Source organism: Microbacterium sp. 71-36 (assembly GCF_001898305.1).
GTDB lineage: Bacteria > Actinomycetota > Actinomycetes > Actinomycetales > Microbacteriaceae > Microbacterium.
On sequence record NZ_MKTP01000003.1, the window covers coordinates 1 to 221931 of the forward strand.

Below are 221931 nucleotides of genomic sequence, written 5' to 3' on the forward strand. Positions count from 1 at the left end.
ACGGACCGACGAGGAATAAATTGGCATTTGACAAGTGCACGCTGTTGAGTTCTCAAGGAACGGACGCACCCACAGAACCAGTCCCTAGACCGTAACCGTGAGGCAGTTCACTTCTATATTGGATCATTCGAACCTTGTGGCTCTCACAGTGGGACCCATCAAGAGATCAGCGTCGTGAGATCCGGTCGAAGACCAGAACCAAAACCTTACACCATGTGTGGGGGTTTTGGGTTGTTCACCGCTTGAGAGGACGCGGGGCCTTCCGGCCGCTCCGCTCTCCCCTGTGGGGCGAACAAGTAATAAGTTACGCGGATCCGGCCCACTCGTCCAATCCACACCGCACCCCGGGCGTGTCGCACCCCGGAATCCGCGGAAAAACGCGGAACCACGGCGTTCGAGCCGCACGCGGCCGTCTGGCCCTCCTGAGGGTCAGATTCGGGAGGGGATCGACGCCTGCAGGGCCGCGGCATCCATCGATCCCCCGGTGAACTCGATGCCACCGAAGAAGATCGCCCCGAAGACCAGCACGTACACGAACGCGATCGCGAGGAAGAGCACGGCGGAGCCGGCGAGAGCGAGGAGGAGCGGGAGTCTCGAGATCATGCCCTCATCATCCCGAAGGCGGGCATCGGGTGAGGGGGGCTTGCGCAGGAACGACCGAAGGCCGGCACCTCCGCAGAGGTACCGGCCTTCGGTGAGGACGAGAGGATCAGCGACCGCTGAGCTTCTCCCGCAGTGCGGCGAGGGACTCGTCGTCCGCGAGGGTGCCCTGGGCGGGCGACTCGGACGAGAAGGATCCACCGAACGAACCCGAGTCGATCGGGTTGGCAGCCTCGGCCTCGAGGGCCTTGGCGACGGCGGCCTTGTGAGCCTCCCAACGACCCTGCGCAGCGGCGTACTCCTGCTCCCACGCCTCGCGCTGGGTGTCGAAGCCCTCGAGCCAGGCACCCGACTCAGGGTCGAAGCCCTCGGGGTACTTGTACTCGCCACGCTCGTCGTACTCGGTGACCATGCCGTACAGGGCCGGGTCGAACTCGGTGCCGTTGGGGTCGACCGACTCGTTGGCCTGCTTGAGCGACAGCGAGATGCGGCGACGCTCGAGATCGATGTCGATGATCTTGACGAAGACCTCTTCGCCGACCGACACGACCTGCTCGGCGAGCTCGACGTGCTTGCCCGACAGCTCGGAGATGTGCACGAGGCCCTCGATGCCGTCCGCCACGCGGACGAAGGCACCGAACGGAACGAGCTTGGTGACCTTGCCCGGAGCGATCTGGCCGATCGCGTGGGTACGGGCGAACACCTGCCACGGGTCTTCCTGGGTGGCCTTGAGCGAGAGCGACACGCGCTCGCGGTCGAGGTCGACCTCGAGGATCTCGACGGTGACCTCCTGGCCCACCTCGACGACCTCGGAGGCGTGCTCGATGTGCTTCCAGGAGAGCTCGGAGACGTGGACGAGACCGTCGACGCCACCCAGGTCGACGAACGCACCGAAGTTGACGATCGACGAGACCGTGCCCTTGCGGACCTGACCCTTGTGGAGGTTGTTGAGGAACGTGGTGCGCGACTCGGACTGCGTCTGCTCGAGCAGGGCGCGGCGCGAAAGCACGACGTTGTTGCGGTTCTTGTCGAGTTCGAGGATCTTCGCCTCGATCTCCTGGCCGAGGTACGGCGTGAGGTCGCGGACACGGCGGAGCTCGATGAGCGAAGCCGGCAGGAAGCCACGGAGACCGATGTCGACGATGAGACCGCCCTTGACGACCTCGATCACGGAGCCGGTGACCACACCGTCGTTCTCCTTGATCTTCTCGACGTCGCCCCACGCGCGCTCGTACTGTGCGCGCTTCTTGGACAGGATCAGACGGCCTTCCTTGTCCTCCTTCTGGAGAACGAGGGCCTCGACGTGATCGCCGACGTTGACGACCTCGTTCGGGTCGACGTCGTGCTTGATCGAAAGCTCGCGCGAGGGGATGACACCCTCGGTCTTGTAACCGACGTCGAGGAGGACCTCGTCGCGGTCGATCTTCACCACGGTGCCCTCGATGAGGTCGCCGTCGTTGAAGAACTTCAGGGTCTTTTCGACCGCGGCCAGGAAGTCTTCAGCAGAGCCGATGTCGTTGATCGCGACCTGCTTGATGGCCGGGGCGGTCGTTGCGGTAGTCATGTAGTGGGTTGTCCTAGTTGGATTGGTGTCGGGCTTCGACTCTTACGACGCGACCCGGGAGGATCCCGCCGGCCGGGGCACCCCCGCCCGAGGGCGAACGGATGCCGCGAGCCGAAGCGAAGCGGAGTTTTTTCGTGCGATGCCACTGGGCCGGAGCCCGGGCGTGCGGAACGAGCCACACGAGTGACACTCGAGGTTACCAGAATCAGGGGCCTGTTCGCGGGGCGACGCCGCGCTCCCGGATCAGCCCGCCGAGCCCGTCGTCGCCGTCGGAGCCGATCGATGTGGGAACCCCTCCGCGGTGGTTCCGTCCTGGCGGCGGAAAGGTCACGGATCAGCCCTTTTCCTGCCCCCGGAGATGCCTCACCGCCCAGGTTCCGTCCAGACTGGCGTGCCAGGCTCCCCGTTTCGTGCCCGCTTCCCGCGGACCGGACGTGCGATACCCGCGCCGTCCTCCCGACACGAAACCGGTTTTATGCGCTCTGATTCGACGCCCTCCCCCAACCGCCGCGACCGTCGCCTGGCCTCCCGCAGGACACGACGCCGCCCCGCACTGACCGCCGGCGTCCTCGCCGTCGGAGTGCTCGCCACCGTGGCCCTCACGGGCACCGCTCCCGTGGCATCCGCCGCCCCCGCCGACGACCTGTCGTCGGCCACCTTCCGTCTCGCGAGCTTCTCCGCGCCCAGCGAGGCCGCGGCTCCCGAGGCCGTCGCCGCGCGCGCCGCGGTGACCGCCGCCGGCACCGTCTCCGATGCCGCCACCGCGGTGCAGAACGACATCGCGGCATCCGGACTGGACATCGGCCGGCCCGCGAGCGTCGACACCACCGAACTCACCGCCGCCACCCGGCGACTCACGGACGCCGAGACGCTCCCCGCGACGTTCCTTCCGGAGCTCACGGATCGCGTGACCGCCGCGACCTCCACGGTCAGCGAACGCGTCGCCGCACTGCGGGGCGCCCTCGACGCCGCCGTGGCCGAGAAGCAGGCGGAAGAAGCCGCCGAGAAGGCGCGCCAGGAGGCCGAGGCCGCCGCGCAGGCGAAGGCCGAACAGGAGGCCGCTGCGGCGTCGTCGTCGAGCGCTTCGGCTCCGATCGTCACCTCCGGCGGAGGCTCGGGCGACAACAGCGTCGGCGGCGCGCAGGCGACCGCCCGCGGCATGCTCGCCGGCTTCGGATGGGGCGACGACCAGTTCTCGTGCCTCGTGTCGCTGTGGAACAAGGAATCCGGCTGGAACGTGCGCGCGTACAACGCCGGAAGCGGCGCCTACGGCATCCCGCAGGCCCTCCCCGGCAGCAAGATGGGCTCGGCCGGCGCCGACTGGGAGACCAACGCCGCCACCCAGATCTCCTGGGGTCTCGGCTACATCTCGGGCCGCTACGGCGACCCGTGCGGCGCCTGGGGCCACTCGCAGTCCACCGGCTGGTACTGAGCCGAAGGACCACGAAGCGCCGTGCCGGAATGATCCGGCACGGCGCTTCGTCGTTCGGTCAGCGGCCCGCTCGGCGCGCGATCACCCCCGCGAGCAGCGCGTGGGACAGCGGACCGATCGACAGGACCATCAGAATCGTGCCGAAGACGGCCTGTTCCGCCTGCAGGAGGATGCCCCCCACGAGGAGCCCCGTGAAGAGGACCGCGGAGACGACCCGACGGATCATCCGCTCGAGGTCGCGCAGGCGACGCTCGACCCGCGGGACCTGCGCGGAGACGCCGCCCTCCTCGACCCGCGAGATGAGCGCATCGAGCCGACGCGGAAGGCGGGCAGTCAGCGCGGCGACCGAGGCGGCCTCGCGCGCGAGCGCCTGGACGGTGTTGCCGCTCTCCTCGCGGATGAGTCGCTGCGCGTAGGGCTCGACGGCATCCCAGATGTTGAAGGCCGGGTCCAGCGCGCTGCACATCCCGCTCGTGAGGGACATCGCCCGGACGATGAGCAGGAAGTTCTCGGGCAACTGGAACGGGAGCGCCCGGACCACGTCCCCGAACTCCACCGCGAAGGCGCGGAACTCGCGAGGATCCACCTCCTGCAACTCGGCGAAACCCATTCCACCGAAGCGCGAGAACAGCTGCGTCATCGCCCGCTCGAGGGCGATCGTGTCCGCCGACGGGAGCAGCACGCCCACATCGCGGATGCCGTCGACGAGGCCCTTGCCGTCGCGCGACGCCGCGGCGATCAGCACGCGCCGCAGACCCCGACGAAGGTTCGGGGGGACCTCCCCCATCATCCCGAAATCGATGAACGTGAACCGCCAGGCCGGGGAGCCGGCATCCGTGGATCCGGTGAGCGGGGTCACGAAGACGTTGCCCGGGTGCGGATCGGCGTGGAAGAAGCCGTCGTCGAACAGCTGGTCGAACATGACGGCGGCGAACCTCGCCGCGACCTCGGACGGATCGATGCCTGCCGCGCGGAGCGCCGCGACGTCGTTGATCTTGATCGCGGTGACGTCCTGCAGGGTCAGCAATCGCCGCGTGGTCCGTTCCCAGACGACCTCGGGGACGGCCACCCCTCCTTCGCCGCCGAAGTCCTCGGCGAAGCGTTCGGAGTTCGCCGCCTCGTGGAGGTAGTCGATCTCCTCCAGGCTTGTGGCGGCGAACTCCTCGACGAGCGCGGGCATGTCGACGCGGTCACGGACCAGAGCCACCCGACTCAGCCATCCGCCGACCTTCCGGAGCGCCCGCAGATCGACGTCCACGATCCGGTCGATGCCGGGGCGCTGGATCTTCACGACCACGTCGCGCAGACCGGTGTCGTCCGCCAGCGCATCGGTGAGGACGGCACGATGCGCCTGCCCGAGCGACGCCGCCGCGAGCGGCCGCTCGTCGATCGATGCGAAGGCCCTCGCCAACGGCATCCCGAGCTCTTCCTCGGCGCGCGCCCGCATCTGGGCGAACGGCACCGAGGGGACTTCGTCCTGCAGCCCCTCGAGCTCTTTCGTGATGATGGGCGGCAGGACGTCGAGGCGCGACGACATGAACTGTCCGACCTTGATCATCAGACCGCCGAGATCGATCGCCAGCGCGTGGAAGCGCCGCGCGATGATCTGGAGCCGGCGCGTCCGGCCCCGGGCGGAGATCCGCTCGAGGCCGAGCCGCGGCAGGAACAGCTCGTACCACCACGCCTGGACGAGGTAGCGCGCGGCGAACCGCGTGATGCGCCGGTAGCGGGCGCGCATGAGGGCGTCGTCGGTCATCGGATCTCCGGGATGCCGATGCCCCCACGAACCGTCGGGCTCGGGCACCCTCAGCTCTGGGCGAGGATGGAGTAGAGCTTACGGCGGGCCTCGTCGAGGATCTCGACCGCCTGCGCGACCTGCTCCTTGTCGCCCGTGCGGGCCACCTGAGCAGCCGCCTGGGCCAGCTCGACACCGGCCTTGGGCAACGCCGTCATCCGGCCGCTGTCACGCGTGGTCGCCGATTCCCACGGCGCGGTGCGCTCGGTGGTCTCGTCGCCGGCGGCGGCGCGCCCCTCGTCGGTGAGCGAATACGTCTTGCGGCCGCCCGACTCCTCGGCGCGCACCAGGCCCTCGTCCGTCAGCAACTGGAGCGTGGGGTACACCGAGCCGGGGCTCGGCTTCCACGAGCCGCCGCTGCGCTCCTCGATCTCACGGATGATCTGGTAGCCGTGCATCGGCTGCTCCAGCAGCAGCGACAGCACGGCGGAGCGCACGTCGCCCTTGTTCATCCGCGAACCGCCCGACGTCTTCTGCTCGAACTGCGCGCGGAGCTGCTCCATCGCGTCGAGGATGTTCGACATCGGCCAGCCCTGGCCGGCGGTACCGCGAGCGCCGAAGGCGTCGCCCAGGAACGAACCACTCATGATGACCTCCCGAAAAGCGGGGCTCCGGATGAGCCCGGCGATATATAACGATATATCGCTGGGGAGGGTTCGGGCTGGGAGTTCGCGATCAATACCAGTCGGTCGCCTGCGAGTGGCTCCACGCGCTGCACGGGGTTCCGTAGCCGCGGGAGATGTAGTCCAGGCCCCACTTGATCTGCGTCGCCGCGTTGGTCTGCCAGTCGTCACCGAACGTGGCCATCTTGCTCCCCGGCAGCGACTGCGGGATACCCGTGGCACCGCTCGGGTTGTAGGCCTGGTAGTTCCATCCGGACTCCTTCGTCCACAGCGACACCAGGCACGAGAACTGGTCGGAGCCCCAGCCGTACTGATCGGCGGCGTACGACTGGGCGAACTCCTTCGCACCCTCCGGCGTGTTCACGCGAGCGAGAGCCTCCGCGGCTTCCTTCTGCCGCTGCGCCTCCGCCGCCGCGGCCGCCTCGGCCTGACGCTGCGCTTCGGCCGCGGCGTCCGCGGCGGCCTTGGCGGCGACGGCGTCGTTCAGGCTCCCCCGCAGGACCGCCACCCGCTCCGCCACGCGCTGAGCCTCCGTGCTGGCGTTCTGACTCAGGGCCGGCACGAGCACGACGGGGAGGAGGTCCGAGGAGGACAGCCGGTCGGTCGCGGTCTGCAGCGCCGCCGTGTCCACCGACGCGTCGCCCACGGCGAGCGAAAGGCCGGCGGCCTGGATGTCGGATTCGACCGAGGCCGCGTCCTTCAGCGTCGTCTGAGCACGGGTGAGCGCGGCGTCCGCGTCACCGACCACGCCCTCGAGCGTGGGGGCCGTGACGACGGACTGCGCCGCCCGGAAGGCGGGCGCGGAGAACGAGGATGCCGCGGCGTCGGGCAGCGAGAGGGGCGCGGCGGCGGCGACACCCGTCAGGGTGACGATCCCCAGCGCCACGCCGGCGCAGGTGGCGGCGGTGGCGAGGGTGCGGCGTGCGCGGCGGACATGGGTGAGCTTGAGATCGGAACGCAGCAAAACGTGAAGAGTCTTTCGTCATCGGGCGCGGCTCGTCGGGTACGAGCGCGAGATCGTGCCGTCGGGTCGGCACAGGTCCCCGAGTGTGAGTGGCCCTTCTGGACGTTATCTATTCGTTACCTGGGAGGGTCGTGAAAGCCGCCGTCTCGAACGGGGGCATGCGGTCGCGCGGCGACGGCGGCGAGGACCCTGCTCGACGGCGTGCGCACCGGTCTCGCGGAATTCTCCGCCGACCTGGGCTTTATCGCGGGCGCCGCTCGCGTACGCGTCGCGCGACGACCGGCGCGGCACCGGTCGAGTGATCCCCGACGACCAGACGGGTCGACCCGACGAGAAAAACCTCGCGAATCGACCCGTCTGTGACGCGGCCGGGAACCCCGCCCGGTCCGGAGTCCCGGATACCGGTCAGGCGCGGTGGGCCCGGTAGTACTTCAGCAGCGCGGCCGTCGAGGCATCCTGCGACGACAGAGCCTCGTCATCGCCCTCGATCGCGGGGGCGATCTGCAGCGCCAGCTGCTTGCCGAGCTCGACGCCCCACTGATCGAACGAGTTGATGCCCCAGATCGTGCCCTGCGTGAACGTGATGTGCTCGTACAGCGCGATGAGCTGGCCGAGCACCGACGGGGTGAGCGCCGGCGCGAAGATCGACGTGGTCGGACGGTTGCCGGGGAACGTGCGCGCCGCGACCAGAGCGCCGGTGGTGCCCTCGGCCTCGACCTCTTCGGCGGTCTTGCCGAAGGCCAGGGCCTTGGTCTGTGCGAGGAAGTTCGCCAGGAACAGACCGTGCACGTCGCGGCCGTCGTCGGCGAGGGGGTACGCGGGGTTCACGAAGGCGATGAAGTCGGCCGGGATCAGACGCGTGCCCTGGTGGATGAGCTGGTAGAAGGCGTGCTGCCCGTTCGTCCCGGGCTCGCCCCAGAAGATCTCGCCCGTGTCGGTGGTCACCGGCGAACCGTCCCACCGAACGGACTTGCCGTTCGACTCCATCGTCAGCTGCTGGAGGTACGCCGCGAAGCGGCTCAGCTGCTGGGCGTACGGCAGCACCGCGTGCGACTGCGCGCCGAGGAAGTTGGTGTACCAGACGTTGAGGAGACCCATCAGAACGGGCACGTTCCGCTCGATCGGCGTCGACGCCACGTGCACGTCCACGGCGTGGAAGCCGCTCAGCAGCTCACGGAAGGCCGCCGGACCGAAGGCGATCATGAGCGACAGCCCGATCGCGGAGTCGACCGAGTAGCGTCCCCCGACCCAGTCCCAGAAACCGAACGCGTTGGTCGGGTCGATGCCGAAGGCCTCCACCTTGTCGAGAGCCGTGGAGACGGCGACGAAGTGGTGCGCGACGGCGTCGACACGCGCGGCGTCGGTGTCGTCGATCGCGCCCGCCTCGGCCAGTCGGGCCCACAGCCAGTCCCGCGCGAGACGGGCGTTGGTGAGGGTCTCGAGAGTCGTGAAGGTCTTCGAGGCGACGATGAAGAGCGTCGTCTCGGGGTCGAGATCCGCGGTCTTCTCGGCGATGTCGGTCGGGTCGATGTTGCTCACGAACCGCGCCTGGATGCCGGCGTCCGCGAGAGGCTTCAGGCCCTCGTAGACCATCACGGGGCCGAGGTCGGATCCACCGATGCCGATGTTGACGACATGCGTGACCTTCTTCCCGGTCACGCCCTTCCACTCACCGCTGCGCACGCGGTCGGCGAACTCGGACATCGCCGCCAGGACGACCTGGACGTCGTGGTCGACGTCCTGCCCGTCGACGTGGAGCGCGGGCGTGGCGCCGGCCGGGCGGCGGAGCGCCGTGTGCAGGACCGCGCGATCCTCGGACGTATTGAGGTGGACGCCGCTCAGCATCTCGGCGAATCGCTCACGGACACCGGTCTCTTCGGCGAGCGCGACGAGGGCCTCGAGGATCTCGGGCGTCACGAGGTTCTTCGAGAGATCGACGTGCAGATCGCCCACGGTGCGCGTGAGGCTCTCGACGCGGCCGGAGTCTGCGGCGAACCATCCGCGCAGATCGGGGTCGAATCCCTCGCGAAGAGCCGTGAGGCGGGTCCAGGCGGACGTGGTGGTGGGGTCAACGGGAGCAGTCACATCCCCACGCTAGCGACCCTCGGGCACGACGGAGGGCCGAATGACGAACGCAGCGGAAAACGCTACGCGCGCCCGCCCCGGGGAGGACCGGCGTACGCCGCGGGGAGCGGGATCTCCCGTGAACGATCCCAGGGCTCGGTCCACCCGAGTCGGTCGAACAGCCCGTCGAGGAGCATCGCGGTGAAGCCCCACACCACGTGGGTTCCGCCGGCGTGCGGAACGAGGAAGGCGGGGCCGCTCCACGTACGTCCGTCGCGATGGATGCGGGTGACCCCGCGCCGCGCGGAGTCCAGCAGATCGGCCACGGGCGCTCGGAACACCGCCGCCGACTCGGCGGTGTCGACCGCCCGCACCGGAGTCGGCCGATCCCACCACGCGACCACCGGCGTCACCAGATGGCGCGAATACGCGAGGGGCACGCGCGGCAGCGTGCCGATCACGCCCACCCCGGCCGGATCGAGACCGGTCTCCTCCCGCGCCTCACGGAGCGCGGCATCCACGGGCCCTGCATCCCCCGGATCGACGCGCCCGCCGGGGACCGCGATCTGCCCCGGGTGCGCGCGGAGGGTGTCCGCACGCGAGAGCAGGAGGACGTCGAGGTCCGACGGCACGGACGCGGAGACGCGCGCCGCGGGAACGGCATCCAGCGTCCCGAAGAGCATCAGCACGGCCGCCTCGCGCGCGCCGTCCTCCACCGGGAGGGCGCGGAGGTCGGCGAACATCTCGCCCGTCGCGTCGTCGACGACGCGACGGAGATCGTCGAGCGGCGAGGGCATGGGTCGAGGGTAGTCCCGCCCGACCGGCGCGTTCGTCGGCTCCCCGCCGTCCCGCCCTGCCGCGACCGGCGCCACCCGTGTGAGGATGAACGCGGGAGGTGCCCGATGACCGAAAGACTTCACGCCGTGACCCTCGTCGTCGACATGCCCATCGCCAAGATCGACGCGCTCGACGTGATCGCCTTCGCCGCGGACGGCGGGGTGGACGGCGCGCGCACCTCGCAGCCGCGTGTCTGGCTGGCCCCCCACGCCTGGGCCGAGGTGGAGATCCCGAAGTTCGCCGATCCGCCGCCGTTCGCCATCGACGTCCTCTCCGACGTGTCCGGCGAGATCGCCTGGGCGCAGGCCCACCGGCTGCACGCGGCACTGGAGCGTCTGGGCTGGACGGTCGATCCGCCCCGTGCGGGTGTGCGATGAGCGGGTCCGCGACGGGACGCCGATGAGCCTCGCCGACACGCGCCGTCCGCGCCTGCTGTACGTCGAGGACGACGGCGAGATCTCCGCGATGACGACCGAGGTCCTCGGGGAGGTGTACGACGTCACGCACGAGAGCGACGGGGTCGCTGCGCGCGACCGGGCCCTGCGCGAACGGTTCGACCTCATCGTGCTCGACCGGCGACTCCCCCGGCTCGACGGCGAGCACATCGTCCAGGCCCTGCGCACCGCGCGCATCACCACGCCGGTGCTGCTGCTCACCGCCCTCGGGTCGGTGGCCGATCGTGTCGACGGCCTGGATGCCGGCGCGAACGACTACCTCGTCAAGCCGTTCGACTACGACGAACTGCTCGCGCGCCTCCGCGCGCTCCTGCGCGGTTTCCGCGCCGAGGGGCGACGACGGGCCGTGGCGGACTGGACCTACGTCCCGGATGCCGCGGCGGTGTACGCCCCCTCGGGTGCGCGCGTGACGTTGACCGCCACCGAGAACGCCCTGATGGACCTGCTGACGTCGAGCCCCGACCGCGTGTTCTCCCGCGAGCAGATCGCGCGCGACGTGTTCTCCTCGGTCGACGCGGTCACCACCGTCGACACGTACGTGCACTATCTCCGCCGCAAATGCGCGCCGGACGTGGTCGAGACCGTCCGAGGACGCGGCTACCGCGCGGGCGGTGCCCGGTGAGCGCCGCGGACGACCGTCGGATCGTCCGGCGCGCGGCGGCCCGGGTCGGCCTGCTGGTCGGCGGCGCCTCGGCGATCGCCCTCGCGATCGGCGTGGGGATCCTGGTCGGCGTGCTGCTGACCGGGGCCCGGAGGGAGACCGATCATCACGGCGGCCCCGGCGGTCTCCCGGGTGATCGGGTCGTGGTCGATTTCGACGACGTGCTGCCGTGGGTGCTCGGGCTGGGTCTGCTGGGCGTCGCCGTGATCGGGGTCGTCGGGTGGGCGGCATCCCGATGGTCCGTGCGCCCGCTCGACGAGGCTCTCCGGCGTCAGCGGGCCTTCGTCTCGGATGCCAGCCACGAACTGCGGACACCGCTCACGGCGCTCAGCAGCCGCGTGCAGATCGCGCAGCGGCGCCTCGCCCGCGGCGAACCGCTCGACGACACGCTGGACCGGCTGCGCGGCGACGCCGAACTGATGGACCACGTGCTCACCGACATGCTGCTGGCCGCCGAAGGAGCGGCCGCGACGGAGGGCGTCGTCGCGGTGGACGGCGGGATCCGCGCGGCGGTCGACGTCCTGACCCCCCTGGCGGACGAGGCCGGCGTCGAGATCACGGTGCGCACCGGGACGGGCCTGGTCGCCGCGGTCCCGTCGGTGACGTTCGTGCGGATGTGCACGGCACTGATCGACAACGCGATCACCCACGCCCCCGAGGGGACCGCCGTGACGGTGTCGGCCGACGGCACGGACGACGACGTCGCGATCCGCGTCGAGGACGCCGGCGGAGGCGTCCACGACGACGATCGGGAGCGCATCTTCGAACGCTTCGCCCGCGGCGCGGAATCGGGGCGTCGACGCGGGTTCGGTCTGGGCCTGGCCCTGGTCCGCGAGGCCGCCACGCGTCACGGCGGCACGATCGACGTAGAGCGCACGTCAGCGGACGGAACGGTGTTCCTGCTGCGTCTCCCCCGCGCGCGCTGACGGGTCCACGAGACTCTCGAAACGCGCGATCTCGATCCCGCCGGCCCAGCGTCGGACGCGGCCGTCGGCCCACACGATGCCGGACGTCACGGGCGCTGAGCGCACGGCATCCAGGTCGTCGATCCCCGAGACGGCCGCCACGGTCGCCCAGACGTCCGCCACGGTCAACGTGTCGGCCACGACGGTCGCCGACACGAGACCGGGCACCGGACGCACCGAGCGCGGGTCGATGAGGTGCGCCCCCCGCTCCGCGGTCCCCGAGGTCGCGACGGCGCCGTCGGCGAGGGCGATCGTGGAGAGCACGCCGGCCGCGTCCTCGGGGTCGGCCACGCCCACGTTCCACACGTGGGCGCTCCCCGGCGCGCGGAGGAGCCGCATGTCGCCGCCCGCGTTGACCGCCGCAGCCTCCACTCCCGGAAGCGCGAGGACATCGAGGAGCAGCGCGGAGGCGGCGTCCACCGACCACCCCTTCACGACGCCGGTGGGATCGAACCATCCCCGCCACCACGCGTCGAAGACGCCGGCGGTGTCGTCGCGGAACCGCCGGCACAGCGCCTCGACCTCGCGGACACGGGGGTCGACGTCGTCGAGCCCGCGGAGCCCGTCCCGGAGCAGGCTCACGTGCGAATCGGGACGATACGTCGAGAACACGCGTTCGTCGTCCCGCATCCGCGCCACCACCGCGGCGATCGCGGCGTCGATGCGCGGGCGGACCGCGGCAGCGGTCGTCGCACTCCCGCGCACCTGGACGGTGACCATCGTGCCCATGACCGGCTCGACCACCGTGACCGCGGGCACGGCACTCATGCGCGCGCCTCGTCGAGCGCCGACTGCAGGGATTTCAGGTACCCGGTGCTGGTGTAGGTGGCACCCGAGACCATGTCGATGTCGGCGGACTGCGCGTCGAGCGTCTCCTTCACGAGGACCGGCAGGGCGCGGGAGTTGATCTGCTGGTCGCGACCGTTCTCGGACGGGTAGACCGGCACCTGCACGTCGGTGACGCTCCCGCCGGACACCGTGATCTGCACCTGCACGGGACCGAACCGCGTGTTCACGCTCGACCCGGTGAAGGTGCCGTCGGCAAGACCCGACGATGCGGGTGCGGCTTGCGTGGGCGTCGCAGCCGACGGCGCGGCGCCCGACGGTGAGGCCGAGGCCGACGGCGAGGTCGACGCCGACGGCGTCGCGCGCTGGGCGGAGGCGGGCGCCGGGGTCGTCGCGGGCAGGGCCGCCGCCGTCTCGGTGCCCTCACCGAGCGACGTCCGGTAGCTGAACAGCAGCACGAGGCCGGTGAGCGTCGCCATCACGGCGTAGAAGATCTTCTTCATCTCTGTCTCCCTCTCAGGTCTCAGACGGTGAACGACTCGGCGTGGACGCGGCTCGACGCGACCCCGGCGCGACGGAGGTCGGTGCGCACGGCATCCATCCACGGTCCCGGGCCGCAGAGATAGACGTCGTACTGCTCGAGGTCGGACGCGACGTAGCGCAGGAAGTCGACGCCGCTCCACGCGGCGTGACCGACGGACAGCCACGGTGACGCCCCGGGGGCGCGCGGCCCCACGAGGGCGGCGTAGCGGAGGCCGCGGTCGCGTTCGAGACGCCCGATGGCGCCGCGACGCAGGGCGTCGCCCTCCGCGTGGTCCCGGACGAGCAGGGTCGCCTCGCCCGGGGCCCAGGCGGCCTTCTCGGCGAGCGCGACGAGCGGTGCGACGCCGGCACCCGCACCGATGAGCAGGAGCTTGCGGCCGGTACGCGCGTCTTCGGTCATCTCGCCGTACGGCCCTTCGATGAGGACGCGCGTCCCGGGACGCAGGGATGCCAGGCGCGAGGTGCCGTCGCCCACGAACCGCGCGGCGATGGTCAGTGACGTGCCGTCGGGGGCCGCGGCGAGCGAGAACGGGTGCCCGCGGGTCCAGCCGGCGCCGTCGAGGAACCGCCACACGAAGAACTGGCCGGCGCGGACCGGCATCCGGTGCAGACGCCGTCCGGTCATCGTGACCGAGACGCCGCGGTCGCCGTCGCGCCGCACGTCGGACACGCGGAGCCCGTGGCGGAGCGACCGCACCAGCGGCAGCCCGAGACGGAACACGACCACGGCCGCCGCCGTCGCCGCCCACAGCACCCACCAGTACACCGCGGCGAGGGGGTGGGCGGTGAAGTCGGCACCGGTCCACAGCATGTGCGGGACGGCGAGGCCGACACCGAGGTATCCGTACAGGTGCAGGAGATGCCAGGACTCGTACCGCAGGCGCTTCCGCGCCCGCCGGATCGACGTCGCCACGACGAGCAGCAGCAGGCCCGTTCCCGCCGTCGCCAGGAGCATGCCGGGGTAATCCCAGACGAACTCCCACAGCTGCACGATCGGGTTGATGCCGGCCGCCGCGGCGTACCCGAGGATCTGCAGCACGATGTGCGCCGAGAACAGCGCGAAGGACCAGAAGCCGACGAGCCGGTGCATCCGAGTGATGCCGTCGCGGCCGAACCCGCGCTCGAACACCGGAACGCGAGCCATGAGCAGCACCTGGTAGAGAAGCAGGTTCGCCGACACCAGCCCGCACAGACGACCCAGGGTGTTGAGGGTCTCGGCGTCGAACCCGAAGAGGGCCTGGATGCCACCCCCCGCGACCCACAGCGCCACCACCGCGAGGCTGGAGAGCCAGATCAGGGCGGTGGCGGAGAGCGTCCAGCCGAGGCGGCCGCGCCGTCGGGCCGTGCGCTCGCGTCGGATCGGCGAAGAGAAGGGGTCCACGCCGAGGGGAACGGTGGTGGTGGCGGTCATGCGCCCAGCGTGGCGGGGGCCCTCCCAGAGTTCACCAAGAAAGCGGCATCCTGGGTCTTCGCATAGGAAACGAACAGCTTGTCAGGAGTCGAGCCCGACCAGTTCGGCGCTGCGGTCCCACAGGAGTCGCGCCAGAGCCGGGTCGTCAGCGCGTCGGTGCGTGCGGGCGGGCTTGTTGTTCGCGTAGAAGCCGCCCGGCTGCCAGTCGACGCCGGGCTTGCCCAGCGCGAGCCAGGTCAGGCGGGCGCCGCCGACGTCGGTCGAGGTCATGAACCGCTCGGCGAGCGGGCCGCCGTAGAGGAACTTCCACGATCCGCTCCCGGTCGACCCGAAGCTCGAGGCGATCACGCCGGGGTGGTAGGCGACGGCGGACAGGCCCGCGTCGCCGAAGCGCCGGTTGAGCTCCTTCGTGAACAGCACGTTGGCGAGTTTCGCGTTGCCGTACGCCGCGGATGCCGAGTACCGACGCGCGCCCTGCAGATCATCGATGTCGAAGCGCGAGAACAGGAGGGCGGCCGCGCTGGAGGTCTGGATGACCGAGGCCCGGGATTCCAGCAGCGTCTCGCGGAGCAGGTTCGTGAGGAGGAACGGGGCGAGGTGGTTCACCTGGAACGTGACCTCGAATCCGTCGCCCGTCAGCCTCCGGTCGCCGAAGATCCCTCCGGCGTTGTTGGCGAGCACGTCGATGCGCGGGTATTCGGCGCGCAGCGTCTCGGCGAGCTCCCGCACCTGCGCGAGGTCGGAGAAGTCGGCGGTGAACGAGCGCACCCTCAACGCGTCGGCGACGCGCCGGGTCTTGTCCGGATTGCGCCCCACGACGACGACCTCCTCGCCGATCTCGTGCAGCTGGCGGGCGGCGGCCGCGCCGATGCCGTCGCTGGCTCCGGTGATGACGATCGTGCGGGGCATGGGTCCTCCTGGAGTGTCGACCCGCCACCCTAGCGAGCCTGCCGATGAGAACCCGAGGGGTTGCCTCCGGCATTCGTCGTCCCCGTGAACTCACAGCCCGCTCCCAGCCCCGCGGGACCAAAACGACCGGGTCCCGCGTTCTCTACAGTGATGCCCGAACCGGGCATCGCAGGCGAAAGGACCACACCGTGACCACGGAGTACCGCAAGACGTCGGAGGCGCTGGGGCGCCTCACCGACCGCCAGTTCGCCGTCACGCAGGACGACGCGACGGAGCCGCCGTTCCGCAACGAGTACTGGGACAACCACGAGGCAGGGATCTACGTCGACGTCGTGTCGGGGCAGCCGCTGTTCTCCTCGACCGACAAGTTCGACAGCGGGTCGGGCTGGCCGAGTTTCACCAAGCCCATCGACACGGCCGCCGTGGTGGAGAAGACCGACCGGTCGCTCTGGATGAGCCGCACCGAGGTGCGTTCGAGCGGAGCCGACAGCCACCTCGGTCACGTCTTCGACGACGGCCCCCGCCAGGCCGGCGGGCTGAGATACTGCATGAACTCGGCCGCGCTGCGGTTCGTGCCCGTGGCGGAGCTCGAGGAGCAGGGCTACGGCGCGTACCTCGCCCTGTTCCGCGAGACCCGAGCCTCATGAACCTCTTCCCTTTCCGTCACCGCAGAAGGAGCAACACCATGACCAGCGGACCCACCGACACGGGCGACATCACCCGCCGCCCCGGCACCGAGACCGCCGTCCTCGCGGGCGGCTGCTTCTGGGGCGTCGAAGACCTCATCCGCCGCCAGCCCGGCGTGCTGGACACGCGCGTCGGCTACACCGGCGGCACGAACGACCACGCGACCTACCGCAACCACCCCGGCCACGCCGAGGCCGTCGAGATCGTCTTCGACCCCGCCAAGACGTCGTACCGCGACATCCTCGCGTTCTTCTTCCAGATCCACGACCCGTCGACCCTGAACCGTCAGGGCAACGACATCGGCACGAGCTACCGCTCAGCGATCTTCCCGCTCTCCCCCGAGCAGGAGCAGGTCGCGCGCGACACCATCGCCGACGTCGACGCGTCGGGCATCTGGCCCGCGAAGGTCGTCACGACCATCGAGCCCGAGGCTCCGTTCTGGGAGGCCGAGCCCGAGCACCAGGACTACCTGATCCGCATCCCGAACGGCTACACGTGCCACTTCGTGCGCCCCGGCTGGGTGCTGCCGAAGCGCGAGGACGCGACCGCGTAAGTCCCGATCGAAGGGCCCGGATGCCATGGCATCCGGGCCCTTCCCGTTCCCTCGCGCGGAGGGTTGGTACGGTGGCGGCACCATGGACATCCGCGTCGATCCCGCCTCCGCCACGCCGCCGTTCGCACAGGTGCGCGCGCGGATCATCGCGCTGATCGACAGCGGCGAGCTGCCGACCGGGACGCGTCTGCCGCCCGTGCGGACCCTCGCGACCGAGCTCGGCCTCGCCGCGAACACCGTGGCGCGCGTCTACAAGGAGCTCGAGGAGGCGCGCTTCGTCGAGACCCGCGGCCGCGCCGGAACCTTCGTCTCGGCCGGAACGGATGCCACGCGCGCACGCGCTGCCGATGCCGCCGCCGCGTTCGCCCGCGCGATGCGCGAGCTCGGTGTCGCGTCGTCGGACGCGCTGGACCTGGCCCGCGCGGCGCTGGGGAACGAACGCTGAAGCGTGGGCAGGATCCTTCCCACAGGCATGTCGGGCGCTGATTGGACCCGCCGCAACCCCCGCCGATCGGCGGGACCGCCTGCCTACGCTCGAGTGATGAGCGGATACGACGTCGTGGTGATCGGTGGCGGCCTCGCGGGACTGCGATGCGCGACTCGGCTCGCCGAAGCAGGTCGGGATGTCGTCGTCCTCGAGGCGGAGGACGCGGTCGGCGGGCGCGAGCGCACCGACGTCGTGGACGGGTTCCGCCTCGACCGCGGCTTCCACGTGCTCAACCCGGCCTATCCGGCGGTCCGGCGGTGGGTCGACGTGGGCGCGCTGGCGCTGCGGCGATTCCCGGTCGCGCTCGGCGTGCGGATGGAGGACGGTGTGGCCCGCATCGCGCACCCGCTGCGGTATCCCGCCTCGATCCCCGCATCGCTCGCCGGCGGACTCGTGCGCCCCGCCGATCTGCTGCCGCTGGCGCGGTGGGCTCTTCCCGTCCTCACGGATCCGCGGGCGGTGAAGCACGGACCCGACCGCACGCTCGCGGAGGCGTGGGACCGCGCGGGCGTCCGCGGCCCCCTGCGGGAGTCGGTCCTCGAGCCCTTCCTCGCCGGAGTTCTCGCCGACGACCGGCAGGAGACGTCCGACATCTTCGTGCGCCTCCTTCTCCGCAGCTTCGCCCTCGGCGCCCCCGGCGTCCCGGCCGCCGGGATCGGCGCCCTTCCCGCGCAGCTCGCCGACACGGCACGGCGGGCGGGAGCCGGCATCCGCCTCTCCCACCGGGTCACCGCGACCCGACCGCACGGGCGCGGATGGCGGGTGGAGATCGACGGCGCGGATGCCGTCGACGCCCGTGCCGTCGTCGTGGCCACCGGGCTGACCCCCGGTCTCGACGTCCCCCTCCCCCGCCCGCGCGGACTCCGGACGTGGTGGTTCGCCACCGACGAGCGCCACAACGACGACGGTGCTCTGCGCGTGGACGGGCGGCGGCGCGGACCGGTCGTCCATACGGCGATCGTCTCGAACACCGCCCCGACCTACGCCCCCCGCGGGCAGCACCTCGTCGAGGCGACGACCGTGCTGCCCAGCGCTGCGACCGAAACGGACGTCCGACGGCAGCTCACCGAACTGTGGGGCGCGGACACCCGCCCGTGGACGCTGCTCCGGCGCGACGACATCACCTCCGCGCTCCCCGCGCAGGACCCGCCGCTGCGGCTCCGGCGCCCCGTGCGACTCGGCGACGGCCGCTACGTCGCGGGCGACCACCGCGACACCGCATCGATCCAGGGGGCGCTCGTCTCCGGGCAGCGCGCCGCCGAGACCGTACTGCGCGACCTCGGATAGCGCGCGGGGGCTGCGGCTGTCACAGTGGCCGGATGCGATTCCTTCTGAACGTCATCGACGACCGCAGTTCCTCCGCGACCGTTGACGAGGGCGAAGCGATCGACGCGTTCAACGACGGTCTCGTCGCGGGAGGTCACTGGGTGCTCGCCGCCGGTGTCGCCCACCCGGCCGATTCGTTCGTCATCGACGCGCGGTCCGGCGAGCCCTCGATCACCCCGGGTCCGGTGAACGAGGCCCCCGAGTGGGTCGCGGGCTTCTGGATCATCGACGCGGCCGACATCGACATCGCCCGCGAACTCGCGATCGGCGGATCGCGCGCCTGCGGCCGCCGCGTCGAGCTGCGGCCCTTCCTCGGCTGACATGCCGACCTACGCGGAACACATCGACCGGCTGAACGCCCTCGGGCCCCGACGGTCGGGGAATCAGGCCCATCGAACGCTGATCGACGAGGTGGCCGCCGAGCTCACCGCGCTCGGCCATCCGGTCGAACGCGACACCCACTCGTTCGAGCGCTGGGACGCCGGGGAGGACGCCGTGTCTCTCACGGTGGAGGGGAACGGGGTCGAGGTGGCCTCGCCGTGGCCGTACTCCGGCGAGACCGGGCCCGCGGGCGTCACCGCCGCCCTCGTCCTCCTCCGGGGTCGGAGGAAGCGCTGGGCGGCGGCCCGGGGTCGCATCGCCGTCATCGAGGTCGACAACGTCGAGGCTCCGGCATCCCTCGTTCTGGATTCCTGGGACGGTCGGCTCCCTTTCGACTCGGTCGCGAATCCCGTCATCTCGTCGGAACTCGCGGGCACCGACCTCACGACGGCGCGCGCAGCGGGGGTCGTCGGCGTCATCGCGGTGTGGCGCGGTCTGCCCGACCACGAGTCCCGCGGCCAGTACCTGCCCTTCACCCGCCCCCACCAGGGGCTCCCGGCCGTCTGGGTCCCGGAGTCCGAGGGCGACCGCGTCGTCGCCGCCGCGCGTCGGGGAGCGACCGCGACGCTCGTCCTGGATGCCACTCGTCACGCGGACGCGACCATGGACACCGTGTGGGCGGTGTCGCCCGGCGCGGGTCCCCACGTTGACGAGACCGTTCTGGTGGTGACGCACAGCGACGGCGGCAACGCGATCGAGGAGAACGGACACATCGGTCTCCTCGCGCTCGCCCGGGATGCCGCGGAGATCCCCCACGACCGCACGATCGTGTTCGTGCTCGTGGCGGGGCACCTTCGCATCCCCGCGGTCACCGAGCACGGACAGGCCACGACAGCCTGGCTCCGCGCCCACCCCGAGCTGTGGTCGCCCGCGGCGGGCGGGCGGACGGCCGTGGCGGGACTCGTCATCGAACACCTCGGCGCGCTGCACGATCGCGCCGATGCGCCGCGTCCCGGCGAGGACCCGGACGCCGCCGAGCCGGAGCTGCTCTACGCCACCACGCGCGAGTTCGACGCCCTCGTCCGTTCGGCGTGGGGAAACCCTGCCGTGCGGCCGGTCAAGCCGGGTGCCCTGGTGCACCTCGGCGAGGGGGAACCGCTGTTCGAGAACGGCATCCCCGCGATCGCCCTGGTGACCGGACCCGTCTCGCTTCTGGCGGAGACCCGGCACGCGGGGGTCGACCTCGACCTCCTCGCCCGGCAGATCGACGCGTTCCGCGCTCTCCAGCGTCGTCTCGCGGATGCTCCCGACCGGGCGGCCTTCGGTGTCGTTCGGCGCCCGGGCCGGATCCGGAAGATCTTCGCGATCGCGCGGATCGCGTGGTTCCTCGCCCGGGGTCGGCAGCGCTGAGGGTCAGCCGCGGGTCGCCAGCGCCTCCAGTGCCGCGCCCGTGACGCGCCGCGTCGTCCACTCCTCCATCGCCTCGGCGCCGAGAGCGCGATAGAAGCCGATCGCGGGCTCGTTCCAGTCGAGCACCGTCCACTCCAGCCGCGGGTATCCCTGCGCGAGGCACTCGGCGGCGAGCGCCGACAGGAGCGCCACGCCGTAGCCGTGCGAGCGGTACCGCTCGTGCACGTAGAGGTCTTCGAGCCAGATGCCGTGCTTGCCCGTCCAGGTGGAGTAGGTGAGGAACCAGATCGCGATCGCACGGATCTCGCCGTCTTTCCCGTCCACGACGAAGGCGAACGCGCGCGGGTCGTCGCCGAACAGCGTCGCGGTGAGCATCTCGACGGTGTTGTCGACGGCATCCGGTTCGCGTTCGTAGTCGGCGAGCGCTTGGATGCACGCGAGAATCCCGGCCTCGTCGCCGGGGCGGGCGCGGCGAAGGATCGCGCCGTCGGTGAGTTCGGTCATGGCTGAGCCTCCCAGCTCTCGCTCGCGACGCGGCGGAAGTTCCCGCCGAGGACCGCCGCGATGTCGGTGTCGTTCCAGCCGCGGTCGCGCAGCGCCGCCCCCAGGCCGACGAAGGTCTCGGGCGGCATCCATTCGACCGGTCCCCATGCGGTGTAGCTGGCGTCGTACAGGGCGGGGCTCTCGGCCAGGGTGGTCTGGAACGTCTCCCAGTCGAAGGAGAAGTCCGTGCTCACCCCGACGTGCCGGATGCCGACGACCTCGACGGCGTACTCGATGTGGCGGACCATCGCCTCGAGGGTGGGGGTGTTGGGGCCGAGGAAGATGCCGACGCCGGTGATGCCGACGACTCCCCCGGTGTCGGCGGCCGCGCGGGCCTGGTCATCGGTGATGTTGCGGGGGTGGTCCCACACGCTTCGCATGCACGAGTGGCTGAAGACGACGGGCCGCGTCGAGACGGCGCACATGTCGAGCGACGTCCGGGCGCCGACGTGCGAGCCGTCCGGCACCATGCCGCGCCGGTTCAGCTCCGCGACGAGGTCGCGTCCCCACCGCGTGAGGCCGGGATCCTCGGCATCCAGGCATCCGCCCCCGGCCGCGTTGGCGTAGTTGTAGACCGGGCCGAGCGTGCGGACGCCCTGGGCGACGAGCGTCGCGACGGCGTCGAGGTCGCCGCCCAGGGGCGCGCAGTCCTCGAGGTCGAACACCACGGCGGTGTCGCCGGCGGCGGCGATCCGGTCGACGTCGGCGACGGTCGCGGCGAGTTCCAGCCCGTCGATCGCGGTCACCTGCGCACGGAACGCCCGGAGGACGGATGCCGCGACCTCGGGCCCGTGCGGCGCGTAGCCGACGTTGAGCGAGACGAGCCCGCCACCCGCCGGACGGTAGCGGTGCAGCTCCGTCAGGTCAGCGGTCTCGACGAGTTCGGCGCACGCGTGCTGATCCCACAGCATCGTTCAGGCGCCCGCGCGGGCGATGAGCGCCGGGTCGAGGGCTTCCCGCTCGTCGAAGACGAAGCAGTGGCCGTCCCAGTGCGCGTCGCCCTGGGCGGCGAACCAGCCGAGGATGCCGCCGTCGAGCTGGTACGCGTCGAGCCCCTGGTCGCGCAGGTAGATGGCCGCCTTCTCGCACCGGATGCCCCCCGTGCAGAAGCTCACGACGGTCTTGCCGTCGAGCTCATCGCGGTGAGCGCTCGCGGCATCCGGGAACTGAGTGAACCGCTCGATCCGCCAGTCCTGCGCCCCGGCGAATGTGCCGTAGTCGACCTCGAACGCGTTGCGCGTGTCGACGAGCACGACCTCGCGCCCGTCGTCGTCGGTTCCGCTGTCGAGCCAACGGCGCAGCGTCGCCGGCGACACCGCGGGCGCGCGACCGTCCTGCGGGCGCACCTCGGGCCGGTCCATGCGGATGATCTCGCGCTTGACCTTCACGAGCAGGCGCCCGAAGGGCACGGCATCCGACCAGCTCTCCTTCGTCTCCAGGGCCGGGAAATCCGCGCGCAGCCCGTCGACGAATCCGCGCACGTCGGCGGCGCCGCCCGCGAGGAACAGGTTGATGCCCTCCTCAGCGAGCAGGATCGTTCCGCGCAGCCCGGCGTCCGCGGCACGCGCACGCAGCACGGGCCGGAGCGCCGCGGGGTCGTCGATGGGCGTGAACAGATACGCCGAGACGTTGAGAACGGATGCCGCGGATGCCATGGCATCCAGGGTACGCAGAGCGCAAGGCACCTCGTGCCGGCGGCGACGGCCGCTAGCGTGACACGCGATGACTCTCGCCGCCTCGACCGTCTCGGTCGTGATCCCCGTCCGGGACGACGCCGTGCCCCTCGCCGCGTGCCTCGCAGCGCTCGCCGCGCAGACCCGCCCCGCGGACGAGATCGTCGTCGTCGACAACGCCTCGAACGACGACAGCGCCGGCGTCGCCCGCGCCGCGGGCGCGCGCGTGGTGTACTGCGGCGAGCGCGGAATCCCCGCCGCCGCGGCCGCCGGGTACGACGCCGCCACCGGCGACCTCATCCTCCGACTCGACGCCGACAGCCTGCCCGCGCCGGGCTGGATCGCGCACATGACCGCCGCGCTCTCCGACCCGGACGTGGATGCCGTCACCGCCGGCGCCGTGTTCCACGACGGCCCCGCGTCGGGGCGGCGGCCGATGGCGTGGGCGTTCCTCGGCACCTACGCGGCCTTCGCCTACCCGGCCCTCGGGCACGCACCGCTGTGGGGGTCGAACATGGCGTTCCGGCGGGAGGCGTGGCTCGCGGTCCGGGGGCGCATCCACCTCGATCCGGAACTGCACGACGACCTCGATCTCGCGTTCCACCTCGGCGAGCGGCACCACATCCGGATCGTCCCGGGGCACGCGCTGATGCGCGTCTCCTCCCGCACCGTCCGGCCGCGCCGGTTCGCGAAGAGCTTCTCCCGCGGGATGGGCACCGTGTTCGCGCACTGGCCGAGGGAGCTCCCGCCGCTGCGGTGGGCTCGACGTCTGGGGCGGCGCTGATGAGCGGGGTGCTGTTCCCGAACGTCGGCGCACCCGACCTGCACGTCATGAGCTTCAACATCCGCCGCCGGTTCGAGCGACTGACCTGGCCGCCCGAGGACCGCTGGGGCCTCCGTAAAGAGCGCCTCCGTGTCTTCCTCGGCGCGAACACGCCGCACCTCCTCGGTTCGCAGGAGGCCCGCCCCGATCAGGCCCGGTGGGTGCAGGAGTCGCTCGGGAGCACGTACGGTCGCATCGGCCACGGGCGGGGTAAGGACCGCGACGGCGAGGGGACGCCGATCTTCTACGACCGCGATCGCCTCGAGCTGCTCGACTGGACGCAGGTCGCCCTCTCCGACACCCCGGCGATCGACGGCTCGGTGGGCTGGGGCAACACGCTTCCCCGCATCGCCGTCATCGCGCGATTCGTCGACTCGGCGACGGCCGCCCCGTTCGTGTTCGTCAACAGCCACTTCGACGCGTTCTCGCGTCGTGCGCGGCGCCGCTCCGCCCGCTGGCTCGCCGAGCTCGTCGCCGCCGAGGACCTCCCCCTGTTGTTCACGGCCGACGTCAACGCCCCGATCCGCTCGGCGGAGCTCGCCGGCATGTTCGCCGACGGCGGTCTCGTCGACACCTGGGCGTACGCCCCCACCCGCCGGACCGTCGAATGGGGGACGTTCAACAACTACCGGAGACCGCGCGTGGGCGCTCGCCGCATCGACGCGATCCTCGCGACACCGGACGTCGGCGTCCGCGCCGCGGGCATCGACCCGCGCCCGACGGGCACGAGCTGGCCGTCGGACCACCTGCCGGTGCAGGCCGTCGTGCGGATCCCGGTGCCGGGATGATTCGCGCGCTGTACGCCAATCTGAAGCGGCCGCCCCGGACCGCGATGGAGTGGATCACGGATGCCGTGCGCGCCGCCGCGATCCTCGGGGTGCTCACCGCCGCCGTCACGTTTCCGGCCACCGATACCGCCGTGCTGTCGATGACGCTCCCCGCGGTCATGCTCACACGGATGCTGGGCCTCCGCGCCGGCCTGGACCTCGCCATCTGTCTCACGGTCATCGTCGCCGCCGGGAGCAACGTCGTCGACCTGTATCGGGCCTGGGCGGGCTGGGATCTCGTCGTCCACGCCGTGTGCACGGGCGTGCTCGCGGCCGTCGCCCTCGTCATCCTCGACGACGCGGCCGTCATCGCTCCCACCGGCCGCCGCCGCACCCCCATCGTCGTCGCGACGCTCACCGGGCTCGCGCTCAGCGCCGTCTGGGAGATGGTCGAGTGGTTCGGCTATCGCTTCATCACGGATGCCGTCTTCGTCACCTACGACGACACGATCGGCGACATGATGGCCGGCGGCCTGGGGGCTCTGATCGCCGGCGTGCTGGCATCCCGATTCCGGCTGACCCGGCAGGACCGCGCCCCGGTGTGAGCGCGGCCCCGCACGATGACGGTCAGACGCGGCCGGCCACGTCCCGCCCGACGAGGTCGCCGTCGGGGTTGGGTTCGCTGAGCTGCTCGCCGGGGGCGGTCGCTCCCTCGAGCGGCGGGAGCCCGGCCTCGACGCGGGAGCCGATCTCGGCATCCACGTTCTTCCAGTACTGCACGGCCCGGTCGCGGACGTCCGCGCGGGTCACGCCGCCGACGTGTCCGGTGATCGTCTCGACGAGCCGGTCGCGCTCCTCGGCCGTCATGACCTCGCGCACGAGCGTTCCGGCCTGACCGAAGTCGTCGTCCTCCGGGTGCAGCGTCGCCGCTGAGCGGACGAGCTCGCCGTCGCTCTGCCACCCGCCGTCACCGGCGCGTCGCGGATCGGCAGCCGGACCCCCGACCGAGTTCGGCGCGTAGACGGGCACCTCGGGCGGGGCGTACTCGTAGCGCATCGCGCCCTCCTTCGAGTACGAGTGCACCTCGGTGTGCGGGCGGTTCACGGGCAACTGCTGGTAGTTGGTGCCCACGCGGTACCGGTGCGCGTCGGCGTAACTGAAGATGCGCGCCTGCAGCATCTTGTCGGGGCTGCCGTCGATGCCCGGCACGAAGTTCGACGGTTCGAACGCGGCCTGCTCGATCTCGGCGAAGTAGTTGCCCGGGTTGCGATTGAGCTCCATCGTGCCGACCTCGATCTCGGGGTAGTCGCCGTGCGGCCACACCTTCGTCAGATCGAACGGGTTGAAGCGGTAGGTCTTGGCATCCTCGTACGGCATGATCTGCACCTTGAGCGTCCAGGTCGGGAACTCAGCCCGCTCGATCGCGGCGTACAGGTCGCGGATGTGGAAGTCGGCGTCCTGACCGGCGATCTGGTCGGCCTCGTCCTGCGTGAGGGTCTTGTGCCCCTGGTCGGTGTGGAAGTGGTATTTCACCCAGAATCGCTCCCCGGCGGCGTTGATCCACTGATACGTGTGCGAGCCGTACCCGTTCATGTGCCGCCAGGAGGCCGGGATGCCACGGTCGCCCATGAGCCAGGTGACCTGATGCGCGCTCTCGGGGGACAGCGTCCAGAAGTCCCACTGCATCGTGTTGTCGCGGAGGTGGCTGCCCGGGAGACGCTTCTGCGAGCGGATGAAGTCGGGGAACTTGATGCCGTCCTTCACGAAGAAGACGGGGGTGTTGTTGCCGACGAGGTCGTAGTTGCCCTCGGTCGTGTAGAACTTCAGCGAGAATCCGCGCGGATCGCGCCAGGTGTCGGGGCTCCCCTGCTCGCCCGCGACGGAGGAGAAGCGCGCGAGCATCTCGGTCTCGACGCCCGGCTGGAAAAGGGCGGCGCGCGTGTAGGCCGAGACGTCCGCCGTCGTGCGGAACGTGCCGAAGGCACCACCGCCCTTGGCGTGCACGACGCGCTCGGGAACGCGCTCGCGGTTGAACTGCGCGAGCTTCTCGATCAGATAGTGGTCGGTCAGGGCGATGGAGCCGTCGGCCCCGACGCTCTGGGAGTGCTCGTCGCTGGCGACGGGGGATCCGTTGTTCGCGGTGGTGGGCTCGGACATGGCGCTCCTCACGGCCGGGGAAAGGGGATGCCGTCGACGCTACGCACGACGTTCCGGGCGGACGAGGCATTGCGCTCGCCGTCCCCAGCGCGTACCGTCCCGCGACTGTCAATCCCCGGCTCCTCGTCCGCGCGGCTCGCCACCATGGCGGAACCGAACGAGAGGAACGGACATGTCGAAGGATCTGTCGAAGGGCGACCGCGTCAGCTGGGACACGCCCCAGGGCCGCACGCAGGGCGAGGTCGTGGAGAAGAAGACGAAGGACTTCCAGCTCGACGGCCAGAAGTTCACGGCCTCCGACGACGAGCCCGCGTACATCGTGAAGTCGGAGAAGACCGACGCCACGGCCGCCCACAAGGGGTCGGCGCTGAGCAAGCTGAAGGGCTAGGAGCCTCCGGCGTCCCTCCGCTTGCGCATCTGCGCGAGCGCGAGGGACATCCGGTGGTTCCCGGCGAACACGTCCTCATGCCGTTCGAGGAACTGCCAGTACGCGTCGGTGAACACCGAGTCCTTGGCCTCCTGCGCCGAGGGCCACCACGACCCCATCTTCTGCAGGTACGCCCCGCCCGAGACGTAGGGCTTGGTCGCGACGAACCCGCCGTCGGCGAACTGGCTCATGCCCATGACGTTGGGCACCATGACCCAGTCGTACGCGTCGACGAACAGCGCGAGGAACCACCGGTTCACCTCCCGGGGCGCGTACCCCCGCAGCAGGAACCAGTTGCCCAGCACCATCAGCCGTTCGATGTGGTGCGCGTACCCCCACCCGTGCACGCGTCCGAGCACGGTCCGCACGGGCGCGGGCAGGTCGGACGGCATCCGCTCCCCCGTGTACCAGTACTTCTCGACACGCTTCTCCAGGTGCAGGGCGTTGACGCGCTCGAGCTTCGGGTACGCCCGGTACATCCCGCGCATGTACTCCCGCCAGCCGATCACCTGCCGGACGAACCCCTCGACGGATGCCAGCGGCGCAGCGGTCCGTGTCGCGGCGGCGATCACCTCCTCGACGGTGAGCAGCCCGATGTTCAGCATCGGCGAGATCACCGCGTGGAAGAGGAACGGCTCGTCGTGCTTCATGGCGTCCTCGTACCGGCCGAAGTCGCCCAGGCGCTCGGCGACGAAGACGTCGAGCCACGTGCGGGCATCCTCGGGGGTGACGGGGAGCCAGAAGTCCGACGCCTCGCCCGGGTGCTCCGGGAACCGCTCGTCGACCTCCGCGATCACCGCCGCCGTGATGTCGTCACGTTCGGGCGTCGGCAGCGCCGGGATCTCGACGCCCTTCTTCGGCAGCGGCTTGCGGTTGTCGGCGTCGAAGTTCCAGCGACGTCCCGCCGGCACCCCACCGTCCATCAGGATGCCGGTGCGCCGACGCTGCCAGCGGTAGAAGTCCTCCATCAGGGGCTTGGGGTGCTCCGCGAACCACGCGTCGACGTCTTCTTCGGGCGTGAGGAACAAGCCGTCGGACAGGATGTCGGTCTCGACGCCGTGTGCCGCGCAGATCTCCGTGATCCGCTCGTCGACCGGGCGGTTGGGGTCGCTCATCCACGTCAGCTCGGTGACGCCTCGCTCCACCAGCAGCCGCTCGAGGCCCGCGCGGAACGGCAGGTCGTCCTCGAGGGTGATCCGCTGCACGATGCGTCCCGCGGACTCGAGCCGGGCCGCGGTGTGCCGCATCGCCGAGACCAGCAGCACGATCTTGTGCCGGTGGTAGGGCAGCTTCGCGAAGCGCGGGGCGGACTCGATGAAGAAGAACTCCTCGACGTCGTCGTCGTCGAAGGCCGGGTGCTCCGCGAACTGCTGGGTCGCGAGGACCAGCGCGGCCCTCACGCGCGCCGCCGTTGCTTCGCGGCGTTCGCGCGGCATCCGCGCGAGCAGTACAGGACCTCGTCCCACTGGTCGCGCCCGCTCCAGCGCTTCCGATCGGAGAAGGGTCGGCCGCAGTAGGCGCACGGCTTGGTGCGCAGCGGGGGTCGTGCCATGGCGTCATCGTGTCAGCGCCACCGGCCTCGGATCGGGGGCTTGCGCCGCGCACACCGATCGCTCTCGCGCAAGGGGCGTGCGCGCCGAGACGGGAGCTGTTCGGGTGAGGGCATGACCCCCACACCGGACAGCACCCCCGACACCGCCGACCAGCCCGACGAGCTCGAAACGGCCGACCGGCCTGAGATCCCCGACGGCACCGACGACGAGGACGCCCCCGTCGACAACCCCTCCGGGGGCTGAGACGGGGGCCCCGCCCGTCACTCGGGCAGGTCGAACTTCTCGTTCTCGCCGCGCGGGCGCTCGCCGGTGACCTTGGATGCAACCAGCGCCACCGCCGTGGCGATGTGCCCGCCGACACTCCCCCAGTACTCGCCGCTCAACGCCGAGACCTTCAGGAGGGTCACCCCCGGGGACTCGGGTCCGTCGGGGAACCAGGCCTCGACGCTCGTGGACCACAGCTCCTTCAGCTTCGCGAGGTCCTCGACCACCTCGGCCTCGCCCGCGAGCGAGAGCCACAGGCCGTCGGAGCTGAATGACAACCCGACCTTCGGGTCGCGACGGATGTGCTCGACAGCCGAGGCATGGGTGCCGACGATGAACCACAGGTCGCCGTCGGATTCGCGCTCCTGGACGGTGAGCGGATGGGCATGCAGATCGCCGCCCGTCGCTCGTGTGGTGATCATGGCGAAGCGGAACTTGGGCAGCATCTCGTTGAGCTTGTCCAGCTCGGACACAGTGTCGGACACGTCGTCCTCCTTCTTCCGGTGGGAGATCCCAGATCATCCGGTCACCGCGACCATGGCCACCGCTTGACGACTGCCCCGGCGCCTGCTCTCGCCCTGCAGCAAGAACTGCTCGTGTTCTGCGGAAGCATCCGTGCTACCGTGGAGTATTCGTTCTGGGACCTGCTTCATCGACGTCCGCCTCATCGTGGAGATGCCGGGCGCACGGCACCGAGCCGTCATCGATGCGATTCCCTCCTCATCTCCGCGCGGTCTGCGTGGGCGCGACCCCCGGTCGTCCATCGGCCGCGGAAAGTTCGCGTGTCTCCTCTCCTCCCCCCGCCGTTGTCGTGGCGCCAGGCCGATCTCGACGTCTTCGTCGCGACCGCCGATTCCGCGTACGCCGGTTTCGTCGGCGCCGTCCCCTCGGGCTTCGAAGCCCAAGGGGCGCGCGGCGAAGATCTCGGTATCCACGACTCCGTCGCTGCGGCCCAGTCCGCTGTCGACGTCCACCGCGTTCGCACGACCCTCCCGGTCGCGCGGCGTCCCCGTCCGCTCCGCATGCGTCGGAGCGGCGCACCCGGCCGCAATCGCGGCCCACGAAGAAAAAGGAAGAACACGATGGCCACTGGCACCGTGAAATGGTTCAACTCCGAGAAGGGCTACGGGTTCATCGCACCCGACGACGGCTCGGCCGACCTGTTCGCGCACTTCAGCGCGATCCAGGGCAATGGCTTCAAGGAGCTGCAGGAAGCACAGAAGGTCGAATTCGACGCTGAGCAGGGCCCCAAGGGCATGCAGGCGGCGAACATCCGTCCCCTCTGAGCTCCGGCTCCTCAGCGAAGGCCGGGAGGGCCGCTTCGGCGGCTTCCCGGCCTTCGCCGCGTCCGCGGGAGGTTCCGCAGAGCGCAGGAAGGGTGTCTGGAAGATGACCGTCGCCGGTGAGTATGCCGTGGATGCACTCGTATTCCGGTGACCCCATACGCCCCGACGTAGTGTGGGCCTCAGCCCGGGTAGCCGCCCCGGCTCCCGACTACGGTCACCACTCCCGAGGAGCTTCTTCATCGCCTCCACCATCGTCGAGTCCCGTCTCGGCCCCGTTCGTCAGACCTATTCCGGCACCACCGAATTCCCCCCGATCGCCAAGGCCTACACGGAGCTGTCGCAGGTCGTTCGCGAGAGCGGGTTCCTCTCCCGCACCCCCGTCTTCTACTCTCTCGTCGCCACGGCCATCGTCCTCGGCTTCGGCGGCGCGATCACCGGTTTCGTCCTGCTGGGCGACAGCTGGTTCCAGCTCCTCATCGCCGCCGCCCTCGGCATCCTGTTCACCCAGGTCGCGTTCCTCGCGCACGAGGCCAACCACCGGCAGATCTTCGCGTCGGGGAGGGCGAACGACCGCCTCGCGCTGTGGATCGGCAACGGGATCGTCGGCATGAGCCAGTCGTGGTGGGCCACCAAGCACACCCGCCACCACGCCAACCCGAACCGCGTCGGCAAGGACCCCGACATCGAGATCGACACGATCTCGTTCCTCGACGAGGACGCGGCCAAGGCTCGCGGCATCCAGCGCTGGATCACGCAGCGGCAAGGATGGCTCTTCTTCCCGCTCCTGACGCTCGAGGGTCTGAACCTCCACGTGCTCGCGATCCGCCACCTGCTCTCGCGCGGCGAGGTCAGGGGTCGCTGGACCGAGCTCGGGCTGCTCGCCCTGCGCTTCGCGGTGTTCGTCGCGCCGGTGTTCGTGTTCCTGCCCCTCGGGATGGCCTTCGCCTTCCTCGGCGTGCAGCTCGCCGTCTTCGGCGTGTACATGGGGGCGTCGTTCGCCCCCAACCACAAGGGCATGGCCGTCATCGCGCCCGGCGCGAAGCTCGACTTCTTCAGCAAGCAGGTCCGCACCTCCCGGAACATCTCCGGCGGCTGGTGGGCGACCTGGCTCATGGGCGGCCTGAACTACCAGATCGAGCACCACCTTTTCCCGAACATGCCGCGCCCGTATCTCAGCCGCGCCCGGGAGATCGTGCGCGAGCACTGCCGGACGCTCCAGGTGCCGTACGTCGAGACGACGCTCCTCCAGTCGTACGGCATCGTCATCGCGTATCTGAACCGCGTCGGGCTGGCCGCCCGCGACCCGTTCGAGTGCCCGATGACGTCGGCGGCACGGCGCGTCTGACGCGTCAGTCGCGCGCGACCTCGAGGAGCCGCGTCTCCCGGACGGCGCCGTCGGCCAGCGTGAGCGTCATCATCGTGCACGCGGGCTGGCGGCGCCGATCGGTCGGCGACCCCGGGTTGAGCAGCCGCATCCCCGCGGGCGTCACCGCGTCCCACGGGATGTGGCTGTGCCCGAACACGAGCAGGTCGGCGTCGGGGAAGGCGGCATCCATCCGCTTCTCCCGCCCCGCGGCCGGCCCCGTCTCGTGGATCACGGCGACACGCACCCCGTCGATCTCGGCTCGGGCCACCTCCGGGAGACGGTCTCGCAGGTCGGCACCGTCGTTGTTGCCCCACACCCCCAGCACGGGGGCGAGCGCGGCGAGGTCGTCGAGCACCGACGCCGTCACCCAGTCGCCGGCGTGCACGACGAGGTCGACCCCGGATGCCGCCCGCCGCACGGCCTCCGGCAGGCTCCGCGCCCGTTTGGGGACGTGCGTGTCGGCGATCAGGAGCAGGCGGGTCGTCATCGGGCCCACGCTACTCGCGGGTGCGAGGATGGAACGGTGACGTCCCGCCGTAGCGCCCTTCTCGTTCTCCTCGTCGACGTCGTCCTGGTGGTCGTGTTCGCCGCGATCGGACGCGCCACCCACGACGGCGACGTGCTGGGCCCCGCGGGCGCAGGCCTGGCGACCACCGCGTGGCCGTTCCTCGTGGGCCTGCTGCTCGGGTGGGCCGTGAGCCTCGGCTGGCGGCGTCCGCTCGCGCCGCTGCGGACCGGCCTCCCGGTGTGGGGCGTGACGCTGGTGGCCGGGATGCTGCTGCGCGCGGTCAGCGGTCAGGGTGTCGCTGTCGCGTTCGTCATCGTCGCCGGCGTCACCCTGCTGGTGTTCCTGGTGGGCTGGCGCGCGATCGCGGGGCTCGCGGCCCGCGTCCGCGTCAGTCGCTCAGCGTGACATCGACCTGGATCTCGGCCGCGAGGTTCTGAAGGTCCTCGACGAGCTCGTCGACCCCGCCCGCGCCGGCGAGCGTCGCGGTCAGCGAAGCCTCGAACAGGCGACCGCCCGCCATCGCGGCATCCGTGGTCTGTGTCGACATCCGGTCGATGCTCGCCCCGCGGGCGTTCAGCGCACTCGTGATCTCGCGCACGATGCCGGGCCGGTCGTTGCCCATCACCGTCAACGCGACGGTGCGCGCGTCCGACACGCGCACCGCGGCCGGACCGTGCACCGCGACCCGCAGCGTGCCCGTCGCCGCCTCGAGCGCCGCGCGCAGATCGTCGGCACGGTCGGCGGGAACCGAGACCTCCACGATCCCGGCGAACGCGCCGGCCAGTTCCGCCAGCTCACTGGTCTCCCAGTTGCCGCCGTGCGCGTCGACGATGTCGGCGAGGGAGGCCACGAGCCCGGCCCGGTCGTCCCCCACCACGGTGATCACGAGAGTCGTCATGCCCGAAAGCGTAGCCACCGAGCCGCTGGTAGCGTGAGGGCAGGACCTGCGAGAGGGGGCACGGGATGTTCGCGTCGTTCCTGACCGCCCTGAACCTCCTCCTCGTCGCCGCCGAGCTCGCGCTGATCCCCGACGGCGGGTCGTCGCCCACTCCTCTGCTGGCTCTTGCCCTCGCGGCCGCGGTCGTCCTGACCGTCGCCGTCGCGGTGGTGGTGTTCCGCCTTCTGTCCGGCGCCCCGCCCGCGACGCCGACGCGCCCCATCGATCCGTCCGCTCCGCTCGCGCAGAGCGATCCCGACGCCGCCGGCCACCCGCGCCCGCGAGCTCCCGGACGCGCGGCCGCGGCCGCGTAGAACGCCCGGCGCCCCCGACGGCGCCGCTCTGGCATCCCTTCGTGGCCGATCGCGCCCTGATCGCTCCCACGAACGGATACTTCCTTGGACCTCTTCGCCCTGCCGCCGCTCGCGGCCCTGCTCGACCTCACGACCCGGGGCCTGCTGGCCCTCACGTCGTTCCTCACGCCCGCCGCCGGGGGCGCCGCCGCCGCCCTGGCCGTCGTCCTCGTCACCCTCGTCGTCCGCGCCGGGCTCATCCCCGTCGGGGTGTCGCAGGCCCGGGCGGAACGCGATCGCGCGCGGCTCGCCCCGCAGCTGCGCGCCCTTCGCGAGCGCTGGGGGAAGAACCCCGAACGCCTCCAGCGCGAGACCATGCAGCTCTACCGGGATGCGGGCGTGTCCCCGTTCGCGGGATGCCTCCCCGTCCTGGCGCAGGCACCCGTCGTCGGGCTGCTGTACGCCGTGTTCCTGCACCCGACGGTCGCGGGACACGCCAACGGCCTCCTCACCGAGCAGCTCGCGGGGGTACCGCTCGGGTCGAGCCTGCTGACCGCTCTCACCAGCGGGTCGGCGGATGCCGTGACGTTCGTGCTGCTCGGCCTCGTCGTCGCGGTCATCGCCGGCGCGGGCGAACTGACACGACGCTTCCTGCGCCCCCCGTTCGATCCCGCGACCCCGCGATCGGTCGTCGCGATGACCGCGGTGCTGCCGTTCACGACCGCGGTCGTCGCGCTGTTCGTCCCGCTCGCCGCGGGCCTGTATCTCGCGGTCACGACGCTGTGGACGTTCGGGCAGCGCCTCGTGCTGCGCCGGTTCTATCCGATCGACGACGGGCGCACGGCATCCCAGCGCTGAGCGTGCACGAGATTCACCGCGGCCATGGCGAGCACGATCAGCGCCGCCCCGGCGGGGAACAGCATCGCCGTCTCGACCGCCACGCGCTCCGCGACGGCACCCGTGACCGCCGACGACAGCGCCTGCGCGAGGGTCAGAGCCGAGGCGAGCAGCGTCATGGTCGTCGCCGTGCGCCCGGCCGGGGCACGGTGTCCCGCGAGGCTGAACAGCGTGACGAGCGAGGGTCCGACGCCGATTCCCATGAGACACAGCACGACCGTCACGGTCACCACCGAACCGCCCACCGAGTACGCGCCCGCCGAGGCGAAGAGGAGGATCGCGAAGGCCACCAGGCGCCAGCGCAGGGAGAAACGCGCGGGCAGCACCGCCACGGCGAGGGCGAGCACAGCGGAACCGACGCCCATCACGCCGTACAGCAGCGCCCCGGCCTCGGGGGCGCCCCGCGCTTCCATGAACGCGGTCAGCGACGTCAGCGTCGAGCCGAAGAACGCGCCGACTCCGAACACCGCCACGACGAGCATCAGCATGCGCGGCCGGAGCAGTTCGCGGGCCGGAGCCATCGCGCCGCGTTCGGACGCCACGGGGACCACGCGTCCGGTGGGGTGCAGCGCGAACGCGGTCACGAAGATGAAGCTCAGCGCGGCGGCCGCGGCGATCGGCGCCCAGGGCGCCACGACCGCGGCGAGCACGCCGACGACGAACGGGCCGATCACGAATGCCGTCTCATCGGCCGCGGACTCGTACGCCATCGCGCGCGAGAAGGTGCGCTCGCGCCGCTCGGACGAGACCCGCGCCCCGATGAGCGCCATGACACGGCTGCGCGACATCGCGGCGGTCTGCGGGCCGGTGAGGCCGATCGCGACGGCGCTCGCGAGGACGACGGCGTCGGCGGCCGGCGACCCCACGACGACGGGGAAGAGCGCGAGGAGGATGCCGTTGGCCAGCCCGGTCGGCACCAGCACACGCGACTGCCCGAACCGGTCGGCGAGGTCGCCGAGCACGGGCCCGGCGATGACGACACCGATGCCGACGGCGGCGGACGTGAGCCCGCCGAGCGCGACGGAACCGCGCACCGACACGACGAGGGCCAGGACGCCGACCGTCATCATCGCGAACGGCAGACGCGCGACGAACGCGACGGGGAAGTACCAGAACCCCGTGTGGTGGATCAGCGAGCGCGACGCAGCGGTCGGGACGGGGTGGTGCATGAGGATCTCCGGGGCGTGGGGCGGTGCCGCCTTGCCGGTCCGGTAGGTAGATGCACGAGGTGCGGCGGGCGAGCCCGCACGGACATTCTACAGCGCCCGCGTGGGCGGGGACCTAGGAGACGAGCGCGGCGATCGCCGCGATCACCGACGCGAGCGCCAGGACGAGGGCGATCGCGATGAGCACCGTGTGCACGATCAGGAACGCGGTGGGCTTGCCGGACGCGTCGCGCGCGCGGGGGTCTTTCGCGATCCGCGGGTAGAACCGGGGCCACACGACAGCGTTGAACACGGCGTTGGCGAAGAGCAGGACGATCAGCAGCGGTTCCACCCCCCGAGCCTACGTCGCGGGTCACACCGCGCAGACGATGCACCGCCGTGCGGTGGGCCGCACGTCCAGCCGCGCGTCGGCGATGGGCCGCCCGCACACCTCGCACACGCCGAAGGTTCCGGATGCCACGCGCTCCCGCGCCGCACGGATCTCATCCTGCTCCGCGCGCGCCGCTCGGGCGAGCGCATCGACGTGCGCCCACTCCCCCGACAGGGTGGAGCCCTCGGGGTCGTGCTCGTCGTCGGCCGTGGCATCCGCCCGGTCGTGTCGGAGACTCTCGGCGTCGTCGCCCAGGTGACGCAGACGTCGGTCGACGGCGCGCTCCAGCTCGTCGAGCAGGGTCAGAGCGCGAGCGGCATCCATCCCTCGACGCTACTGCGGAGCCCCGACATCGCGGCGGGGGTGGATCGCGAGGCGCGGGGACGTCAAGATCGGCGCATGGCTGACCTCACCAAGCACTGGACACCGCTCGGGCTGGTGTTCCTCGCACTGTCGATCGTCGGGCTCGTCGGGACCTGGACCTTCAACGTGTTCGCCGTCGTCCAGATGGTGGATTTCGTGGGCGATCTCGTCTCGAGCGGACCGGCGGTCTCGTCGATCACCGTCGACCTGCTGGTCGTCGCCGTCGCCGGGAGCATCTTCATCCTGGTCGAGGGGCGACGACAGGGAATGCGGCACGCCTGGCTCTACGTCGTCCTGTCGGGGCTCACCGCCTTCGCCTTCACCTTCCCCCTGTTCCTCGCGATGCGGGAGCGGAAGCGGACGGCCCGGGTCCGCGCGGACGCGTGAACCCGGGCCGGGCGGGTCAGCGGCCGAGACCCTCGCGCAGCCCCTCGACGAGCGGCGTGGTCGGGCGCCCGATCACGCGGGCCAGGGTGCCGTCGGTCTGAGACAGGGCACCACGGGCGATCGCGTCGTCGATGCCGGCGACGAACGCCGCCGTCCCGGCATCGAGACCGGCCTGCTCGAGTCCTGCCGCGAGCTGCTCGAGCGTCACCGGCTGGTACGCGACCTCGCGGCCCAGCACCTCTCCCGCCGCAGCCGCCAGCTCGTCGTAGGTCCACGTGACGTCACCGCCGAGTTCGAGCGTCTGCCCCACGAGGTCGTCCGTGGTGAGGGCCACCGCCGCCGCCTCGGCGTAGTCGCGGCGACTGGCGCTGGCGACCCGCGCGTCGCCGACGGCCGCGACGATCACACCGGAGTCCGCCGCACGTCCGACCGCGTCGAGGTAGTTCTCGGTGTACCAGTTGTTGCGGAGGATCGTGGCATCCAGGCCGGCTTCGGAGATCGCGCGCTCGGTGGCGAGGTGATCTGCCCCGAGGGGGTAGTCGATCTCGTCGACGCGGGGCGCGCTGGTGTACACGAGGCGCTCGACGCCCGCGGCCCGCGCCGCCTCGACGACGTTGCGGTGGCCGGTGGCCCGGTCGGGGTCCGTGCCCGAGATGAGCAGGACACGGGTGACGCCCTCGAGCCCGGCGGTGAGGGTCTCGGGGCGGGAGTAGTCGAACTCGACCACGCGGATGCCGCGCGTCGCGAGGTCGTCGGCCTTGGCGGGGGTGCGCACACCGGCGACGACGTCGGATGCGGCGACGCCGCGGGCGAGGAGCGCATCGATCACGAGGCGGCCGAGGTGCCCGGAGGCGGCGGAGACGAGGAGGGTCATGGGAGTGTCCTTTCGGTCGGTACGCCCAAGGCAACGTCGCGGACCGGAGCACATTCCGGAATGCGGGTACCCACTTTTCGGTTAGGTACTCACGTGATGGTGAGTCTTGCGGATCTCCGCGCCGAACGTCCCGATGTCTTCTCGGACGGGTGCCCCACCCGGACCGTGCTCGATCACGTGATGGGCAGGTGGGGAGTCCTCGTCCTCGTCGCGCTCTCGGACGGCACCCAGCGCTGGGGCGAGCTGCGCCGCAACATCTCGGGCATCAGCGAGAAGATGCTCGCGAGCACGCTCAAGACCCTCGAAGCCGACGGTCTGGTCCGCCGCACCGCGTATCCCGAGGTGCCCCCGCGCGTGGAGTACGCCCTGACCGACCTCGGCCGCGACCTCATGGGACGCGTCCTGCCGCTCATGGCCTGGGTCGCCGAACACGCGGATGCCATGCTGGACCGGCCGAGATGAGGGGCGCCTCCGCCTAGGCTCGATTCATGCGACTCCCGCTCCGGCTCCCGCGCGAAAGCCTGAGTTTCCGCGCTCCGCGACGCGGGCCCTTCCTGCAGGTCGCGAAGTCCGCGATCGCGATGATCGCCGCGTGGGTCGCCGCGGGCGCCCTCGTCCCCGGGCCGCCGCCGATCTTCGCCGCGATCGCCGCCGTGCTGGTCGTGCAGCCGAGCATCAACCAGTCGTTCACACGGGCCGTCGAACGCAGCGTCGGCGTGATCGTCGGCGTGGTCATCGCCTCCCTGCTCGGCATCCTGCTCGGGTCCCCGACCTGGGTGATCCTGCTCGCCGGCGCCGTCTCCCTCGGTGTGGCCTGGGCGTTGCGCATGTCGCCCGGAGCGACCAATCAGGTCGCGATCAGCGCGGTGCTCGTCCTCGCCCTCGGCACGGCCACGCCCAACTACGCCCTCGACCGCGTGCTGGAGACGGTGATCGGTGCCGTCATCGGCATCCTGGTGAACACCGCGCTCGTGCCCCCGGTGCTCGTCCCCCCGGCCCGGGAGAAGCTCGAGATCCTCGGACGCGAACTCGCCGCGGCACTGGAACGTCTCGCGGACGCCCTCGAGACCCCGCAGGATCGGGCGTCGCTGGAAGGACTCCTCCTCGAGGCGCGGCTCCTGCGCCCCGTGCGGGATGCCGCGGCCGACGCCATCCGCGACGGCGCCGACTCGCTGTCGCTCAACCCGCGCAGCTCTCGGCACCGCGCCGACCTCGCCGCGATGCAGCGGCGACTCGACCGGTTCAGCCCTGTCGTCACCCAGACCGTCGGGATGACACGGGCCGTGTACGACGGGTACACCGCCTCGATCGCCGACGACCCGTCGGTGCGGGCCATCGCCGAGCAGCTGCACCGGGCGGCGCACGACGTCCGGCTCGACTTCGCGCTCGACCCGCGCACCGAGCCGGAACCGATCGCGGAAGAGCCCGCGCTCACCCGGCCCCTGCAGATCCGTACGCCCTCGACCGAGCACTGGGTGCTCGTGGGGTCCTTGCTGATGGACCTCCACCGCATCCACGAAAGCCTGCGCGACGAACAGGCGTGAAGCCGCGCGAACGGCCCTCGCCGCCCACAGCGCTGGTTGACTGGTGCCATGGGTACCGCGATGTTCCCGTTGGGAGCCGTTCTGTTCCCGCACACGCCGCTGGCGTTGCGGATCTTCGAGGAGCGCTACCTCGTCATGCTGGGCATGCTGCTCGACGAGGTGGACCCCGAGTTCGGAGTCGTCCTGATCGAGCGCGGCGTCGAGACCGGTGGCGGCGACCAGCGCTTCGCGCTCGGGACCATGGCCCGTCTCAGCCACGTCGTCCCCCAGGCCGGGCAGATGTCGATCGTCGCCCGCGGGGCCGAGCGGTTCGAGATCGTCGAGTGGCTCGAGGACGCCCCGTATCCGCGGGCGGAGGTTCGTCCGCTCCCCGCCCTCGAATGGAACGACGACCTCGCACCACTCCTCGAGGAAGCGGAAGGCATCGTGCGCCGTGTCCTCGGACGCGCACGCGAACTCGGCGTGGCGCGCTGGGACCCCGACGTCGAGCTGTCGGAGGAGCCGCTCGAGCGGGCCTGGCAGATCGCGGCGATCGCCCCGCTGGGCGAGCTCGATCAGATGGAGTTGCTGCGCTCCCCCACGATGGGCGGACTGCTGCGCGCGACGGTCGACCTCACGCTCGCCGCCGAACCGCTCCTCGGCGACCCCATCCCCGACGGCGTCATCGTGGTCACGGACGACCCCGATGACGACGTCGAGGACGACGACTGACGCGACCTCAGTTCAGGGCGCGCACCGACGCAGGGATGACACCGGAGCCGTAGAGATCGATCGCGAGGTCCTGGAGGGCCGTGAGGGCGACCCGCTGCGTCTGCGGCCCGTAGGAGATCCGCGCCACCCCGAGAGCCTCGTATTCGCCGGCGGTCAGCGCACCGGGCACGCCGATCACGCTCACCTTCCGTTCGCCGATGCCCTCGACCAGACGCCGCGTCGCGTCCGCGTCGAGCAGGCCCGGTACGAAGACGGTCGTGGCACCGGCATCGAGATAGGCGCGGCCGCGGGCGATGGCATCCGTCAGCTTCTCGTCGAGGGGACGGTCGCCGCCCTTCAGGACGGCGTCGGTGCGGGCGTTGAGGACGAAGGGAACACCCTCGGACGCGCCCGCGGCGACGATCGCCTCGACCGCCGCGACCGAGTCCGCGAGCGGACGCAGACGGTCCTCGACGTTGGCGCCGACGACGCCGACGCCGATCGCGCGGCGCACGGTCTCGCCGGGGTCGCCGTAGCCGGCGTCGAGGTCGGCCGAGACGGGCACGTCGACCGCCGCGACGATGCGCCCGACCATGTCGAGCATGAGGTCGAGCGGGATGTTCTCGCCGTCCTCGTAGCCGAACGTGGCGGCGATCGAGTGACCGGCCGTCGCGAGCGCCCGCGTCTGCGGCAGGTCGGCGATCGCGCGCGCCGAGACGACGTCCCAGACGTTCACGACGCGCAGGATCTCGGGGGCGTGGTGCAGAGACGCGAGGGTCTCGGCGCGGGCGGCGGGCGCGGTCATGCGGATGCTCCTTCAGGGTCGGTCGCGAGTGCGTCGGCGATGAGGGTGTCGCCGGCGCCGAAGCGGATGAATCGTCCGATCGTCGCGGGCTGCACCAGGCTCGCCGCGACCACGGCGGCGACATCGGCCCGACCGACCTCGCCCTTGCCCTGCGGCGCCGTGGTGATGCGACCGGTCGGCGGGTCGAGCGTGAGCGTCCCGGGGCCGAGGATCGTCCAGTCCAGGTCGCTCGCGCGCAGGTGGTCGTCGGCCGCGAGTTTCGCGTCGGCGTAGGCGAAGAACGGGTCGTCCTTCGGGATGCCGTGATCCGGCGTCGAGCCGATCCACGACACCATGACGAAGCGGCGGACGCCGGCCTGCGCGGCCGCGTCCACGGCGCGTTCCGCGGCGTCACGGTCGACCGCGTACGTGCGTTCCGCCGAGCCGCCGCCCGCGCCGGCCGACCACACGACCGCGTCGGCGCCGTCGAAGGCCTGGGCGAGCGCGTCGACATCCGCCTTCTCGACGTCGAGCACGAGCGGCGTGCCGCCCGCGGCCTCCACGTCGGCGCGGTGGTCGGGGTTGCGCACCACCGACACCGCCTCGTCGCCACGCTCGGCGAGCAGACCCGCCAGGTGCAGGGCCACCTTGCCGTGTCCGCCGATGATCACGATGCGTTCCATGTCACTGTCCTCCGGCCTTCTCGATCGACATCTTCAGAATCACGCGCTGGGCACGATCGGGCGGCGGCTGCTGCCCCGCGTTGCCGTAACGCCGGCCGAGGCGGACGTAGAACGCCCCCTCGGGATCGGGTATCTCTTCGACGAGGCGACCGCGCACCTCGAGGTAGCGGTAGGGCTGCTCGGGGTCGAAGACCATGAGGCTCATCGACGGATTCGCCTGCAGGTTGCGGTACTTCTGCCGCGTCGTTGTGTGCGTGAAGAGCACGTGCTCGCCGTCGAACTCGAACCACATCGGGTTGACCTGGACCGTTCCGTCGGGACGCACGGTTCCCAGAGCGCCGTAGTTCGGATTCTCGAGCAGGTCGCGAAGCGCATCGGGGATCATGCGTGTCCTCTCATCGGGTGTCGCTCCGCGAGCCTACGCATCCCGTCCGACACGCCCGCGGGGCTTGACGGGCTCAGCCGACGTCGCCGTCGACGTACACCCACCGCCCGCCGCGCCGGGCGAACCGGCTCCGCTCCGACAGCACGCCCCGCTCCCCGTCGCGGCCCCACGACGCGCGGAACGCGACGGTCGCGGCATCCCCGTCCTCGACGGCCTCGTCGATGACGAGCCCCTCCCAGACGGTGTCGTCGAGGTCGATCTCCTCCGGCCGGGTCCGTGGATGCCACGTCCGAACGAGATGATCGGCGTCGCCCACCGCGAACGCGGTGTAGCGCGATCGCATCAGCCGCTCCGCCGACGGCGCTGCGGCGCCGTCGAGGAGCGGGCCGCAGCACTCCCCGAACGCCGCGCGCCCGCACGGACACGGCGCGGCCGCGGAAGGTCGCGAGGAGCGGGCACCGAAAGACACCCCGACACTCTAGGCAATCCACACGGCGAGCAGCGTGCGGACGGTCGTCTCGTACTGCGCGCGGTCGAAACGGAGCGTGAACACGGGCACCTCTTGCTCGATGTCGAAGGGGTGATTGGCGTCCTGGTATCCGATGTTCCGCCATTCGACCGTCGTGTCCATCACCCGGACGTCGGCGCTCACGCCGCCGCAGTCCAGACCCCCGCAGCCCGGGCAGAACAGCAACCCGACACGGCCGTCGTCATACCGCACCCACCAATCCATGTCGGACGCGTCCTCCCCGAGAAGCACGCGAAGACTGCCGATGGCGAACTCGTCGGCGCCGGAACCTTCCGTCAAGAACGTGATGTCCTCGCACTCCCGACCGTTAGAGAAGGTCAGCCGATCACGCAGCGGTCGGCCGTCGACCGTCCAGTCGATGAACCTCAGCGGCTCCCGGGCAGTCGCACGGAACCGCCAGCGGAAGAGCCCTCGGATCTCCACGTTCCGCTGCGGATGCTCCGCCCAGCGGACGCCGAGCACCGCGAGGGGGGCGGCTTCGGCAGACATGAGCCCGAGCCTACTGTCGGCGGGAACGAGAACTCTCGGCCGATCGACCCTGCCCTCACTACCCTGAGCACATGGCATCCCGTCCGGACAAGCTCATGCTCCTCGACACCGCATCGCTGTACTTCCGCGCGTTCTACGGCGTGCCCGACAAGGTGAAGGCCGAGGACGGCACGTCCGTGAACGCGGCGCGCGGCCTGCTCGACATCATCGCCAAGCTCGTCACGACGTACGAGCCGACGCGGCTCGTGGCCTGCTGGGACGACGACTGGCGACCGGGGTGGCGCGTGGAGCTCCTCCCCACCTACAAGGCCCATCGGGTCGTGGAAGCCGTCGCCGGCGCGCCGGACGTCGAGGAGGTCCCCGAGGCGCTCACCGCGCAGATCCCGTTGATCCGCGACACCCTCACCGCCCTCGGCATCGCCGTCGTCGGCGCCGCCGACCACGAGGCGGACGACGTCATCGGCACGCTCGCCTCCCGCGCCGACGTGCCCGTCGACATCGTCACCGGCGATCGCGACCTGTTCCAGCTCGTCGACGACGCCCGTGGCATCCGGGTCATCTATACGGCGCGGGGAATGAGCAATCTGGACATCATCGACGACGCAGCCGTGCAGGCCCGCTACGGCATCCGTGCGGCGCAGTACGCCGACTTCGCAGCGCTCCGCGGCGACCCGTCGGACGGCCTGCCCGGCGTCCCGGGCATCGGCGAGAAGTCCGCGGCCGCCCTCCTCACCGCCTGCGGCGATCTGCCCGGCATCCGCACCGCTGCCGCGGACGGTACGGCGGGCTCCCCCGCGCAACGCGCCAAGATCCTCGCCGCGGCCGAATACCTCGACGTGGCCCCGACGGTCGTCCGGGTCGCGCGCGACCTCGACCTCACGCCAGCGGACGACCGGATCCACGTCGACGACTCCCGCGCGGCCGCCGCCACGGAGCTCGCCGCCCGCTGGAACCTCGGCACGTCGATGACCCGCGCCCTCACCGCTCTGCGCGGCTGAACGCGGCTCAGCGGTCGCGGGCGAGCCACTCCCGCAGCCGCGGAAGCGGCCAGGTCGTGATGATCCGTTCGGCGGGCACACCCGCCGCCTGCGCACGGGCCGCGCCGTAGTCGAGCAACGACAGCTGACCCGGCGCATGCGCGTCGGAATCGATCGAGAAGAGGCACCCCTCCGCCACGGCCAGCGCGAGGAGGTCGTCCGGCGGGTCCTGACGCTCGGGACGCGAATTGATCTCGACCGCCACACCCGAGGCGGCGCACGCCGCGAACACCGCCCGCGCGTCGAACTCCGACGGGGGTCGGGTCCCCCGTGCTCCTTCGACAAGGCGCCCGGTGACGTGACCGAGTACGTCGACGCGCGGATCGCCCGCCGCCGCCACCAGACGCCGCGTCATGGGGGCCGCCTCCATCCGCAGCTTCGAGTGCGCGGATGCCACGACCACATCGAGCTCGCGGAGGAGCGCGTCCTCCTGGTCGAGGTCGCCGTCGTCCAGGATGTCGACCTCGATGCCCGTGAACAGGGTGAAGGACGCGTCGGAGAGGCCCCGGACGATCTCGATCTGCGCCCGCAAGCGTTCCGGCGACAGGCCGTTCGCCACCGTCAACCGCGGAGAGTGATCGGTGAGCGCGAGGTACTCGTGCCCCAGCCCACGGGCCGCCTCCACCATCGTCGGGATCGGCGTGAGCCCGTCCGACCAGTCGCTGTGACTGTGCAGATCGCCGCGCAACAGTGCCCGCAGCTCGCCGCCGCCGACCGCGCCGGACGCGGCGCGCAACGACGCCAGGCGCTCGGGCACACCGCCGTCCAATGCCTCCCGGATCACGGCGAAGGTCGAGTCGCCGATCCCCGGGCGCCGCCGCAACCCCGGGTCCCGCAGCTCCTCGTCGCTCAGCCCGTCGATGGCCGCGGCGGCGGTGCGGAACGCCTTCGACTTGTACCGCGACGACCTCTCCCGCTCGAGCAGATACGCGATCTCGGTGAGCGCGTCGAGCGGGTGCATGCTCAGTCCGCCAGCTCCCGGGTCGCGGCGACCCAGTCGTCGAGCTTCGCCAGCGCACGGCCGTCGTCGACCGCGGCGGCCGCATCCGACATCGCTTCCGCGAGACGCTCCAGGATCGGACGCTGGACCTCGGCGGCATCCTGGAACAACCGGTACGACACCAGGCCCGCCGCCGCGTTCAGCAGCACGATGTCGCGAACCGGCCCGGTCTCTCCGGCGAGAGTGCGACGCACGACCTCGGCGTTGTGGTCGGGCGACCCGCCGAGCAGGTCGTCGATGTCGGCGAGGGGGATGCCGAGATCCCGCGGATCCAGATCGTGCTCGTGCACGTCGCCGCGGCTGATCTCCCACACCCGGCTGTGCCCGGTCGTGGTCAGTTCGTCGAGGCCGTCGTCACCGCGGAACACCAGCGCCGTCGCGCCGCGAGTCCGGAAGACGCCCGTGATGAGCGGGACGCGATCGAGATGGGCGACGCCGACCGCGTTGGCTTCGGCGCGCGCGGGGTTGCAGAGCGGGCCGAGGAAGTTGAAGACCGTCGGCACGCCGAGCTCCGAGCGTGTCGCCGCAGCGTGACGGAAGCCCGGGTGAAAAGCCGCGGCGAAGGCGAAGGTGATCCCCGTGCGATCGAGCGTCGCGGCGACGGCCTCGGGGTCGAGGGTCAACGCGATGCCCAGAGCCGACAGCACGTCCGAGGAACCGGACGCCGAGCTCGCGGCCCGGTTGCCGTGCTTGACCACAGGGACTCCGGATGCCGCGGCCACCACGGCCGCCATCGTCGAGACGTTGACCGTGCCGAAGCGGTCGCCGCCGGTGCCGACGATGTCGAGGACCTCGGCGCGCACGGGGAGCGGAACGGCGGCCTCGAGGATCGCGTCGCGGAAACCGACGATCTCCTCGACCGTCTCCCCCTTCGCGCGCAGCGCCACGAGGAATCCGGCCAGCTGGGAGGGCGTGGCCTCCCCCGCCATGACGCGTCGCATCGCCCACGTCGACTCCGACACGCTGAGGTCGCGCCCCTGCAGCAGGGTGGTGAGCAGATCGGGCCAGGTGAAGCGTTCCGCCATGCCACGATCCTTCCACATGCGGCGTGTCGGCCGAGGTCGGTCGGCGCTGCGCGGGAACCCCTTTCGCACCGGGGATTCCTTGTGGATTCTTAGGCTTCCCTAAGTCTCGATGATGGAATATCTCAGGCTGGCGATGGGAATATCGGTGCGTCGGATCGCGCATAATGGGATGGTGACGACACCAGCGACGTATTCCCAGGCCGTGCGCGCCGTGAAGCGACCCGATCCGGTCGCGGTCGGCACCATCGTGTGGCTGGGCAGCGAGGTCATGTTCTTCGCGGGCCTCTTCGCGATCTACTTCACTCTCCGCAGCACCTCGGCGCCCCTCTGGGCCGAAGAGACCCAGCTGCTGAACGTCCCCTTTGCCGCCGTCAACACGTTCATCCTCGTGATGTCGTCGGTGACGTGCCAGATGGGCGTCTTCGCCGCCGAGCGCTACCAGCCCTACACGGTGAAGTCGAACAGCTTCTGGAAGCGTTGGGGAATGGTGGAGTGGTTCTACCTCACCTTCTTCCTCGGCGCGATCTTCGTGTCGGGCCAGGTGTGGGAGTACGCGACCCTCGTGACCGAGGGCATGCCCATCAGCGCCAACCCGTACGCGTCGGCCTTCTACCTGACCACCGGCTTCCACGCCCTGCACGTGACGGGTGGCCTCATCGCCTTCCTCCTCGTCATCGGCCGCGCCTACGCCGTCAAGAACTTCGGTCGCAAAGAGATGACCACCTCGATCGTCGTGTCGTACTACTGGCACTTCGTCGACGTCGTCTGGATCGCGCTGTTCTTCGTCATCTACTTCCTGAAGTAAGAGAGCTGTACCTCACATGGCACGAGAGAAGAAGCCGCGTCGCTCGAACGGACGCCGCAGCCCCCTGGCCGCCGCCGCACTGATCGGTATCGGTCTGCTGCTCACGGGCGGCATCTACGCCGGAGCGTCGGCCGCCATGGCCGCCACCGACACCCCCACGAGCGCATCGAACTCGGCCAGCACGGTGGAAGAGGGCAAGAAGCTCTTCCAGGCCAACTGCGCCACCTGTCACGGGCTCGACCTGCAGGGCAGCCAGCAGGGTCCGTCGCTCTTCGGCGTCGGTGAGCTGGCGGTCCACTTCCAGGTGTCGACCGGCCGCATGCCGCTGCAGGCGCAGGGCCCGCAGGCTCCGGTGAAGCCGGTGCAGTTCACCGAGGAGCAGGTCAACGCGATCGCCGCCTACGTGCAGTCCTCGGCCCCCGGCCCCACCTACCCGTCCGCCGAGATCGTCGACGGACAGGGCGACGTGTCGCACGGAGCCGAGCTGTTCCGCATCAACTGCGCCATGTGCCACAACGTGGCCGGCGCCGGCGGTGCGCTCACCGAGGGCAAGTGGGCCCCCGACCTGCACACGGTCACTCCGGTCAACATGTACGCGGCGATGGTCACGGGACCGCAGAACATGCCGGTCTTCAACGACCTCAACCTCACCCCCGAAGACAAGCGCGACGTCATCTCGTACCTGATGTTCCTTCAGAAGTCCGAGTCCCCCGGCGGCTTCGCGCTCGGATCGCTCGGTCCGGTCTCGGAGGGTCTGTTCATCTGGATCTTCGGCATCGGAGCGCTCATCGCGCTCACCGTGTGGATCACGGCGAAGTCCAACTGATCGTCGTCATCGACATTACGTAACGTACGAGGAGCACCATGGCACACGAGGAAGACGCACTCGAGCACGAGAGGGCTTCATGGAAGCCCGGCTCCGGGCTCGCCGTCGCGGTTCCCGACCCCGTGCAGAACCCCGGCCTCCCGGGGCACCGCCAGCGCATGACCGATCAGGACCCGCAGGCGATGAAGCGTGCGGTCCGCACGGTCTACACGCTGTTCTACTTCTCCGTCGCGGCGAGCATCTGGGCGAGCATCGCCTACATGATCTTCCCGATCGAGTCGGGCGCGCTGATCGACATCCGCTACAACAACCTGTTCATCGGTCTGGGCATCGCCTTCGCGCTGCTCGCGATCGGCATCGGTGCCATCCACTGGTCCAAGGCCGTCATGGCCGACAAGGAGCACATCGAAGACCGGCACGCGACGCGGGGCCGCGACACCACCCGCGAGGGTGCGGTCAATGTGTTCGTCGAGGCCGACAAGGACTCCGGTTTCGGACGTCGCGAGATCATCCGCAACTCGATGTTCGCGGCGCTCCTCGCCTCGGTCATCCCCGGCATCACCCTGTTCCGTGGCCTGGCGCCGCAGGACGCCGACCCGGTCATGCTGCTCAGCCACACCATGTGGAAGGGCGGCATGCGTCTCGCGCACGACCCGTCGGGTCGCCCGATCCGCGCCGCGGACGTCACGCTCGGCTCGGCGTTCCACGTCATCCCGGAAGAGCTCGCCGGTCTCGGCCACGACGAGGGCTACCTCGAAGAGAAGGCCAAGGCCATCGTCCTGCTGATGCGTCTGCAGCCCGAGGCGCTGAACCCCGACACCAACCGCATGGACTGGACGTACGACGGCATCGTCGCCTACTCCAAGGTCTGCACGCACGTCGGCTGCCCCGTCGCCCTGTACGAGCAGCAGACCCACCACCTCCTGTGCCCCTGCCACCAGTCGCAGTTCGACGTCGCCAACGGAGCGGCCGTCATCTTCGGCCCGGCCGCCCGTCCCCTGCCGCAGCTCCCCATCACGGTCGACGCCGAGGGTTACCTCGTCGCGCAGAGTGACTTCGAAGAGCCCGTCGGCCCCAGCTTCTGGGAGCGCTCATGAGCACCGCCACCCATCCCGCGGAGAACATCACCACCGAACCCGCGGTGTACTCCGGTCCGCCCAAGGCCGACCGCGACAAGCCCCTCGGCGGTCGCTTCGTCGGCGCGGCCGCGAACTACCTCGACGAGCGCACGAGCATCTCGGGCATCGTCAAAGAGCTCGGTCGCAAGATCTTCCCCGACCACTGGTCCTTCATGCTGGGCGAGATCGCCCTGTGGAGCTTCGTCGTCGTGCTGCTGTCGGGGACGTTCCTGACGTTCTTCTTCCAGGCCTCGATGGTCGAGACGCACTACAACGGCGCCTACGAGCCCATGCGCGGCATCGCGATGTCGGCGGCGATGGAGTCCGCGCTCCACATCTCCTTCGACCTCCGCGGCGGTCTGCTCGTCCGCCAGATCCACCACTGGGCTGCTCTGGTGTTCGTCGCGGGTATCGGCGTGCACATGCTCCGCGTGTTCTTCACCGGAGCCTTCCGCAAGCCGCGCGAGCTCAACTGGGTCGTCGGCTTCATCCTGTTCATCCTCGCGATGGCGGAGGGCTTCACCGGTTACTCGCTCCCCGATGACCTCCTCTCGGGCAACGGCCTCCGCATCATCGACGGCATGATCAAGGGCCTCCCCCTGATCGGCACGTGGACCTCGTTCCTCCTCTTCGGCGGCGAGTTCCCGGGCACCGCGATCGTCGGTCGCCTGTACACCCTGCACATCCTGCTGCTGCCCGCCATCCTGGTCGCGCTCCTCGCGGTGCACCTGATGCTCATGATCATCAACAAGCACACGCAGTTCGCCGGCCCCGCCCGGACGAACAGCAACGTCGTGGGCTACCCGATGCTCCCCGTGTACGCCTCCAAGATGGGCGGATTCTTCTTCATCACGTTCGGTGTGATCGTGTTGATCGCAGCCCTGGTGACGATCAACCCGATCTGGAACTACGGCCCCTACGACCCGTCGCCGGTGTCGGCCGGTACCCAGCCCGACTGGTACATCGGCTTCGCCGACGGCATGCTGCGCCTGATCCCGCCGCACCTCGAGTTCGTGCTCTGGGGCCACACGTGGTCGTGGAACATCATCATCCCGGTCGGCGTGCTCGGTCTCTTCATCGTCCTCGTCCTGATCTACCCCTTCATCGAGGCGTGGATCACGGGCGACAAGCGCGAGCACCACATCGCCCAGCGTCCGCGCAACGCCGCGACCCGCACCGCCATCGGTGCCGCCGGCGTCACGTTCTACGCTGTCATGTGGGCTGCGGCCTCGTCCGACATCATGGCGACGCACTTCCATCTCACGATGGAGGGTGTCATCCACGCTCTCCAGGCTCTGCTCATCGTCGGGCCGATCATCGCCTACTTCGTCACGAAGCGCATCTGCATCGCGCTGCAGAAGAAGGATCGTGAGATCGCGCTCCACGGTTACGAGTCGGGCCGCATCGTCCGCCTCCCCGGAGGCGAGTACATCGAGGTGCACCAGCCGGTCGACGAGTACGAGCGCTGGAAGCTGGTCGACAACGAGACCTACGAGCCCCTCGTCGTGCGTCCCAACGCCAAGGGTCAGATCTCGGGCCTGCAGAACTTCCGCGCAGCGGTCTCGCGCTGGTTCTTCGAGGACCGGCTCACGCCGCTCACCCAGGCCGAACTCGACGCCGCGGTGGCCCACCAGCACCACGAGCTCGATCACATCGACCACGAGGAAGCCGACGAGATCGCCGGCGCCGACGCCCGTGCCGATGCCGAGGGTCGCCCTCACAACGCGGTCGGTGAGCGCGTGGAGGTCGAGTTCCCCGCTCCGAAGGGCCTGGGCCCGCAGGACGCCTCGGACAACGACAAGAGCTGAGAGAACCCTTCTCCGCGAAACCCCGGTGCTTCAGCGCCGGGGTTTCGTCGTTCCCCGGCGCAGTCCCCGCCCGACGGCATGGCAGGAAGCGATCGGCGTCTGGCACCCCGCCCCCTCTCCCCCGGCCAGAAGATGCGCATAACGTGAGGCCATGACCGACGCACACACCTACTTCTCACGCCGACTCGCGTTCGAGACGGATCCCTCGGACGTGTACGCCGCACAGAAGGCGGGCGATCCATTCGTGCTCGTCGACGTGCGCGGCGACGACGCGTGGGCCCAGGGACGCATCACGGGCGCGATACACATGCCCTACCGTCAGATCTCCGAACGTACGCCCGCCGAGCTCGACCGCGACACTCCGGTCGTCGTCTACTGCTGGAGTCCGGGCTGCAACGCCGGGCAGAAGGGTGCGCGGGAGTTCGCGCTCCTCGGCTACTCGGTTCGCGAGATGATCGGCGGATACGAGTACTGGGTACGCGAAGGTCAGCCGTTCGAGAACGACGAAGGACCGCTCGAGCGCGTCTTCGACCCCACGGTCATGGTCGTCCGTCGCTGAGCAGCGCCGGCGTCACGCGATCTCGACGTCCTCCGTGAACCAGCGCGCGGCCGAACCGAAGAACACGGGGTCGCCCGGCGGGAGTTCGTCGTCCACGATGTCGCACACCACAACGGTCACGTTGTCGCGCGTGCCGGCCTCGAGAGCCAGCGCCACCGTGGAGGCGGCGGCGGAACGCGGGTCGGGCGCAGCGGCGATGAGACGTGCGACGTCCGCCTCAGGCACGTAGTCCGTCAGGCCGTCGCTGCACAGCATCCACCGGTCGCCCACGCGCGGCGCGTGCGACGCGACCGAGACCACATCGCCCTCGGAACCCCCGAGAGACGCGGTGATGATGTTTCGCCGCGGATGAGAGGCAGCCGCTTCCGGAGAGATGATGCCGTGGTCGACGAGCGCCTGCACATAGGAGTCGTCACGCGTTTGACGCGTGAACTCCTCGTCACGCAGCAGGTAGGCGCGAGAGTCGCCCGTATGAGCGAGCAGCAGCTCCGAATCGACCCCGAGGAACACGCCAGTGAAAGTCGTGGCCATACCCTGCAGGGCGGGGTCGCGTTCCACGTGGGCACGGATGTCCCAGTTCGCTTCGCGAATGCGGACGAGCAGCCCTTCGGCATCCAGCCCTGTCCCCCGCGTCGCCACGAGGCGGTGCACGAGGGATGCCGAAGCGAGATCGCCAGAAGGGCCGCCTCCCACGCCATCGGCCACCGCCGCCCCCCAGGATGCCGCGAATGCGGCATCCTGATTGGTGGGACGGTGGGCGCCGGCGTCGGAGACGGCCGCGGTGTTCAACCGAAGGGGCACGAGATCAGCGCGCGAAGTACCCGCGGTAGTACTCGTAGACCCAGCCGACGATGGCGATCGCGAAGATGGCGAAGGCCACGGGCACGAGCCAGCTGCCGACCGCCAGTCCGATGACGGCGATCGCGGCCGAGCCGGCGAGGACGATGGGCCACCACGACCACGGGCTGAACTCGCCCATCTCGGGGTCGCCGTCGTCGATGTCGGCCGTCAGCGAGTCCTCGGGGAGCTCACCGCGCTGTGCCGTGACGACACGGCCGATGTAGAACGCGATCATGGCGCTCATCAAGCCCATGAAGATCAGCGCAACCGTTCCCACCCACTCCACCGAGCCGTGGCTGATCACGTTCCACACCGCGTAGACGATGCCGATGAAGAACGCGAAGCCCGTGAGCAGCCACCAGAGTCCGACATTGGTACGCATGGGTTACTTGACCTCTCCGGCTGCGGTGTCGACGACGGGCGCGTCGGGCGCGTCCTTCGCAGGACCCACGCCGACCGGGATCCCGGCCTCGGGGTGGTTCAGGTCGAACGCGGGACGCTCGCTGCGGATACGCGGGATCGACGTGAAGTTGTGACGCGGCGGCGGGCAGGACGTGGCCCACTCGAGCGACGCGCCGTAGCCCCACGGGTCGTCGACCGTCACGCGCGGCGCCTTGCGCGCCGTGATCCAGACGTTCAGCAGGAACGGGATCATCGAAGCGCCCAGGATCATCGAGCCGATGGTGGACAGCTGGTTGCCCCAGGTGAACCCGTCGGCCGCGGCGTAGTCGGCGTAGCGACGGACCATGCCGTCCACGCCCAGCCAGTGCTGGATCAGGAACGTCATGTGGAAGCCGATGAACAGCATCCAGAAGTGCACCATGCCGAGACGCTCGTTGAGCATCTTGCCCGTCCACTTCGGCCACCAGAAGTAGAAGCCGGCGAACATCGCGAACACGACCGTGCCGAACACGACGTAGTGGAAGTGCGCGACGACGAAGTACGAGTCGGAGAGGTGGAAGTCCAGCGGGGGCGACGCCAGGATGACGCCGGTGAGTCCACCGAAGACGAACGAGACCAGGAAGCCGAGTGCGAAGACCATCGGCGTCTCGAAGGTCACCGATCCCCGCCAGAGGGTACCGATCCAGTTGAAGATCTTCACACCGGTGGGCACCGCGATGAGCATCGTCATGAGCGCGAAGAACGGGAGCAGCACACCGCCGGTGACGTACATGTGGTGCGCCCACACGGCGACCGACAGGGCCGCGATCGCGATCGTCGCGTAGACGAGCGTCTTGTACCCGAAGATCGGCTTGCGGCTGAACACCGGGAAGATCTCCGACACGATGCCGAAGAACGGCAGGGCGATGATGTACACCTCGGGGTGACCGAAGAACCAGAACAGGTGCTGCCACAGCAGCACGCCGCCGTTCTCGGGGTTGTAGATCTGGGCGCCGAGCACGCGGTCGGCGGCGGCGGCGAAGATGGCCGCGGCGAGGACCGGGAACGCGAGCAGGATCAGGATGCTCGTGATGAGCGTGTTCCAGGAGAAGATCGGCATCCGCCACATCGTCATGCCGGGCGCGCGCATCGTGAGGACCGTCGTGATGAAGTTGACGGCGCCGAGGATCGTGCCGAAACCGCTGATGCCGAGGCCCAGCATCCAGAGGTTGCCTCCGACGCCCGGGGAGAAGCTCGCATTCGCCAGCGGCTGATATGCGAACCAACCGAACCCGGCGGCGCCCTGCGGGGTGAGGAAGCCCGACACCGCGATCGTGGAGCCGAAGAGGAACAGCCAGAACGCGAACGCGTTCAGACGCGGGAAGGCCACGTCGGGGGCGCCGATCTGCAGCGGCAGGAGCGCGTTGGCGAAACCGGCGAACAGCGGCGTCGCGAACATCAGCAGCATGATCGTGCCGTGCATCGTGAAGAGCTGGTTGTACTGCTCTTTGGTCGGGATGATCTGCATCCCGGGCTCGAAGAGCTCCGCACGAATGATGAGGGCCATCACGCCGCCGAGCATGAAGAAGAGCACCGACGCGATCAGGTACATGTACCCGATGGTCTTGTGGTCGGTGGAGGTGATCCACTTGACGACCAGGTTGCCCTTCTGCTCGACGCGGGTGCTGCTCAGCAGAGCGGCCTGACGGGGCGGGAGCGTCGTGGGACGCGAAGGACCCGTGCCCTGGAGCGGAAGCGTCGTGGCCATGATCACTTGTTCCCTTCGGCGCCGGCCGTGTTGAGGTTCTGCAGGCGGGACAGATCGCTGATGTCGCCCACGTCACCGGCCGCGCGCAGCGAGTCGAGGTACGACTCGTATTCTGCTTCGCTCACGACCTTGACGTTGAAGAGCATGGCGGAGTGGTACTCACCGCAGAGCTCGGCGCACTTGCCTTCGTACGTGCCCTCGCGCGTCGGAGTGAACGACCACTCGTTCTCACGACCGAGGTACATGTCCTTCTTGTAGAGGAAGTCGATGATCCAGAACGAATGGATCACATCGCGCGAACGCAGGTCGATCTTGACCGTCTTGTTCACCGGGAGGTAGAGCGTCGGCACGTCCTGGAGGTCGTATCCGTCGCCGGTCGCCTTTGCCTGGACACCCATCGAGTACACGGCGTCGGAGTTGTCTTCCTTCGTGCCGTTGTACTGGAAGTCCCACGCCCACTGCTTGCCGTAGGCGGTGATGGAGACGTCCGGGTTGTCGTACTGGGTCTCGAGGGTGTTCTGGTCACGCGCGGTGAAGGCGAAGAACCCGATCACGAGGATCAGCGGCACGACCGTGTAGAAGATCTCGACGGGCATGTTGTATCGCAGCTGCACCGGCAGGCCCGACTGGCCCTTGCGACGGCGGTAGGCGATGACGGCCCACAGCATGAGGCCCCACGTGATCACGCCGACCGCGAGCAGGACGATCCACGAGTTCACCCACAGACCGGCGACCATGTCGGTGTGGTTCGTCGCGGGCGTTCCGTCATCGACGAAGCCGGGAAGGAATCCGTGCAGCTGCGCAGTGGAGCAGCCCGACAGGAGTGCGACGGAAGCGATCCCGACGGGGACGGCTGCCCAACGAAGGCGACGTTTGGAGGGCACAGTGCACCTTTCCGGGTCGTGGATGTTGCTCTCGATAGTCTAGAGCAACCTCTTACGGTTCTCTGGCCAATCGTCCAGCACCGAAGCATCGAAAACCCCCGGTTCTCGCGGTGTGATCCGCGATTCCCGGGGGTCGTCGAATTCGGCGCCGGAGCGTCGTGGCGCGGCTCAGTGGAAGCTGTCGCCGCACGCGCAGGAGCCCTGCGCGTTGGGGTTGTCGATCGTGAAGCCCTGCTCCGAGATCGTGTCCTTGAAGTCGATGCTCGCACCGTCGAGGTACGGGACGCTCATGTCGTCGACGATGACCTCGACACCGTCGAAGTCGGCGACCTTGTCGCCGTCGAGATAGCGCTCGTCGAAGTAGAGCTGGTAGATCAGGCCCGAGCATCCGCCCGGCTGCACGGCGACCCGCAGGCGCAGGTCGTCGCGTCCTTCCTGCGACAGCAGGCTCTTCACCTTGTCGGCGGCGGCGTCGGTCAGGGCGACTCCGTGCTCGCGGGTGACGGCGTCGGACGACAGTGTCGTGTCGGTCATGGCGTGGCCCTTCGGGTCGTTCGGTCGCGGGGACGAGTCGATTCTACGCCCGGCTCGTCCCCGCGGAGCCGATCAGACGGTGCGGCGGTTGAGTCGTTCCAGCAGCAGCGCCTCCGAGACGAGGGCGTTGCGGAACGTCTCCAGGTGCAACGACTCGTTGGGGCTGTGTGCCCGCGCGTGCGGGTCCTCCACCCCGGTCACCAGGATCTGGGCGCCGGGGAACTCGCGGACGAGGTCGGCGATGAAGGGGATCGATCCCCCCACCCCGACGTCGACCGACTCCACGCCGTAGCCCTCGGCGAACGCCGCGCGGGCGTCCTCCACGGCCCAACCGATGGTGTCGACCAGGAACGCGTCGCCGCAGTCGACGTCGGTGAACTCCAGCTGCGCGCCGAAGGGGGCGTGCGCGCGCAGGTGCGCTTCGATGGCGGCGAACGCCTCCTCGGCGGGCTGCCCCGGCGCGACGCGGGCGCTGATGACCACGCGCGTCTCGGGGGCGAGGGTGTTCGACGCGGACTCCACGGGGGTGGCATCCCATCCGGTGATGGTCACGGACGGCTTGTTCCACAGGCGGCTGAGGATGCTGTCGCGCCCGATCGGCGACACGCCGTCGAGCAGGCCGGACTCGCCGCGGAGCGTCGCCTCGTCGTATTCGGGCGTCTCGGCGTCGCGGACCGCGAGCCCCTCGACCGCCACGGCGCCGTCGTCGTCCCACAGGGTCGCGAGGAGCTTGACGGTGGCGAGCATGGCATCCGGGACCGCGCCGCCCATCATCCCCGAGTGGGACGCGTGGGCGAGCGTGCGCACCGTGAGCGTGAAACGGGCGTTGCCGCGCAACGAGACGGTCACGGCGGGTGTGCGCTCGTCCCAGTTGCCGGAATCGGCGACCACGATGACGTCGGAGCGCAGGACGTCGGCGTGGTCCACGAGGAAACGAGCGAAGGAGCGGGAGCCGTACTCCTCCTCGCCCTCGATGAACACGGCGATGCCGAGGTCGAGGTCGTCGCCGAGCGTCTCGGCGAGGGCGCGGATCGCTCCGACGTGCACCATGATGCCGGCCTTGTCGTCGGCGGCTCCTCGCCCGTAGAGGCGACCGTCGCGGACCGTGGGCTCGAACGGCGGCGAGTCCCAGAGCGCCTCGTCTCCGGGGGGCTGAACGTCGTGGTGGGCGTAGAGGAGGACCGTGGGGCGGCCGTTGCGGGCCGGACGGGATGCCAGGACCGCGGGCTGTCCGAGTTCGTCGCTGTCCGCGATCGCGGCGCGTGCCACCTCGACCCGCTCGAACACGCCGGTGCCGCGCAGCAGCTCGGCGACCGCGTCGGCGCTGCGGGCCACCCCCGACTGGTCGAACGCGGGCCAGGCGATGGAAGGGATGCGCACGAGCGCACCGAGGTCGGCGAGGGCTGCGGGGATGCCGTCGGACGCGGTGGCGCGTACGGCATCCTGCCGGGACAGGTCAGGGGTCATGCGGGTAATCTTAAATCTCCGATCCAGTGAGCTCTCGAGGTTATCCGTGGCCAAGTCCCCTGCCCCCGTCCCCAACGACACCCCCGTCGCGGGGGATGCCACCGCCACGGGCAAGGGGCGTGCGACGCCGTCTCGGGCCGAGCAGGAGGCCGCGCGCAAGCGCCCCCTCGTGGCCGACACCAAGGAGGCGAAGGCCCGCGCCCGCGCCGACCTGGCGGCGCAGCGCGAGAAGGCCCGCGTCGGCATGGCGGCCGGCGACGAGCGCTACCTCCCCGTGCGCGACAAGGGACCGCAGCGCCGTTTCGCACGCGACTTCGTCGACGCCGGATGGCACCTGGGCGAGGGCGTGATGCCCTTCATGATCCTCGTCATCGTGCTGACGCTCGTGCCGAACGGCTTCTTCCAGTACTGGTCGTTCGTGGCGCTGTGGATCTTCATCCTCTTCGTCATCGGCGACATGATCATCACCTCCATCCGCGTCAAGCGCGCCGCGAAGGCGAAGTTCGGCGAGGACCGACTCGAGAAGGGTCTCGGCTGGTACTCCGCGATGCGCACGGTGCAGATGCGCTTCATGCGTCTCCCGAAGGCGCAGGTGAAGCGCGGCCAGTACCCGGCCTGACGCAGGTTCTGCGACGGCGGCGTGGTCCTTCGGGGCCCGCCGCCGTCGTCGTGTGCGGGCGGGAGTCGTGTCGCCGTCCCCCGGTAGACGTGCGATTGCCGTGCGCGCCGGGCGGGCGACGTCGTGTCAGTGGCGGCCGGCGAGTCCGCGATTGATCTGGCGTGCCCACAGCGGCCCGCGATAGAGGAACGCGGTGTACCCCTGGACGAGCGTCGCCCCGTGCGCGAGTCGCTCGCGGACGTCCGCGGCGGTCTCCACTCCCCCGGCCGAGATCACCACGAAGTCTTCCGGGACCGCGGCCCGCACGAGGTCGAGCACCTCGATCGCGCGCTGCTTCAGGGGCGCACCCGACAGCCCGCCGAGACCGGCCGCCTCGACGGTCTCCGACGACGTCCGCAGCCCGTCGCGGGCGATGGTCGTGTTGGTGGCGATGATGCCCGAGAGTCCCAGGTCCACGGCGAGGCGGGAGATGTCGCCGACCTCGTCGTCCGCGAGGTCGGGGGCGATCTTCACGAGCAGCGGCGTCGTCCCGGCCGCGTCGAGCACCGCCGCGAGCAGCGGCCGCAGCGTCTCCACGGCCTGCAATCCGCGCAGGCCGGGAGTGTTGGGCGAGGAGACGTTCACCACGAGATAGTCGGCGAGCGGGGCGAGCAGGCGTGCGCTGCGGACGTAGTCGGTCGTGGCATCCTCGACCGCGACCGCCCGGCTCTTGCCGATGTTGACCCCGATGACGGGACGCCGACGCGACCGGCGCAGCGCCCGCAGACGTCGAGCCGCGACCTCGGCACCCTCGTTGTTGAATCCCATGCGGTTGATCACCGCACGGTCGGCCACCAGGCGGAACAGGCGCGGCTTCGGGTTCCCCGGCTGGGGCAGGGCCGTGACCGTCCCCACCTCGACGTGGCCGAACCCCAGGGCCCGGAGGCCGCGGACCATCGTGACGTTCTTGTCGAACCCGGCCGCCACGCCGAAGGGCGATTCGAACGTGAGCCCGAGGGCGCGCACGCTCTGCGACGGGTCGGGCGCCGTACCGGCACGCACGACGGATGCCACCGGCCCCACGCCCGCGGCACGGATGACGAGAGCACCCAGGTGGTGCGCGAACTCGGGATCGAGGCGGCTGAGGACCGAGCGGAAGAGAAGGGGATACATCCCCGCCAGGCTACTGGACGTCGTCGTGCGCGGCGGGCGCGGACACCGCTCGTGCGGCATGGTCGGCGCGCAGCTGCGCGATCGCGGCATCGAAGTCGTCGAGCGATTCGAAGGCCTGGTAGACGCTCGCGAACCGAAGGTAGGCCACCTCGTCGAGTTCGCGCAGCGGCCCGAGGATCGACAGGCCGATCTCGTTCGCCTCGATCTGCGAGGACCCCGTCTGGCGGATCGCCTCCTCGACCTGTTGCGCGAGCATGGCGAGGTCGGCATCCGTCACCGGTCGCCCCTGGCAGGCCTTGCGCACGCCGGACATGACCTTCTCGCGACTGAACGGCTCGACGACCCCGGAGCGCTTGATCACATTCAAGCTCGCGGTCTCGACCGTCGAGAAACGGCCGCCGCACTTCGGACACTGCCGGCGCCGACGGATGCTGAGCCCGTCGTCGCTCGTCCGCGAGTCGATGACGCGGGAGTCCGGGTTACGGCAGAACGGGCAGTGCATGGGAAACCTCGATCAGTCCGCGAATCGTGCTGTGACGGCCTCACCGTGCGCGGGGAGCGCCTCGGCCTCGGCCAGGGTGACGATCGACTCGTGCACCGCCTCCAGAGCGCCCCGGTCGTACTCGACGACCTGCTGGGGCCGGAGGAACGTCGCAGCGGACAGGCCGGCGCTGTAGCGGGACTGTCCCCCCGTGGGCAGCACGTGGTTGCTGCCGGCGAGGTAGTCGCCCAGGCTGACGGGAGTGTAGGGACCCACGAACACGGCACCGGCGTTGACGTACTCGTCCGGGCGCGCATCGGCCAGGTGCAGCTCGAGGTGCTCGGGGGCGTAGGCGTTGCTGAAGGCCGTGGCCTGCGCGATGTCGTCGACGAGCACGATCGCCGACTGCGGCCCGCCGAAGGCCGCGCGCACGCGCTCGGCGTGACGGGTACCGGCGACGCGGGGCTCGAGCGCCGCCCGAACGGCGTCGGCGAGACCGGGGGCATCGGTGACGAGCACGGCCGAAGCCTGCTCGTCGTGCTCGGCCTGGCTCACGAGGTCCGCGGCGACGAGTGCCGGATCGGCCGACCCGTCGGCGACGATGAGGATCTCGGTCGCACCCGCCTCGGAGTCGGTGCCCACGCGTCCCGCGACCGCCCGCTTGGCCGAAGCGACGAAGTTGTTGCCGGGCCCCGTCACCACGTCGACCGGGTCCAGTCCCAGTGACGGGACTCCCCAGGCGAACGCACCGATCGCCCCGGCCCCGCCCATCGCGTACACCTCGGTGACCCCGAGCAGCTTCGCGGCCGCAAGGATCACGGGGTGGACGCGACCGCCGAACTCCGCCTGCGGCGGCGAGGCGAGCGCGACCTCGCGGACCCCGGCCACCTGGGCGGGGACGACGTTCATGACGACACTGGACGGGTAGACGGCCTTGCCGCCCGGGACGTAGAGACCGACACGACGGACCGGCTGCCAGCGCTGCGTCACCCGCGCACCGGGACCGAGCTCGGTCACCGACGGCGCGGGGATCTGCGCGGCGGACGCGGCGCGCACGCGACGGATCGCCTCATCGAGGGCGGCACGGATGCCGGGATCGAGATCTTCGAGAGCCTCGTCGAGGTGGGCGGCCGGGACGGCGATGGCGTGATCGCTGACACGGTCGAAGGTCGCGGCCTGCTCGCGGAGGGCGTCCTCGCCGCGTCGGGCGACGTCGTCGACGATGCGCGCCGCCGTGGCCAACGCTTCGTCACGGGCCGCGTCGGCCCGGGGAACCACGGCGAGGAACTCGGCCGGCGAGAGCGCGCGACCGCGCAGGTCGATGGTGCGGAGCATGCCTCCAGGCTACCGGTCGCAGACGAGCCGCCCGCGGTGGGGCGGGCGGCTCGCAGGCGGTGCTCAGCCGCGCGTGACGCCTGCGATGTCGTGCAGGTATCCGATGCGCCCGTCGTCGTGCCGGATGACGAAGGTCTCGCCGCGATCCTCGATCACGAGCGCCCACGCCGTCGGACCCACGCGGAAGATCGGAGTGCCGTAGTCGTCGACGACGTCGCGGTCTTCGGGTACCAGCGCCCAGAACGCCTGCGGCTGCGGGTGCCGCGGTGCGGTCGCGTGCTCGCGCGTGTGCTCGACGGATGCCGCGGTGCCGTCTGACCCGATCACGTCGGTGTCGTGCGCATCACTGTGGGTCGGGAACACCGAGGTCGCCGGCTCGGCGTCGGACGTGTGCGGGAGATCGGTCGACCCCGTGTAGCTGCCGGGCACGGGACCGTGTCCGATCGCCGCGCCGTGGTCGGCCGATGCGTCGCGGCCGTCCGCCTCGACCGGGGAGGTCGACGGAGCGCGCACCGGACGCGGACGAGCGGGACGCTTCGACACGGCCCGGACCGAACGGGCGTTGCGATGCGCGGGCGCGTCCGGACGTCCTTGGAAGTCCTGCTCGAACGGCGGGATGATCGGCGCGAAGACGGTGAGGACCACGCCCGCCAGAGCGAACACGGCACCGACCCAGACGACCCAGGTGCGCGTCCAGAGACCGGTCTCGGCCACCACCGACACGGCGTCCCAGACCCAGGCGACCCACACGAGCGCCGCGACCGAGAAGGCCACCGAGGCGAACTGATCGATCCCCAGCGACCCGACCCGTCGGATGCCCTGCGGAGACAGGCGGCGGAGCACCAGCAGGCCCACCGCGATCGTCGGGAGCGCAACGGTGGGGATCCACCACACGCCGGACAGCCACACGTTGTCGCCGCCGCCGAGCACGCGGACGTTGGCGGGCAGGTTGTTCGTCGGGAAGAAGGAGACCAGGAAGATCACGGCCCAGATCCCGAGCAGCGCGATCTCGCGGATCGAGAACGGGCCCACGCCGTACTGCGGGGCGGCGTCGGTCGACGCCGTCGTCCCGTGCGGGGCATGCGCGGCGTGCGCGTCGGCGTCGGGCAGCTCGGTGTGCGTCGAGCGGCGGGCGTTCACGTGCGCGCGAGCGCCGATCTGCTGCCCCGCGGCCGCGTCGTCGTCCGTGTCACGGTCGAGGTCGCCGGTCTCGGCGTCGGAGCGCCCGGTCCACGGGGCGGCGGCGGGTGTGCCCGTGGGAGTCGAGCCGTCCGTCCCCGAAGCGGAGTCGTCCGCCGCCGCGCCCGCGTCGTGCGCGGACAGGTCGTCGTAGCGATCGGTCACGATGGTCCTTTCGTTCGGGTGCCTCGGCACCCGTCGTCACTGTGAGACTGGCCGCGCCGCGCGGGGGAAGACCCCGGGTTGACAACACGACCGGGGCCTCAGCCCAGGCAGTTCGGGCCGAGCAGCCCCTTGAGCTCTCCGAAGAGATCGGCGGTCACCCGCACCGGCATCGGCACCTCGAAGACCTTGGCGGTGCCACCTTTGTGAAGCTTGAGAGTCACCTCCGTGTCACCGGCGTGCCGCCGCAGCATCTGCGCGAGCTCGCCCACGAGGGTTTCGTTCGCCCGCTGCTCGGGCACCACGAGAGTCAACCCGCTGAGCGCGTCCAGGCCCTCGAGGTCGGGGGCGAACGCGGACTGCGCGTGCAGGTTCAGACCGTCGTCGCGCCGGGACACCCGACCGCGCACGACGAGGATCGAATCGGCCTGGAGGACCGGGGCGAACTCGGCGTACGTCTTGCCCATGAACATCACGGTGACCTCGCCGTTGAAGTCCTCGACCGTGACCATGCCGTACGGGTTCCCGCTCTGCTTCGCGACGCGGTGTTGGACGCTGGTGAGCAGCCCGGCCACGGTGACCTGGTCGCCGTCCTGCACGTCATCGGAGGCGAGCAGATCGTGGATCGACGTCGACGCGTGCTTGGCCAGAGGCACCTCGAGCCCGGCCAGCGGATGGTCGGAGACGTAGAGGCCGAGCATCTCCCGCTCGAAGGCCAGCTTGTCCTTCTTCGTCCACTCCGGGCGCTCCGGCACCTTCACGACCTGCTGCGGTTCGTCCCACAGGGAGTCGAAGTCGAAGCCGACCTCGCCGTTCGCTTCGCGGCGCTTGTCGAGCACCGCCCCCTCGCAGGCGTCCTCGTGGATCTCGACGAGCGCGCGGCGCATGGACCCGAGCGAGTCGAACGCCCCCGCCTTGATGAGGGATTCCACCGTTCGCTTGTTCGCCACGTGCAGCGGGACCTTCGACAGGAAGTCGTGGAAAGAGGTGTACTTGGCATCCTGTCGCGCCGCGACGATGCCGTCGACGACGTTCGTGCCGACGTTGCGGACGGCGCCCAGACCGAAGCGGATGTCTTCGCCGACGGCCGCGAAGTACCGGATGGACTCGTTCACATCGGGCGGGAGCACCTTGATGCCCATGCGGCGGCATTCGTTGAGGTACACCGCCATCTTGTCCTTGGAGTCGCCGACGCTGGTCAGCAGCGCGGCCATGTACTCGGCGGGATAGTGGGCCTTGAGGTAGGCCGTCCAGTACGACACCAGACCGTAGGCGGCGGTGTGCGCCTTGTTGAAGGCGTAGTCGGCGAAGGACTCCAGCACCTTCCAGAGGGTCTGCTGCGCGACCTCGCCGTAGCCGCGCTCGGTCATGCCGCCGAAGAAGATCTCCTTCTGCTTGTCGAGCTCGCTCTTCTTCTTCTTGCCCATCGCACGACGCAGGAGGTCGGCCTGACCGAGCGTGTAGCCGGCGACGCGCTGCGCCACCGCCATGACCTGCTCCTGATAGACGATGAGGCCGTAGGTCGTGTCGAGGATGTCGGCCAGCGGCTCTTCGAGCTCGGGGTGGATCGGCTCGATCTCCTGCTGCTTGTTCTTGCGCAGGGCGTAGTTGATGTGCGAGTTGACGCCCATCGGACCCGGACGATAGAGCGCCAGGACCGCCGAGATGTCCTCGAAGTTGTCGGGCCGCATGAGGCGCAGCAGCGACCGCATGGGGCCGCCGTCGAGCTGGAACACGCCGAGGGTGTCACCGCGAGCGAGGAGTTCGTAGGATGCCGCGTCGTCGAGGTCGAGGTCTTCGAGGACGAGCGGATGCCCGCGGTTGGCCTCGATGTTGTCGAGGGCGTCGTTGATGATCGTGAGGTTGCGCAACCCCAGGAAGTCCATCTTGATGAGCCCGAGGGATTCGCACGCGGGGTAGTCGAACTGCGTGACGATCTGGCCGTCCTGCTCGCGACGCATGATCGGGATGATGTCGATGAGCGGCTCGCTCGACATGATCACACCGGCCGCGTGCACGCCCCATTGGCGCTTGAGGTTCTCGAGCCCGAGCGCGGTGTCGAACACCGTCTTGGCCTCGGGATCGGTCTCGATGAGCGTGCGGAACTCGCTCGCCTCTTTGTAGCGGGGGTGCTCGGGGTTGAACATGCCGTCCAGCGGCATGTCCTTGCCCATCACGGCCGGCGGCATGGCCTTGGTGAGCTTGTCGCCCATGCTGAACGGGAAACCGAGCACGCGACCGGCGTCCTTCAGCGCCTGCTTCGCCTTGATCGTGCCGTAGGTCACGATCTGCGCGACGCGCTCGTCGCCGTACTTCTCGGTGACGTACTGGATGACCTCGCCGCGACGACGGTCGTCGAAGTCGACGTCGAAGTCGGGCATCGAGACGCGGTCGGGGTTGAGGAAGCGCTCGAAGATGAGGCCGTGCTGCAACGGGTCGAGATCGGTGATCTTCATCGCGTACGCGACCATCGAGCCGGCGCCGGAACCGCGGCCCGGCCCGACGCGGATGCCGTTGTTCTTGGCCCAGTTGATGAAGTCGGCGACCACGAGGAAGTAGCCGGGGAACCCCATCTGCAGGATGACGTCGGTCTCGTACTCGGCCTGCTTGCGGACATCGTCGGGGATGCCGCCCGGATAGCGATCGTGGAGGCCCTTCTCGACCTCTTTGATCATCCAGCTGCCCTCGGTCTCGCCCTCGGGCACCGGGAAGCGCGGCATGTAGTTGGCGGAGGTGTCGAACTCGACCTCGCACCGCTCGGCGATGAGGAGGGTGTTGTCGCAGGCCTCGGGGTTGTCGCGGAAGACCTGACGCATCTCGGCGGCGGACTTGACGTAGTACCCGTCGCCGTCGAACTTGAAGCGCTTGGGATCGTCGAGGGTCGAGCCCGACTGCACGCACAGCAGCGCCGCATGGCTCGTCGCGTCGTGCTGGTGCGTGTAGTGCAGGTCGTTCGTGCCGACCAGGGGGATGTCGAGCTCTTTGGCGATCTTCAGCAGATCGCCCATGATGCGCCGCTCGATCGACAGGCCGTGGTCCATGATCTCGGCGAAGTAGTTCTCTTTGCCGAAGATGTCCTGGAACTCGGCCGCGGCGGCCTTGGCCGCCTCGTACTGTCCGAGGCGCAGACGCGTCTGGACCTCGCCGGACGGACACCCGGTCGTGGCGATGAGGCCCTTGCTGTAGGTCTGCAGCAGATCGCGATCCATGCGGGGCTTGAAGTAGTAGCCCTCCATGCTCGCCTTGGACGACAGGCGGAACAGGTTGTGCATGCCCTGCGTGGTCTCGGACAGCAGGGTCATGTGCGTGTACGCGCCCGAACCGGACACGTCGTCGCTCTGCTGTTCGGGAGTGCCCCACCGCACGCGCGTCTTGTCGGAGCGGTGCGTTCCGGGGGTGACGTAGGCCTCGATGCCGATGATCGGCTTGATGCCGGCATCCTTCGCCGTCTTGTAGAACTCGTAGGCGGCGAACGTGTTGCCGTGGTCGGTCACGGCGATCGCCGGCATGCCGAGTTTGACGGCTTCCTGCACCATGGGGCCGATGCGCGCCGCGCCGTCGAGCATGGAGTACTCGCTGTGCACGTGAAGGTGAACGAAGGAGTCTGCTGCCACCCGTCGAGTGTACGTTCCTCCCCCGACATCGGCCTGGGTTAGCGTGGGCGCGTGCCCACTCCCGACTTCGTCCTGGAACTGCGCCGCCACATCGGCACGAGCCCGCTCCCCCTCGTCGGCGTCACCGCGGTGATCGTGCGCGGCGACGCGGTGCTGTTGGGGCGCCGCAGCGACACCGGGCGCCTCACTCCGATCACGGGCATCGTCGATCCCGGCGAGGAACCGGCCGATGCCGCCGCCCGCGAGGCCGAGGAGGAGGCGGGCGTGCGGATCCGCGTCGACCGTCTCGCCTGGGTGCACCAGATCCCCCGCGTCACCTACGCCAACGGCGACCAGAGCGACTATCTCGACCTGACTTTCGCGTGCACGTGGGTCGACGGCGAACCCGAGCCGGTCGACGGCGAGATGACCGAGGTCGGGTGGCATCCGATCTCGGAGATCGAGCGGATCCTGGATGCCGAGATGTCGGCGCGCGTGTCCGCTGCGCTCACGCCCGGGCCCGCGAGGTTCGAGGGCGGACGCTGATCCCGCGTCAGACGCCGTCGCGCAGCACGTCGAGTGCGTGCTGCAGATCGGTCGGGTAGGACGACTCGAAGCTCACCCATTCCCCCGTCGCCGGGTGGGTGAAGGCGAGCCGGTGGGCGTGCAGCCACTGGCGTGTGAGGCCGAGCCGGGCTGACAGCGTGGGGTCGGCGCCGTACAGCGGGTCGCCCGCGCACGGGTGCCGGTGGGCCGCCATGTGGACGCGGATCTGGTGCGTGCGGCCGGTCTCGAGGTGGATCTCGAGGAGAGAGGCCCGGGGGAACGCCTCGAGCGTCTCGTAGTGCGTCACGGAGTCCTTGCCGTCGGGCGTGACGGCGAACTTCCACGAGTGGTGGGGATGCCGACCGATCGGCGCGTCGATCGTGCCGGCCAGCGGATCGGGATGCCCCTGGACCACGGCGTGATAGATCTTGTCGACCGTGCGGTCCTTGAACGCGGCCTTCAGCACCGTGTACGCGCGCTCGGTCTTCGCGACGACCATGAGGCCGCTCGTGCCCACATCGAGACGGTGCACGATGCCGCGACGCTCCGCGGCACCGCTGGTGGCGATCCGGAATCCCGCGGCGGCGAGGGCGCCGAGAACCGTGGGGCCGTCCCAGCCGACGGAGGGGTGCGCCGCGACGCCGGACGGCTTGTCGACGACGACGATGTCGTCGTCGTCCCACACGATGCCGAGGTCGGGGACGGCGACGGGCACGACTTCCGGATCGCGCCTGGGCTCCCACTCGACGCTCAGCCACGTACCGGCGCGCAGACGATCGGATCGACCGACCGTGCGCCCGTCGACACTCACCCCGCCCGCGTCGGCGACCTCGGCCGCGAACGTCCGCGAGAACCCCAGCATCTTGGCCAGGGCCTGGTCGACGCGCGTCCCTTCGAGCCCGTCCGGGACGGGAAGACTCCGCGAATCCATGTCAGCGGACGCCGGACTCGTCAGACGCGTCCGACGCGTCGACCGCGTCGTCGGACGCCGCCGGGGCGACGCGGGACGCGCGCGTCTCGCGGGTGCCGTCGAGCCGGAGACCGAAGAGCACGAGGAGGGCGACCGAGATCATCATCGACACGATGAACACGTCCGCGACGTTGTAGATCGCGGGCATCATCCACGGCGTGGAGATGAAGTCGACCACGTGCCCGACGGGGAAGCCGGGCGCCCGCAGCAGGCGATCGGTGAGGTTGCCCAGGACGCCGCCGAGCAGCAGCCCGAGGACGACGGCCCACAGGCGCGAACGCACCCGCGTGACCGCGAGGAACACGATGATCACGGCCACGACCGCGAGCGCGATCGTGAAGATCCAGGTGACGCCCTCGCCGAGCGAGAACGCGGCGCCCGGATTCCTGACCAGATAGAACTGCAGGGCTTCGCCGATCACCGGGACGACACGCTCCGGGGGGAGATTGTCGATGGCGATCGTCTTCGCCAACTGGTCGGCGGCCAGCACCATCGCCGCGAGGATCGCGACGAGGGCGCCGGCCGCCGCCGAACGCAGAGGAGATCGACTGCGCAAAGAGTCGGCCTACAGACCGATCGCCGACACGGGCGTCGAGCCCGACGACGAACCGGCGGTGTCGAGGTCGCGGAGCTGGCCCTCGATGTACGAGCGCAGCTGCGAGCGGTAGTCGCGCTCGAAGTTGCGGAGCTCGGTGATCCGGCCCTCGAGCGTGGTGCGCTCCTTCTCGAGGCGGGCACGCTCTTCGCGGCCCTGCTTCTCGGCCTCGGCGACGATCGATGCGGCCTGGGCCTGCGCCTCGGAGATGAGCTGGTCGCGCTGCGCCTTGCCCTCGGCGACGTGCTCGTCGTGCAGACGCTGGGCCAGCTCGATGATGCCGGCGCTCTGGGCGGCGGGGGCGGCGTCGGACTCGGCGGCAGGCGCCGCGACCGGAGCGGCAGCCGGCACCTCGGTGACGACGGGCTCCTCGGCCGCGGGGGCCTCGGCGGCCGGAGCGGCCTCGCCGGACTCGAGCGCGGCGAGCTTGGCCTTCAGCTCCTCGTTCTCGGCGATCGTCTTGCGCCATTCGACGACGATCTCGTCGAGGAAGTCGTCGACCTCGTCGGGGTCGAAGCCCTCCTTGAAGCGCACGTGCTGGAACTGCTTGGTGACGACGTCATCGGGGGTCAGTGCCATGGTGTTTCCTCTTTCGAGAGCTCTGAATCGGAACTGGGGGGGGTGTCGCACCGGGGCACACCGCTTCGGAACAGCATAGCCGCCGCCCTTCTCCGGTGTCGAAGGGCGGCGGCTGTGCGGGACTCAGAGGGCGGCGAGCGACCGCGTGACGCTGAGCAGCAGGAAGCAGGCGAACATCGTGATCGCGAAAGCGAAATCGATCGCGATGCCCCCGATCCGCAACGGCGGGATCACCCGCCGGAGAAGCCGGATGGGAGGGTCGGTCACGGTGTACACGATCTCGGCCAGCACCAGCGTGGCGCCACGAGGACGCCATTCCCGGTTGAACATCGGGATGTACTCGAGCACGAGACGCGCCAGGAGCAGGACGATGTAGATGAACAGGAGCGCGCTGAGGATGGAGCCGACCAGGCTCAGGACGGCCACGATCGATTACTGGGACGCGAAGGGCGCGGCCTCGGGGTCGGCCTGGGCGATCGCACCGTCGCCGGAGACGGCGATGTTCTCGGGCGAGAGCAGGAACACCTTGCTCGTGACCCGCTCGATGCGACCGTAGAGGCCGAGCGACAGACCGCTCGCGAAATCGATCAGGCGGCGCGCGTCGGCGTCGCTCATCTGCGACAAGTTGATGATGACCGGGATTCCCTCGCGGAAGTTCTCGGCGATCGTCTGCGCGTCGCGATACTGCTTGGGGTGCACGGTGAGGATCTCGCTCACCGGGCCGGCGGCGGGCTGACGCACCACGGCCGGACGGTGCAGCGGCGTCACCGGAGCAGCCTTCTCGACGGCCGCGGGCTGCGCCGACTGCTTGCGCGCGACCTGCTGCGGAGCGGTCTCCTCATAGGTCTCCTCCTCGTCGGCGAGGCCCAGGTACACCATCGTCTTCTTGAGCGGGTTCGACATCGCATCCTCCGTTCGCTCGTCTGTTTCGAGGCTAGTCGCGAGGGGGTCGCGGACCCGTGATTGCGGAGCCGATCCGCAGGTGTGTCGCGCCCATCGCGATCGCCTCGGGGAAGTCGCCCGTCATGCCGGCCGAGATCCACGTCGCGTCGGGGACGACGCGACGGACGTCGTCCGCGCACGCCCGGAGCCGTTCGAAGGCCCGCGCCGGCTCCTCATCCAGCGGCGCGACCGCCATGACACCCCGCAGTCGAAGCGTCTCGAGCGAACGGACATGGGATGCCAGCTCCTCCGCTTCGGCGGGAGCGACGCCCCCGCGACCGGGATCGTCCGTGAGATTGACCTGCAGCAGCACATCCAGACCATCGCCGTCGCCCGCGGCATCCAAGGCATCCGCGATGCGCGTGCGGTCGACGGAGTGGACCACGTCGGAGGCGGCGCGGACGGCGCGGGCCTTGTTGGTCTGGGCCTGCCCGATGAAGTGCCAGCTCAGGCCGTCGAGTTCACCCACCTCGCGGTGCTTGGCGGTCAGCTCCTGCTGGCGGTTCTCCCCCACGTCCCGGACACCGAGCGCGTAGAGGTCGGTGATGAGCGACACCGGGTGGAACTTCGTCACCACGATGCGGGTGATCCCGGCGGGGTCGCGCCCGGCCGCGCGGGCGGCGTCGATGATCCGCGCGTCCACCTCGGCGAGACGATCGGCGAGGGCGGCATCCATGGGTCCTCCTTCGACGACGCAGCGGGTCCGGTGGACACCGGACCCGCTGCGTCAGTCGTTCGTGTTCACTTGAGGAAGTCGGGCACGTCCAGGTCGTCGTCCGCGAAGCCGGAGTCGTACGACGTGTCCGGGACGCGCGCAGCCACAGGGGTCGGCTCGGGCTTGCGCTCGGGGGCCTGTGCCTTCTGCTCCTCTGCGGCGTCGAGGTCGCGCGCGACGTCGTCCGCGGGGATTGCGGGAAGGGCCGGCGCGACCGCGGGGCGCTGCGCGCCGACGGGATCGATGCGCAGCGACGGCTCGCCGCCGTCGAATCCGGCCGCGATGACGGTGACGCGTACCTCGTCGCCGAGCGTGTCGTCGATGACCGTTCCGAAGATGATGTTGGCCTCGGGGTGCGCGGCCTCCTTCACCAGCTGAGCCGCGTCGTTGATCTCGAAGATCCCGAGGTTCGATCCGCCCTGGATCGACAGCAGAACGCCGTGCGCGCCCTCGATGCTCGCCTCGAGCAGGGGCGACTCGACGGCGAGCTCCGCCGCCTTGATCGCACGGTCGGCGCCCCGCGCCGACCCGATGCCCATGAGCGCGGAACCCGCGCCCTGCATGACCGACTTCACGTCGGCGAAGTCGAGGTTGATGAGACCCGGGGTCGTGATGAGGTCGGTGATGCCCTGCACACCGGCCAGGAGCACCTGATCGGCCGTGGCGAAGGCCTCGATCATCGAGATGCCGCGGTCGCTGATCTCGAGCAGGCGGTCGTTGGGCACCACGATGAGGGTGTCGACCTCTTCCTTCAGGCGCCCGACGCCGGCCTCGGCCTGGCTCTGACGACGACGACCCTCGAAGGAGAACGGCTTGGTGACGACGCCGATCGTCAGGGCACCGATCGACTTGGCGATCTTGGCCACGACGGGCGCACCGCCGGTGCCGGTGCCGCCGCCTTCGCCCGCGGTCACGAAGACCATGTCGGCGCCGCGCAGCGCCTCCTCGATCTCCTCGGCGTGGTCCTCGGCCGCCCGGCGGCCGACCTCGGGATCCGCACCGGCGCCGAGGCCCCGCGTGAGCTCGCGGCCGACGTCGAGCTTGACGTCGGCGTCGCTCATCAGCAGCGCCTGCGCATCGGTGTTGATCGCGATGAACTCCACGCCGCGCAGGCCCAGCTCGATCATGCGGTTGACGGCGTTGACGCCGCCTCCGCCCACACCGACGACCTTGATGACGGCGAGGTAGTTCTGGTTCTGGCTCATGCCGGCCTCCGTTATCCCCGAACCTGAAACTCTAAACCTCATGTTGAGGGTTAAAGAATTGCCCGGTATGCAATTCCTTAGCTCGAAGGTAAGCGGCCCCACCGGCCCCACCCGCTCGACACGCGGCGTGTCGGATTATCGCGACTCGGATCAGCGGATGACGCCGGCCTCGGGCGACGTGACGTCGTACTCCTTGGTACGGTCCGGCGGGCTCTTCTGCATCAGCAGATCGAGGACGCGCGCCTTCTCGACCGAGCGATCCGCGCTGCCCCACACGACCTTCGTCCCGGTCGCCCCCAGGGTCAGCGTCACGTCGTCGGGCGTCGTCGCCGACACCGCCGTCACCTGCGAACGGATGCCGTCGGGCAGCGCGCGCACGACCCGCCCCACCGCGTGGAAGGGCTCGGCCTCCGTGCCCCCCGCCGCGTCGATGACGGGCTGACCGCCGGGGGCGGCGGGCGTGGTCGAGAGCACGACGCCGGCGGCATCCACCAGGGTGAAGCCCGCGGGCGTCTGGACGACGCCGACGGGGGTGCGCTCGACGATCCGCACGACGAGATCGTGGGGCGGACGCGCCTCGAGCGTGTACGACTCCACCAGCGGGAAGCGCACGAGCGCCGCCTTGACGGCGCTGTCGTCCACCATCGCCAGCGGCGTGCCGACCTGGCTGCTCAGAGCGTCCGCGACGGTCGCGGCATCCAGCTGGGACGTGCCGACGACGTCGACGCGCTCCACCGCGAACAGCGGGCTGTACGCGGCACCGGCGGTCCCCAGCACCATCACGACGAACGCGACGCCGACACCGATCCACACCCGGCGCCGACGACGCTGCCGCACGGTGAAGCGGCGGACCTCGGCGCGCAGGGCGCGACGGCGGGCGCGGGAGGCCCGCCAGACGTCGCGGAGCCCCATCTCCCCGGCATCCGTCGCGACGTCGTCGCCCGACGACGGCAGCGGCAGCGCGACGACCTCCGCGGCCGGATCGCGAGACTCGCGGACCGGCGACACCGGCGGTTCCGGATCACGCGGAGCGCCCGCGGACGATCCCGGCGTCGGGGGCAGGGGCGAGGGCCGGCGCACGGCTCAGACCGCCGCGGCCTCGGTACGCGAAAGCGCCTCGAGCACCTGCGGGATGATCAGATACACGTTTCCGCAGCCGAGCGTGATGACGTAGTCGCCGGGGCGGGCGATGCGCGCCGTGTAGTCGGCGGCGCTCTGCCAATCGGGCACGTAGTGCACGTGGGCCGGATCGGCGAACGCGTTGCTCACGAGCTCGCCGGTGACACCCGGCACGGGATCCTCGCGCGCGCCGTACACGTCGAGCATGACCGTGTGATCGGCGAGGGACTCCAGCACCTCCGCGAACTCGCGGTACATCTCCTGCGTGCGGGAGTACGTGTGCGGCTGCTGGATGGCGATGATGCGCCCGTCGCCGACGACCGTCCGCGCCGCCGACAGCGCCGCCGCGACCTCGGTGGGATGGTGCGCGTAGTCGTCGTAGACGCTCACGCCGCGCTCGACCCCGTGCAGCTCGAAGCGGCGGACGGTTCCGCCGAACCCCTCCACCGCCCGCGCCGCGTCCGCGAGCCCGTGGCCGAGCACGATGAGCACGGCGACGGCCCCGGCCGCGTTCACCGCGTTGTGGGCTCCGGGGACCCGCAGGCGCACATCGACGCTCTCGTCGCCGGCGGTGAGCGTGAACGACACCGGCCCGTCGGTGCGGATGTCGGTCAGCCGCAGATCGGCCGCGGCATCCTCACCGAACGTGACGACGTTCGGGTGCGTGATGCGTTCGCGCACCGCCCGAGCGCCGGCGTCATCGGCGGAGATGACGACGGCCTCGCGAGCCGCGTCGGCGAACCGCGCGAACGCCGCGTCGAAGGCCTCACGGGAGCCGTAGTGGTCGAGATGGTCGGGATCGACGTTGGTGATCAGCGCCACCGACGTGTCGTACAGCAGGAAGGTCCCGTCGGACTCGTCCGCCTCGATCACGAAAAGGTCGTCGGAGCCCGTGCCGCTGGACGCGCCCAGATCGGCGATGACACCGCCGTTCACGAACGTCGGGTCGGCGTCCAGCGCCCGGAGGGCGGTGACGATCATGCCGGTCGACGTCGTCTTGCCGTGGGCGCCGGCGACGGAGACCAAGCGCCGACCGCCGATCAGCCAGTGCAGCGCCTGCGAGCGGTGGATGACGTGCAGACCACGCTGCTTCGCGGTGACGAACTCCGGGTTCTCGGGCCAGATCGCGCCCGTGTGGATCACGGTGTCGGCGTCGCCGAGGTGCGCCGCGTCGTGACCGACGTGGACCGTCGCGCCGCGGGCGGCGAGATCGCGCAGCGCCGCGCTGTCGGCACGATCGGAGCCGGAGACCCGGATGCCGCGGTCGAGGAACATGCGCGCGAGTCCGGACATGCCCGATCCGCCCACCCCGATGAAGTGCGCGGAGGTGATGGACTCGGGGATGGGGAGGCTCAGGTCGGGTCTGATCATGACCTTGCGATCCTACGTCGCATGGGCGACGGCCCGGCCCCGGCGCGCCCGTGTGGTCGGGCGGCGCCCCCGCCGCATGCCGTCCGGCGGACTCCGGCCGCGACACGCCGGGCCACGGCCCCCGCGAGCGGCGTGTCGCCGACGAAGTCCGCGGGACGGTGCGGCACGGAAGGGGCGGGGACTCCGACCGGGCTCAGCGGGGGAGTGCCGCGTCGAGGAGGGCGATCACGTTCTCGGTGCCGGCGCGCGTCCCCGTCCGCGCCGCCGCGGCGCGCATGGCCTCGCGAGCCTCGTCGTCGCGCAGCAGCGGGACGATCTCGGCCCGCACGCGGTCGGCGGTGAACTCGGAGTCCGGGATCAGGCGCGCGGCGCCCGCACGGACGGATGCCGCGGCGTTCAGGCTCTGCTCGCCGTTGCCGACCGCGTAGGGCACGTACACCGCGGGGATGCCGAGCGCGCTGATCTCGCTGACCGTCGCCGCGCCCGAGCGGGACACGATGAGATCCGCGAGCGCGAAGGCGAGGTCCATGCGGTCGACGTACCGTACGAGCGCGTATCCGGGCACGCCGGGGTCGGCGAGCTCGGACTTCTCCCCCGTGACGTGCAGGAGCTGCCAGCCGGAGTCGAGCACGTCGCGCCACGCCCCGCCGAACGCCTCGTTCAGGCGCTGCGCCCCGAGCGAGCCCCCGAAGACGAGGAGCGTGGGGGTGTTGGCATCCAGGCCGAAATGCGCGGCCGCCTCGGCGCGCCGGGCGGCGCGGTCGAGGTCGACGATCTCGCGGCGCAGCGGCATGCCGACGACGCGCGCGCCGCGCAGCGGCGTCCCCTCGAACGCGACGCCCACCCCGGCCGCCGCCCGGGCGCCCAGGACGTTCGCGAGACCGGGGCGCGCGTTGGCCTCGTGCACGACGAAGGGGATGCGCTCCCACCGCGCCGCGACGTACGCGGGCGCCGAGGCGTACCCGCCGAACCCGACGACGGCGTCGACGCCGCGCTCGCGGATCACCCGCCGCACCTGCCCGATGGCCCGACGGAAGCGGGAGGGGAACATCGCCGCGGCGCGATCCGGACGGCGGGGGAACGGAACCTTGTCGACGAAGAGGAGCTCGTATCCGCGCAGGGGCACCAGGCGCGCCTCGAGCCCCTCCCGGGTGCCGAGGACCAGCACCTCGTCGCGGGCGTCGCGGGCGCGGAGTCCGTCGGCCACGGCGAGCAGGGGGTTCACATGCCCGGCGGTCCCGCCGCCGGCCAGAAGCGTGGTCGTCACCCCTCGACCCTAACCAGCGCCGGCCGCGCCACGAACTCAGCGGCGGCGGCGGGCCGTCCGGGCAGGGGTCGCGGCGACCGCGCGACGGTCGGGCAGCGTCCGAGCGCACGACAGCAGCACGCCGCAGGCGATCAGCACCGACAGCAACGACGTGCCGCCTTGCGACATGAACGGCAACGGCACACCCAGCACCGGGAAGATGCGCAGCACCACACCGATGTTCACCAGTGCCTGACCCACGATCCACAGCGTGATCGCGCCGGCGACGATGCGGACGAACGAGTCGTCGGTGCGCCGGATGATGTGGAAAGCCCCCACGGCGAACAGCGCGAACAGGACCAGCACCACGAGGCATCCGATGAGCCCGAGCTCCTCGCCGATGATCGCGAAGATGTAGTCGTTCGCGGCGGCCGGCAGCCAGTCGTACTTCTCTTTCGAGTTGCCGAGGCCGAGCCCCAGGACTCCCCCGCTCGCCAGACCCCACACCCCGTGGAGCGACTGGTAGCAGGACGTGTAGTAGCAGGACGCGTCGTCCGGGTCGAAGAGGCTCGCGATGCGGGCCATGCGGTTCTCACTGCCGAACGCCGAGGCGAGGACGACCACGATCGACAGCACGGCGGGGACGATGAACATCCGCAGCTTGATCCCCGCGAAGAACAGCGCCCCGAGCACCACGAGCACCAGGATCATCACGGTGCCGAGGTCCTTGCCGCCCAGCACCGTCCCGATGACGAGCACCGCGACGGGGACCACGGGGATGAACACGTGCTTCCACGAGGTCAGCAGACGGCGCTTCCGGTACAGCACCGCGCCCATCCACAGGGCGAGGGCGAGCTTGAGGAACTCGGCCGGCTGGAACTGGAAGCCCGCGATCTGCACCCAGTTGCGGTTGCCGTACGAGGCGATGCCGAGCCCCGGCACGTACACCAGCAGCTGGAACATCGTCGCGAAGATGAGGACCGGCCACGCGATGCGCTTCCAGAACTGCATCGGCGCACGGCTGAGGACGAACATGAGCGGGATGCCGACGACGGCGAAGATGCCCTGCTTGAGGACGTGGTCGAACGGGTTCTGACCTCCGTCGAGGGCCGAGGTCGCGGAGAGGACCATCACGAGACCGAACCCGGTCAGCAGCAGCGCAGCGGAGGCGATGAGGAGGAATTCGCTGGGCACCGGCTGGAACGCGCGCCCCAGCGAGACGCGTGCGGCCAGACCCTTCCGGGCGGGCTCGTCCTCGGGCGTCTGACGGGGCGGGGGTGCGGTGGTGGTCACGCGGTGTTCCCCTCGTCCTACGGTCGGTCCGATCCGGCGTCCTGGCCCGCGATCCACTCCCGCACCGCGTGGGCGAAACGCTCGCCGCGATCGGAGTAGGAGACGAACTGATCGAACGACGCCGCCGCGGGGGCCAGGAGCACGGTGTCTCCGTCCCGGGCGAGGCCGGCCGCCAGTTCGACGACACGTGCCATGACGTCTTCAGTCTCGGTGTGGTCCACCTCGAACAGCGGAACCGTCGGGGCGTGTCGCTCGAACGCGGCGACGATCTCGGCGCGCTCGGTGCCGATGACGATCGCGGCTCGCGTCGCCGCCCCTCGCGCCCGCACGAGATCGGCGACGTCGACGCCCTTCAGGAGCCCGCCGACCACCCAGACCGCGCCGGGGTACGCCGCCAACGACGATCCGGCGGCGTGCGGGTTCGTCGCCTTGGAGTCGTCGACCCAGGTGACCCCGCGGTGGGACGCGACGACCTGGATGCGATGGGGATCCAGCCGGAACCGATCGAGGGCGTCGTGGATGTCGCCGGGGGCCACGCCCAGGGAACGGGCGAGGGCGGACGCCGCGAGGATGTTCGACACGACGTGCGGGGCGGAGAGCCCCTGTGCGGCGAGGTCGGCGACCGTCGTCAGCTCCAGAGCCGAGGTCGCGCGCTCCTCGAGGAACGCGCGGTCGACCAGGATGCCGTCCACGACGCCGAGATCGCTCGGACCCGGGACGCCGAGGTCGAAGCCGATGGCCCGTGCGCCGTCCACGACCTCGGCCTCTTCCACCATCTCGCGTGTGGCGACGTCGGCCTTGTTGTACACGCAGGCCACCCGCGTGCGGGCGTACACACCGGCCTTCGCGTCGCGGTACGCCGCGAAGCTCCCGTGCCACTCGAGGTGATCGTCGGCGAGGTTGAGGCAGACCGCGGCGTGCGGGGAGAGCGCTTCCGGACCGGTCTGGAGGTTGAGGTACCAGAGCTGATGACTCGACAGCTCCACGACGAGCACGTCGAAGCCGTTCGGATCGCGGATCGCGTCGAGCACCGGCGTGCCGATGTTGCCGACCGGGACGGCGCGCAGCCCACCGGCGACGAGCATCTCGGCGGTCAGACGTGTGGTCGTGGTCTTGCCGTTGGTCCCCGTGATGAGGATCCAGTCCGCCGGACGCCCGTCGGGCCGCACGACCTTGTCGCGCACGCGCCAGGCCAGCTCGACGTCGCCCCACAGGGGGATGCCGCTGTCCTGCGCCCAGGCGATGATCGGGTGCGACGGCGGGAAGCCGGGCGACGCGATCACGACGTCGGGACCGAAGCCCGCGAGTGCGTCGGGCACGGTGGCGAGCGGCCCCACGTGCAGTTCCGCACCGATGACCGGCAGCAGGCGTGCGTACTCGGGATCGGCTCTCTCGGTGACGACGAGCACTTCGGCGCCGAGTTCCGCGAGCGTGTCGGCGGCGGAGAAGCCCGTCACCGACAACCCCAGGACGGCGACCTTCAGGCCGCGCCATTCGGCGTACCAGCTGTGCAGGGATGCCACCCGCTCCGCGCTCATACCCGGGCCAGCCATTCGACGTAGAAGAAGCCGACGCCCGAGACCGCGAGCAGACCCGCGATGATCCACATGCGCACGACGATCGTCACTTCGGGCCACCCGCGCATCTCGAGGTGGTGGTGCAACGGGCTCATGAGGAAGAGGCGTCGGCCGCGCGTGACCTTGAAGTAGATCCTCTGCAGGATCACCGATCCGGACGCGATCACGTACACACCGGCGATGAGGATGAGGAGGAGTTCGGTGCGGGTCAGGATCGCCATCGCGGCGATCACACCTCCGATCGCCATCGAGCCGCAGTCGCCCATGAAGACCTTCGCCTTGGGGGCGTTCCACCAGAGGAACCCGACGAGGGCGCCCACGAACGACGCCGACACGATGGCGAGGTCGAACGGGTCGCGGACGGCATAGCATCCCGCCTGGACCGCGGGCTCGAGCACGTCGGCGCACATCTGCTTGTTCTGCCAGAACGCCATCAGGCTGTAGGCGCCCACGACGAAGATGCCCGAGCCGGCCGCGAGACCGTCGAGTCCGTCGGCGACGTTGACCGAATTGGATGCCGCTGTGCCGATCAGCGAGATCCACGCCAGGTACAGCAGCCATCCGACGATCGGTCCGAGGGCGAAGAGCGACAGCACCTGGATGTCCCGGAAGATCGAGACGTACTCCGACGCGGGGGTCTGTCCGAACGCGTTCGGGAAGTTGAGGGCCACGATCGCGAACGGCACGGTGACGATGACCTGCCCGGCGATCTTGCGCCATCCGGAGAGCCCCAGGCTGTTCTGGAAACGGACCTTCATGTAGTCGTCGATGAATCCGACGACGCCGAAGCCCAGCATGAGCCACAGCACCAGCAGGCCCGATACCGTCGGCGGGTTGTTGCCCGCATACGCCCCGATGAAGTACCCGACGATGGTGCCGAGGATGAAGATCGTCCCGCCCATCGTGGGCGTGCCGCGTTTGGCGCCGTGCGAGGGGTTGTGCACGTTCTCGGGCGTGCGGATGACCTGTCCCCAGCCCCACTTCCGGAAGCCCCGCAGGAACACCGGAGTGAGGAAGAGCGTGAAGGCCAGAGAGATCCCCGCCGATGTCAGAAGTGATCTCACGCGAACGATTCTCCCAGACGGTCGCCGAGGAACCGCAGCCCGGCGGAGTTGGAGGACTTCACCAGCACGCGATCGCCGTCCCGCAGCTCGCCCATCAGGTAGTCGTAGGCGGAGTCGGCATCCGGGAAGAAGACGGCCTCGCCGTCCCACGACCCCTGCGCGATGGCCTCGAGGTACATACGGCGCGCGTCCTGTCCGATGACGACGATCCGCTGGATGCGCAGGCGCACGGCGAGGAGGCCGACGCGGTCGTGCTCCTCGTCGGCGTACTCGCCGAGCTCGCTCATGGCGCCGAGCACCGCGACCGTGCGCTCCTCGGGGCCGGTGATCTGGGCGAGCGTGCGCAGGGCCGCAGCCATCGAGTCGGGGCTGGCGTTGTAGGCGTCGTTGATGATGCGCACGCGGTCGGAGCCCATCGGCTGCATGCGCCAGCGCTCCGCGATCTCGACGGTCGACAGGCGCGAGATGGCGTCGGCGGCGGTCACGCCCAGGGCCGTGGCGGCGGCGATCGCCGCGAGGGCGTTCATGACGTGGTGCTCGCCGAGCACGCGCAGCGTCAGGGTGTGCTCCACACCGTCGATGACGAGATCGGCGCGGGTCCCGGATGCCGAGACCTCCACGTCGACGGCACGCACGTGGGCGCGTTCGCCCCGGCCGAACCAGCGCACGTCCTGTCCGCGTTCGCGGGCGATCGGTTCCATCGCCGCGACGCGGGGGTCGTCGACGTTGAGGACGGCGAGGCCGCCCTCGCGGGTCGCGCGCACGAGCTCGCTCTTTGCGTGGAAGGTCGACTCGATCCCGCCGAAGCCTCCGGCGTGCGCCATGCCGACCATGAGCACCACGCCGATGTCGGGCGTGACAAGACCGGCGAGGCGGGCGATGGCCCCCGGTGCGCTGGCGCCGAACTCGCTCACGAGGAACCGGGTGTCATCGGCCACGCGCAGCATGGTCAGCGGCGCACCGACCTCGTTGTTGAACGAGGCGCGCGGAGCGATCGTGGGACCTTCGTCCTCGAGGATGCGCGCGAGCAGGTTCTTCGTCGTCGTCTTGCCGTTGGAGCCGGTGATGCCGACGATGCGGAGGTCGCCGGTCTCGCGCACGCGCGCGACGACGTCGCGCGCGAGGGCGGCGAGGGCATCGACCACGTCGGCGACGACGACCTGGGTGATCGCGTCGTCGACCTCGCGCTCGACGACGGCGACGACCGCCCCCCGCTCGATCGCCGCGGGGATGAAGAGGTGACCGTCGGTGATCTCTCCGGGCTTGGCGACGAAGATCCCCCCGGGTTCGATGAGCCGCGAATCGGTGTCGACCGTTCCGCTGACGAGGGTGTCGGGGGTGTGGTCGCCGCGGAGCACGAGACGTCCGTCGAGCACGGAGGCGATGTGGGAGAGGCTGGTGGAGATCATTGCTGTGTACGGACGCCCTTTCCGTGTCGGGAGGAGACCGGCATCCGGCGTGTCAGCCGAACTTGGGCAGTTCGGGGGAAGTGGTGCCGGACGGGATCACCCGGTAGTTCTTGAGCACCTGGGTGAGTGCCTTCTGGAAGGCGGGAGCCGCGGCCGCGGACGATTTTACCGTCCGCGGTTCGTCGAGGTTGACCGAGACGATGTACTGCGGGTCGTCCGCGGGCGCGAAGCCGATCATCGTGGTGAAGTACGCGTCGGGCTTGTACGCGCCGGTGGTGGGGTCGGTCTTCTCACCGGTACCGGTCTTGATCGCGATGCGGTAGCCGGGGATGGCCACCTGAGAGGCGAGCGCACCCTGCGTCGCGACGTTCTCCAGCATCTGCGACACCTTCGACGCGGTGTCCGCCGAGACCACACGCTGCCCCTCGGCGGAGGGCACGTCGGTGACGGTGCCGTCCGCGGCGGTGCAGCTCTCGACGAGCGAGAGCGGCAGGCGCACTCCCCCGTTCGCGATCGTCTGGTAGGCGCCGACGAGCTGCGGGATCGTCACGGCGAGACCCTGCCCGAAGGAGGTGTTGTAGAAGGTCTGGTCCCCCCAGTCGCCCACGGGGTGCAGGATGCCCTCGGACTCGCCCGGGAAATCGATGGCCGTGGTCGACCCGATGCCGAACTTCTGCAGATAGTCGTACCGCGTCTGGGCGGGGATCATCTCGGCGAACTTCGAGATGCCCACGTTCGAAGAATCGATGAGCACGCCCGTCAGGGTGTAGTTGTTCGCGCCGTGCGCGAAGGCGTCGGTGACCCGGGCGCCGCCGCGGAGCGTCTCGCTCGAAGACGCCGTGACGGTGGTGTCCTGGGTGAACGCCCCGCTCTCCAGTCCGATCGCGGCGGTGAGCGCCTTGAAGGTCGAGCCCGGCTCGTTGGGGTCGGTGAACGCCCAGCTGCCGCGTTCCTCCGCCGGGGTCGCGGTCGGGTCGTTCGGGTCGACGGTCGGGTACTCGGCGAGGGCGCGGACCTTGCCGGTCTTGGCCTCGACGACCGTGATGGCCCCGCGGACCGCGCCGGTGTTCTGCACCTGCTCGGCGATCAGCTGCCCCATGTACCACTGCAGGTCGCGGTCGATCGTGAGCTTGAGCGTCCCGCCGTCGACGGCGGGCTCGGTCTGGACCTCGGTCCCGGGCAGCACGACGCCGTCGCGTCCCTGCTGGAACACGACCTTGCCGTCCTGCGAGGAGAGGCAGTCGTTGTCGGCGAGTTCGAGCCCCGCGAGCGCCTGGCCGTCGCCGCCGACGAATCCGAGGAGGTTCCCGCCGACCGCGCCGTCGGGGTACACCCGACCCGCCTTGGGCGGGAACACCAGGAAGGGGAGGCCGAGGTCGGCGAGGGCGCGGTACTGCTCGGTGGAGACGTCCTTGGCGATGAGCGCGTAGCGCGAGCCCGGGTCGGCGGCCACGGCATCCGTGACGACCTTCTCCACCGCGGCGGGATCCTCGCCGAGGACACCGGCGATCTTGGCCGCGAGATCGGTCCACGTCGCCTCGACGCGGGTCGTGCCGTCGTCGTCGCGCGAGACCAGCCCCTGGGCGGCGAGCATCGGGTCGACCTGGACGTCGTACCGGTGCACGCTCGAGGCGAGCGTCACGCCGTTCTCGTCGACGATCGACCCCCGCGAGGCGTACTCGACGCGGGAATTCTGCAACCCCATGGCCAAGGACTCGTCCACGTGCTCGCGGGCGTTCACGACCTGGATGTCGACCAGTCGGACGACGAAGGCGATGAGCACGATCAGCACGACCGACAGGGCCACCACCGTGCGACGTCGCGGAGAGCGGGAGAGCGTCGTCGTCATGGGCTTATCGTGTCGCGGGCGTCGGCAGACCGTCGCTGATCGGTGGGGGTGTCGCGGAACCGGTCGTCGGGGCCGTCGCGTCGGCGGGTGCGGTGTCGGTGGCGGCGGCGGGTCCCGCGGCCTTCTGCGGGTCGGTCACGAGAGGAACGCCCGAGATCAGGGCGTTGCGGACCGATCCCCGACCGATCGCGTCCACGGAGGATGCGCCCTCGGCCGGCTTGGCGGCGCCGATCACGGCGCCGTCGCTCAGTCGCAGGTAGGTCGGCGTCTCGTCGATGACCATGCCGAGCGCGGCGGCGTTCGCGGCGAGGTACTGCGGCGAGTTCAGGCCCGCGACCTCGTCGTACAGGATCTGCTTCTGGTACGTCAGGTCCCGCTGCTGCTGGGTGAGGCTGGCGATCTCGAACGAGCTCTGCGTCGTGAGGATCGACAGCCCCATCTGCACCAGCGCGATCATCACCGCGCCCAGCACCGCGATCACGCCGAAGGCGCGCCGGGGCACGCGGCGTCGGGCGGGAGCGTCGACCACGTGCAGTCGCCGGGGCTCGCGCACCGGGACGGGGAACTCCGGCAGGAAGGCCGCGTCGATGGTCTGGGGAGCGCTCATGCGTCCTCCTGGATCCTCTCGGCCGCACGCAGACGCACGGGGGTGGCACGCGGATTGGCAGCGCGTTCTTCGTCGCCGGCGAGTTCGGCACCGCGCACGAGCAGCCGGAACTTGGGGGCGTGCTCGGGCAGCTCGACCGGCAGCCCACGGGGGGCGGTGGATGCCGAGGCCTCGGCGAACACGCGCTTGACCAGGCGATCCTCGAGCGACTGGTACGACAGCACGACGATGCGTCCGCCGACGCCGAGCACGCTCAGCGCCGCGGGGATCGCGCGCTCCAGCACCGACAGCTCGGCGTTGACCTCGATGCGCAGCGCCTGGAAGACGCGCTTGGCGGGATGCCGCTCCCGCAGCACCGCCGCCGGCGTCGCCGCCTGGAGGACGTCGACGAGCTGGCCGGAGCGCTCGAGCGGCGCCTGCTGCCGAGCGGCGATGATCGCGCGGGCGTAGCGCCCGGCGAGCTTCTCTTCGCCGTACCGCTCGAAGATGCGGCGGAGGTCGCCCTCGCCGTACGTCGCGAGCACCTCGGCCGCGGTCACGCCGGACGTCTGGTCCATGCGCATGTCGAGCGGAGCGTCCTGCGCATAGGCGAATCCGCGCGCGGCCTCATCGAGCTGCAGCGAGGACACCCCCAGGTCGAACAGGATGCCGTCGACTTTGTCGACGCCCGCCGAGGCGACGGCATCCGCGATGCCGTCGTACACCGTGTGCACGAACGTCGTGCGATCGGCGAAGCGCGCCAGCCGCTCCCCCGCGATGCGGAGGGCGTCGGTGTCGCGGTCCAGGCCGATGAGCCGGGTCGTCGGGAATCGCTCGAAGAACGCCTCGGAGTGACCGCCCATGCCCAGCGTCGCGTCCACGAAGACGGAGCCCTCGCGCTGCAGTGCGGGGCCGAGCAGTTCGGCGCAGCGCTCGAGGAGGACGGGGGTGTGGATGTCGCGGATGTCCATGATGACGGGAGGAGGTCGCCGACTCTGATCCCCATCCGCTCGACCTGGCGCCGGGGAAGTGCGTCAGGGCGTGCGGCTGGGGATCACAGCCGGCGATCAGAACAGTCCCGGAATCACCTCCTGCTCCATCTCTGCGTAGGTCTCTTCGTTGCTCTCGGCGTAGGCGTTCCAGGCCGTGGCATCCCAGATCTCGGCGTGGGCGCCGACACCGGTGACGACCAGCTCGCGGTCGAGGCCGGCGTAGGCGCGCAGCGCCGGGGGGACGGTGATGCGGTTCTGCCCGTCGGGCTTCTCGGCGCTGGCCCCGGAGAGGAACATGCGCAGGAAGTCACGGGCCTGCTTGTTGCTGAGCGGCGCCTCGCGGATCCGCTCGTGCACGCGCTCGAACTCCTCGGTGCTGAACACGTAGAGGCAGCGGTCCTGCCCCCGGGTGATCACCACTCCGGCGCCGAGATCGTCACGGAACTTCGCGGGCAGGATGACGCGCCCTTTGTCGTCGAGCTTGGGAGTGTGCGTGCCGAGCAGCATTCGGGCGTCCACCCCCTTCGTCCGGCCTGCGAAGTTTCCCCCACTTTACTCCACAGCCCTCCACTTCGCTATCGAAATGTGGGGCTTTCGCCGCGAACCCGCCACGTGTATGGTCAGACCCCCCTTGCCGGCGGGGTGGCTGAATCCGCGTGATTCCGGCACGACAGCGACGGTCTCGCCCACCCGGACCCCCGAGTGGAGGAAAAGGGAGGGCGCGGCGGGCACAAAAAAACACCGGCTCCGAAGAGCCGGTGTTTTCGTGGAGCGAGGAGGGGGGTCAGCGCCCTTCGTTGCGGCGGTCCCACCGATCGTTCATGCGATCCATGAAGGACCCGCCCGTCGCGCGAGGAGCGCGGGTACCCGCGCTCGCGCGGGCCGACGGGAGACGTGAGGAGTTGCGCGTGGGCGTCACGGCGAAGACCACGCCGCCGACCATCACGAGGAATCCGACGACGCCGACCGCGATTCCGAGCACGCCCGTGTTGAAACCGATCGACACACCGGCGATCAGGGCGCCGAGACCGGCGAGCACGAGGATCGAGCCGAGGACGATGTTGCGGTAGCTGAGCGCGCGGGTCGGGGCGGTGACGACGTCGGCGTCGTTGCTCATGAGATGGCGTTCCATCTCGTCCAGCAGACGCTGCTCCTGTTCGGAGAGTGGCATGCGTCCCCCTCTATTGCTCAGTGCGTTCGATTCTACGCGGGGTGTGGATCACTAGGCTAGGCCCGTGTCGACCTCCCCGGAACCGATCGAAGCCGTTTCTCAGCGACTCGACAAGTTCGTTTCTGAACAGATATCGTACGCCTCCACACTGGGGTCCGAGGCCGAGAAGATGGCCCGCGCCGGGGCTTCTTCCCTGCGCGGCGGCAAGCGGCTCCGCGCACGTTTTCTGCTGACCGGGCGTCGGGCCGTCGACGAGGTGACGGTGGGGTCCCCCACAGCCCCGGACACCGCCGCCGTCGGGGTCGCCGCCGCCCTCGAGGTCTTCCAGGCGGCGGCGCTCGTGCACGACGACCTCATCGACAATTCGGACACGCGGCGCGGACAGCCCGCGGCCCATCGGGCCCTCCAGACGGCGCACCGGGACGCGCGCTGGGCCGGCGACTCCGAGGCTTTCGGCCGGTCCGCGGCCATCCTGCTCGGAGATCTGCTCGTCGCGTGGAGCGACGACCTGCTCGAGGAGTCCCTCGAGGGCCTCGCGACGGCCGGACCGACCCGGCGACAGTACGCCGACATGCGTCGGGACGTCACCATCGGGCAGTTCCTCGACGTCGCGGAGGAATCCGCGTACGCGGTCCACCCCGACGACGTCCACGCCGACCGCGCCCTGCGGGTCGCCTCGTACAAATCGGCGCGCTACAGCATCCAGAAGCCGCTGCAGATCGGGGCGGCGCTGGCCGGGGCGGACGCCGCCCAGCTCGACGCGCTCGGCCGCTTCGGACACGACATCGGGATGGCGTTCCAACTGCGCGACGACGTCCTGGGCGTCTTCGGCGACAGTGCCGTGACGGGAAAGCCCTCCGGCGACGACCTGCGCGAGGGCAAGCGCACCGTCCTCGTCGCCTTCGCCCGCCGCGCCCTGCCGGACGAGCGTCGCGCGGCGCTCGACGCCCTCCTCGGCGATCGGACCCTGGATGCCGAGCGCATCCGCGACGTACAGCAGACGATCGTCGACACGGGAGCGCTGGCGCGCACCGAGGAGCTCATCGCCGAGTACGAGCGTCAGGCGGAGAACGCGCTTGAGGGTGCCCGTCTGGGCGCGGGGGCGGTCGCCGAACTGCGGGAGCTGGCCCGGGCGGCCACCCGACGCTCGTCCTGACGCCGGCGCCGGCTCGCGGTCACGCCAGCGTGGCCGCCACGCGGCGCACTTCGCTCTTGCGCCCGGCCAGGAGCGCCTCGATCGGCGCGACTCCGATGGTCTCCTCGGGCGTGAGCAGCCAGTCGATGGTCTCGTCGGCATCGAAACCGACGTCGTGGAGCACGATGATCGTGCCGCGCAGCGACGGCAGCGGACGGCCGTCGACGATGAACACCGCCGGCACCCGCAGCACGCCGTCTCGCCGCGTGCCCACCAGGTAGCCGTCGTCCAACAGTCGGCGGACGCGCCCGAGAGACTCTCCGAGCACCTCGACGAGGTCGGGAAGGGTCAGCCATTCGGTCGCGAAGCGGGGCGTGTCGGTCACCCTGCCACTATCTCATCCCCCGGGCCGACGAGGGATGCGAATCACACACGTCACATTCGTCACACGAACCTCACGCGTTGACATCCGTCTCATCGCGTGCGACCGTGTCGGGCAGTCGGAAGAACGGATCCCCCACCATGCGACGACTCCCTCCCCTGTCCGCGCGCCCGCGGAGCCGCACGATCTGGCCCGCGGCCGTGGCCGGCACGATCGCCCTCGCCCTCTCCGGCGAGAACGCCGCGCACGCCGCCCCACCGGCGCCCACCCTCTCCCCCGTGCCTCCCGCGCCGCGGACGCTCGGTGCGCCGGTCCTCGCCAGCGCGACTCCGGTGTCGTACACCGTTCAGCCCGGCGACACGGTCTGGGCGATCGCCCGCGCGCACGGGCTGGACACCGCCGGCGTCCTCGCCGCGAACGGCCTCGACGCGAGCAGCATCATCCGGCCCGGACAGGTCCTCGCGCTCGTGCCCGCCCCCGTGGCCCCCGCATCCACGGAGGAGGCCACCGTCGCCCCCGCACCGAGCGGACGGACCCACGAGGTGCGGCCCGGCGACACCGTCTCGGCGATCGCCTCGGCAGGCGGCGTCTCCACCGACGCCGTCCTCGCCGCGAACGGCCTCACCCGCGCGTCGATCATCTACCCCGGCGAGATCCTGCAGATCCCTTCGGGCGCCGTACCCGTCGAGGTCGTGGCATCCACCGGTCCGGTGACGGCCCCCGGTCTCGACGGCGAGCAGTCGGAGAACGCCCGGCTCATCATCCGCATCGGTCGGGAGTCGGGCGTCTCGGACCGCGGCATCGCGATCGCCCTCGGCACCGCCATGCAGGAGTCGTGGCTGCGGAACCTCGATTGGGGGGACCGCGACTCCCTCGGCCTCTTCCAGCAGCGGCCGAGCACCGGATGGGGCACGCCGGAACAGATCCTCGACCGCGAACGGGCGACGCGCGTGTTCTACGGCGGGACCGCCGACCCCAACGGCACCGCGACGCGCGGCCTCCTGGACATCCCGGGCTGGGAGGGCATGGCGTACGCCGACGCCGCCCAGGCCGTGCAGATCTCGGCCTACCCCGATCGCTACGCGCAGTGGGAGTCCCCCGCGACCGCCTGGATCTCCGTTCTCGGCTGATGCGAAGGTGAGCCGCTCCCCGGGCTCCCAGGGGGCGCTCCGTAGACTCGACACGTGAGCACGAGTCAGCAGGCCGACCCGCTGATCGGCCGTCTCGTCGACGGCCGGTACCGGGTCCGCGCGCGCATCGCGCGCGGCGGCATGGCGACCGTGTACGTCGCGACCGATCTGCGCCTCGAGCGCCGGGTCGCGCTCAAGGTCATGCACGGCCACCTCAGCGACGACACCGTGTTCCAGAGCCGGTTCATCCAGGAGGCGCGGTCGGCCGCGCGACTGTCCGATCCGCACGTGGTCAACGTCTTCGACCAGGGCCAGGACGGCGACATGGCGTACCTCGTCATGGAGTACCTGCCCGGGATCACCCTGCGGGAGCTCCTCCGCGAGCACAAGCGCCTCACGGTCGATCAGACCCTGACCATCATGGATGCCATCCTCTCGGGGCTCGCGGCAGCCCACCGGGCCGGCATCGTCCACCGCGACGTCAAACCCGAGAACGTCCTGCTGGCCGAGGACGGCCGCATCAAGATCGGCGACTTCGGGCTCGCCCGCGCCACGACGGCCAACACCGCGAGCGGCGCGCAGCTGATGGGCACGATCGCCTACCTCGCGCCCGAACTGGTCACCCGCGGCACCGCGGACGCGCGCAGCGACATCTACTCGCTCGGCATCATGCTCTACGAGATGCTCGTGGGCGAGCAGCCCTACAAGGGCGAGCAGCCGATGCAGATCGCGTACCAGCACGCCACCGACTCCGTCCCCCGTCCGAGCGCGAAGAACCCCGGCGTCCCCGAGCAGCTCGACGAGCTCGTCCTGTGGGCCACCGAGCGCGAACCCGCGGAGCGTCCGCTCGACGCCGGTGCGATGCTGGCCCGCCTGCGCGACATCGAGAAGGAATTGGGTCTCGCGCCGCAGGTCGCGCGCGCCGTCGCCGTCGGCACGGTGGCCGCCAGCGCCGCCGAGTCCCGGGAACTGACCAAGGTGCTCCCGCAGACCGCGGTCGCCCCGTCCGCCTCCGCCGACGACGTCGACAACGCCACCCGACTGCGTCAGCGCACACGTCGCCGCACGACCCGCGGGATCTGGCTGTTCGCGCTCGTGCTGATGCTCGCCGCCGGCGCCGGCACCGCCGGATGGTGGTTCGGGTCCGGTCCCGGGTCGCTGGTGGCCGTGCCCGACGTCTCGCGCATGAGCTACGACGAGGCGGCAGCGCTCCTCACCGACCAACAGCTGGCCGCCCAGCCGCAGGAGGTGAACGATCGGGAGATCCCCGCGGGCACCACGGTCGGATCCGACCCCGACGTGAACGCCCGACTCGACAAGGGCACCGTGGTCACGGTGTACGTCTCGATCGGCCCGGCCTCGCACGACCTGCCCGCGCTCGCCGGCAAGAGCACCGACGAGGTCGACGGCATCCTCGAGTCCGCCTACATCGGTGTGTCCGGAACAACGTCGGAGTTCACCGACGCGGGGGCGGGCACCGTGCTCGGGGTGAGCATCACACCTCGCTCCAGCGGCGACCCGGTCGACTGCACCCAGGGCTGCACCGTGCGGGAAGGCGACGCCGCCGCGCTCGTCACCTCCCTCGGCCCCATCCCGGAGGTCGCGGGGCTCACGACCGCGCAGGCCGAGAAGGCGATGAGCGATGCGCAGCTGCAGACCACGACGTCCGAGGAGTACAGCAACTCCGTTCCGTCGGGAACGGTCATCGGCATCGGCGACCGCGACGGTGGCGGCAACTGGCGCCCCGGCGACACCGTGACCCTCCGAGTGTCGATCGGACCCCAGCTGTTCGCGGTGCCGAACGTCGTCGGGATGACCCGAGACGAAGCGAAGGGGACGCTTTCCGCGGCTGGCTTCACCGTGGACTATCTCCCGAGCTGGGACCTGTTCCCGAACGCTCTGACCAAGGTGCAGTCGCAGAATCCTTCCGCCGATGCGAAGGTCGTCAAGGGCACGAAGATTTCTCTCGTGCTCAACGTCTCTGCCTGATCGGGTGCCGAACGCCAGCACCGTCGCCCTGCCCCCGACGCTGTAGCTCTCCCGCACGCAGAACGCCCCCGATCTCACCGATCGGGGGCGTTCTGCGCTGTCGGGCGGGGTCAGCGGTTCTCGAGCTCCTCCGCCACGAGGAACGCGAGCTCCAGGCTCTGACGGTGGTTCAGCCGCGGGTCGCACAGGCTCTCGTAGCGGGTCGCGAGGGTGGCCTCGTCGATCATCTCGGAACCGCCCAGGCATTCGGTGACGTCGTCGCCGGTCAGCTCGACGTGGATGCCACCCGGGTGCGTGCCCACCTGGCGGTGCGCCTCGAAGAAGCCGCGCACCTCATCGACCACGTCGTCGAAGCGACGGGTCTTGTAGCCGGTGGGCGTGGTGATGCCGTTGCCGTGCATCGGGTCGGTCACCCACAGCGGGGTCGCACCCGACGCGCGGACGGCCTCGAGCAGCGGCGGCAGGGCCTCGCGGATCTTGCCCGCACCCATGCGCGTGATGAACGTGAGCCGACCGGGCTCGCGCTCGGGGTCGAGCTTGTCGATGAGGGCGAGGGCCGTCTCGGGCGTCGTGGTGGGTCCGAGCTTCACCCCGATGGGGTTGCGGATCTTCGAGAAGTAGTCGACGTGCGCGCCGTCGAGCTCGCGCGTGCGCTCACCGATCCACTGGAAGTGGGACGAGGTGTTGTACGCCAGGCCGGTGCGCGAGTCGATGCGCGTCATCGGGCGCTCGTAGTCCATGAGCAGACCCTCGTGACCGGTGTAGAACTCCACGCGCGTGAGCTCGTCGAAGTCCGCACCGGCGGCCTCCATGAACTTGATCGCACGGTCGATCTCGGCCGCCATGCTCTCGTACGCCTGGTTGGCCGGGTTGGCGGCGAACCCCTTGTTCCAGCTGTGGACCTCGCGGAGGTCGGCGAAGCCGCCCTGCGTGAAGGCCCGGATGAGGTTCAGGGTGGAGGCGGCGGTGTGGTAGCCCTTGAGCAGGCGTGCGGGATCGGCCTTGCGCGACTCCTCGGTGAAGTCGTACCCGTTGACGATGTCACCCCGGTAGGCGGGCAGGGTCACGTCACCGCGGGTCTCGGTGTCGCTCGAGCGCGGCTTCGCGAATTGGCCCGCCATCCGCCCCATCTTCACCACGGGCATCGATGCCCCATAGGTGAGGACGACCGCCATCTGCAGCACCGTCTTGATGCGGTTGCGGATCTGCTCCGCGGTCGCGCCGGCGAACGTCTCGGCGCAGTCACCGCCCTGGAGCAGGAACGCCTGGCCCGCCGCGGCGCGCGCGAGACGGTCACGGAGGATGTCGACCTCGCCGGCGAAGACGAGCGGCGGAAGGGTGGCCAGTTCGGCGGATGCCGCGGCCACCGCGGCCTCGTCATACCACTGGGGCTGCTGCTTGATGGGCAGGGTCCGCCAGTGGTCGAGGTCGTGGAGCTGCTGATTCACCCCTGAAGTCTAGTGGCGGGCAGCGGGCGCCTTCGCCGCCTGGGCGCTGGCCAACCGGTCCTTCACGGTGGAGGCGTAGACGTCCTCGTACCGCTGCTCGCCGAGCCGCTGGAGGGCGACCATGATCTCGTCCGTGACCGAGCGCAGGATGTAGCGGTCGCTCTCCATCCCCTCGAAGCGGGAGAAGTCCAGCGGTTCCCCGATCACGATTCCGACCCGGCCGACGCGCGGCAGCCGCTGTCCGATGGGCATGACCGCTCCGGTGTCCACCATCACGACGGGGATCACCGGCACGCGCGCCTCGAGCGCCATGCGCGCGATGCCGGTGCGGCCCCGGTAGAGCGTGCCGTCGGGGCTGCGGGTGCCCTCGGGGTAGATGCCGAGCAGCTCGCCGCGACCGAGGACGCCGAGGCCCGTGTTGAGCGACGCCTCCGAGGCCTTGCCGCCGGAGCGATCGATCGGGAGCTGACCCGTGGCCGTGAAGAACAGGCGGGTCGCCCAGCCCTTGAGGCCACGCCCCGTGAAGTAGTCGCTCTTGGCGAGGAACGCCATGCGACGGTCGATCATGAGCGGGAGGAAGATCGAATCCGAGAACGACAGGTGGTTGCTGGCGAGGATCGCCGCACCGTCGCCGGGGATGTTCCGCCGGCCCACGATCCACGGGCGGAACACGGCCTTGATGACCGGTCCGATGACCACGTACTTCATGAGCCAGTAGAACATCGTCAGCGCTCCTTCCCGGCGAGGTCGGCGACCCCGATGAGACCGGCGTCGTTGCCCAGCCGCGCGATGGTGAACTCGGCCACCGGACGTTCACCGTACCCCGGGAGCGACGTCTCGTACGCGAGCTTCACCGGGACGAGCAGGTCGGCGCCCAACTGCGCGACTCCGCCACCGATCACGAACAGCTCGGGGTCGAGGACCGCTTGGAAGCCTCCACACGCCTCGCCGAGGGCGGTCGCCACGCGCCGCAGGGCCTCGACGGCGCCCGGGTCGCCGGCGAGCACCAGTCGCGAGACCGCGGGGCCGGGGATGGCGCCCTTCTCCGCGCGGACGGCGGCCAGTGCCGCACCGATGCCCTCCTCGTCGGCGATCGCGTTCGCCTCGCGCTGCAGGGCGCGTCCGGAGGCGTACTGCTCCAGGCATCCGTTCTGCCCGCAGCCGCACGGGTGCCCGCCGCGCACGAAACGCAGGTGACCGAGCTCGGCGCCGATTCCGTGTCCGCCGCGGAACAGCTCGCCGTTGGTGACCACGGCACCGCCGACCCCGGTGCCCATGGTCAGCATGACCATGTCGTTCACGCCCTGGCCCGCGCCGAAGCGGTACTCGCCCCACCCGGCGGCGTTGGCGTCGTTCTCGATCGTCACGGGCTGGTTCAGGCGGCCCTCGAGCCGGGCGCGCAGCGGCTCGTTGCGCCAATCGATGTTGGCCGCGTAGATGACGGTGCTGCGGTCGCGGCTGATGAATCCGGCCGCAGCGACGCCGATGGCGTGCACGGCGTGGCCACGACGGAGGTGATCGGCCATGTCGACCACCGCGTCCACGAGCGCGACGGGATCGATCGGCGTGTCCACCCGGAGCTTCTCGACGATGGTGCCGTGCTCGTCGACCACACCCCCGGCGATCTTCGTGCCGCCGATGTCGATACCGATGTTGAGCACCGCACTCCCCTTCTCGGCCCGCCCCTCGGCTCGGCCCGCAGCAGTCTAGTCATCGGGGACGGGGCGCGCCGACACCGTCGGGACCGCCGGAGGCGGCGACGGCGTGCGACTAGACTCGTCGGACCGATCGACCTTCTTTCCGGTACACAAAGGAGTTGCCGTGATCCAGTTCGACCTTCCTCCCGTCGTTCCCGCCGACCCGTCCGCGAACGCGTCCGACCTGCTCGCCGACCGGGTGGCGGCCACGCCCGACCGGGCGCTGTTCGCCGTTCCCGACGGCTCGGGCTGGCGCGACGTCTCCGCCCGAGAATTCGAGCGCCAGGTCGTCGCTCTCGCGAAGGGCTTCGTCGCCGCCGGCATCCAGCCCGGAGAGAAGGTCGGGTTCATCGCGCGCACGACCTACGACTGGACGCTCGTGGACTTCGCGCTCTTCTACGCCGGCGCCGTCATGGTGCCCGTGTACGAGACGAGCTCGCCGACGCAGATCTCGTGGATCCTCTCCGACTCCGGCGCGACCGCCGCGATCGTGGAATCCTCCGAGCACGGTCAGCGCCTCGACGAAGTGCGCAGCGACCTCCCGCTGGTCCGCGAGGTGTGGGCGATGCACGCCGGAGATCTGGACTCCCTCGTCGCGCGCGGAGCGGACGTCGAGGATGCCGAGATCGCCCGCCGTCGCGCGATCGCGAACAGCTCGGACATCGCCACGCTCATCTACACCTCCGGTTCGACCGGTCGCCCGAAGGGCTGCGTGCTCACGCACGGCAACTTCGTCGAACTCGCCCGCAACTCCGCGAAGGCACTGCACGAGGTCGTCGAAACGCCCGGTGCGTCCACGCTGCTGTTCATCACGACCGCGCACGTGTTCGCGCGCTTCATCTCGCTGCTGAACGTGCACGCCGGTGTGAAGACGGGCCACCAGCCCGACACGAAGCAGCTGCTGCCCGCTCTCGGCTCGTTCAAGCCCACGTTCCTCCTGGCCGTTCCCCGCGTGTTCGAGAAGGTCTACAACTCGGCGGAGCAGAAGGCCGAAGCAGGCGGCAAGGGCAAGATCTTCCGCGCCGCCGCCGCCGCGGCGGTCGAGCACTCCGAGCGGCAGCAGCAGGGCAAGTCCATCCCCCTCCTGCTGAAGGTCAAGTTCGCACTGTTCGACCGGCTCGTCTACTCCAAGCTCCGCGAGGCCATGGGCGGCCGCGTCGTCTACGCGGTCTCGGGCTCCGCTCCCCTGGGCCCGCGCCTCGGGCACTTCTTCCGCAGCCTCGGCGTCGTCATCCTCGAGGGCTACGGCCTCACCGAGACGACCGCTCCGGCCACCGTGAACCTCGCCACGAAGTCGAAGATCGGCACCGTGGGCCCCGTGCTCCCCGGCGTCGGCGTGCGTCTCGCGGACGACGGCGAGATCCAGGTGCGCGGCATCAACGTGTTCGCCGAGTACTGGCGCAACCCCGAGGCCACGGCCGAGGCGTTCGACGGCGAGTGGTTCAAGACCGGCGACATCGGCGCGTTCGACGCCGACGGCTTCCTGTCGATCACGGGGCGCAAGAAAGAGATCATCGTCACGGCCGGCGGCAAGAACGTCGCCCCCGCCGCGCTCGAGGACCCCATCCGCGCCAACCCCATCGTCGGCCAGGTCGTCGTCGTCGGCGACCACAAGCCGTTCATCTCGGCGCTGGTGACCCTCGACCCCGAGATGCTGCCCACCTGGCTGGCGAACAACGGGCTGCCCGCTGACATGTCTCTCGCCGATGCGGCGACGAACGAGAAGGTGCGCGCCGAGGTTCAGGGAGCGATCGACCGTGCGAACACGCGCGTCTCCCGCGCCGAGTCGATCCGCAAGTTCACGATCCTCCCCACCGAGTGGACCGAGGCCAGCGGCCACCTGACGCCGAAGATGAGCATCAAGCGCAACGTCATCGTGAGCGACTTCGCCGACGCCATCGAAGACATCTACGCGGTGCCGATCAACACGACCAACGTCTCGCTGCCCTGACGCCGGAACAGGCGCCGTGAACGGAACAGGCCGATCCTCACGGATCGGCCTGTTCTCGCGTCATCCCCCGTTCTCAGGCCGGATGCCGCGGGTCAGAACCAGTCGCTCTCACGAATCTGCCGCATCGCCTCGCGACGGCTCTCGGCGGGCAGACGCGAGAGGTAGAGCTTGCCGTCGAGGTGGTCGGTCTCGTGCTGCAGCGCCTGGGCGAGGAGGCCGTCGCCTTCGAGCACGACCTCTTCGCCGTCGAGGTCGATGCCGACGACCTTCGCCCACGGGTAGCGCAGCGCTTCGTGCCAGAGCCCGGGGACGGAGAGGCATCCCTCCCCCACCGGTTCCGGCTCGCCGCGTGTCTCGACGAGGACGGGGTTCAGCACGTAGCCGATGTCGCCGTCGATGTTGTAGCTGAACGCCCGGAGCCCCACACCGATCTGCGGAGCCGCGACGCCCGCACGGCCCGGGGGCTCGACGGTGTCGATGAGGTCTCGGACGAGCGCCCGGATGCCGTCGTCGATCGTCTCGATGGGCGCACTGGGTGCCCGCAGAACGGGGTCGCCGAAGAGACGGATGGGGCGGACGGTCATGCGACGACCGCCGGGGTACGCAGTCCCTCGACCACCGCGGCGGCGAGCTCGCGCGCGGCCTGCCGTGTCGCCGGCTGGAGATCGCGGAACGCGATCGCACTCCCCGCGGCGACATGGCTGTCGTACGGCATCCGGATCACGGCGCGCACGCGACTGCGGAAGTGCGCCTCGAGCTCGCTCTCGCGCACGAGCGGCGTCCCGGGGCGGGCGTTGTTGAGCACGACGACGGCGCCGCGGACGCGCTCGGCGTAGCCGTTGGTCTCCAGCCAGGTCAACGTCTCGGACGCGAGACGCGCCTCGTCGACGGACAGCCCGGCCACGATGACCAGCGAGTCGGCGAGTTCGAGCGTCGCCTCCATGACGGAGTGGACGATGCCCGTGCCCGTGTCGGTGAGCACGATCGAGTAGTAGTGCGCGGCGACGTCGGCGACCCGGCGGTAGTCGTCGTCGCTGAACGCCTCCGACACCCGAGGGTCGGAATCGGATGCCAGGACGTCCAGCCGCGTCGTGTCGCGGGCCACGATGGACGAGACGTCTCCATAGCCCTCCACCTCGTCGTGGGCGCGCACGAGATCACGGACGGTGCGGCCGTTGGCGCGGCCGACGCGATCGGCGAGGGTGCCCCGGTCGGGATTGGCGTCCACGGCGATGACGCGGTCGTCGCGCGCGTCGGCGAGAGCCATCCCGAGGAGCGACGTGACGGTGGTCTTGCCCACGCCGCCCTTGCGCGAGAGCACCGGCACGAAACGGGCCTCACCCGCGAGCGGCGCGGCGATGCGACGGTCCAGGTCCTTCCGGGCCCGGGCGCGACGCCCGTCGCCGAGATTGATGCGGTGGCGCGAGACGGAGTACACCAGCTGCTGCCACAGCCCCTCGGGCTCGGGGCGGGCGATCTGCCGGGGGTCGAGCAGACGGTCGGCGGTGAGCAGGTCGGGGCTCTCGCGGGTGTCGTCGATCTCGCCGAGACGCTTGGACGCCAGGGTCACGCCGCTGCCGGGCGTGTGCACCCGCTCGGTCGCGTGCACACGACCCACGCGTGCGGCCTCGTCGGCCTGGGCGACCTCGCGACGCGTCAGCGGCACGGTCCCGATCGCGCCCGTGGCGGCCCGCTCGGCGCGGGTGCGGGGCACGGGGCCGGTGGACGGCGCGGAGACGGGTTCGTGCGTCGTGACCGCGGGAGGAACCGGCACCGGCTCGCCCGCAGGTTCCGGTTCAGCCGAATCGAGCTCGGGCGCGACCGCGGCCTCGACGGGCTCGGGGCCGGGCTGCTCGGGTTCGGCGACGGCGGGCTCGTCATCGTGGGGCTCAACGGCGGCCGGCTCGGCGGGGCGGACCCCGACCTCCGGCGCGCGCTCGGTGACCGGATCCGCGGCCTCCACGACCTCGTCATCGGCGTCGGCGTCGTCCTGCGACTCCGCGGCGGGCTCGGCCGTCGGCTCGTCGGCCGCGTCGCCGGACTCCTCCGCGGCAGGAACGGACTCCTCCGCGGCGGGAACGGACTCCTCCGCGGCGGGCTCGAGGGCGTCGCCCGCGTCCTCCGCGGACATCACCTCGACATCGTCGATGTCGTCCGCCGGAACGGCCTCGAGAACGTCGTCCTCCGCCTCCTGAGGCGTCGCGTCCGCGATCTCCTCGGCATCGTCGGCCAGGGCATCCACGTCCGCGTCCGCCGCGGGGTGCGCGTCGTCGTCGGAGGCGGCCTCGTCGTCCTGGACGATCTCGGCTTCGTGCACCTCGGCGTCGTCGTCCGCCGGTCCGTCATGCGGCTCGAGGACGACGTCGGCGGTCGGCTCCTCTTCTTCGGAACGGTCGGTGCGCACGTCGTCGTCGGGGGCGGGGACGTGCGTCAGGAGCGGGAGCTCCTCGGCGTCGGGGAGGTGCACGATCCCCACGACCTCGAAGGCGCGGGACTCGGGGTCGATGATCGGCATCTCGTCTTCGACGACGTCGTCATCGACATCGTCGTCATCGGGCACGGGCAGGTCGACGTTGACCTGCGCGATGTGCTCTCCGAGGATGCTGATGCTGGTGGTGTCGAGGTTTCCGCTGTCGTCGAGGACACCGTTTTCGGCGCCGTCGTCGGGGGTCTCGTCGGTGCGGTCGGGGGTCACTGCCGTCTCCAAAGAAAAAGGGGGCGCGAACAGCGCCCCCTTTCAGGCTACTGCGCGGGGCGGATGACGAGCAAAAGGTCGCCGGCCTCCACCTGCTGAGTGGCCCCGACCGCGAGCCGCTCGACGACTCCATCGACGGGACTGGTGATCGCGGCCTCCATCTTCATCGCCTCGATCGAAGCCACCGCCTGACCCGCGGCGACGCGATCGCCCGAGGCCGCCTTCAAGGTCACCACGCCCGAGAACGGGGCGGCCACCTGGCCGGGCTTGGACGTGTCGGCCTTCTCGGCCTGACGCGCCTGCACGTCGATCGAACGGTCGCGGACGAACACCGGGCGCAGCTGGCCGTTCAGGGTGGTCATGACGGTGCGCATGCCCTTGTCGTCCGCGTCGCCGATGGCCTCGAGACCGACGAACAGCTGGACTCCGCGCTCGATCTCGACGGTGTGCTCCTCGCCCGCCCGCAGACCGTAGAGGTAGTCGGCCGTGTCGAGGACGCTCAGGTCTCCGTACGTGGCGCGCATGTCCTGGAACGTGCGGGTCGGTCCGGGGAAGAGCAGCGTGTTCAGACGCTCGCGTCGCGTCGGGGAATCGCCGGCCAGGGCGGCGAGGTCGTCGTCGCTGAGCGGGGTCACCCCGCTCTTGACCTCCCGACCGGCGAGCACCTTGGAGCGGAAGGGCTCGGGCCAGCCACCCGGCAGGTCGCCCAGCTCGCCGGCCATGAACGACACCACCGAGTCGGGCACGTCGTACTTCTCGGGGTGACGCTCGAAGTCGTCGGGGTCGGCCTTGACCGCCGCGAGGTGCAGGGCCAGGTCTCCCACGACCTTCGACGACGGCGTGACCTTCGGGACGCGCCCCAGGATGCGGTTGGCCGCGGCGTACATGTCCTCGATGAGCTCGAAGTCGTCGGCGAGCCCCAGGGCGATCGCCTGCTGCCGGAGGTTCGACAGCTGGCCGCCGGGGATCTCGTGGTGGTACACGCGACCGGTGGGGCCGGGAAGGCCCGACTCGAACGGACCGTACAGGTGCCGGACGGCCTCCCAGTACGGCTCGAGGTCCGACACCGCCGCGAGGTCGAGCCCGGTGTCGCGCTCGGTGTGCGCGAGTGCCGCGACGAGCGCCGAGAGCGACGGCTGGCTCGTGGTGCCCGACAGGGGCGCGGACGCCGCGTCCACGGCATCCGCCCCCGCCGCCGAGGCGGCCAGGAGCGTCGCGAGCTGCCCGCCGGCGGTGTCATGCGTGTGCACGTGGACGGGGAGGTCGAACCGCTCCCGCAGCGCCGAGACCAGCTTCGCCGCCGCGGCGGGCCGCAGGAGCCCGGCCATGTCCTTGACCGCGAGGACGTGCGCACCCGCGTCGACGATCTGCTCGGCCAGACGCAGGTAGTAGTCGAGCGTGTAGAGGTCCTCCGCGGGGTCGAGCAGGTCACCGGTGTAGCAGACCGCGACCTCCGCGACCGCGGTACCGGTGGCCAGCACCGCGTCGATCGCGGGCCGCATCTGGGCGACGTCGTTGAGCGCGTCGAAGATGCGGAAGATGTCGACCCCGGATGCCGCGGCCTCGGCGACGAAGGCATCCGTCACCTGCGTCGGGTAGGGCGTGTAGCCCACGGTGTTGCGCCCGCGGAGGAGCATCTGGATCGCGACGTTCGGCAGGGCCTCGCGCAGCGCGTCCAGACGCTCCCACGGGTCTTCACCGAGGAAGCGGAGCGCGACGTCGTAGGTGGCTCCTCCCCACGCCTCGACCGACAGCAGCCCGGGCGTCAGGCGCGCGACGTACGGGGCGACGCGCACGAGGTCGCGCGTGCGGACGCGGGTCGCCAGCAGCGACTGGTGCGCGTCACGGAACGTCGTCTCGGTGACGGCCAGCGCCGTCTGCTCCCGCAGGGCACGCGCGAACCCGGCGGGGCCGAGCTCCCGCAGCCTCTGCCGGGATCCCGCCGGCGCGGGGGCGGCGAGGTCGATCACCGGGAGCTTGCTGCCCGGCTCCACTGACAGCGGGTTCTCGCCGTTCGGCTTGTTGACCGTGGTGTCCACGAGCCACGACAGCACCTTCGTGCCGCGGTCCTTCGACTCCCGACCGCGCAGCAGCTCGGGCCGCTCGTCGATGAACGACGTGCTCAGGTCGCCGGCGACGAAGGCGGGGTCGTCGAGCACGGCCTGGAGGAACGGGATGTTGGTCGAGACCCCGCGGATGCGGAACTCCGCCAGCGCGCGGCGCGCACGGGCGACCGCGGCACCGAAGTCGCGACCCCGGCACGTGAGCTTGGCTAGCATCGAGTCGAAGTGGGGGCTGATCTGGGACCCCGCGGCGGTCGTGCCGCCGTCCAGACGCACGCCCGCGCCGCCCGGCGAGCGGTACGTGGTGATCTTGCCGGTGTCGGGGCGGAAGCCCTGCGTGGGGTCTTCTGTCGTGATGCGGCACTGCAGCGCCGCGCCGCGCAGATGGATGTCGTCCTGCCGCAGGTCGAGGTCGGCGAGGGTCTGGCCCGCGGCGATGCGCATCTGCGACTGCACGAGGTCGACGTCGGTGACCTCCTCGGTCACGGTGTGCTCGACCTGGATGCGGGGGTTCATCTCGATGAAGACCACCTCACCCGCCCGCGGTCCCGCGGTCTCGAGCAGGAACTCCACCGTCCCGGCGTTCTGGTAGCCGATCGAGCGGGCGAAGGCGACGGCGTAGCGGTGCAGATCCGCCCGCACCGTGTCGTCGAGGTTCGGGGCCGGGGCGATCTCGATGACCTTCTGATGACGGCGCTGCACCGAGCAGTCGCGCTCGAAGAGATGGACCGTCTCCCCCGTGGCATCCGCGAGGATCTGCACCTCGACGTGACGCGGCCGCTGCACGGCCTGCTCGAGGAACATGCGCGGGTCGCCGAACGCGCTCTGCGCCTCGCGCATCGCCTCGGCCAGCGCGGGGGCGAGCTCGCCGATCGACTCGACGCGGCGCATGCCTCGTCCCCCGCCGCCCGCGACGGCCTTGGCGAACAACGGGAACCCGATCTCGTCGGCCTGGGCGACGAGGGCGTCGACGTCGTCGGAGGCCGCGGTCGAACGCAGCACCGGGACGCCCGCCGAGACCGCGTGCCCCTTCGCCGTGACCTTGTTGCCGGCCATCGACAGCACCTCGGCCGGCGGCCCGATGAAGGTGATGCCGTGCGCGGCGGCCTTCTCGGCGAGCTCGGGGTTCTCCGACAGGAAGCCGTAACCGGGGTAGATGGCATCCGCCCCGCATTCGCGCGCGACGCGGATGATCTCGTCGACGTCGAGATACGCCCGCACGGGATGCCCGCGCTCACCGATCTGGTACGCCTCGTCGGCCTTCAGACGGTGCAGCGACGCGCGGTCCTCCCAGGGGTAGACCGCGACCGTGCGGGCTCCCACCTCGTAGGCGGCCCGGAACGCGCGGATGGCGATCTCTCCGCGATTGGCGACCAGGATTTTCGAGAACATGCATACCCTCACGTCGAACCTGCGGAGCTGAATGTGCTCACAGCCTAGGGGAAGGTAACGTAGACGCTCGTGCACGTACTCTCCGTCAGCTCTTTGAAAGGCGGGGTCGGCAAGACGACCGTGACGCTCGGGCTGGCATCCGCCGCCTTCGCACGTGGCGTTCGCACTCTCGTCGTCGACCTCGACCCGCAGTCCGATGTGTCCACCGGTATGGACATCCAGGTCGCCGGCCGGCTGAACATCGCCGACGTCCTGGCCAACCCGAAGGAGAAGGTCGTCCGTCAGGCGATCACCTCCAGCGGCTGGGCGAAGGTCCACCCCGGCACGATCGACGTGCTCATCGGCAGCCCGTCCGCCATCAACTTCGACGGTCCGCACCCGAGCGTGCGCGACGTCTGGAAGCTCGAGGAGGCGCTCGCGACCATCGAGTCCGAGTACGACCTCGTGCTGATCGACTGCGCCCCGTCGCTGAACGCGCTGACCCGCACGGCCTGGGCCGCCAGCGACCGCGTGATCGTGGTGACCGAGCCGGGCCTGTTCTCGGTGGCCGCCGCCGACCGCGCCCTGCGCGCGATCGAAGAGATCCGCCGCGGCCTCTCCCCGCGCCTCCAGCCGCTGGGCGTCGTGGTCAACCGGGTGCGCCCGCAGTCGATCGAGCACCAGTTCCGCATCAAGGAGCTGCGCGACATGTTCGGCCCGCTGGTGCTCAATCCCCAGCTTCCCGAGCGCACGTCGCTGCAGCAGGCACAGGGCGCGGCCAAGCCGCTGCACGTGTGGCCCGGCGACTCCGCGCAGGAGCTCGCCGCCGACTTCGACGCCCTGCTGGACCGGATCGTCCGCACCGGCCGCATCCCGGTCGCCGGCGACTCCTCGCAGTCCTGACCGGACGCCGCCCTCGGCGGCCGCGGGCAGCCGTCACGTCAGCGCGATAAACGGCATCCGCGGCGAGAAACGCGACGACGAGCCGTGTCTCGTCGCAGACGGCGTTTATCGCGGAAGGGGTCCCGCGTCCCGTCGTTCGAAACGACGGTCAGGCGGTGCGGGCCGCGCGACGGGCGGCGAGTTCGTCGACGGCGTCGGTCGCCGACTCGAAATCCACGAGCGTCGACTCGACCTCGCGGAGGACCTTGCCCACCGCGATGCCGAAAACGCCCTGGCCGCGGCTGACGAGGTCGATGACCTCGTCGTTCGAGGTGCACAGGTACACCGACGCTCCGTCGCTCATCAGGGTCGTGCCCGCGAGGTCGCGGATGCCGGCGGCGCGGAGCTGATCGACCGCGGTGCGGATCTGCTGCAGCGAGATGCCCGTATCGAGCAGACGCTTGACGAGCTTCAGCACGAGGATGTCGCGGAAGCCGTACAGCCGCTGCGAACCGGAGCCGCTCGCGCCGCGGACGGTGGGGACCACGAGCTCGGTGCGAGCCCAGTAGTCGAGCTGGCGGTAGGTGATGCCCGCGGCCCGGGCGGCGACGGCACCACGGTAGCCCGTGTCGTCGTCCATCTCGGGGAGACCGTCGGTGAAGAGGAGTTCGGTGGCGAACCGGGGTTCACCGAGTGCGTCGCCAGCGTTCATGCTCGCGTCCCTCCTCATCGGCTCGTTGTCTCCACGCTAGATCAGCCAGGGTCCCCCGGCAACGACATCCGACGCGAGGGGGTCGGCGTGTCGCGATCAGGACAGGATCCGGTCGATCGCTTCACGGACGAACAGGGTCCGCACCTCGTCCAGACGCGCCGCGAGCTCGGGCGCGAGTTCGCTCGCGCGCGCGCGCGACGCCGCATCCGGACGCCGCAGCAACGCCGAGAGCGCGGATTCGACGAGGGATGCCTCACGCTCGGCGCTCTGCCGGAGCGATCGCACGTGGCGCGGCTCGATGCCGTGCCGATCGAGCGCGACGAGCGTACGCAGCAGCGACACGGTCTGCTCGGGATAGGTCTCCGCCCCGGCGATGACACCGGTGCTGATCGCGTCGTTCAGCAGCTGGGGTGCGGCGCCCGCGGCCGAGAGGAGCTCATCGCGGCGGTAGCGGCGCGGAGCGTTCGTCATCGACGCGATCGCGGTCGGCGGGGCGGGGTTGCGACCCGCGTCGACATCGGCGAGGTAGTCGCGGATGACCGCCAGCGGCAGGTAGTGGTCGCGCTGCAGGGTGAGCGCGAGGCGCAGACGCTCGAGGTCGGCCGGGGAGAACTTGCGGTACCCGGAGTCGGTGCGTGTCGGGGAGACGATCCCCTGCACCTCGAGGAACCGCAGCTTGCTGGAGGACAGCGCGGGGAACTCGGGGGTGAGTCGCGCGAGGACCTGTCCGATGCTCAACAGCCCCGAGGCCGCCGGACGACCGCGGGCCGGGGCTGCCGCCATCAGTGGTCTGCCGACGGAAGGTCGACGGGCGAACCGAAGAAGTTCAGGCGGAACTTGCCGATGCGCACCTCGGCACCGTTCACCAGCGCCGATCGGTCGACGCGCTCCCCGTTGACGTAGCTGCCGTTGAGCGACCGCTGGTCGACGATCTCGAACGCGGAGCCCGCACGGGTGATCTCCGCGTGACGGCGCGAGACGGTGACGTCGTCGAAGAAGATGTCTGCCTCGGGGTGGCGACCCACGGTCGTCACGTCGGTGTCGAGCAGGTAGCGCGCGCCGGTCGTGGGGCCGGAGCGGACGATCAGGAGCGCGGCACCGGACGGGAGCGCATCGATGGCCTCGAGCTCGGCCTCGTTGAGGTCGGCGCCGAAGGGGACGAACGACAGGTCGGCGTCGTGTCCGAACGTCTGCGTCGTGTCGTGCGAGCGGTCGGACGCGGCGGCGTCTGCGGCGCGTCGAATGTCGTCGCGCTCGAATCTGCGGGTCTCGTCCACGGCTTCTCCTTCATTTCCACCATAGCCGACCGGCTCCCAGCCGGAGCGGTCGATCGACCCTCGTGCAGGCCGGGGATGTACGTCTTCTTCCCACGTCGGCAGCACGGACCGCTTTCGGGCAGCGGCTCGCGGCAACGGGGGACACTCGAACCTACCGATCCGGGGTCGGCCCTGTCGAGTCCGGGTCACCCCGCGCGTCATCCTCGGCCGGCATCCGTTGTCAGGCCCCGTCCGGACGCCCTCGCTAGGGTCGGTACGTGACCACGACCTCCGCGCCGCGTCGGCGCACGCTGCCCGCCGTCCTCGCCGCCGCCGCCGTCGCGCTCGCGGCGCTGCTCGTTCCCGCCTCCCCCGCCCTCGCGCACGACGAACTGGTCTCGTCCGATCCGTCCGCCGACGCCGTGCTGGACGCACTTCCGGCGCAGATCACCTTGAGCTACAGCGCCGACATCCTCGATTCGGACGGCGCGAGTGTGATCCAGGTGACGGATGCCACGGGTACCTCGCTCACCGACGGGGCGCCGACGGTCTCGGGCACAGTCGTGACCCAGGCGTTGGCGGGGTCGGCATCCGGTGCCGTGACCGTCGTGTGGCGGGTCGTCTCCAGCGACGGCCACCCCATCGACGGGACGTTCTCGTTCACGGTCCCCGCCGCCCCCACCCCGACGGCGACGGCCACCCCCACGACGACGCCGTCGGCGGCGGCGTCGCGCGAGCCGACCGTCACCGTGACGACGACGCCCGCGCCGGCGGAGAACGCCTCGGACGCCTCTCCCCTGCCGTGGATCCTGCTCGCCGTCGCGCTCCTGATCGTCGTCGGTTTGGTGGTCTGGCTGCTCGTCGCGCGGGGCCGTGGCGGCTCCTCCGGAAGCGGCTCCGCAGGCACCGCCGGACGATAGGCTGAGTTCATGCCTCATTACGATCTGGTCATTCTTGGTGCGGGTCCCGGCGGGTACGTCGCAGCCGTGCGCGGCGCGCAGCTGGGGCTGTCGGTCGCGGTCATCGAAGAGAAGTACTGGGGCGGTGTGTGCCTGAACGTGGGCTGCATCCCCTCGAAGGCGCTGCTGCGCAACGCCGACCTCGCCCACACCTTCCACGCCAAGGCCGACCTGTTCGGCATCTCGGGTGACGTCACCTTCGACTTCGGCAAGGCCTTCGACCGCTCCCGGTCGGTCGCCGCGGGGCACGTCAAGGGCATCCACTACCTGATGAAGAAGAACAAGGTCACCGAGTACGAAGGCCGCGGACACTTCACCGACGACCACTCCCTGACCGTGACCAAGGCCGACGGGTCCACCGAGCAGGTCACCTTCGACAACGTCATCATCGCCACCGGCTCCACCGTCCGTCTCCTCCCCGGCGTGACCCTGTCGGAGAACGTCGTGACCTACGAGGAGCAGATCCTCACCCGCGAGCTCCCCTCCTCGATCGTCATCGTCGGTGCCGGCGCGATCGGCATGGAATTCGCGTACGTCATGACGAACTACGGCGTGAAGGTCACGATCATCGAGTTCCTCGACCGCGCCCTCCCCAACGAAGACGCCGAAGTCTCCAAAGAGATCCAGAAGCAGTACAAGGGCTACGGCGTCGACATCCTCACCTCCACCAAGGTCGACACCATCACCGACCACGGCGACACCGTAACCGTCGCCTACACGGCGAAGGACGGCGCGCAGGGCTCCATCGACGCCGACCGCGTGCTCATGTCCATCGGTTTCGCCCCCAAGGTCGACGGGTTCGGCCTCGAGAACACCGGTGTGAAGCTCACCGAGCGCGGCGCGATCGACATCGACGACCACATGCGCACCAACGTGCCCCACATCTACGCCATCGGCGACGTCACCGCGAAACTCCAGCTCGCCCACGTCGCCGAAGCCCAGGGCGTCGTCGCCGCCGAGACCATCGGAAACGCCGAGACCCAGACCCTCGGCGACTACCGCAACATGCCCCGCGCCACCTTCTGCAACCCCCAGGTCGCCTCCTTCGGCCTCACCGAGCAGCAGGCCCGCGACGCCGGCCACGACATCAAAGTCGCGAAGTTCCCCTTCTCCGCCAACGGCAAGGCCAACGGCCTCGGCGAACCCGTCGGCTTCGTCAAGCTCGTCGCCGACGCCGACACCCTCGAACTCATCGGCGGCCACCTCATCGGCCCCGACGTCTCCGAACTCCTCCCGGAGCTGACCCTCGCGCAGAAGTGGGACCTCACCGCCCTCGAGGCGGCCCGCAACGTCCACACCCACCCCACACTGTCCGAGGGTCTGCAGGAGGCGTTCCACGGTCTCGTCGGCCACATGATCAACCTCTGATCAGAAGAACCGAGAAAGCCCGCCCGGATGTCCGGGCGGGCTTTCTGCGTGAAGAGAGGTCAGTGCCCGAGCGCGCGGGCGAGCTTGGATCCGGATGCCGCGGGCCGACCGCCCGCGGCGAACACCGCCGCGTCGACGGCCGCGAACAGGGCGGCGCGCCCGTCGGCATCGGAGGGACCGGCGGGGCCGAGCTCCACCTCCCACTCGCGCCACTCGGACTCCACGCCCCGCCGCTCATCGCGGGCACGGACGCGGTCGTCGACGAACTCCGCGACCAGCCCGCCGTCCGCGTCGAGCAGGGCGTACGCCGTGCGGTGGTTGCGCACGCGCGCGAGCGGCAGGAACGGGCCGTGGGCCCAGGCCGCCACGGCATCCTGGACGACGTCGGGGACGACCGGGTCGGCGTCGGGATCACCGAGGTCGCCGAGCGGCCACTGCGTCTCGGAGCGACCGCCCTCGGCAGGGGCCTTGACGTGCCAGCCCTCGTCGGGGCCGCCCTGACGACGGCGGACCGCGACGCCGTTGCGTGCGAGGTCGGCCTCGGAGGTGTCGACGTACCGTGCGTCGAGGTCACGGGGCTCGGCGTCACCGACCCGGACGACCCCCGGCAGCGCCGACCAGTCCGGCAGGGCCGTATCGGTGTCGACGTCGTACTTCGACTCGACCTCGACCGACGACGAGCCCGGCGCGGGCGTGATCAATCGTCGCGTCCGTCGACGTTCGGGTTGATGTCCTCGGTCTCCTCGACATAGGCGAAAACGGCCTGGGTGGGGCCGTCGGAGTCGCCCGTGTTCTCGAAGCCGCCGTCGCGGCGGTAGACGAGCTGTCCTTCGCTGTAGGGAAGGATCAGGGAGTCGTCGGACTCGTTCTCGAGCGGGATCACCTGCCCGTCGAGCGGGCCTCCGGTCAGTCGTGCGATAGCCATGGACCCAGCGTAGACCGGCCCTCTTCGGACGACCCGCGCCTTGACACCCCTCCCCTAGACTCGCTCGGGTGACGAGCGCGGACCTCCCCGGCGACAAGCCGTTCGTGCTCCTCGCGACCCGCGCACAGGACCTCCCCGCCGACGAGGAGTACGCCCTCTTCCTGCGATTCACGGGCCTTCCGCCGGAGCGCCTGCGGAGGGTCCGGCTCGAGCGCGACCCGATGCCGGACATCGACCTGGACGAGGTCTCCGGCATCCTGGTGGGTGGGAGCCCGTTCAACGCGTCCGACCCGTGGGAGAAGAAGTCTGCGGTCCAGCGGCGGGTGGAGGCTGAGATGGCGGAGCTCGTCGACCGCGTCGTCGCGCGGGATGCCCCGTTCCTCGGTGCCTGCTACGGCGTGGGCACCCTCGGGACGCACCTGGGGGCACCGATCGACGGCACCTTCGCCGAACCCATCAGCGTCGTGGAGGTGTCGCTGACGGATGCCGGTCGCCGCGATCCGCTGCTCGCCGACCTCCCCGACGGGTTCCCCGCGTTCGTCGGACACAAGGAGGCCATCTCGCTCCTGCCGGCGACGGCGACCCTTCTGGCGTCCTCCCCCACGTGCCCGGTGCAGATGTTCCGCGTCGGAGACAACGTCTACGCCACGCAGTTCCACCCCGAACTCGACCTCGACGGCATCGTCACGCGTATCCACGCCTACGCGTCGTACGGGTACTTCGCCGCGGACGAGCTCGATCTCACGCTCGCGGCCGTCCGACGGGCACCCGTGACGGCCACCGGAGGCATCCTGCGCGCGTTCGTGGAGCGGTACGCCCGCTGAGCGACGCGGGGCGTCACGCCCACGGCGCCGGCGCGCGGCGCACGACCGGCACCGCCGCGGTGACCGCGGGATGCACGCGCCGCAGCTGCGGTTCGAGTCCGAGGTCGACGAGCACGAGGCGGCCCGAGAGTCTCGGGCCGTGCCCACGCAGGAGGCCCGCCTTGACCGCACCGAAGGTGACGGTGGTCGCGGCGGGGAGGACCGCGGCATCCGCTTCGCCGGAGTCGGGGTGCAGGCCGCTCGGGACGTCCACGGCCACCACCCGCACCCGCTCCGAGGCCACCACCGGCAGGAGCGCCTCGACGACAGCACGGGCGGTCCCCCGCAACCGCGAGTCCGAGGAGGCACCGATGCCCAGGATGCCGTCGACGACGAGAACGTGGTCGGAGTGGGCGCCGCAGATGTCGGACGCGTCTCGCAGCCCGGCCCCCGCCGCGACCGCCGCGTCCAGCGCGTCGCGGTGGACACGATCACGGGTGAGCACGACGTCCACCCGCGTGCCCGCGCCGGCGATGTCGGCGGCGGCATAGAGGGCGTCGCCGCCGTTGTCGCCCGACCCGGCCAGGACGAGCACCGGACCGGGCGTCCGCGCGAGTTCATCGGCGACGACCTCGGCAAGCGCCCGCGCGGCCTCGCGCATGAGCGGCCGCCCGGCGGCCAGGAGCGGAGCTTCGGCCGCGCGGATCGCATCGGCGGTGTACGCGACGGTGCGCTCGGTCATGTGGCCACCCTAGACGCGTCCCCGCGAGTCAGCCGCGAGCGGTACTCTTCGCGATCGCCTCGCGTTCCTTCGCCTCGGCCTCGCGGGCGGCATCCAGTTCTCCCACGGCTGCCTGCACGGCCCGCTCGGCGCGCTGGACGCGGAACTGCACGAGGGTGGACGCGGCGTACTTCGCGCGCACGCGGTCCTCGTCCTCCTCGTGTCCGACGGTGATGTACGCGCCCGCCAGCAGGATCACCTGGCTGGAGAGATTGAGCCAGAGAAGCAGCGCGATCAGGGCCGCGAAGGTCGCCAGGAGCGGATTGCTGCTCGCACCTCCGACGAACAGTCCCGACAACTGCTGCAGCACGACGAGCCCGACACCGCCGAGCAGCGCACCGCGCAGCAGCGTCGCCCGTCGCACCCGGAGGCCCGACAGGAGCGCGAACGCCACCGCGACGACCGCGGTGTCGAGGGCGAGCACGACGAGCGTGGAGACGAGCCAGGTGAGGATGCCGGTCGCCCACGAGTCCGCAGGGATGCCCAACCAGTCGCGCACGACGGTCAGGCCCGCGGTGGCGAGGAACGTGACCCCCGCGGCGGCCACGAGCGCCACGCCGATGCCGATCGCGAGCGCCAGGTTGCGCAGGAGGACCCAGACGATGAGCGTGTCCTCGGTGGTGACGTCGGCGACCTGGCGCAGGGCGGAGCGGAGCGATCCGACCGCGCCGATGGCCGCACCGATCAGACCGACGGATCCGAGGATCCCCGCGACGGTGAATCCGGCCGGGGCCTCGATCTTCTCGACGTCGACGAGTCCGCCCGGTCCGACGAGGCCCGGGATGACACTGTCCACCGAGCGTACGAGGGCGGCGAGGCCGTCGGGGTTGCCCGCGAGCCACAGGGCGGCGAACGAGAACCCGATCAGCACCCCCGCGAAGACGCTGAAGAGCGTGCGGTAGGTGACGCTGTCGGCGAGCATCGGTCCACGCCGCCCCGAGTAGACGAGGAAAGCGCGGACCAGCCGCTGCTGAAGCGCCCACGCGGTGACGCGACGAAAGAGGTCAAGCATTGCCCCAGGCTATGCGGGCCCCGCGGATTCTCGGTGCGGGGTTGACCGGGGGCGGCGCCGGGCGGAACCGTGCCGGAACGCGCCGGGCTGCGTGGCGACGATGCTGCGGCGGCGGTTCATCCGACCTCGCCCAGCAGCACCCACCACGTGCCGAGCAGCAGGGGCGGACCGAAGGCGATCCCGGTGCGGCGGGCGCCGGCGAGCAGGGCACCCGCAGCGGCGGCCCCACCGCAGACGAACCCCGAGACGAGCCCGCCGACCACGGCGTCCGCGCCGAACCAGCCGAGATGCGCCCCCAGGAGCGCGCCGAGAGTCGCGTCACCGCCGCCGAAATCCCGGGGCCGGGCGAGGTGGAGCGCGAGACCGAGCACGAACGCCCCGGCCGCTCCACTCCAGATCCCGGCGAGGCGGCCGGCCTCACCGGCGACGAACGCGGCGGATGTCAGCAGCGCCAGCGCGAGCGCGAGCGCGGGCAGGACGAGCGCGTGGGGCAGTCGATGATGGCGGACATCGACGACGCCGAGCACGACGGACCCCACCGCGAAGACGGCGAGAGCGACGCCGAGCACAGTGCTACGCGTCGAGCACGGACAGGTGCACCAGGACGATCCCGTCGGGCTCGATGCCCTCGCGGTCGCGGACCGCGCGTTTGAGAGGCAGGACGTACGCGCCGTCCGACTGGGGGAACACCGAAGTCCTCCACGTGGAGGTGCCGATCGAGGCCTCGACGCGAACGCCGCCGAACCCGCGCCGGTAGGTCTGCGTCTCGCGGACGGCCTCGCTGAGATCGAGCGGCAGCGCGACGAAGTACCAGTCGCTGTCGAGGCGAGCCGCCCACCGGAAGACCTCTCCCTCGAACTCCACGATCATGTGCGTCTCCTTCCGCCGCGGTCACCCTACTCGCCGGCCCCGACACGTCCCGGGCGTTGTCCCCTGGGGAGGAGCCGTCACGCGGAAAGGATCCCCGCCGCGCGCGCGGGCACCGCATACGCCCGGGCCAACGACGAGACGGTGTCGTGCGCGTTGAGACCGCTGGGGTTCGGCAGCACCCAGGCGGGCACTCCCCCGATGCCCTCGTCCTGCCGACCCGCGACCGCCTTCGCACGGCCGAAGCCCTGTCGGTAGGCGGTGAGCCCGACGACCGCGACCGCGCGCGGCGACAGCGCCGCCACGCGGGCCTCCAGCGCCTCGGCGCCCGCGCGGAGCTCCTCACGACTCAACTCGTCCGCCCGGGCCGTCGCTCGAGCCACCATGTTGCTCACTCCGACGCCGGCCGCGAAGATCATGGCGCGATCGGCGCCATCCAGCGGGCCGGTGTAGGCGGGAAGGCGCGGCAGGATCCGCGCCTCGACCAGAGCGGGCCAGAACCGGTTGCCGGGGCGGGCGAACGGCGTCCCGGTCGCAGCCGTCCACAGGCCCGGGTTGATCCCCACGAACAACAGGCGCAGCCCCGGTCCGATGAGGTCGGGGATCGTGGCATCCCGGAACGACTCCAGCTCGGCGCGTGAATACCCCATGCGACCACTATGACCACATCCGCACGAGGGAGGCGTCGCTGTGCCAGGATCGGCGGAATGGATGCCGTGCCCGCGCTCACCGAAGTCCCCCCTGCGCAGTTCGTGATCGTGGGCGACAACATCCGCCTCGCGACGTACTCGTGGGGCGATCCCGAGGCGCCGCCGGTGCTGTGCGTGCACGGCTTCGGGTCGTCCACGCGCGACAACTGGGTCAACACCGGTTGGGTGCGCGACCTGCTCCGGGCCGGGTTCCGCGTGCTCGCCGTCGATCAGCGCGGCCACGGCCTGAGCGAGAAACCGCACGACGCGGACGCCTATCGCATGAGCGCCCTCGTCTCCGACCTCGTCGCCGTCCTCGACACCTACCTCGTCGATCAGGTCCGCTACCTCGGCTACTCGCTGGGCGGCCGAGTGGGCTGGCAGCTCGCGGTCGACGCCCCCGAGCACGTCGAACGGGCGGTGCTCGGCGGCATCCCGGACGGTCGGCCCCTGGCCCGGCTGCAGGTCGATCAGGCCCGGGCGTTCCTCGACCACGGCGAACCGGTCACGGATGCCACCACCCAGCGCTACATGTCGCTCGCCGAGCGCGTCCCCGGCAACGACCTGCGCGCGCTCGTCGCCGTCGCCGAAGGCATGCGCCTCGGGCAGACCGATCCGGACCCCGCGTCGCCTCCGCGGCAGCCGGTGCTCATCGCCACCGGCACCGAGGATCCGATCCACGACCAGTCGGCCCGTCTGGCCGGGCTTCTTCCGCAGGGCGAGTTCGTGGACATCCCGGGGCGCCACCACGTGAACGCCCCCGGCGCCCGCGCGTTCCGCGAGGCCGGGGTGGCGTTCCTCTCGCGCGATCTCTGAGCGGCAGCCTCCACCTGAGGCCGCACCGGATCAGGTGCCGGAGCCGCTCTCGCCCGCGGCGCATACGTACACGGTGCTGGGCGCATCGGTCGCCGTCGTGCAGTTCTGCTCCACCCACGAGCGGATCTGCGCCGACACGGTTCCGGTCGAGGTGTCTCCGGCGCCGACCGAGGCCCCACCGGGACCGCCCATACGGTCCTGCCCGGCGACGACGTAGCGCAGCTGACCGCTCTCGACCAGCGAGACGAACCGCTCCAGGGTGGGCGCGGCATCCGTTCCGTTGAACCCTCCGATCGGGAGCACCGCTTCGCCGTCCGAGGCGACGATGAGCCCCGCGGCGCTCTGCGCCCCGAACGTGGCCGCGAGATAGGTCGCCCCGTCGCGGTTCTGTTCGAGCCAGGACAGCAGGGCGGTCTGGTCGCCGCCGCCGAAGCCGCTCGCACCACCGACGCCGCCGGTCCGGCCGGTCGACCCCTGACCGGCCGCGGCGCCGGAGCCGAACCGTGCGCCTCGACCGTCCCGGGTCGCGCCCTGCGCTCCCGGGCCGCCGTTCGGCGCCGCGAATCCGCCCGAACCGCCGGCCCCGGGTGCCCCGTTGGGCGCACCGGCGAAGCCTCCCGCCTGCGCGCCGCCCGGGGCGGTGGCGCCGCGGCCGCCGAACCCGGATGCCATCTCCGACACCCCTCCGGCGACCGGGTTGATCGAGTTGGGGTGCGCGATGGTCACGGCCGACCAGACCGCGGGGGTGAGCAGCAGCCCCACGACCATCGCGGCGGTCGTCACCAGGCGCGCCCGATGGCGCGAGAGCAGCAGCACGACGGCGACGCCCGCGACGACGGCCTGCGCGATCGCGACCGGGATGCTGTAGCCGCCGACCGAGATCCCGATGCCGACCGCGGTGACCGCCGCCGTCGCCAGGATCGTCACCGTCGGCCAGGCTCTGCCGGCGCGGGCGCTCCACGCGAGCGCCGTGGCCACCGCCAGGGCGAGGGGGACGGCCAGGGCGGACGTGTAGAACTGGTGCATCCCGGCGACGACGGAGAACATGGCACCGAACGTTCCCAGCCACACCGTGAGCAGCAGCGCGAGCGGACGGGGGAAGCGCAGCAGCCACAGCACCACGATCGCCACGATCGCCGCGGGGATGAGCCAGGCGATCTGCCCCGCCAGCTGCGCGTTGAACAGGCGGAACACGCCGGGATCGCCGGAGAACGGCGGGGTGAACGACTCGTACGCGGAACTGTCGCTGGTGGCGCCGAAGCGCCCGAGCCCGTTGTACCCGAACACCATCTCCCACGGGTCGTTGCCGAGCGTGCTGCCGATGTACGGCCGAGCGCTCGCCGGGATCATCGCCACGATCGCCACCCACCACAGCGACGCGACCGCGCTGACGGTCCCCGCCACGACGAGGTGTCCGATCCGGCGCGCCCAGGGCTGCGCGGTGGCCAGGTAGGCCGCGGCCAGCGCCGGCCAGACCGCCCAGGCCTCCAGCATGTAGAACTGGAAGGACAGGCCGATCGCCGCCCCGGCCACCACCAGCCAGCCGAGACTGCGCTGCTGGAGTGCACGAACGGCCGCCCACGCGGTGATCGCCAGGCCCAGGACGAAGAACGACTCGGGCTGGTTCGACCGGGAGACCGCCACGAAGATCGGGGTGACCGCCACGATCGCCCCCGCGAGCAGTCCCGCGCGCACCCCGGCCAGACGCCGCGCCGCGACGGCGGTGATCAGCGCCGCGCCGACGGCGGCGAGGGCGTTGGGGAGGATCACCGCCCACGTCGAGTAGCCGAAGACGCGGACGAAGAGCGCCGGCACCCAGAACGAACCCGGGATCTTGTCGAGCGTCACGGTGCCGGAGGGGTCCATCGCCCCGAAGAAGAAGTTCGACCACGACTGGCTCATCGACAGCGCGATCGAGGCGTAGTACTCGGACGGCGCGCCGTCCCAGACCTGCCACCCGGTCAGGACGAGCGCGAGCAGACCGATCGCGGCGAGCCCCCACGGCCACGCGCGCCGGCGGCGTCGCGACATCGCGGCGGGCCGGGCGAGCGTGGGGCGCGGGATGCTGAGGGTGGCGGTCACCGCGGCATCGTAGGCAGCCCATCACTAACGGTCACCGTGGGAGACCTATGGGTGGGGTATGGATGCCGTCCGCCGGCGATCAGTTCGCGGTGACGCTCAGTCGCGGAGCGGCCGGGGCCGCCGTCGCGGCCATCTGCAGTCCCACCCGCACCGTCTGACCCGACGCGAGAGCCCCCGCCCATCCCTCGCCCCGACACGTGACGGTCGAGGAGCGCAGGGCGCAGGTCATCCCCCACGCGTTGGTCACCGCCGTGGCGCCGGGGGACTCCCACGACACGGTCCAGCCGGCCACGGCGTTCGCCGCGGTCACCGTCAGTTCGCTGACGTAGCCCTCGCCCCACGCGCTCTGCGGGATCCAGGTCGCGGTGACAGCGGGGGCCGAACCCGCGGGGGGCTTCGGTGTGGGCGTCGCGGTGGCGGTCGGCTTCGGCGTCGCCGTCGGCTTCGGCGTCGCCGTGGCCGTCGGCTTCGGCGTCGCGGTGGCCGTCGGCTTCGGCGTCGCGGTGGCCGTCGGCTTCGGCGTCGCGGTGGCCGTCGGCGTCGCGGTCGCCGTCGGCTTCGGCGTCGCAGTGGGCTTCGGCGTGACGGGAGGGGTCGGCTGCGGCACCGGGGTCAGGATCGGCTTCAGCGCGGTCAGCTTCGCGGTCTGGAGGGTGCGCCAGTCGTCGGCGACCAGGCCGCCCGTGTCGCCGCTGTTGGGGTTGAACGACCAGTAGGCGTAACTGATCTTCCGCTGCGCGATGTAGTCGACGAGCGCCGCCAGCCACGCCCGGTCGCTCGCGGTCTCGAGCTTCGTGCCGAATTCGCCGAGGAGGACGGGGGCGATGTTCTCCTTCGCGAGGTACCCCCAGTTGGCATCCCACAGCGCCGCCAGGTTCGCGGGGTACCGAGGATCGGAGAACCACTTCTGCGCGTACACCGACACCGGGTAGTCGTGGGGAGAGTAGACGACGCGGTTCTTGACCGAGAGAGTGACGGGCGCGGACCGGACGTCTTTCAGTCCACCGCCCCACCAGGTGCTGGTGCCGTCGTTCTGTTGCTCCACTCCCTCCACGATGATGAGCAGCCGCGGGTTCACGGCGAGCACGGCGTTGCCGGCCCGCGTCGCGGCGGCGCGCCAGTCGCGGGCGGGATCGCCGCAGTTCCAGCACGCGGGGCCGTGCGGTTCGTTGTGCAGGTCGACACCGATGACGGTGGGATCGTCCTTGTAGCGCCCGGCGAGCATCGTCCAGTCGTCGATCCACCGTTTCTCCGAGTACTGCGACGTGTACCAGAGCTGGCTCTGCGCGCCCGAATCCGGGCGGTGACGATCGAGGATCACGGACAGGCCGTGGGCCTTGGCACGGGCGATCACGGTGTCCAGGAGCCGCAGCGGCGTGAGACCGGCGAGCCCCGGATTCACCGCCGCGTTGATCGAGGTGGACTGCTGTGCCGCGAGGCACTCGTTGGAGAACGGGAGGCGGAGGGTGGTGAACCCCATCGCCGCGATGCTCGTCAGCCCCTCGTCCAGCGAGATCGACCACAGACCGTGCGGTGCGCAGTTCGAGGTCTCCATGCCGAACCAGGCGACCGCCTCGATCGTGTACGGCGCGCCGGTCGAGGTCACGATCGTCGAGCCGCTGGTGGACAGCCATCCCGGCACGGCCGCCGATGCGGGCGGAGCCGTGACGGCCCCGGCGAACAGAAGCCCCGCGACGGCCGCGACGGCGGCGACCCGCATCCGCGCACGACTCAGGCGTGACCACCGTTCCCTCATGCCCACTCCCCTGCCCGTTGCGGTCATCGTAGCGGGCGGGTCGGCCCCCGTCAGCGCCGCAGGGAGGCGCCCGGCGAACGATGCGCGCGGTGGACCACCAGCGCGAGGTGGAGGGCGGCCAGGACCTCGCCGTCGTCCAGGTCGACACCGAGGACGCGCTCGGCGAGGTCGAGCCGTTGGTAGAACACCGACCGCGACACGTGTGCGGCCGCGGCCGCCGCCGTGCGGTTGCCGGGGTGTGCGACGATCGCGCCCAGCGCGGCGAGCAGGTCGCGTCGCCGGGCGGGCGGCGCGGCGAGGACCGGGGCGAGCAGGTCCTCGCTGTGCTCGAGGAGGCGGTGGTCGCCCCGCAGCGATGAGACGAACCGGAGGAGCGGATGCCGGACGACCCACTGCACCGAGCCCTCGGGCACGTCCCCCACGTCGGCGAGGTCGAGGGACTGCTCGAGCGAGTCCAGCAGGCGGGGCACGGCCGCCGCGCCCGCCTCCCCGTCCACGCGCGGCCCGACGGTGAGGCGGGGATCGCTCCCGTCGTGGCGCAGGCGCGCACGGAAGCGCTCGGCGGCCGCCCCCGCGAAGGTCGTCGAGGAGGGGACGGCCAGGAGCACCGGCATCCATCCGTCCGCGCGCTCTCCCGCCCCCCGCGGGGTCGCGCAGAGGGCGCGCCCCCCGAGCTCGATCGCCGCCGCCTCGACGTCGGCGGCGGCCGCGTCCTCGACCGCGAGCCCGAACAGCGCCGCCCCGCGCAGGTCGATGCGCGCCGCGCCGAGCAGCGCCATCACCTCGTCGGCCGAGCCGTAGCGCCCGCCCAGCAGCGCGTCCATCAGGCGGCGGCGGCCGAGACGCGCCCAGTCCTCTCCGTCGGGGTCGGTGAGGCGGCCGAGGGCGAGCGCCGTCGCCCCCTGTTCGAGCACGGCCCGACGCCCGGCGGGGTGCCCGGGGCCGGCGAGCGCGACGAGCGTCGCCCAACGGATGCCGCGCGCCTCCACCGGGACGAGGGAACGCCCGTCGTCGCCGTCGCCGAACCGGCGCGACCGCTCCTGCCAGTCGTCGAGCACCGCGGGGTCGGCTTCGGCGAGTTCCGCCACGATCACCTCGTGTGCGAGCGATTCGAGGACGACCGGAGCGCGAAGCGTGTGCGCGAGGCGTTCGACGACGTAGTCCGCGGGCGCCCCCCGGAGGGCGAGCGAGGTGAACAGCGTCCGGACGTCGTCGCGCGCCCGCAGCGCCGCGGTCTGATCGTCGATGATCCGCCGGTGCACCTCCTCCGTGACGCTGACGAACTTGATCTCGCGGTGCAGGGCGATCAACGGAAGCCCCGCGTCGCCCGCCGCCTCGACGACGACGGTCGGGACGTAGCGGTAGTGCACGCCGAGCTCGATGACGATCCCGACCAGACCCGCCCGCACGAAGTCCCGGACGAGCGTCCGCAGATCCGCCGGCTCCGCGGGCCACGCCGACGCGGTCGTCAGCAGCAGTTCGCCACCCTCCAGCAACCGGGCGACGCCCGGGCTGTCGGAGACGTGGACCCACCGCACGGGTGAGGAGAGCGCGGCTCCCCCGACCAGCAGCTCGGGCGCACCCGCGGCGAGCGCGGGTGAGTCGAGCACTTCGGCGAGGGTGGGAAGACCCCTATCGCCGGGCACGTCCGCGGCATCCGGACGATCTGTCCGGGAGCGCTCGTCTTCGCGACGATCAGCCATGGGCGTGTCCCCTCCCTCGTGCCGCAGAATCGGCAGTGAACACCCTACGGCGCTCCCGGTCGATCTGTCCGGACGACCGAAGACATCGAGGAGGATCCGCATGACCGTCATCCACCACCACATCAACGGCGAAGCCCGCGGCGCCGCGGAGCGCACGGGCGACGTGTTCGACCCGGCCACCGGACGCGTCCAGGCCCAGGTCGCCTTCGCGTCCACCGCCGAGGTCGACGAGGCGATCGCCGTCGCGAAGGCCGCGCTCCCCGCCTGGCGGGCGACGAGCCTGATCAAGCGCGCCGACGTCTTCTTCCGGCTCCGCCACCTCCTCGTCGATCGCACCGACGAGCTCGCCGCGATCATCACCGCCGAGCACGGCAAGGTGCTCTCGGATGCCAAGGGCGAGATCAGCCGCGGCATCGAGAACGTCGAGTTCGCCGCCGGCCTCGTGCACCTCCTCAAGGGCGAGCACGCCGAGCAGGTCAGCCGCGGCGTCGACGTGCACTCGGTGAAGCAGCCCGTCGGCGTGGTCGCCGCGATCACCCCCTTCAACTTCCCGGTCATGGTGCCGCTGTGGATGACGGCGTCGGCGATCGCCTGCGGCAACACGGTCGTGCTCAAGCCCAGCGAGAAGGACCCGTCGGCATCCCTGTTCCTCGCGAAGCTGTTCGAGGAGGCGGGGCTGCCGGCCGGCGTCCTCAACGTGGTGCACGGCGACAAGGTCGCCGTCGACGCGCTGCTGGACTCCCCCGACGTCCGCGCGGTGAGCTTCGTCGGCTCGACGCCGATCGCGAAGTCCATCTACTCGCGCGCCGCCGAGAACGGCAAGCGCGTCCAGGCCCTCGGCGGAGCCAAGAACCACATGGTCGTCATGCCCGACGCCGATCTCGACTCCGCGGCCGACGCCGCCGTCTCGGCCGCCTACGGCTCCGCCGGCGAGCGCTGCATGGCCGTGTCGGTGCTCGTCGCCGTGGGCGACGACGTCGCCGACGCGCTCGTCGAGAAGGTGGCATCCCGCATCCAGGGCCTGAAGATCGGCGCCGGCACGGATGCCGCGAGCGAGATGGGTCCGCTCATCACACGCGAGCACCGCGACAAGGTCGCCTCCTACGTCACGGGCGCAGCGGCCGAGGGCGCCGAGGTCGTCGTCGACGGCACCACCCAGCAGTTCGAGGGCGACGGCTTCTTCATCGGTGTCTCGCTCGTGGATCGCGTGGCCCCCGGCATGAAGGTGTACGACGACGAGATCTTCGGACCGGTGCTCTCGGTCGTGCGGGTGAAGACCTACGACGAGGCCGTGGAGCTGATGAACTCCAGCCCGTTCGCGAACGGCACCGCGGTCTTCACGCGCGACGGCGGCACCGCCCGCCAGTTCGAGTTCGACATCGAGGTCGGCATGGTCGGCGTCAACGTGCCGATCCCGGTCCCCGTCGGGGCGTTCTCGTTCGGCGGCTGGCGCAACTCGCTCTTCGGCGACTCGCACATCTACGGCCCCGAGTCGATCCACTTCTACACGCGCAGCAAGGTCGTCACGACCCGCTGGCCCGACCCCAGCGAGAGCCAGATCAGCCTCGGCTTCCCGAGCAACCACTGACCCGCGGCATCCGGAAAGGAACGATCATGACCCTCACCTCCCCCGACCTCGCCGCGGACGCGCAGGTCCGCGCCGACGACCGCGCGCACGTCTTCCACTCCTGGAGCGCGCAGGCGCTCATCGATCCGCTGCCCGTCGCCGGTGGTGACGGCGCGACGTTCTGGGACCACGCCGGGAACAGCTACCTGGACTTCTCGTCGCAACTGGTGAACCTGAATCTCGGTCATCAGCACCCCGACCTCGTCGCGGCCATCCAGCGGCAGGCGGGCGAGCTGGCCACGATCCAGCCCGCGATGGCCAACGGCACGCGCGGCGAGCTCGCTCGCCTCATCTCCGAGGTGGCCCCCGAGGGCTTCTCGAAGGTGTTCTTCACCAACGGCGGAGCGGATGCCAACGAGAACGCGGTCCGCATGGCGCGCCTGGTCACGGGCAAGCGCAAGGTGCTGGCGATGTACCGCAGCTACCACGGCAACACCTCCACCGCGATCACCCTGACCGGTGACCCGCGCCGCTGGGCCAACGAGCCGGCCGACGCCTCGGTCGTGCACTTCTTCGGCCCGTACGCCTACCGGTCGGCGTTCCACTCCGCATCCGAGGAGGAGGAGACCGCCCGCGCGCTCGAGCACCTCGAGCAGACGATCATCCTCGAGGGCGCGTCGACGATCGGCGCGATCATCCTCGAGACCGTGGTCGGCACGAACGGTGTGCTCGTGCCGCCGCCCGGGTACCTCCCCGGCGTCCGGGCCCTGTGCGACAAGTACGGGATCGTCTACATCGCCGACGAGGTCATGGTCGGGTTCGGCCGCATCGGCGAGTGGTTCGCGGTCGACGCGTTCGACGTGGTGCCCGACCTCATCACCTTCGCGAAGGGCGTGAACTCCGGTTACGTGCCGCTCGGCGGAGTGGTGATCTCGGATGCCATCGCCGCCCACTTCGACACGGTGACCTTCCCCGGTGGCCTGACGTACTCGGGCCACCCGCTCGCGTGCGCGCCCGGCATCGCGACGTTCGAGGTGTTCCGCCGCGACGGGATCCTCGAGCGGGTCCGCGACCTCGGCGAGCGCGTCGTGGGCCCGCGGCTCCGCGAGATGGCCGAGAAGCACCCGTCGATCGGCGAGGTGCGCGGCCGCGGACTGTTCTGGGCGATCGAGCTGGTGCGCGACCGCGAGACGCGCGAACCGCTCGTACCGTTCAACGCCGCCGGAGCCGACGCCGCCCCCATGGCCGCGTTCGCCGCCGCGTGCAAGAAGGCGGGCCTCTGGCCGTTCACGCACTTCAACCGCGTGCACGTCGCCCCGCCGCTGGTGATCTCCGAGGACGAGCTCGTCCGCGGCCTCGACATCATCGACGAGGCCCTGTCCGTCGCCGACGAGGCGGCCGCGTCGTGAAGACACTGTCCAACGTGGTCGACGGCGTCTCGACGCCGTCGACCGGGCGCCTCCTCGAGCTGGTCAGCCCCGTGACCGGTGAGGTCTACGGCCAGGCGCCGTGCTCCACGGAGGAGGAGGTGGATGCCGCCTTCGCCGCCGCCTCGCGGGCCTTCGCGTCGTGGCGGCTGACCACCCCGGCGCAGCGGCAACTCGCGCTGTTCCGGCTCGCCGACGCGCTCGCCGACCACGCCGAGGAGTTCGCCGACCTGGAGTCGGAGGACACCGGGAAGCCTCGTGCGACGCTGGTCGCGGACGAGATCGACCAGTCGGTCGACCAGCTGCGGTTCTTCGCCGGCGCCGCGCGCGATCTCGACGGGCGCGCCGCCGCCGAGTACGCCGAAGGGTTCACCTCCTACGTGCGGCGCGAGCCGATCGGCGTCGTCGCCCAGGTGACGCCGTGGAACTACCCGCTGAACATGGCGATCTGGAAGATCGCTCCGGCGATCGCGGCCGGGAACACCGTCGTGCTGAAGCCGAGCGAGACGACGCCCCAGACCACCGTGCGCCTCGCCGAGCTCGCCGCCGGGATCCTCCCGCCCGGCGTCCTCAACGTCGTCCTCGGCGACCGTGAGACCGGGCGCGCCCTCGTCGAGCATCCGATCCCGCAGCTCGTCGCGATCACCGGCTCGGTCCGCGCGGGCATGCAGGTCGCCGAGTCGGCGGCGCGGCAGGTCAAACGCGTGCACCTCGAACTCGGCGGCAAGGCGCCGGCGATCGTCTTCCCCGACGCCGATCTGGATGCCGCGACCGCCGGGATCGCGCAGGCGGCGTTCTTCAACGCCGGGCAGGACTGCACGGCGGCGACCCGCGTGCTCGTGCACTCCTCGCTGCACGATGAGCTCGTGGGGCGCCTCGTGGCGTACGTCCGGGAGAACGTGAAGGTGGGGGCGCCGGACGACCCCGAGGCCTTCTTCGGCCCGGTGAACAACCCCGACCAGCTCGCCCGCGTGCAGGGTTTCGTCGACCGCCTGCCCGCGCACGCGCGCGTGGCGACCGGTGGACACCGCGTCGGCGACACCGGCAGCTTCTTCGCGCCCACGATCGTCACGGGCCTTCGCCAGGACGACGAACTGGTGCAGCAGGAGGTCTTCGGGCCGGTGCTCGCGGTGCAGGCGTTCGACGAGGAGGCCGAAGCCCTGGAGATGGCGAACGGCGTGCCGTACGCGCTCGCCGCCTCCGTGTGGACCCGCGAGCACGGCCGCGCGCTGCGCTTCAGCCGCGATCTCGACTTCGGGTGCGTGTGGATCAACGCCCACATCCCGTTCGTCTCCGACATGCCGCACGGCGGGTTCAAGCACTCCGGCTACGGCAAGGACCTCTCGGTCTACGGCTTCGAGGACTACACGCGCCTCAAGCACGTGATGTCGAGCCTGGCCTGAGGGGTCACTCCTCGGCGGCGAGGTCGTCCAGCAGCGCGCGGATCCCGTGCGCGTGGGCGCGGACGGCCTCGTCGTCGGAGGAGGAGGCCCGCTCGATCACGGGACGCGCAGCCTCGCCGATCATGACGTACGCGCGGGCGAGGCTGCGCTGCGTCTCACCGTCGCCCCGGCCGAGGTGCACCGCGAGCGCGGAGGCGAGATCCGCCCGCTCGGCGTCCGGCACGAGTCCCGCCGCCGCCCGCCACGCCGCCCGCGCCACGGGGGTCTCCTCGTCGTGCAGGAGGGCGGGGGTGATCGCCGACCACGTGGCCGGGTCGCCGATCTTCGACAGCGTGTGCAGGCCCTGACTCCGGGCCTGCGGGAAGGGTGAACCGAGTTCGGGCAGGATCGCGGCGACGACGAGCGCAGAGTCATGCCGGGTGAGCGCCCAGGTGAGCATGTCGCGGACGAAGAAGTCGGGCTCGACGGCGCAGCGCGCCACCAGGACGTCGATGAAGACATCGTTCGGGCGCGTGCCGGCGTCCATCGCCGCGCGCAGGCGGAGCGAGGCGTCCTCTCGCTCCAAAGCGGCCCGCAGACCCGCCGTGATCTCGCCGTCGGCCATCGCGGCCCTCCCGTTCGTCGCCCCGCCCAGCTTGTCACGCGCCGGGACGGCAGGCTCCGCTCCAGCGCCGGACAGAACTAAGCAACACCACACCACCACCAAGTAGACGACCGTCACCGTCCATGCGGGTGAATTCCACATCCCCGACCGCAGCAACCCGGCCGCGCGACGGTTGGGTGTCAATGGACGGTGACCCCGGCCTGCCATCGGCAGTCGACCCCAGCTGTCGCCGTATGAGGTCGGCAAGGGCGCTGTCCCATCAGAGACCGTGTGTAACGAAAGGTGTATCGATGAAGCTGACATTTCGTGGGACGTCGTGCGCTGTGGTTGTCGCCGCGCTCATCGTTGGGTTTGTGGCCCCGGCCCAGGCTGACGATCCAAGTCCGATCGATCTGATTGCGGGTATCGCACCGGAGGTGCTGGAGGGGACTGTTCCTGTTGAGGGCACACCATCCGGACAGCAGCTTGAGGTTGCCTCGGTCGGCAGCGATGTCGCGATCGAAATCCCAGTGGACCCGTCCGACGCGATCACGTTGGCGGACGGGGTGGCTGCCGTTTCCATCGAGCTGCCTGCCACCGACGAGTCTCAACCCGCTGAAGTCGACGCATCAGGGTTGGTGTCATATGACATGGGTGACGGATCCTCGACAGTACTGGCGGTGAAAGCAGACGGGTCTATTCAGATCAGCACCGTCATCGACGGTGCCAATGCTCCAACGAGCTACGCGTACCCTCTGCAGGTTCCTGAAGGCGCGACGGTCACGTTGAGCGCGGAGACAGGGGCGGTGGCCATCACCGCCGCGAACGGCACCTGGATCGGCGGTGTCGCACCGGCGTGGGCAACGGACGCGGCCGGGTTGCCCGTGGCAACTCACTACGAACTCGACGGCTACACACTGATCCAGGTCGTTGAGCACGACGCTGCAACCACCACGTATCCCGTCGTTGCCGACCCTTGGCTGGGGGTTGGTCTGATCGACGGCGCGAGGTGGATCGCACGTGATCCGCGTGGCTGGACACTGTCAATCACCCCCAGCTGGTTCAACCGCATCAATTCAGCGGATGGCAATGTCATCCGGGAGGGATGGGCAGAAGTGATCAAGCGCGTCCCGAGTGCGAACACCACTCAGATGTACTGGCAGTACAAGTGTCACCAAGTGTTCGCGCCGTTCAAGTCGACCTGGAATCTCGACGAATGGGTGCGACGCTCCAGCTATACGGATAGCGTGGCGCATGGGTGCAACTGATGAACTCGACGAAACTTGCCCGTACTGCGATGATCAGCGCGATCGCGGCGTTCGCCGTCGCGTTGTCCGCATTCGTGTACTCCCTCGTCCGACTCTACGATGCAGGTCTGAAAGCTGATCTGGATCCTGGCGGCGAAGCCGACTGGCTCGGCTGGGCCCTGCTGCTCGGCAGCGTGGCGGTCGGGATAGTCAGCGGGATAGTCGCGTTAGCCACGAGACGTACGGCCACCGCCCCGCCTCCCTCTTCAAGTCTCTAGCGTCCCCTGCCTCCCGGTGTTGTACCGCCCAGCGCCGCGCGGCATCGCCGCACGTCTCTGAGGAAGCAGGCAAGACGTTCATCGTCCAGACCCGTGCAGCGTGCGCGCGGTGCACGGCGGCCGTGGACTCCTCGACAGCGAGGGTGCCGACAGTCAGGAGAACAGGAGTCACGATCGAGAGGACGTACAGTCGTCCCCGCACCAGCCTCTGCATCGGAAGGCGCAAAACGACGGTTTCCGCGTTGTTACGGCGGAATAAGTCTCGATTTCACCATTGAGCAATGTGTGTTTGCGCTGATACCGTCGCCCCATCATGAGCATCTCAGCGGAGCGACGCCCGGTCCTCGACAGCGTGTCGAAGGCCATCGTCGAGCAGCTGCAGGAGGACGGTCGCCGCTCGTACGCCGAGATCGGCAAGGCCGTCGGCCTCAGCGAGACCGCGACGCGGCAGCGCGTGCAGAAGCTGCAGGACGCCGGTGTCCTGCAGATCGTCGCCGTCACCGACCCGCTCCAACTCGGTTTCGCCCGCCAGGCGATGATCGGGGTCCGCGTGTCGGGAGACACTCGGGTGATCGCGGCCGAGATGGCCGAGCTCCCGGGGGTCATCTACGTCGTCTCCACGGCGGGGTCCTTCGACCTCCTCGTCGAGGTCGTCTGCGAGAGCGACGACGACCTCATCGACCTGCTCAACGATCGGATCCGGTCGCTGCCCGACGTGGTGGCGACCGAGACGTTCGTGTATCTGAAACTCCACCGACAGCTCTACAACTGGGGAACGCGATGACGCTTCACGAAATCGACCTGCAGTCCGACCTTCAGGCGAAGGCCCGCGACCACCTCTGGATGCATTTCGCCCGCCAGTCCGTGATGACCGAGGGTGCCGGCGTCCCCATCATCGTCAAGGGCGAGGGCCACCACATCTTCGACGCCCAGGGCAAGCGCTACATCGACGGCCTCGCCGGCCTGTTCGTGGTCAACGCCGGCCACGGCCGCCGCCGGATCGCCCAGGCCGCCGCGAAGCAGGCCGAGGAGCTGGCGTTCTTCCCCCTGTGGTCGTACGCCCACCCGGCGGCGATCGAGCTCGCCGACCGCATCGCCCACCTCGCCCCCGGCGACCTGAACCACGTCTTCTTCTCGACCGGAGGCGGCGAGGCCGTCGAGACCGCGTTCAAGCTCGCCAAGCAGTACTGGAAGACCCAGGGGAAGCCCACCAAGCACAAGGTCATCTCGCGCGCGATCGCCTACCACGGCACCACACAGGGCGCCCTCGCCATCACGGGTCTGCCGGTGATGAAGCACATGTTCGAGCCGGTCACCCCCGGCGGCTTCCGCGTCCCCAACACGAACTACTACCGCGCCGAGGAATCCGGTTTCGGCGGCGGGACACCCGAGGAGTTCGGGCTGTGGGCAGCCGACCGCATCGAGCAGATGATCCAGTTCGAAGGCCCCGAGACCGTCGCCGCGGTGTTCCTCGAGCCGGTGCAGAACGCCGGCGGCTGCTTCCCCGCCCCGGCCGGGTACTTCCAGCGGGTGCGCGAGATCTGCGACAAGTACGACGTGCTGCTGGTCAGTGACGAGGTCATCTGCGCGTTCGGACGCCTCGGGTACTACTTCGGCGCGGAGGCGTACGACTACCAGCCCGACATGATCACGTTCGCCAAGGCCGTCACCAGCGGCTACTCGCCGCTGGGGGGAACGATCGTGAGCGACCGCGTGTACGAGCCCTTCGCCCACGGCGACGCGTCCTTCCCGCACGGCTACACCTTCGGCGGGCACCCCGTCTCGTCGGCCGTGGCGATGGAGAACCTGGACGTGTTCGAGGAGGAGGGGCTGCTGGAGAACGTCCGCACGAACTCGCCCGTCTTCCGCTCGACGCTCGAGAAGCTGCTCGACCTGCCCATCGTCGGCGACGTGCGCGGCGACGGCTACTTCTTCGGCATCGAACTCGTCAAGGACAAGGTCACGAAGGAGACCTTCGACGACGACGAGTCCGAGCGTCTGCTGCGCGGCTTCCTGTCGAAGGCGCTGTACGACGCCGGCCTGTACTGCCGCGCGGACGACCGGGGCGACCCCGTCATCCAGCTCGCTCCGCCGCTCACGATCGGCCCGTCCGAGTTCGACGAGATCGAGCAGATCCTGCGCTCGACGCTCACCGAGGCCTGGACCCGCCTCTGACGCGGAAGCGGATGTCACCCCACCCCGGTGGCATCCGCTTCTTCGTCCCCCGCTCCCAACCGGAGCACTGCACCCGAAGCCCCACCCGACATCATCCACTCGGTCGGATCCGCCCGATCCCGACCCGCCCCTTTAGGAGAAGCCACGAACGAGAAGATCGGCGCCGCACAGGCGCCCTCGTCCAGCTCGGGAGCCAAGCTCGCCCGCACCCTCGGCCTGTGGTCGATCGTCGGTCTGGGTCTCGGCTACATGACCCCGACCGTCGTTTTCGACACCTTCGGCCTCGTCGCCGACGGGACCAACAACGTCGTCCCCGCCGCGTACGCGGTGGCCCTCGTCGTCCTGGTCTTCACCGCCATCAGCTACGGCAAGATGGTCCGCGTCATCCCCAGCGCCGGCTCGGCCTACACCTACGCCCGCGAATCGATCCACCCCGGTGTCGGCTTCGTCGTCGGGTGGACCGCGTTGATCGACTACATGCTGCTGCCGATGGTCAACGCCCTCATCATCCGCAGCTACATGGAGGCGCTCTTCCCCGACATCCCGGGGGCCGTCTGGGTCATCGTCTTCACCGTCGGCGTCACCGGCGTGATCTACCTGACGATGCGGGGCACCTCGAACGTCAACATGATCCTGCTGGTGTTCTCGATCCTGGTCATGGCCGTGTTCGTCGTGATGGTCGTCGTGCAGCTGGTCGGTGGCGCGGGAGCGGGCACCGCGGTGTCGCTCGCCCCCTTCGTCCACAGCGACGTGCAGTTCGGCGCGGTGCTGGCCGGTGCCACCATCGTGTGCTTCTCGTTCATCGGCTTCGACGCGGTGTCGATGTACTCGGAAGAGGCCAAGACGCCCAAGATCATGCCGCGCGCGATCCTGCTGACCCTCGTCGCAGGCGGTGCCATCTTCCTGATCGCCGCCTACTTCACCCAGCTGCGGTTCCCCGACTCCACCGCGTTCCCGCAGGAGGCGATCGAGAACAGCACGCTGCCCGAGATCGGCGTCCAGGTCGGCGGTCCGGTGCTGCAGGCCGTGCTCACGGCAGCCGGATTCGCCGCGACGCTCGCGTCGTGGCTCGCCTCGCACGCCTCGGTCTCGCGCATGCTCATGGTGATGGGACGCAACAACGTCCTCCCCCGCCGGATCTTCGGCTTCATCAACCCGAAGACGCACACCCCGACGATCTCCATCATCATCGTGGGTGTCGTGAGCCTGCTCGCGATCGCGTTCACCCTCGAGCAGATCGCGGCGTACATCAACTACGGCGCGCTCATCGCGTTCACCTTCGTGAACATCTCGGTGATCGCGTGGTTCGCGATCCGCAAGGGCCTGCGCAAGACGCCGGGCGACATCTTCCGCTACATCGTGATGCCCGGGATCGGCATGCTTCTCACGGGCCTGCTGTGGGTGAACCTCGACATGCACGCGCTCATCGGCGGGCTCATCTGGACCAGCATCGGCGTGGTCTACCTCATCGTCCTCACGCGCGGGTTCAAGCGGCCCATCGCGTCGTTCGATGAGAACCAGCCGGTCACCGGGGTGAACAAGACCGTCCCCGGTCCGCGTTCGGAGGTCTGACCACCCCGTCCTGACCGCTCGGCCGAGGCCGCGGCATCCGACTCTCTCGGGAGGGATGCCGCGGCCTTCGCTCGTCCGGAAAGAAGTGGGCGGGGCACGACTCCGTCAGAAACGGCGTCGCCGTGCCCCGAACGGACGCGGATCGACATCTGCAGGAGTTGCGGCCGGCGTGCGCACTGCCCGGCTCAGCGCTCGAACGGCGTGACCGCGCCGAGCACCACCGTCTCGCCGTCGTGGCCGTTCGCCCACCAGTGCGGGGCCGAGCAGCCGTAGGTGACGGTGTCGCCGGCGCGCAGTTCCACGCGGCGATCCGACTGGCACACCACGAGCACACCGGATTCGACCGTCACCGTCTCCGTGCCGATGTGACGGAACGGACTGGCCTCGTTCGTGAATCCGGGCGGCAGCGTCGAGCGGATGAGCTGCAGCATCGACTCGCCGCGCGGGGTCAGCAGCTCCCGCTCGGCGCGCTGGTGCGGCGGCGCGTCCGCGGCCACCGGCATGATGTGCCGCTTCGCGCGCGTCACGACCGCCAGCGGCACCGCCGGTTCGTCCAGCAACTGGGCGACCGGGATGCCGAGGGCCCCGGCGAGCCGTTGCAGCGACTGCAGCGAGGGGTTGCCGAGTCCGCGTTCCAGCTGGCTGACGAGACCGAAGCTCACCCCCGCCTTCTCCGACAGCGCTTGCACGCTCAGGCCCAGCCGCTTGCGCGCATCGCGCACCGCGGCCCCGAGGGTCTCGACGGTGCGCTGCTCGTCGGCATCCGTGGCGCGTGTCATGACCGTGTCAGCGTAGCGCCGCCGGAGCGCCGCGACCGGGACCGCCGCGTCACGACCGCACCCGCGGCCGTTCGGGCGGTACCGCGGCCAGTAGCGCCCGCGTGTACTCCTCGCGCGGGTGGGCGAACAGCTCGGCCGCGGGGGCGGCCTCGACGACCTTCCCTCCGCGGAGGACCACGACTTCGTGGCTCATCTGCTGCACGATCGCGAGGTCGTGCGCGATGAACAGGTACGTGAGCCCTTGCTCGACCTGCAGCCGACGCAGGAGAGCGAGGATCCGCGCCTGCACCGAGACGTCGAGCGACGCGGTGGCTTCGTCGAGGATCACCAGTTCCGGCTCCAGGGCGAGGGCACGGGCGATCGACACGCGCTGACGCTGTCCGCCGGACAGCTCGTGCGGATACCGCGCGGCGAACGCGGGATCCAGGTCGACGAGCTCGAGGAGCTCGCGCACACGGGCGGCACGGGCGGCCGGGGTCGCCCCGCCGAGACGGTGCACGCGCAGCGGCTCCGCCACCGTGTCGGCCACGGTGCGTCGCGGATCGATCGAGGCGAACGGGTCCTGGAACACCATGGCGATCCGCCGCCGGTCGCGGCGCTTCGCGCGCAGCACGTCACGGACCCCGGGGCCTTCGGCATCCGCGAGGGTGGCCGCGCCGGCGTGAGGCCGGACGAGTCCGGTGAGGGCGTTCGCGATCGTCGACTTCCCCGATCCCGACTCGCCGACCAGTGCGAGCGTCGTGCCCCGGCGCACGGTGAACGACACGCCGTCGACGGCGTGGACGGTGCGACGCCCGGCGGGCGTCTGCACGGCGAAACGCACATCCAGTTCGGCGACCTCGAGCAGCGGTCCGGCGCCGGGTTCGGAGGCCGGGCCGCCCGCGGCGACGACGCGGGGACGCGCCGCGAGAAGCTCCTTCGTGTACACGTGCCGGGGATCGTCGTAGACCTCGGCGAGCGGCCGCTGCTCGACCGTCTCCCCGTGGCGGAGCACGAGCACCTCGTCGGCGACCTGCCCGATCACCCCGAGATCATGGCTGATCCACACCACGGCCGCGCCCCGATCGTGCTGCAGACGCTGGACGAGATCGATGATCTGCGCCTGCGTCGTCACATCCAAGGCGGTGGTGGGCTCGTCGGCGATGAGCAGCGCCGGGTCGCACGCGAGGGCGATCGCGATCATGACCCGCTGCCGTTGGCCGCCCGAGAACTGATGCGGGTAGGCGTCGACGCGCGCGCCCGCATCGGGGATGCCAACGGACTCGAGCAGGGCGATGGACCGGTTGTGCGCGGCCCGCCGTGTGAGACCGCGATGCACTTCGAGCGATTCCGCGATCTGACGTCCGACGGTGAGGTACGGATTGAGCGACGTGGAGGGATCCTGGAACACGAACCCCATCGCGTCGCCGTGAACCGACCGCAACGTCCGGTCGGTCGCTCCGACCAGTTCGACGGGCGCGTCGCGCGAGGCGATCTGCAGCAGACTCGACCCGGTGACCCGCCGCGCCGGCGCATCGATGAGCCCGGTCGCCGCGAGCACGGTCATCGACTTCCCCGACCCGGATTCGCCGACGATTCCGAGCGTCTGCCCGCGGTCCACCTCGAAGTCCACGCCCTTCACGATCTCGGTGGCCCCGATCGCGACCCGCAGGTCACGTACTCGAAGAATGCTCATCGCTCCCCTCCCGCGGTCTGATCGGTGCGTCCGCGCCCGGCGCGGGCGAGCGCCGCGGCCACGCGCTCACGACGCCGTTCGCCGTGACGGGCCTCGATGATGGTGCGTTGCCGTGGATCGAGGCCGTCGCGCAGTCCGTCTCCGAGGAGGGTGAAGGCCAGCGCCGTGACGAAGATCGCCGCACCGGGGAAGACGCTCATCCACCAGGCCTGCGCGAGGAAGCCCTGCGCGGTGAACAGCATGCCGCCCCACGACGGCGACGGCGGCTGGATGCCGAGGCCGAGGAACGACAGCGCCGCCTCGGAGAGGATCGCGAAGGCGAGCGAGAGCGAGGTCTGCACGACCACCGGCCCGCCGATGTTCGGCAGCACATGGCGGCGGAGGATGGATGCCGCGGGCGTCCCCATGGTCTGCGAGACCTGCACGAACGGGGCGGTGCGCAGCGAGAGCGTGCTCGCACGCACCACACGGGCGAAGATCGGGGTGTAGACGACGCCGATCGCGATGGTCGTGGTGAGCATCCCGGGCTGGAAGATCGCGATGATCGCGAGCGCCAGCAGCAGCACGGGGAACGCGAACATCACGTCGACGACGCGCATGAGGGCGGCGTCCGCCCATCCGCCCGCGTACCCGGCGACGATGCCGATCACGAGGCCGAGCACGAGGGCGATCGTGACGGCCATCACCGCGATGGTCAGCGAGGTGGAGCCGGCGAGCAGCACCCGCGAGAAGACGTCGCGCCCGAGTTCGTCGGTGCCGAACCAGTGGTCGGGTCCCGGAGGTGCGAGCGCGCGGGAGATGTCGATCTCGTTGATGCCGGCGGGCGCGATCCAGGGGGCGAGTACCGAGGCCAGGACGACGACGGCGAGCGCGATCGCCGCGGCGACCGTCAGCGGATTGGCGGCGAACAGGCGCCAGGGTGCCAGACGGGCGGACGGCGCGGCGGGGGCGGGCGAGCCGCCGGTTCGGGGCGCGGTGTTCTGGCTCATGCGGCACGGATCCTCGGGTCGACGACGGCGTAGAGCACGTCCACGATCAGGTTGACGACGATGAACATGACGGCCACCAGCAGCACCGCCCCCTGGATGAGCGGGTAGTCGCGGGCGGCGACGGCGTCGTAGACGAGTCGGCCGAGGCCGGGCCACGCGAACACGACCTCGACCACGATCACCCCGCCGAGGATCGTCGCGAGCTGGATACCGGCGATCGTCAGCACCGGCACGAGCGCGCCCCGGACGATGTGGCGCGAGACGACCACCCGACGGGGCAGTCCCTTCGACACCGCCGTGCGGATGTAGCCGGCGGAGGCGACGTCGATGACGGCGGCGCGGATGTATCGGGTCATGATCGCCCCCGCGACCAGGCCCACGGTCACCCCGGGGAGCGTGACCTGCCGCAGCCATCCGACCGGATCGTCGGTGAGGGCGACGTATCCGCTCGCGGGCAGGAGACCCAGGGTGACCGAGAAGAGCGAGATGAGCAGCATGCCCAGCCAGAAGTCGGGCACGGATACGCCGAACTGACTCGTCAGGCGCACGATCATGTCGCTGACCCGTCCCTCTCGCAGCGCCGAGTAGACCCCGGCCGGCACCGAGATCACCAGGGCGATGACGAGCCCGGTGATCGCGAGCGACAGCGTGGCCGGGAGCCGCTGGAGAAGCGTCGTGGTGACGGGCTGTCCGTTGCGGAAGCTCACGCCGAGATCACCCGTGAGCGCGTGCCCGAGGTAGGACGCGAACTGCTCCGGCAGTGATCGGTCCAGACCCGAGGCGGCGCGCAGCGCCTCGTAGGCCTCGGGCGTGTAGCGGGTGCCGAGAGCGAGGCGCACCGGGTCGCCGGGCACCAGGTGCACGAGGGCGAACACGACCACCAGCACGCCCAGCAGCACCACCGCAGACGACAGCAGCCGCGTGGTGAGGAAGCGCAGCAGCTGCGCGGGGGCGACCCTCATGCGTTCTCCTTCATCGAGACGGGTGAGACCGCGGGGGCCCGGCGCGCCGGGCCCCCGCGGCGGGGTTCAGTCCTGGAGCGAGGTTCCGACGAAGCGGATCGCGCGGTCGGCGCGGGTCTCGTACCCCGACACCTTCGGCGACCACAGCTGGGTCACCGAGGGGTTGTAGAGGTAGATGTAGCTCGCCTTGTCGGCGATGATCGTCGCCGCCTGCGCGTAGAGGTCCTTGCGCGCGGCCTGGTCGGTCTCGACCCGCCCGGCGTCGAGGAGCCGGTCGACCTCGGCGTCCGAGAACTTCTGCGCGTTGCTGGCGCCACCGGTGTGGTGCTGCGAGTAGTAGAAGTCGTCCGGGTCGATGTTGCCCAGCCAGCCCATCATGAGCATGTCGAAATTGCCGGAGTTCTGTTCGTCGAGCCACGTCGAGAAGTCGGGCTGACGGATCGAGACCTGGATGCCGAGGGGTTCCAGCTCGGCGGCGATGATCTGCGCGGCCGTGACGGTCTCCGGGTAGTCGCTGGTGGCCAGCAGGTCGAGTGTGCCACCGGTGTAGCCGGCCTCGGCCATCAGGGACTTCGCCTTGTCGAGATCGGTGGAGTAGCCGTCGTACTCGGTGTACCAGACGCTCTGCTTCGGGATGGCGAGCTGGTTGACCTCGGCGGTGCCGTAGCTCACGGCCTGCGCGATGGCATCCCGATCGATGGCGTAGGCGATCGCCTGCCGCACCCGCACGTCGTTCCACGGGGCCTTCGCCTCGTTCAGGGCGAGGTACCAGTAGTCGCTCGACGGCGTCTGGCCGAGGGTGACGGCGCTGTCGCTCTTGAGCTGCTCCACCTGCTGCGGCGGGACGACGTCGGTCCAGTCGATGTCACCGGCCTTGAGGGATGCCAGTGCGGTGGCGGGCTCGGAGATGAAGCGGTACTCCACTCCCCCGAGCTTCGGGGCGCCGCCCCAGTAGTCGGGGTTGGCCGTGAGCGTGATGTGATCACCGGCGACGTAGTCGCTCACCGAGAAGGGCCCCGTGCCGACGGGCGCGGTGGTGATCTCCCCCGATTCGACGTTGCTCTTCTCGACGATCGCCATGCCTTTGAAACCGCCGAGGTTCGACAAGAGGTTCGGGGTGGGCTGCGACACGGTGATGACGACGGTCTGCGCGTCGGGGGCGGACACGTCGGTGACCGTGGAGAACTTCCACGCGTTGGCGAGCTTCTCGTCGATGATGCGGCGATAGGAGTAGACGACGTCCTCGCTGGTGAAGTCGGAGCCGTCCTGGAACTTCACGCCGTCGCGCAGTGTGAAGGTCCAGGTGAGCTGGTCGTCGCTGGTCGTCCAGCTCTCGGCGAGGGCGGGCTGCATCTCGAGGTTCTCGTCGGGCTGCACGAGCGTGTCGTACACGTTCTCCAGCACCTCGAACGCGAAGTACGACGTGGTCTTCTGCGGGTCGAGCTGGTCGGGCTCGCCACCGATGGCGGCGACGAGGGTCTGACCGGAGCTGTCGCCGGAGCCGCCGAGGTCGACGCCCGTTCCGGCCGAGCAGCCGGCCAGGGCGAGGACGGTGGCGAGCGCGCCGGCGATGCCGAGGGTGATGCGCGAAGTCATGTGGATGCCAATCGGGTGGAGGACTCATCATTTAGATGATGTTTCGATCATTATGTGCAAGCATGGGGATCGGCACAACCCCGGACCGGACAGCGAAACACGATCTTCACAAACCCCCTCGGGGCACCGTGCCGCCCCTCGCCGACCCCTCAGGAGCGCCCATGACCTTCACCGTGCTGGCCCGCGATCCCCGCGACGGCCTCATCGGCGCGGCCACCGCGAGCCGCTCCCTCGCCGTCGGCGCCGGGGTGCTCGCGGTCGCCCCCGGCGTCGGGGTCGTCGCCAGCCAGGCGTGGACGAACCGCGCGCTGCGCGGACGCCTGCTCACCGCGATGGGCGAGGGGCGCTCGGCCGCCGACGCGGTGGCATCCACTCCCGACTGGGACGACGGGCACAACCTCCGCCAGGTCGCCGCGCTCGGATGGTCGGGGGCCGGAGCCGCGCGCTCGGGTGCCGACATCACGGCGTGGGCGGGAGAGCGCACGACGTCGAATGCCGTGTTCGTCGGCAACCTCCTCGCCGGACCCGACGTCCTCGCGGCGATGGTCGCCGCGTGGGGCGCGGGCGACGGCGATCTCGCCGACCGGCTCCTGGCCGTGCTCTCCGCCGGAGAAGACGCGGGAGGCGATGCCCGGGGCCGGCAGAGCGCTGCGCTGGTGATCGCCTCCCGCGACGACGTCGTGCTCGATCTGCGCGTCGACGACCACGCCGACCCGCTGCAGGAGCTGGCACGCCTGCGCCGACTCGCCGCGGGCGCGGACGTCCCGACGCGGGCGCGGTGACCACGCCGGAACCACCGGGGTCCGGTCCCGACGGCGGCGGGACACGGCGCCCAGCGCGCCCATAGCCGCCGCATACCGTTCGCGTCACGTCCGGGTGGATTCTGAGCGACGTGATCCCCCGCGTCCCGCTCGCGCGCTGGTGGCGCGAACCCTGGTGGGCGCGGCTCACCCTTGCCGGCATCGTCGTCGCCGCCACGGTCCTCATGAGCTGGAACCTGTCGCGCGGCGGGGACTTCTCGTTCTACGAGGCCGCGGCCCGGTCGATGTCGGAGTCGTGGCACGCACTGCTCTTCGGGGCCTTCGACCCCGCGGCGACCGTGACCCTGGACAAGCTCGCCGGGTTCGCCGTGCCGCAGGCGATCGGCATCGATCTGTTCGGCATGTCGACGTCGTCGGTCGCGCTGCCGCAGGTGATCGAGGGGATCGTCACGATCCTCGCCTGCGCCGTGTTCGGGCTGCGCTGGGGCGGCCGCGGGGTCGGTCTCGTCGCCGCCGCGGCGGCGGCTTCCACGCCGATCTTCGTGTCGATGTTCGGCCACCCGATGGAGGACGGGCTGCTCACGATGGCGCTCGCCGTGGCGCTCGTCTGGTGGCAGCGCGCGATCCTCACCGGACGGTGGTGGCCGCTGCTCGTGGCGGGGCTGTTCATCGGGGTGGGGTTCCAGGCGAAGATGATGTCGGCCTGGTTCGTGCTGCCGGGGCTCGTCGTGGCCACGGCGGTCGCCGTCGTCGGCGCACGGCGGGCGTGGGGTCATGTGGCCGCGCTCACCGTGTCGAGCATCGTCGCGTCCCTCTCCTGGATGCTGCTGATCGCGTCGGCGCCCGCGGGCGCGCGGCCGTTCGTCGACGGTTCGACCGACGACGACGTGTTCGCCATGGTGTTCGGCTACAACGGCATCGACCGGCTGCTCCCGAACGCGGTCGCCGGCGCGGTGGGGTCGCACGCCCCCGCCGGGGGGATCCTGGGCGCGCTGATGCTCGCCGCGCAGAGTTCCGCCGCGACCGCCGCGGGCGGGAGCGGCGGCGAGGCCGCCTCGGTCACGAAGCTCCTCGAGTCGCCGCTGGTGACGCAGATCGGGTGGCTGTACCCCGCGGCCGTCGCCGGCATCGTGCTCGGTGCGGTGCGGTGGTGGCCGCGGCGTTCTCGCACCAGGACGCTCCGCCGGGAGGCCTCAACGCGGACCGACCGTGCGATGCTCGTCGCTCTGATCCTGTGGACGGTCACCTCGGCGACGTTCCTGAGCGCCGCGCGCGTCCCGCACACCGCCTACGTCGCCGGCCTCGGGGTGCCGCTGGCGCTGCTCGCCGCCCTCGCCTGGCGGGAGGTCGTGCGATTGCGATCCGCGCCGCGGCTCTGGCCGAGGCTCGCCGCGCCCCTCCTCCTCATCGCGCAGGGGGCGTGGTGGACGTCGCTGTCCGTCCAGAGCCGGATGCCGCCCGTGCTCGTCGCCGCGACCGTCGTGGTCTGGGGCGCCGGGCTGATCGCGGCGATGGTCGCGGCGGCGAGGTCGTGGCATCCGGTCGAGGGCCGTCGGGGCGCGCTGGTCCCCGCGATGCTGGCCCTGGCCGTCCTGTGCGGCCCGGTGGCGTTCAGCACCCAGGTCATCGACTCCACGCGCGACGGCAGCGGCGGCGACGCGTCCGTGGGCGTCAGCGCCAAGTCCCCGCACCCCGACGAGGTGTTCACCCCCTCGACCTGGGCCCCGTGGGGCGGAGAACCGTCGATGTCTCCGGCCGTGACGCAGCTGGTCCGCGCCGCTGAGCAGGACGGCGGCGGGCTCGACGGACGACCGCTGTTCGTGAGCGATTCGTGGGCGCTGTCCGCGCCGGTGATCGTCGCGACCGGTGACAGCGTGCTCACCGACGGGGGCTACTCGGGCTCCGCTCCGGTGTTCACCGAGAGCGCCCTCCGCTCCCTGGTCTCAAGCGGCCGCGCCCATCTCTTCGTCGTCGCGTCGAACTCGAAGAAGGGCGACCCGGTTCGCGGTCTCGTGCGCGACGATCACTGCCGGAGCGAGGACACGTGGGACCTGACCGCACCGAAGGAAGGCGGCGAGGCGTTCGGCGTGACGTCGTTCACGCTGTACTCCTGCAGCTGACGCAGGCCGCGACTCGGGGCTCCCCCGCCCCGCCGGTAGACTCGAGCCAGTGACCACCACCCGCGCCGAAGCCGCTTACCTGCGCTCGGTCACGGCGTTCAAGAACCCGATGCTCGACCTGCTGCACGGGCGGTTCGCACCGTTCGTCGTGGCCGTGCTGTCCAACGTGTTCTCGCCGGACCGTCCCGCGGTCGCGGTCGCCGACGCGCACGTCGAGGTCGCCGAGGCGATGGACGAACTGCGCGCCGCGGGGTACGACACCGAGGACGACCGGCGCATCCCGGCCGGCTCCGCGCGCGACATCTGCCGCGGCTGGGTGCGGGTGGGCTGGTTGAGCCTGCAGATCGAGGACGACGTCGAGGTGTACCGGCTCTCCGCCCACGCGGTCGGCGCCCTCGAGATCGCGGGGCGGGCCGGCGGCGGTCGGGCGCGGGTGTCCCGCTCGCGCGTGCGGACGCTTCTCGACGCCGTCGAACGTCTCGCACGCGACGCCGAGACCGACCCCGAGCGGCGCCGCGAGGCCCTGCTCGCCGAGCGGGCGGCGCTGGACGCCGAGATCGCGGCGCTCGACGAGGGCATCGTCGAGCCCCCCGACGACGAGCACCTGCTGGAGGAGGCGGAGAACGTCATCCACCTCGCCCGCGAGCTGCCCGCCGACTTCTCCCGCGTCGCGGAGTCGATCGTGGCGATGCAGCGCGACGTGGTCGCGGAGCTGCGGCGCGACGCCCGCCCCACGGGCGACGTGCTGCGCGAGTACCTGGAGCGCGGTCGCCACGTCATGCAGGCGACGCCCGAGGGACGCGCGTTCCAGGGGGCGCTGCGCCTGATCGGCGACCCCGAGCACATCGACGACCTCACCGAACAGCTGCACGCCGTGCTCACCCAGCCCTTCGCCCGGATGATGACCCCCGAGCAGCGCGGAGAACTGGATGCCATCGCCCGACGCGTCGAGGCGGGTGTGCTCGAGGTGCTCACGGCACAGCGGCGCGCGTCGCACGTCATCACCGTGCAGGTGAAGACGCACGACCCGATCCGCGACCGGCAGGTCGACGACCTGCTGCGCTCGGTCATGGCGGGACTGCACCGCTGGAGCCAGACGAAGGCCCCCGGCCGCGTCGAGCCCGTGCGCACGCTGCCGCTCGCCGACATCGGACACCTCCGCCGTTCGCTGAGCGACGTCCGGCCGCCCGGAGCACCCGAGCCGCTGGCATCCGAGGCCCCGGACGTGGAGTTCGTCGACGCCGACACCCGCGCGTGGGGCGGCCCGCACTACGCCGAATTGGAACGCTACGTCGAGACTCTCGGCGACGCGTTCGACCTCGCCGAGGCCTTCGCCGGCGCCGAGGAGCAGACCCGCCGCCCCGTCGACCTCGTGGGGCTGCTCGAGATCGCCCACCGCCGCGAGCTCGAAGAGGGCGATGACATCTCCATCGTCGAGGCGGTCCGCCCCGACGGTACGACCCGCCGGTTCGCTTTCACGGCGGTCACCGCACGAAACCTCACGGAAAGCAGGGACGATGACTGACGTGGACCTGTCGGAACCCGCGGCCGACTCCCCGGTGTTCATCTCCCCCGTCGCGATGGAGAACGACCCCGACGCACTGTTCGCCGGAGACCGCGGCATCCTGGACGCCGATGTGCGCCGCGTCCTCGTGCGGATCCTCCAGCGCCGGTTCCTGCTCGCCGAGAACTCCCCCGCCGAGTGGACGCTGCTGCTGGAGCACCAGCAGATGATCGAGTCGCGCCTGAACGACCTGTTCGTTCGCCTCGTCGTCGACCACGACCGCGGGGTCGCGTACAAGGAGCAGGTGCGCAGCGACGAGGTGGACGTGCCGATCCTGCTCAAGGACGAGGCGTACTCGCGGGCCGAGACGCTGGTGCTGGTGTACCTGCGTACCGTGTTCCAGCGCGAGACGACCGCCGGGGCACCGTCGGCCCGCGTCGACGTCGAAGAGGTCGAACAGACCGTGCTGACGTACTTCGCCGAGTCCGACGGCACGCGCGCGAGCCAGCAGCGGGCCGTGCGCACCGCGATCGCGCGCCTGGACCGCGAGGGCATCATCGAGGAGGAGTCCGAGGGGCGCTACCGCATCGGACCGCTCATCGAGATCGTGCTGAGCGCCGAGGTGCTGCGCGATCTGCAGCGCTGGCTGGACGAGCAGACGGATGCCACGGACACCGAGGTCGCCGCGAACCCCGACCCCCCGGCATCCGCTCCATCCGAAATCTCCGAGGAGGATCTCCCCGCATGACGATGCTCGAGACTCTCTTCGGCCTGATCCCGGCCGCGTCGCGCGGACAGCAGTGGGTCGCCGAAGAACTGCAGCTGATCAACTGGGGCGGCTACGACGGCGAACACCGCGTGCGCTTCGCCCCCACCGCGACGCTCCTGTGCGGCGGATCGGGGTCGGGCAAGTCGACGCTCATGGACGCCTACGTCGCGCTCATGATGCCGCACACGACCCCGTTCAACGGCGCCTCCAACGGCGCGGTCGTCGGCCGCCCGCGCGGGCAGGAGCAGCGCAACATCCTCTCCTACGGCCGCGGCAAGCTCGACGAGTCGCGCACCGACGAGGGCACGAAGGTGCGTGTGCTGCGCGGCGACGGCGTCGACACCTGGACCGCGATCGCGATGACCTGGGTCGACCACGACGGAGCCCGCTTCACCGCGGTGCGCGCGTGGTACATCCCCGCGGCCGCCCGCGTGCTCGACGACGCCGTGAAGGTGCGCGGCACCATCCACGGCGCCTTCGACCTCCGCGGGCTCGAGCGCGCGGCATCCCAGCACCTCTCCGACTCCGCGGTCCGGGCCACCGGGCTCGACACCCTCGCGACCGACCGGGAGTTCTCCGCGCGTCTGCACGCCGTGCTGGGCATCGGCGCGGCCGGCGCCGGCACGAAGGCCATGAGCCTGCTCGCCCGGATCCAGGCCGGCCAGCAGATCACCACCGTCGACGATCTGTACAAGCGCATGGTGCTGGAGGAGCCCGAGACGCTCGCGACGGCCGAAGCCGTCGTGGCCCACTTCGACGGGCTCGAGAGCACCCGCACGCGCATGCTCGAAGCGCGCCAGCAGGTGCGCGCGCTGCAGCCGATCCGCACCATCAAGACCCGCATCGACGACGCCGCCGAACGCGTCCGGATCATCGACGCGATCGGGCGTTTCGCCGATCCCGCCTCGCGCGCGTCGCTGTGGCGGGCGCAGCGCCGCATCGACCTGCTCGGCGCCGTGGAAGACGAACTGCGCGAGCGCACCCACGCCACCGATGCCCTGGTGCGCGAACGCCAGGCGCTCGCCGACGCGGCCGAGGCCGAGCGCGACGGTCTCGGCGACGTGCTGCGCGCGGCCGGCGGCGACCGACTGGACGCCGCCCAGCGCGAGCTCCGCGGGCTGGAACGCCGACGCGCGGGCATGCAGCGCGACCGCGACCGGTTCGACGCCGCGCTCGCGGTGCTCGGAACCGAGGTGTCGGGCGTGAAGCAGTTCGACGCGGTCGCCGACGACGCCCGCCGCACCCTCGCGGACACGGATGCCAAGACCGCCGTGCGCGACGCGTTCGTCGCCGCGAGCAGCAGGCACACGGCCCTGCGCCAGCAGCTCGCGACCCTCGAGGCCGACCACCGACGCACCCAGACGCGCGACGACAACATCCCTCCGCGCCTGCACGAAGCACGGGAGGCCCTGGCGGAAGCGGCGGGCCTCAGCGCGGCCGAGCTGCCGTTCGTCGCCGAGCTCGTCGACGTCCGCACCGAGTACGAGCCGTGGCGCGGGGCGTTCACGCTCGCACTCGGCGGATTCGCGACCACCCTCCTCGTGGACGCCGCACATCTGGCATCCTTCCGTGCCGCCATCGACGGCGTGCGGTTGTCGGAGCGTCTGCGCTTCGAGGGCGTGACGACGGGCCTCCCCGACCGCCCGGGCCTCGACCCGGCGACGCTCCCCGGCCGGCTCGACTACCGCCCCTCCCCCTTCACCGGGTGGCTGCAGGACCGCCTCGAGCAGCAGTTCGCGTTCGTGTGCGTCGACACCGCCCGCGAACTGTCGCAGCATCGTCTCGCGCTCACGATCGCGGGGCAGACGAGCCAGGGGTCCCGCGGCGCGCACGGCGGATCGGTGCGGCAGAGCATCCTCGGGTTCTCCAGCCGCGTTCGCCTGACCGAGCTCGGCGAGGAGATCGCCGGCGTCCGCCGCGACCTCGACCGCGCGAAGGCCGCCGTCGACGAAGCCGCGACCGCCCTCGACGCGTTCGACGACCGTCGGAGCGCGTTCGAGAAGATCGCCGACCTCACCTGGGACCAGGTGGACACGGCATCCGTCGAGCGCGAGATCGAGCGCTGGAACGAGACGATCGCCGAGATCACCGCGGGCAACCCGCGCATCGCCGAACTGCAGGAGCAGATCTCGGGGACGCGGGCCCGGGCCGCGCGCCTGCGCGAGGAGATCGGCAGCGCCAAGGCGGAGCAGCAGCGTCTCGCTGCCCGATGGGCAGAAGTGACCGACGAGGTGGATGCCGCCCACGTGCGGCTCGAGGATGCCGAGGACGCGGGGCTCGTCCTGACCAACGACGAGGCCGCGTACCTCGACGCGCTGTTCGTCGCGCCCGCCGACGGAGCGGCGTCACCGTCGCAGCGTCTCGCCCGCTTCGACGCCGCGCTGGAATCGGCATCCAAGCGGCTGCTCGAGGACCAGCGCGTCGCGCAGGAGACGTGGGGCGAGCAGCGCGAGAGCCTGCGCCGCACGCTCGCGGCGTTCATCGACCGCTGGCCGAGCCCGAACCTGCTGGCCGACCCGGACGAATCACTCGGCGACTTCGAGCGCATGCTCGCCGATCTCGAGGCCAGCGGACTGCACGAGCTGGAGGCCGAGTGGCGCGACAGCCTGCTGCGCCTCTCGGGCAACGACCTCACCAATCTCGACGCGTCGCTCACCCGCGCGCTGCGCGAGATCCGCGACCGCATCGCGCCGATCAACGACATCATGCGCGACCTGCCGTTCTACGACGACGACCACCGTCTGCAGATCGTGCCGCGCGAGAGCCAGTCCGAGGTGCGACGACGGTTCCGTCGCGAACTCCGCGACGTGCGCGCGGCGATCGACGCGGCCGCCGGCGATGAGGAACGCGAAGCCGTCTACGGACGGATGGCGCGCCTCATCGGGCGCATCCGTCCCACCGCCCCCGACTTCGCCGACCTCATCGACGTCCGCAACCACGTGCGGGTCAGCGCCGAGCGGTTCCGCGCCTCGACCGGCGAGCACGTCGCCCTGTACGACCACATCGGCGAGAAGTCGGGGGGCGAGTCGCAGGAGCTCATCGCGTTCATCGTCGGCGCCGCCCTGCGGTACCAGCTGGGGGATGCCGGCGCCGAGCGTCCGCGCTACGCCCCGGTGTTCCTCGACGAGGCGCTGATCAAGGCCGATGCGCACTTCACCAAGCGCGCAATCGGCGCGTGGCGCGGGCTCGGGTTCCAGCTGGTCATCGGCGCCCCGAACGACAAGTACAGCGCGATCGAACCGCACGTCGACGTCGAGTACGACATCCTCAAGGACACCCGCGGCCGCTCGTGGGCGAAGGCGAAGGTGGCGCTGCCGGGCTGAGGCGTGAGCCGATGCCGAGCGGAGCGCCGGGCCGCGACGGTCTCGTCAGAGCGTCAGGAGCACGGCGAGCGACGACAGCAGGGCGACGCCGAGCGAGATCACCCACGCGAGGGATGCCGAGAAGTACCAGTTCTGCCGCTCCCGCCACCGCGCGCGCAACGGGTGCCCCGGCCCGAGTCGCGCCAGGGAGCGCTGCGTCACGATGAGGGCCGGTGCGGCGAGCAGCAGGACCACCAGGACAGCGGCCAGCTGGACCAGCAGGCTGCCCTCGCGCCGCCCGATCGACACGGCCTGCCAGGCCATCGTCGCGGTGGCGATGATGTCGCGCGGGCCGGCGACCCCGATGATCGCGATCGCCCCGACGACGAGCAGGCCGATGCGCAGCGCCGCGTCGCCTGGGGTCGGCTTCGGGGCCGGCTCCCCGTGATCGCGACGCCAGAGCTCGCGACGGACGCGGTGCAGGACCACCGGCCAGAGCACCAGGCCGGCGAACCCGGCGAGGAGCCACCGGAGCACCTGATCCGGGTCGACGGCGATCCCCGCCGCGTCCAGCAGAAGGATGCTGCCGATCCAGACGCCGAGGAAGAGGGGCACCCCCACTCCGACAGCGAGAATCGCGATCACCGCACGCGACCCGCGGGAGAGTCCGCGCGGAGCCCGCACGACCGGCGCGGGCGACGCGGGATCCATGCGCAGCACTCTACCGACGGGCCGTCTTCGACCCCGCGTGCGGTCGAGCGCTCACACCGCGAGGAGGACGCGATCCGCCTCCACGCCCGACTCGACCGGGATGCCGAGAACGTCACGGATCCTCCGCGCGCCCAGCGTCGGTTCGGCCACGACGCGCGCCGCGAGCGAACGCACCAGAACGACCACCCCCGAGGAGCGGACCGGGGCGCCGGGGTCGATGGCCTCCAGCAGGTCGCGGAGCTGCGCGTCGTGACACCGGCGATCGTCGGCGCCGATCCACTCGAGGAGCGCCGCGAGAGTCCAATCGAGATCGATTGGACTTTGCAATGGAAGATCTGAGCGTGATTCTCGGGTCATTGGACCAGACTCGTTCAGCAGCCGCGGTCTCGAAAGGTGCCACCCGGCAGCCCGTGGCATCCGCGGACGTTGCGCAACCTCAGCGATCCGTCCTTTGTCAGCGGCATCCGCGCCCCGCCGGCCGACATCGCGCGAATCGCCGACGCTGCGCGACACCCGCGCGGCCCGCCGCCGGGGTGACCCCCGCGCACCCCGCCCGGATCGCCCGGAGCGAACGCGGCCTCGGGAATGCCCGCGGCCTTCTCTACGCTGTGTGCTGAGGGCGCGGGAAAGGCGGCAGGGGATGCAAGGACTCGAGGTCACGGTTCTGCTGGGTCTCGCGATGCTCGTCGGCACGGTGCTGGCCCCGCGACTCCGCGTGGCGACACCGCTCGTGCTGCTCGTGATCGGCCTGGCCCTGGGCTTCGTCCCGGAGCTGCGCCAGATCGAACTGCCGCCCGAGACGGTGCTGCTGCTGTTCCTCCCGGTCCTGCTGTTCCGCGAGGCGTGGACCACGTCGGTGCGGTCGGTGCGGCGTTCGCTGCGCTACATCATCCCCATGAGCACGCTGCTGGTCGTGGCATCCGCGTTCGCCGTGGCCGGAGTCGCGACGTGGATGGGTGTGCCCTGGGAGGCCGCGCTGGTGCTCGGCGCGGCGGTCGCTCCCCCGGACGCCACCGCCGTCGCCGCGCTCGGACGGCTGCTCCCCGAACGCACGTTCATGAAGTTGAAGGCCGAGAGCCTCACCAACGACGGCACCGCCCTCGTGCTGTACTCGATCGCCGTGTCGCTCCTCATCGGCGACCAGGTGACGCCGTGGCAGATCACCGGGATGGTAGTGCTGTCGTACGTCGGTGGCGCCGCCGCCGGCGTGGCGGTCGCCGCGCTGGCGTACCTCGCGCTCCGCCGCATGGAGTCGACCCTCACGATCAACCTGACCCTCGCCCTCGTCCCGTTCGTGGCGTTCCTGGTGGCCGAGGTCGCCCACGCCTCGGGCGTCCTCGCCGTGGTGTTCGCGGGGCTCATCGTCGCGTGGATCGCGCCACGCATCACGACGGCCATGTCGCGAAGGGCCGCGGATGCCACCTGGCCCTTCGGCGTCTACCTGCTCAACGGCGCGCTGTTCGTGCTCATCGGACTCGAGATCCAGCTGGTGCTGCACGAGATCTCCCCCTCCGAGATCGGCACCCTGCTGCTCATCACGGTCGCGGCGTGGATCGTCCTCGCGGTCGTGCGGTACCTGTTCCAGTGGTTCTTCTCCCCGTTCTCGCGCCCGGGCACGACCTCGTCGCGCTCGCTGCGACATCGCTCCCGGGTGGTCAGCACCGTCGCCGGGTTCCGCGGGGCGGTGTCGCTCGCGATCGCCCTGTCGGTTCCGCTCACGACGGCCGACGGCTCCCCCGTCGCCGGACGCGACGCGGTGGTGTTCGTCACCGCCGGCGTCATCGTTCTGACCCTCCTCGTCCAGGGACCTCTGCTGCCGGCCGTCATCCGGTGGGCGAAGCTCCCGACCGACGACGCCGCGGTGGAGGAATTCGAACTCGCGCAGCGGGCGATCTCGGGAGCGGCCCTCCTCGCCCTCGACGACCTCGCGGCCGAGCACGGCATCAGCGCGGTGGTGAAGGACCGGGCGCGCCAGGAGGGCTACGAGCGCCTCGAACTCGCGAACGCCCGGGCGGTGGCGCGCCAACGCGCTGCCGAGGAGCGCGATCGCTCCGACGACGACGAGATGGATGCCGGCGGCGACGACGCCGCGTCCCGCATGGGTCCGATCCCGCCCGGGTCCGACGCCGAGGACGACGGTCGCAGGCCCGCCGGGCAGTTGGAGATGATCGCCGTGAGCGACGACGTCGATCTCACGCAGCGGTCCCCGATCCTGCGCCACAAGGAGGCGACGCGCCTGCGATTGGCGATCCTCGACCGCAAGCGCGAGGTGCTGCTCCGTCTGCGCCGTGAGGGCACCATCGACGACCTCGTCGCCCGGCGGATCCTCGCCGATCTCGACATCGAGGAGATCCGCGCGCGCGGCATGGAACGCGCGGTCGACTGAGGCCGCACGATCGCGGGGCACCGCCGCGTGCCGCCGCGTGCCGGACGGATCGCGGGAAAAGCCCGCCATCCGGCGGCGGCGTCCGGTGATCCCCGGACCGAGAATCGAGAAGAACGCACCGTCGCGTTCGCGACGAAGGAGTCACCGATGACCACACTCGACCCGTCGATCCGGCCGCCCTTCGACCCCGAGCTCGCCCCGATGCTCGAAGTCCTCGGCGCGATGATGCCGCCCACGCTCACCGCCGAGATGATCCCGGCCCTGCGGGCCGGAGGCCTCCCGGGGATGCCGACCATCGCGGAGCAACTGGCCGAAGCCGGGCTGGAGTCCCGCGACGTCACGATCCCCGGCTACGAGGGAGCCGACATCGTCGTCTCGGTCGTGCAGGCCGTCGGGCGGACCGGTCGCGGACCCGGCATCTTCCACACGCACGGCGGCGGCATGATCATCGGCGACCGGTTCAGCGGCGCGCTCGGCTTCGCCGAGTCGCTGCACCGGTACAACGCCGTCATGGTGACCGTCGAGTACCGTCTGGCGCCGGAGTTCCCCGACCCCTACCCGGTCGAGGACTGCTACGCCGCACTGGAATGGACGGCCGCGCACGCCGACGACCTCGGCATCGAGGCCGATCGTCTGATCATCGGGGGTGCGAGCGCCGGCGGAGGCCTGGCCGCGGGCGTCTCGCTGCTCGCCCGTGATCGCGGCGGCCCTCACCTGGCCGCTCAGCTCCTGCAGTGCCCGATGCTGGACGACCGCGACGCGACGCACTCCACGCACCAGATCGACGGGCTGGGTGTATGGGACCGCGGCAGCAACGTGCTGGGCTGGACGTCCCTGCTCGGGGAGCGGAAAGGCACCGACGACGTGTCGATCTACGCCGCGCCGGCGCGCGCGACCGACCTGTCGAACCTTCCTCCCGCGTTCATCGACTGCGGCACGGCCGAGGTCTTCCGAGACGAAGACGTCGCGTACGCGTCCGCCATCTGGGCCGCCGGCGGGGTCGCCGAACTGCACGTCTGGCCCGGCGGATTCCACGCCTTCGACGGCCTCGCGCCGCAGGCGACGCTGTCCCAGGATGCGATCGACGCCCGCAATCGGTGGATCCGGCGCATCTGGGGCTGACCGCCGTCGCGACGTAAGGTGAGCGCATGCGGGAACTGCTCGGGCGACTGACGGTACTCGACCCTGCGGCGAGCGAGTCGGTGAAGATCATCGACTACTTCGACTCGCTCGTCGCCGGTGGCTGCGGGGCCGAGGCGATCGTGCGGGGGGCGGCGATCCTCGGGCAGACGACCGCGGCGGCACGGGTGCGCGGGAAGGTGGTCCGGGTCGACGCGGACGGTCGACGTGTCTCCGACGCCGACGCGCCCGACGTGCCCTCGGCCGCCGCGGGCGTGTGGTTCGAGCGCGCGGACGATCCCACGACCAACGACGCGATGATCCTCGATCGCGCCCGGTTGGCCCTGGCCATCATCGAGACGCGCAGCCTCCCCACCACCAGCGCGGTGGACCGCGTGATCGATCCGGACGCCTCGTGGGTGGATCGGCAGGGAGCCGCGCAGCGGCTCAAGCTCACGGTTCCGGTGCGGGTGATCGCCACTCCCCCACCCGGACCGCCGTCCTTCGCCGGCCCGGCCACGGTGCTCGCGACCGGACGGGGCGCGGTGTGGGTGGGCCTCGGCGACACGATGCCGACGCACGGCCCCGCCGGGGTGAGCACGGCCGCGGGCCTAGAGGACGTGCCGCGCGCCGCCGCCGACGCGCTCCTCGCCCTGCGCCTGACCGACGACCGGCATCCCCTGGTCGACACCGACGATCTCGGGGCGCTCATCCTGGTGGCCCGCGCGCACGAGCGGGATTCCCCGCGGCATCCGGACGTCGAGAGGCTCGCGACACTCGACGCGCGCACCCTCGACGCACTCGACGTCGTCGTGGACAGCGAGAGCATCCGCGCCGCCGCGACCGTCCTCGCGCTGCACCACAGCACGTTGCAGTCCCGTCACGACGCGTGGACGCGCACGCTCGGGTACGACCCGCTGTCCCCGCGGGGCCGCGCCCGCTATCTCACCGCGCGCCTGCTCCTGCGCCTCCGGTGAGGACCCCGCGGCGCCGGCCGACGTCGGCGGAACCGTGGCACCGGCGTCCGGGCCCGACGGTACCGCCCGACCCTAGACTGACGCCATGAGCGAGCCCACCCCGGAACAGCTGGACGCCTCCGACAAGGTCGAGAAGCGCACGATCGGCGGAGAGATCCGCTACTACCTCAAGGACATCGCGGCGCACTGGCCGGCCGTCGTCGAGCAGCATCCGGATGCCGCCGGACACGAGGCCTGGTGGACGGCCGACGGGAAGTTCCACGCGACGCACGCCCAGCTGCGACGCGACGCCATGATCGGCGGCATCGTCTGACGGCGGTTCGCGACGGTCGCGGGAACGCGGAGGCCGGCGACGGTACACCGGCCTGACCGCTCACCGTCCCGGCTGCACCAGTCCGCTCTCGTACGCCACGATCACCAGTTGCGCGCGGTCGTGGGCGCCGAGCTTGATCATCGTGTTCTTCACGTGGGTCTTGGCCGTGTGGGGGGAGATGAACAGATCGGCGGCGATCTCGTCGTTGGAGCGCCCGCGCCCGACGAGCCTCAGCACCTCCCGCTCCCGGTCGGTGAGGACGTCGAGCGCCGGCGAAGGACGGGGAGGGTCGGATGCCGCGCCCCGCACGTACCGCTCGATCATCGCGCGCGTGGCCGCGGGCGACAGCAACGCACCGCCCTCGTGCACCGCGTGGACCGCGTGCACGATGTCGTCGGGCTCGGCGCCCTTCCCGATGAAGCCGCTCGCCCCCGCGCGGAGCGCCGCGACGACGTAGTCGTCCTCCTCGAACGTCGTGAGGATGAGCACGTGGGTGGCGGCGAGGTCGGGGTCGCCGCAGATGAGCCCGGTGGCTTCGATGCCGTCCATCCTCGGCATCCGGATGTCGCAGACGACCACGTCCGGACGAAGCCGGCGGGCGAGGTCGACCGCCGCCTCGCCGTCGGCGGCTTCCCCGACGACGTCGATGCCGGGCGCCGCGTCGAGGAGGTCGCGGACGGCGGAGCGGATCAGCGCCTGGTCGTCGACGACGAGCACCCGGGTCATGCGGCACCTCCGGAAGACGCGCGGCCCCCGGCCGCCGGGGGCGTGAGGGGAAGGCGCGCGGCGAGGCGGAAGCCGCCGGGGGCGGGACCGGCCTCGAGCGCACCGCCGACGGATTCGACGCGTTCGCGCAGCCCGACCAGGCCGAACCCCGACGGCGGCAGCTCGGGGTCGGGCGGAATGCGATCGAGGGGATTGGTCACGACCACCTCGAGGGCGTCGCCGTCCCGTCTCAGCAGCACATGGACGCGGCGGGCCGTTCCGTGCTTGAGGGCGTTGGTGAGCCCCTCCTGCACCACGCGGTACGCCACGATGTCGACGCCGAGCGGCACCGGCTCCCCGTCCCGCTCGTCCCGGACGACGACGTCCCAGCCCGCGACGCGAACCGACTCCACGACGTCCGCCAGACGGGCCAGCCCCGGCTGCTCCCGGATCCCGACCTCGTCCGGGGTCCGCAGGATCGTCAGCATCGAACCGATCTCCCCCAGCACGTCGCGCGACGCGGTGCGGATCGTGGCGAGCGCCTCCCGCGCCCGCTCCGGCCGGGTCTCCAGCGCCGACGACGCGACGCCGGCGTTGAGGCTGATGACCGAGATCTGGTGCGCGACGGCGTCGTGGAGGTCGCGCGCGATGCGCAGCCGTTCCTCGGTCACGCGGCGGCTCGCCTCGGCCTCGCGCGTCTGCTCCGCCCGGCGGGCGCGCTCGATCACGGCGACGACGTAGGCGCGGCGTGAGCGCGTGGCATCCCCCAGCGCTCCGGCGAGCGCGACCGAGAGCCCGATCTGCAGGAACCGCGTGTCCATCCCCGTCGTGAGTTCGACGACGATGCTCGACGCGACCACGACCCCCACCGCGGCGATACTGACCGGCGCCGCGGCACGGCGGTCCAGGCGGTCGGGCACGCCGAACGCGGCGATCACCACGGCGAGCGCGGCACCCGGAGCCAGGGTGCCGAGGACGAGGGCGGCGACGTAGAGCCCGATGCACACCGCGAGCGCCGAGCGGGGCCAGCGGCGGCGGAACGGCAGGACGGCCGCGGGCAGGACGGCGAGCACGTACACGAACGGACTCGACGGGCGCAGTTCGGGGAACGGCACGGGAGCGAAGGCGGGCACGATCACGAGCACCGCGACGACGACGTCGCGGACCCACCGGGGAACCGACGGCAGCAGGTGCGGCGCCGTGTCGATCGTCGGGAGGGGTGGCATCGTCCCAGTCTGACGGTCCGCGGGCCGCGGGACCATCGCCGTCCCGGGGCAGACCGGGATCCCCCGGGAGGGGTAGGCATCCACCCCACCCGCGGGAGGCGCCCGAGGGTGAGTCCGGCGAGGGTGGGACCATGACACCCGACACCCCACCGCCCCTCCTCTCGGTCGTCGACCTGCACAAGTCGTACGGCCGTGGTTCCGCCCGCTTCGACGCCCTCCGCGGCGTCTCGCTCGACATCCGTCGCGGGGAGAGCATCGCCATCGTCGGCAAGAGCGGGTCCGGCAAGTCCACCCTCATGCACCTGCTCGCCCTGATGGACGCCCCGACGACCGGCACGGTCGCCCTCGACGGAACAGATGCCGCCGCCCTCCGCGGCCGTCGCCTGAACCGCACGCGCAACAAGACGTTCGGCTTCGTCTTCCAGCAGTTCTTCCTCACCCCCAACGCCTCGGTGCTGGAGAACGTGGTCCTGCCGCTCAAGATCGCCGGGGTGGGACGCGCCGAACGCAAGCGCCGCGGTCTCGCCGCACTGGCCGAACTGGACATGCAGGACAAGGCGAAGAACAAGGCGACGGCGCTGTCCGGCGGCCAGAAGCAGCGCGCGGTCATCGCCCGCGCTCTCGTCAACGACCCGCAGGTGATCTTCGCCGACGAACCGACCGGCAACCTCGACTCCCAGACGGGAGCGGTCGTGGAGGACATCCTCTTCCGCCTGAATCGCGAGCACGGCATCACGCTCATCGTCGTGACGCACGACGATGACCTGGCGTCGCGGTGCGACCGCCGCATCCAGATCCGCGACGGCGTGATCGTCGCCGAGGAGGGACGCGCAGCATGAAGACCACGGACCTGATCGCCACGGCGTTCTCGAACACGTTCCGCTCGAAGACGCGCACGATCCTGACGGTGCTCGCCATCTTCGTCGGTGCGTTCACCCTCACCCTGACCAACGGGCTCGGCACCGGCATCAACCGGTTCATCGACAGCACGGTGTCCTCGATCGGCGCCTCGAACGTGCTGACGGTGTCGAAGACGTCCACCAACGACGCGACGTCCACGGACCCGCAGAAGTACGATCCGGATGCCATCGCGACGGCGCAGACCGACCCCGGTCGCCCCGGGGCGTCGAGCTCCGTGTCGGCCCTCACCGACGCCGACATCACGACGCTCGAGGGCATCGACGGTGTCGAGAGCGTGACCCCCGTCCGGTCGGCGACGATCGACTTCGTGCAGTACGACGGCGGCGACCGGTACGTCGCATCGGCCGGCGGCCTCATCGGCGGGCAGACACCGCAGCTGGCGGTCGGTGTCGCGCCCGACGACGCCACCGACGCGCTCGAAGTGGCTCTGCCCTCCGCGCTGGTCACTCCCCTGGGCTTCACGGACGACGCCGACGCCGTGGGCAAGACCGTCACGATCGCTGTCACCGATCCGCTGCGGACGCAGCACCTCGTCGAGGCCACGGTCACGGGGGTCACCGAGGCGGCCTTCACCGGGACGACCAGCCTGACGACCAACACCCCCCTTCAGGACGCCCTGTACACGGCCCAGAACACCGGCGTGCCGCAGGACGAGCTCGACCGCTACGCCACCGCCAGCGTCACGGTCTCCTCGACCACCCCGGAGGAGATCGACGCGGTCAAGGCCTCCCTCACGGATGCCGGGTACACCGGCCGCACCGTCGCCGATCAGCTCGGCACGTTCCAGGCCGTCATCAACGGCATCGTGCTGGTGCTGAACGCGTTCGCGGTCATCGCCCTTCTCGCGGCGAGCTTCGGCATCGTCAACACGCTGCTGATGTCGGTGCAGGAGCGGACGCGGGAGATCGGCCTCATGAAGGCGATGGGGATGGGGAGCGCGCGCGTGTTCTCGCTGTTCAGTCTCGAAGCGGTGGTGCTGGGACTCCTGGGCAGCGTTCTCGGCGCGGTCGTGGCGATCGCGGTCGGCGTCCCCGTGAGCGCGGGGCTCACGCGGACGTTGTTCAGCGATCTCCCGGGCCTCCAGCTGATCGCGTTCGACCCCGTGTCGATCGTCGTGACGTCACTGGTCATCATGGCGATCGCGTTCCTCGCCGGAAGTCTTCCCGCGGCCCGTGCCGCACGGGCCGACCCGGTGGAGTCGCTGCGCTACGAGTGACGGGCGCGACGGTGGGGCCCCGCGGGACGGACCGCGGGGCCCCACCGTCGTTTCACGCGCGCGAGTGCGCGGACGCCCTCGCCACCTGATCGGGGGTGGGGGTCACGCCGGTGTATCGCGCGAACTGGCCGGCCGCCTGCAGGGCGATCACCTCGGCGCCCGTGATGACGTCCCGTCCGGCCTCCCGCGCCGCGCGGATGAGCGGGGTCTCGGCGGGGAAGGCGACGACGTCGAACACGGTGGTCGCCGCGGCGATGTGCTCCGGGGAGAACGCCAGGGCACCGGCATCCGTTCCGTTCATGCCGAGCGGTGTGACGTTGACGACGATGTCGCCGCCGGGCGGCGGATCCTCGGGGACCCAGCGGAAGCCGTACGTCGCGGCGAGCGCGGGGCCCGCCTCGGCGTTGCGGGCGACGACCGTGAGGTCGCGGAATCCCGCGCCGTGGAAGGCCGCCACCACGGCCTTGGCCATGCCGCCCGACCCCCGCACGAGGACGGATGCCGCGGGGTCGAGGCGGTGGCTCTCGATCAGACTCGCGATCGCCTCGTAGTCGGTGTTCGAAGCCGTGAGCTCTCCCCCGTCGTTCACGATCGTGTTGACCGACCCGATCGCCGCCGCCGAGTGTTCGATGTGGTCGACCAGGGGGATCACCGCCTCTTTGAAGGGCATCGACACCGAACAGCCGCGGATGCCGAGCGCGCGGACCCCGGCGATCGCTCCGGCGATATCGGTCGTCGTGAACGCCTTGTAGAGGAAATCGAGCCCGAGTTCGGCGTAGAGGAAGTTGTGGAAGCGGGTTCCGATGTTCGAGGGACGGCCGGCCAGGGAGATGCAGACGGTGGTGTCCTTGCTCAGTTCGGGCATGGGGCCTCCGGGGTAGGCGGGCGATGCCTCGATCGTACGAGGCCCGGACCGCGCGCCGGACCCCGGGCGCCTCAGAGCGTGAGGCCGTGCCCGAAGCGGAACAGAGGATCCGCGGTGTCGAACGGCACGTCGGGGCGAGACGCCTCGACGGCCGCGGTACTGCTCGGCACATCGAAGGGCAGGCGCCCGCGCGCGGGGAAGGTGCCGTCGAGGACGTCGAGCAGGGCCGCCGGACTCGCCCCCCAGTTGGCGGTCACCGCCGACGCACTCCGCACGAGCGGTTCGAGGATCGCGGGGCGATCGAGGAGCACGTCGACGACCGTGGGCACCACCGCGGACAGCTCGGCGATGTGCGCCCGCGTGGCATCCGGGAACTCCAGCGACCCGGCGTGGAAGAAGTTCTCGAACGTCGTCCCGCGCACCTCGTACGGCGCGTGCAGGCGCACCACCGCGACGTCCGCGGCGGCCGGGTCGTCGACCGGTCGTCCGCCCCAGGCCACGATCTCCTCGCCGAGGATCCCCTCGGCGTAGACCGCGGCGCCCGCGCGCAGCGGCAGCACGCCGTCGTTGCTCAGGAGCGTGATCGACGCGCGCTGCGCATGATCGGCGGCCGCGCGGAACTCGGGAGCGCCGACGATCCGCTCCGCGGCGTCGACGTCGACGTACGGGTTCTCGAACAGCCCGAGAGCGAACTTCTCCCGCAGGAGTCGGCGCGCCGACACGTCCAGCCGCTCCTCGGGGACGACGCCGTCGAAGACCAGCTCGACGAGGAGGTCGACGCACGCTTCGCCGCCGAACTGGTCGGCCCCGGCGTCGAGGATCTTCTCCATCCGCTCGGCCCGCGTCAGATGCTCGACGCCCCACGCCCGGGCCGGGAACGGGTCGCCGGCGATGTCGGCATCCGTCACCAGCCCCCAGTCGGTGCAGACGATGCCGTCGAATCCGAAGCGCTCTCGGAGCAGCCCGGTGAGCACCGAGCGGTTGAATCCGAAGCCGACCTCCTCGTACTCGGTGCCGACCGGCATTCCGTAGTAGGGCATGACCTGGCGGGCGCCGGCCGCGAACACGGCGGCGAAAGGCTTCAGGTGCAGCTCGAACGCGTCGCCCGGGTAGACCTGCTCGCGCCCGTACGCGAAGTGCGGGTCTTCGCCGTCCTTCTGCGGACCGCCGCCCGGGAAGTGCTTGACCATCGTCGACACCGACGCGGAGCCGAAGGACTCGCCCTGGAAGCCTCGCACGTAGGCGGATCCGAGTTCGGCGGTGAGGTCGGCGTCCTCGCCGAAGGTCTGCACCTGCCGCGCCCAGCGGGGTTCGGTGGCGAGATCCACCTGGGGGTGCAGGGCGACACGGAACCCGCACGCGAGGTACTCCTGCCGGGCGATGTCACCGAATCGGCGCACCAGATCGGCGTCCCGCGTCGCGGCGAGTCCCATCGGTTCGGGCCACTGCGAGAACGCGCCGGCCCGGAGAGCCGCACCGGGGTTCTCGGAGAACGAGTGCCGAGGGTCCGTCGAGAGGGTCACGGGGATGCCGAGACGAGTGGATGCCGCCAGCTCCTGCAGGCGGTTGTGCCACATGGCCATGGTGCGCGCGTCGGCCTCGGAGGTCAGCAGGTTGAAGTGGGACAGGTGGCGATCGACCACGTAGTCGTGCGTCGAGGGCAGCCCGAACCGCGGATCGGCATCGGCGAGGGCGCCGCCGTCGCCCATCGCGATCATCGCGTGGAAGAAGAGACCGGCCTTCTCGGGCAGGCTCATCTCGGCCAGCAGCAGCTCGACCCGGTCGTCGATCGGCAGGGTCGCATCCAGCCAGGGACGAGCGAACCCGTCGGACGCGGCGCTCGAGGGAGGCGACAGCTCTGTCATCGGGTGTCCTTTCACCGGGCGCAGCCGCGCCGCGCGTCTGCGCGTCGCCGACGATACACGCAAACCCGACCGACTGGTAACGATGGCTTCGCTGATTGCTACCCTGACGGCATGACGGTGGCAGCGCCCTCGGCACGCGGGCTCCGGACCCGCGAGGCGATCATCGACGCCGCGACGACGCTCTTCGCCAGCCAGGGTTTCCGCACCGCGTCGCTCCGCGACATCGCGCAGGCCGCGGGGATCACCCACCCGGGGCTGCGGCGGCACTTCGCCTCGAAGGACGAGATCCTCCTCGCCGTCGTGGACCGCTACGAGACCGAGACCGGCGCCTGGGCCGACGCCGAAGGCCTCTCGGCGCCGGCGGCCGCGCGCATCGCCGAGCACCACCGCGTCCAGCCGGGGTACCTCGCGACCTTCACGGCTCTCGCGGGCGAGGCCACGGCGACGCAGCATCCCGCCCACGCCCACATGCGCAAGAGGTACGCCGATGTGCGTGCGGCGTCGGCAGCGCAGTTCCGCACGGCGCAGGCCGCAGGCGACGTCCACGCCGACCACGATCCGGACCGCCTCGCCGTACAGTACCCGGCCGCGTGGGACGGGTTGCAGCTGCTCGAGCTGCTCACCCCCGACCGGGTCTCGGTGGTCGCCGCCCTCCACGGCGCCGGCGAGCGGTTGCGGCACCCGCTCCCCCCGCTCGACCGCCGCACGCCCCGCGCCGCCCGCCGGCCCGTGGCCCTCACTCCCCCCGAGCCGCCCGACATGCCCGCGGGCTACGCGTCGGGACGCGCGCGCCGGGCGCGGATCGTCGCCGACGCGACACGGCTGTACGCCGAACGCGGCTACGGTGCCACGAGCATGAACGACGTCGCCCAGCGGGTGGGGGTGTCGAAGTCGACCCTGTTCCACCACTACCCCACCAAGGAGACGCTGCTGATCGAGGTGCTGGTCGCCCGCGACCGCTCCATCGGCCAGGCGGGTGGCGACGAGGCGGCCTCGGCCGCCGACGCGCTGCGAGCCTTCGCCGACACGGCGCGCCGCAACGCCGAGCGCTCGCCCGGCCTCATCGAGGTGCATGCCGTGCTGTCCTGCGAGGCGTCGGCCGCGGAACACCCCGCGCGACCGTACTTCATCGCGCGGTACCGGCACCTCCTGGACGCCACGACCGATCTCTTCCGCACGGCGCAGGCCGACGGCGACCTCGCACCCGACCGCGACCCCGCCTTCGAGGCCGCATGGCTCATCGCGCTCTGGGACGGGCTGCAGATCCAGTGGCTCTACGACCGCTCGGCCGTGAACGTCAGCGAGGAACTCGCGGACCACCTCGCCCGCGTGCTGCCGCGCTGATCCGCGGGACGCGGCGCCGCGGTCCGGCGCGCCGTCGCGGGAGACGTGCGCCGAAACCGACGACCGCGACGAGAATCGCCCCATGGGGTTCTCGGAGATCATCGAAGGCATCGGCAAGTCACTGGATGCCGTGGGCGTCGGGGCGATCGTGATCGGGGTGATCGCCGCCATCGTCCTCGCGGTCCCGCGCGCGCTCCGGCGGGAACCCGACACGTACGTCCGCTTCCGCCGATTCCTCGGGCGCTCCATCCTGCTCGGCCTGGAGCTCCTGGTCGCCGCCGACATCATCCGCACCGTCGCGGTGACTCCCACGCTCTCGAGCGTCGGCGTGCTGGCGGCGATCATCGTCATCCGCACGTTCCTGAGCTGGTCGCTCGAGCTGGAGATCACGGGCCGCTGGCCCTGGCAGAAGAGGCCCGTTACGCCGGGATCGGCATCCGCGGACTAGTCCCTCTCGGCTCGATCCGCCCGGACCGGCTCTCCGGACCGCCCCCACCGGGCGCGGCGGTGATTCGCTGACCGACCTCACCACGTATAGATGGTCACCTCAGGAGCGGTGGAGATTCAGCGGGCGACCGAGGGCGCGTCGACGGGCGCGTCCTTCTCGGACGTACTGCGTCGCCGACATGCACAGCGGCGCCACGGTCAAGCCGGTGATCGTGTACTGACCGCGCGGGGCCCGGCCGACACGCTCGGGCGGGCCCCGTCGGCACGCCGTCGCCAGAGGAACCACGCGCACAGCACGCCCTGCACCATGACGATCGCGCTGATGGTCGACGCGATGATCCCGGCCGACTGGTCCGCCGCGGTGAGCAGGTCGAACCCGGCGTGCCAGAGAAGCACCGGGACGATGCTGCCGCGTGCACCCACCGTCATCCACGCGAGCAGGAACGAGCCGCACACCAGCGCCAGCATCCACCCGATGATCCCGGCGCCCATCTCGGTGTACGTGGGGTTGAAGAAGAACGCGGGCGCGTGCCAGGCGATCCACACACCGGCGACGATCAATGCAGCCCAGAACGGCGACACGCGCCGCGTCAGCGCGGGGAGCAGCCACCCGCGCCAGCCGGCCTCTTCGCCGAGACCGAAGGTGAGCACCCACACCAGCGCCACCAGCGGCCAGGCCAGCCCCGGGAGCTTCTCGGTCAGTCCGAACGCGGCGGGGTCGGGCCAGGCGCCCGTGACGACGAAGACCACGAGCCACGCGATGCCGAGGTACGCCAGCGGCATCCCGATCCCGACCACCCACCACACCCACCGGAAGCGCAGCGAGAACGCGCGCCCCGCCCACGCGCGCAGAGCGCCAAGCCCGCCCTCCCACGCCGACGCCGCGACAGCGCCGCACAGCGGCCCGACCGAGGCGAGGAAGAAGGTCCACGGCATCCGCTCGAGACCTGCGGTCTGCGCCTGCACCAGGAGGGGCGCCCAGATCGCCCACGTCACGGCGAACGCCACGGTCACGAAGACGGCGATGCCGCCGGAGCGCGATCGTGCTGTGCCCGCCGTGCTCATCTCGCCCCCTTTCCCCGACCGGCGACCGGTGTCACCACCGTGATATCCGCCGCGTCGTGGGCCTCGCGGGACGAAAGACCCGTGGCCGCCGTACGCAACTCCGCTTCCCCCCGGCGCCCGGCCTGCCAGGCTGGACGCGTGAAGTCGTTTCGGTGCCGCGTGTGCGGCAATGCCCTGTACTTCGAGAACTCGGTCTGCGTGTCGTGCGGAACCGCCCTCGGCTTCTCGCGCGGTGAGGCCGAGATCGTGCCCGTCGACGCGCAGGGTCGCTACATCGACTCGTCCGGACTCGTGTGGCACGTCTGCCGCAACCTGAACCTGTCCGGCTGCACGTGGCTCGCGCCCCTCGAGGGCGGCCAGTGCGCAGCGTGCGATCTCACCCGCGTCCGCCCCAACGACGCCGACCTCCAGGGACTCGCGCAGTTCCCCGCCGCCGAGCGCGCGAAGCGGTGGCTGCTCTTCGAACTCGACCGGCTCGGATTCCGCGTCGCGAGCAAGGCGCAGGACCCCGAGCGCGGCCTGTGCTTCGACCTGCTCTCGAGCGTCGCCGAGAACGTCGTCATCGGGCACGACGAGGGGGTCATCACGATCGACCTGGCCGAGAGCGACGACGCCTACCGCGTGAAGGTGCAGAACCAGCTCGGCGAGCCGTACCGCACGATGCTCGGGCACTTCCGGCACGAGGTCGGGCACTACATCGAGTGGGTCATGGTCGAGGGGACCGACCGCATCGCGGAGGCCCGCGAGCTCTTCGGCGACGAGACCGCCGACTACCAGGCCGAGATCGACCGCCACTACTCCGAGGGGCCGCCGGCCGACTGGCCCGAGCGCTACATCTCGACGTACGCGACGATGCACCCGTACGAAGACTTCGCCGAGACCTGGGCGCACTTCCTCCACATCACCGACACGATCGAGACCGCGACCGCGTACGGCCTCCTCACCGTGGGCGGGATCGACGCGTTCTCGCGCTTCCGCGACCTCGTGACGGGGGTGTGGATGCCACTGACCACCTCGCTCAACATGATCAACCGGTCCATGGGCAAGGCCGACCTCTACCCCTTCGTCATCCCCGATCCGGTGCTCGACAAGCTGGAGTTCGTCGCGTCGCTGCGGTTCGGAGGCGGAGCGCCGGAGGCGGGTGGCCCGGGCGGGTAGCGTTGTCGGGGTGACGCATCCGCAGTGGCATCCCTCCGATGACGGCATCAACTTCCACACCCGCAAGTGGGTCAAGCCCGAAGACCTGAACGCCAACGGCACCCTGTTCGGTGGCAGCCTCTTGCGCTGGATCGACGAGGAAGCCGCGATCTACGCGATCATCCAGCTCGGCAACTACCGCGTGGTCACGAAGCTCATCTCGGAGATCAACTTCGAGGCATCCGCTCTGCAGGGCGACCTGATCGAGATGGGGCTCACCGCGACGCACTTCGGTCGCACGTCGCTCACCATGCGCGCGGTCGTGCGGAACATGATCACGCGCAAGCGCATCCTCACGATCGAGCGGCTCGTGTTCGTGAGCGTCGACGAGGACGGCAAGCCGAAGCCGCACGGCTACACCGAGATCACGTACGACCGCGACCGGATGCCGCACGAGCACCCCGCGACCGGGAGCATCCGACTCGATTAGTCCGCCGGATCGCCGCCACCGGGCGCGGTAGTGATTCACTGAGCACATGACCACGGATCTGTTGGCCGACTGGGACGTCTCGCCCTTCGCGTACGACGGCATCACGCACGACGTCTATCGTTCGGGCGACGGTCCCGGCGTCATCCTGATCCCGGAGCTCCCCGGCGCGACCCCCGAGGTGATCGCGCTCGGCGAGCGACTCGTCGCCGCGGGCTTCCACGTCGCCCTCCCCTCCATCGTCGGAACGCCGGGGCGGCCGGTGAGCGGCGGGTACATCGCCGGTTCCGCTCTGCGCATGTGCGTGTCACGCGAGTTCGCGGCGTTCGCACGTCGCGCCGATCGTCCGATCGCGGGTTTCCTGCGCGCCCTCGCGCGTGATGTGCACGCCGAGCGCGGCGGGCCCGGTGTCGGTGTCATCGGGATGTGCTTCTCCGGCGGATTCGCTCTGGCGACGGCCGCCGACGAGAGCGTGCTCGCGCCCGTCGTCTCCCAGCCCGCGCTCCCCCCGCCGATCGGCGCCGGGCGCACCGCGACCGGTCTGAGTCCGACCGAGGCGTCCGCCGTGCGCCGCCGCGCCGGCGACGGCCTGTGCGCGCTCGGTCTGCGGTTCACGAACGACCGCAGCGTCCCGGCGGAGCGTTTCGCGGCGTTCGAGCGGCTTCTCGGCGAGGGATGGCGGGCGTTCGAGATCGACTCCTCCCCGGGCAATCCGGATGGCATCCCGGCCGGCGCGCACTCCGTCCTCACGGACGCCTCGGCCACCGTCCCGGGTCACCCGACGCAGCGGGCGAACGAACAGGTCGTCGAGTTCCTGCGCGAGCGACTCGGCGGCTGATCACTCTCCTGAGAGTCCCGTGAGCCGCCGGAGCGGAAGGCGTAACATTCCGTCACACGAGCGCTCCGCCGCCGGCCGATCGCATCCGCTTCGAGCACACGGGAGACCCACATGGACACCACGATGATGATGAAGTCGATGGACATGGGCGAGATGACCATGGACATGGATGCCCTGCAGGACTGCATGCAGTCCCTGAACGCCTGCGCGATGGCGGCGGCGATGTGCGCCGGCAGCGACATGATGCACGGCGCCGAGATGGCCAAGTGCTGCGCCATGTGCTCGAACATGGTCGAGATGGCCCAGGCGACGATGCACATGATGATGCGCCCTGCGGGCATGGACATGGACGTGATGACGGCCATGATGACGGCCTGCATGACGATGGGGAAGGCGTGCGCCGACGAGTGCCGCATGCACGGCGACATGGACGAGATGTGCCGCTACTGCGCCATGGCGTGCGACGACATGGTCATGAAGTGCGAGGCCATGATGGCCTCGATGTCCGCCTGAGGACTCAGGCGCGGCGCGCGGTCGTGAGGGCGGCCGTCGCGCTGAGAAGCTCCGCGACCGGGTGGTAGGCCACCGGCTCCCCCGCCACGAGGTCGACCGCCGGGCCGACGATCCGTACGCGCACGCTCTCGCCGTTCAGGAGCGCGATCGTCGCCTCGGCGCCGTCGACGTGCGTGACGAGTCCGTCCGACCACGCCGCGGGGTGCGCGGACGCCATGCAGCGCTGGATCGGGTGGACTGTCGACGAGATCGTGCGGGACATGGCTTCACCTGCCTTCGGGGAGTGCGATGTCACGACGGTACGGGATGCCGCCGCCCACGCCGCCGCGAGACGTAGCGCGACGTAACACCGGGTCGTCGACTACGCACCCGCGGGCGTGATCGCCAACCGCGTGCCCCACGGGTCGGCGAGCCGCAGTGTGCGCCCGTCGTCGGCCGCGGCGATGTCGTGGTCGCGCAGGCGCTCGGCGAACGCCTCGACGTCGTCGCGCGTGGGCACGAGGATGCGCACGTCGCCGAGGCCGAGGGTGGCCGCGCGAGGCCCCGCGCCGGCGCTGTGCCACGTGTTCATGCCGAGGTGGTGGTGGTAGCCGCCCGCCGAGAGGAACAGCGCCGAGCCCAGGTCGGCGGTCACGTCGAATCCGAGGATGCCGGCGTAGAAGCGTCGCGCCGCGGGGATGTCGCCGACCTGGAGGTGGACGTGTCCGATGGTGGCCGTGGCATCCGTCCCGCTGTCTTTCGCTTCGGGGTCGTACCAGCGCTGCAGGAACTGATTCGGGTCGAGGAATTCCGACGCCATCTGCACCGTGCCGTCGGCGTGGACCGTCCACTGGTCGCGCGGGCGGTCGCGGTAGAGCTCGAGCCCGTTGCCCTCGGGATCGTGGAAATAGAACGCCTCGCTGACGAGGTGATCGGCGGATCCCTCGTACATCTGCCCGGCGTGCCGGGCCATGGATGCCAGGGCGGAGGCGAGCCGGGCCTGATCCTGGAACACGATGGCGGTGTGGTACAGCCCGGCGCCCCGGCTGTCGCGGCCCGGGAGGTCCTTCTCCTGCCGGAGCACGATGGATGCCACGCCCCCGCGCCCGAGGGTCGCCGTCGCGCCGGACTGGTCGAGGACGTCGAGCGTCACCGCCCGCCGGTAGAAATCCGTCATCCCGTCGAGGTCGCTGACGAGCAGCTCGACCGTGTCCATGCGCGTGCCGTCCGGCGCCGCGCCGGGCGTCGGCACGGACGGCGCGCTCCACGACGGTGCGGCGGGTTTCGAGGCCTGATCCACGAGAAGCTCCCTGTGACGATGTCATCGCAACCACTCCGGCGATTGGTTGTCGCTACAAGTAACTTAGGATGGTCGCGTGGTATTCCGCGCACCCCGTATGAACGCGCAGGAGTCCGCGGCATGGGTCGGCCTGGTCACCGTGAGCCAGCTCCTGCCGGCGGCACTCGACGCGCAGTTGCAGCGCGACTCGCGGATGACGCACTTCGAATTCTCGGTGCTCACCGTACTGCGATTCGCGCCCGACCAGACGCTGCGCATGACCGCGCTCGCCGCGGAGACGGCATCCACTCTCCCGCGCCTCTCGCACGTGTGCTCTCGCTTGGAGAAGCGCGGGCTCGTCGAGCGGTTCGCCTCCGCGGAGGATCGGCGTGCGACCGATGTCCGGCTCACCGCGGACGGCCGCCGCGACCTCATCCGCGCGACCCCGCGGCACATCGAGACGGCGCGACGACTCGTCGTCGATGCGCTCAGCCCGGCGCACCTCGACGCTCTCGCCGAGATCACGGCGGTCATCCGGGGGCGGCTCGAGGGCGGCTCCGAGTCGGCCACCGAGGCTCACTGACGCGTCGGGCACTCAGAGCGCGCGCATGCGATTGTTCCGCGCGTCGTGGGTCAGCTCAGCGAGCCCCAGTTCCTCGAGCAGCGGGGGCAGGTACATGCCGAAGCGTCCGCGATATCCCTTGCGTGTGCCGTACCAGCCCCCGACGGGGTTGCTCTCGGAGCGCCCCCACGCTTCGACCGTTCCCTCGACCACGGGCTTCTGCTCATCCGCGGCACCGAGCGGCACCCAGTCGCTCTGGCCGAGCAGCCAGGCGTGGAGGTCGTCGATCGCGCGGGCCTGGTACGTCAACTTCGTCGAGCCGACCTGACAGATCAGCTCCTCGCCGTCGCGGTACAGGGTGTATTCCGAGCTGCCCGGCGGAGTCCGCAGCACCCACGGATCGTCTTTCGTTCCTGCGGGCATCCGCGGCTCCCTCCGTCGGGCGCACGTCCGGCGGACGAGGCGATGAGGACATCCTGGCCCGCCGGGACGGCAGCCGCCAGGGACGCGGCTCGATAGTCTCGCGCCATGCGCATCGTCGTCACTAGATCTCGTCGCCCTTGGGAAGTACGGTCAACCTGATCTGAAGTTCACGCCCATCGAGGGAGTACTCGAACGCCTGATTGTTCGCGATCGCGCGGTTCATGACGGGGACCAACTTCTGAGTCTGATTAGCACTCCAGGGCTCAGTTGCGTCAGAGACGTCGAACGAAGGCCTGCCGTTTGGTTGCTCCACGACTGCGCCTGCCCGCCAGCGTGCGGCGACATACTTTCCCGTCTGACCGACGTCCCATGCCAGCGCCATGAGACCAGCGACTGCGACGGGGCTGCTGGTCGCCACCGATACGAGCACGCCCCAAACCGTCGTGAGCACTTCGAATGAGCCGACGCGAGCGTCGAGGAGGTGCAGTCCACCTTGGAAAGTGCGGATAGGTTCCGGCCATTCTCTCTTTTTGCTGCCACGAATCATGATTTGGTGATACATCGCCCCAGCTCTACGCGCAGCGAGGTCCAGTCTGCCCAGCATCCGCGACGCGCCAAAGGCGTCGCGGCCGTCGTATCTCGCCGATATCACCAAACGCGGTATCGGCTGCTGATTCAGCCAACCAGGACGAACGAACGGACTCTCCACTCCTGCCATTTCAGTGCGCGCGACATCCGCTAGGCGCCCTGAGGCAGCGCCGCTCAGCGCGGGAGCAGGCGACCGAAACGGCCCGTATCGGTCCAGGACGCGTGGGACTCGCAGATCCACCCGCGCCGGAAGCTCGCGCGACGACAGATAATCCAGGTCAGCCGGGACCAAAGCCTTCTCAAATGATTCCACCAGCGATGTCCTCTCGCGTCGTGATCTGCAGATGGACGAGCTCCGCGAGGAACACGGCTTATGCAACCTTCGCCGCCACGTCCTCCAGCGACGACTCCGCGGTGTCAAGTCCAGACCGTCGGATCCAGAAGCGGACTCGCGTCGGGCAATGCTTCAAACATCGTGCCACGCGCGATCGCGAAAGTTCGATCGGTGAAGAGCGGCGCAGGCAATTTCTGCTGCGCGAGGCCTTCCTTGATGATGCCGTCAAGCATTGCCGGGGTGCCCGACACAATCTTGATGCGCGACATCCTCAGGCCTTTGTTGATCTGTCCCGACGGTGACGTCGCGAGCGGCACGTCCTTCTTTCTGAACCAGACCGTCACGCCGTTGGCCTTTGGCGCGTCATGCATGTCCTGCGCGGCGCTCCCGCGATCTAGCCAAGCGCGACATGGACGACGTCCCGACGGTCTCGGTGCCGAGCAGCCTCCTTCTCTTTCTCCACATCACGACGAATCAGCGCTTGAGCGCGAAGCTCATCAGCGGTGCAAGACTTACCACCCGATGACGACCGGCCAGAGATTCGACCCCACGACGGATCGCCACTGGCGGATACTGCGGAGCGTGCGGGGTCTAGTTGGACCGCGGGTAGCCCTGCGACCGGCCACCGTGAACAGGGCAGGCGTCACGGCCACCTGAAGTGCGTTGACCGTCTCGCGGAGTTGTACATCGCGCCATGTCGATGACACTGGCGGAGGCATCCCGCGTAGCCGCTTTCGCTATGCGCGATAGCAGACCGTATGATCGCGTCCCGATATGCTCGGGGTCAATCCGAGATGGAGTTGATGCGCCGTGGCCGAGACCCTTCCCTACATGCAGTCCACAGGACTGGTCAGCAAGATTCTTGACGGAATCAAGAGTGCAAAGACTCCAGATCGCTTCTCGCAGGACTTCCTCGGAACGGTGCTCGGGTTCTCCAGTGGCAGCGCCAGGCCCTTCATCCCTTTGGGCAAGCGACTCTCCTTGATCAGTTCTGACGGGAGTCCCACAGAGCTGTACAAGAGATTCCGCGGTTCGGTGGATGAGTCGAAGGCCGCGATGGCCGAGGCTATCCGAACTGGTTACGCGCCGCTCTACAAACGCAACGAGTTCGCCGACAAGCTCGACAAGAAGAAACTCGAAGGGTTAGTCAAAGAGGTCACTGGGTCGGAAGACGGATCGAGCACCGTGCGCGCTATCGTCGGAACCTTCGAGGCGCTCAAGCCGTACGCCGACTTCACAGCGTCTGGTGCCACAAGCGGTGCTGTCGCTGAGACTCCGGGCAACTCGCAGCAGCACGCCAGTGACACTCCACCACCCGGAGGAGTAATCCCAGACCCGAGTCTCGGCGGGGCAGCTGTTCGATTCGGGTACACGATCAACATCAATCTGCCGAACACCAGTGACATCGCGGTGTTCAACTCAATCTTCAAGGCCCTGAAAGATCATCTTCTGTGAGTGACTCGCTTAGCCAGGTGCAACTGATGCACATGGGACGTCAACTCTTGCGAGTGGAGTTGGAGGACATCTCGGCTCGCTTCGACGTAGACCCGGTCGCCGGTGACGATGTTGTCGACGACGTCACGACTCAGGAGAGCTACTACCTTCAGTTCTCTGCCGCCCTCCGCGCGCAGGCGGCGGAGATGGCGCGCTACTACCAAATCTTCTACTGCCTCGAGAATGAGATTCGCGACATGATCGAGTCGCAACTGGAGGAGGCGCACGGGGAGAAGTGGTGGGACGAGCACTGCCCTGAGAGTGTAAAGACGGCAGTGGACAACAACAAGAAGCGCGAGCAGGACAACGGCGTCACGCTACGATCCTCACACCCGATCGACTACACGACGTTCGGTGAGCTCGGCGAGATCCTAAAGGTCAACTGGGACATTTTCGGCGCCACCTTCAACAGCAAACGGGGTGTCGAGAAGGTGCTGAGCAGCCTCAACCTCCTCCGTGGGCCAATCGCCCACTGCGCGCCGCTCGCCGAGGACGAGGTTGTGCGCCTCCATCTCGCTGTACGGGACTTCTACCGTCTGATGGAGTGAGCAACCCTGCGTACAGCAGGAGGCCTTTCGGATCCCCACCCTATTTCACGCAACGACAGAGCCCCGGCGGATCCTTTGATCCACCGGGGCCTCGACTGTCGGGATGACAGGATTTGAACCTGCGACCCCTTGACTACCTCGACGGGTGCGACAAGGAACGACACCCGCCGACACTGGACGACACTTTCGCTGCCTGACCGGGGGTAATCTCTGCCGTGGGAGCGACAATCGCCGACACCGGGCGACACCGACGTCATCCGACATGTGAGACGAATGTGAGACATCAGCCCGCGTGGCGGCGCGTCTGCTCGGCTCGCGCGCGCTCCCGACACCGCCGCAGACGGGATGCCAGCATGGGTCGCGCCTCGAGTGCCTCGCGTGTCGATCGCTCGATTCAGAATCTGGAAGTACCGCGCAGGCGTGACGCCGAACCGCGCGCGGATTGCCTCATCCTTGCGCGCCGACCATCGCGGCCACTGCTCCTCGAAGTCGAGCAGCTCCGTCACCTCGATGCTCGCCATGTGGACAGTCTGCGCGGGGCCTCCGACATCCGGACTACGCTCCCCCGCGTGACCCTGCCTCCGCCGATCGCGTGCCCCCGGTGCGGGACGGTGATCGCCGCGACGTGGTGCCACGCGTGCCGCGTGCACGTCATCCCACGCGGATCGCCCCGTCAGGACGCAGGCGGCGTTCCGAAGTAGATCCGCTCCCCCGTGTTCCGCATCGTCACGAGCACCTGGCCAGCGGTCACACCCTCCGGCACGACCTGCACATCCGAGAACCGCGCGGTGGCCGGCGCGTACATCTCCGCGATGTTCACGATGTTCTCCTCGGGACCGCCGACGCCGAACGCGATCGCGTTGTAGGTGTTGCCGTCGGAGCCCACGACCGCGAGCTCGAGGTCGTAGCCGGGTGCCATCGGGGTGTCGAGCAGACGCTCAAGGGTGCCGGTGTAGCCGACGAACGTCGTCCCCGCCTCGGGTCGCGAGGGCGCCAGGTAGGACTCGTCGTCACCGTACTTCTCGACGGCCGCGGCGAGGATCTCGGCGCTCATGTCGCGGGGCTGGTCGATCGTCACCTTCCAGGCGGGTCCGCCAGCCTCACCGATGTCCTCGAAGGTGTACGCCTCGCCGAACGGCACCGGGTTCTGTCGCGTGCCCGCCGGCTCCGCCGCCGCTTCCTGCGTCGGAGTCGGCTGTGCCTCGGCGGTCGGTGCGGACTCTGCTGGCGCGGTATCCGCCGCCCCGCACCCCGTCAGCAGCAGCCCCATCGCCGCTACCCCCGCGAACCATGCCCCCGTGCGTTTCATGGTCGAAGCGTAGCCTGTCGGTGCCGCCGCGTACGCTGTTCCCCTCGGCCGGGGAAGGGGACCGGTCTATGGGCTCGACGAAGGTCACAGACGAGAAGCTGCAGCTGACGCTCACACGGGTCGCGCCATGCACGCTGCCGATGCAGGCGTTCGGCCCGCAGCCTGTCGAGTGGTTCCCGGCGCCGCGGCCGGTGTGGGTGTGGGTGCAGTGGCGTGACCGGCCCGCAGAGCGTGTCCCCGGTGTCGCGCGGGGTGCGAACGACCGGGTCGTGATGATCGCGGTCGACGTCCGCGGGGACCACTGGGAGCCGGTCGTGTGGCGCAACGCGGTGACGGTGCGCACGTGAACGACGAAACGCCCCCGGCGTCCCGCTCCGAAGAGTAGGACGCCGGGGGCGTTGTTGCGTCACGGGGTGCCCGCGTACGCCTTCTGATTCGTCTCGTTCGCGCCGCGGGTGGTGGAGTCGTGAACGGCGTGAACCTCTGCGAACTCCGCGATCAGACCCGTCCAGAACGGTGTCGTCGCGCGCGGGTTCGCGCCCAGGCCAGCCGCGTCGAGGGTGATCGCGGACGGTCGCGTGTACGCCTCAGAGTAGAGCTGTGCCCCATTGAGGCGACCGGTGAGGTTCGACCCACTGTCGATCACGGTGATCTGCGCACCCGTCGCAGTGAACGCGGCAGGCAGGTACCCGGTGCCGTTCTGTGCCCGGATGACCGTGGAGGCGTCGTTGCGGATCAGCGCATCCAATCGACCATCGGAACGGTTCGACACGATCGGCCGGTAGTACGGCACCGACGAGGACGCACGACCCTCACCGAACAGCACCCCACCCTGTGCCGGTGCTGTCGGCGACATCGCGACCGTGTAGAACGTGGCCGACCCGTCGTTGTACGCGCCGACCGCCGTCGACACGAGGACATCGTCCACACCGTCGAACCGGACTGCGGGCTTCCCGTTCACGGTCAGCACCGCACCGGATTCGACGATCTTCGGTTGCGCCGCGGCCGTCGACTGCGTGAAGTGGCGACCGTTGCCGGTCTGGTCGTACCAGGTGACGACGAAAGCGTCGCCGCCACCGGATGCCGTGATGAGCGCAGCCAAGTCGAGCCCACCACCCGACGTCGCGGAGATGTCGGTCTCGACGTTGTCGGATGCTCGGCGCACGCGGACCAGCGGACCCGTGTAGCCGGATACCGCCACGCGCAGCGACACCACACGCCAGAACGTTCCCGTCAGCGGGCCGACCCCGAGGGTGAACTGCACCGCCTTGTTCGAGGACCCGAACGTGGTCGACACCATGAGCCGGAAGTCGTGCAGCGCCGCCGACAGACCCGTGATCGTCTTCGACGTGCCCGACTGCGGGGTGCCCAGCGTCCAGGTCGACGACGACGCGAGCTTGTAGTCCACCCGGTACGTCTGCGCGAGCGGGTTAGCCGCCCACGACACCGCCACCTGGCCCGCGCCGGTCTGCGACACCGCCGGCGTGGGAACATCCGTCGCCGCGACCAGCACAACATTCGCCCATTCGGACTGTCCGAGTTCGTTCACCGACGCGATACGCACCTCGACGATCGACCCCGACGGGATGCCCGTCCGGGTCTGCACCGTGTTCAGGTACGAATCCCCCGTGGCGGACACGGTGCGCGACTCGGTCGTCCAGTCGCCGGAGTCGATCCCGCGGGTCTGCACGACGTAGGACGTGACACGCCCAGCAGGTGCGTCCCATTCGACGCGTAGCGTGCCCGAGTCGAGGGTGGGGCGCACGTTGCGCGGCGGCAGGGGCAGCACCCCGGGCACGTTCGCCAGCGCCCGCAGGTACGCGTCCCAGCGCCGCAGCCCGTTGATCCGCTGTCCGCCCGCCGTGTAGTGCACGGTGCCGCCGTCGGCCTTCACGAACCCCGACGCGCCGTACGCGAACCCGGAGTACAGCAGTCGGCGCGGGGTGTCGATGTGGACCGCGTTGATCCCGAGACGGAACGACGTCGCCCCGACGAGCGACTCCGGGATCATCTGCCCCAGCACGACCGGCAGCTTCGGCGCGCCGAGCGCGGTGCGCACGTAGGCCACGAACCCGTCCAGAGCTGCGGCGTAGGTGGCCGCGTCGATGCTCGCGGAGGCGTCGGATTCCCCCTGGATGCCGACGAGAGCGGCGAACTCCACGGCCGGGCTCGACTGCTTCGCCAGGTCACGGGCAGCCAGAGACAGGCTGACGAGACGGTCGGTGAGGTTGACCTGCCCGGTCCCGGGCGTCCACCCGACGAGCCAACGGTTGCCGCTGGAACCGCCCGCGTAGAACCCGGTCCCGAACCATGCGGCGGGGACGATGAGGACACGCACACCCGGGTTCGCGGCGGCGTACCGGCGGGCGAACACGAGAGCTGGGGACAGGCCCGTGGACCCGTCACCGAAACCGATCGGATCCTGAGCGGGCACGATGGTACCCACCCCGGTGCCCGCGGTCGGGAAGGCGAAGATCCGGGCATCCACCGGGTCAGCCGTGTAGTCCGTCCCCTGGGATGACTCGTTCGACTGCCCCCACGCGATGATGATCTTCCACGGAAGAGTCGAGATCCGCTGATCCGCGATCGCCTGCGCCAAGCCGACAGCGTCCGAAGCATTCTCAGCAAGCTCCTGCAGCGCAGCGATCGTTGTGCTGTCCGCGGTTGCCCACGGCAGTGCCGGCCACAGCGTCGCGCCGTCACCGATCTTCACCCGCATGAGCGTGAGGTCGATGCCCATCTCACCCTCGGCGAGGGGCACGGCAGCCGAGGCCCATGCCGCGGACGTGCCGCGCTTGAACTGGATCGGTCCTACGAGGTCAGCCACGAGCGGCCTCCTGATCTACGAGAGGGGGTGACGTCCACAGGGTGACGACGTCGATGACGAGGGGGTGATGCGGGTGAAGCCGTGGTAGCTGAGAGCGGCGACCGTCCAGGCGAGGACGGCCGCCGCGACGAGGACGCGGATCACTCGTTGTGCGCGCCGTCGACCCGCGTCGGCTTCTCGGTCGCGCGCTCGACGGCGGACGCCGTGCCACGGGTGATGAGCGTGTACGACGCCGACACGATGACGACGGAGAGCAGCATGAACAGCCAGATGTTGCCGATCGGCTCGCCCGTGATGTTCATGTAGAACAGCACGACGACGATCGCGAGGGCGACGGCGAAGGTGATCGAGACGACCTTCTTCTGCCACGGCTTCCGCACGAACGGCAGGAGCCCGTTCAGCGCTCCGATCGCGTACGGCGAGAAGAACGCGAGCAGCGTGAGGATGCCGGCGGGCGCGGCGGGAATAGCGATGTCCATGATGGTGTCCTTCCGGGACGGTGACGACCCCGGCGGACGCCGAGGTCAGGGCTTGTCGCGGTCAGGCCGCGATGGATAGGGATCGAGCTCGTCGGGATCCGTGCACGGCGCGTCGATGAAGCGCCGGCGGGCGATCGCGAGTGCCTCCTCGACGATCCGGGCCCACCGCTGCCACCACGCCGCATCGGCCACGGCGTCGTCGCGCGCCTCGATCGCGGTGTCCCGTTCAGCGCGCGCCTTGTCGCGCTCGGCGATCGCGGCGTCCACCTCGGCGCGCCGCTTCTGCAGGTGGCCCTTGCGGGCGTCACGGACCCAATCGAGGATCTTCACGAGCAGGCCACCGGAGGAGACCGCGATGATCAGCTTCACGAGGTCTTCGATGGTCACGTGGCGCTCACTTCCGGGGCTCGAACGTGTACTTCCTGATCAGCAGCCAGCGGACGAAGAAGAGCCCCGCGCCGAGCGCGATCCACCCCATCTGCGTGAGGCGCGACCCGGACTGCGAGAGGTGCAGCGACAGCACGACGATGAAGTAGATCGCCGCGCCGATCCAGATCATGACGATCGAGAGCCGCTCAGCGAACCACCAGCCCGGGAACACCGTCAGCAGGCCCCCGAACGAGCCCATGATTACGAACCCGGCCCACACGGCGGTGAGAGGTGTCCCGAGCGCGCCTTCGATCGACTGCGGCGGCCGCACGAGCGTCGCGAAGCCCGTCGCCAACGCGACGACGTAGAACACGAAGTAGGTCGCCTTCAGGTGTCTGGGTTCGGTGATCGACTCCCACGCCCGCCGCGCGCGAACGTGCAGGCTCACGAGTGCTCGCCCGGCTTGCCCTCGATGCTGTCGATCAGGGCGACGTCCTGCGGGCTGATCCCAGCGCGCACGTCACGGCCGATCGTCCGCGCCCAGATGGAGTGCACCTTCACGCGGGTGAACGACAGCCAGCTCTTGATCGTGGCGATCGACCGGATCGCGGTCGCGAGCTGGAACGTCTGGTCGCGGTCCGTCGAGGGGAACCCCTGCACCTGGTCGGTGAGGAACTCGACGTTCTGGATGACCTGCGCCGCATCGGCACCGCGCTCGTTGAGCGCGCGCCGGGCACCGCGGTAGGCCGCGTCCTCGATCTGCTGTTCGGATGCCATCTCGTCCCACTCCTTCGGGATCGGTGTTGCGTTGCCGGTTGATGCGGGCGAGCCGATGACGCCGAGCGCGCCCCAGAACGTCCAGTGCCACGGCTCGCCGAAGCCGAGGCCGTCGCAGGTGATGTTGTGCCGCGCGGCGATCTCTCGCGCGCGCAAGTGCGCCGTCGTGACCGCGTTGTACGGCCACGCCAGATCATCCGAGCGCCGCTTCTCGTGGTTCCCCGTGCCGGGAACCGCGACCGTGCCGGCGCTCGACCAGCGCACCCACCGGGTGCCGCCTCCGTACCCCCACGCGGAGCCGTCCCACCAGCGCACATCACCGAACGGGCCGCTCCCGGTCGCCTGCTGAAGAAACCGGGTCACGAACAGATCGACCTGCTCAGCGGGCTCACGGTCACCGGACACCACCGTGATCGGCGGAAGGCCGGCGGCCACGAGGTCGTCGGAGAACCGGCCGAACGCTTCCCGCGTGCCGGATGCCGCGTTGTGCTCGCCGTCGGCGTAGCGAATGCTCATCAGGCCCGCTCCCAGGAGGTGCGGAAGCCGATGACCTTGATGTTCGGGGCGTTGTTCTGGTTGAGGCGGATGTTGCCGTCCGGGGTGATGTACACGCCGAGGAACACCCAGAGCTCGGCGTCGTTGCGGGAGGCGCCGACCACCATGACCTCACGGCCGGGCCGGAATCCCACGGGCAGGATGCCCTGGATCGCCGTACCGAAGAATCCGCCGTCGTTCTTCGTGACGATCGCGTCGAGAGTGACCGTCGTCCCGGAGACGGTGAGGGAGTACGTCCACGTCGTCGAGGTCGGCACACCGGTCAGGACGCCGGGGATGCGGGCTCCGCCGATGACCTCGCCCTGCGGAGCGGACGCGGTCACCTGGTAGATGCGGCCGGTGTCGGTCTCGACGATCAGCCAGCCCACGGTCGTCTGCCCCGAGGTGAGGAGCGCACGCTGCGCGCTCGTGACCTTCAGCAGCCCGCCGACCTTCTCAGCCCAGTCGGCCGCGGCCTGCATGTCCGCCGTCGTCTGCGTCGGCGTCGGCGTGAACACCGGCTTGCCGAGCGCGTTCAGGGTGTTGCCCACGTGCTACCTCCAACTGATCCGGAGCGCACCGGACATGCCGTCCTGCGCCAACGATTTGAACTGCTCGTACCCGCCCTGATTCAGGCCGACCCCGAATCGGTCTCCGCCGGTCTTCAGCGCGTTGAACCATCCGGCCGGGTCCGGGGGTGTCTGCCACCCGCCGTCCGGGTTCCACACCGTGTACCCGCTCATCGCGGGCACGCCGCCCTTCGTCGCGTCGGAGTGGAGCGTGAACCGCGACCCGCCATAGCGGCGCCGGTCCCACGCAACGTAGAACTGCAGCGACACGAACTCGGCGCCCGCGGGGATCGTGTCCTTGATCTGCGACCCGTAGAACCACGCCCCGTACGTCGACTCCGAAGACCACGGCTGCGGCTGCCACCACCGCGCGCTCCCCCGGTCCGTCGACCCTGTGTCGATCGCGCGGAACTCCGCCGTCTTCACTTCACCACCGGAACCGCCGGAGGGGTCGGGGGCGGGCTCCTCCGGGTCGGGAACGTCGAGCAGGAGCGTGCACCACGGCTGCGACGACCAGTGGATACCGACCGTGTCCCCCGACGACGGCGCCGGGTCCGTAGGGGCGACGCTGAGCGTGTACGTCCCGAAGTCGGTCTGGACGACCGCTGACGTCTTCTCGGCGTTGATCGTCTCCACGACCCCGATTCCCGGCTTCGGGACCGTCGGGCCAATGAGACGCATCACCCCGTCGATCGCGAGAACCGTCACCGCCTCGTTGATCTGCGGCACCCAGGCCGTCGCGAACGGCACCGGGACACGCTGGTCGCCGAGGTCGACGAGCGCGTTCAGCCCGTCCGCGCCGACGTACCGGCCGGCACGAAACCCGGCCTCCGCCTTGCGGGCCGTCTCGCGGCGTGCAGCTTCGCCCACGGCGACCTCCTACCGGTCCGGGATGTCGACGGTGGTCATCGTCTGCCCGCCCTTGTGCGACAGGCTCGACACCCGGGCCAGGCCGCCGTCGAAGATCAGGACGTCGCCGACCTCGCGGAGCGGGTTGAACGGCTCCGTGATGGTTCGGCGGACGCCGCGGCGACGGGCGGAGCGCTCGAGCAGCCCTGCGGCGAACTCCTCGCACTGCTGCCGCGTCCGCAGGAACTCGGACTGGTAGCGGCGGGTCTTCCGCCCGAACGGGGACATGCTGTCTCCCGGGTTCGACACCCGCAGGAACCCCTCGGTGATGTCGGCGAACGCGTAGATCGGGTCGCCGGCATCATCCTTTCCCTCGACGACGACGCTGTTATAGGTCTGCTCGGCGGACATCGACACCGGCGCCGACACGAACCCGCGGATCTCGTCGACCGGGTCTCCCCACGCCTTCGGGATCGCGGTGAGCACACCGTCGGCGGTGAGGTGCGGCCACGCGCCCATCAGGTCGTAGAGCTTGTTCACAACCGCGGAGCGCTGCCCCTCGTAGACGATGCCGGAGGGCACCACTGCATCCGGGACTGAGCGGATCACCGGGAACCGGGTGACCGACTGGATCTCCTGCCACGCCGACGACGACTTCGCGCTCGTCGGCGCCCGGAACTCGTCCCGCGCGATCTTCGCCAGCCGGTCGGCGACGTTCACCGTGAACGACTCCCCCGCCGTGAACGGGATCCCCTGGAACAGCATCCGCCGGTCGTCGGCATCCGGGACGGAGTCGATGATGAGACGAGCCATCGGGATGCGGTCCTCGTACCGGCCGGCGCGGATGATGCAGTCGACCTGCAGCTCCGCACCGAACGGGGAGAACCAGTCGCCGATCTCCCGCGGGATCATCGACGACCCGAACACGTCCGACCACACCACGGGCACCGCCCCGGACGCCACGACGAACCGGGACATGTCCCAGCCGATCGCCGGTTCGTCGATCTGCAGCCCCTCGAGGCGCCGCTCGCCGTCGTACATGAGGTCGGCGGTCCAGATCTTCTCGATGCCGCCGCGGCCATCGGCGAGGTCCGCGAGGAGTTGGCGGGTGGTGTCGTTCGCAGCTCGCATCGACCCACCCGCCCCTCACGTTCAGCCGGCGGCGCCCGCCAGCGACCAGTCGGTGTCCATCTCGTCGTAGGACGCGTAGGCCGCGTCGCGCTCGTCGTAGGACGCGTAGGACACGTCGAGGTCGTCGTACGACAGCGGCGACACCTGCAGCCCGGGGGCCGGGCGCGCCACCTCGGCCAGGGTGGAGGAGAACTCCGCCCACCACTCGTCTCCGGTGTACCCGGCGTCGGTCTGCGTCAGCGTCTTCACGTGCCCGTAGAACCGGCGCGGCAGGATCCCCTGGTGCGACCGGATCAGCCACACCGGGAGCTGCGGGTCGTCCTGCGTCCCGAGCGTCGCCCAGAGCCGGTCGAACATGCCACGCCCGGCCACGCCGAACTGCACCGCGACTTCCTGCGCGGCCTGCCGAGGCCCCGCACCCACCAGGGACGGGAACACCGCGCCCTGCACGCGCACGAGCTCGCCGGGAGCTTCACGCGTCAGCGACGGCCACGACCCGGCCATGTTGACCACCGTCGCGTTGAGGTACGGATTCAGGGGCTGCTGCACCAGGCACCCGTCCTCGTCGCCCTCCCACGGCAGCAGCGTCGAACCGATCGGCACCCGCCCCACGGGCACCCCGCTAGCGAAGCACTCGACCTCGTACGCGGTGGTGACGTCGAACCCCGCCTCCACGTCGAGATGCCCGAACGCGGACGTCAGGGGCCGGCGGATCGCCCCCGGGACCATGTCGCTGCGGCCTTCGCTCGTCCACCACAGGGTGACCGTGTCCGTTCCGTCCGGGAGAGTCACCGACAGGCTCGCCGGAGACCCAGCGTCGAACCCGGCGCCCCCTGTCGAGGGCGAGCCTCCGTCGAACGAGTCCGGGCCCGTCGTGTCCGGGCCGCCCCCATCCCACGCGTCCGCCTCGGCGATGCTGATGCGGATGTGCGGGACGGGAGCGAAACCGGTCTCAGGGGTGAGGGTGGCGATCATTCCGACTTCCTTCCGCCGAGCCATGCCCGGTCGTCCTCGAACGCCGCCGCGCGCACCTCACCCCGCGCTTCCGCCTTCATGCGGCCGATGAGCGCACCATCCTGATCGACGAACACGAGAGTGCTCGGCGAGCCACCGGAGCGCATGAGGCCCCACTGCTCGTCCGTGAACACCGGCTCGGGCCGACCAGACAGGTTCATCGCGATGCCGCCGTGCGGCAGCCACCCGCCGTCGTCGTACAGCTTCGGGATGACCCCGCCGCCGGCCATCGCCAGGTGCACGTGGTTCCAGTGCTGCGCGCGGACCGCGTCCGACCAGCCATCGAACGGCTTCCCGTTCAGGAGCTGCCGACCGCCCGCGGGCGAGAAGATCAGCTCTGCGGCGTTCGGGAACAGCGCGGCCACCCGGTTGAAGGTGTCCATCGTCGCCGGGATCAGGTCGATCGCGCGCCCGAGAGCGTGGTACGACTGCCCGCCGTTCGCGGTGACCGCTCCCGGCCGGAGCGCGCTCGTGAGCGACACCCCGGGGAGCGCGGACTGCACGATCCGCCACATGGCTTCCCAGCCCATGCCGGCGCCGCCCGGAGCCGCCGCCGTCGGGAAGATCCCCGACAGCGCCTTCACCGTGTTCCCGGCGAGACCGGCGATCGTCTGCCCGAACAGGTTCTGACCCGACGCGAGCGGAGTGATGATGCCGTCGACGACATGCTTCTGGATCGCCTGCCCCGGGTTCGTGAGGAACTCCCACGCGACCGACGCGGCGCGCGAGATTGTGTCCCACACGTCCCCGGCGATCTGACCGACCCCGTCCCCCATCGGGAGACGTCCGGCGATCGCTGCAGCGTTCAGCGCGTCGACCCCAGCCTTCCCGCCGACAAGGCGGGTGAACTCGGGGCGCATGATCGCTTCGCCGCCAGAGAGCGCGAGGCCACCGCCTGTCGGCGACCAGAACTGGTGCACGTCACGACCCGGCGTGTATCCGGGCAGGACACCACCCGAGGCGAACTTGATCAGCGGTGCCTCGGGGAGGCGCATGTCCTCGATCTTCAGCGTGGTGACGAGGTCGTTCCAGAACGAGCGAAGCCCCTTGTTCCAGATCGCGTCCAGCACGAAGTTGATCGGGACCGCGGCGGCCTGCTTGATGCCCTCCCACGCCTTGCCGACGGCGTCCGCGGTCGCGCCGAACGCCTTCCCGATCGCGTCAACCGCGAGGCCGAGCGGCGAGAACACGTTGTCGCGCAGCCACGACCACCCCGCGCCGAGCACGGACATGATGCCCGCGAATACAGGGCGGATGATCGTGTCGTAGAGCCAGCCGAAGACGATGCCCCAGCCCTGGATCGCGAGCACGATGTAATCGACGATCGGCTGGATGATGGTCCGCCACACCCACGAGAAGATCTCGCCGATCTTCCCGAACACGGGCGACAGCACGTTCTCCCATAGCCAGACCGCGACCGCGCCCCAGAACCGGAAGTAGTTGATCACGAGCGTCCCGATGGGACTGATGACGTTGTCCCACAGCCACGAGAAGACCGCCCCGATCGCGGTGAACACCGGCGACAGGACGTTCTCCCACAGCCACGTCGCGGCCGCGCCGATCGCCCCCATCACGGTCGACCAGATCTGCTGCCCCAGCTCCGTCTGCGTGAAGAACCACACCAGCGCCCCCACGAGCGCCGTGATCGCGACGATGATGATGCCGATCGGGTTCGCCGACAGCGCCGCGTTCAGCAGCCACTGCCCAGCAGCGGCGACACGGGACGCGGTCGACGCCGCGAGCGTCGCGACGGTGCTGCGAGTGGTGGCCGCGGCCGCGACATTGGTGGATCCGGCAGCGGCAGCCTTCGCCAGTGCGAGTTCGCGCTCGATGCGGACCGAGTTGTTCCGCAGGATGTTGTTCGCGAAGTAGACCGGCGTCGCCGCGAGCTCCGCTCCGCGCAGCGCGAGCGTCGCGTTCGCGACCGCCGCCGACCCGACGCGCCAGGCGATGAACCCAGCCACGATCAGCGGCATGAACTGGATGATCGTGTCGACGTGGTCCGCCAGGAACGACAGGACCTGCGTGAGCACGTCGACGCCGCCCGCGGTGACCTTGGCCGCGGCCTGCCCCACCTTCGGGAGCTGCGCGCCGAACTCCGACAACGCCGGGGTCAGCGTCTGCAGAGACGCGCCGATGCTCGACGCCGCGCCGGAGAAGTCACCGGAGGTCAGCGACGAGAAGAACGACACCACGGCGTCGCGGAGCCCCCACAGGAACAGCACGATCCCGTCGTCCTCGGATACGTTGAACGCACGCGCGAACGCGCCCGAGAAGTCGCCCTTGACGACGTAGTCGTAGATGCCGACGATCCCGTCCCGGATCCGCAGGATGACGTCGACCGCCGTCGAGTCCTCCTCGAGGTTGAAGGCGTTGCGGAACTGCCCCGTGAAGTCGCCCTTCACGACGAGGTCGTAGATCCCGCGGACGCCGTCCTCCACCTTCGTGAAGTCGATCGCGGCGACCCAGGCGGTCATCCGGTCGATCCACGGGCCGAGCCATTCACCCAGCGCGGCACCCGCACGGGCGGCGATGTCCTCGAGCGGCCCGAGGGCCTTCGTGAGCGCCTGGATGCCGGGGGCGACCTTGGGGAACAGGCCCGACATGAGACCGGCACCGATCCGGCCGAGAGACGCGATGAAGTTCGCCCACGACCCCTTGACGGTGTTACCCATCTCGGACGCGACCGTGCCCGCCGCGGACGTCATCGCCTGCTGGAACTGGTCGAACCCGATCTCGCCCGCGGACGCCATCGAGAAGATCTCGTCCGTGGTCACGCCGAGCCGGGACGCGAGCGCCTGGTAGATCGGGATGCCACGCTGGGCGACCTGCTGCAGCGAGTCGTTCTGCGCCTTGCCGACGGATGCGACCTTGGCGTAGATGGAGCCCATCTCGCCGATGTCCGTGCCGGCGGCCGCGGCGCTGTTCGCGACGGATTTCAGCACGCCCTCGAGCTGTTGGCCGGGCTTGATCTGTGCGGCGACGAGCTGCGCGGCCACGGTGGACGCGTCGCCGAGTCCGAAGGCGGTGCCCTTGACGGCGGCGAGGGCGTTCGCCATGACGCCCTTGACGGTCTCCCCGTCGTTCCCGAGTCCGGTGAGCTTCGCCCGCGCGGTGTCGATCGCGTCGAGACGCTGGAAGCCCTTGAACAGGGCCGTGCCGAGCGCGGCGCCCGCGACGGCGCCGACACCGGCCTTGAGCACCCCGCCGATGCCGGAGAGGATGCTGGATCCGATGTTGCGGCCGGCGGACTCCGTCGCGGGCGCCGCGCGACCCAGCTCAGCCGCGATCTCGCGGGACGCGCCGGGCATCTTCACCGTCAGGGCGACGTAGGCGTTTGCGATCTCCACACCAGTGGGCACGGCGACCTCCGTCCTACGTCGTCGGCTGCGACCGCCTCCGGTCACGCGCTGCGTGCTTGCGTGCCTTCTCGGCCATGACGGCCTGCCGCGCGCGTGCCTCGTGAGCGGGCTCAGGCAGCTCGATGCGCTTGGGCTGCGGCCCGTTCGACCCGCCGGTGTGCCAGTCGAGGACCTCGAGCCGGTACACCGCCTCGCGCAGCAGGTGCGCCTCCGCGCTCAGCGCCGGCACCCCGCCCGTGTCGATCCACAGGGCGCAGCCGTGCGGCAGGTGCGCGATGTAGTCGCCGAGCTCGCGGGGTGTGCGCTCCGGCTCCGTCCGCCCGCCGGGCAGGAGCCGGAGTTGGTACTCGGCCTGCAGGGACGCCCGTAGGGCGCTCTCGTGATGGATGAGAGCGCCCACGAGCGTCAGGAGTTTGGGGACAGCGCCTGGAACAGGTCCATGACGAACGTCGACCCGGCCTCCGTGGTCACGCGGCCGTTCGCCCCCTTGAGCGCCTTCAGCACCTCGCGGTACTGGTCGCCGACGAGACGACGCAGCAGCGACGGGAGGCGGGAGGCGTCGTTGTCGTCCTGGACGGCGCGGATGTCGTCGAGCACCTCGAAGTCGTCCAGCGCCTCGTCGGGCACGTCAACGTCGATCGACCCGGTCGCCGTGGGCATCGTGACGCGACGGCCCGGCACCACCCGCACGACCGGCTTCTTGTCGTCGTCGAGCACGGGCTTTCCGGTGTCGTCGATCACGGGAAGCTCGATGTCGACCTTCTCGACCTTCAGCTTCACGGTCTCGCTCTTGTGGTCCTCGGGCACCTTGGCGCCTGCGGGGATGTTGGGCATGGCAGTCTCCTCCGACTGTGTGTGATCTCCGACGTGGAGCGTGTAGCGGTGGGCGGAGGCCGTCGGAGGCAACACCTCCGCCCACCGGTCTGTGTGCGGGCCGGTCAGTCGACCTGCGCGGCCGGCAGCGCGGGCTGCGGGTCGGGCGCGACGTCCTGCTCGTCGATCTCGTGACGTACCCCGAACCGGTCGAGGTGGTACGTCGACTCGACGGGCTTCTTCCGTCCGGCCATTACGCGGCCTCGACGTCCGTCGACAGGTGGATGTAGTCGCCGATGATCTCGCCCATGAAGGGGAACGCGGCGATGTCCGTGTTCGCGACGCGGTCGCCGTTCGGGGAGATCTCGAACCGCGGGATGATGAACCGGTCCTGGATCGTCTCGTCGTCGGCGTCGAACAGGTCGATGACGGCGGAGCGGATGGCGATCCGCTGCCCGGAGCTGCGCGTGGCCTTGCGGACACCCGCGGTCACGGTCACCGTCTTCTCCACGTAGCGGAGCGACTGCGTCTGCGCCTTCGTCTCGAGCGCGACGAACGCGATCGACGTGCCGCCCTCGTTCATGCGCGTACGGATGACCCGCTGCCCCTGGTGGCCGCGCTTCTTGTCCACGGAGCCGCTCAGGGACTCCGTGATGCCGTCGGTGTTGAGCCAGCCGACGTCCTCGAACGCGTCGTCCAGATCGCCCGTGAGGGTCGTCGGGAGAACCGTTCCGTAGGGCGCGAGGTGGATGGCGTCGGAGTCGGAACCGAAGATGCGGGCGAGATCCGCGTTCACGGTCATGTGTGTCTCTCTTTCGTGTGAGCCGGGCATGACCGGCGTGGCGTCCGCGCGGGCGCGCGGGCGAGTCAGCGGGCGGCTCGCACCCGGAGTCGGGCGGTGAACCGGTAGCGCGGGATCTCCGTAGTGGAGTCCGGCGCGAAGTAGGGGCGCGTGGCCTGCACGCGACGAACGAGCGGGAGCGCCGACGAGGCGTTCAGGAGAAGATCACGCACATGCAACGCGAGTAGCCCGGCGACCTCGTCGTCGGCGGCCCATGCCTCGATCGTGAGCTGCACGTCGTCCATCACCCGGTTCACGCCATCACCGCCGCTGCCCCAGACCCGCACGAACGTCTCGGGCCGCTCCGCGGGCACCCGCAGGCTGACAGGAACGTCGTCGAGCCGGTCGGCGAGGAACGCGATGACCTCGGCCTCGGTGTCCGTGAAATGCGTCATCGCTGCACCTGCCCGAGAGCCTGCTCGAGCACGGCGTCGCGCATCTGCCGACGCCGAGCCCGGTCAGACGTGGCCTGCACGTACCCGCGAGCGGTGTAGCGATGAGGGCGGGCGACGTACTCGAAGCCCTCCCCGGCAGCCGCCGCCATGCGGGCGCCGACCCGGTCGACCTCGGCTTGGACAGCGGGCGAGGTCATCACGACGTTCAGGCCGGCGAGATTGAGTTTCACGTTCCCGGCCACCACGTCTCCTATCCGTCGATGCGACCTGCTTCACTCGGTCGGTTCCAGCGCGTCGGGGCGCTGGCGAACGGCTGCGGGTCGCCGATGATCTTGAGCGGCTCGCTGCCGCGCACGATGACCCGGCATCCCGCGAGGGATCCCGTGAATGTCTTCGGCCACATCAGCGACCACATGACGCGGACGCCCGCGGGGCGCGCAGAGTCATCGACGTCGTCGCGCGGCCCCGGGGTGACCAGCACGTCATCGACGGTCTCGTCCTGCCATTGGATCTGCGGCTCGCGCCGGGAGTTGCGGCCCACTTCTTGCGGCCGCTGCACGATCACGCTCTCGCCGATCAGGACCGCCATCGGGGCCCCTGCTGCGAACTCGTGCCGCCGAGCTTCGTGGGGCGCAGGGAGCGCGCGACGGCGAGGTCCGCGGGCGACAGGGTCACCTGACCCCCGACCGCCCACGAGGCGAACGTGCCGCCCTCGCTCAGGGGTCCGGCGGTCTCCTGGAACTGGGTCATGCCCGCGCGGGCGCGCTTGTCGATGTCGAAGGCGCCCGCCACCGCTCCGGCTACGGTGGTGCGGACGATCTCGGGCACGGTTTCGTCGCCGAAGGAGTAGTCCACGCGCACGAATGCCGTCGTGCACCCGGTGATGGTGAGCACGGCGCCGAGACGGTTGAACCGGACGGGGTTACCGTCGTCGTCGGTGACGCTGTGAACCTCGACGACGGGTGTCTCCGGGAGGCGCACTTCGCCGGCGTGCGATCGGAGCCGGTTCGTGCGCCGCCCCGGAGTGAAGGTGCGCCGAGCCTCCATGCGGAACAGCTCGGACGCCTTCGCGATCGCGTCGCCGACGCGCTGCTGCTCGGAGGTGGTCAGGTCACGGCCCAGAGCCGCGACGACGTCCTCGCTTGCGGCGAGGGGCATGTACTCGTCAGCCATGACCTGACCCCCTTCCGAGTTAGGCGACGGTGATCGCCGGGGACGAACCGCCCGTGAACGAACCGGTCGCCGTGAAGGTGCCGATGCGCTCGTTGAACGTGACGGTCTTCGCGTTGCCGGGGAACGTGCCGCCGGAGACGGTCGCACCGGAGACGCCGGTGAGCTCGTTGATCTCCTTCGCGATGTCCGCGTTCGACGCGTTGTAGGCGATCGCGTCGGTCGTCTGACCGTCGATCGTGAGCGTGAACGTGCCGCCGGTCGGGGTGCCCGTGATGGTCACCGTGTAGGTGGCCTTCTCCGAACCGCCCGCGCCGAAGGTGACCTTGATCGCGCGCTGGAACTTCAGCACGACCGCGTCGTTCTCGTCGCGCACGATCGACCCGTCGGGCGCCTGCTCGGGGTCGAGCACGGCCGTCGCACCTGCGAAGGCGTGAACGATCGAACGGTCCTTGAGGTGGTCGCTGTCGTAGTCCCACAGCTGGGTGACGGCGAGACCGTTGCCCGCGGCGACGCCGCCGCCCTTCGCGACGCCGTTGGGCACCGCGGGAGCGACCGTCGCGATGGCGATGGCGGTCTCGTGCACGAAGTACGACTCGTCGTCGCCGAGCGCGTCGAGCTCGACGATCGTCCAGCCGCCGAGGCGACCGACGACACCCTCGCGGAGCGCCTCGGGAAGCCCCGCGGCGTCCACCTCGAGCAGCTTGTCGTGCGTCGCGATAGCCTCCGACACGTTCGCGCCGACGAGCCAGTAGCGACCCGACAGCGGCCAGTGCGCCTTCTGCGCGAGCTTGCGCGCGCGGACGGCGACCTTGCGAGCGTCGTTCTCGACCGCCGTGCTCGACGCGGTGTTGAACGTCACCCCGAAGACGAACGACGCCGCGCGCAGCGCGCCGACGACGATGCCCTCGAAGAAGTCGAGGATCGCCTGCACCTGCGGCGCCTGGACGTCACGGACGTAGTCGACCTCGTCGAGCGTCTCCTCCTCCGGCGACAGCGCGACCGCGCTGTAGATGTGGCGGTTCAGCGCCACCTGGATCTTGGAGTTGGCCAGACGGTCGACGACGATCAGGTCGTCGCCACGCCACGGCTTCTCGCGCGCGACGAGCACGGCGGGCCGCTTGATGTTGACGACGTCGCCCTCGGCGCCCTTGAAGTCCGAGATGCCGAACCTGTAGGTGAACAGGCCGGGGGCCTTCACCTGCTTGCGGAGCAGGGCGAGCGCGGTGGCCGCGAGCTTCTGCCCCTTGACGAAGATGTTTGCCACGATTCCTCCTCAGGATGGTTGGTGGCCCGTGAGCGTTCGTGGCGAACGTCTCCGGGGGTGTCAGCGGGCGGTCGCCGCGCTGACGATGTCCTCCACCGACATGTCGCCGGTCTTGATCTGTTCGCCCTCGCCCTGCCCAGCCGCGGACGGCGCGGGATCCTTCTTGGGCAGGATCGCGAGCAGCTCGTCGGCGTGCGCCTCGAGCTCCTCTTTGGTGGACCCGCGAAGCGCGGAGACGGGCACGCCCTTCTCCTTCGCGACCTCCGCCGCCGTTGCGGCTGCGGCGTCCTTCGCTTCCCGGTCGGCGAGCTTCTTCTCGGCGGCTTCGGCACGAGCGAGGAGTTTCTCCTGCTCGGTCTTGTTCGCCTCTTCGAGCTCGTCGAACTTCTTGGCCTTCTCGGCGTTGGCCTTGGCCTGCTCCTCGTTCTTGCGGGAGAGGGCCTTCCACTTCTCGGCTTCGGCGCGCGCCTTCTCGAGGTCGCTGTCGCCGCCCGTTTCGGGCTTCTTCTCGCCGCCGTCGCCGCCCTGGTCACCGTCGAGGTAGCGCAGGAACGGGCGGTGCCAACTCGGGGTCGGCAGCGGTCCGAGGGTGGGTCGGATGTTGGACATGATGGGTTCCCCGTTTCGGAGTGATGGATGGCTTCCCCGTTTCGGGGTCGCCGGATACCCGCGGGTGCGGGTGGTCGAATGCGCCTGGCGTCAGGCTGCGGTGATCGCGCCGGCCGCCGCCTGCGCCTGTTCCAGCTCGCGGCTGCGGTTGGTCTCCTCGGCCTCGATCTCGTCCGGGGACATGCCCCAGATGTTCTCGTCGATCCACCGCTGGGATCGCCCCGATGCCTTCGCAGCGAGGGCCGCGGCGGCCTTCTCGGTGAGGGAGACGTGCTCAGGCGGCTCGAAAGTCACCTTGATGGTGTCGCCGTCATCGAGCGCGAGGATGCGGAGTGCTGCGAGCAGAGCGGCTTCCATCGGGGCGCCGCACCGATGGATGCGGTCCTTCGCCTTCTGGATCTCGCCCTTGTGCGAGTTCTCGGCGCCGGCGGCGGACTGGTTCTGCCCCTCGGGGATGAACACGTCGATCGGGGTGCGCATGACCGCGGCGAAGTCTCGCGCGTCGGTCTTCTCGCCGTCCAGCAGGGGGCGGATGTCGACCTCTTTCGACTCCCAGATGTCGATGCCCTCGGGAAGGTCGATGAGCGCTCCGGGCGCGAAGTCCAGCCGCTTCGCCCAGTCGATCTCGTTGCCGTCGTCGTCCGTGTCGGGGAGGTTCTTCATCGCCCGAGCGCGGAATGCCTGGTAGGCGGTGACGACGAGGCGCTGCAGCTTGCCGAGGTTGATGCGGTCGATGACGTCGATGTGCGGCTCGAACTCGGCGACGCCGTCCTGGTTCTCCATCGCGAACACCGGGACCGGCCCGTCGTACACTTCGGGCTCGCCGTCGAGTTCCCACCCTTCGGCGATCGTGCCGCGGATCGTCCCGCTGTCGGTCTTCACGCTGCGGGAGAACCGCTGCCGCACGCCGGGCACCCACACCTGGGCGAAGTCCTTCTCCGCGTCGTTGTCGCGCCACGCCAGCAGAGCGGCCCGCGCGCGCCACGGCTGCGCCGGGTCGGGTGCGGTGATGACCTTCTCCGGCGGCTCCGAGGTGATGATCGGCTCGCCGTCGCGGATGCCGGTGATGAGGTAGCCGTACCGGACCGACAGCATGTTGAGGATCGCGTCTGCGAACACCACCGAGAGGCGGTTGTCGCGCCACACCTTGCGGAGGGCGAGCACCGCGGGGCTCTTCTGCGACGATCCGACAGCCACTCCCGTGGGGACGATGCGACCGGCGAGGGACTGGCAGGCGAGTCCGGCGTAGTTCGTGCGCGCCTTCTTCTGGAACGCCTTCCACGCGTCGCGGGTGTTCTGCCCCATCTCCGGCATCGGCGCGTTGCCGGACGCGTACGCGCGCAGCTCGGCGATCTTCTCGGCGCGGGCGTCCATCCGCTTGGCCAGGATGGGGAGCCACTCCTCCGGCGTGCTGGCCATCGGCCACCCCCTATCTGAGCTGTCGCGGCATCCGGCGCCGCGAGCTCGCGGTCACGCCCTTACCGATCGCGTCGTTGCCAGCGGCATAGGCGAACGCAGCCCCGTAGGTCGCGTCGATCTTGCCGTAGTCCTGGTTGTCGTCGGCCTTCTTCAGCACGTACCCGGACCGGCGCGGGTCACGGCGCGCGTTCAAGAAGTGCCGGATCACCGCCGGGTCGCCGTCGAAGGTGACCTCAACCTGCCGGATCGCGGAGTAGAGCTGCTCGAACGTCTCGCACGTGCGGGTGACGTCCTTCTGCTTCCACCGGATCGGCTCCGGCACGCTCATCTTCGCCTTCAGCCGCTTGTGGTGCGTGGCCTCCCACGACTTCACCTCGCCCGCCCAACCGGCGGACGGGTCGGCGTAGAACCCGACCACGTTGTACTCGCGGAACGCTTTCGCCACGGCCTGCTCGATCTCGAGCTTCGGCGGCCGCCACCCTTCACCGGCGGGCCCATCGGGCTGTTCCCACAGGCCGATGAGGAAGAAGTGCCGCTGCGACACGGAGTAGCCCATGAGCACGGTCGAGTCGGCGAGGTGCTTGTCCTTGCGCCCCTCGGACCCGTCGAACCCGAGCGTCACGGGCTCGGAGCGCCCTACGGTCTTCCCGCGGCCGGCGTCCACGCACGCGCGGATCTCCGGGTCGGTGACGTACGCGTCGCGCGCGGCGTCGATCTGGTTGAGGAAATCCGCGCGCATCACCGCGGGGTCGTTGGCGGTGTCGAAGAAGTCCAGCGCGCCGCGGTGCACGTCGAACCAGCCCGGAGCGCACGGCGGATCGTGCAGCAGGCACCCGTCGGGGTGGTTCGCCGAGTCGCCATACGCGACGCGGAGGCCGTGCACGAGAGAGTCCATGTCGTCGATCTGCGTGCTCGCCGGCGCGGGCCGGTGATCGAAGTAGATCGAGTGGACGTCCTCGAGGTTCTTGTACTTGCCCGACTGGATGTCGTTCCAGAACTCGAACGACTGCTCCGCCACCGACCGCTCACCGAGCGTGTACGCGTTCGGGGTCTCGATCGTGACGCCGCCGAGCTTCGTCGCGTTGTTGCGGAGGGTCTGGGCGAGCTTCACGCCGCCGTTCGAACGCAGCCACGTCTCCGTCTGGTCCATCGACGCCGCGACAGCCTTGAAGCCCTTGATCGTCGTCGCCGACGACGTGATCGGCACGATGCGGCCGCGCTCGAGAGCGACGAAGGAGTCCATCGGGTCGAGGTTGAACTCGTCGACCGCGGACCCCTGGCGGAGCATCTCGAGGAGCGGCTCCCAGGTGTTCTTGGTCTGCTCCTCCGACACCGCGGCGATCGCGACGTACGGGGTGCGAACCCGTGACCACGGCTTGCCGACCGGCTGCCCGTCGGCGTCCCACCCGTCGGGCACGACGTCGAAGATGCCCTCGGCGATCATGATGCCGCCGACAAACGGGGACTTGCCCCACCCGCGCGGACGGATCAGCGCGGCACGATGGATCACGCGGCGGCCGGTGACCGGGTCGATGCGGTAGAGCTCGTTCAGGAACTCCTGCTGCTCGATCGTGAGGACGAACGGGTCGAAGATGTCGTCGTCGCCGGCGTCCGGGCGCCCGAGGTAGGTCGCCATCTGATCGGCGATCGACCATCCCAGCGTCGGGAAGTCGCCCTCGAACTGCGGCACCCACGGCATCAGGCGGAATCCTTCCTCGTGATACCGCGCATCCGGTCACGCGACGACACCGCACGGTCGACGCGCTCGGCGGACTCGACCTCGGCGGTCGTCGCGAGCGCGAACTGCATCCGCAGACGGGCGCGGTCCTCGGGGGTGAACCCGTACTTGGCCTCACGGAGCCGCAGCTCGCCGGCGAGCTTGACGTCGCCCTTCCAGAACTGCGCGTGGATCATCGCCGTCTCGGCGAGATACGCCCAGTCCATCTCAGTGAACTCCACCGCAAGCGGATGCCGAGCGAGCATCTCCCACCAGCTCTTGGTCGTGGCAGGCCACGTGAATCGCCTCTTGACGATGACAGGGGCGCCGTCTTCGTCCTTCCCGAGGTTCACATCTACGTAGAACGTCGGCAACTTCGGCTGTTCGGTGGGCTGGATCTGCAGAACCCGCAGCTCGACCGCATCCTTGTTCCGACGGGCGCGTTTGCTCGCGTCCTTCGGTGCGGGGCCTCGTCCTGGCATGCGTCACACCCCGTTTCGGGTCGCCTCTCGACCCCATTTCGGGCTCGACGGCACGAGACGGACGCGCTCCACGCGCGCAGGCGGCTCGGATGCGTTCGGAAGAATCCCCAGACCCGTACAAACTGCGAATTTCAGCCCCGGCCGCGAAGGGAGGACCGGGGGCCAGGGGTCCCCGGGTGGGTCTGGGAGGTCGTCAGCGTCTGCCTGGGTGCCGTTCTCGCGGGTGGCGTGCTGATGGGCCTTGCGCGGCGCGGCGGGCTGTGGCGGCCTCCTGCTGTGTCTCCCTGTTGTGGTGCCAGTGGCACAGTGTGCGGACGTCGGCGACTGTGGTGCGTTCGCCTGGTGTCCAGCGCTTCAGGTGCGCGGCTTGCAGGTTGTCCGTCGCTGGGCAGCGTGTGCCGTCCGACAGCATCGCGACGCAGCGGTGACCGTCACGCTCGAGACACGCGGCGCGCACGGACGCGGGCACGTGAGTCGGTCGGCTGTTCTCCCACGGCATCGCGCTCTCCGATCATTCGAAGCGGGCGGCGACGTATGCGCCGAGTCCACCGGATGCGCTGATGCTCTGCTCGGCGGGGGCGATGATGTCTCGGCCGGCGCGTGCGGACTGTTCGAGCTGGGCGTTCGTCCATTCGGCTCCGACCACCCAGGCGACCACGAAGGGCTCCTCGGTCGGGCGGATGGTCCGGAGGTACTCGGTGATCGCACGCCCCATAGCATCCCGGGCGGCTTGCACCTCGGGGGCGAAGTAGTCGTACGAGGGGGTGTCTTCGTCGTCGTCCACGGTCAGTCGCTCCCCCGCACGATCGACTCGCCGTCGTCGTCCGGCACCTGTCCAGAAGTGGACACCTCGGGGCGGTCAGGCTTGGACATCACATGCTCCTCGTCGGGGTCGGTCAGAGGCGGTATCCAAGGGCGTCGCAGTGACAGGTTTGGGGCGTTCGGTAGCTGCTGCTGCCCTGCGCGCGTTTGACCGGGTTACTTGGTTACTTATTCAAAGAGCTGACACGATCCCCGGTACTTGTCACTACTTGTCACTGTGGGGCAAGGAATCGCGTGATTACGCGACTGGATGGAGTGACAGGTGTGTTTTTGAACCTGTCACGAACTTGTCACTGTCCGCGAAACCTGTCACTGGTGCCGGTTGAGGGCAGTGACAGGTTTGTGTGGGTTTCTCGAGAGGCACCGGCGGAGTGTTCCGGGGCGCCTCTCGAGGCGGTGCAGGTGCTCTCCGCCGGGAAGTCCCGTGGCCGGCGGTTGCGCGGTGCGGGAGCCCTTCGCGTCCCTGGCTGGGTGCGTTGACACCGGTCTGGGTGCCCTGGGGCCGGGAGGAGCGGCGCGGCAGGCCCCCCGAATTGGGCGTGCGGCGGCGTGGTCTGTCTCGACTCCCGGCTCCGGGGTGTCTTGGTGAGCACGAGACCCCCAGGGCTGTGCCGTCCGGGGGTCTCGATGCCTGGTGTCTGGGTGCGACACCGTTCCAACTATCAAGGTAGGGGGTGACAGAACGTGGCTGTCAAGCGCGGGTGGGGTGGGTTTCAGGCGGTGCGGAATCGGGCTGTGGTGAGGGCGTCGTTGCGGCGTTGTTCGACGGCGGCGATGACGTCGGCGACGCGGTCGGGCCAGAGGTGGGCGTAGGTGTTGAGGGTTTCGGTGGCGTCTTTGTGGCCGAGCATCTGTTGCACGAGTTTGACGTCGGCGCCGGCGGCGATGGCGTTGGTCGCGGCGACGTGGCGGAGGTCGTGGACGGACATGGTCGTGGCGAGGCCGGCGGCGATGCGGGTCTTGCGCCAGACCCGGTTGTACCAGTTGGTGCCGTCGATGGCACCGCCGCGGGCGGCGGTGAAGACGAAGTCGTCGGGGGCCCCGGCCGCGGTGAGGTCGGCGAGTTCTGCCATGAGGAACGTGGGGATGGGGATCCAGCGTTTCTCCCAGGTCTTGACGGGGCCGAGCTTGCGGCGGCCTTCGCGGTCGACTGTCCAGGTGCGGTGGATGCGCGCGCGCTGATGGGTGGGCTCGAGGTCACGGACGCGAAGGGCGGTGGCTTCGCCGATGCGGGGCCCGCTATACGCGAGGAGCAAGAGCAGGGCGCGGTCGACGGGGCGGCCGGTGAGTTCGCGGGCGGTGTCGGCGAGGGTTTCGATGTCGAGGTGCGTGAGGTGTGGGAGGTCGTGCTCGAGGTCCCCTTCGCTGCGGGGTAGCTCGACGTTGGCGAGCGGGTTGCGGCCGATGATGCTCTCGGCGACGGCGTAGCGGAGAGGGCCGCCGAACGTGGATCGGACGATGTGGCCGAGGTAGGCGGGCGCCATCTTTGCAGGCACGCGGGCGGTCTGTTTGATGTGGTGGTTGACGTCGAACACGTGGGGCGCGGTGCCGTCGCGCAGATGCAGGATCCACGCGTCGATCTGGGGGCGGGTGATCGCGCCGATCGGGGTGGCGCCCCATTTCGGGAGGACGTAGTTGTCGAGCTCGCGCCGGTAGCGGCGCCACGTGGAGTCCTTGATCCGGTTCTTCGACGCGAGCCATGCTTCCGCGATCGCGGCGAAGGTCTGTTCGCGGGCGGAGGGGTCGATGTACCGGTCGGAGCGGATGTCGTCTTCGAGGGAGGCGGTGAACGTCTCAGCGTCGCTTCGTCGGGGGAAGAGCCGTTTGCGTTGGGTGCCGTCGGGTTCGTACCAGCCGGCTTCCCACCGGGATCCTCTGCCGAACTTCGTGGTGCGGAAGTGTTCGGGGAGGGTCTTGAGTGCGCGGAGTTGGGCGCTGGTGGGGCTGATCTTGGTGGTGGTCCCGTCGGGCATGGTGACGGTGGCGTCTTTGACCCACCTGTCGGTGATCCAGGCGCGTGCCATCAGGCGATGTTCTCGCGGTGGGTGAACATGCCGGCGCCCATCTTCGGTTGTACGTAGACGGTGTTGCCGAGGCGGAGTAGGACGCGTTGGAACGCTTCGAGGGTGGAGCGCATGACGCCGAGGTCGAGGGACATCGCGCCGAGGTGGCCGGCGTGGAGCGCTTCGACGTGTCGGTAGTCGTCGAGGGTGATGAGGCGCAGCGCGCCCCATTCTTCGGCGGCGCGTTCCTGCTTCGCGTGCACGGGCCCGAATCGGGTGGGTGTGTGTGCGAGGGCGTGGTGGCCGAGTTCGTGGGCGAGGACGCACCGGTGGAGGCGGGCGTTCATGCCGGGGCGGAGGCGGGTGAGCCTGCGGTCGACCCAGGATTGGCCGTCGTTGCCGTCTCGTACGCGGCCGTACTCGATGCGGATGCCGCCCTGTCGGGCGAGGTCCTCGAGGTACGTGTCGATAGGTGTCATTGCTCGTCGGTGGGTTCGGGGTCGGTGGGGCGGGCTACGGCGTCGAGGTCATCCTCTGCGGGGGCTCCGACATCGGCGCCGAACCGGCCGCGGACGACGTTGTCGGGGGTTGCTTCGATCGCGCGTTGAGCGCGGACGATCAGGTCGGTGGGTTCGAGCTCGAGCGCTTGGGCGATCGCGAGCAGGTCGGTGATCGTGAGCGTGACGCGCTTGCCCGTCTTCGAGTTGCCGCCGTCGAGCCGGTCGGACATGTACTGCGACGACTTCTGGATGAGACGGCCGAGGCCGCGTGAAGAGAGATCGCGGCGGCCCATCTCGGCCTTGATCTCAGAGACCAAGGCTTCGGAGAAGTTCTGCGGGTAGTCAGTGTCCACGGGTCCCGAGTCTGCCCTACTGCATGAATTCTCGTCAAGATGCATGGCATTGTTGACACCGCATGAATGACCATGCAATCTAGTCCGCATGGAACTTCATGCAAGCGACGCGGCTGGCATCCGGCTCGCCTCCCAGCGGGTCGCGGCGGAGCTTCGCGCCGAGCTCGCTCGGCAGAAACGCAGTGGCCGCGAGCTGTCCGTCGTGCTCGGTATCTCAGAGCACACCATGGGCCGTCGCCTCAACGGTGAGACGCCGTTCAACATGGTCGAGCTGGCTGCCGCGTGCCTGTGGCTGGGCATCAGCCTCACCGATCTGATTCGTCGCGCAGAGGCTGCGGAGCTGGCGTCATGAGCCTCGTCGCACTCCCACAGCCCGACCCGCACGCGGTCGATGAGCCGTCGGGTTTCGAGGATCTGCCCGCGGTGATGTCTCCGCGTGTGCTCGCCGAGGTTCTCGACGTGACGCCGCGGACGCTTGAGCGGTGGCGGGTCGACAAGATCGGCCCCGCCTGGATGAGCCTGCCCGGATCGAGCCTCATCCGGTACGGCCGCGCTGACGTCGTCGCCTGGCTGGCTGCGGCCCGGGTGGAGGTGACCCGGTGAGCGTGTGTCGGTTCCTGGCCGCCGCGACCGTCGTCATCGTCGCGGTGCTGCTCGTCCCGGCGGCACTGGTGCCGGGCGTGAACAGCGCGGACCTGATGGTCATCGCCGCGCCGCTCGTTCTCGTCTGGATCTGCGCGCCGCATGCGCGCTACGAGCCGCCCGCCGGTGGGCCGACTGCCCCCACTGACGTCCCCCACGTCGCCGAGCCCCCGGCGGGCCCCACCCCCTAGCCGTCCACGGCACCTGGCGCGCACGCGCGCACTCCCCTCTCCCCCTTTCTTGTTGTGAAGTCCCTGGAGTCCCGATGTCTCGTGTTCTCGTTCGTCCCCCGAAGTCGCTCGCTCGCCTCCCGTACCGTGCTCGCCGAGCCCCGCAGCACGACGATGTCGTCGCCGCTGTCGTCGAAGTGAAGCCGGTCCCCCGAGTGCTCCTTGTCCTTCCCGCCGTGATCGGTGCGCTCGCGATCGCCGAGCTCGTGGTAGCCGTCGTGGTGACGCTGTGACGATCGTGGTGGGTATCGATCCGAGCCTCACGTGCACGGGTATCGCGGTCATGGACGGCGTCGAGGTGTCCACGCGGCGGTTCGTGTCGCCGAACATCGGGGCGACGCTCCTCGCTCGCCGGAACCGGATCCGCCGCGCCGTCGACCCGATCCTCACGTTCCTGCCCGCCCGGTTCGACGTCGCCGTGATCGAGGTGCCGCACTCGCGGCAGCAGTACGGCGCGCAGAACGAACGCATCGCCCTCTACTGGTTCCTCGTTGACCAGCTGATCGCCCGCGGCCCGATCGTCGAGGTCGCACCGTCCCAGCGGGCGAAGCTCGCCACAGGCAACGGCCGCGCCTCGAAGGACGACGTCATCGCCGCGACGCGGGCCGCTTTCCCCGACGCGCGGATCCCGGACGACAACGTCGCCGACGCCGTCAGCCTCGCGTGGGCTGGCGCCCGCTGGGCAGGTGTGCCGACGCCCGAGTACTCCCCCGAGCAGGAGGGCGCGTTCACGCGCCTGTCCTGGCCCGCCCGAAACACCCCAATCGTCTGAGAGGACACCCTGCCCATGGTCAAGCTCGCCCCGTCGCTCCCGAAGGAGTACGACGACAACGGCATCGAATCGAACGGCCGGCACCTGTTGGCCGCGTACCCGAAGCAGACGTATCTCGCCGTCGTCGGCCTCGTGCGCACGAAGGAGATCACCGAGAACGAGAACTTCGAGCGCATCCCGAAGATCGAGTTCGTCGCGATCGAGCTCGCCGTCGACGGCGACGACGACGCGGACGTGCGGCAGCTGCTGCAGCGTCTGCACGACGCCCGCGTACAGCACATCAAGCAGCCCCTCGACCTGCCCGACGAGGGCGACGTGCCAGAGCCCGCGGCGCCCCTCGAGCTGGAGGCGTCGACCGGGCAGTACACGCTCACCGTCGTCGACCAGCCCGCCGGGAAGTTCTCGGTCGAGCTGCGCTCACCTTCCGGCGCGCTCGTCCTCTCTCGCGGCGCGCTCCCCACGGCGGACTACGACGCCCCGTTCCCCGGCCGGTACCAGGTCGGGCAGCTCGGCGGCCCGCTGGGTGAGCTCGCGGCGCTCCTCGTGCAGGAGTTCGAGCAGGGGTTCACCACCGACCCCGAAGACGTCGTCGACGCCGAACTCGTCGACGAGAACCCCACCACCACCGATGCCGAGGAGGCATGACCATGAGCAGCACCGCCCCCATCACTCCGATCAACCAGGTCAAGCAGCGGCAGCAGACGACCGAGGAACTCGTCGCCCACCGCGCGTCTCTCAAGGCCGACGCCGAGCACATCGCGGAGCGCATCGCGCAGATCGATGCGCAGCTGGTCGAGCGGCTGGCCGTCGGGACGCACGACATCGACGGCACGAAGGTGCAGGTGCGGGAGTACTCGCGCCTCGACACCGACTGGGTCGCCGCGGAGTACCCGCAGGCGGACTACCCGCAGCTCTACAAGACGACCACGGGTGTCGATCTTGCCGCGGTGAAGAAGCAGTTCGCGCCGGCCGTGCTCGAGGAGCACCAGGTCCGCGGCGCGAAGTCCGTCGTCGTCAAGTAAGCGCGACCGCCGCGACGGCCTACACACCGGGTTCGAGTCCCGGGGCGGCACCACCCAACGAGAGCAGAAAGGACAGGACATGCCGAAGACACTCACCTTCACCGGCACCCTCACGATCACGCACTGCGGCGTGTGCCAGATCCCGCATGCGATCCCGACCGAGATGTACGACGACCGGCTCGCGAACGGCGGCGAATGGCACTGCCCGAATGGACACAAGCTGCACTTCATCACGACCCGCGCCGACGAACTGGAGCGGCAGGCCGCGGCCGCGAAGCGTCAGCTGACGTTGGCGCGAGCGTCTCGTGATGCTGCGCGCGATCAGGCCGCTGCGGCCCATCGCTCAGCGATCGCGTACAAGGGCCACGTCACGCGGCTCCGCAACCGCATCGCGAACGGCGTCTGTCCCGTCGCCGGATGCCGGCGACACTTCGACAACGTCCAGGCGCACATCACGGGTCAGCACCCGGAGTGGGCCGCGGAGCACCCCGAGGCGTTGTCATGACCGACCGCATCGACCACGTCGCCGAGACTCTTCGCCTCGCCGACCTCAGCCAGTACCCAAACACCGGCGACCCCGCGGTCGGCGCCCTGTACATCGGAGCGGCCCAGGTACACGCGACGCTCGCTCTCGTCGAGCAGCAGCGCATCGCAAACCTCATTGCTCTCGTCGCGCTCAGCGGAAACGAGGAGGTGCAGGAGTCGAGTTTCGACGAGGGTTCGACGCTGTCGTCCGCCGGCATGCACGCGCTCATCGAGTACGTGCGCACGCCAGCCACGCCGTTCAGCGACCCCGATGACGTGCCGGAGATTCGCGCTGGAATTCGAGAGGCGCTGGGGCTGTGACGACCGTGGAGGACCTGTATCTCGGGGTGATCCGGGATGGAATCACGCGGCATCCGCGGTCGCTGCAGAAGCGCATCGGTCCGTCGGAGATCGGCAAGCCCTGCGACCGGTGGATCCTGCACAAGCTGAACGGCGACGGCGAGCCGGACCGCGGCCCTGCGTGGAAGCCGGCGATCGGCACGGCGGTGCATGACCAGCTCGAGCGCTGGTTCGACGCCGCGAACCGGCACGGCGGCGAGGTCGAGCACGCCGAGTGGATCACCGAGTGGCAGGTCACCGTCGGCACCATCGGCGGGGCGAGCATCACCGGTCACTCTGACCTGTTCCACGTCCCCACCGGCACGGTGATCGATCACAAGGTCGTCGGCCCGAAGCAGCTCACGAAGTACCGCATCCACGGCCCCAGCCAGCAGTACCGGGTGCAGGCGCACCTCTACGGCAAGGGCTTCACCGACGACGGCGGATGGGGCCCATGCCGCACCGTGGCGATCGCGTTCCTCCCCCGCGACGGTGAGCTGCAGAACGCCGTGTTCTGGTCCGAGCCGTACAACCCGCACCTCGCGGCCGAGGCGATGCTGCGCGCGAACCGCCTGAACCTGCTGCTGCAGGTCGCGGGGCTCGAGGGGGCGCTCGCGGCGTCGCCGCTGTGCGAAGACGAGTGGTGCACGTGGTGCCGGACGGAGCGGCGCGAGCAGCAGCGCGCCGCGGGCGGGTCGCTGTTCGACGTCGGCGAGCTCCGCGTCGTCCCGGATGCCGCGCCGGTGCCGTCGCCGGGGAACGCGGTCCCCGCGCTGGCCGAGCTCCTGCCGCCGCGCACATGCCCGGGGTGTGGGTGGCAGAGCCACGAGCTACCGGAGAACGTCGCGGAGTGGGAGCGGTCGTGGCAGGTGCACGAGCAGCTCCTCTGCCCCGCCCGCACGGCCGCACCCGCACTGCCTCCGCTTGTGCAGGCCGGTCCTCGCGCGCAGCTGTGCGACGACTGCGGCTTCCCGCTACACCCCGCAGCAGCCGCCGACGGCGGCACCGTGCACCCGACCTGCATCGCCCCGTTCCCTCCGGCCCCCAGGCCAATTCCCGCGACGCCGCAGCCAGCGGCGGCCGCACCCGTCCCCAACCTGTTCGACCGCTGACAAGACCAACCACCAAAACAAGGAGAAACACCATGTCCCTGTTCGATTCCAGCAGCAAGGGCGTCAAGTTCGACGTCGTCGGCGCCACCGTCACCGGCACCGTGAAGTCGGCGCCGCGCGAGCGACAGCAGACGAAGTTCGGCAGCCAGGACCCCGACTTCTGGCCCAACGGCGACCCGAAGATGCAGATCCTCGTCGACCTGCAGACCCAGGAACGCGCCGACGCGAACGACGACGGCGAGCGCACCCTGTACGTCGCGTCGAAAAACATGAAGCGCGCGATCTCGGATGCCATCCGCGCGGCGGGCGCGCCGGACCTGCAGCCGGGCGGCACCCTCACGGTGCAGTACCTCGGCAACGATCCGGCGTCGAAGAACCCGCAGAACCCGGCGAAGATGTACGCCGCGCAGTACACGGCCCCGACGTCCGCATTCGCTCAGCCGGCGGCTGCTGTCGCGCCGACCGTGCCCCCGGTGCAGCAGCCGGTGGCGGCGCAGCCCGTCGCCCCGCTGCAGCAGCAGTTCGCGCCCCAGCCTGCCCAGGTCGCGGCGCCCGCCGCCGTACCGCAGGCGCCGGTGCAGCAGCCGTTCCAGCCGCAGCCGACCGTGCACGCCGGCGGCCTCACCGACCAGCAGGTCGGGCAGCTGCAGCAGCTGCGCGGCGCCGGCATCCCGGACGCACAGATCGCCGTCGCCCTCGGTGTGACGCCCGAGCAGATCGCCACGTTCGACTCCACGCCGTTCTGAGAACGGCCGCCCGCGCCACGACAGCGTGCAGCCCTCTCGCGAGGGGCCGCGGGCACATGAGCACCCACAGCGAACCGGAAGACACCCCAACCGACACCGAAGAGCGGAGGCAGCCACGCGAGGGCGACGTCGTCTTCTGGACCAAGCCGTCATGCCAGCAGTGCCGCATGGTGAAGTACCGACTCGAAGCCGCCGGCATCCCGTACGTCGAGGCAGACATCACGCACCCAGACCATGCCCTGGACCTCGCGTACTTCCTGCACCTCGGGTTCGCGTCGGCACCGATCACCGAATACCGCGCGATCGTCGTCGCCGGGTTCGCCCCGTCGGAAGTCGACCGGGTCATTCACGCCTGGCGAACCGATCACCCCTCGGACGCGTCATGAGCGCGGACACCATCGCCGAACACCCCGGCCACTGCCCCGAGTGCGGCGCCCCGATCCGACCCGGCGAGCGCATCGTCCGCGGCAACGCGTTCGAGGCATGGCGTCACGCCGCCTGCCCGCGCACGAAGTTCGACTTCGATCCCGACACCGTCTGCCCCGACTGCTTCACCGTCCGCGCCACCACCGGAGCCTGCGCCTGCCCATGACTCTCCTCGCAACCGCCCTCGAGCTGCACGCAGCTGGACTGTCCGTCGTGCCCGTCGCCGCCGACGGCACGAAGCGCCCCCGCATCGCGTGGAAGCCACACACGGACGCCGCCGCGGACGCCGCGCAGCTGCGCGCGTGGTTCGACAACGACCTCGCGCAGGGCATCGGCATCGTCACCGGCTTCGGTGACGTCGAGCTCCTCGAGGTCGAGGGCGCCGCGATGGGGCAGATGGGCGCGGTGCTCGAGCTGCTCGACGGCACGGGCCTCCGCCACGTGTACGACCGCCTCGTCACAGGATGGTCGGAGCAGTCGCCATCCGGCGGCCTGCACCTCCTGTACCGCGTCGACGGCGGCGCGGTGCCGGGGAACACGAAGGTCGCGCAGCGGCCAACCGACGGCGCGACGGGTCGGGAGACGCTCGCGGAAACGCGAGGTACCGGCGGGTTCGTGGTGCTCGCCCCGTCTGCCGGGGGCGTGCATCCGACCGGGCGGCCGTGGGTGCGGCTCGTCGGCGGCCCCGCCACCATCCCGACCATCACCCGGGAGGAGCGCGACCAGGTCCACGCGGTCGTGCACGCCGCGCTCGACACCATGCCCGACGAGACACCCGCCCCGGCCGGTCCGGTGGATGCGAAGTGGTCGACGTCGTTCCACGCGGCCGAGGGCGACGTCACCCCCGGTGACGACTTCGAGGCGAAGACGGACTGGTCGGAGATCCTGGTCGGCTGGTCGCACGTGTTCACCCGCGGGGCCACCCGGTACTGGCGGCGTCCGGGGAAGAAGGACGGCATCAGCGCGACGACCGGGCACGCCGGCGACCGTGACCGCCTCTACGTCTTCACCTCGTCTACCGACTTCGAGCCGGAGGTGCCATACACGAAGTTCGGGGCGTACGCGCTGCTCAACCACCGCGGCGACCACGCGGCCGCCGCGAAAGCGCTCGCCGACGCCGACTTCGGGCACCGCGCACCCCGCACGCTCGCGCCCGCTGAGCCGCAGGTGTCGCGGACGACGTCGACGGGCACGCAGATGTCCGCCGTCGGCGCGACCGCGCCCGCGGCGGCGGCGACGGTCGGCGGGGACAGTGCGGACCTCACCGACGACGGCAACGCCCGACTCCTCGTCGCGGAGTACTCCGCGCGGATGCGGTACGTGCCCGACGCGGGCCGGTGGGTGACGTGGGAGGGCACCCGGTGGGCGTGGCACCCCGACGACGGGCCCGCGATCGAAGCGGCCCGCGACGTCATCCGCCGCATCCCAACCGACAACACCGCGCTGAAGGCGTGGCGGCTGAAGTCGATGCGTGCCCGCGCGATCGGTGACGCGGTGCGCCTGGCGCGGGCGGCACCGGCGATGCGGGTCGCGGCGGCCGAGTTCGACCGGCACCCGTGGCAGCTGAACACCCCCGGCGGTGTCGTCGACCTCCGCACCGGCGCGATCGCCGCGCCGACACCGGCGCTGTTCCACTCGAAGCAGACGACCGTCACCCCCGACGCGGGCATGAAGACGCCGCTGTGGGACAGGTTCCTCGCCACGACGTTCCAGTCGAACGCGCGCGTCGAACGGTACATGCAGCGTCTCGCCGGGTTGATGTTCATCGGTGAGGTGCGCGAGCACATCCTCCCGTTCGCGCACGGCGCCGGCGGCAACGGGAAAGGCGTGTTCGCCGAGGTGCTGTCCGCGATCGCCGGGGACTACGCGACATCGGCGCCGCAGGGGTTCCTCGTCGTCGGTCGGGAGAAGCACCCCACCGAGCTCGCGATGCTGCAGGGCCGGCGGCTCGTCATCACGTCCGAGATCAACGAGGACACGAAGTTCGACGAGGCGAAGATGAAGGCCCTCACCGGTGGCGACACGATCACCGCCCGGTTCATGGGGAAAGACTTCTTCGACTTCTCCCCATCGCACACGTTCCTCCTCCTCGGCAACAGCCAGCCGAAGGTGGAGACGGGCGGCGACTCCGTGTGGCGTCGACTCCGGCTCATCCCCTTCACCCACTCCGTCCCCGAGGACGAGCGGATCGAGGACCTGCAGCAGCGGCTCGTCGCCGAGGAAGGCGCCGGTATCCTCGCGTGGATCATCCGCGGCGCAGTCGAGTACGCCGCCGACGGCCTCGACACCCCGCCCGAGGTACTCGCCGCGACCGACGCGTACCGCGCCGAGGAAGACCACCTTGGCCGGTTCATCGAGGACCGGTGCGAACTCGGCGGGGGCTACCTCGTCGTCGTCGACACGAGCGAACTCCGCAAGGCGTATGACGCATGGTGTCGCGAGCAGCACCAGGACGCTCTCACCGCGACGGCATTCGGCCGGCAGCTCAAACAGCGCTTCGAAGTCGGTGACAAGCGGTCGAACGGCCGCCGGTTCTACACGAATATCCGGCTCGCCGTCGAAGAGAAGCCCGAGTCCGACGATCCCCGCGACGAGAGCTGGTGGGACCGGTGAGCGGCACGGCCCCACTGATGACCCGCTGCCGACGCTGCGGCGCGCGGGTGCTCGAGGTCCGCGCCGACTTCCACCTCGGCGTGCTCATCGGCGAACCCCGCGTCGACCCGGTGCGCCTGGACCGCGACCAGGTGCTCGCGTGCGTGCTCGTCGGCATCCGCCTCTGGCAGATCCACAAGCACGCCGGCCGCACCGTCACGAGCTCCCGGTCCCGCTACTGGCCGCGCACCCCGGTGGCGGGGCAGATCGCCCCCGCGCACGCGTGCGGCCGCGTCTGGACCGCGCCCGCGCTCGACCTCGTCCCCGACGAACCCGTCTACCCCGAACAGCCCCCGTTCTGAGAGGAACCCCCTGATGACCGAGATCACCCGCACCGTCCAGCAGCTCGTCGCTGACATCGACGTCGACGACGACGGCCTCGTCCGTATCCACGTCACCCAGCCGCTCACCCCGGAAGAGGCACGCGACGCCGCGGCCGCCATGATCGTGGCCGCGCAGACCGGCGATGCCTACCGGGTCGAGCAGTCGGTCCGTGACAACGCCTCCGCCGGTGGGGCGCACGTGGAGGCGTATTGCGCGACCTGCGCGGCCCCCGCGGTCCGTGACGTCCTGAGCACAGGCGGATGGCGGCACCTTTTCCCAGCGCAGGGTGCGCAGCGACACGTCGCCGTAGTGGAAGAGGCGGGTCTGTGATGCGCGCCGCAGACCGCCTCGCAGACGACTTCCCGCACGGCACCATCGACGGGTACCGCGCAGGGTGCCGCACTAGCACCTGCCCCGCCCTGCTCCCCTGCCGGGACGTGTACCGCCGCTACCAGGGCGACTACGGGTTCCGCCGTCTCGTCGACCAGGGCGTGACGCTCGAGGAGATCCTCCGCCGTGACGCCGCCGAGCGGGAGGGCATCGAGAAGCGGGACCGCGCGGCGAACAGGACCGGACGCGCCCTCTCGCCGAAGGATGCTGCGCCCGCGGCTCCTGCACTCACCCCGGCGGCGAGCGCACCGCCGAAGCCGACGCCGGCGGCGCCCCCGCCCATCGAGGACTGGCAGCGCGACGCGATCGCATGGCGCGAAAAGCGCACGACCCTGTACGCAACGCTCCGCCGCGCCGAGCAGGCCGTCACCGCAGCTCTCGAGGCACGGGACCGCGCCGAGGTCGCGTTCGACGCGCACATCGCCGCCGGCGAACCCACCGCGCCAGTCGCCGCGGCCGCGGGTAACGGGCGTCGTCGTCGCCGCGACGAGATCGAAGCGGGCGTGCACCGCCTCCACGCCGACGGCAAGGACGACGGGCAGATCGGCGCGGCGCTGAAGATCACCCGCGCGTACGCGGGCATGGTCCGCCGCGACCTCGGCCTCACCTCGCACATCCGACCCGGCAGCCGCCGGCCGAAAGGAGCATCGTGAGCGCCCTCGTCCCGACCGAAGCGATCGACCCGGATGCCGCCCGCGCGCTCTGGGTCGAGGAGTTCCTGTGGCACGTCGACCAGCTCCCTCATGTGCTCGAAGCATCCGGGACCATCGTCATGGCTGCGAGAGGTGTGCGCGCCCAACAGCTGACCGAGCGAGTGTCGGGAGGCGGCTACTACGACAACATCCCGCTCGGCGATGGACCCGAGTCGCGCAACGCGCGCGCCGTGTGGGACACGCTCCGCGGATACCTGGTCGTCGCGTCGTCACGGCTAGGACTCGAGTCCCCGCAGCTTCCCTCGCGGCTCCCGGACGCGGAGCTCGCGCGTGAGTGGGCGTACGCGGCGAACGCGTGGCTGTCCGACGTCGTCCACCTGATCGAGTCGTGGGACGACCTCGACACCCTCCAAGGCCAGCTGTTCCGGCTGATCCGGCGAGCGCTTCACCGGCTCGACCTCACCGCACATCGCCGCGCGCGCCCCGAGTACTGCAACCGGTGCGGGCAGCACGGCGTCCTCGTCGACTGGCTCGACGGGCCTGACGGCAGGTCCGTGCTGTCGAAGGTCTGCATCGTCTGCCGCACCGACCACACACCCACCCCGACCAAGGAGTCCTGATGGCCACCTCCACCATCGCGCCGTCTGTCGGCTACGCGCGCCCCATCGTCCCGTGGAACGGCCTCACGGTCACCGATCTCTTCTGCGGGGCCGGCGGCTCGTCATCCGGTCTCGTTGAGGCTGGCTACCGCGTGGTCATCGCCGCGAACCACTGGGCGCTGGCGATCGAGTCGCACCAGATCAACCACCCGGACACCGACCACTCGCAGGCCGACATCTCGCAGGTGAACCCGGCGTACTTCCCGAAGACTCACGTCCTCTGGGGATCGCCGGAGTGCACGAACCACTCGATCGCGAAGGGCGTGAAGCGGCAGCGGCAGCAAGATCAGGCGCTGTTCGAGCTTGACGGCACCCGACCGCTCCCGGACGAGGCCGCGAACCGTTCCCGGGCGACGATGTGGGACATCCCCCGGTTCGCCGAGCACCACCGGTACATGGCGATCATCCTCGAGAACGTCGTCGACGCGTACCGGTGGGACCAGTTCGACGCGTGGCAGCTCGCGATGCGCTCGCTCGGCTACCGGCTGCAGTTCGTGTGGCTGAACAGCATGCACGCGCAGATCGGCGGGCTCCCGGCGCCGCAGTCCCGCGACCGCATGTACATCGTGATGTGGCGCGAGGATCTCGTGTCGAAGGACCGGAAGGGCCCGGACGTGGGGAAGTGGACGCGGCCGGTGGCGGTGTGCCCGGAGCACGGCGAGGTGCAGGCTGTCCAGGCGTTCAAGAAGGCCGAGCAGTGGGGCCGCTACAGGGCGCAGTACCTCTACCGGTGCCCTCAGTGCTGGACGGTCATCGAGCCGGGGTGGCTGGCGGCCGAGTCGATCATTGACTGGTCGCTGCCCGCGCCGCGGATCGGCGACCGTGCGAAGCCTCTCGCCGAGAAGACGCGCGAGCGGATCCGCCGCGGCATCGAACGCCACTGGGCCCCGATCATCGCGAAGGCCGCCGGGAACACCTACGACGGCGTCACGACGGGCTCCGGCTACCTGCGGGTGAGCGAGATGGGCGCGCCGCTGCCCGCGCAGATGGGCACGGCCGAGCATGGCCTCGCGATCCCGCCGCTCGTCGTGAACCACGTCAGCGGCGCCGACGAGTCTCGGTCCCAGCCCGTCTCGCGCGAACTGCCGTCGATCGTGGCAGGCGGCACCCACGCGTCGCTGCTCATCCCGGTCGAGGGCCGTGAGGGCAAGAGCGCGGCATCCGTCGCCGACCCGCTGCGCACGCAGTCGACTCGCAACGAGACCGGGCTGCTCGTCCCGTCCTACTCGACGGGCGTCGCGCGCCCCACGACCGACCCGATGGGCACCGTCACGACCGCAGACCGCGCGGGCCTCGTCGTGCCGCTCCGGAACCACGGCGTCGCGAAGCCGACGTCGCACCCGATCGACACGGTGAGCGCCGAGGGCAACCACCACGCGCTCGTGCTGACGAACACGCACGAGAACCGCGCGCGCTCCGTGACCGAGCCCCTGCCGACGGCGACCACCGCAACGACGCAGGCGCTCATCATGCGGAACAACACCGCGCGCGGCGACAGCGGCCAGATGTCGACGCCTGTTGACGAGCCGCTGCGCGCGCTCACGACCGCGGGCCACCAGTCGCTCATCGAACCGAGCGCGCCGATCAGCCTCGACGTCGACGACGCCGGCTTCCGCATGCTCGAACCCCACGAGATCCAGCTCGGTATGGGCTTCGCCGCGGACTACCACCTCGTCGGCTCGAAACGCGACAAGGTCAAGCAGGCCGGGAACGCCGTAACCCCGCCCGCCGCGCGCGACCTCGGCCACGCCGTAGCCGAGTTCCTCCTGGCGGTGCTCGGATGACCGCCGCGAACACCACGCGCACCGACCACACGAACGGGGACGAACGATGACCTACAAACCGGATTGGTACGACACGCACTGCCCGACATGTGACGCTCCGGACCCTACCCACACGCCGACGTGCGCCGTGGTGCACGTCGGCGTGCAGGAGCCCGAGCACACGAACAGGAGCACGAAGTGACCGAACTCAGCCAGGCTGCACTCGTCGGCCTCAGTCAGTGGATCGACGCGGGGAACGCCGACCGCGACCCCGAAGCGCTCACGCTGCACCGTCTGATCAAGCTCACCGAAGAGTCCGGAGAAGTCGTCACTGCGACCATCGGCGCGCTCGGCGCGAATCCGCGCAAGGGTGTGACGAACACCTTCGAGAAGGTTCTGGACGAACTCCTGGACGTGGCGATCACTGCCCTCGGCGCGTACGAGCACATCGACGGTCACCAGGGCCGCGCTCTCTCGGAGTTGGAGGGCAAGATCGTCCGCGTTGCCGAACGGGCGGGCGTCGTGACGACCACTCGGGACCCGATGTGCACTTGCCTCACGCATTGGCCCTGCCAGGTGCACCGTCCGAGTGTGCAGGAGCCCGAGCACATGAACCTTGCACCGATAACCGACGACGACCTCCTGCGGATCGCAAACCGGCCCGGCGGGATCAACGAACAACTGCGCGCCGCGATGGATGCGCGGGACCACGAGGACGGGAGCGCAGACCGTGGCTGAGTGCCTGAACTGTGGGGAGACCCCCGAGTCGCTGAAACGCCAGGGCATCACGATGTGCGCCATCGAGGGCGGGTACGAATACCGCGAAATCGAGCACGAGTTCGCACATCATCGCTGGGCCGATTGGCGCGACCGAGAGCTAGACATGATGGGCATCAAGCCCGAGGCGTACGACAAGCATCGGAGAACGCCCGCGTTGCACATGCAGTGGGTGGGATGCGAAGACACCAAGCGCGGACACGTCCCCGCGACCAAGGAGAGCGACCGGGAGGACTTCGGATGCCGGACCGGCCAGTGCATCGCCTGCGGCCAAGTGCCCGGTTCGAGTGTGCAGGAGCCCGAGCACCAGAACCGTAGCAACGAAGGAGAGAACCGATGACCGCTCAGGACGTACGCAACCTGCACGAGGCGGAATCCGCCGACGCCTACACCTACGACTGCGCCGAGGGTGATTGCAGCGGGCACCCCGACGGCACGGAGTGCCCGACGACCCCCGTCGACATCTGCGGCTACTGCTACGCCCGCGCGAACGAGCCGGACTACCTCGCCGCATGGCTCGTGTGGCCCTGCGAGACGATCCGAGCGCTCGACAGCGAAACGGCGGCCGAACCGACCGAACCGGAGTCTCGTGGCACCTGAGAGCTCGGCACAGCGTGCGCTCGCCGTCGAAGACTTCGTCGAACTTATCCCCCGAGATGTGCACAACTTTGCTCACAGGCGGCGAACCTTCAACCAACGCTTCAACCAGGTTTCACTCAGTCTCTCTGTGGACAGATTCGCCGCGGAATTACGCGGTTGTGGTTTCGAATATTCGCACGAACCGAGAGTTGTCCACAGCAATCATTCACACGCAAACCGGCGATTCGAGCACACCCTCCACAGACTTATCCACAGGCTCGTTTGCCGAACCTTTGTCTGGGCGGGCACGATGATCGGCACGACCCGAAAGGAGGTCAGGACCATGCAAACCCAGCAACGCATCTACATCGCCGAGAACTACCTCCGCATCCTCAACGCCGACCCGAATCCGACCCTCGCGACCGAGATCTACTACGTCACCCTCGCCGCGCGATATGGCGTTCCGCTCGAGCGCATCGCCGAGCTCACCGGCCTTCCGCTCAACCGCGTCTCCATCCTCATCGGCGGTTGACCGATGGCGACAATGACCTATCGGGAGGCAGCTCACGCGGTGCGCCGGTCGGTCCGCACGATCAAGCGGTGGCGGCACTCCGGCATGCCGATGACGTGGGACCTTCGACAAGGTCAGAAGGTGCGCGTCGTCGACGAGGACGTGCTGTTCGCGTGGCTCCGCGACCGCCTCGACGCGTGGCCGTCACACCAGTACAAGCTCCGCCGACTACAGGCCGCGGCAGCGCCCACCGCCCCCGACGGGTGAGCTGCCACCGTTGCGATGTGAGACGCATGTGAGACGAACCACTCCCCGCACCAACGACAAGAGGCCCGGGCCCCCGCATTTCTGCGGGAATCCGGGCCTCGACTGTCGGGATGACAGGATTTGAACCTGCGACCCCTTGACCCCCAGTCAAGTGCGCTACCAAGCTGCGCCACATCCCGTCGCCCGCGAGCGGCCAACTCGATTATCTTACCCGCTCCGCGCACGTCCCGCGAACCGGCGGCGCCCCGGGCGTGTGCGCACGCAGAACCGCAACCCCCGCGGCATCCCTTGCCCGTGTCGGAGCCCCTCGCTACGGTCGCGGCATGGCGATCGAGATCCTCCCCGCGACCGGTGACCGCTTCGACGACGCCGAGACCGCCCTCGACAGCGGCGACGGACCCGAGTGCCAGTGCCAGTGGTGGATGCTGCCGAACGGCCCGTGGAAAGAGACCTCGGTCGCGGAACGCACGGGGTTGTTCCGAGCCGAACTCGAGGGCGATCTGCCACCCGGACTCATCGCGTACGTCGACGGCGAGCCGGCCGGGTGGGTGCGGGTCGGCCCGCGGACGGCTCAGCCTCGACTCGCCCGCACCCGCAATGTCACCGGTTCCACGATCGAACCGCTCGACGACCACGATGTCTGGGCGGTCACGTGCTTCGTCGTCCGCAAGGCGTACCGTGGTGGCGGACTGATGCGCGACCTGCTGGATGCCGCCGTCGACGCCGCCCGCGACGGCGGGGCCCGCGTCGTCGAGGGGTACCCGCGCGACCCGACCGTGGCGAAGATGCCGGTGAACGACCTCTACCTCGGCACGGTGTCGATCTTCGAAGAGGCCGGATTCACTGTGGTCGGCCGACCCAAGCCCGACCGCGCGCTCGTGTCCCTCACGCTCCGCGACTGATCCCCCGACCTACGATGGAGGTTTCCCGAAGGAGCCTCGATGACGGATGCCACGCCCACCGCACGCGTCGACGCGTGGCTGTGGGCCATCCGCGTCTACAAGACCCGGTCGGCCGCGACCACGGCGTGCCGCGCGGGTCATGTGCGCGTCAACGGCGAGCGCGCGAAGGCCGCCCAGCCGGTCCGCCCGGGCGATGAGTTGCGCGTGCGGATCCAGGGTTTCGACCGCATCCTGGTCGTGAAGAAGACCATCGCGAAGCGTGTCGGTGCCGCCCTCGTCGCCGAGGCGGCCGACGACCGCACTCCCCCGCCGCCGCCGCGCGAGAGCACCCCCTTCGTGCCCGTCCGCGACCGCGGCGCCGGACGCCCCACGAAGCGCGACCGCCGCGAGATCGAGAAGCTCCGCGGGCGCGACCTCGACTGACGCGGCGCACCCTCAGCGATCCGCACAACCTCAGCCACGATCCCCCGCCGGCGACTCACCCGGCGCGAATCGCTGAGCCAACGCCGCAGCCGCCGGCCTCAGCCCAACTGCTCCCGCAACCACCGCACCCCGCGCACCGACGCCCCGAGCTCCGCGACGCGCGCCGCGAGCCCGCGGTCGCTGGTCACGACGATCACGGGGTTCCACGACCCCACGAGCTTCCGCGCGACGGCGACGATCTCGTCATCGCCCGACCCCGCAGCCCGGAACACGCCGACCTGGTCCGCGTCCACGTCCGCCGCGCGCGCGTCACCTTCGAGCACCGCCGACACGAACGGGAACCAGCGCGTGGCCGCGAGACCGAGGTGCTCGGCATCCACCCCGTCGATCGCGAGCCGCGAGAGCTGCGTCAATAGCCGCTCGGCGGATCCGGCGCGGTCCTTCCACCATCCGTCGGGCACCGACCCCACGACGTTCGCCACGTCGACGATCACGGCGGGACGCACCGACAGCGCGTCGCGCAGCATCGGCCACGCGGAAGCGAACCCGGGGTGCAGGGGGCGGGATGCCACCTCGTCGATCGGCACCCACTCCAACGCCACGCTCTCGGGGTCGCTGATCACCGGTTCGAACGGCACCGCCACATCGGCGACGAGCGTGGTGTACGTCCAGATGTCGAGGTCGAGGACGCTCTCGAACCGGGGCTGCACGGCATCCACCGGAACCCCTGCCTCCTCCGCCGACTCGCGCAGCGCGCCGTCACGCGCGGATTCGCCCTGGTGCCGCGCCCCACCCGGCAGCGCCCACGTGTCGCCGAAGTGGCTCCACGAGACCCGGTGCTGCAGCAGGACGCCGCGTTCGGCATCCACGGCGAGCAGGCCCGCCGCGCCGAAACGTCCCCAGTACCGCTCACCGGTGGGCGCTTGGACCCAGGCGTCGCCGGGATCGCGGGGTCCGTGCGGACGCCGCGGCTCACCGGGGGCGGGAGGTTGGATCGTCATCCCCTCCACCCTGGCACAGCCACGCCCCGCGGGACGCTCCGCGCGTCACACGGCGCCGCCCACCGCGCCCACGGCGCCCGCCGTAACCCCCGCCGAAAACACGAGACTGCATCCGCCCGACGAACCCCCCGCAGCGTGCGGTGGAGATGTCAGGCGGATGCAGTCTCGCGACCTCACCCGCGCAGGAGAGCGCGCGCTCAGTCGAAGCGCGCGCCCTGCGGGTTCGAGTCCAGGATCAGGAACACCAGCAGGATGATCCCGCCCACGAACGGAACGAAGGCGATGAAGATCCAGAAGCCGCTGCGGTTGGAGTCGTGCAGACGGCGCACCACGAGCGCCAGGTACGGCACGAGGGTCGCGAGTGACCAGAGGCCGTAGATCACGAAGAAGACGAGGCCAAGGCCCGACGGCCCCACCGGCTCGCCGAACTCGTTGACGGTCGGACCGCTGGTCGCGAGCGCGAGGATCGAGAACACCGCTCCGACGATCGCCATCACCAGGAACCACCACCAGAACTCGCTGCGGCTGGCGCGGCCCGTGAAGGTGGCGTACTTCTTGAAGAAGCGCTGCACGGCGGCACCCAGCGGAGCCCCGTAGTACGGCTGATCCAACGCCGGAGCGGTCTGCGAACTGGACACGACGATCCCCCATTCCCGCGGGCACCCGTTGCCCGCCGCACCGGACTCTATCGGCCCGGCGCACCCCGCAGCGGAACATGACGCGCCCGGCACCCGGTACCGGCACGCGGAGTCTTCCGCCGACACGCCGACCGACGACACCCCGGAACCGGCGTGTCCTCCCCGAAGTCCGCACGACGGCACACCCGCACCACGGCACGACGGCACGCCCGCACACCCGCACGACGGCACCACCGCACAACACCACCGACCCGCCTCGGATGCCGCGTGCCCCCGACAACACGAACGCCCCGGCCGAAACCGGGGCGTTCGCGTGTCGACTCAGCGCTGGCGCTTCTCGCGGATGCGCATGTTCAGCACGATCGGGGTGCCCTCGAAACCGTAGATCTCGCGCAGGCGCCGCTGGATGAACCGGCGGTAGCCCGGGTCGAGGAACCCGGTGGTGAAGAGCACGAAGGTCGGCGGACGCGTCGACGCCTGCGTCCCGAACAGGATGCGCGGCTGTTTGCCACCGCGCAGGGGGTGCGGGTGCTCGGCGACGAGTTCGGCGAGGAAGGCGTTGAACTTGCCCGTCGGGATGCGCTGGTCCCACGACTCCAGCGCCGTCTCGAGCGCCGGCACGAGCTTGTCGAGGTGACGACCGGTGCGCGCGGAGATGTTCACGCGCGGCGCCCACGTCACGTGCGCGAGGTCCTGCTCGATCTCGCGCTCGAGGTAGCGGCGACGGTCGGCGTTCTCCATGTCGTCGTCGTTCAGGCGGTCCCACTTGTTGAACGCCAGCACGAGCGCGCGCCCCGACTCGAGCACGAGGTCGATGATGTTGAGGTCCTGCACGCTGATCGACTGCGACACGTCGAGCACGACGACGGCCACCTCGGACTTCTCCAGGGCGGTCGAGGTGCGCAGCGACGCGTAGAAGTCGGCGCCCTGCTGCAGGTGCACGCGGCGACGGATGCCGGCGGTGTCGACGAGCGTCCAGAGCTTGCCGCCGAGCTCGACGACCTCGTCCACGGGGTCGCGGGTGGTGCCCGCGAGCTCGTTCACGACGACGCGCTCCTCGCCGGCGGCCTTGTTCAGCAGCGACGACTTGCCCACGTTCGGGCGGCCGAGGATCGCGACGCGGCGCGGGCCGCCGATCTCGTACTTGGCGACGGCCGAGATCTCGGGCAGCACCTTCATGAGCTCGTCGAGGAGGTCGGCGACACCGCGGCCGTGGATGGCCGAGACGGGGTGCGGCTCACCGAGACCGAGGTTCCACAGGGCCGCGGCCTCGGGCTCCTGGCGGGCGTCGTCGACCTTGTTCGCCACGAGGAACACGGGCTTCTTGGTCTTGCGCAGCAGCCGCACGACGTGCTCGTCGGTCGCGGTCGCGCCCACCGTGGCATCCACCACGAACAGGACGACGTCGGCGAGGTCGATCGCGACCTCGGCCTGCGCGGCCACCGAGCGGTCGATTCCGCGCGCGTCCGGCTCCCAGCCGCCCGTGTCCACCAGCGAGAACCGGCGGTCGAGCCACTCGGCCTTGTAGGTCACACGGTCGCGGGTGACGCCCGGGGTGTCCTCGACGACGGCCTCGCGGCGGCCGAGGATGCGGTTCACCAGCGCCGACTTGCCGACGTTCGGGCGACCCACGATCGCCACGACCGGCAGCGCCGGCAGGAACTCGATCCCGTCCTCTCCCCCGGCGAGACCCGCGAGCAGCGCCGCGTCGTCCTCGTCGAGGTCGAAGTCCTCCAAGCCCGCGCGCAGCGCCTGCGCGCGCTGTTCGGCCAGGACCTCGTCCAGCTCGGCCATCTTCTCGGCGAGCTGGTCGGGCCCGCCTTCGTACTCGTCGTCAACGCCCATCGCGGGCTCCCATCGTGGAGTCGACGACGTCCAACACGGCGTCGACGGTCTGTTCGAAATCGAGGTGGGTCGAGTCGACGACCTGCACGCCGGGGGCGGCGGTGAGGAAGTCGACGACCGAGGAATCCGCGGCGTCGCGCTTGTGCAGGGCGGCGGCCACGGCCGCGGCGTCCTGCGAGGTGAGCTCGGCGCTGCGGCGGGCGGCGCGCACCTCGGGCGCGGCCGTCAGGAGGATGCGCACAGGTGCGTCGGGGTACACGACCGTGGTGATGTCGCGGCCTTCGACCACGACCCCGCGGAGGCCCGAGGATGCCACGAGCCGGCGGAACAGGTCGTTCACCGCCTGTCGCACGGCGGGGACGCGCGCCACGCCGCTCACGGCGTCCGTCACGCCCGGCTCGCGGATCGCGGTGGTCACGTCGGTGCCGCCCACGCGGACCCAGCGGTCGGCCGGGTCGAGCGAGATGGCGTAGTCGAAGTCGCCGAAGACCTCCAGCACCGCCGTGGCATCCGACGTGTCGCTGCCGTGCTGCAGCGCGTGCCAGGCGAGGGCGCGGTAGGCGGCCCCGGTGTCGAGGAAGCCGAAGCAGAGACGCGCGGCCGCGGCCTTCGAGACGCTGGACTTGCCGCTGCCGGCGGGGCCGTCGATCGCCACGACGACGGGTACTCCGGATGCCGATCCCTCGGCGGGGGCGACGACGCCGGGCCGGAAGATGGTGGGCTCAGTCATGGGTGGTGCTCGCAATCCGCCATCCGCGCTGCTGGAGCCCGACGACGGCTCGGTGGACGGCGTCGGGGACGACGCTGATCTCGGCCAGACCGAAGGGTGCCCCCGGCGAGTGCTCGAGACGCAGGTCTTCGACGTTGACGTCGAGTTCGCCCAGCTCACCGAAGAGGCGGCCGAGCTGACCGGCGGTGTCGTCGACCATGACGACGAAGCTGTCGAATCGACGGTTCTGACCGTGCTTGCCCGGCAGACGCTCGACGCCCTCGTTGCCGCGCCGGATCGTGTCCGCCACCGTGCGGCGGGCGCCCGGAGCGTCGGGGTCGCGCAGCGCCGCGGCGACGTCGCCGAGATCGGCGGCGAGCTGATCGAGCACCTCGACGACGGGGGCCGCGTTGGCGCCGAGGATCTGCACCCACAGCTCGGGGGCGGACGCCGCGATGCGGGTGGTGTCGCGCACGCCCTGCCCCGCGAGGCGCAGGGAGCCGTCCGGCGCGGACACGAAGCGGCCGGCCAGCAGGCTCGCGACGAGCTGCGGCACGTGCGACATCAGTGCGACGGATTCGTCGTGCTCTTCCGGCGACATCTCGACGAGAGTCGCGCCGAGGTCGAGGGCGAGCCCCTCCACCAGCGACAGGTCGTGCGCGGAGGTCTCACCGTCGCGGCACACCACCCACGGGCGGCCGACGAAGATGTCGGCGCGGGCGGAGATCGCTCCGCCGCGTTCGCGTCCGGCCATCGGGTGCGACCCGATGTAGTGCGTGAGGTCGACGCCGCGCGCGCGGAGCGTCCGCAGCGGCTCGAGTTTGATGCTCGCGACGTCGGTGACGACGGCATCGGGGTAGGCGGCGAGTTCACGCTGCACGACGTCGGCGACGACGTCCGGCGGCACGGCGACGACGATGAGCGACGGACGGTCGTCCTCCCGCTCGGCGCGCCCGGCGCCGTAGTCGATCGCGAGACGCAGCTGCGACGGAGAGGTGTCGGCGAGGACGACATCGACGCCGAGGGCGGTGAGCGCGTGCCCGACACTCGCCCCGAGGAGGCCCGATCCGACGACGCGGACCGTGCCGCTCGTACGGGTCGCCAACGGCGCCTCCGCGCGCGCGGACGTTCCGTTCGGTTCGATCATCGGGTCTCCTGCTGCCCTGGCGGTGGTGTTCGCACCGCGCGGCGCACCGGGGTCACTCGGCCGGAGCGGCCGGAGTGTCGCCGTCTCGACGAGACAGCGTGAGCAGTGCGCCACGTTCTACTGTAGTCAACTCGCGGGCCTTCCCCACCGGGAGAGTTCCCAGGTGAAGCGGACCGAATTGGCGCCGGACCAGTTCGACCACGGGGTGACCGACCTCGGCCATCATGCGTCGCACGATCCGGTTCTTCCCCGAGTGCAGCGTCAGCTCCACCAGACTCTCGCCCCGCGAGGAGTCCAGCAGCCGCGCCTTGTCGGCCGCGATCCGCCCGTCCTCGAGCTCGACGCCCTTGATCAGTCGCTGGATCGTCTGCGGCAGCACCTGCCCCTCGACCTTCGCGATGTACACCTTCGTGACGCCGAACGAGGGGTGGGCGAGCACGTGGGCCAGCGCCCCGTCGTTGGTGAGGACGAGGAGCCCCGAGGTGTCGGCATCCAGACGTCCGACGTTGAACAGACGCTCCTCCCAGTCCTTCGTGAACTGGCGCAGGTCGGGCCGCCCGCGGTCATCGCTCATCGAGCTGACGACCCCCGTGGGCTTGTTCAGGATCACGTAGCGCTTGGACGCGTCCAGCTGGATGGCGGTGCCGTCGACGTCGACGAGGTCGGTCTCCGGGTCGATGCGGGAACCGAGCTCGGTGACGACCGCGCCGTTCACCCGCACGCGACCGGCGACGATCATCTCCTCCGCGACCCGGCGCGACGCCACCCCGGCGTTCGCGAGCACCTTCTGCAGTCGTACGCCCTCTTCGCTCATCTGAGCACCTCTCCATCGAATCCGTCCGCGCCGTCGTCGAGCAACGGCGAGATGTGGGGCAGCTCGTCGAGCGAGTTGATGCCCAGGTTGACCAGCAGCTGGTCGGTGGTCCCGTAGTGGATCGCCCCCGTGTCGGGGTCGGTGAACACCTCGGTGATGAGTCCGCGGGCCAGCAGGGTCCGGACGACCGAGTCCACGTTGACGGCGCGGATGGATGCCACCTGCCCCCGCGTCACGGGCTGCTTGTACGCGATGACGGCCAGGGTCTCGAGCGCGGCCTGCGAGAGGCGTGACGGAGCCTGCGTGTTCACGAACTCCCCCACCACGTCGTCGTACTCCTCGCGGACGTACAGCCGCCACCCGCCCCCGACCTCGCGCAGCTCGAAGCCGCGGCGGGGGCCACCGGCCTCGCCGTCGTAGTCGGCGACGAGCCCCTCGATCGCCTGGCGCACGGCCGGGACCGGCGCGCCCACGGCCGCGGCGAGCGAGACGAGGCTCTGCGGCTCGTCGAGGATCAGCAGGATCGCCTCCAGCCGGCGGGCGACGGATGCCGTGTCGTTCGGACGCGCGGGCGGCGCGGTGGAGTCATCGGTCATAGTCGGCTCCCAGGGCGGCGAGGTTCTCTTCCGACCACCTCTCGGCGGTCCAGCGCAGGGTCAGCTCCCCCAGCGGTTCGAGCTGCTCGAACGACAGCGCGGCGTGGCGGTACAGCTCGAGGATCGCGAGGAAACGCGCCACGACGACCCCCGTCTGCGTCACCCCGGCGACGAGGTCGCGGAAGTTCAACGTGCCCGATCCGCGCAGCAGCGTCACGACGATCGCGGCCTGCTCGCGGATGCTCACCAACGGCGCGTGCAGGTGGTCGAGGCCGACGGTCGGCGGCTGCTTCGGCGCGAGGGCGACCACGGCGAGCGCCGCGAAGTCCTCGACGCTGAGCGTCCACACGAGCTCGGGGACGGCGCTGCGGTACTTCTCGTCCAACCGCACGTTCCGCGTGTGACGCCGGTCCTCGCGCTGCAGCGAGCGCGCGAACCAGGCCGACACCTCCTTGAACGCCCGGTACTGCAGCAGGCGCGCGAAGAGCAGGTCGCGGGCTTCGAGGAGCGCCACCGATTCGGCATCCACGAGCTCCCCCTGCGGGAGGAGCCCGGCGATCTTCATGTCGAGCAGCGTCGCCGCCACGACGAGGAACTCGGATGCCTCGTCGAGGTCGCCCTCCGGTCCCATCGCGCGCAGGTAGGCGATGAACTCGTCGGTGACCCGGCTGAGCGCGACCTCGGTGATGTCGAGCTCGTGCGCCGAGATCAGGTTCAGCAGGAGGTCGAACGGCCCGTCGAACACCGGCAGCGAAACGCGGAAACCGACGGGGTCGACGCCCTCGGGCGTCGTGGCGGGCGAGCTGTCGTCAGGCGACGGCGCCACGGGCGACCAGCTCCCGCGCCAACCGCATGTAGGCCTGCGCGGCGGCGTGCTCGGGCGCGAACTCCGTGATCGGCATGCCCGAGACCGAGGCATCCGGGAACTTCACCGTGCGCCCGATGACCGTTTCGAGGACGTCGTCGCCGAACGCCTCGACCACGCGCTCCAGCACCTCACGGGAGTGCAGGGTGCGCGGGTCGTACATCGTGGCCAGGACGCCGTCGAGTTCGATGGCGGGGTTGAGCCGGTCGCGCACCTTGTCGATCGTCTCGATGAGGAGAGCGACGCCGCGCAGCGCGAAGAACTCGCACTCCAGCGGGATCAGCACGCCGTGGGCGGCGGTGAGCGCGTTGACGGTGAGGAGGCCGAGCGAGGGCTGGCAGTCGACGAGCACGACGTCGTAGTCGGCGGCGACCTTGCGGAGCACCCGGGCGAGGATCGTCTCGCGAGCGACCTCGTTGACCAGGTGCACCTCGGCGGCCGACAGGTCGATGTTCGCCGGGATCAGGTCGAGGCCCTCGACGCGCGTGTGCACGATCGCCTCGCGCGGGTCGCGCTTGGTGTCGAGCAGCAGGTCGTAGATCGTCGGGACGTCGTGCGTCTGGATGCCGAGCCCCGCCGACAGTGCACCCTGCGGGTCGAAGTCGACAGCGAGAACGCGACGGCCGTAGCCCGCGAGCGAGGCGGCGAGGTTGATGGTCGTCGTCGTCTTGCCGACGCCGCCCTTCTGGTTGCAGAGGGCGATGATGCGGGCCGGGCCGTGGCTGTCGAGCTTCGCCGGGGTCGGGAATCCGCGGTACGGCCGTCCGGTGGGTCCGATGATGACCTCGTCCGTGCTCTTCGCCGTCCCCTTCGTGCTCGCCGACACCGAGTCTCCCGCCTTCGTCATAACGCGGTCGAGTCTACTCGTCAGCCCGGCGCCCGCTGGGAGACCACGCGGTGAGCACCGCCGTTCCGGGCCGCCGATGCTCACCGCGCCCGCGGGTGGGCCGTCGCGTAGACGTCGCGGAGGGCGTCGACCGAGACGTGCGTGTAGATCTGCGTCGTGGCGACGGAGGCGTGCCCGAGGAGTTCCTGCACCACGCGCACGTCGGCGCCGCCCTGCAGCAGATGCGTCGCGAACGAGTGACGGAGGGTGTGGGGCGAGACGTGCGCCGTGAGCCCCGCCCGCTCGGCGGCGGCCTGGATGATGAGCCACGCACTCTGTCGCGACAGCGGCGCCCCGCGGACCCCGAGGAACAGCCGCGGAGTGGCCCGTCCCTTCGCCGCCCACGCGGGGCGGACGCGCGTGAGGTACGCCTCCACGGCGGCGCGGGCGTAGGAGCCGACCGGGACGATCCGCTCCTTCGCGCCCTTGCCGCGCACGCGCAGCACGTCGCCGTGCGCGGTGTCGTCCACGTCGAGCTGCACGATCTCCGACACGCGCGCGCCCGTCGCGTACAACAGCTCGAGCAGAGCACGGTCGCGGACGGCCGACGGATCCGCCGCGGTCGCGTCCGCCGACCCCGGCGCGGGGCCCGCGGCATCCAGCAACTGCTCGACCTGCGCGATCGACAGCGCCTTGGGCAGCCGACGCGGGGCCTTCGGAGGGCGGAGCCTTCCGCTCGGATCGTCTTCCGCACGTCCCTCACGCACGAGGAAGCGATGCAGACCCCGCACCGATGACTGCAGCCGGGCCAGGGACGAGGCCGCGGGAGGCGGTTCCGTCGACGCCCGTTCGGCCGCGAACTCGGCGACCATCGCCGGGGTCACGGCAGCCGTGTCAACGACGCCCCGCGCCACCAGCCATGTCGTGTAGACCGCCAGGTCGCGGCGGTACGCGGCGACGGTGTGGTCCGACAGGCCCCGCTCGAGCGCGACGTGTCGGAGGTACGTCTCGACCGCCCGCTCGAGCTCCACGTCAGGCCGACGCGGCCTCGCGGCGCAGCACCTCGGCGGCGGCGAGCACTCCGGTGGCCAGGATGCCGTTGCGCAGACGCCCCTCGAGCACCCCGTCGATCACGTCGGCCAGCGGGACGCGCTCGACGCGCATGTCGGACTCCTCGTGCTCGCGCTCGTAGTCGGTGACCACGTCGGACAGCCCGCGGGCGAGGAAGAGGTGCACGACCTCGTCGTTGCCGCCGGGCGTCGTGTGCACCGACACGAGGTGCTGCCAGCGCTCCGCGGCCAGATCGACCTCTTCGGTCAGCTCGCGCTTCGCGGTCTCGAGGGGCGGCTCTCCCGCCACGTCGAGGAGTCCGGCCGGGATCTCCCAGTCGCGCTCCTTGATCGGTTGCCGGTACTGCTGGATGAGCACCACGCGACCGTCGTCGTCCAGCGCGACCACGGCAGCAGCACCGGGGTGCTCGACGTACTGGCGGGTCATCTCCGTGTCGCCGTACTTGACCGTGTCGGATCGGAGATCCCACACCGCGCCCTGGAACACGAGGTCGCTGGCGACGACCTCCAGGTCGACGGGCTCGTCGCGCAGCGACTCCATGTCAGTCCTCCTCGACGTCGAACAGCTCGCTCGAACGGTGGCGCTCGAGCGCCGCGCCGACGAGGCCGCGGAACAGCGGGTGCGGCTGGGTGGGACGCGAGCGCAGCTCGGGGTGCGCCTGCGTGGCGATGTAGTACGGGTGCACGTCGCGCGGCAGCTCGACGAACTCGACCAGGTCGAGGTCGGGGTTCAGGCCCGAGAACACCAGGCCCGCGTCGCTGAGCTGCTGGCGGTAGGAGTTGTTGACCTCGTACCGGTGGCGGTGGCGCTCGGAGATCTGCGGGGCCCCGTACACCTCGGCCGCGAGCGATCCTTCGGCGAGTGCCGCGGGGTAGAGGCCGAGGCGCATCGTGCCGCCCAGGTCGCCGCTCTGGAGGATGTCGACCTGCTCCGCCATCGTCGCGACGACGGGGTGCACGGTGTCGGGGTCGAACTCGCTCGACGAGGCTCCCTCGAGACCGGCGACGGTGCGCGCGTACTCGATGACCATGCACTGCAGTCCCAGGCAGATGCCGAGGGTCGGGATCCCCTGCTCGCGCGCGAACCGCAGCGCGCCGAGCTTCCCCTCGATCCCGCGGATGCCGAAGCCGCCGGGCACGATGATCCCGTCGACCGCCGAGAGGGCCTTCGCCGCACCCTCGGGCGTCTCGCACAGGTCGGAGGGAATCCACGTGATCTTCACGTGGGTCTCCTGCGCGAAGCCGCCGGCCTTGATGGCCTCGGTCACCGACAGGTAGGCGTCGGGGAGGTCGATGTACTTGCCGACCAGACCGATCGTGACCTCGTGCTTGGGGTTGTGCACCGCCTGCAGCACACGCTGCCAGCGCGACCAGTCGACGTCGGCCGCCTTGTCGATGTCGAGAGCGTCGACGATGTACGCGTCGAGGCCCTGATCGTGCAGCATCGTCGGGATGTCGTAGATGCTCGGCACGTCGACGGCGTTCACGACCGCGTCTTCGTCGACGTCGCACATGAGGGCGATCTTGCGCTTGTTCGACTCGGTGACGGGCCGGTCGCTGCGCAGCACGAGCGCGTCGGGCTGGATGCCGATCGATCGCAGTGCCGCGACGGAGTGCTGCGTGGGCTTGGTCTTCTGCTCGCCCGAGGCTCCCATGAACGGCACCAGCGAAACGTGCACGAAGAACACGTTCTTGCGCCCCAGCTCGTGGCGGATCTGTCGCGCCGACTCGATGAACGGCTGCGACTCGATGTCGCCGACCGTGCCGCCGATCTCGGTGATGATCACGTCGGGCTGCGGCGACTCGGTCGACTGCAGCCGCATACGGCGCTTGATCTCGTCGGTGATGTGCGGAATGACCTGCACGGTGTCGCCGAGGTACTCGCCGCGACGCTCTCGGGCGATGACCTGCGAGTAGATCTGGCCGGTGGTGACGTTGGCCGCCTGGCTCAGTTCGATGTCGAGGAAGCGCTCGTAGTGACCGATGTCGAGGTCGGTCTCAGCCCCGTCGTCGGTGACGAACACCTCACCGTGCTGGAACGGGTTCATCGTGCCCGGATCCACGTTGAGGTAGGGGTCGAGCTTCTGCATGACGACGCGGAGTCCGCGCGCCGTGAGAAGGTTGCCGAGGCTTGCCGCCGTCAGGCCCTTGCCGAGTGACGAGACCACTCCTCCGGTGACGAAGATGTGCTTCGTCGTGAAGGTCGATGCCGTGGTGTTGTCGTCTGAATGTCCCGCGTCCGAAGTCTGCATCACGGGCTTCGATCCTATCAGTCGTCTCGGAGGGTGGCCGCGCGGAGCGCTCCGCGCGTTGAGGGAAGTCTGGCATCGACCACCGACACGCGTGTCACCCCGACGTGACGATCCCGTGTCGCGGGCTCGGGGTCAATCGGCGGCGCGGCCGGTCTGCAGGAGCTCGCGCGCGTGGGTGAGCGCGGCGTCCGAGTCGCTGAGACCCGAGAGCAGGCGGGCCATCTCGGCCTCGCGTTCGGCGCCCTCCAGACGACGGACGCTGGATGCCGTGACCGCGCCGTCGTTGCCCTTGACGACGGTGAGATGGTTGCCGGCGAAAGCCGCGACCTGCGCGAGGTGCGTCACCGCGATGACCTGCGACGACTCCGCGAGTCGGGCGAGTCGTCGTCCCACTTCGATCGCGGCGGCGCCGCCGATCCCGGCATCCACTTCGTCGAACACGAACGTGGGCACCGGGTCGACCCCCGCGATGACCACCTCGATCGCGAGCATCACCCGGCTCAGCTCGCCGCCGGACGCGCCCCGGGAGACGGGGCGCGGGTCGGCGCCGGGGTGCGGGGCCAGCAGGATCGCCACGTCGTCGCGACCGTGCGCTCCTGGCGTGGACGACGGCGCGACCTCGACGGTCAGCTTCGCGTCGGGCAGCGCGAGGGCGTGCAGCTCCTCGGTGACGGCGGCGCCGAGCCGTGCCGCGGCCTCCGATCGCGCCGCGGTGAGCGCCTCGGCCGCGGCGTCGAGGTCTGCGGCGGCCGCATCGCGCCGCGCAACCAGGCGCTCGATGCGATCGCCGTCGTCGTCAAGTTCGAGCAGTCGGGCGGATCCCGTCTCCAACAGCGCGATCGCGGCATCCACCGTGCCGTGGACGCGGGCGAGCGCCGCCAGGACGCCGCGCCGCTCGTCGACCGCGGCGAGTTCGTGCGGCCCGGACTCGTCGAGATCGGCGAGATAGCCGGACAGAGCGACGGCGGCATCCGCGGCGCGGTACCCCAGATCGGCGACCTGCTCACCGATCGCCGCGAGGGCCGCATCGCTGGCGGACACGCGTTCCAGCGCCCGCCGCGCTTCGGCGAGCAGCGTCACCACGTCGGGGCCGTCGTCACCGCCGGAGAGCACCGCGTGGGCACTCACCGCGGCGATGCGCAGCTCCTCCGCGTTCGCGAGTCGTTCCGCGCGACGCGCGAGATCCTCCTCCTCGCCCGCGATCGGTGCGGCCGCTTCGATCTCGGCGATCGCCGCGCGCAGTTCCTCGGCCTCGCGGGCGCGCCCGTCGCGGTCCGCCGTCAGCGTCGTCAGCTCGGCGTCCAGTTCGCGCCAGGTCTCCCACGCGGTCCGGTACGCGGTACGTGCGGCGGTGACCGGTTCTCCGCCGAAGCGATCGAGCGCTTCGCGCTGAGCGGATGCCGAGCGCAACCGCAGCTGATCGGACTGTCCGTGGACCACGACGAGGTCGTCCGCGAGGTCGGCGAGCACGCCCGCCGGCGCGGTCCGTCCGCCCACGGTGGCCCGACCGCGGCCCTCGCTCGAGACGGTGCGCCCGAGGTACAGCTCCGCGGCGCCGTCGCCGAGAGGTTCGACGTCTCCCCCGGCTTCGCGCACGCGCGCGGCGACGGGGCCGTCCTCCGGCACGACCCACACCCCCTCGACCGCCGCCTGCGACGCGCCGGAACGCACCGCGCCGGAATCGGCGCGCTGGCCGAGCAGCAGCCCGAGACCGGTGACGACCATGGTCTTGCCCGCGCCGGTCTCCCCGGTGATGGCGGTGAATCCGCGTCCGATCGGCAGCGTCGCGTCGGCGATCACGCCGAGGTCGCGCAGCCGCATCTCCTCGATCACGGCATGCCTCCCAGCGCGCCCCGCCAGCCCGTCACGGGCAGCCGGAACTTCCGTACCAGACGGTCGGTGAACGCGGCGGGGTGCAGGCGCGCGAGGCGCACGGGCCGCGACGAACGGCGGGCGACGACGCGGGCCCCCGGCGGCAGTTCGTGCGAGCGCCGTCCGTCGCACCACAGGATGCCGCTCCCGCTGGTGCGTTCGAGGACCTCCACCGCGACCGTGGCATCCGGGCTCACGACGAGCGGCCGGGCGAAGAGCGCGTGGGCGGACAGAGGCACCACCGCGATGGCCTCGACGGTGGGCCAGATGACGGGTCCACCGGCGGAGAAGTTGTAGGCGGTCGACCCGGTCGGGGTCGCCATGACGACGCCGTCGCATCCGAACGACGACAGCGGCCGGCCGTCGACCTCCATGACCACCTCGAGCATGCGCTCGCGACTCGCCTTCTCGACCGTGGCCTCGTTCAGAGCCCAGGTCTCGAAGATGACGCGGTCGTCGGAGTCCAGGACCTTCACCGCGAGGGCCAGGCGTTCCTCGACGCGGTAGTCACGGGCGATGACGCGCCGCACGGCGTCGTCCATGTCGTCGCGCTCGATCTCGGCGAGGAAGCCGACGTGTCCCATGTTGATGCCGAGGATCGGCGCGGTGCCGCCGCGCACCGTCTCGGCGGCGCGCAGGATGGTTCCGTCGCCCCCGAGGACGATCGCGAGTTCGAGGTCTTCCACTCCGGCGTCGACGCCGAGCGTCTCCACCCCGTCGAGGGGCAGCCGTTCGGCGAGCTCGGGACGGTCCTCGGCCGAGACGACGGGCACCGCGCCGGCCGCGCGCACGGCGGTCAGGACGCGATGCGCGGCCTCCACGGTGTCGTCGCGTCGCGCGTGGACGACGAGCAGGATTCGGCGTTCGCTGGGGGTCATCGGCTTCCGGTCAGTCGGGTCACGGTGCTCTCCCATTCTGAGGGGTCGGTGCCGCGGGCGTCCGAGAACCACGCCACGTACTCGTGGTTGCCATGCGTGCCGACGATCGGCGAGGCGATGATCCCCGCGGTCCGCAGGCCCACGTCCCATGCCGCCCAGAGCACACCGTGCACGGCGTCCGCGCGCAGCGCGGGATCGGTCACGAGACCGCCCTTCACGGCGGTACGGCCGACTTCGAACTGGGGCTTCACCAGCAGGACGATGTCGGCGCCGGGCGCCGCGGTGTCCGCCACGGCGGGCAGCACGTGCTGCAGCGAGATGAAGGAGAGGTCGCCCGAGACGATCGACGGACGCTCCGTCACCCCGGTCGCGCCGGCGAGGTTCTCGGCGGTCATGAACCGCACGTTATACCCCTCCACCGACACCACCCCGGCGTCGTCGGCGACGGCCGGGGACAACTGCCCGTGCCCCACGTCGACGGCCATCACCGGACTCGCGCCGCGCTCCCGCAGGACCTGGGTGAAACCTCCCGTGGAAGCACCGAGGTCGAGTGCGACGCGTCCGGACGGGTCGAGTCCGAAGGCGTCGAGCGCGGCCAGGAGCTTGTGGGCCCCGCGGCTGACGTAGTGGTCGGCGACGGCCACCTCGATGCGCGCGTCGTCCTCCACGCGCACCGACGGCTTGACCACGCCGCGACCGTCCACGGTCACGAGACCGTCCGCGATCAGCTGCGCGGCATGTGTGCGCGAGCGCGCGAGACCGCGGGCGGCGAGCTCGGCATCCAGACGCCCGCTCATCCGTCGGAGGGCGCCACGGCCCCCGCCTCGAGCCGGCGCGAGAGTTCGTCGTGCAGCGCGGCGTAGGCGTCGGCGCGCGCCTCGAGCGGCTGTTCCTCGATGATGCGCAGACGATCGATCAGTTCGGCGCCGGCATCGGTCTGGCTGTCATCCGACATGGATGCCATCGTATCGGCGTCACCGCACGCGGAACGGGTCTGCGTACAACTGCTCGGGGACGCGGAATCCGAAGATCGCCCGACCCGAGTTCCAGATGGCGGCTGCACCCGCCCGCAGGAGGTCGATCTGCCGTCCTCCGTCGGACACGACGCGCAGGTCGACGCCGTCGATCTCGACGACGGCATCGCCGACGCGGGTCCGCTCGCCCTTCACGATGGTAGCCGGGTACGGTTCGAACAGCTGCCGCAGGTCCTCGACGATGTAGTCGGGTCGCTGATTCGGCGCTGCGGCGAGCAGCTGCTTCGGCCGGTCGATTCCGGTCAGAACGTGCACCGAGGCCATCCCCGCCGCGCGCGCACCCTGAACGTCGGTATCGAGTCGGTCGCCGATGAACAGCGGCGACCGCGCACCCGTACGGGCGACCGCGACGTCGAAGATCGCCCGCTCCGGTTTGCCGGCCACCGTCGCCAGACGACCGACGGCCGTGTGCACGGCGGAGACCAGCGTGCCGTTGCCCGGAGCGATCCCGCGCGCCTGCGGGATCGTCCAGTCGGTGTTCGTGGCGATCCAGGGGATGCCGCCTTCTTCGATCGGAGTGGCGAGGGCGTACGCCGCCTCCGCGAGCTGCTTCCACCCGACCTCGGGGGCGAACCCCTGGACG

241 protein-coding genes and 1 tRNA gene (1 of these 242 only partly in view) are annotated in these 221931 nt (G+C 70.4%); 96 read left to right on the plus strand and 146 right to left on the minus strand.

The window, feature by feature from the left end; translation table 11 throughout:
- Positions 1-429 precede the first annotated feature (429 nt).
- Positions 430-603, minus strand: a complete 174-nt coding sequence (locus tag BGO45_RS10215; protein WP_292693764.1) for a hypothetical protein — start codon at positions 601-603, stop codon at positions 430-432.
- Positions 604-709: 106 nt separating this feature from the next.
- Entirely contained in the window at positions 710-2164 is a 1455-nt protein-coding gene (gene rpsA, locus BGO45_RS10220) for a 30S ribosomal protein S1 (protein WP_076490634.1), read from the minus strand.
- A gap of 475 nt (positions 2165-2639) precedes the next feature.
- Here rpsA and BGO45_RS10225 point away from each other — a divergent pair, with 475 nt between their 5' ends.
- Positions 2640-3596 (plus strand): lytic transglycosylase domain-containing protein, encoded by a 957-nt coding sequence (locus BGO45_RS10225; RefSeq protein ID WP_292693769.1) that lies wholly within the window; start codon positions 2640-2642, stop codon positions 3594-3596.
- Positions 3597-3654: 58 nt separating this feature from the next.
- Here the strand turns inward: BGO45_RS10225 and BGO45_RS10230 are convergent, their stop codons facing one another.
- From BGO45_RS10230 to BGO45_RS10250, 5 genes are all read right to left on the minus strand, one after another.
- Complete coding sequence (locus tag BGO45_RS10230; protein ID WP_292693772.1) at positions 3655-5352, minus strand: AarF/UbiB family protein; 1698 nt, start codon at positions 5350-5352, stop codon at positions 3655-3657.
- Between the two features lie 50 nt (positions 5353-5402).
- The gene (locus BGO45_RS10235; protein ID WP_076490636.1) at positions 5403-5978 is read right to left on the minus strand and encodes a PadR family transcriptional regulator; all 576 of its coding nucleotides are present in this window, start codon (positions 5976-5978) and stop codon (positions 5403-5405) included.
- 88 nt (positions 5979-6066) lie between these two features.
- Positions 6067-6978: a phospholipase gene (locus BGO45_RS10240; RefSeq protein WP_292693778.1), complete on the minus strand. Its 912-nt coding sequence runs from the start codon at positions 6976-6978 to the stop codon at positions 6067-6069.
- A gap of 405 nt (positions 6979-7383) precedes the next feature.
- Positions 7384-9063, minus strand: coding sequence for a glucose-6-phosphate isomerase (gene pgi, locus BGO45_RS10245; RefSeq protein ID WP_292693781.1), 1680 nt, complete (start codon positions 9061-9063; stop codon positions 7384-7386).
- Positions 9064-9125: 62 nt separating this feature from the next.
- On the minus strand, positions 9126-9785 hold the full coding sequence (locus BGO45_RS10250; protein WP_292694314.1) for a CoA pyrophosphatase: 660 nt from the start codon (positions 9783-9785) through the stop codon (positions 9126-9128).
- Between the two features lie 180 nt (positions 9786-9965).
- On the opposite strand from BGO45_RS10250, the gene BGO45_RS10255 reads away from it, so the two are divergent.
- The 3 genes from BGO45_RS10255 to BGO45_RS10265 are packed head-to-tail and all read left to right on the plus strand — an operon-like array spanning position 9966 to position 11921.
- Positions 9966-10256, plus strand: a complete 291-nt coding sequence (locus tag BGO45_RS10255; protein ID WP_292693784.1) for a hypothetical protein — start codon at positions 9966-9968, stop codon at positions 10254-10256.
- 22 nt (positions 10257-10278) lie between these two features.
- Entirely contained in the window at positions 10279-10956 is a 678-nt protein-coding gene (locus tag BGO45_RS10260) for a response regulator transcription factor (protein WP_292693787.1), read from the plus strand.
- Positions 10953-11921, plus strand: coding sequence for a HAMP domain-containing sensor histidine kinase (locus tag BGO45_RS10265; protein WP_292693789.1), 969 nt, complete (start codon positions 10953-10955; stop codon positions 11919-11921). Before BGO45_RS10260 ends, BGO45_RS10265 begins: the two co-directional genes overlap by 4 nt.
- On the opposite strand, the gene BGO45_RS10270 is transcribed toward BGO45_RS10265, so the two are convergent.
- The 4 genes from BGO45_RS10270 to BGO45_RS10285 all read right to left on the minus strand — a co-directional run bounded on the left by BGO45_RS10270 (position 11874) and on the right by BGO45_RS10285 (position 15609).
- Positions 11874-12728 carry an FAD:protein FMN transferase gene (locus BGO45_RS10270; protein ID WP_292693792.1) on the minus strand — a complete coding sequence of 285 codons (855 nt, stop codon included), beginning with the start codon at positions 12726-12728 and terminating at the stop codon, positions 11874-11876. The two genes, BGO45_RS10265 and BGO45_RS10270, sit on opposite strands and share 48 nt — an antisense overlap.
- Positions 12725-13249, minus strand: a complete 525-nt coding sequence (locus tag BGO45_RS10275; RefSeq protein WP_292693795.1) for an FMN-binding protein — start codon at positions 13247-13249, stop codon at positions 12725-12727. The genes BGO45_RS10270 and BGO45_RS10275 overlap by 4 nt, the downstream gene beginning before the upstream one ends.
- A gap of 20 nt (positions 13250-13269) precedes the next feature.
- Complete coding sequence (locus BGO45_RS10280; protein WP_292693797.1) at positions 13270-14700, minus strand: ferredoxin reductase family protein; 1431 nt, start codon at positions 14698-14700, stop codon at positions 13270-13272.
- 81 nt (positions 14701-14781) lie between these two features.
- Entirely contained in the window at positions 14782-15609 is an 828-nt protein-coding gene (locus BGO45_RS10285; protein WP_292693800.1) for an SDR family NAD(P)-dependent oxidoreductase, read from the minus strand.
- Between the two features lie 188 nt (positions 15610-15797).
- On the opposite strand from BGO45_RS10285, the gene msrB reads away from it, so the two are divergent.
- The 6 genes from msrB to BGO45_RS10315 all read left to right on the plus strand — a co-directional run bounded on the left by msrB (position 15798) and on the right by BGO45_RS10315 (position 20393).
- Positions 15798-16256, plus strand: a complete 459-nt coding sequence (gene msrB, locus BGO45_RS10290) for a peptide-methionine (R)-S-oxide reductase MsrB (RefSeq protein WP_292693802.1) — start codon at positions 15798-15800, stop codon at positions 16254-16256.
- 38 nt (positions 16257-16294) lie between these two features.
- The gene (gene msrA / locus BGO45_RS10295; protein WP_292693804.1) at positions 16295-16849 is read left to right on the plus strand and encodes a peptide-methionine (S)-S-oxide reductase MsrA; all 555 of its coding nucleotides are present in this window, start codon (positions 16295-16297) and stop codon (positions 16847-16849) included.
- Positions 16850-16874: 25 nt separating this feature from the next.
- Complete coding sequence (locus BGO45_RS10300) at positions 16875-17294, plus strand: GntR family transcriptional regulator (RefSeq protein WP_366515016.1); 420 nt, start codon at positions 16875-16877, stop codon at positions 17292-17294.
- A 96-nt stretch (positions 17295-17390) separates the two neighbouring features.
- Entirely contained in the window at positions 17391-18623 is a 1233-nt protein-coding gene (locus BGO45_RS10305; RefSeq protein WP_292693806.1) for an FAD-dependent oxidoreductase, read from the plus strand.
- Positions 18624-18655: 32 nt separating this feature from the next.
- The gene (locus tag BGO45_RS10310; protein WP_292693808.1) at positions 18656-18982 is read left to right on the plus strand and encodes a YciI family protein; all 327 of its coding nucleotides are present in this window, start codon (positions 18656-18658) and stop codon (positions 18980-18982) included.
- Position 18983: 1 nt separating this feature from the next.
- Positions 18984-20393, plus strand: coding sequence for a hypothetical protein (locus tag BGO45_RS10315; RefSeq protein WP_292693810.1), 1410 nt, complete (start codon positions 18984-18986; stop codon positions 20391-20393).
- 3 nt (positions 20394-20396) lie between these two features.
- On the opposite strand, the gene BGO45_RS10320 is transcribed toward BGO45_RS10315, so the two are convergent.
- Genes BGO45_RS10320 through BGO45_RS10330 form a run of 3 tightly spaced genes read right to left on the minus strand, consistent with a single transcriptional unit; the run spans position 20397 to position 22591 of the window.
- On the minus strand, positions 20397-20897 hold the full coding sequence (locus BGO45_RS10320; RefSeq protein ID WP_292693811.1) for a GNAT family N-acetyltransferase: 501 nt from the start codon (positions 20895-20897) through the stop codon (positions 20397-20399).
- Positions 20894-21847: a membrane dipeptidase gene (locus tag BGO45_RS10325; protein ID WP_292693813.1), complete on the minus strand. Its 954-nt coding sequence runs from the start codon at positions 21845-21847 to the stop codon at positions 20894-20896. The genes BGO45_RS10320 and BGO45_RS10325 overlap by 4 nt, the downstream gene beginning before the upstream one ends.
- A gap of 3 nt (positions 21848-21850) precedes the next feature.
- The gene (locus BGO45_RS10330) at positions 21851-22591 is read right to left on the minus strand and encodes a sulfurtransferase (RefSeq protein ID WP_292693815.1); all 741 of its coding nucleotides are present in this window, start codon (positions 22589-22591) and stop codon (positions 21851-21853) included.
- Positions 22592-22658: 67 nt separating this feature from the next.
- Between BGO45_RS10330 and BGO45_RS10335 the strand changes: the two genes are divergently transcribed.
- The 3 genes from BGO45_RS10335 to BGO45_RS10345 are packed head-to-tail and all read left to right on the plus strand — an operon-like array spanning position 22659 to position 24804.
- Positions 22659-23393: a glycosyltransferase family 2 protein gene (locus tag BGO45_RS10335; protein WP_292693818.1), complete on the plus strand. Its 735-nt coding sequence runs from the start codon at positions 22659-22661 to the stop codon at positions 23391-23393.
- Positions 23393-24220 carry an endonuclease/exonuclease/phosphatase family protein gene (locus tag BGO45_RS10340; RefSeq protein ID WP_292693821.1) on the plus strand — a complete coding sequence of 276 codons (828 nt, stop codon included), beginning with the start codon at positions 23393-23395 and terminating at the stop codon, positions 24218-24220. The genes BGO45_RS10335 and BGO45_RS10340 overlap by 1 nt, the downstream gene beginning before the upstream one ends.
- On the plus strand, positions 24217-24804 hold the full coding sequence (locus BGO45_RS10345; RefSeq protein WP_292693823.1) for a hypothetical protein: 588 nt from the start codon (positions 24217-24219) through the stop codon (positions 24802-24804). The genes BGO45_RS10340 and BGO45_RS10345 overlap by 4 nt, the downstream gene beginning before the upstream one ends.
- Before the next feature lie 22 nt (positions 24805-24826).
- On the opposite strand, the gene BGO45_RS10350 is transcribed toward BGO45_RS10345, so the two are convergent.
- Positions 24827-26356, minus strand: coding sequence for a catalase (locus tag BGO45_RS10350; RefSeq protein WP_292693826.1), 1530 nt, complete (start codon positions 26354-26356; stop codon positions 24827-24829).
- 172 nt (positions 26357-26528) lie between these two features.
- On the opposite strand from BGO45_RS10350, the gene BGO45_RS10355 reads away from it, so the two are divergent.
- Positions 26529-26744, plus strand: a complete 216-nt coding sequence (locus BGO45_RS10355) for a DUF2945 domain-containing protein (protein WP_292693829.1) — start codon at positions 26529-26531, stop codon at positions 26742-26744.
- On the opposite strand, the gene BGO45_RS10360 is transcribed toward BGO45_RS10355, so the two are convergent.
- Positions 26741-28183: a cryptochrome/photolyase family protein gene (locus BGO45_RS10360; protein WP_292693833.1), complete on the minus strand. Its 1443-nt coding sequence runs from the start codon at positions 28181-28183 to the stop codon at positions 26741-26743. The two genes, BGO45_RS10355 and BGO45_RS10360, sit on opposite strands and share 4 nt — an antisense overlap.
- The gene (locus BGO45_RS10365; RefSeq protein ID WP_076490656.1) at positions 28180-28335 is read right to left on the minus strand and encodes a DUF2256 domain-containing protein; all 156 of its coding nucleotides are present in this window, start codon (positions 28333-28335) and stop codon (positions 28180-28182) included. Before BGO45_RS10365 ends, BGO45_RS10360 begins: the two co-directional genes overlap by 4 nt.
- Before the next feature lie 112 nt (positions 28336-28447).
- Here BGO45_RS10365 and BGO45_RS10370 point away from each other — a divergent pair, with 112 nt between their 5' ends.
- Positions 28448-28579 (plus strand): hypothetical protein, encoded by a 132-nt coding sequence (locus tag BGO45_RS10370; RefSeq protein ID WP_292693837.1) that lies wholly within the window; start codon positions 28448-28450, stop codon positions 28577-28579.
- Positions 28580-28596: 17 nt separating this feature from the next.
- On the opposite strand, the gene BGO45_RS10375 is transcribed toward BGO45_RS10370, so the two are convergent.
- Positions 28597-29085: a pyridoxamine 5'-phosphate oxidase family protein gene (locus BGO45_RS10375; RefSeq protein ID WP_292693840.1), complete on the minus strand. Its 489-nt coding sequence runs from the start codon at positions 29083-29085 to the stop codon at positions 28597-28599.
- Between the two features lie 597 nt (positions 29086-29682).
- Here BGO45_RS10375 and BGO45_RS10380 point away from each other — a divergent pair.
- Positions 29683-29886 carry a cold-shock protein gene (locus BGO45_RS10380; protein WP_026095524.1) on the plus strand — a complete coding sequence of 68 codons (204 nt, stop codon included), beginning with the start codon at positions 29683-29685 and terminating at the stop codon, positions 29884-29886.
- 238 nt (positions 29887-30124) lie between these two features.
- Complete coding sequence (locus BGO45_RS10385; protein WP_292694323.1) at positions 30125-31231, plus strand: acyl-CoA desaturase; 1107 nt, start codon at positions 30125-30127, stop codon at positions 31229-31231.
- Positions 31232-31235: 4 nt separating this feature from the next.
- Here the strand turns inward: BGO45_RS10385 and BGO45_RS10390 are convergent, their stop codons facing one another.
- Complete coding sequence (locus tag BGO45_RS10390) at positions 31236-31739, minus strand: metallophosphoesterase (RefSeq protein ID WP_292693842.1); 504 nt, start codon at positions 31737-31739, stop codon at positions 31236-31238.
- Positions 31740-31775: 36 nt separating this feature from the next.
- Here BGO45_RS10390 and BGO45_RS10395 point away from each other — a divergent pair, with 36 nt between their 5' ends.
- Positions 31776-32165, plus strand: a complete 390-nt coding sequence (locus BGO45_RS10395) for a DUF3054 domain-containing protein (RefSeq protein WP_292693843.1) — start codon at positions 31776-31778, stop codon at positions 32163-32165.
- Here the strand turns inward: BGO45_RS10395 and BGO45_RS10400 are convergent.
- Positions 32149-32658, minus strand: coding sequence for an ACT domain-containing protein (locus tag BGO45_RS10400; protein ID WP_292693844.1), 510 nt, complete (start codon positions 32656-32658; stop codon positions 32149-32151). The genes BGO45_RS10395 and BGO45_RS10400 overlap by 17 nt on opposite strands.
- A gap of 65 nt (positions 32659-32723) precedes the next feature.
- Between BGO45_RS10400 and BGO45_RS10405 the strand changes: the two genes are divergently transcribed.
- Both BGO45_RS10405 and BGO45_RS10410 read left to right on the plus strand, forming a co-directional pair.
- On the plus strand, positions 32724-33011 hold the full coding sequence (locus BGO45_RS10405; RefSeq protein ID WP_076490662.1) for a DUF6412 domain-containing protein: 288 nt from the start codon (positions 32724-32726) through the stop codon (positions 33009-33011).
- A gap of 84 nt (positions 33012-33095) precedes the next feature.
- A complete protein-coding gene (locus BGO45_RS10410; protein WP_292693847.1) occupies positions 33096-33848 on the plus strand; it encodes a membrane protein insertase YidC in 753 nt (250 codons plus the stop codon).
- Here BGO45_RS10410 and BGO45_RS10415 read toward each other — a convergent pair.
- The 3 genes from BGO45_RS10415 to BGO45_RS10425 all read right to left on the minus strand — a co-directional run bounded on the left by BGO45_RS10415 (position 33809) and on the right by BGO45_RS10425 (position 35747).
- Positions 33809-35056, minus strand: coding sequence for an MFS transporter (locus BGO45_RS10415; RefSeq protein WP_292693850.1), 1248 nt, complete (start codon positions 35054-35056; stop codon positions 33809-33811). The two genes, BGO45_RS10410 and BGO45_RS10415, sit on opposite strands and share 40 nt — an antisense overlap.
- A gap of 112 nt (positions 35057-35168) precedes the next feature.
- Complete coding sequence (locus BGO45_RS10420; RefSeq protein WP_076490665.1) at positions 35169-35384, minus strand: SCO4848 family membrane protein; 216 nt, start codon at positions 35382-35384, stop codon at positions 35169-35171.
- A 21-nt stretch (positions 35385-35405) separates the two neighbouring features.
- Entirely contained in the window at positions 35406-35747 is a 342-nt protein-coding gene (locus tag BGO45_RS10425) for a TraR/DksA C4-type zinc finger protein (protein ID WP_292693857.1), read from the minus strand.
- A gap of 75 nt (positions 35748-35822) precedes the next feature.
- Here BGO45_RS10425 and BGO45_RS10430 point away from each other — a divergent pair, with 75 nt between their 5' ends.
- Positions 35823-36173, plus strand: coding sequence for a DUF2834 domain-containing protein (locus BGO45_RS10430; protein ID WP_076490667.1), 351 nt, complete (start codon positions 35823-35825; stop codon positions 36171-36173).
- A 16-nt stretch (positions 36174-36189) separates the two neighbouring features.
- Here the strand turns inward: BGO45_RS10430 and BGO45_RS10435 are convergent, their stop codons facing one another.
- Positions 36190-37047 carry an SDR family oxidoreductase gene (locus tag BGO45_RS10435; protein WP_292693861.1) on the minus strand — a complete coding sequence of 286 codons (858 nt, stop codon included), beginning with the start codon at positions 37045-37047 and terminating at the stop codon, positions 36190-36192.
- A gap of 96 nt (positions 37048-37143) precedes the next feature.
- On the opposite strand from BGO45_RS10435, the gene BGO45_RS10440 reads away from it, so the two are divergent.
- The 3 genes from BGO45_RS10440 to BGO45_RS10450 are packed head-to-tail and all read left to right on the plus strand — an operon-like array spanning position 37144 to position 39302.
- Positions 37144-37509, plus strand: coding sequence for a helix-turn-helix domain-containing protein (locus BGO45_RS10440; RefSeq protein WP_292693864.1), 366 nt, complete (start codon positions 37144-37146; stop codon positions 37507-37509).
- Between the two features lie 26 nt (positions 37510-37535).
- Positions 37536-38591, plus strand: coding sequence for an FUSC family protein (locus BGO45_RS10445; RefSeq protein WP_175611020.1), 1056 nt, complete (start codon positions 37536-37538; stop codon positions 38589-38591).
- Between the two features lie 48 nt (positions 38592-38639).
- A complete protein-coding gene (locus BGO45_RS10450; RefSeq protein ID WP_292693868.1) occupies positions 38640-39302 on the plus strand; it encodes an LON peptidase substrate-binding domain-containing protein in 663 nt (220 codons plus the stop codon).
- A gap of 7 nt (positions 39303-39309) precedes the next feature.
- Here BGO45_RS10450 and BGO45_RS10455 read toward each other — a convergent pair whose 3' ends face one another.
- The 5 genes from BGO45_RS10455 to BGO45_RS10475 all read right to left on the minus strand — a co-directional run bounded on the left by BGO45_RS10455 (position 39310) and on the right by BGO45_RS10475 (position 42151).
- Positions 39310-40086, minus strand: a complete 777-nt coding sequence (locus BGO45_RS10455) for an isocitrate lyase/phosphoenolpyruvate mutase family protein (RefSeq protein ID WP_292693870.1) — start codon at positions 40084-40086, stop codon at positions 39310-39312.
- Entirely contained in the window at positions 40083-40748 is a 666-nt protein-coding gene (locus tag BGO45_RS10460; RefSeq protein ID WP_292693873.1) for an SDR family oxidoreductase, read from the minus strand. The genes BGO45_RS10455 and BGO45_RS10460 overlap by 4 nt, the downstream gene beginning before the upstream one ends.
- A 1-nt stretch (position 40749) precedes the next feature.
- The gene (locus BGO45_RS10465) at positions 40750-41133 is read right to left on the minus strand and encodes a PPOX class F420-dependent oxidoreductase (protein ID WP_292693875.1); all 384 of its coding nucleotides are present in this window, start codon (positions 41131-41133) and stop codon (positions 40750-40752) included.
- A 73-nt stretch (positions 41134-41206) separates the two neighbouring features.
- Positions 41207-41602, minus strand: a complete 396-nt coding sequence (locus tag BGO45_RS10470; RefSeq protein ID WP_292693878.1) for a YchJ family metal-binding protein — start codon at positions 41600-41602, stop codon at positions 41207-41209.
- A 9-nt stretch (positions 41603-41611) separates the two neighbouring features.
- Entirely contained in the window at positions 41612-42151 is a 540-nt protein-coding gene (locus tag BGO45_RS10475; protein ID WP_292693881.1) for a hypothetical protein, read from the minus strand.
- A 71-nt stretch (positions 42152-42222) separates the two neighbouring features.
- On the opposite strand from BGO45_RS10475, the gene BGO45_RS10480 reads away from it, so the two are divergent.
- Positions 42223-43149, plus strand: a complete 927-nt coding sequence (locus BGO45_RS10480; RefSeq protein ID WP_292693883.1) for a 5'-3' exonuclease — start codon at positions 42223-42225, stop codon at positions 43147-43149.
- Between the two features lie 7 nt (positions 43150-43156).
- Here the strand turns inward: BGO45_RS10480 and BGO45_RS10485 are convergent, their stop codons facing one another.
- Positions 43157-44149, minus strand: coding sequence for a PHP domain-containing protein (locus tag BGO45_RS10485; RefSeq protein WP_292693885.1), 993 nt, complete (start codon positions 44147-44149; stop codon positions 43157-43159).
- 2 nt (positions 44150-44151) lie between these two features.
- The gene (trpD, locus tag BGO45_RS10490) at positions 44152-45213 is read right to left on the minus strand and encodes an anthranilate phosphoribosyltransferase (protein WP_292693887.1); all 1062 of its coding nucleotides are present in this window, start codon (positions 45211-45213) and stop codon (positions 44152-44154) included.
- Positions 45214-45382: 169 nt separating this feature from the next.
- On the opposite strand from trpD, the gene BGO45_RS10495 reads away from it, so the two are divergent.
- The 5 genes from BGO45_RS10495 (at position 45383) to BGO45_RS10515 (ending at position 50329) form a co-directional block, all read left to right on the plus strand.
- Positions 45383-46018, plus strand: coding sequence for a heme-copper oxidase subunit III (locus BGO45_RS10495; RefSeq protein ID WP_076490677.1), 636 nt, complete (start codon positions 45383-45385; stop codon positions 46016-46018).
- A 16-nt stretch (positions 46019-46034) separates the two neighbouring features.
- Positions 46035-46844 (plus strand): cytochrome c, encoded by an 810-nt coding sequence (locus BGO45_RS10500; RefSeq protein ID WP_076490678.1) that lies wholly within the window; start codon positions 46035-46037, stop codon positions 46842-46844.
- 38 nt (positions 46845-46882) lie between these two features.
- A complete protein-coding gene (locus tag BGO45_RS10505; protein ID WP_292693895.1) occupies positions 46883-47941 on the plus strand; it encodes a ubiquinol-cytochrome c reductase iron-sulfur subunit in 1059 nt (352 codons plus the stop codon).
- Positions 47938-49770, plus strand: a complete 1833-nt coding sequence (locus BGO45_RS10510) for a cytochrome bc complex cytochrome b subunit (protein WP_292693898.1) — start codon at positions 47938-47940, stop codon at positions 49768-49770. Before BGO45_RS10505 ends, BGO45_RS10510 begins: the two co-directional genes overlap by 4 nt.
- 151 nt (positions 49771-49921) lie before the next feature.
- Entirely contained in the window at positions 49922-50329 is a 408-nt protein-coding gene (locus BGO45_RS10515; protein ID WP_292693901.1) for a rhodanese-like domain-containing protein, read from the plus strand.
- Positions 50330-50341: 12 nt separating this feature from the next.
- Here BGO45_RS10515 and BGO45_RS10520 read toward each other — a convergent pair whose 3' ends face one another.
- The 6 genes from BGO45_RS10520 to BGO45_RS10545 all read right to left on the minus strand — a co-directional run bounded on the left by BGO45_RS10520 (position 50342) and on the right by BGO45_RS10545 (position 56203).
- The gene (locus tag BGO45_RS10520) at positions 50342-51130 is read right to left on the minus strand and encodes a protein phosphatase 2C domain-containing protein (RefSeq protein WP_292693903.1); all 789 of its coding nucleotides are present in this window, start codon (positions 51128-51130) and stop codon (positions 50342-50344) included.
- A gap of 4 nt (positions 51131-51134) precedes the next feature.
- Positions 51135-51551, minus strand: coding sequence for a cytochrome c oxidase subunit 4 (locus BGO45_RS10525; RefSeq protein ID WP_292693905.1), 417 nt, complete (start codon positions 51549-51551; stop codon positions 51135-51137).
- Positions 51552-51554: 3 nt separating this feature from the next.
- Complete coding sequence (ctaD, locus tag BGO45_RS10530; RefSeq protein WP_076490684.1) at positions 51555-53318, minus strand: cytochrome c oxidase subunit I; 1764 nt, start codon at positions 53316-53318, stop codon at positions 51555-51557.
- Positions 53319-53320: 2 nt separating this feature from the next.
- Positions 53321-54202 carry a cytochrome c oxidase subunit II gene (gene coxB, locus BGO45_RS10535; protein WP_083696495.1) on the minus strand — a complete coding sequence of 294 codons (882 nt, stop codon included), beginning with the start codon at positions 54200-54202 and terminating at the stop codon, positions 53321-53323.
- Positions 54203-54370: 168 nt separating this feature from the next.
- On the minus strand, positions 54371-54736 hold the full coding sequence (gene erpA / locus BGO45_RS10540; protein ID WP_076490686.1) for an iron-sulfur cluster insertion protein ErpA: 366 nt from the start codon (positions 54734-54736) through the stop codon (positions 54371-54373).
- Between the two features lie 72 nt (positions 54737-54808).
- Positions 54809-56203, minus strand: coding sequence for a dipeptidase (locus BGO45_RS10545; RefSeq protein ID WP_292693913.1), 1395 nt, complete (start codon positions 56201-56203; stop codon positions 54809-54811).
- Between the two features lie 46 nt (positions 56204-56249).
- Here BGO45_RS10545 and BGO45_RS10550 point away from each other — a divergent pair, with 46 nt between their 5' ends.
- A complete protein-coding gene (locus BGO45_RS10550) occupies positions 56250-56822 on the plus strand; it encodes a DUF3043 domain-containing protein (protein WP_292693916.1) in 573 nt (190 codons plus the stop codon).
- A gap of 126 nt (positions 56823-56948) precedes the next feature.
- Here the strand turns inward: BGO45_RS10550 and BGO45_RS10555 are convergent, their stop codons facing one another.
- From BGO45_RS10555 to dnaE, 5 genes are all read right to left on the minus strand, one after another.
- The gene (locus BGO45_RS10555; RefSeq protein ID WP_292693919.1) at positions 56949-57974 is read right to left on the minus strand and encodes a quinone-dependent dihydroorotate dehydrogenase; all 1026 of its coding nucleotides are present in this window, start codon (positions 57972-57974) and stop codon (positions 56949-56951) included.
- Between the two features lie 10 nt (positions 57975-57984).
- Complete coding sequence (gene nrdR, locus BGO45_RS10560) at positions 57985-58476, minus strand: transcriptional regulator NrdR (RefSeq protein ID WP_076490690.1); 492 nt, start codon at positions 58474-58476, stop codon at positions 57985-57987.
- A 12-nt stretch (positions 58477-58488) separates the two neighbouring features.
- The gene (gene hisD, locus BGO45_RS10565; RefSeq protein WP_292693922.1) at positions 58489-59790 is read right to left on the minus strand and encodes a histidinol dehydrogenase; all 1302 of its coding nucleotides are present in this window, start codon (positions 59788-59790) and stop codon (positions 58489-58491) included.
- A 63-nt stretch (positions 59791-59853) separates the two neighbouring features.
- Positions 59854-61134 carry a hypothetical protein gene (locus BGO45_RS10570; protein ID WP_292693924.1) on the minus strand — a complete coding sequence of 427 codons (1281 nt, stop codon included), beginning with the start codon at positions 61132-61134 and terminating at the stop codon, positions 59854-59856.
- A gap of 98 nt (positions 61135-61232) precedes the next feature.
- Positions 61233-64745 carry a DNA polymerase III subunit alpha gene (gene dnaE / locus BGO45_RS10575; protein WP_292693926.1) on the minus strand — a complete coding sequence of 1171 codons (3513 nt, stop codon included), beginning with the start codon at positions 64743-64745 and terminating at the stop codon, positions 61233-61235.
- 51 nt (positions 64746-64796) lie between these two features.
- On the opposite strand from dnaE, the gene BGO45_RS10580 reads away from it, so the two are divergent.
- The gene (locus BGO45_RS10580; protein WP_292693928.1) at positions 64797-65270 is read left to right on the plus strand and encodes an NUDIX domain-containing protein; all 474 of its coding nucleotides are present in this window, start codon (positions 64797-64799) and stop codon (positions 65268-65270) included.
- Between the two features lie 7 nt (positions 65271-65277).
- Here the strand turns inward: BGO45_RS10580 and BGO45_RS10585 are convergent, their stop codons facing one another.
- The 19 genes from BGO45_RS10585 to BGO45_RS10675 all read right to left on the minus strand — a co-directional run bounded on the left by BGO45_RS10585 (position 65278) and on the right by BGO45_RS10675 (position 83953).
- Positions 65278-66201 (minus strand): RluA family pseudouridine synthase, encoded by a 924-nt coding sequence (locus BGO45_RS10585; RefSeq protein WP_292693930.1) that lies wholly within the window; start codon positions 66199-66201, stop codon positions 65278-65280.
- A gap of 1 nt (position 66202) precedes the next feature.
- Positions 66203-66796: a signal peptidase II gene (gene lspA, locus BGO45_RS10590; RefSeq protein ID WP_292693932.1), complete on the minus strand. Its 594-nt coding sequence runs from the start codon at positions 66794-66796 to the stop codon at positions 66203-66205.
- Positions 66797-66805: 9 nt separating this feature from the next.
- The gene (locus tag BGO45_RS10595; protein ID WP_292693934.1) at positions 66806-67414 is read right to left on the minus strand and encodes a DivIVA domain-containing protein; all 609 of its coding nucleotides are present in this window, start codon (positions 67412-67414) and stop codon (positions 66806-66808) included.
- 123 nt (positions 67415-67537) lie between these two features.
- Positions 67538-67840 carry a YggT family protein gene (locus BGO45_RS10600; RefSeq protein ID WP_292693937.1) on the minus strand — a complete coding sequence of 101 codons (303 nt, stop codon included), beginning with the start codon at positions 67838-67840 and terminating at the stop codon, positions 67538-67540.
- Positions 67841-67846: 6 nt separating this feature from the next.
- Positions 67847-68317 carry a cell division protein SepF gene (locus tag BGO45_RS10605; protein WP_076490699.1) on the minus strand — a complete coding sequence of 157 codons (471 nt, stop codon included), beginning with the start codon at positions 68315-68317 and terminating at the stop codon, positions 67847-67849.
- Between the two features lie 31 nt (positions 68318-68348).
- Positions 68349-69032, minus strand: coding sequence for a YggS family pyridoxal phosphate-dependent enzyme (locus BGO45_RS10610; RefSeq protein WP_292693943.1), 684 nt, complete (start codon positions 69030-69032; stop codon positions 68349-68351).
- A gap of 65 nt (positions 69033-69097) precedes the next feature.
- On the minus strand, positions 69098-70276 hold the full coding sequence (gene ftsZ / locus BGO45_RS10615; protein WP_076490701.1) for a cell division protein FtsZ: 1179 nt from the start codon (positions 70274-70276) through the stop codon (positions 69098-69100).
- Positions 70277-70426: 150 nt separating this feature from the next.
- Positions 70427-71236, minus strand: coding sequence for an FtsQ-type POTRA domain-containing protein (locus BGO45_RS10620; protein WP_292694326.1), 810 nt, complete (start codon positions 71234-71236; stop codon positions 70427-70429).
- A 123-nt stretch (positions 71237-71359) separates the two neighbouring features.
- A complete protein-coding gene (gene murC, locus BGO45_RS10625) occupies positions 71360-72766 on the minus strand; it encodes a UDP-N-acetylmuramate--L-alanine ligase (protein WP_292693946.1) in 1407 nt (468 codons plus the stop codon).
- 193 nt (positions 72767-72959) lie between these two features.
- Positions 72960-74033, minus strand: a complete 1074-nt coding sequence (locus BGO45_RS10630; RefSeq protein ID WP_292693948.1) for a glycosyltransferase — start codon at positions 74031-74033, stop codon at positions 72960-72962.
- A gap of 36 nt (positions 74034-74069) precedes the next feature.
- The gene (gene ftsW, locus BGO45_RS10635) at positions 74070-75305 is read right to left on the minus strand and encodes a putative lipid II flippase FtsW (RefSeq protein WP_292693951.1); all 1236 of its coding nucleotides are present in this window, start codon (positions 75303-75305) and stop codon (positions 74070-74072) included.
- A 17-nt stretch (positions 75306-75322) separates the two neighbouring features.
- Entirely contained in the window at positions 75323-76843 is a 1521-nt protein-coding gene (murD, locus tag BGO45_RS10640; protein WP_292693953.1) for a UDP-N-acetylmuramoyl-L-alanine--D-glutamate ligase, read from the minus strand.
- Positions 76840-77946 carry a phospho-N-acetylmuramoyl-pentapeptide-transferase gene (gene mraY, locus BGO45_RS10645; RefSeq protein ID WP_292693955.1) on the minus strand — a complete coding sequence of 369 codons (1107 nt, stop codon included), beginning with the start codon at positions 77944-77946 and terminating at the stop codon, positions 76840-76842. The genes murD and mraY overlap by 4 nt, the downstream gene beginning before the upstream one ends.
- Positions 77943-79355 (minus strand): UDP-N-acetylmuramoyl-tripeptide--D-alanyl-D-alanine ligase, encoded by a 1413-nt coding sequence (murF, locus tag BGO45_RS10650; RefSeq protein WP_292693957.1) that lies wholly within the window; start codon positions 79353-79355, stop codon positions 77943-77945. The genes mraY and murF overlap by 4 nt, the downstream gene beginning before the upstream one ends.
- A 52-nt stretch (positions 79356-79407) precedes the next feature.
- Positions 79408-81204 carry a penicillin-binding protein 2 gene (locus BGO45_RS10655; RefSeq protein ID WP_292693960.1) on the minus strand — a complete coding sequence of 599 codons (1797 nt, stop codon included), beginning with the start codon at positions 81202-81204 and terminating at the stop codon, positions 79408-79410.
- Positions 81205-81208: 4 nt separating this feature from the next.
- Positions 81209-81811: a hypothetical protein gene (locus BGO45_RS10660; protein ID WP_292693963.1), complete on the minus strand. Its 603-nt coding sequence runs from the start codon at positions 81809-81811 to the stop codon at positions 81209-81211.
- On the minus strand, positions 81808-82761 hold the full coding sequence (gene rsmH / locus BGO45_RS10665) for a 16S rRNA (cytosine(1402)-N(4))-methyltransferase RsmH (protein ID WP_292693966.1): 954 nt from the start codon (positions 82759-82761) through the stop codon (positions 81808-81810). Before rsmH ends, BGO45_RS10660 begins: the two co-directional genes overlap by 4 nt.
- 96 nt (positions 82762-82857) lie before the next feature.
- Complete coding sequence (gene mraZ, locus BGO45_RS10670; protein ID WP_076490712.1) at positions 82858-83289, minus strand: division/cell wall cluster transcriptional repressor MraZ; 432 nt, start codon at positions 83287-83289, stop codon at positions 82858-82860.
- A gap of 277 nt (positions 83290-83566) precedes the next feature.
- Complete coding sequence (locus tag BGO45_RS10675) at positions 83567-83953, minus strand: DUF3040 domain-containing protein (RefSeq protein ID WP_076490713.1); 387 nt, start codon at positions 83951-83953, stop codon at positions 83567-83569.
- 64 nt (positions 83954-84017) lie between these two features.
- On the opposite strand from BGO45_RS10675, the gene BGO45_RS10680 reads away from it, so the two are divergent.
- Positions 84018-85109 carry a polyprenyl synthetase family protein gene (locus tag BGO45_RS10680; protein ID WP_292693974.1) on the plus strand — a complete coding sequence of 364 codons (1092 nt, stop codon included), beginning with the start codon at positions 84018-84020 and terminating at the stop codon, positions 85107-85109.
- 19 nt (positions 85110-85128) lie between these two features.
- Here the strand turns inward: BGO45_RS10680 and BGO45_RS10685 are convergent, their stop codons facing one another.
- Positions 85129-85473, minus strand: coding sequence for an Rv2175c family DNA-binding protein (locus tag BGO45_RS10685; RefSeq protein WP_292693977.1), 345 nt, complete (start codon positions 85471-85473; stop codon positions 85129-85131).
- A gap of 137 nt (positions 85474-85610) precedes the next feature.
- Between BGO45_RS10685 and BGO45_RS10690 the strand changes: the two genes are divergently transcribed.
- Positions 85611-86600, plus strand: coding sequence for a LysM domain-containing protein (locus tag BGO45_RS10690; RefSeq protein WP_292693980.1), 990 nt, complete (start codon positions 85611-85613; stop codon positions 86598-86600).
- 54 nt (positions 86601-86654) lie between these two features.
- A complete protein-coding gene (pknB, locus tag BGO45_RS10695; protein WP_292693983.1) occupies positions 86655-88589 on the plus strand; it encodes a Stk1 family PASTA domain-containing Ser/Thr kinase in 1935 nt (644 codons plus the stop codon).
- A gap of 110 nt (positions 88590-88699) precedes the next feature.
- Here pknB and BGO45_RS10700 read toward each other — a convergent pair whose 3' ends face one another.
- Genes BGO45_RS10700 through BGO45_RS10710 form a run of 3 tightly spaced genes read right to left on the minus strand, consistent with a single transcriptional unit; the run spans position 88700 to position 91698 of the window.
- Positions 88700-90037, minus strand: coding sequence for a class II 3-deoxy-7-phosphoheptulonate synthase (locus tag BGO45_RS10700; RefSeq protein ID WP_076490718.1), 1338 nt, complete (start codon positions 90035-90037; stop codon positions 88700-88702).
- A 9-nt stretch (positions 90038-90046) separates the two neighbouring features.
- Positions 90047-90760 carry a 1-acyl-sn-glycerol-3-phosphate acyltransferase gene (locus BGO45_RS10705; protein ID WP_076490719.1) on the minus strand — a complete coding sequence of 238 codons (714 nt, stop codon included), beginning with the start codon at positions 90758-90760 and terminating at the stop codon, positions 90047-90049.
- A 2-nt stretch (positions 90761-90762) separates the two neighbouring features.
- Positions 90763-91698, minus strand: a complete 936-nt coding sequence (locus BGO45_RS10710) for an ROK family glucokinase (RefSeq protein ID WP_076490720.1) — start codon at positions 91696-91698, stop codon at positions 90763-90765.
- A gap of 160 nt (positions 91699-91858) precedes the next feature.
- Here BGO45_RS10710 and BGO45_RS10715 point away from each other — a divergent pair, with 160 nt between their 5' ends.
- Entirely contained in the window at positions 91859-93685 is a 1827-nt protein-coding gene (locus tag BGO45_RS10715; RefSeq protein ID WP_292693989.1) for a long-chain fatty acid--CoA ligase, read from the plus strand.
- A gap of 92 nt (positions 93686-93777) precedes the next feature.
- Here BGO45_RS10715 and BGO45_RS10720 read toward each other — a convergent pair whose 3' ends face one another.
- Genes BGO45_RS10720 through BGO45_RS10730 form a run of 3 tightly spaced genes read right to left on the minus strand, consistent with a single transcriptional unit; the run spans position 93778 to position 99835 of the window.
- Complete coding sequence (locus tag BGO45_RS10720; RefSeq protein WP_292693991.1) at positions 93778-94269, minus strand: peptide deformylase; 492 nt, start codon at positions 94267-94269, stop codon at positions 93778-93780.
- Positions 94266-96380, minus strand: a complete 2115-nt coding sequence (locus BGO45_RS10725) for a MinD/ParA family protein (RefSeq protein ID WP_292693993.1) — start codon at positions 96378-96380, stop codon at positions 94266-94268. The genes BGO45_RS10720 and BGO45_RS10725 overlap by 4 nt, the downstream gene beginning before the upstream one ends.
- 47 nt (positions 96381-96427) lie before the next feature.
- Positions 96428-99835: a pyruvate carboxylase gene (locus BGO45_RS10730; protein ID WP_292693994.1), complete on the minus strand. Its 3408-nt coding sequence runs from the start codon at positions 99833-99835 to the stop codon at positions 96428-96430.
- 69 nt (positions 99836-99904) lie between these two features.
- Here BGO45_RS10730 and BGO45_RS10735 point away from each other — a divergent pair, with 69 nt between their 5' ends.
- Entirely contained in the window at positions 99905-100717 is an 813-nt protein-coding gene (locus BGO45_RS10735) for a ParA family protein (protein ID WP_076490725.1), read from the plus strand.
- A 148-nt stretch (positions 100718-100865) separates the two neighbouring features.
- On the opposite strand, the gene BGO45_RS10740 is transcribed toward BGO45_RS10735, so the two are convergent.
- The 3 genes from BGO45_RS10740 to BGO45_RS10750 all read right to left on the minus strand — a co-directional run bounded on the left by BGO45_RS10740 (position 100866) and on the right by BGO45_RS10750 (position 102685).
- Positions 100866-101408, minus strand: coding sequence for a MerR family transcriptional regulator (locus BGO45_RS10740; protein ID WP_292693997.1), 543 nt, complete (start codon positions 101406-101408; stop codon positions 100866-100868).
- A 96-nt stretch (positions 101409-101504) separates the two neighbouring features.
- A complete protein-coding gene (locus BGO45_RS10745; RefSeq protein ID WP_076490727.1) occupies positions 101505-102191 on the minus strand; it encodes a MerR family transcriptional regulator in 687 nt (228 codons plus the stop codon).
- Complete coding sequence (locus tag BGO45_RS10750) at positions 102191-102685, minus strand: FHA domain-containing protein (protein ID WP_292694000.1); 495 nt, start codon at positions 102683-102685, stop codon at positions 102191-102193. Before BGO45_RS10750 ends, BGO45_RS10745 begins: the two co-directional genes overlap by 1 nt.
- A gap of 257 nt (positions 102686-102942) precedes the next feature.
- On the opposite strand from BGO45_RS10750, the gene BGO45_RS10755 reads away from it, so the two are divergent.
- Positions 102943-103584, plus strand: coding sequence for a copper resistance CopC family protein (locus BGO45_RS10755; RefSeq protein WP_292694002.1), 642 nt, complete (start codon positions 102943-102945; stop codon positions 103582-103584).
- A 9-nt stretch (positions 103585-103593) separates the two neighbouring features.
- Positions 103594-104991, plus strand: a complete 1398-nt coding sequence (lpdA, locus tag BGO45_RS10760; RefSeq protein ID WP_292694004.1) for a dihydrolipoyl dehydrogenase — start codon at positions 103594-103596, stop codon at positions 104989-104991.
- Between the two features lie 59 nt (positions 104992-105050).
- On the opposite strand, the gene BGO45_RS10765 is transcribed toward lpdA, so the two are convergent.
- Positions 105051-105692 carry a CYTH domain-containing protein gene (locus tag BGO45_RS10765; RefSeq protein ID WP_292694006.1) on the minus strand — a complete coding sequence of 214 codons (642 nt, stop codon included), beginning with the start codon at positions 105690-105692 and terminating at the stop codon, positions 105051-105053.
- A complete protein-coding gene (locus tag BGO45_RS10770) occupies positions 105689-105916 on the minus strand; it encodes a response regulator (RefSeq protein WP_292694007.1) in 228 nt (75 codons plus the stop codon). The genes BGO45_RS10765 and BGO45_RS10770 overlap by 4 nt, the downstream gene beginning before the upstream one ends.
- A gap of 68 nt (positions 105917-105984) precedes the next feature.
- Between BGO45_RS10770 and BGO45_RS10775 the strand changes: the two genes are divergently transcribed.
- Positions 105985-106740, plus strand: coding sequence for a glutamine amidotransferase (locus tag BGO45_RS10775; protein WP_292694009.1), 756 nt, complete (start codon positions 105985-105987; stop codon positions 106738-106740).
- Positions 106741-106753: 13 nt separating this feature from the next.
- Here the strand turns inward: BGO45_RS10775 and BGO45_RS10780 are convergent, their stop codons facing one another.
- The 5 genes from BGO45_RS10780 to BGO45_RS10800 all read right to left on the minus strand — a co-directional run bounded on the left by BGO45_RS10780 (position 106754) and on the right by BGO45_RS10800 (position 110029).
- Complete coding sequence (locus BGO45_RS10780) at positions 106754-107461, minus strand: NAD(P)H-hydrate epimerase (protein WP_292694012.1); 708 nt, start codon at positions 107459-107461, stop codon at positions 106754-106756.
- 28 nt (positions 107462-107489) lie between these two features.
- A complete protein-coding gene (locus BGO45_RS10785; RefSeq protein ID WP_292694014.1) occupies positions 107490-108512 on the minus strand; it encodes a YhjD/YihY/BrkB family envelope integrity protein in 1023 nt (340 codons plus the stop codon).
- A gap of 116 nt (positions 108513-108628) precedes the next feature.
- A complete protein-coding gene (locus BGO45_RS10790; RefSeq protein ID WP_292694016.1) occupies positions 108629-109081 on the minus strand; it encodes a prepilin peptidase in 453 nt (150 codons plus the stop codon).
- 4 nt (positions 109082-109085) lie between these two features.
- On the minus strand, positions 109086-109382 hold the full coding sequence (locus BGO45_RS10795; RefSeq protein ID WP_292694018.1) for a DUF1905 domain-containing protein: 297 nt from the start codon (positions 109380-109382) through the stop codon (positions 109086-109088).
- Between the two features lie 77 nt (positions 109383-109459).
- Positions 109460-110029, minus strand: a complete 570-nt coding sequence (locus BGO45_RS10800) for a mismatch-specific DNA-glycosylase (RefSeq protein ID WP_292694020.1) — start codon at positions 110027-110029, stop codon at positions 109460-109462.
- Positions 110030-110086: 57 nt separating this feature from the next.
- On the opposite strand from BGO45_RS10800, the gene BGO45_RS10805 reads away from it, so the two are divergent.
- Entirely contained in the window at positions 110087-110884 is a 798-nt protein-coding gene (locus BGO45_RS10805; RefSeq protein WP_292694023.1) for an alpha/beta fold hydrolase, read from the plus strand.
- 30 nt (positions 110885-110914) lie between these two features.
- On the opposite strand, the gene BGO45_RS10810 is transcribed toward BGO45_RS10805, so the two are convergent.
- The 3 genes from BGO45_RS10810 to BGO45_RS10820 all read right to left on the minus strand — a co-directional run bounded on the left by BGO45_RS10810 (position 110915) and on the right by BGO45_RS10820 (position 116425).
- On the minus strand, positions 110915-112966 hold the full coding sequence (locus tag BGO45_RS10810; protein WP_292694025.1) for a glycosyltransferase family 39 protein: 2052 nt from the start codon (positions 112964-112966) through the stop codon (positions 110915-110917).
- A 79-nt stretch (positions 112967-113045) separates the two neighbouring features.
- Complete coding sequence (locus BGO45_RS10815) at positions 113046-114722, minus strand: cellulase family glycosylhydrolase (RefSeq protein WP_292694027.1); 1677 nt, start codon at positions 114720-114722, stop codon at positions 113046-113048.
- 50 nt (positions 114723-114772) lie between these two features.
- Positions 114773-116425 (minus strand): PucR family transcriptional regulator, encoded by a 1653-nt coding sequence (locus tag BGO45_RS10820; RefSeq protein WP_292694030.1) that lies wholly within the window; start codon positions 116423-116425, stop codon positions 114773-114775.
- 100 nt (positions 116426-116525) lie between these two features.
- Between BGO45_RS10820 and BGO45_RS10825 the strand changes: the two genes are divergently transcribed.
- The 3 genes from BGO45_RS10825 to BGO45_RS10835 are packed head-to-tail and all read left to right on the plus strand — an operon-like array spanning position 116526 to position 120822.
- The gene (locus BGO45_RS10825; protein ID WP_292694033.1) at positions 116526-118013 is read left to right on the plus strand and encodes a CoA-acylating methylmalonate-semialdehyde dehydrogenase; all 1488 of its coding nucleotides are present in this window, start codon (positions 116526-116528) and stop codon (positions 118011-118013) included.
- Between the two features lie 26 nt (positions 118014-118039).
- A complete protein-coding gene (locus tag BGO45_RS10830) occupies positions 118040-119401 on the plus strand; it encodes an aspartate aminotransferase family protein (RefSeq protein ID WP_292694037.1) in 1362 nt (453 codons plus the stop codon).
- Positions 119398-120822 carry a gamma-aminobutyraldehyde dehydrogenase gene (locus BGO45_RS10835; protein WP_292694040.1) on the plus strand — a complete coding sequence of 475 codons (1425 nt, stop codon included), beginning with the start codon at positions 119398-119400 and terminating at the stop codon, positions 120820-120822. Before BGO45_RS10830 ends, BGO45_RS10835 begins: the two co-directional genes overlap by 4 nt.
- Before the next feature lie 4 nt (positions 120823-120826).
- On the opposite strand, the gene BGO45_RS10840 is transcribed toward BGO45_RS10835, so the two are convergent.
- Positions 120827-121426 (minus strand): HEAT repeat domain-containing protein, encoded by a 600-nt coding sequence (locus BGO45_RS10840; RefSeq protein WP_292694043.1) that lies wholly within the window; start codon positions 121424-121426, stop codon positions 120827-120829.
- 290 nt (positions 121427-121716) lie between these two features.
- Here BGO45_RS10840 and BGO45_RS10845 point away from each other — a divergent pair, with 290 nt between their 5' ends.
- From BGO45_RS10845 to BGO45_RS10865, 5 genes are all read left to right on the plus strand, one after another.
- The gene (locus tag BGO45_RS10845) at positions 121717-122673 is read left to right on the plus strand and encodes a DUF2599 domain-containing protein (RefSeq protein WP_292694046.1); all 957 of its coding nucleotides are present in this window, start codon (positions 121717-121719) and stop codon (positions 122671-122673) included.
- A complete protein-coding gene (locus BGO45_RS10850; protein WP_292694049.1) occupies positions 122664-122930 on the plus strand; it encodes a hypothetical protein in 267 nt (88 codons plus the stop codon). Before BGO45_RS10845 ends, BGO45_RS10850 begins: the two co-directional genes overlap by 10 nt.
- 313 nt (positions 122931-123243) lie before the next feature.
- A complete protein-coding gene (locus BGO45_RS10855) occupies positions 123244-123714 on the plus strand; it encodes an Lrp/AsnC family transcriptional regulator (RefSeq protein ID WP_022878024.1) in 471 nt (156 codons plus the stop codon).
- The gene (locus BGO45_RS10860; RefSeq protein ID WP_292694054.1) at positions 123711-125105 is read left to right on the plus strand and encodes an aspartate aminotransferase family protein; all 1395 of its coding nucleotides are present in this window, start codon (positions 123711-123713) and stop codon (positions 125103-125105) included. Before BGO45_RS10855 ends, BGO45_RS10860 begins: the two co-directional genes overlap by 4 nt.
- Before the next feature lie 216 nt (positions 125106-125321).
- Entirely contained in the window at positions 125322-126677 is a 1356-nt protein-coding gene (locus BGO45_RS10865) for an APC family permease (RefSeq protein WP_292694330.1), read from the plus strand.
- Between the two features lie 185 nt (positions 126678-126862).
- Here the strand turns inward: BGO45_RS10865 and BGO45_RS10870 are convergent, their stop codons facing one another.
- The 5 genes from BGO45_RS10870 to BGO45_RS10890 form a co-directional block, all read right to left on the minus strand.
- Positions 126863-127456 (minus strand): helix-turn-helix domain-containing protein, encoded by a 594-nt coding sequence (locus BGO45_RS10870; protein WP_292694057.1) that lies wholly within the window; start codon positions 127454-127456, stop codon positions 126863-126865.
- Positions 127457-127505: 49 nt separating this feature from the next.
- Positions 127506-129131, minus strand: a complete 1626-nt coding sequence (locus tag BGO45_RS10875; protein WP_292694060.1) for an ABC transporter ATP-binding protein — start codon at positions 129129-129131, stop codon at positions 127506-127508.
- Positions 129128-130120, minus strand: coding sequence for an ABC transporter permease (locus BGO45_RS10880; protein WP_292694063.1), 993 nt, complete (start codon positions 130118-130120; stop codon positions 129128-129130). The genes BGO45_RS10875 and BGO45_RS10880 overlap by 4 nt, the downstream gene beginning before the upstream one ends.
- Positions 130117-131082 carry an ABC transporter permease gene (locus tag BGO45_RS10885; RefSeq protein WP_292694066.1) on the minus strand — a complete coding sequence of 322 codons (966 nt, stop codon included), beginning with the start codon at positions 131080-131082 and terminating at the stop codon, positions 130117-130119. Before BGO45_RS10885 ends, BGO45_RS10880 begins: the two co-directional genes overlap by 4 nt.
- Before the next feature lie 66 nt (positions 131083-131148).
- Positions 131149-132678, minus strand: coding sequence for an ABC transporter substrate-binding protein (locus BGO45_RS10890; RefSeq protein WP_292694069.1), 1530 nt, complete (start codon positions 132676-132678; stop codon positions 131149-131151).
- A 161-nt stretch (positions 132679-132839) separates the two neighbouring features.
- Here BGO45_RS10890 and BGO45_RS10895 point away from each other — a divergent pair, with 161 nt between their 5' ends.
- From BGO45_RS10895 to BGO45_RS10915, 5 genes are all read left to right on the plus strand, one after another.
- The gene (locus BGO45_RS10895) at positions 132840-133460 is read left to right on the plus strand and encodes a DUF1028 domain-containing protein (RefSeq protein WP_292694072.1); all 621 of its coding nucleotides are present in this window, start codon (positions 132840-132842) and stop codon (positions 133458-133460) included.
- Between the two features lie 110 nt (positions 133461-133570).
- Positions 133571-135559, plus strand: a complete 1989-nt coding sequence (locus BGO45_RS10900) for a glycosyltransferase family 39 protein (protein WP_292694075.1) — start codon at positions 133571-133573, stop codon at positions 135557-135559.
- Between the two features lie 49 nt (positions 135560-135608).
- On the plus strand, positions 135609-137084 hold the full coding sequence (locus BGO45_RS10905; RefSeq protein ID WP_292694078.1) for a DUF3375 domain-containing protein: 1476 nt from the start codon (positions 135609-135611) through the stop codon (positions 137082-137084).
- Positions 137077-137811, plus strand: a complete 735-nt coding sequence (locus tag BGO45_RS10910) for a DUF4194 domain-containing protein (protein ID WP_292694081.1) — start codon at positions 137077-137079, stop codon at positions 137809-137811. Before BGO45_RS10905 ends, BGO45_RS10910 begins: the two co-directional genes overlap by 8 nt.
- Positions 137808-141155, plus strand: coding sequence for an ATP-binding protein (locus BGO45_RS10915; RefSeq protein WP_292694083.1), 3348 nt, complete (start codon positions 137808-137810; stop codon positions 141153-141155). The genes BGO45_RS10910 and BGO45_RS10915 overlap by 4 nt, the downstream gene beginning before the upstream one ends.
- Positions 141156-141200: 45 nt before the next feature.
- On the opposite strand, the gene BGO45_RS10920 is transcribed toward BGO45_RS10915, so the two are convergent.
- Together BGO45_RS10920 and BGO45_RS10925 are read right to left on the minus strand one after the other, a co-directional pair.
- The gene (locus BGO45_RS10920) at positions 141201-141845 is read right to left on the minus strand and encodes a hypothetical protein (protein ID WP_292694085.1); all 645 of its coding nucleotides are present in this window, start codon (positions 141843-141845) and stop codon (positions 141201-141203) included.
- Between the two features lie 51 nt (positions 141846-141896).
- Positions 141897-142172: a hypothetical protein gene (locus tag BGO45_RS10925; RefSeq protein ID WP_292694087.1), complete on the minus strand. Its 276-nt coding sequence runs from the start codon at positions 142170-142172 to the stop codon at positions 141897-141899.
- Between the two features lie 313 nt (positions 142173-142485).
- On the opposite strand from BGO45_RS10925, the gene BGO45_RS10930 reads away from it, so the two are divergent.
- The 4 genes from BGO45_RS10930 to BGO45_RS10945 all read left to right on the plus strand — a co-directional run bounded on the left by BGO45_RS10930 (position 142486) and on the right by BGO45_RS10945 (position 146640).
- Positions 142486-144231 (plus strand): Na+/H+ antiporter, encoded by a 1746-nt coding sequence (locus BGO45_RS10930; RefSeq protein ID WP_292694090.1) that lies wholly within the window; start codon positions 142486-142488, stop codon positions 144229-144231.
- Between the two features lie 147 nt (positions 144232-144378).
- Entirely contained in the window at positions 144379-145353 is a 975-nt protein-coding gene (locus tag BGO45_RS10935) for an alpha/beta hydrolase (RefSeq protein WP_292694093.1), read from the plus strand.
- A gap of 26 nt (positions 145354-145379) precedes the next feature.
- Positions 145380-146327, plus strand: coding sequence for a hypothetical protein (locus BGO45_RS10940; protein WP_292694095.1), 948 nt, complete (start codon positions 145380-145382; stop codon positions 146325-146327).
- A gap of 85 nt (positions 146328-146412) precedes the next feature.
- A complete protein-coding gene (locus tag BGO45_RS10945; protein WP_292694096.1) occupies positions 146413-146640 on the plus strand; it encodes a hypothetical protein in 228 nt (75 codons plus the stop codon).
- 60 nt (positions 146641-146700) lie between these two features.
- Here BGO45_RS10945 and BGO45_RS10950 read toward each other — a convergent pair whose 3' ends face one another.
- Positions 146701-147366, minus strand: coding sequence for a response regulator transcription factor (locus tag BGO45_RS10950; protein ID WP_076490755.1), 666 nt, complete (start codon positions 147364-147366; stop codon positions 146701-146703).
- Complete coding sequence (locus BGO45_RS10955; protein ID WP_292694099.1) at positions 147363-148571, minus strand: sensor histidine kinase; 1209 nt, start codon at positions 148569-148571, stop codon at positions 147363-147365. Before BGO45_RS10955 ends, BGO45_RS10950 begins: the two co-directional genes overlap by 4 nt.
- A gap of 131 nt (positions 148572-148702) precedes the next feature.
- Between BGO45_RS10955 and BGO45_RS10960 the strand changes: the two genes are divergently transcribed.
- Positions 148703-149410, plus strand: coding sequence for an ABC transporter ATP-binding protein (locus tag BGO45_RS10960; protein WP_292694102.1), 708 nt, complete (start codon positions 148703-148705; stop codon positions 149408-149410).
- The gene (locus BGO45_RS10965) at positions 149407-150708 is read left to right on the plus strand and encodes an ABC transporter permease (protein ID WP_292694105.1); all 1302 of its coding nucleotides are present in this window, start codon (positions 149407-149409) and stop codon (positions 150706-150708) included. The genes BGO45_RS10960 and BGO45_RS10965 overlap by 4 nt, the downstream gene beginning before the upstream one ends.
- Positions 150709-150760: 52 nt before the next feature.
- Here BGO45_RS10965 and BGO45_RS10970 read toward each other — a convergent pair whose 3' ends face one another.
- Complete coding sequence (locus BGO45_RS10970) at positions 150761-151573, minus strand: shikimate 5-dehydrogenase (RefSeq protein WP_292694108.1); 813 nt, start codon at positions 151571-151573, stop codon at positions 150761-150763.
- 71 nt (positions 151574-151644) lie between these two features.
- On the minus strand, positions 151645-153438 hold the full coding sequence (locus BGO45_RS10975; protein WP_292694110.1) for a glycoside hydrolase family 3 N-terminal domain-containing protein: 1794 nt from the start codon (positions 153436-153438) through the stop codon (positions 151645-151647).
- Between the two features lie 111 nt (positions 153439-153549).
- Between BGO45_RS10975 and BGO45_RS10980 the strand changes: the two genes are divergently transcribed.
- Together BGO45_RS10980 and BGO45_RS10985 are read left to right on the plus strand one after the other, a co-directional pair.
- Positions 153550-154782: a TetR/AcrR family transcriptional regulator gene (locus tag BGO45_RS10980; protein WP_292694112.1), complete on the plus strand. Its 1233-nt coding sequence runs from the start codon at positions 153550-153552 to the stop codon at positions 154780-154782.
- Positions 154783-154864: 82 nt separating this feature from the next.
- Positions 154865-155230 carry a DUF1622 domain-containing protein gene (locus tag BGO45_RS10985; protein ID WP_292694114.1) on the plus strand — a complete coding sequence of 122 codons (366 nt, stop codon included), beginning with the start codon at positions 154865-154867 and terminating at the stop codon, positions 155228-155230.
- 197 nt (positions 155231-155427) lie between these two features.
- On the opposite strand, the gene BGO45_RS10990 is transcribed toward BGO45_RS10985, so the two are convergent.
- Positions 155428-156294, minus strand: coding sequence for a CPBP family intramembrane glutamic endopeptidase (locus BGO45_RS10990; RefSeq protein WP_292694116.1), 867 nt, complete (start codon positions 156292-156294; stop codon positions 155428-155430).
- A 138-nt stretch (positions 156295-156432) separates the two neighbouring features.
- On the opposite strand from BGO45_RS10990, the gene BGO45_RS10995 reads away from it, so the two are divergent.
- The 4 genes from BGO45_RS10995 to BGO45_RS11010 all read left to right on the plus strand — a co-directional run bounded on the left by BGO45_RS10995 (position 156433) and on the right by BGO45_RS11010 (position 159269).
- Entirely contained in the window at positions 156433-157452 is a 1020-nt protein-coding gene (locus BGO45_RS10995) for a putative zinc-binding metallopeptidase (RefSeq protein ID WP_292694119.1), read from the plus strand.
- Between the two features lie 10 nt (positions 157453-157462).
- The gene (locus BGO45_RS11000) at positions 157463-157921 is read left to right on the plus strand and encodes a hotdog domain-containing protein (protein ID WP_292694121.1); all 459 of its coding nucleotides are present in this window, start codon (positions 157463-157465) and stop codon (positions 157919-157921) included.
- A 46-nt stretch (positions 157922-157967) separates the two neighbouring features.
- Complete coding sequence (locus BGO45_RS11005; protein WP_292694123.1) at positions 157968-158756, plus strand: dienelactone hydrolase family protein; 789 nt, start codon at positions 157968-157970, stop codon at positions 158754-158756.
- 111 nt (positions 158757-158867) lie between these two features.
- The gene (locus BGO45_RS11010) at positions 158868-159269 is read left to right on the plus strand and encodes an aldehyde dehydrogenase (protein ID WP_292694125.1); all 402 of its coding nucleotides are present in this window, start codon (positions 158868-158870) and stop codon (positions 159267-159269) included.
- Positions 159270-159273: 4 nt separating this feature from the next.
- Here BGO45_RS11010 and BGO45_RS11015 read toward each other — a convergent pair whose 3' ends face one another.
- Entirely contained in the window at positions 159274-159531 is a 258-nt protein-coding gene (locus tag BGO45_RS11015) for a nuclease (RefSeq protein ID WP_292694127.1), read from the minus strand.
- A 99-nt stretch (positions 159532-159630) separates the two neighbouring features.
- Positions 159631-160548, minus strand: a complete 918-nt coding sequence (locus tag BGO45_RS11020) for a VOC family protein (RefSeq protein ID WP_292694129.1) — start codon at positions 160546-160548, stop codon at positions 159631-159633.
- A 76-nt stretch (positions 160549-160624) separates the two neighbouring features.
- On the opposite strand from BGO45_RS11020, the gene BGO45_RS11025 reads away from it, so the two are divergent.
- The gene (locus tag BGO45_RS11025; RefSeq protein ID WP_292694131.1) at positions 160625-161110 is read left to right on the plus strand and encodes a MarR family transcriptional regulator; all 486 of its coding nucleotides are present in this window, start codon (positions 160625-160627) and stop codon (positions 161108-161110) included.
- Between the two features lie 12 nt (positions 161111-161122).
- On the opposite strand, the gene BGO45_RS11030 is transcribed toward BGO45_RS11025, so the two are convergent.
- From BGO45_RS11030 to BGO45_RS11040, 3 genes are all read right to left on the minus strand, one after another.
- Positions 161123-161512 (minus strand): DUF6855 family protein, encoded by a 390-nt coding sequence (locus BGO45_RS11030; protein ID WP_292694133.1) that lies wholly within the window; start codon positions 161510-161512, stop codon positions 161123-161125.
- 121 nt (positions 161513-161633) lie between these two features.
- Positions 161634-162074, minus strand: a complete 441-nt coding sequence (locus tag BGO45_RS11035) for a hypothetical protein (RefSeq protein ID WP_292694135.1) — start codon at positions 162072-162074, stop codon at positions 161634-161636.
- Between the two features lie 443 nt (positions 162075-162517).
- Complete coding sequence (locus BGO45_RS11040; protein ID WP_292694137.1) at positions 162518-162778, minus strand: hypothetical protein; 261 nt, start codon at positions 162776-162778, stop codon at positions 162518-162520.
- A gap of 466 nt (positions 162779-163244) precedes the next feature.
- Between BGO45_RS11040 and BGO45_RS11045 the strand changes: the two genes are divergently transcribed.
- Both BGO45_RS11045 and BGO45_RS11050 read left to right on the plus strand, forming a co-directional pair.
- Positions 163245-163889 carry a DUF5343 domain-containing protein gene (locus BGO45_RS11045; protein ID WP_292694139.1) on the plus strand — a complete coding sequence of 215 codons (645 nt, stop codon included), beginning with the start codon at positions 163245-163247 and terminating at the stop codon, positions 163887-163889.
- Between the two features lie 53 nt (positions 163890-163942).
- Positions 163943-164476 (plus strand): Swt1 family HEPN domain-containing protein, encoded by a 534-nt coding sequence (locus BGO45_RS11050; protein WP_292694140.1) that lies wholly within the window; start codon positions 163943-163945, stop codon positions 164474-164476.
- Here the strand turns inward: BGO45_RS11050 and BGO45_RS11055 are convergent.
- Together BGO45_RS11055 and BGO45_RS11060 are read right to left on the minus strand one after the other, a co-directional pair.
- Entirely contained in the window at positions 164458-164997 is a 540-nt protein-coding gene (locus BGO45_RS11055) for a DUF3263 domain-containing protein (protein ID WP_292694141.1), read from the minus strand. The two genes, BGO45_RS11050 and BGO45_RS11055, sit on opposite strands and share 19 nt — an antisense overlap.
- A 152-nt stretch (positions 164998-165149) precedes the next feature.
- The gene (locus tag BGO45_RS11060; RefSeq protein ID WP_292694143.1) at positions 165150-165785 is read right to left on the minus strand and encodes a hypothetical protein; all 636 of its coding nucleotides are present in this window, start codon (positions 165783-165785) and stop codon (positions 165150-165152) included.
- Between the two features lie 68 nt (positions 165786-165853).
- Here BGO45_RS11060 and BGO45_RS11065 point away from each other — a divergent pair, with 68 nt between their 5' ends.
- A complete protein-coding gene (locus BGO45_RS11065) occupies positions 165854-166132 on the plus strand; it encodes a hypothetical protein (RefSeq protein WP_292694145.1) in 279 nt (92 codons plus the stop codon).
- Positions 166133-166191: 59 nt separating this feature from the next.
- On the opposite strand, the gene BGO45_RS11070 is transcribed toward BGO45_RS11065, so the two are convergent.
- From BGO45_RS11070 to BGO45_RS11200, 27 genes are all read right to left on the minus strand, one after another.
- Positions 166192-168612: a sialate O-acetylesterase gene (locus BGO45_RS11070; RefSeq protein WP_292694147.1), complete on the minus strand. Its 2421-nt coding sequence runs from the start codon at positions 168610-168612 to the stop codon at positions 166192-166194.
- A 140-nt stretch (positions 168613-168752) separates the two neighbouring features.
- Positions 168753-169091: a hypothetical protein gene (locus BGO45_RS11075; protein WP_292694148.1), complete on the minus strand. Its 339-nt coding sequence runs from the start codon at positions 169089-169091 to the stop codon at positions 168753-168755.
- Positions 169092-169136: 45 nt separating this feature from the next.
- A complete protein-coding gene (locus BGO45_RS11080) occupies positions 169137-169460 on the minus strand; it encodes a hypothetical protein (RefSeq protein ID WP_292694150.1) in 324 nt (107 codons plus the stop codon).
- A gap of 25 nt (positions 169461-169485) precedes the next feature.
- Complete coding sequence (locus BGO45_RS11085) at positions 169486-169908, minus strand: hypothetical protein (protein ID WP_292694152.1); 423 nt, start codon at positions 169906-169908, stop codon at positions 169486-169488.
- The gene (locus BGO45_RS11090; RefSeq protein WP_292694155.1) at positions 169905-170753 is read right to left on the minus strand and encodes a hypothetical protein; all 849 of its coding nucleotides are present in this window, start codon (positions 170751-170753) and stop codon (positions 169905-169907) included. Before BGO45_RS11090 ends, BGO45_RS11085 begins: the two co-directional genes overlap by 4 nt.
- Positions 170753-171322, minus strand: a complete 570-nt coding sequence (locus tag BGO45_RS11095) for a hypothetical protein (protein ID WP_292694156.1) — start codon at positions 171320-171322, stop codon at positions 170753-170755. Before BGO45_RS11095 ends, BGO45_RS11090 begins: the two co-directional genes overlap by 1 nt.
- A gap of 3 nt (positions 171323-171325) precedes the next feature.
- Entirely contained in the window at positions 171326-172210 is an 885-nt protein-coding gene (locus BGO45_RS11100; protein WP_292694158.1) for a hypothetical protein, read from the minus strand.
- Between the two features lie 9 nt (positions 172211-172219).
- Positions 172220-173320, minus strand: a complete 1101-nt coding sequence (locus BGO45_RS11105) for a hypothetical protein (protein WP_292694160.1) — start codon at positions 173318-173320, stop codon at positions 172220-172222.
- Between the two features lie 21 nt (positions 173321-173341).
- The gene (locus tag BGO45_RS11110; RefSeq protein ID WP_292694162.1) at positions 173342-174295 is read right to left on the minus strand and encodes a hypothetical protein; all 954 of its coding nucleotides are present in this window, start codon (positions 174293-174295) and stop codon (positions 173342-173344) included.
- Positions 174292-177696 (minus strand): tape measure protein, encoded by a 3405-nt coding sequence (locus tag BGO45_RS11115; protein WP_292694164.1) that lies wholly within the window; start codon positions 177694-177696, stop codon positions 174292-174294. Before BGO45_RS11115 ends, BGO45_RS11110 begins: the two co-directional genes overlap by 4 nt.
- Before the next feature lie 13 nt (positions 177697-177709).
- On the minus strand, positions 177710-178096 hold the full coding sequence (locus BGO45_RS11120) for a hypothetical protein (protein WP_292694166.1): 387 nt from the start codon (positions 178094-178096) through the stop codon (positions 177710-177712).
- 5 nt (positions 178097-178101) lie between these two features.
- Entirely contained in the window at positions 178102-178530 is a 429-nt protein-coding gene (locus tag BGO45_RS11125; protein ID WP_292694168.1) for a hypothetical protein, read from the minus strand.
- Between the two features lie 104 nt (positions 178531-178634).
- On the minus strand, positions 178635-178763 hold the full coding sequence (locus BGO45_RS11130) for a hypothetical protein (RefSeq protein WP_292694171.1): 129 nt from the start codon (positions 178761-178763) through the stop codon (positions 178635-178637).
- On the minus strand, positions 178763-179311 hold the full coding sequence (locus tag BGO45_RS11135; RefSeq protein WP_292694172.1) for a hypothetical protein: 549 nt from the start codon (positions 179309-179311) through the stop codon (positions 178763-178765). The genes BGO45_RS11130 and BGO45_RS11135 overlap by 1 nt, the downstream gene beginning before the upstream one ends.
- A 65-nt stretch (positions 179312-179376) precedes the next feature.
- Positions 179377-179745: a hypothetical protein gene (locus tag BGO45_RS11140; protein ID WP_292694174.1), complete on the minus strand. Its 369-nt coding sequence runs from the start codon at positions 179743-179745 to the stop codon at positions 179377-179379.
- The gene (locus BGO45_RS11145) at positions 179742-179987 is read right to left on the minus strand and encodes a hypothetical protein (protein ID WP_292694176.1); all 246 of its coding nucleotides are present in this window, start codon (positions 179985-179987) and stop codon (positions 179742-179744) included. Before BGO45_RS11145 ends, BGO45_RS11140 begins: the two co-directional genes overlap by 4 nt.
- Positions 179988-179995: 8 nt before the next feature.
- Positions 179996-180334, minus strand: coding sequence for a hypothetical protein (locus BGO45_RS11150; RefSeq protein ID WP_292694178.1), 339 nt, complete (start codon positions 180332-180334; stop codon positions 179996-179998).
- Positions 180322-180918 carry a hypothetical protein gene (locus BGO45_RS11155; protein ID WP_292694179.1) on the minus strand — a complete coding sequence of 199 codons (597 nt, stop codon included), beginning with the start codon at positions 180916-180918 and terminating at the stop codon, positions 180322-180324. Before BGO45_RS11155 ends, BGO45_RS11150 begins: the two co-directional genes overlap by 13 nt.
- Before the next feature lie 19 nt (positions 180919-180937).
- On the minus strand, positions 180938-182182 hold the full coding sequence (locus tag BGO45_RS11160) for a hypothetical protein (protein ID WP_292694181.1): 1245 nt from the start codon (positions 182180-182182) through the stop codon (positions 180938-180940).
- A 60-nt stretch (positions 182183-182242) separates the two neighbouring features.
- Positions 182243-182791 (minus strand): hypothetical protein, encoded by a 549-nt coding sequence (locus BGO45_RS11165; protein WP_292694183.1) that lies wholly within the window; start codon positions 182789-182791, stop codon positions 182243-182245.
- 90 nt (positions 182792-182881) lie between these two features.
- Positions 182882-184210 (minus strand): phage portal protein, encoded by a 1329-nt coding sequence (locus tag BGO45_RS11170; protein ID WP_292694185.1) that lies wholly within the window; start codon positions 184208-184210, stop codon positions 182882-182884.
- Between the two features lie 10 nt (positions 184211-184220).
- Positions 184221-185909, minus strand: a complete 1689-nt coding sequence (locus tag BGO45_RS11175) for a hypothetical protein (RefSeq protein WP_292694187.1) — start codon at positions 185907-185909, stop codon at positions 184221-184223.
- Complete coding sequence (locus BGO45_RS11180; RefSeq protein WP_292694191.1) at positions 185909-186409, minus strand: hypothetical protein; 501 nt, start codon at positions 186407-186409, stop codon at positions 185909-185911. Before BGO45_RS11180 ends, BGO45_RS11175 begins: the two co-directional genes overlap by 1 nt.
- Before the next feature lie 511 nt (positions 186410-186920).
- On the minus strand, positions 186921-187193 hold the full coding sequence (locus BGO45_RS11185) for a hypothetical protein (protein ID WP_292694194.1): 273 nt from the start codon (positions 187191-187193) through the stop codon (positions 186921-186923).
- A 751-nt stretch (positions 187194-187944) separates the two neighbouring features.
- Positions 187945-189255 (minus strand): site-specific integrase, encoded by a 1311-nt coding sequence (locus BGO45_RS11190; protein ID WP_292694198.1) that lies wholly within the window; start codon positions 189253-189255, stop codon positions 187945-187947.
- Positions 189255-189713 (minus strand): hypothetical protein, encoded by a 459-nt coding sequence (locus BGO45_RS11195; protein ID WP_292694201.1) that lies wholly within the window; start codon positions 189711-189713, stop codon positions 189255-189257. Before BGO45_RS11195 ends, BGO45_RS11190 begins: the two co-directional genes overlap by 1 nt.
- Positions 189710-190087, minus strand: coding sequence for a hypothetical protein (locus BGO45_RS11200; protein WP_292694204.1), 378 nt, complete (start codon positions 190085-190087; stop codon positions 189710-189712). The genes BGO45_RS11195 and BGO45_RS11200 overlap by 4 nt, the downstream gene beginning before the upstream one ends.
- An 88-nt stretch (positions 190088-190175) precedes the next feature.
- Between BGO45_RS11200 and BGO45_RS11205 the strand changes: the two genes are divergently transcribed.
- From BGO45_RS11205 to BGO45_RS11320, 24 genes are all read left to right on the plus strand, one after another.
- Positions 190176-190439 (plus strand): hypothetical protein, encoded by a 264-nt coding sequence (locus BGO45_RS11205; protein ID WP_292694207.1) that lies wholly within the window; start codon positions 190176-190178, stop codon positions 190437-190439.
- A complete protein-coding gene (locus BGO45_RS11210) occupies positions 190436-190690 on the plus strand; it encodes a hypothetical protein (protein ID WP_292694210.1) in 255 nt (84 codons plus the stop codon). The genes BGO45_RS11205 and BGO45_RS11210 overlap by 4 nt, the downstream gene beginning before the upstream one ends.
- A complete protein-coding gene (locus BGO45_RS11215) occupies positions 190687-190920 on the plus strand; it encodes a hypothetical protein (RefSeq protein ID WP_292694212.1) in 234 nt (77 codons plus the stop codon). Before BGO45_RS11210 ends, BGO45_RS11215 begins: the two co-directional genes overlap by 4 nt.
- Positions 190921-190994: 74 nt before the next feature.
- Positions 190995-191192, plus strand: coding sequence for a hypothetical protein (locus BGO45_RS11220; RefSeq protein WP_292694214.1), 198 nt, complete (start codon positions 190995-190997; stop codon positions 191190-191192).
- Positions 191193-191200: 8 nt separating this feature from the next.
- Positions 191201-191731: a hypothetical protein gene (locus BGO45_RS11225; protein ID WP_292694215.1), complete on the plus strand. Its 531-nt coding sequence runs from the start codon at positions 191201-191203 to the stop codon at positions 191729-191731.
- A gap of 15 nt (positions 191732-191746) precedes the next feature.
- On the plus strand, positions 191747-192376 hold the full coding sequence (locus tag BGO45_RS11230; protein WP_292694216.1) for a hypothetical protein: 630 nt from the start codon (positions 191747-191749) through the stop codon (positions 192374-192376).
- Positions 192377-192378: 2 nt separating this feature from the next.
- A complete protein-coding gene (locus BGO45_RS11235) occupies positions 192379-192753 on the plus strand; it encodes a hypothetical protein (protein WP_292694218.1) in 375 nt (124 codons plus the stop codon).
- Positions 192754-192832: 79 nt separating this feature from the next.
- Complete coding sequence (locus tag BGO45_RS11240; protein ID WP_292694220.1) at positions 192833-193258, plus strand: hypothetical protein; 426 nt, start codon at positions 192833-192835, stop codon at positions 193256-193258.
- Entirely contained in the window at positions 193255-193599 is a 345-nt protein-coding gene (locus BGO45_RS11245) for a hypothetical protein (RefSeq protein ID WP_292694222.1), read from the plus strand. The genes BGO45_RS11240 and BGO45_RS11245 overlap by 4 nt, the downstream gene beginning before the upstream one ends.
- Positions 193596-194729, plus strand: coding sequence for a hypothetical protein (locus BGO45_RS11250; RefSeq protein ID WP_292694225.1), 1134 nt, complete (start codon positions 193596-193598; stop codon positions 194727-194729). Before BGO45_RS11245 ends, BGO45_RS11250 begins: the two co-directional genes overlap by 4 nt.
- 32 nt (positions 194730-194761) lie before the next feature.
- Positions 194762-195475, plus strand: a complete 714-nt coding sequence (locus BGO45_RS11255) for a hypothetical protein (protein ID WP_292694228.1) — start codon at positions 194762-194764, stop codon at positions 195473-195475.
- A 56-nt stretch (positions 195476-195531) separates the two neighbouring features.
- The gene (locus BGO45_RS11260; protein ID WP_292694230.1) at positions 195532-195861 is read left to right on the plus strand and encodes a glutaredoxin family protein; all 330 of its coding nucleotides are present in this window, start codon (positions 195532-195534) and stop codon (positions 195859-195861) included.
- Positions 195858-196067 carry a hypothetical protein gene (locus tag BGO45_RS11265; RefSeq protein WP_292694233.1) on the plus strand — a complete coding sequence of 70 codons (210 nt, stop codon included), beginning with the start codon at positions 195858-195860 and terminating at the stop codon, positions 196065-196067. The genes BGO45_RS11260 and BGO45_RS11265 overlap by 4 nt, the downstream gene beginning before the upstream one ends.
- Positions 196064-198514, plus strand: a complete 2451-nt coding sequence (locus BGO45_RS11270) for a phage/plasmid primase, P4 family (RefSeq protein ID WP_292694236.1) — start codon at positions 196064-196066, stop codon at positions 198512-198514. Before BGO45_RS11265 ends, BGO45_RS11270 begins: the two co-directional genes overlap by 4 nt.
- A gap of 17 nt (positions 198515-198531) precedes the next feature.
- A complete protein-coding gene (locus tag BGO45_RS11275) occupies positions 198532-198855 on the plus strand; it encodes a hypothetical protein (protein ID WP_292694239.1) in 324 nt (107 codons plus the stop codon).
- 13 nt (positions 198856-198868) lie between these two features.
- Positions 198869-199207 (plus strand): hypothetical protein, encoded by a 339-nt coding sequence (locus BGO45_RS11280; protein WP_292694241.1) that lies wholly within the window; start codon positions 198869-198871, stop codon positions 199205-199207.
- Positions 199207-199920 carry a hypothetical protein gene (locus tag BGO45_RS11285; protein ID WP_292694244.1) on the plus strand — a complete coding sequence of 238 codons (714 nt, stop codon included), beginning with the start codon at positions 199207-199209 and terminating at the stop codon, positions 199918-199920. The genes BGO45_RS11280 and BGO45_RS11285 overlap by 1 nt, the downstream gene beginning before the upstream one ends.
- On the plus strand, positions 199917-200540 hold the full coding sequence (locus BGO45_RS11290) for a hypothetical protein (protein ID WP_292694246.1): 624 nt from the start codon (positions 199917-199919) through the stop codon (positions 200538-200540). The genes BGO45_RS11285 and BGO45_RS11290 overlap by 4 nt, the downstream gene beginning before the upstream one ends.
- A complete protein-coding gene (locus BGO45_RS11295; RefSeq protein WP_292694249.1) occupies positions 200540-202363 on the plus strand; it encodes a DNA cytosine methyltransferase in 1824 nt (607 codons plus the stop codon). The genes BGO45_RS11290 and BGO45_RS11295 overlap by 1 nt, the downstream gene beginning before the upstream one ends.
- Before the next feature lie 177 nt (positions 202364-202540).
- Positions 202541-203080, plus strand: coding sequence for a MazG-like family protein (locus tag BGO45_RS11300; RefSeq protein WP_292694252.1), 540 nt, complete (start codon positions 202541-202543; stop codon positions 203078-203080).
- Positions 203073-203459, plus strand: a complete 387-nt coding sequence (locus BGO45_RS11305; protein WP_292694255.1) for a hypothetical protein — start codon at positions 203073-203075, stop codon at positions 203457-203459. Before BGO45_RS11300 ends, BGO45_RS11305 begins: the two co-directional genes overlap by 8 nt.
- Complete coding sequence (locus tag BGO45_RS11310; RefSeq protein ID WP_292694258.1) at positions 203456-203719, plus strand: hypothetical protein; 264 nt, start codon at positions 203456-203458, stop codon at positions 203717-203719. Before BGO45_RS11305 ends, BGO45_RS11310 begins: the two co-directional genes overlap by 4 nt.
- 322 nt (positions 203720-204041) lie before the next feature.
- Complete coding sequence (locus BGO45_RS11315) at positions 204042-204230, plus strand: hypothetical protein (protein WP_292694260.1); 189 nt, start codon at positions 204042-204044, stop codon at positions 204228-204230.
- A gap of 12 nt (positions 204231-204242) precedes the next feature.
- Complete coding sequence (locus BGO45_RS11320; protein ID WP_292694263.1) at positions 204243-204476, plus strand: hypothetical protein; 234 nt, start codon at positions 204243-204245, stop codon at positions 204474-204476.
- A 105-nt stretch (positions 204477-204581) separates the two neighbouring features.
- On the opposite strand, the gene BGO45_RS11325 is transcribed toward BGO45_RS11320, so the two are convergent.
- Positions 204582-204655 (minus strand) — tRNA-Pro (locus BGO45_RS11325).
- Positions 204656-204799: 144 nt separating this feature from the next.
- On the opposite strand from BGO45_RS11325, the gene BGO45_RS11330 reads away from it, so the two are divergent.
- Together BGO45_RS11330 and BGO45_RS11335 are read left to right on the plus strand one after the other, a co-directional pair.
- Entirely contained in the window at positions 204800-205378 is a 579-nt protein-coding gene (locus BGO45_RS11330; RefSeq protein WP_292694265.1) for a GNAT family N-acetyltransferase, read from the plus strand.
- Between the two features lie 39 nt (positions 205379-205417).
- On the plus strand, positions 205418-205801 hold the full coding sequence (locus BGO45_RS11335; RefSeq protein WP_077052602.1) for a S4 domain-containing protein: 384 nt from the start codon (positions 205418-205420) through the stop codon (positions 205799-205801).
- 98 nt (positions 205802-205899) lie between these two features.
- On the opposite strand, the gene BGO45_RS11340 is transcribed toward BGO45_RS11335, so the two are convergent.
- The 17 genes from BGO45_RS11340 to BGO45_RS11420 all read right to left on the minus strand — a co-directional run.
- Positions 205900-206802 carry an NUDIX hydrolase gene (locus BGO45_RS11340; RefSeq protein ID WP_292694269.1) on the minus strand — a complete coding sequence of 301 codons (903 nt, stop codon included), beginning with the start codon at positions 206800-206802 and terminating at the stop codon, positions 205900-205902.
- Positions 206803-206999: 197 nt separating this feature from the next.
- Positions 207000-207440 carry a DUF805 domain-containing protein gene (locus BGO45_RS11345; RefSeq protein WP_292694272.1) on the minus strand — a complete coding sequence of 147 codons (441 nt, stop codon included), beginning with the start codon at positions 207438-207440 and terminating at the stop codon, positions 207000-207002.
- Between the two features lie 321 nt (positions 207441-207761).
- Positions 207762-209285 carry a ribosome biogenesis GTPase Der gene (gene der, locus BGO45_RS11350; RefSeq protein WP_077052605.1) on the minus strand — a complete coding sequence of 508 codons (1524 nt, stop codon included), beginning with the start codon at positions 209283-209285 and terminating at the stop codon, positions 207762-207764.
- Entirely contained in the window at positions 209275-210015 is a 741-nt protein-coding gene (gene cmk / locus BGO45_RS11355; protein WP_292694275.1) for a (d)CMP kinase, read from the minus strand. Before cmk ends, der begins: the two co-directional genes overlap by 11 nt.
- Positions 210008-211141 carry a prephenate dehydrogenase gene (locus tag BGO45_RS11360; protein ID WP_292694278.1) on the minus strand — a complete coding sequence of 378 codons (1134 nt, stop codon included), beginning with the start codon at positions 211139-211141 and terminating at the stop codon, positions 210008-210010. Before BGO45_RS11360 ends, cmk begins: the two co-directional genes overlap by 8 nt.
- Positions 211142-211193: 52 nt before the next feature.
- Positions 211194-211955 (minus strand): pseudouridine synthase, encoded by a 762-nt coding sequence (locus BGO45_RS11365; RefSeq protein ID WP_076490786.1) that lies wholly within the window; start codon positions 211953-211955, stop codon positions 211194-211196.
- Positions 211952-212551, minus strand: a complete 600-nt coding sequence (gene scpB / locus BGO45_RS11370) for an SMC-Scp complex subunit ScpB (RefSeq protein WP_292694282.1) — start codon at positions 212549-212551, stop codon at positions 211952-211954. Before scpB ends, BGO45_RS11365 begins: the two co-directional genes overlap by 4 nt.
- Complete coding sequence (locus tag BGO45_RS11375) at positions 212541-213377, minus strand: ScpA family protein (protein ID WP_076490788.1); 837 nt, start codon at positions 213375-213377, stop codon at positions 212541-212543. Before BGO45_RS11375 ends, scpB begins: the two co-directional genes overlap by 11 nt.
- Positions 213361-214263: a ParA family protein gene (locus tag BGO45_RS11380; RefSeq protein WP_292694286.1), complete on the minus strand. Its 903-nt coding sequence runs from the start codon at positions 214261-214263 to the stop codon at positions 213361-213363. The genes BGO45_RS11375 and BGO45_RS11380 overlap by 17 nt, the downstream gene beginning before the upstream one ends.
- 80 nt (positions 214264-214343) lie before the next feature.
- Complete coding sequence (gene xerD, locus BGO45_RS11385) at positions 214344-215273, minus strand: site-specific tyrosine recombinase XerD (protein WP_292694289.1); 930 nt, start codon at positions 215271-215273, stop codon at positions 214344-214346.
- 1 nt (position 215274) lies between these two features.
- Positions 215275-215853, minus strand: coding sequence for an NUDIX hydrolase (locus BGO45_RS11390; RefSeq protein WP_292694292.1), 579 nt, complete (start codon positions 215851-215853; stop codon positions 215275-215277).
- A 1-nt stretch (position 215854) separates the two neighbouring features.
- Complete coding sequence (locus tag BGO45_RS11395) at positions 215855-217564, minus strand: CTP synthase (RefSeq protein ID WP_076490791.1); 1710 nt, start codon at positions 217562-217564, stop codon at positions 215855-215857.
- A 132-nt stretch (positions 217565-217696) separates the two neighbouring features.
- The gene (gene recN / locus BGO45_RS11400) at positions 217697-219397 is read right to left on the minus strand and encodes a DNA repair protein RecN (RefSeq protein ID WP_292694295.1); all 1701 of its coding nucleotides are present in this window, start codon (positions 219395-219397) and stop codon (positions 217697-217699) included.
- On the minus strand, positions 219394-220314 hold the full coding sequence (locus BGO45_RS11405) for an NAD kinase (protein WP_076490793.1): 921 nt from the start codon (positions 220312-220314) through the stop codon (positions 219394-219396). Before BGO45_RS11405 ends, recN begins: the two co-directional genes overlap by 4 nt.
- A complete protein-coding gene (locus BGO45_RS11410; protein ID WP_292694299.1) occupies positions 220311-221111 on the minus strand; it encodes a TlyA family RNA methyltransferase in 801 nt (266 codons plus the stop codon). The genes BGO45_RS11405 and BGO45_RS11410 overlap by 4 nt, the downstream gene beginning before the upstream one ends.
- Entirely contained in the window at positions 221108-221269 is a 162-nt protein-coding gene (locus tag BGO45_RS11415; RefSeq protein ID WP_292694302.1) for a hypothetical protein, read from the minus strand. Before BGO45_RS11415 ends, BGO45_RS11410 begins: the two co-directional genes overlap by 4 nt.
- Before the next feature lie 19 nt (positions 221270-221288).
- A protein-coding gene (locus BGO45_RS11420) for an HAD-IIA family hydrolase (RefSeq protein ID WP_292694305.1) crosses the window boundary here: on the minus strand, positions 221289-221931 show its 3' portion. Its footprint extends 395 nt past the window's final position; the window shows 643 of its 1038 coding nt (coding positions 396-1038); the start codon falls outside the window, past its right edge; its stop codon occupies positions 221289-221291.

Bases quoted from the DNA above. Each gene is read 5' to 3' on its own strand.
- hisD (WP_292693922.1), bottom strand. From the start codon at position 59,790: ATGCTCCGCACCATCGACCTGCGCGGTCGCGCGCTCTCGCCGGCCGAG.
- BGO45_RS11390 (WP_292694292.1), bottom strand. From the start codon at position 215,853: ATGGAGTCGCTGCGCGACGAGCCCGTCGACCTGGAGGTCGTCGCCAGC.
- BGO45_RS10475 (WP_292693881.1), bottom strand. From the start codon at position 42,151: ATGTCTGCCGAAGCCGCCCCCCTCGCGGTGCTCGGCGTCCGCTGGGCG.
- BGO45_RS11150 (WP_292694178.1), bottom strand. From the start codon at position 180,334: ATGGCGGTCCTGATCGGCGAGAGCGTGATCGTGCAGCGGCCGCAAGAA.
- BGO45_RS11195 (WP_292694201.1), bottom strand. From the start codon at position 189,713: ATGACACCTATCGACACGTACCTCGAGGACCTCGCCCGACAGGGCGGC.
- BGO45_RS10465 (WP_292693875.1), bottom strand. From the start codon at position 41,133: ATGATCCCCGATGCGCTTCGCGACCTGCTCGAGAATCCGAACTACGGC.
- BGO45_RS10705 (WP_076490719.1), bottom strand. From the start codon at position 90,760: ATGTTCTACTGGCTCATGAAGTACGTGGTCATCGGACCGGTCATCAAG.
- BGO45_RS10285 (WP_292693800.1), bottom strand. From the start codon at position 15,609: ATGCCCCGCACGATCGTCATCACCGGAGCCAGCGACGGCATCGGCGCG.
- BGO45_RS10595 (WP_292693934.1), bottom strand. From the start codon at position 67,414: ATGGCACTGACCCCCGATGACGTCGTCACCAAGCAGTTCCAGCACGTG.
- BGO45_RS10450 (WP_292693868.1), top strand. From the start codon at position 38,640: ATGGGTACCGCGATGTTCCCGTTGGGAGCCGTTCTGTTCCCGCACACG.
- BGO45_RS10510 (WP_292693898.1), top strand. From the start codon at position 47,938: ATGAGCACCGCCACCCATCCCGCGGAGAACATCACCACCGAACCCGCG.
- BGO45_RS10305 (WP_292693806.1), top strand. From the start codon at position 17,391: ATGAGCGGATACGACGTCGTGGTGATCGGTGGCGGCCTCGCGGGACTG.
- BGO45_RS10310 (WP_292693808.1), top strand. From the start codon at position 18,656: ATGCGATTCCTTCTGAACGTCATCGACGACCGCAGTTCCTCCGCGACC.
- BGO45_RS10230 (WP_292693772.1), bottom strand. From the start codon at position 5,352: ATGACCGACGACGCCCTCATGCGCGCCCGCTACCGGCGCATCACGCGG.
- BGO45_RS10895 (WP_292694072.1), top strand. From the start codon at position 132,840: ATGACCTTCACCGTGCTGGCCCGCGATCCCCGCGACGGCCTCATCGGC.
- BGO45_RS11125 (WP_292694168.1), bottom strand. From the start codon at position 178,530: ATGCCCAACATCCCCGCAGGCGCCAAGGTGCCCGAGGACCACAAGAGC.
- BGO45_RS10525 (WP_292693905.1), bottom strand. From the start codon at position 51,551: ATGCGTACCAATGTCGGACTCTGGTGGCTGCTCACGGGCTTCGCGTTC.
- BGO45_RS10660 (WP_292693963.1), bottom strand. From the start codon at position 81,811: ATGAGCGCTCCCCAGACCATCGACGCGGCCTTCCTGCCGGAGTTCCCC.
- scpB (WP_292694282.1), bottom strand. From the start codon at position 212,551: ATGACCGATGACTCCACCGCGCCGCCCGCGCGTCCGAACGACACGGCA.
- BGO45_RS11220 (WP_292694214.1), top strand. From the start codon at position 190,995: ATGTCTCGTGTTCTCGTTCGTCCCCCGAAGTCGCTCGCTCGCCTCCCG.
- BGO45_RS11165 (WP_292694183.1), bottom strand. From the start codon at position 182,791: ATGTCCAACATCCGACCCACCCTCGGACCGCTGCCGACCCCGAGTTGG.
- BGO45_RS10545 (WP_292693913.1), bottom strand. From the start codon at position 56,203: ATGACCCCTGACCTGTCCCGGCAGGATGCCGTACGCGCCACCGCGTCC.
- BGO45_RS11170 (WP_292694185.1), bottom strand. From the start codon at position 184,210: ATGGCCAGCACGCCGGAGGAGTGGCTCCCCATCCTGGCCAAGCGGATG.
- BGO45_RS10440 (WP_292693864.1), top strand. From the start codon at position 37,144: ATGGTGAGTCTTGCGGATCTCCGCGCCGAACGTCCCGATGTCTTCTCG.
- BGO45_RS11210 (WP_292694210.1), top strand. From the start codon at position 190,436: ATGAGCCTCGTCGCACTCCCACAGCCCGACCCGCACGCGGTCGATGAG.
- BGO45_RS10355 (WP_292693829.1), top strand. From the start codon at position 26,529: ATGTCGAAGGATCTGTCGAAGGGCGACCGCGTCAGCTGGGACACGCCC.
- BGO45_RS10875 (WP_292694060.1), bottom strand. From the start codon at position 129,131: ATGAGCATTCTTCGAGTACGTGACCTGCGGGTCGCGATCGGGGCCACC.
- BGO45_RS11245 (WP_292694222.1), top strand. From the start codon at position 193,255: ATGACCGACCGCATCGACCACGTCGCCGAGACTCTTCGCCTCGCCGAC.
- BGO45_RS10335 (WP_292693818.1), top strand. From the start codon at position 22,659: ATGACTCTCGCCGCCTCGACCGTCTCGGTCGTGATCCCCGTCCGGGAC.
- BGO45_RS10370 (WP_292693837.1), top strand. From the start codon at position 28,448: ATGACCCCCACACCGGACAGCACCCCCGACACCGCCGACCAGCCCGAC.
- BGO45_RS10330 (WP_292693815.1), bottom strand. From the start codon at position 22,591: ATGGCATCCGCGGCATCCGTTCTCAACGTCTCGGCGTATCTGTTCACG.
- BGO45_RS10455 (WP_292693870.1), bottom strand. From the start codon at position 40,086: ATGACCGCGCCCGCCGCCCGCGCCGAGACCCTCGCGTCTCTGCACCAC.
- BGO45_RS11090 (WP_292694155.1), bottom strand. From the start codon at position 170,753: ATGAGCATTCGCTACGCCGACGGCGAGCACAACGCGGCATCCGGCACG.
- trpD (WP_292693887.1), bottom strand. From the start codon at position 45,213: ATGGCGGAACGCTTCACCTGGCCCGATCTGCTCACCACCCTGCTGCAG.
- BGO45_RS11130 (WP_292694171.1), bottom strand. From the start codon at position 178,763: ATGGCCGGACGGAAGAAGCCCGTCGAGTCGACGTACCACCTCGACCGG.
- BGO45_RS10805 (WP_292694023.1), top strand. From the start codon at position 110,087: ATGGATGCCGTGCCCGCGCTCACCGAAGTCCCCCCTGCGCAGTTCGTG.
- BGO45_RS10675 (WP_076490713.1), bottom strand. From the start codon at position 83,953: ATGCCACTCTCCGAACAGGAGCAGCGTCTGCTGGACGAGATGGAACGC.
- rpsA (WP_076490634.1), bottom strand. From the start codon at position 2,164: ATGACTACCGCAACGACCGCCCCGGCCATCAAGCAGGTCGCGATCAAC.
- ctaD (WP_076490684.1), bottom strand. From the start codon at position 53,318: ATGGCCACGACGCTTCCGCTCCAGGGCACGGGTCCTTCGCGTCCCACG.
- murD (WP_292693953.1), bottom strand. From the start codon at position 76,843: ATGAGCGCGGAGCGGGTGGCATCCCTGCACAGCTGGTACGCCGAATGG.
- BGO45_RS11335 (WP_077052602.1), top strand. From the start codon at position 205,418: ATGACGGATGCCACGCCCACCGCACGCGTCGACGCGTGGCTGTGGGCC.
- BGO45_RS11105 (WP_292694160.1), bottom strand. From the start codon at position 173,320: ATGCGAGCTGCGAACGACACCACCCGCCAACTCCTCGCGGACCTCGCC.
- BGO45_RS11255 (WP_292694228.1), top strand. From the start codon at position 194,762: ATGTCCCTGTTCGATTCCAGCAGCAAGGGCGTCAAGTTCGACGTCGTC.
- BGO45_RS11405 (WP_076490793.1), bottom strand. From the start codon at position 220,314: ATGACCCCCAGCGAACGCCGAATCCTGCTCGTCGTCCACGCGCGACGC.
- BGO45_RS11320 (WP_292694263.1), top strand. From the start codon at position 204,243: ATGACCTATCGGGAGGCAGCTCACGCGGTGCGCCGGTCGGTCCGCACG.
- BGO45_RS10505 (WP_292693895.1), top strand. From the start codon at position 46,883: ATGGCACACGAGGAAGACGCACTCGAGCACGAGAGGGCTTCATGGAAG.
- BGO45_RS10720 (WP_292693991.1), bottom strand. From the start codon at position 94,269: ATGACCGTCCGCCCCATCCGTCTCTTCGGCGACCCCGTTCTGCGGGCA.
- BGO45_RS10485 (WP_292693885.1), bottom strand. From the start codon at position 44,149: ATGCACCCGCTCGACGCGCTCACCGAGATCGCGTATCTGCTCGAGCGG.
- erpA (WP_076490686.1), bottom strand. From the start codon at position 54,736: ATGACCGACACGACACTGTCGTCCGACGCCGTCACCCGCGAGCACGGA.
- murC (WP_292693946.1), bottom strand. From the start codon at position 72,766: ATGATCAGACCCGACCTGAGCCTCCCCATCCCCGAGTCCATCACCTCC.
- BGO45_RS10445 (WP_175611020.1), top strand. From the start codon at position 37,536: ATGCGACTCCCGCTCCGGCTCCCGCGCGAAAGCCTGAGTTTCCGCGCT.
- BGO45_RS10965 (WP_292694105.1), top strand. From the start codon at position 149,407: ATGAAGACCACGGACCTGATCGCCACGGCGTTCTCGAACACGTTCCGC.
- BGO45_RS11410 (WP_292694299.1), bottom strand. From the start codon at position 221,111: ATGAGCGGGCGTCTGGATGCCGAGCTCGCCGCCCGCGGTCTCGCGCGC.
- BGO45_RS10380 (WP_026095524.1), top strand. From the start codon at position 29,683: ATGGCCACTGGCACCGTGAAATGGTTCAACTCCGAGAAGGGCTACGGG.
- BGO45_RS10815 (WP_292694027.1), bottom strand. From the start codon at position 114,722: ATGAGGGAACGGTGGTCACGCCTGAGTCGTGCGCGGATGCGGGTCGCC.
- BGO45_RS10225 (WP_292693769.1), top strand. From the start codon at position 2,640: ATGCGCTCTGATTCGACGCCCTCCCCCAACCGCCGCGACCGTCGCCTG.
- BGO45_RS10795 (WP_292694018.1), bottom strand. From the start codon at position 109,382: ATGATCGTGGAGTTCGAGGGAGAGGTCTTCCGGTGGGCGGCTCGCCTC.
- BGO45_RS11260 (WP_292694230.1), top strand. From the start codon at position 195,532: ATGAGCACCCACAGCGAACCGGAAGACACCCCAACCGACACCGAAGAG.
- BGO45_RS11140 (WP_292694174.1), bottom strand. From the start codon at position 179,745: ATGACGCATTTCACGGACACCGAGGCCGAGGTCATCGCGTTCCTCGCC.
- BGO45_RS10855 (WP_022878024.1), top strand. From the start codon at position 123,244: ATGAGCATCTCAGCGGAGCGACGCCCGGTCCTCGACAGCGTGTCGAAG.
- BGO45_RS10990 (WP_292694116.1), bottom strand. From the start codon at position 156,294: ATGAGCACGGCGGGCACAGCACGATCGCGCTCCGGCGGCATCGCCGTC.
- BGO45_RS11295 (WP_292694249.1), top strand. From the start codon at position 200,540: ATGGCCACCTCCACCATCGCGCCGTCTGTCGGCTACGCGCGCCCCATC.
- msrA (WP_292693804.1), top strand. From the start codon at position 16,295: ATGACCAGCGGACCCACCGACACGGGCGACATCACCCGCCGCCCCGGC.
- BGO45_RS10215 (WP_292693764.1), bottom strand. From the start codon at position 603: ATGATCTCGAGACTCCCGCTCCTCCTCGCTCTCGCCGGCTCCGCCGTG.
- BGO45_RS11415 (WP_292694302.1), bottom strand. From the start codon at position 221,269: ATGTCGGATGACAGCCAGACCGATGCCGGCGCCGAACTGATCGATCGT.
- BGO45_RS10730 (WP_292693994.1), bottom strand. From the start codon at position 99,835: ATGTTCTCGAAAATCCTGGTCGCCAATCGCGGAGAGATCGCCATCCGC.
- BGO45_RS11175 (WP_292694187.1), bottom strand. From the start codon at position 185,909: ATGCCGTGGGTGCCGCAGTTCGAGGGCGACTTCCCGACGCTGGGATGG.
- BGO45_RS10780 (WP_292694012.1), bottom strand. From the start codon at position 107,461: ATGACCGAGCGCACCGTCGCGTACACCGCCGATGCGATCCGCGCGGCC.
- ftsZ (WP_076490701.1), bottom strand. From the start codon at position 70,276: ATGAGCCAGAACCAGAACTACCTCGCCGTCATCAAGGTCGTCGGTGTG.
- BGO45_RS11380 (WP_292694286.1), bottom strand. From the start codon at position 214,263: ATGACGAAGGCGGGAGACTCGGTGTCGGCGAGCACGAAGGGGACGGCG.
- BGO45_RS10495 (WP_076490677.1), top strand. From the start codon at position 45,383: ATGGTGACGACACCAGCGACGTATTCCCAGGCCGTGCGCGCCGTGAAG.
- BGO45_RS11360 (WP_292694278.1), bottom strand. From the start codon at position 211,141: ATGATCGAACCGAACGGAACGTCCGCGCGCGCGGAGGCGCCGTTGGCG.
- BGO45_RS10880 (WP_292694063.1), bottom strand. From the start codon at position 130,120: ATGAGCCAGAACACCGCGCCCCGAACCGGCGGCTCGCCCGCCCCCGCC.
- BGO45_RS10985 (WP_292694114.1), top strand. From the start codon at position 154,865: ATGGGGTTCTCGGAGATCATCGAAGGCATCGGCAAGTCACTGGATGCC.
- BGO45_RS11280 (WP_292694241.1), top strand. From the start codon at position 198,869: ATGACCGAGATCACCCGCACCGTCCAGCAGCTCGTCGCTGACATCGAC.
- BGO45_RS10740 (WP_292693997.1), bottom strand. From the start codon at position 101,408: ATGAACGCTGGCGACGCACTCGGTGAACCCCGGTTCGCCACCGAACTC.
- BGO45_RS10315 (WP_292693810.1), top strand. From the start codon at position 18,984: ATGCCGACCTACGCGGAACACATCGACCGGCTGAACGCCCTCGGGCCC.
- BGO45_RS10690 (WP_292693980.1), top strand. From the start codon at position 85,611: ATGCGACGACTCCCTCCCCTGTCCGCGCGCCCGCGGAGCCGCACGATC.
- BGO45_RS10405 (WP_076490662.1), top strand. From the start codon at position 32,724: ATGTTCGCGTCGTTCCTGACCGCCCTGAACCTCCTCCTCGTCGCCGCC.
- BGO45_RS11035 (WP_292694135.1), bottom strand. From the start codon at position 162,074: ATGTATCACCAAATCATGATTCGTGGCAGCAAAAAGAGAGAATGGCCG.
- BGO45_RS11055 (WP_292694141.1), bottom strand. From the start codon at position 164,997: ATGGCGAGCATCGAGGTGACGGAGCTGCTCGACTTCGAGGAGCAGTGG.
- rsmH (WP_292693966.1), bottom strand. From the start codon at position 82,761: ATGGACATCCGCGACATCCACACCCCCGTCCTCCTCGAGCGCTGCGCC.
- BGO45_RS10250 (WP_292694314.1), bottom strand. From the start codon at position 9,785: ATGTTCGCCGACCTCCGCGCCCTCCCGGTGGAGGACGGCGCGCGCGAG.
- BGO45_RS10345 (WP_292693823.1), top strand. From the start codon at position 24,217: ATGATTCGCGCGCTGTACGCCAATCTGAAGCGGCCGCCCCGGACCGCG.
- BGO45_RS10870 (WP_292694057.1), bottom strand. From the start codon at position 127,456: ATGACACGCGCCACGGATGCCGACGAGCAGCGCACCGTCGAGACCCTC.
- BGO45_RS10935 (WP_292694093.1), top strand. From the start codon at position 144,379: ATGACCACACTCGACCCGTCGATCCGGCCGCCCTTCGACCCCGAGCTC.
- BGO45_RS10425 (WP_292693857.1), bottom strand. From the start codon at position 35,747: ATGGATGCCGCTCGCGCTCTGACCCTGCTCGACGAGCTGGAGCGCGCC.
- BGO45_RS10415 (WP_292693850.1), bottom strand. From the start codon at position 35,056: ATGCACCACCCCGTCCCGACCGCTGCGTCGCGCTCGCTGATCCACCAC.
- BGO45_RS10915 (WP_292694083.1), top strand. From the start codon at position 137,808: ATGACGATGCTCGAGACTCTCTTCGGCCTGATCCCGGCCGCGTCGCGC.
- murF (WP_292693957.1), bottom strand. From the start codon at position 79,355: ATGATCTCCACCAGCCTCTCCCACATCGCCTCCGTGCTCGACGGACGT.
- BGO45_RS10430 (WP_076490667.1), top strand. From the start codon at position 35,823: ATGGCTGACCTCACCAAGCACTGGACACCGCTCGGGCTGGTGTTCCTC.
- BGO45_RS10610 (WP_292693943.1), bottom strand. From the start codon at position 69,032: ATGGATGCCGCCCTCGCCGATCGTCTCGCCGAGGTGGACGCGCGGATC.
- BGO45_RS11395 (WP_076490791.1), bottom strand. From the start codon at position 217,564: ATGCAGACTTCGGACGCGGGACATTCAGACGACAACACCACGGCATCG.
- cmk (WP_292694275.1), bottom strand. From the start codon at position 210,015: ATGACTGAGCCCACCATCTTCCGGCCCGGCGTCGTCGCCCCCGCCGAG.
- BGO45_RS10825 (WP_292694033.1), top strand. From the start codon at position 116,526: ATGACCGTCATCCACCACCACATCAACGGCGAAGCCCGCGGCGCCGCG.
- BGO45_RS10940 (WP_292694095.1), top strand. From the start codon at position 145,380: ATGCGGGAACTGCTCGGGCGACTGACGGTACTCGACCCTGCGGCGAGC.
- BGO45_RS10300 (WP_366515016.1), top strand. From the start codon at position 16,875: ATGGCATCCGGGCCCTTCCCGTTCCCTCGCGCGGAGGGTTGGTACGGT.
- BGO45_RS11075 (WP_292694148.1), bottom strand. From the start codon at position 169,091: ATGGACATCGCTATTCCCGCCGCGCCCGCCGGCATCCTCACGCTGCTC.
- BGO45_RS11365 (WP_076490786.1), bottom strand. From the start codon at position 211,955: ATGAGCGAAGAGGGCGTACGACTGCAGAAGGTGCTCGCGAACGCCGGG.
- BGO45_RS11340 (WP_292694269.1), bottom strand. From the start codon at position 206,802: ATGACGATCCAACCTCCCGCCCCCGGTGAGCCGCGGCGTCCGCACGGA.
- BGO45_RS11310 (WP_292694258.1), top strand. From the start codon at position 203,456: ATGACCGCTCAGGACGTACGCAACCTGCACGAGGCGGAATCCGCCGAC.
- BGO45_RS10960 (WP_292694102.1), top strand. From the start codon at position 148,703: ATGACACCCGACACCCCACCGCCCCTCCTCTCGGTCGTCGACCTGCAC.
- BGO45_RS10890 (WP_292694069.1), bottom strand. From the start codon at position 132,678: ATGACTTCGCGCATCACCCTCGGCATCGCCGGCGCGCTCGCCACCGTC.
- BGO45_RS11110 (WP_292694162.1), bottom strand. From the start codon at position 174,295: ATGATCGCCACCCTCACCCCTGAGACCGGTTTCGCTCCCGTCCCGCAC.
- BGO45_RS10860 (WP_292694054.1), top strand. From the start codon at position 123,711: ATGACGCTTCACGAAATCGACCTGCAGTCCGACCTTCAGGCGAAGGCC.
- BGO45_RS10980 (WP_292694112.1), top strand. From the start codon at position 153,550: ATGACGGTGGCAGCGCCCTCGGCACGCGGGCTCCGGACCCGCGAGGCG.
- BGO45_RS10800 (WP_292694020.1), bottom strand. From the start codon at position 110,029: ATGGGGTATTCACGCGCCGAGCTGGAGTCGTTCCGGGATGCCACGATC.
- BGO45_RS11060 (WP_292694143.1), bottom strand. From the start codon at position 165,785: ATGAAACGCACGGGGGCATGGTTCGCGGGGGTAGCGGCGATGGGGCTG.
- BGO45_RS10480 (WP_292693883.1), top strand. From the start codon at position 42,223: ATGGCATCCCGTCCGGACAAGCTCATGCTCCTCGACACCGCATCGCTG.
- BGO45_RS10605 (WP_076490699.1), bottom strand. From the start codon at position 68,317: ATGTCGAACCCGCTCAAGAAGACGATGGTGTACCTGGGCCTCGCCGAC.
- BGO45_RS10950 (WP_076490755.1), bottom strand. From the start codon at position 147,366: ATGACCCGGGTGCTCGTCGTCGACGACCAGGCGCTGATCCGCTCCGCC.
- BGO45_RS10655 (WP_292693960.1), bottom strand. From the start codon at position 81,204: ATGACGACGACGCTCTCCCGCTCTCCGCGACGTCGCACGGTGGTGGCC.
- BGO45_RS11275 (WP_292694239.1), top strand. From the start codon at position 198,532: ATGACCCGCTGCCGACGCTGCGGCGCGCGGGTGCTCGAGGTCCGCGCC.
- BGO45_RS11155 (WP_292694179.1), bottom strand. From the start codon at position 180,918: ATGGCTGACGAGTACATGCCCCTCGCCGCAAGCGAGGACGTCGTCGCG.
- BGO45_RS11285 (WP_292694244.1), top strand. From the start codon at position 199,207: ATGCGCGCCGCAGACCGCCTCGCAGACGACTTCCCGCACGGCACCATC.
- BGO45_RS10845 (WP_292694046.1), top strand. From the start codon at position 121,717: ATGAAGCTGACATTTCGTGGGACGTCGTGCGCTGTGGTTGTCGCCGCG.
- BGO45_RS11015 (WP_292694127.1), bottom strand. From the start codon at position 159,531: ATGTCCCGCACGATCTCGTCGACAGTCCACCCGATCCAGCGCTGCATG.
- BGO45_RS10325 (WP_292693813.1), bottom strand. From the start codon at position 21,847: ATGCTGTGGGATCAGCACGCGTGCGCCGAACTCGTCGAGACCGCTGAC.
- BGO45_RS11005 (WP_292694123.1), top strand. From the start codon at position 157,968: ATGACCACGGATCTGTTGGCCGACTGGGACGTCTCGCCCTTCGCGTAC.
- BGO45_RS10340 (WP_292693821.1), top strand. From the start codon at position 23,393: ATGAGCGGGGTGCTGTTCCCGAACGTCGGCGCACCCGACCTGCACGTC.
- BGO45_RS10280 (WP_292693797.1), bottom strand. From the start codon at position 14,700: ATGACCGCCACCACCACCGTTCCCCTCGGCGTGGACCCCTTCTCTTCG.
- BGO45_RS11235 (WP_292694218.1), top strand. From the start codon at position 192,379: ATGAGCAGCACCGCCCCCATCACTCCGATCAACCAGGTCAAGCAGCGG.
- mraZ (WP_076490712.1), bottom strand. From the start codon at position 83,289: ATGCTGCTCGGCACGCACACTCCCAAGCTCGACGACAAAGGGCGCGTC.
- BGO45_RS11265 (WP_292694233.1), top strand. From the start codon at position 195,858: ATGAGCGCGGACACCATCGCCGAACACCCCGGCCACTGCCCCGAGTGC.
- nrdR (WP_076490690.1), bottom strand. From the start codon at position 58,476: ATGCACTGCCCGTTCTGCCGTAACCCGGACTCCCGCGTCATCGACTCG.
- BGO45_RS10945 (WP_292694096.1), top strand. From the start codon at position 146,413: ATGAGCGAGCCCACCCCGGAACAGCTGGACGCCTCCGACAAGGTCGAG.
- BGO45_RS10910 (WP_292694081.1), top strand. From the start codon at position 137,077: ATGACTGACGTGGACCTGTCGGAACCCGCGGCCGACTCCCCGGTGTTC.
- BGO45_RS10320 (WP_292693811.1), bottom strand. From the start codon at position 20,897: ATGACCGAACTCACCGACGGCGCGATCCTTCGCCGCGCCCGCCCCGGC.
- BGO45_RS11190 (WP_292694198.1), bottom strand. From the start codon at position 189,255: ATGGCACGCGCCTGGATCACCGACAGGTGGGTCAAAGACGCCACCGTC.
- BGO45_RS11180 (WP_292694191.1), bottom strand. From the start codon at position 186,409: ATGCCAGGACGAGGCCCCGCACCGAAGGACGCGAGCAAACGCGCCCGT.
- BGO45_RS10235 (WP_076490636.1), bottom strand. From the start codon at position 5,978: ATGAGTGGTTCGTTCCTGGGCGACGCCTTCGGCGCTCGCGGTACCGCC.
- der (WP_077052605.1), bottom strand. From the start codon at position 209,285: ATGGGCGTTGACGACGAGTACGAAGGCGGGCCCGACCAGCTCGCCGAG.
- BGO45_RS11330 (WP_292694265.1), top strand. From the start codon at position 204,800: ATGGCGATCGAGATCCTCCCCGCGACCGGTGACCGCTTCGACGACGCC.
- BGO45_RS10365 (WP_076490656.1), bottom strand. From the start codon at position 28,335: ATGGCACGACCCCCGCTGCGCACCAAGCCGTGCGCCTACTGCGGCCGA.
- BGO45_RS11230 (WP_292694216.1), top strand. From the start codon at position 191,747: ATGGTCAAGCTCGCCCCGTCGCTCCCGAAGGAGTACGACGACAACGGC.
- BGO45_RS10840 (WP_292694043.1), bottom strand. From the start codon at position 121,426: ATGGCCGACGGCGAGATCACGGCGGGTCTGCGGGCCGCTTTGGAGCGA.
- BGO45_RS10970 (WP_292694108.1), bottom strand. From the start codon at position 151,573: ATGCCCGAACTGAGCAAGGACACCACCGTCTGCATCTCCCTGGCCGGC.
- BGO45_RS10555 (WP_292693919.1), bottom strand. From the start codon at position 57,974: ATGTATCCCCTTCTCTTCCGCTCGGTCCTCAGCCGCCTCGATCCCGAG.
- BGO45_RS10515 (WP_292693901.1), top strand. From the start codon at position 49,922: ATGACCGACGCACACACCTACTTCTCACGCCGACTCGCGTTCGAGACG.
- BGO45_RS10350 (WP_292693826.1), bottom strand. From the start codon at position 26,356: ATGTCCGAGCCCACCACCGCGAACAACGGATCCCCCGTCGCCAGCGAC.
- BGO45_RS10500 (WP_076490678.1), top strand. From the start codon at position 46,035: ATGGCACGAGAGAAGAAGCCGCGTCGCTCGAACGGACGCCGCAGCCCC.
- BGO45_RS11240 (WP_292694220.1), top strand. From the start codon at position 192,833: ATGCCGAAGACACTCACCTTCACCGGCACCCTCACGATCACGCACTGC.
- BGO45_RS11010 (WP_292694125.1), top strand. From the start codon at position 158,868: ATGGACACCACGATGATGATGAAGTCGATGGACATGGGCGAGATGACC.
- BGO45_RS10770 (WP_292694007.1), bottom strand. From the start codon at position 105,916: ATGGCTATCGCACGACTGACCGGAGGCCCGCTCGACGGGCAGGTGATC.
- BGO45_RS10275 (WP_292693795.1), bottom strand. From the start codon at position 13,249: ATGAAGAAGATCTTCTACGCCGTGATGGCGACGCTCACCGGCCTCGTG.
- BGO45_RS10820 (WP_292694030.1), bottom strand. From the start codon at position 116,425: ATGGCTGATCGTCGCGAAGACGAGCGCTCCCGGACAGATCGTCCGGAT.
- BGO45_RS10955 (WP_292694099.1), bottom strand. From the start codon at position 148,571: ATGCCACCCCTCCCGACGATCGACACGGCGCCGCACCTGCTGCCGTCG.
- BGO45_RS10400 (WP_292693844.1), bottom strand. From the start codon at position 32,658: ATGACGACTCTCGTGATCACCGTGGTGGGGGACGACCGGGCCGGGCTC.
- BGO45_RS10745 (WP_076490727.1), bottom strand. From the start codon at position 102,191: ATGGCGGCAGCCCCGGCCCGCGGTCGTCCGGCGGCCTCGGGGCTGTTG.
- BGO45_RS10830 (WP_292694037.1), top strand. From the start codon at position 118,040: ATGACCCTCACCTCCCCCGACCTCGCCGCGGACGCGCAGGTCCGCGCC.
- BGO45_RS10460 (WP_292693873.1), bottom strand. From the start codon at position 40,748: ATGGAACGCATCGTGATCATCGGCGGACACGGCAAGGTGGCCCTGCAC.
- BGO45_RS11315 (WP_292694260.1), top strand. From the start codon at position 204,042: ATGCAAACCCAGCAACGCATCTACATCGCCGAGAACTACCTCCGCATC.
- BGO45_RS10435 (WP_292693861.1), bottom strand. From the start codon at position 37,047: ATGACCCTCCTCGTCTCCGCCGCCTCCGGGCACCTCGGCCGCCTCGTG.
- BGO45_RS10585 (WP_292693930.1), bottom strand. From the start codon at position 66,201: ATGGATTCGCGGAGTCTTCCCGTCCCGGACGGGCTCGAAGGGACGCGC.
- BGO45_RS11030 (WP_292694133.1), bottom strand. From the start codon at position 161,512: ATGCCCGCAGGAACGAAAGACGATCCGTGGGTGCTGCGGACTCCGCCG.
- BGO45_RS11135 (WP_292694172.1), bottom strand. From the start codon at position 179,311: ATGACCGTGAACGCGGATCTCGCCCGCATCTTCGGTTCCGACTCCGAC.
- BGO45_RS11270 (WP_292694236.1), top strand. From the start codon at position 196,064: ATGACTCTCCTCGCAACCGCCCTCGAGCTGCACGCAGCTGGACTGTCC.
- BGO45_RS10390 (WP_292693842.1), bottom strand. From the start codon at position 31,739: ATGACGACCCGCCTGCTCCTGATCGCCGACACGCACGTCCCCAAACGG.
- BGO45_RS10260 (WP_292693787.1), top strand. From the start codon at position 10,279: ATGAGCCTCGCCGACACGCGCCGTCCGCGCCTGCTGTACGTCGAGGAC.
- lpdA (WP_292694004.1), top strand. From the start codon at position 103,594: ATGCCTCATTACGATCTGGTCATTCTTGGTGCGGGTCCCGGCGGGTAC.
- BGO45_RS10975 (WP_292694110.1), bottom strand. From the start codon at position 153,438: ATGACAGAGCTGTCGCCTCCCTCGAGCGCCGCGTCCGACGGGTTCGCT.
- BGO45_RS10785 (WP_292694014.1), bottom strand. From the start codon at position 108,512: ATGCTTGACCTCTTTCGTCGCGTCACCGCGTGGGCGCTTCAGCAGCGG.
- BGO45_RS11205 (WP_292694207.1), top strand. From the start codon at position 190,176: ATGGAACTTCATGCAAGCGACGCGGCTGGCATCCGGCTCGCCTCCCAG.
- BGO45_RS10930 (WP_292694090.1), top strand. From the start codon at position 142,486: ATGCAAGGACTCGAGGTCACGGTTCTGCTGGGTCTCGCGATGCTCGTC.
- BGO45_RS10270 (WP_292693792.1), bottom strand. From the start codon at position 12,728: ATGAGTGCCGTGCCCGCGGTCACGGTGGTCGAGCCGGTCATGGGCACG.
- BGO45_RS10920 (WP_292694085.1), bottom strand. From the start codon at position 141,845: ATGGATCCCGCGTCGCCCGCGCCGGTCGTGCGGGCTCCGCGCGGACTC.
- BGO45_RS11065 (WP_292694145.1), top strand. From the start codon at position 165,854: ATGGGCTCGACGAAGGTCACAGACGAGAAGCTGCAGCTGACGCTCACA.
- BGO45_RS10885 (WP_292694066.1), bottom strand. From the start codon at position 131,082: ATGAGGGTCGCCCCCGCGCAGCTGCTGCGCTTCCTCACCACGCGGCTG.